The organism is Aquimarina sp. 433 (assembly GCF_054054605.1).
In genome coordinates, this window is record NZ_JBSWZK010000009.1 from 57,672 (window position 1) to 270,976 (window position 213,305).

Below are 213,305 nucleotides of genomic sequence, written 5' to 3' on the forward strand. Positions count from 1 at the left end.
ACGTTTATCTAGTTTAAATTCGGTTTTAGAAACCTCACCTCTTACCACAACTTCATCTAGCATTTGACTATCTTGATAGAGCTTTATAGTACCAAAATCTACTTTATTTTCTGATACTGTATAATTTCTTACTTGAAGGGTTTTAAAACCAATAAAGCTGATCTCGAGATAAAAATCATTTTCTACAGTTTTTAAGTTAAAATAACCATCATCATTCGTTATTGCACCCGTAATGGTGGATTTAGTGCTCTTAGAATTTAAAACAACAGTAGCGTATGGAATAGGTTGTCCAGTTTCTGCTTCTACTAGTAAACCGGTAATTTGGATTTCACTATTTTGAGACCAAATAACACCAGTATATAACATTAAAATAAGAACAAACTTTATTTTTCTTTCTAATAGCATTGTAATTTTTTTATCAAAGAAAGGGAGAAGTGAAAACTTATAAAAATCAATTTGGATAAACAACTGTTATAAGCCTGCAAACGACATGATATTCATTTATCTGTTAGGAATTGTTGTTTGTAGTATATTTTAAGTGGGTTATAGTAGTTGGTCTTATGTTAGAGATACAAAAGGTTATATTTGTTGGATTATCAATGACAATATGAAAAGTATATTTTTGAATAAAGAAGTTTGGTTTCAGCTCATACTGCACGTTGTCGTATTTACTTTTTATTCTTTCGATCGTCGTAATCCAGAAATTCAATTTTATCAGTATGTCTTTTTTCTAAATTTTGTGGTTGCTGGTTTGATCATAAACTATATATTACTTCCGAAGTTTTTATACCCAAGAGCTTATTTAAAATTTGCTTTCTATGTTGCTTTAGTAGTAGCTAGCGTTATTTTTGTAGAAGAGGAGATTTTAGAAAAAATATATTTCCCAGATACGCGAGGAACTAGATTTTTGGGGATCGTTTTCAATCTTATGGGCACACTACCAACCTTATCTATTTTAGCAGGATTTAAATTTGGATGGGATGCACTCATTAAACAGAAAGAGGTAAAAGAGCTAAGAGATTCTGTTAAAGAAAGTGAGTTGCAATTTTTGAAATCTCAGATCAATCCTCATTTTCTGTTCAATAATTTGAATAATTTATATTCTTATGCTATTGAGAAGTCACCAAGAACACCAGAAATTATCTTGGAATTATCAGGTGTATTACGATATATGTTATATGAATGTAAGTCTGAATATGTTTCGCTCTCAAAAGAAATAGAGCAATTAGAGAACTTTATTAATCTTGGACGATTACAAATTGAAGGACGAGGAAATGTTAGCTTTACAAAAGAAATAGCGCAATCAAATTTCAGAATTGCTCCATTGATATTGGTAGTTTTTGTTGAAAATGCATTTAAACATGGTAGTTCCAGTCAAACTGAGGGTATTGAAATAGATATCACCCTAAATATAACAGAAAAAGGAGTACTTCATTTTACCTGTGCGAATACTTTTAAATCCGACAGCAATACAAATAATTTGGATAGCGGTATTGGTTTAGAGAATGTTAAAAAAAGGCTTGTGATTATGTATCCAAAACTTCATACGTTGGTGATAAATTCCAATCAAGAAAAGTATAAAGTTGAATTAACTATTGATCTAAAAAACACCAAGTAACAATGAATTGTATTATCATAGAAGATCAATTACCCGCTCAACGTATCCTTAAAAAATACATTGAAGATATTGGCACCCTGAAACTGGTTGGTGCATTTACGGATGCAATAGAAGCTATGATTCTTATGAAGTCTCAAAAAATTGATCTTATATTTTTAGATATACATTTACCAAAAATCTCTGGAATAGATTTTCTTAAAACCCAAGTCAATCCTCCACAAGTTATATTAACTACAGCTTTTCCTGATTATGCCTTGGAAAGTTATGAGTTCGATGTAGTTGATTATTTATTAAAACCATTTTCATTCCAACGGTTTGTTAAAGCAGTAGCTAAGGTAAAATCTAACTATGATGATACAGTTTTGAATAATCAAAATTCTGAAACTGCGGATGCTCAAGAATTATACGTCAAAATAGGATTCGATTACGTACGGATATTGATTGATGAAATTACGCATATTATATCAGATGCAGATTATACAGAATTACATACAATCAATAAAAAACACGTTTCTTCAGAAACATTAAAGCACTGGGAAGAACTGTTACCAAATACTAAATTTATAAGAGTTCATAAATCTTACATTATCAATACTTCTAAAATTGAAAAAGTATCTGGAAATCAAATCTTTTTATCAAATCATAGCATAATACCGTTAGGTAGAGCTTATAAAGAGAATTTTATAAAAAATATCTTATAAGGACTACCTTTGGATATATATATTCTAAACGTTTAGCTTACAGGGGTTAGTATAGCTATTTCCTCTTCAGTAAATATTCTTGATTTTATAACAAATCGGATTCCCAAGGGAATTTCTAAAGAAAAACTAGATCCTCTTCCTTTTACAATATCTACAGTTAATTGTGTATGTTTCCAATACTCAAATTGATCTTTAGACATATAAAACTCACAATTATGTATCGTTCCAAGATATACATCCGTATCATTCAGCATTAATTCTCCTTTTGGAAAACACATAGGAGAGGAGCCATCACAGCAACCGCCACTTTGGTGAAACATGAGCGGACCATGTTCTTCTCTCAAAGAGTTAATGATCCGCTTCGCTTCTTCTGTTATTAAAACACGCTCTACCATATTAGAAAAATCCTAACGCATTTTTGTCATGAGAAATAAGCATATTCTTTGTTTGTCTATAATGATCAAGCATCATTTTATGTGTTTCTCTGCCGATTCCAGACTTTTTATAACCTCCAAATGGTGCATGTGCTGGATACAAATGATAACAATTTACCCAAACTCGTCCCGCTTGTACTTGTCTAGAAATCTGATATGCTTGATGTGTGTCTCTGGTCCATACACCAGCACCAAGGCCATACAAGGTATCATTAGCAATTTCTAATGCCTCCGCTTCATCTTTAAAAGTTGTTACACATGCAACTGGTCCAAAGATTTCTTCTTGGAATACGCGCATTTTATTATTTCCTTTTAATAAAGTAGGTTGAATGTAGTAACCACCTTCTAAACCTTCATTATAAGCTGCCTCACCACCAGTAAGTATTTCACAACCTTCGTCTTTACCAATATTGATATAGTTTAAGATTTTTTCATATTGATCATTAGACGCTTGTGCACCCATCATGGTGGTAGGATCAAGAGGGTGTCCTAGTTTTATCGCTTCTACGCGTTCTATAACACGCTCTATGAATTTATCATAAATACTTTCCTGAATTAATATTCTCGATGGGCAAGTACATACTTCTCCTTGATTCAGAGCAAACATAACCGCACCTTCTAAACATTTATCAAAAAATGCGTCATCTGCATCCATGATACTTTCAAAAAAGATATTTGGACTTTTACCACCCAATTCTAGTGTTACTGGAATGATATTCTTACTCGCATATTGCATGATCAACTGTCCAGTTGTGGTTTCTCCTGTAAAAGCGATTTTATTAATTCTCGAACTTGAGGCCAAAGGCTTACCAGCTTCTATTCCAAAACCATTAACCACATTTAAAACACCAGGAGGTAGAATACCTTCTATAAGTTCTAGTAAAATCATAATACCTACCGGAGTTTGCTCTGCTGGTTTCAAAACAACACAATTACCTGCAGCTAAAGCAGGCGCAACCTTCCAGGTAGCCATAAGTAGTGGGAAATTCCATGGAATTATTTGACCAACTACTCCAAGAGGTTCTTTCACATTCATAGATATTGTAAAAGCATCTAACTCACTTACGGATCCTTCTTCTGCTCTAATAACGCCAGCGAAATATCTAAAATGATCAACCGCTAGCGGTAAATCTGCAGCCATTGTTTCTCTTAGTGCTTTTCCATTATCCCATGTTTCTGCTCTTGCTAATAACTCTAGATTTTGCTCCATAATATCAGCAATTTTAAGGAGCATATTGCTTCGCTCGGTAGCCGAACTATTATTCCATGAAGGAGCGGCCTCCCATGCAGCATCGATGGCAAGATCGATATCTTCTTTTGTAGATCTAGCTACTTTTGTAAAACTATTGCCATCCACAGGAGAGATGTTTTCAAAATATTCACCTTTAACAGGAGATGTCCATTTACCTCCAATATAATTATCATATTGGTTTTTGAACTGAGGCTTCTTAAAAGCCATTTTTTCGTTAGTACTTACAGTGCCCATAGTAATAAATTAAGATTATTTGTTATGTGTTTTCAAGATACTTTGTTCATTGTCAAAATAGTTGAACAATTCTATGAACTATATGAACAATTCTATGAATAAGTAAATTATCATCAGAAAATCATTATCTTTAATATAGTATCATTAGAATTACTACAAAAATTTTGTTAAATCTATAATTTTAGCAATGCAATTGTCTGATTCCTTTTATAAATCTAGAAAGCTAGTAGATCTGGTAGAAAATCAAACCTCTTATATTTTAGAAGACTCTGCTATGCATATCTTCGAAACACATTCCCGAGCAGAAATGGTACAACTTCAGTTTACTACTCCTGTTTTGGCAAGTATGTTTAGAGGAAAGAAGGTGATGCATTTACGAGATAAACCTTCTTTTGAGTTCTTGCCTGGTGAATCTTTAATACTACCTGCAAATGAATTGATGAGTATTGACTTTCCAGAAGCTCAGGAAGATAATCCAACCCGGTGCTTAGCTATGGAAATAGGAGAGGAACGATTAAAGAGTGTTATTCGTTTAATGAATGAATGCATGACCAGACCAGATGGGAATGAATGGAATATATTAGATTATAATTTTCACTTCACTAATGATCAAAGTATTTATCAGATATTACAACGTTTAGTGTATTTGTATACTGAAAACCATCCTGCAAAAGATTCTTTTGTTTCCAATATGATTCAAGAACTGATTATTAGAATATTGCAGGTAGACACGCGCAAGACCTTTCAAACAAAAACGAAAGAATTGGCAAGCGATTATAGATTGGCTTATGTTATTCAGTATATTAGAGATAACATCTGTAATCCTTTAACTATAAAAGAGCTAAGTAAAGAAGCTTGTATGAGTGAAAGTCACTTCTATAAAGTGTTTAAACAAGAAATGGGTATCTCACCAACAGATTTTATTAACGAAGAACGCATTCAAAAAGCCACACAGTTACTTGCAAATCCTATGTATAATCTAAAAGAAGTGTTTTTAGCATGTGGATTTACCAACCGTTCTTATTTTAATCGGATGTTTAAAAGAATAAAAGGAATCAATCCCAGTAAATATAGAAATAGATTTGCATAAGTTTTTGGTCACTATTTTGTTTTAATGTCTACAAGGCATTATGTTCGACTGGCATGTCTTTATTAGATATAATGTGTTTTAAAAAAATCATAAAATTCTCTTACTGAGCTTTTAATCATTGCTTATTTAGTATTTTTCACATCATCATCTATTTACCCTTTAGAATAACACTAAAATTTATGTTTGTGAAAAACGCTCTTTACACGATTCTTTTACTTTTTTTTATAACTCAAATTTCCACTGCTCAAGACCGAATTACTGGCGAACCTTTTGCTACACGGTCCGAAGTATTAGGCCAAAATGGAATGGTTGCTACCAGTCATCCATTAGCCACTCAAATTGGTTTAGATATCCTTAAAAAAGGAGGTAATGCTATTGATGCAGCTATTGCTGCGAATGCTGCTTTAGGATTAATGGAACCTACTGGATGTGGTATTGGTGGTGATTTATTTGCAATTGTTTGGGACGGAAAAACTAAAAAACTATATGGATTAAATGCTAGTGGAAGATCACCAAAAGGACTCACTTTAGAATATTTTGAGAAACAAAAGATGAGTAAAATTCCATCGCATGGAGCTTTGCCAGTAAGTGTTCCTGGTGCGGTAGATGGATGGTTCGAATTACATAATAAATTTGGATCTAAACCAATGTCAGAAATTTTGGCACCTGCAATTAGTTATGCAGAAAGTGGATTTCCCTTAACAGAATTGATAGCTTGGTATCTGCAGAGAAGTATTCCATTCTTTGAATCCAAAGGTTTTCCAAATATAAAAGATACGTATATCAATCAAAATGGAGGAAGCCTACCTAACGAAGGCGAAATTTATAAAAATCCATATTTAGCAAATACCTATAGAAAAATTGCTGAAGGTGGTAGAGATGCTTTTTATAAAGGAGACATTGCAAAAACTATTGGTAAGTTCATTAAAGAACAAGGTGGATTTTTATCCGCAAAAGATCTAGCAGATCACAAATCGCAATGGGTAGATCCAGTATCTGTAAATTATAGAGGTTATGATGTTTGGGAACTACCACCAAATGGACAAGGTATTGCTGCTCTTCAAATGTTACAGATTTTAAATGGATTTAATTTTTCAAACATAGAATTCGGAAGTACTGAACATCTTCATTTATTTACAGAAGCAAAGAAGCTTGCTTTTGAAGATCGTGCGAAACATTATGCTGATATGGATTTTTATGATGTACCTGTTTCGCAACTTTTATCAGAAGAGTATGCCAACAAAAGAAGAGAGGAGATTGGCAAACGTGCAGGAAAATATAACGCCGGTGAAATTTCGGCAGGAGAAACGATTTACATGACGGTTGCAGATAAAGATGGGACTATGATTTCATTAATCCAAAGTAACTACAGAGGGATGGGATCTGGAATGGCTCCTCCGAAATTAGGTTTCATGTTACAAGATAGAGGTGAGTTATTTAGTTTAAAACGTGGTCAGGCAAATACGTATGAGCCTGGAAAACGACCTTTTCATACCATTATTCCTGCTTTTGTAACAAAAGATGGAAAACCATTTGTGAGTTTTGGTGTAATGGGAGGAGATTTTCAACCTATGGGTCATACACAAATCGTAATGAATCTTATAGATTTTGGAATGAACTTGCAGGAAGCGGGTGATGCTCCTAGGTGGGATCATACCGGCGGAGCAAGCCCAATGGGGCAAACTACAGAAAATACAGGGACTATCCGAACAGAATCAGGAATACCATACACTACTATTAGAGGCCTAATGGATAAAGGACATAGAATAGGAACAGCAAGAGGTGTTTATGGAGGATATCAGGCAATTTTATGGGACGACAAAAATAAAGTGTATCATGGTGCCTCGGAAAGTCGGAAAGATGGTCAAGCAGCAGGATATTAACCATTTTTATTGATAAATATCTATCACAAACATTCCTTGTTTAGACATAAGTCAGATCACACTAATCAAAAAGTATCAACAAGATATGTTTTAATAGTAATATCATCATTTACGTATACAAATCAACTTAATATACTAACTCTAAAAAATGAATTCAATCTTTAAAATGGGCTTTGTGCTCGGAGCAATGTTATTGTTATCTACATTACAGGCTCAGCAATTAAATGACAAAACTTTTAACGGATTACAATTTAGAAATATTGGACCAGCATTTACTTCTGGAAGAATCGCTGATATTGCAATTCATCCAAAAAATGAAAATGTATGGTATATTGCTGTAGGATCTGGTGGTGTCTGGAAAACTACTAATTCTGGTACTACTTGGAAACCAATTTTTGACAAACAAAAATCTTTTTCTATTGGAGCTATTACAATAGATCCTAATAACCCACACACCATTTGGGTAGGTACTGGAGAAAATGTAGGAGGACGCCATGTAGCTTTTGGTGATGGTATTTATGTAAGTCATGATGATGGAGCTACTTGGAAAAATATGGGTTTAAAAAAATCAGAACATCTTTCTAAGATTGTAATTCATCCAGAAAACTCGAATATTATATGGGCTGTTTCTCAAGGACCATTATGGACTGCTGGAGGTGAGCGTGGAGTATATAAGTCTACTGATGGTGGAGTTTCCTGGAAAAGAACATTAGGAGATAGCGAGTGGGTTGGAGCAACAGATTTAGTAATTGATCCAAGAAATCCAGATGTTTTATATGCTGCTACCTGGCAACGTCATCGAACAGTTGCTGGTTATTTAGGAGGTGGTCCTGGTTCTGGACTTCATAAAAGTACAGATGGAGGCGAAACCTGGACAAAGCTAACCAGTGGAATTCCTAGTTCTAATCTTGGTAAAATAGGTTTGGCAATTTCTCCATTTAACCCTGATGTAATTTATGCGGCAATAGAGTTGGATCGAAGAACAGGTGGTTTATTCATGTCTACAAATAGAGGTGCTTCTTGGACAAAGCAGTCTGATGCTATTTCAGGTGGTACAGGACCTCATTATTATCAAGAATTATATGCGTCACCACATCATGAAGGGAAGTTATTTCTTATGAGTAATTATGTTCAGATTTCTGATGATCATGGAAAAACATTTTATACCATGAATGAGAAAAACAAACATGTAGATAGTCATGCAATGGCATTTAAATCATCTGATCCTAACTACATGTTATTTGGTACCGACGGAGGTTTGTACGAAAGTTTTGACCTTACTAAGAGTTGGAAATTTATTAGAAATCTTCCGATAACGCAATATTTTAAATTAGCGGTTGATGATTCAAAACCATTTTATAAAATTTATGGTGGTACTCAAGACAATGGTTCACATGGAGGACCTTCTCAAACCATGAGTTCTGATGGAATTGCTAATTCTGATTGGTGGAAAACACTAGGAGCGGATGGACACCAATCTGCTATAGAACCGGGTAATCCTAATATTACTTATGGAGAATTTCAACAAGGAGCACTTTGGCGAATCGATCAAACCACCAAAGAAACTGTTTTTATTCAACCGCAACCTGCTGAAGGAGATCCTTATGAACGTTTTAATTGGGATGCTCCAATTTTAGTAAGTCCTCATAATCCCAAGCGTTTGTATTTTGCATCTCAGCGTGTATGGCGCTCAGAGAATAGAGGAGATGATTGGACACCTATTTCTAAAGATTTAACTCTAAACCAAGAACGAATTACAATACCTTATTACGGAAAACAACAGAGTTGGGATAACGCGTGGGATGTTTTTGCTATGTCAAATTACAATACAATTACTTCGTTGGCGGAATCACCTAAACAAGAAGGATTAATTTATGCAGGAACTGATGACGGAATTATCCAAACAACTGAAAATGGTGGTCAAACCTGGAGAAAGTTTAATTTAAATACAGTAAAAGGATTAGGTAATATTCCTTTTGTAAATGATGTACGTGCTGATTTATTTGATGCTAATGTAGTGTATGCTGCCGTGGACAATCATAAATATGGAGATTATAAACCATACATACTTAAAAGTACTGATAAGGGTAATACTTGGAATTTAATCAACGGAGATTTACCAAATCGTTTGATAATCTGGAGATTAGTTCAAGATCATGTGGATAAAAACCTGTTATTCGCTGCTACTGAGTATGGTATTTACTTCACCTATAATGGCGGAACAAATTGGATACAATTAAAAGGTGGAGTTCCAACAATATCATTTAGAGATCTTACTATTCAAAGGAGAGAAAATGATCTTGTAGGAGCCTCTTTTGGTAGAGGATTCTTTATACTTGACGATATAACACCGTTGCGTAATTTCAATCCTTCTGTTGTCTCTACTGAAGCTACTTTATTCCCTATAAAAGAAGCATTGTGGTATAAGCCTTCAAGTAGAGTAGGAAGCCAAGGAGATTCTGAATATATAGCTCCTAATCCTGCGTTTGGAGCACGTTTTACATATTATCTAAAAGATAAATTCAAGTCTTTAAAAGATGTTCGGAAAGAAAGAGAGAAGAAGAATACGGATTTTCCTGGTTGGGATACTTTAGAAAAAGAAAAGAATCAGGACGGACCTGCTGTTATGTTACTTATTAAGGATGCTGAAGGAAATTTAATCAATACCGTAAAAGGAACTAATAAAAAAGGATTTAATCGTGTTAACTGGAAGTTAGATTACCCTAATAAGCGTGGAGAAAGACTTCAGGAAAGAGGTAATAATAGAGGTTTTGGTAACAGTATTGGTGTTTTTGCCACGCCGGGAACATATACGGCAACCTTGATAAAACGTGTAGATGGAGTAACCACAGTATTACAAGGTCCTAAAGAATTTGAGGTGATAACAATGCATAAAGGAGCATTGCCACGTAAGTCATTTGAAGAAATGAATCAATTTAGAGAGCAAGTTTTTGCTTTTCAACAAGATCTAACAGCAACCAATCTAGAGATGACAACACAACTTCAGAAAATAAAGGCTATGAAACGAGCAGCTAATAAAACAAATACTTCCAACGATGCTTTGTTACAACAAATCAATAAGGTTAGATTAAGCTTATTAGCTATTCAAAAAGAGTTAAATGGTAATCCTGTAAAGAATGAAATAGGGGAACGCTCCAATCCAACACCAAACGATGCAAATCGTATTGCTTTTTCTGCTTTATCTAGTACTTATGGCCCTACAGGTAATCAAAAAGCTGCTTTTAATCGTGCGAATAAACAATTACAACAGATCAAATTAAAATTAAAATCAGTATTAAATAGTAGTATTCCAGATATAGAAAAAAGTTTAAAACAAGCTGGTGCTCCTTGGATTGAAGGTCAAGGATTAATTGATAATTAGTATGACGAAAAAGTATTGAAAGTATAGGGAAAACCTATTCTTGTAGCTATTAAAGAATATTCTAAATAGAAAGCAACTCTCGTTTAATTGTAGAGTTGCTTTTTGTTTAAAGTAGATTTTAATAAAGGAGATATTTTGAGGTAATTATAGACTTTATAGTATTTGATTTTGTAATACCATTAACAATTTGTTAACAGGAAATGCTATTGTTTTTTTAATTCAACTTTAAAACTTTATTAACTATAAAAATATTGTTAAAATTGAGGTTTAATCTTGGTTACCCAATTTTAAATTATCACCAAATCAATTACTTAAGAACTAACATATACTACAAAATGAACAATTTTAACAACTCCAATCGTTATTTACGAAAGTTCGAAAATAACCTACAAAAATTCTTAAAACCAATACCTTGGCAAAGTATGTTACTTATTGCAACTTTTTTTGTCCCTTTCCAATCTGTACTCACTCATGGTACCGTAACGTATCCTCCAAGTAGAGTTTATACTTGTTTTCAAGAAAACCCCGAAAGTCCTGATTCCCCAGCTTGTCAAGATGCTGTTATTGGATGGGGAACGCAAGCATTATATGACTGGAATGAAGTAGCAAGGATGGATGCAGGCGGTATGCACATGGATATTATTATGGATGGTAATTTAGCCAGTGCAGGACGTCCAGATAAATATGGAGGCTTAGATCAAGTGCGTGATGATTGGGTAGCAACTCCTGTAACTCCAGGACCATTAACCGTTACCTGGACCAATACTGCTCCGCATGAGACATTATATTATAGAGTTTATATTACTAAAAGTGATTGGAATCCTAATATGCCATTAACTTGGGATAGTTTAGAGCTTTTAGTAGAAACTGGACCAAGACCAGCATCAGAAACAGATAACATCGATGTTGTTTTACCTGCACGAACAGGGAAACACGTTTTATATAGTATCTGGCAGCGATCTCTTACACCAGAAGCATTCTATTCTACTAGTGACATTGATTTTGGTGCTACTAATGAACCAACTCCTCCAGTGGCTATTTTTACAAGTGATAATGGTCGTTGTGGTGGATCTGAGGTTAATTTTAGCGCAGCGGATTCTTATGATCCTAATGGTGATGCATTAACCTACACATGGGATTTTGGAGATGGGACAACTGCTCAAGGTGTTGAAGTATCACATACTTACAGTGGATTAACGAGTGCAGATGTTACACTTACCGTAAGTGATGGATCTTTCAGTAGTGGTAGTACTCAGACTATTGATTTAATAGAAGATCCAGATTGTGTAGGTGTTATTTGTCCTTTTGATACTCCAAATGCTGAAGCTTTACCGACTTTGATCGGTTCTTATAGAGATATTTTCGTTTTAGGTGAAAATGGACCAGATTTAAGTAATCATAAGTTTGATATTAACTGGAATCTTACAAATGATGGACTATATCAGTTTTCTATTCAATCCCTTGGTGCAGTTAGTGTTTGGACGGATTTACGAGATAATTTAACACAAACATTTAAACAAGATGCTCCAGAAGCAACGTTAAGTGGTACAGGAATTCAAGGCTTTGATGGAGATTATTATGTAACTACAGATGGTGATAATTTTGTGATGGTTTCGAAATCTGGTGACTTTACTATATATTTTAGCACTACGGATACTGCACCTTCTTGTGCTTCGGTATTATCAGTGGATGAGTTTGATACTGGTGCAGTACTATTAAATAACTATCCTAATCCATTTGCAGGTACTACTAATATCCAATACATATTACAAGAACAATCATCCGTAAGTTTAAAGGTGTATACACTAAGTGGACAGTTAGTAAAATCAATTAATGAAACTACTAAAACTCCAGGAAAATATGAATTCCAAATTAATTTAGAAGGAATGAGCAACGGTGTATATCTTTACAAATTACAAACAGATAAGGGAGTTCAGACAAAACGAATGATTTTACAACAATAATTTTTATTAGAAGAAATCATTGTAAAAAGCTGCATTTTTTTGATGCAGCTTTTTTTATTACTCCGAGGTAATTGAACTATTGCTTTCAACTTGTTGTATCCAAGCCTTTATTTAAGAATATGTTTATCAATAGCTTTGGAATTGTGTTAGTTTTAACTAAGTCTAACGTACTATAATTAGTATATTTAATAAACTAAATAAAACTCATCTATGAAACGTTTTACTATTCTAACATTAACTGTATGCTTATCTTTTGTTTGTCTAATTTCCTGTAAACAAAAAGATACCTCTAAAACAGAAACTTCAGAAGAGTCTGTTACAGAGGAAATTAAAGAATCAAATTATAAAACAATACAAGTAAAAGGAAAAGAGGTAACGTATGCTTCTGACTCTACAAGTTTAAAAGGATATATCGCTTTTGACGAAAACAATAAAGAAAAACGACCTGGGGTATTAGTAATTCATGAATGGTGGGGTCATAACGAGTACGTTAGAGAACGTGCTGATATGTTAGCCAGTCTAGGGTATACTGCTCTTGCTGTAGATATGTATGGTGATGGAAAACTAGCAGAACATCCTGACGATGCTATGAAATTTGCTGGTAGCGTGATGAAGAATTTACCAGAAGCAGAGGCTCGTTTCAATGCAGCTATAGAATTATTAAAAAAACATGAATCTGTAGATGGCGAAAAAATTGCTGCTATTGGATATTGTTTTGGAGGTAGTGTTGCATTAGCGATGGCTAATAGTGGAGCTGACTTAGATGCCGTAGCAGCATTTCATAGTGGTGTAAGTCTTCCCATAATGCCTAACGATAAATTAAAAGCACGAGTACTAGTGTGTAATGGAGCTGATGACCCTTTTATAAAAGAAGAAACAGTAACTGTTTTTAAAACTGCGATGGATTCTATTGGAGCTACGTATGAATATATCTCATATCCTGGTGTAAAACATAGTTTTACGTCTAAAGCAGCCGATGCAAATGCAGAAAAATTTAAATTACCACTAGCATATGATGCAGAAGCAGATGAAAAATCTTGGAATAGTTTACAAGAATTATTGGCTGAAACGTTTGAATAATTAGGAATAAAACATTCTAAAAATATGCTGATGAAAGTACTTTAATAATATATTTTCATCAGCTTGTTTTATTTAAAATGGGATTAGGTCAATTCCTTAAATTTGAAAATAACTAGAGAATTATTTAATTACTTTTTCTAAAACTTCCCATACATTATCCGCAAGGATCTTTTGTCCTTCAGTGGTTGGGTGAATACCATCCGCTTGATTTAACGCTGCAATACCACCAACATCCTTTAGAAGGAAAGGAATAAGCGATAGATTATTCTTCTCTGCTAATTCGGGAAATATGGTTTTAAACTCTGTGGTGTATTCTGGTCCCATATTAGGAGGAAGTTGCATTCCTGCTAATATGATCTTAGTTTCTGGATTTTTCTTTCTTACTGCGTCAATAATTGCTTGGAGATTTGTTTTGGTTTCTGATAAAGGTACACCACGTAATCCATCATTAGCACCTAATTCTAAAAGAAATATATCTACAGGCTGTTTTAGGACCCAATCAATACGGCTTTTACCTCCAGCACTAGTTTCGCCACTTAATCCCGAATTAATTACGGTATAATTTAATCCCAAAGAATCAATTTTGTCTTGTAGCAACGCTGGATAAGCCTCATTGATATCATCCAAACCATACCCAGCAGTCAAACTATCTCCAAAACATAGAATAGTTTTGGAAGATGTTATTGGATTTTCTGTACTTGTATTTTTACTACTTTTGGATGTTTCTGTAGGTTTGGTTTTAGAAGTATCCTTCCCGCAAGAAAGGAAAATACTTATTGCTAAAAAATAACAAAACTTTAAGGAAATCGACTTATAGTCGGCGAATAAATCTAAAATCATTTGCTTATTTTTCGTGTTTATCATTTCTAAAAAAATAGTATGTCAAAGATATTAAAGATCCATGAGCTAGAGAAGACTTATAATAGCGGTTCTAAAAAACTAACCGTATTACATAACATCTCCTTTGATGTAGAACAGGGAGCTACTTTTTCTATCGTTGGTCCTTCTGGAAGTGGTAAAACTACATTATTAGGAATTTGTGCAGGATTAGATCAGCCAGACTCTGGAATAGTAGAATTATGTGGGCAAAATTTAGGGGAATTGGATGAAGATCAACGAGCACAATTGAGAAATAAAGAAGTAGGTTTTATATTCCAAAATTTTCAATTATTACCTACGTTAACAGCATTAGAAAATGTAATTGTACCTTTAGAATTACAGGGAGCTAAAAATGCTTCCAAAATAGGTATAGATCTTCTGAAAAAAGTTGGTTTGGGAGATCGTTTTCATCATTATCCATCCCAACTTTCGGGTGGTGAACAGCAACGAGTAGCTTTAGCGAGAGCTTTTTCCACATCGCCGTCTATACTATTTGCAGATGAACCTACTGGGAATCTAGATGAAGAAACAGGAGAGAAAGTAATAAAATTACTTTTTGAACTTAATAAAGAGGCTGGTACTACCTTAGTGATTATTTCTCATGATCTAGATCTGGCAAATAGAACTCAACAAATTTTGCGATTAAAAGGAGGAAAGATTATTAGCAACGAGAAAACAGCATCCTAATGAATAGAGAAAATATATATTCTAAAGCAGGAGTTTTGTGGTTGTTTAAAATGGCTTGGAGAGACGGAAGAGCAAGTATTTCCAGGTTATTATTGTTTATGGCTTCGATTATCTTAGGAATTGCTGCGGTGGTATCAATACAATTATTTAGTACCAATCTAAAGCAAAATATTCAAGGGCAATCGAAATCTTTGTTAGGTGCTGATTATATCATTGATAGTCGACAACAACCAAATGAAAAGGTAAAAGCCATCATCGATTCATTAGTGCCCGATGCTTATGAGGTTAATTTCCCGTCCATGGCGGCATTTCCTAAAAATGGAGCGGCTAAATTAGTTCGTGTGCGCGGAATGGAAGGTAGTTTTCCATTTTATGGAGATTTAGAAACAACGCCAGAAAATGCCGCTAGTACCTATCAACAAAAAGGAGGTGCTCTCGTAGATGCCACAGTATTATTACAATATGATCTAAAAGCAGGAGATTCCATCAAATTAGGAGTAGTTACATTTCCAATTATTGGAGCTATCAATTCAATGCCAGGTAGTTCTGGAATCGGAACAAGCGTAGCGCCAACAGTTTTGATTCCCTATAGATTCGTAGAGAAAACAGAATTATTACAAGTAGGAAGCAGAAAAGAATATCAATACTTTTTTGTAGATCCGGACAAAGATCTGGACGAATTAGAAAAAGTTTTAGATCCCATTTTAGATGATGAAAATGCAGATTTGGATACGCATACGAGTAGTAGTAGACAGATTGGTCGTAGCTATGATAATTTAGGTAGATTCCTAAATCTAGCCGCTTTTATTGCATTATTGCTGGGTTGCATTGGTATTGCTAGTTCAGTTCATATTTATATCAAAGAAAAATTAACTGATGTAGCTGTACTAAAATGTATTGGAGCGAGCAGAAAACAGAGTTTTTTGATTTACTTGATACAAATTGCAGTAATGGGATTGATAGGAGGGCTCGTAGGGACAATAATAGGGATTGGTTTGCAGTATGCATTACCAGCGTTATTACAAGAGTTTTTGCCATTTGACATTGAAATTACGACAGCGCCTCAACCGATTATCATGGGATTATTGCTAGGAATGTTTATGTCTGTACTATTTGCACTTTTACCGTTATTAGGCACATGGTTCGTATCACCATTAGAAGTGTTACGAGTATCTGAAAAACCAGCGGTAAAATCTCGAAAAACCAGAATATTTGCTTTTGGAGCGATCATTATATTCGTTTTATTGTTTGGTATTTGGATATTCGGAGATCTTAAATTTGCTTCAGCTTTTGTAATGGGTGTTTTTGTAACCTTTGCTATTCTAGCAGGTATTTCTGTATTATTCATAAAAGCTATAAAGCGTTATTTTCCATCTTCTTGGGGATTCACGGCCAGAACAAGCTTATTAAATCTTTTTAGACCTAATAATCAAACAATGGTTTTGATTTTAGCGATAGGGTTAGGAACATTTTTAATTAGTACGCTATATTTCACCAAAGATATTTTATTAGCCAAAACTCAACTAGACAACAGCTCAGACCAAGCAAATCTTATTTTGGTAGATATACAACCAGAACAACATGAAGCGGCTATAAATACCCTAAAAGATAATAACTCTGAAGTTTTAAATAATCTTTCGATCGTTACGATGCGAATGCAAAAGATTAAAGGAATAGCAACTAATGATATTCGGAAAGATACTACATCCACTATCAGAGAATGGGTTTTAAATCATGAGTTTAGAACTACCTTTCGGGATTCATTAATAGCTTCTGAAACTGTGGTAGAAGGAGAATGGATAAAAGAAATTGAATCAGGTGAAGATGTTATGATATCTATTTCCGAAGGTTTGGCTAAAGACGCTCAAATAGGATTAGGTGATAAGGTTGTATTTAATATTCAAGGAGTCCTTATGGAAACGATTGTTGGTAGCATTAGAAAAGTTGATTGGACCCGACTACAACTAAATTTTATGGTCGTTTTTCCGAAAGGAGTCTTAGAACAAGCTCCACAGTTTCATGTATTAACAACCTACGTACCAGATACTAATAAGTCCGCTTCATTACAACAACAGTTGGTTAGTAAATTTCCAAATGTAACAGTGTTTGATCTAAGACAAATTTATACAGTGATTGAGGATATTTTACAAAAAATCTCTTGGGTCATTAATTTTATGGCATTTTTTAGCATTCTTACAGGGTTGATCGTACTAATTGGTTCTGTGCGGACCAGTAAATACCAACGTATTAAGGAAAGTGTATTATTACGTACACTAGGTGCTAAGAGTAAACAAATACTTCGTATCACTGCTTTAGAATATCTGTATTTAGGAATACTCGGTAGTTTAGCTGGGATCCTATTATCACTTATTAGTAGTCAACTATTAGCTACTTTATTGTTCGAAGAACCCTTTGTACCTTCAGGAATTCCATTTATGGTCTTTTTACCAGCAATCGTATTAGTAGTATTAGCTATTGGATTGAGCAATATAAGAAGTGTACTCCAAAGTCCACCATTAGCAGTATTACGAAAAGTTGGATAATTTTTATTTTGAAAACCAAAACCTACTATGAAAACATATCTTTTTTCAATAATTATATTTCTAATCAGTTTTAATACGATTGACCAAGATAAATTGCAAAAGGATATAGATTTTGATGGAGTGGAGGATACTGTTTATATTGATCCCGATAAATCCACGATTGTATGTCTGTTATCGAGTATGCAATTTGAAAAAATAGAAAGTAAACCAATTGACATCTTAAATGAACAATCTTTTATAAAAGATGCAAGAAATGGATTTTACTTCGAAAATCATTGGATGCGTTCAGGTCATTCTAACCAATTTAGATTTGATAAAAAAACTAAAAGAATAAGATTGATCGGAATGAGTAGATATTCCTTTGGAAATGCTGCTAATGATGGAAGTGGTGAGTCTAGTGTTAATCTATTAACAAGTGATTATATAGGCAATTGGCATTATTATGATATGACAGCCAATAATAACGAAGGAGAACTCGTAAAAATTCCTTCGATAAAAACAAAAATGTATTTTGATAAAATATATCTAGAAGACTTTAATGATGAAGTATATTTTGGATTTGGAGATCAATGTTCGGACTTGTATTATGCACATAGAGAAAAGTTAAAAAAACAACGAGAATAAATATGTCTTATAACTATTATTGATTTACTGTGTCTTAAAGGAATATGAATAACTATACACCGCAAATATTAGAATATCAAGTTATAGATGGTGTGAAAACCAAGGTTAGAGAGTCCTGCTCTAACCTGGGAGATGCCTTATATCTAAATGATTCCTTAAGACTGCATGCTAGTGGTAGAGAAATTAATCTTCATAATATTCATAGTGATGATCTTTGGGAGCAACCCATCATTTGTCCTGGTATACCAAACAAAGCTTGGCAATCTAAAAACCGTATTCTTTTAACAACGAATACCGAACATTTTCATGCATGGGGATATTTAGGTCCTGCAATTATCATTGATATGGATGCAGGTAAAATTATAAGACAAATAAAAGGAAGTGAAGGAAAACCATTGTCCAACGGTATGTTTATTATTGGTTTAGAAGGTTATGGAATCTTCAAGTCATGGCTTTATAACCAGGACGGTGAGAAGGTACAAAAATGGAATAGTTATGGTCATTACGTAGTAGATACATCTGATAATATTCGAGTAATTGAACAGGATCGGTCTATTCCAACACAATCTCATGTAGTGAAACTTCATATGGATGGATCCATTGAAAAAGGTGCTAAGCTAACAACCTACAATGCTTCAGAACCTATTCTTATGCCAAATAATGACATCATTTTCGAAAACTCTGGCATTTTAAGAATTGTAGATTCAGATGTAAAAGAAATTACAAGATATCAACTCTTAGATATTGATCATGATAGGGCTTGGTTATTTACCAGTAATATTAAATTAATTGGCAAGAATCATTTATTAGTAAATATTTTCGAAAGAAGTCATGGAAATTCTTCACCAATCACCTATAAAACACATCAATGGTTGCTAAAACTAAAGTGAATGGAAGAATATCAAAATGGTTTAAATTGAAATGAGTAAAGAATTAGAACTATTACGAATTGAGTTAAATAAGTATCATCCAGAATTACTTCAGTTAGAAAAGAATTCACTTATACCAGATCCAGAACCAATGTTTTCAGAACTTAATCTTTTATTTAAAGATGATGAAAGAAGTTGTGTTGTAATTAGATATGGGTATGAGAAAAAATATCGATGTATTTTCGAATGGGATGATTGTACTATCTTCGAAATACTCAGTGACGATATAAAAAAACTTGGAGAAATTCTTTTAAGTTGGGTATATAAAAAATCTGTACCTTCAAAAATGAAAATTCAGTTCCCCGAAATAGCGTTTGGTATAGTTGCAGAATATTATGAAAAGGGAGAAGGAGTAAAAGGTGAATTTATTGAGAGTTGGAATTTGATGGAGAAATATTATGGTGATTTTTCTGATAGTTGGAGCGAAAAAGGGCAAGACGCTTTAAGATTAATTAAAGAAATGAGAAAATTAGGACTCGATCAAGAACTAAGGGCAGGACAATCTTTATGGTTTTTTATTTTGTCAAGATCTAGAAGACATGGCTTACAAAAATATACTCCATATATAGAGATTGCATTTATAGGTAATAATCAAATGGCTGTAAAATCTTATCTTAATGGTAAAGAAAAGAGAAAACAGTGTGAAGTAACCTATAAAGAATATCTTCAAAAAGAAGTAACAGAATTATTAGCTAAAAAAATTCAGTAAATGAGATTTTTGATGTAAACAAGGATTATGAGTCATCAAATAACACTTAATGATATTAGAACAAATACGCTCTTTTGGTATTCTTATATAAGTTGGTTTAATGGATTTGATGAGGAAAATGAAATAAATATTGATGAAGCATTAGAGACTGCAGGTATACTTGATGATGATCTTGATTTACATAAATGGCAGAATACATTTTTTAAATCTTATAGTATTATTGGTGGTAAAATAGATGAAAAAATGACTTTTTTGATTGAATTTAAAAGGGATGAAATTGTTTACTATTTAAATGATATTTATATTGGAAATCTTGGTGGACATTTTCAAGCTTGGTTTTTAACATTAGATGAACTTATGAAAATAGGAGCAAAGGATTCTCTTCTATTTATACTCTTACTTCCTATGACAGGCTTGGAAAAACAAGACACAACTTCTTGTAAAGCACAAATTATTAATAATCTTAAATCAATCCCTAAATTTGAAACGAAAGCGGATTACATAGCTGAATGTATTAGTAATGGAATTACGATTAATGGACACTTTCGTACAACTGAAAAGGGAATTATAAACGATCAAAATCATAGTGTAAGAAATACTGATAAATATCCAAGATATAGAGATAATGTGATTAAATTGAATGAATATCTTAGATAAAACATGTGTAAAAATTTTAAAATATTCCTTTATCCATCGTTATTCATATTAATTAACTGTAAATCATCTTTTATTTCGAATCTGAATAATAAGTTTAATTCTTCACAGATTGAGAGTATAAAAAGATCACCTTTCAGTACGGCTCCCTTAATGTATGATGAATTAAAAATGCAAAAAAAGTTTAGAGAATTCTATTTAGATAAACTTAATGAAATTCAAATAAACACTCCTAATAACCCAATACTGATAAGTGAATGTTTTGATTTTATTTGTAACGGATGTCCGGCAAACAGGATTTCACTTTTCAACAATGAAGTTTGGGTAACATTACATTTTAATAGGAAAACCATGAGGTATGATGTGAAAACAAAAAATAAAGATATAAACGGTCTAGTTTCTGAAGGTGGAATACATATGGATGTTGTAGAGATTTACAAGACTTTAAGTACTGATAAAGTATGGAATATTAACCCCGAAAAATATGGTACCGACGAATGCTTAGATGGAGGACATATTTTTTATACAGTTTATTATCCAAATAAGAGAATTGAAAGTATGTATATGAGATGTTGGTTGCCTAAAAGTATTAGAAGTAAGAGAAAATAAAACACTATTATCAAAATAATACCAATAAATGTATAATAATATATTTTATATGTTTGTGACATCACCAATATTAATGATGAATGCATTGTAAAAACTGTGATGAAAATGTAAATAGTAACTATTGTGGTAATTGTGGCCAAAAGTCCACTGTTGGGGCAATTAATCTTTCGACTTTTATAAATGAAATATCAGAAAATGTTTTTCAAATAAATAAAGGGATCTTTTTTACATTAAAAGAATTATTTCTGAGACCTGGCGATAGTATAAGAGAGTTTATAAGTGGAAAAAGAAAAAAACATTTTAAACCTATTGCATATGCACTTACATTTTCTACAATTTACTTTTTGATATCTCGCTTAACGAATGAAAACACCTGGATGAATGATGTTATTTCAGGATTTACAAATGCCGCTTCAGAAATAGATGAGAATACCAAAGTACCTGTATTACTAATATGGTTATCTCAAAATTTTGCCTATGCGACCTTATTGTCGCTGCCAATTTTTTCTTTTGCTTCTTTTATCTGTTTTTGGGGACTAAGAAGGAATTATCTAGAACATATGGTGTTGAACGCTTACATTACAGGACAGCAAGCTATTTTTTACACGATATTCTTATTACCTAAGGTCTTTATTAATGATATATATTTTTTGGAATTAATACCGTTTGTAGTTACCGTCCTATATACATTTTGGGTGTTTTGGCAGTTTTTTAAAGAAGGCAATAAAGTACTTATTATTATTCGTTCATTTTTTACCTATTCTATCTATTTGTTCCTTAGTTTGGGAGTATTATTTATTATAATGGCAATTCAAAATATAGGAGGATCATGAAACACTTTATAATATTATTTTTATGCGCAAGCAGCTTTCAAGGTGTAGCTCAAGAAATTAATACAAATACCCAAAAAGAAGATACTATCATTTTTCCGGAAAAGTGCTTGGGAATATGGGAAGGAGTAATGAATATTTATCATAAAGGTCATTTAAGGGATAGTGTAAACGTAAGATTTACAGCTTCTAAGACAGCAAAAACAGGAACTTATATATGGAAAACAGAGTATCTCTCACCCAAAAAACCAATGGTTAAAGATTATAAATTGGTGGTTGATGATATCAGTGAAGGCCGTTATTTACTGGATGAGGGAGACGGTATCCAATTAATAGAATATGTTGTAGGCAATAAAATGCGTAGTTTGTTTAAAGTAGAAGATATCTATTTAACATCCACTACAGAAGTAATAGGTGACCAACTAATTTTTGAAGTTACTTCTGGAAAAGAAATAGAAGAAGTACAAAACATCAAAAATTATTCTTTTACCAATGTACAACGTATGGTATTACATAAAACACAATAGATACCTAATTGTCAAATTACTTACATTTTTTCCTTATAGAATGATTAACTTCCATTCAGTTTAATTTAAACATACAATATTCAATAATGCTAAAAACCATCATATTTACTTTTATTCTGGTGATATCTTCCTTACAGCTATATTCACAGAATGATTATATAAAATTAGATAATGCGAAAACTCAAAAACCAACCTATATTTTTAACAAAAAGATTATTGGGAATGAATATTTGTTTTTTACACTGGGAGTGTCTGACGAAGAAATAAAAAAACAAATAAAAGATATATCGATATTAAAAGACAAACGAAATAGGAGATCTTATGATGATTACAATCTTACAGAACATGGCCTTCTAATGGTAGATTTAAGCACTAAAATCTCTAGTAAGACACAAACTGAATTAAACGATTTTTTTGGATTAGCAAAGGGTAATAACATCTACATTGATGGATATTTATTAGAAAATAAGAAGTATAGTGTGGCGATATCTTCAATTTATGAAATAGAAATAATAAGAACTACCAATACAAATAGAAAAGAAGATAAATTTCTTAATATCTGGACATTACCAAAAAACGAACGATACAGAAAAGACAATAACTAACAATTGATTTAATTATAAACATCTACATGAAAGGGGAATTTAAGGGACTACTAAAAGAGATTATTTCGATTACCATTGGTATTTTAATCGCATTGTACATCAATAATTGGAATGAGGATAGAAAAGACAGCAATTATATTGAAAATATTTCAGCATCTATTCATCAGGAATTATACGAAACTAGAGAGGATATTGATAAAAAAATAGTTCAACAACGAATGCTAATAGATACCCTTAACTTCTACCGAAAAAATGATCAAATGTCATTAGACAAAGTTATTAGTAAAGCAAAAGGGATATTCATTCCATCGATAAGAATCAATTCTTGGAAAGCTATTGCCAATTCTAAAATTGAATTAATGGACTATAGCACGGTTTCTACTTTAGCCGATATAGAAGAACAAAAAGAATTATTAAAAATAAAATCTGAAAAATTGCTGGATTATCTTTTTGCCAACTATCGAAAAACTGGAGAAGAACAAAAGGAATTTATGCAAATACTGATGTCTGAAATTATAAGTACCGAAACCTTTTTAAAACAATCGATTGATGAAATTATAAAAGAGGATAAAAGTTTGGAAAAATGATAATAAAAATTCAATATCTTATAAAGTTAAAGACTTTTAATTAATATAGTGTTTATAAAGTTTAAAAATGAATTTGATTTTCAAACATATAATTTTCGGACTTCTAACATTTGGATTGATTGCTTGCCATTCAAATGAGAAGAAGAGTCAATCAGGTGAATCTATAACTTATCCCGATATCAAAATTATTGGAGCTATGAGAAATGTGATGTGGAAGGGAGAATTAAGTGGTAAAATTGACCTTGATACAATTGCTAATAAAACTGGACTTTATGGAATTGGACCTGAAAGTCATTTGATTGGTGAATTACTTATTAACAATGGAATAAGTTATGTTTCTAAGGCTAACTCTGATTCAACAATGAATGTTATAAATACTTACAAAGTTTCCGCCCCATTTTTTGTATACGGGAATGTAGCAGAATGGAAAGAATTTGAATTACCGTCGAATATAAAAACAATTAAACATTTAGAACAATTTATTTTTGATCTGACAGCTAGTTTTAAAAAACCTTTCGTTTTTAAATTAATAGGACGAACTTCTAAAGCTATTATTCATATTCAGAACTTACCGGAAAACACTAAAGTTACTTCACCAAAAGAAGCTCATCAGGGTCAAACTAATTACGAACTAACTAATGAAGAGGTGGAAATTGTGGGTTTCTTTTCAACCGAACATAAAGGAGTTTTTACACATCATGATACATTTTTACACATGCACCTGATAACAAAAGATGAAAGTAAAATGGGGCATTTAGATGAATTAGAAATTGAAAAAATGAAATTGTATCTACCAAAAAAATAAAATTTATCAAAAAATAATAAATAATGCGTTTAAAATATCATTTTAATCTTCCTCCAGAAAGTGATGTTATTTTGCGTAATAGAACGATTACCACATATTATGCTCAGTTATATCAAAGAGAACCTTCTTTGTATAAATGGGCAGGCATGGCTGCATTTGCTTCTTTTCATATTGGTGAAAAATTAAAGATTTGGGATTGGGAGGCGACTCCTATCAAAACTCTTTCTGAAACCTGTAAAAAGAAAAATAAATCTTTGGAAGATGATTTTCAGATCATTAGAATCATTAATAATAAAATATTCTCAGAAATAGGAACTGCATTATTAACATTTAGTCAAATAGAATACCATGTATTTCGTAATCAGCTGATCTTAGAACGAAAAAATGAACTTATTATAGAAGCTTTTGATAAATTACAAGAGGCTAGAATAAAGATGCAAAATGATACTGTTGATCAAGAAACTCATGATTTAGTTTGGGAAGCAAATTTGCAAATATTATGGCATGAACAATACAAGGTAGTGCAACCATTATTTGATAAATTGAGTTTGGTTTTTTCTGGAGCAATGTCAATCATCGCAAGTTTTGATTATCGTATTCATCATAAACAAACGAATTGGAGATTAGCTTCTAGGTTTATTTTATTTATGTTTTCTAAAGGCTTTAAAGTTCTTTTACATAATGGAATACTACCCGATGTTACCAATATTAAACATCGATGGTTCTGGATATCTTCAGATTTATTTGTGAAATGGAAATCTGCTGAAAGCAACAAACAACTTATTACCGAAGAGATGCAAATATTATCTTCTTTAGAGCTTCGAAAACTTGACATTCTAACACACATCCATCAGAAAAATACATGATTTTGAGTACCCCAAATAACTAAAAAGAATTAAGGTTATTGGACTTATAAAACTTCACCAGAACAAAATAAAAAGTTTATCCAATTGGTCAATCATCTAAAAACAAGAGTCACAACTTAGTAACACTAAACTGAAAACGTAACAAATCCATAAGTAACTCGTCGACAGAATAAACGAGAAATTATGGGTTTCAATAGGTTTCAGAAATTAGGAGGAATTTGTGCAATAATACTTGGTATTATTTATATAGTAGCTTTTATAATCTATGGCGCAGTGCTAGAATTTCCAGATGCTGATGCGATTGCAATAGAAAAATTAAAGTTCTTATCTGATAATTACCATATCCTTTTTATTATCAATTTTATTAGTTATGTCTTATTTGGAATGCTATTAGCTGTATTAGTAGTTTCCACACATCAGCGTATAAAGGATCATTTTCCTAATTTTTCACAATTAACCTCAGTTTTTGGGATCATCTGGGTGGGATTGGTGATTGCGAGTGGTATGATTTCTAATATTGGTCTCGATTCAGTTATTACTTTAGGAAATACTGAACCAGAAAAGGCAATTTCAATATGGTCAAGCATAAGTATCGTTTCAGAAGGTCTTGGTGGTGGTAATGAGATAGTAGGAGGGATCTGGGTATTATTATTAAGTTTTTTGGGATCTAAAAAAGAAATATTTTCTAAACCTGTAAACATTCAAGGTTTTATAGTAGGGTTAGCGGGTGTTCTAACGGTAATTCCGGTAGATATATTTAAAGAAATCTTTGGTCTTAGTCAGATTATATGGTTTATAAGTATTGGTGTTTTTATGATACGTAAACCGTTGGAAGATTATAAGATTAGAACGAAAACCATTAAATAACTAAACTACTAAATCTCAATCGTTCTTCTGATTATAATTTTTATGATATGCCCTAATAACAAAAACTATCCAAATCAAAAAAATAGTGGTGACGATTATTGAATATATAATTACAGGATCCATTAGGGATTGTTTTTAAAATAGTTAAGAAAACCTAAGATGGTAGGAGCCCATAAACCTATAAATATAGCTTCCTGTTTTCTACCAGCACTAAAAGAATAATGTGACAAACAAATAACAAATATCACCGTTAGTAGCATTATCACATTCATTACACCTACCTTTTTTATAAAATTTTTGATCATGCTTGGATATCGTATTAAACCTTCTGGAAATAACTAACTAAAAAACACAATTTGTTTAAACTTTAGTTAAACTAGTTAAACAAATATACAATACGAATTATCTTTATAAAAATTTTCTAACCAAAAAATTACCTGTTAATACCACTAAAACAAATAGAATGAATTTCATTACTAAAATAAAAACCAAATCCAAAGTATCTCAAAACAAAGGAAATACAAGTACTTCATCTATTTATGATATCAAGATAAATAGTCTAGAAGGTAAGGAAATTAATCTTGCTGATTTTAAAGGAAAAAAGATATTGTTTGTGAATGTTGCTTCTAAATGTGGATTTACAGGACAATATAAAGATTTACAAAAATTATACGATACATATCAGGATTCATTGATGATTATTGCTTCGCCATGTAATCAATTCGGAAAACAAGAACCTGGAGATGCTTCTCAAATTCAATCCTTTTGTGAGCGAAATTATGGAGTAACCTTTTTAGTTACTGAAAAAATTGATGTTAAAGAAACAAATCAACATAAGCTATATGAATGGCTTACTAACAAGAATTTAAATGGTAAGAAAAACTCTAGTGTAAAATGGAATTTTCAGAAATATCTAGTAAATGAAAAAGGTGAATTTATTGATTTCTATTTTTCCATTACAAAACCTATGAGTTCATCTATCACTAAACATTTATAGAGATTATTAATAACATTTTGAACTTATAAAATGAGAGTTGTCAATTAAGTTTTAATATTTTGTTTAATATTTTTAACTAAAGTTTAAACAAAAAAATAACAATTGATGCAATTACTTAAGTACCTTTGAAATAAAACGTTAATTATGAAAAAACTTATTATCACAACATGTTTATTTGGAGGGCTTTTAATTTTTGCATCATTCACTCATTTTTCAACCGAAAATACGTCTGAATATGCTACTAAAACAACTCCGACAGAGAAGGTAACTAAAGAAAAGAAACCAACTATTGTTGGTGTAGCAGCATCAAATGAGAATTTCACCACCCTAGTTGCAGCAGTAAAAGCCGCAAACTTGGTAGAAACTTTAAAAGGAGATGGACCGTTTACAGTATTTGCTCCTGTTAATGATGCTTTTGCAAAACTGCCTGATGGAACAGTAGATGGTTTGTTAAAACCAGAAAGTAAGAAAACATTAACTGCTATTTTAACGTATCATGTAGTTTCTGGAAAATTTGTAGCTGCTGATGTAATCAAAGCGATTAAAGATGGTAACGGTTCTTTTTCAATAACTACTGTCCAAGGAAATAAATTAGTAGCTTCTTTAGAAGGCGACGCTGTTGTTCTTACGGATGCAAAGGGAGGAACATCAAAAGTTGTTCTTACAGACGTAGAAGCTTCGAATGGAGTTATACACGCTATTGATACAGTAGTAATGCCATAAGGAATAGAACGATATCCTAGTATTTAGTTAGATTCTGATATTAGTTAAAGAAATCCTCGTAGTCTATGAACTATGAGGATTTTTTTAATAAGTTACAAATCAGTCCAAATCAGTCGTGTTTTCAGATTATAACTAATGAATAGAATCAGATTACAATTACTTAAATAAAGTTTTCAGATTGTTTTTATATACTTTGCCAATCGGTATTACAAAATCTCTTATTAAAATTCTATTTCCTTCAATTTCATTAATATGCTTTTTGGCTACAATAAAAGACTTATGGGTTTGCAAGAATGCATTTGTAGGTAGTAAGTTTAGAATATCAGATATCTTTTCCCGTACCTGAATTTCATTCGTTGCTGTAACCACTTTGATATAATTACCAGTAGCTTCAATAAATAAAATATCTTCAGTTTTTACCTGTATAAGCTTTTTATTAGCACGTAGAAATATGCTTTCATCCTCTTTTTTAATGTTTGGAGTAGGAGCAATGCTTTCTTCCTTTTTAACTTCGATCTTATTAATGGCCTTGATAAAACGTTCAAAACTGAAGGGTTTTAAGAGGTAATCTACTATATTAAGTTCATAACCTTCTACAGCGTATTCCTGATAAGCAGTAGTTACAATTATATTTGGAGGATGCTTCAAGGTTTTTAAGAATTCGAATCCTTTGAGTTTAGGCATATTTAAATCTAAGAAGATGACATCTATTTTATGCTTCGTAAGACATTCCATGGCTTCTATAGCATCATAACAATGCTGTACAAAGATAAGATTCGGCAATGAATCACAATATCCTTTTATAATATCATGAGCAATATGTTCATCATCCACTATAATATACTTCATTATATCTCTAATCTAAGTTTTGCAGTGTAAATATCGTGATTAATTGAATTCGTTAATTCATGTTTTTTAGGATACGCTAAGGTTAGTCTTCTGGTAAGATTTTGTAATCCAATACCTTTTTCTCCTTTTATTTCTTCATCAAAATTATTTTCAATTTCAAATACGATACTACTTTGTTTTGATGTAATGGAAATATTCGCAAATGCATTCGTACGTAATACTTCTAATCCATGTTTAAAAGCATTTTCTACCAAAATGATAAATAACAAAGGCATGATTTTAAGTTCTTCATTATCAATATCCACTTCAAAATTTATTGTGATATCCTTATGATAGCGCATCTTATGCAATTCTATATAGTTATATATAAAATCAATTTCTTGCTGTAGACTCACATATTCTTTTTGTCCTTCGTAGATACTATAACGCATCATATCTGATAACTTCAGAATAAGTGTTTTTGCCTTTTCACTGTCTTTATCTACTAATCCGTACAAATTGTTCAACATATTAAAGAAAAAATGAGGATTTACCTGAGATTGCAGGTGCATAAGCTCCGTTTTCTTCTTCTCATTTTTTAGGTTAATTAAAAACTTGATGTTAACAAATAGCCAATGAAAAACAGCAATACAGACTGCTACAAAATATAAGAAAAGGAATTCTATAAATCCTTCTAGCTTTCCAAACGAATCATTAAAAAAGACAATAATCAACCCTATAAAGACCAATAAGATTCTAATTACTCGAATAGAAAACACCTTTTTTATGGATGACCATTTAAAATTCATACTTCAATATTACCTAAATAAAGTACTGCTTGCAAATTAGTTGGCAAACGTATCAAAAATGTATCCGAACTAATGAAATAGTGACACAAACGTCTCTTATCACGACTAAGGTTACATACACAACATTCCATCATGAATACATCCCAATTTCTTTTTCGGGAAATGGATCACTACTAAGTTTGTCTATATCAATCTAAAAAACGAACAGTTATGCAACTGATAATCGATAACATTAGTAAAACCTATGATAATGGTGTACAAGCATTACAAGGTATATCATTAAAAATTCCAAAAGGAATGTTTGGTTTATTAGGACCAAACGGAGCAGGAAAGTCTACCTTAATGAGAACCATTGCTACCTTACAAGATGCGGATAGTGGTCATATCTTTTTTAATGATTTGAACATTTATAAGGATAAGAATGCGATTCGGAAAGTACTAGGATACTTACCACAACAATTTGGAGTATATCCAAAAATGTCGGCAGAAATACTACTTAATCATCTTGCTGTGTTAAAAGGGATCACCAACAAAAAAGAACGTAAAGAAGTTGTACATGTACTTTTGGATAGAACGAACTTGTATGAAGTTAGAAAACAGAATCTTGGTGGATTTTCTGGTGGAATGAAACAACGTTTTGGTATTGCTCAAGCACTTTTGAATAATCCAAAATTATTGATTGTAGATGAACCCACAGCTGGACTAGATCCAAAAGAACGTAATCGGTTTTACAATCTTCTTAGTGAAATAGCGGAAAATACCATCGTTATATTATCTACCCATATTGTGGATGATATTAAGGAGTTATGTCACCAGATGGCCATCATCAATAGAGGAGAAGTGATCTTAAAAGGAAACCCATTAGAACTTATTGAACAAGTACAAGGAAAGGTTTATCAGAAAACTATTGATAGATCAGAATTCGAATTGTACAAAAGCCATTATCAGGTGATAAATGAAACCTTTTTTATGGGTAAACCTGTTGTTCAGATTATGAGTAATTCAAATCCTGGTAACGGTTTTGAGCCTATAGACGCAGGTCTAGAAGAAGTGTATTTCTCACAAATCAATCAAACAAAATAGTATATTATGTGGTACGAAATATTCAAATTCGAATTAAAATATAGAATGCAACGCCCAGAAACCTATGTGTTTTTCGGATTTCTATTATTGTTTTCCATAGTCGGAGTAGATTTTATTTTCCAAGGTGTAGAAACGGGTTTAATGAAAATGAATGCACCAATGATCATAGCAAAAACTATGGGTGCTATAACAGGTATTTTTATGATTATGGTATCCATGATTATGGGGGTTCCTGTACTGCGAGATTATCAGTATCATACCGAAGCTTTATTATTTACAAATCCGATTAAAAAATTGGATTATCTGTTAGGTAGATTTTTAGGCTCTTTATCTGTTTTACTATTCATATTTACAGGTGTATTAATCGGGATGATGATTGGTTCACAGATGCCTTGGCATAAAGAAGAAGAGATGCTAGCATTTCAGATCCTTCCTTACATTCAATCATTTGTAGTTATTGTAATACCCACTTTGTTTTTTGGTGCAGCTACATTTTTTGTTACCGGAATGCTTAGTAAAAAAATGCTGGTAGTGTATACCCAAGGGATTGTTGTGTTTGTATTGTTTTTGCTTACAAAAGCAATTAAAAATGAATATGTACAAGGTTTATTGGATCCTTTTTCTCTTACCACATTAACTCAGTACGCTAAAGAGTATTCGGTTTCAGAACTCAATTCACTAGCCATTACGTTTAATGGAATCTTATTACATAATAAATTGTTATGGATGGTTTTAGGAATTGGGATTTTAAGTTATGGATATTATAAATTTTCCTTTAGCTCTCTCACCAAGAAACCAAAAAGAATATTGAAAAAAACAGTTAAAAAGAGCAAAAATTACACAAATACTAGCCTTTTGATGCCAAATATGAGTATACACTTAGATTTTAGAGCACAGCTCATACAGCTGTACGAACTTTCTAAATTCTATATTCTTTCGTTAGTAAAGGAAGCCTCATTTTGGGCAATTGTATTGTGTGGTATGATCATAATCATGATCAATTCCGTGAATTTAGGTACTGTTTATGAAGTAAATAGTTATCCCGAGACACATTTTATCATTGCAGAATTGCAAGAAATGTCTATGTACTTTTTTATCATCATTTTATTATTCTATTCAGGTGAATTAATTTGGAAAGAAAGAAACAATAAACAATATCTCCTTAATGATGCCACACCAATTTCTGATGTAATTACGTTAGCCAGCAAGTTTATCGCATTACAAAGTATTTATGTTATCTTAATGCTAAGCTTAATAGGTATAGGTATTTTGTTTCAAGCATTTAGCGGGTATTACAAATTCGAATTAGAAGTTTATTTTTCAGGTTTTTTTATAGAAATATATCCGTTTTTTATGCTATACACATTCGTTACTTTTTTCTTTCAGGTAATTAGCAAAAATAAGTATCTGGGGATCTTTTTAACCTTAATCTTTTTTCTCTTAACTATTGGATTAGAAGTATTTGGTATCACTCATAGTTTATTCAAGTTTGGTGGTAAACCATTGGGTACATATTCTGTAATGAACGGGTATGGACATTTCCTAAAACCGTATGTATGGGTGAAAGCGTATTGGATCGTATTTGGTGTTATTATTTTTGTGATCAGTACTTTATTACTAAATAGAGGAGTGGCTATCTCGCTACCTAGTCGTATAAAAACTATCAGCAAGCGAATTACAAAACCAATCAAGTACACGAGTATGGCACTTTTATTGGTCTTTTTTATGTTAGGAGGTTATATTTTCTATAACACCAATATTCTAAATACTTATTGGACAGCTAATGAACAACAAACTTTTAGGATGGAGTATGAAAAAACATTAAAACGATTCGAATATATTCCGCAACCAAAGATTACCGCAGTAGATTTAAATGTGGAATTATATCCAGAAAACAGAAGTTATGAGATCAACGGAACCTATACGTTACAAAACACTACAAAAGAACCTATTCATGAAGTTCATATTCAGAAATTAATTGCATCGCATGTATCTTTAGATACCATTTCTTTTCAAGGTGGTGCCATTGCTAATACAGCATATCAAAAATTTGAATATACGATCTATACCTTGTCGAAACCTTTAGCGCCTTCAGATTCTATAGAAATGAAATTCACACAGTCTTTTGCTCCAAAAGGATTCGAAGAAGATCATTCAGATACTCAAATAGTACATAATGGAACTTTTTTTAACAATAGTATATTACCAACATTAGGCTATCATAAAAAGTACGAGTTGCGAGATCATGACGTACGCGAAGAATTTGGATTAGCTACTAAGACATCCAAAGCGGAAATTAGTGATACAAAAGAATTGGTGAATGCTCGTTCTGGGAGTGATTCTGATGGAATATTATTACAAGTTCGTATGGGAACGAGCAAGGATCAAACGGCTATTGCACCAGGAAATCTAATTAAACAGTGGAAAGAAGATGAAAGAAACTATTTTATCTATCAAACGGAACAACCAATTATCAATTTCTATGCTATCACCTCTGCAAAATATGAAGTAATACAAGATCAATGGACATCTACAGAAACAACGACAAAACCAGTGGATTTAGAAATCTATTATGATAAGAATCACTTTTATAATTTAGATAGAATGATGAGCGCCATGAAAACCTCATTAAGTTATTTTAGTAAACACTTTAGTCCGTATCAATATGCGCAATTACGTATTATGGAGTTTCCTCGGTATGCTGAGTTTGCTCAATCTTTTCCCGGTACGGTTCCTTTTTCTGAAGGAATAGGATTTGTATTAGACATTGATGATAAGACTGATGTAGATATGGCGTTTTATGTGACTGCACATGAAGTAGCGCATCAATGGTTTGGCATGCAAATAGAAGCGGCTAATGTTCAAGGACAGAATTTTGTATTAGAAACATTATCTCAATATGCCGCGCTTATGGTGTTACAGCAGCAGTATCCCAAGGAAAAAGTAACTCAATTTTTAGCATTACAAGAAGAATTGTATCATGAGAAACAACGGAAAGCCATTTCCGAACCATCACTTGCATTGGTGACGAACGAAGATTTTGTGTATTATCATAAAGGAGCTTTGGCCATGTACAAATTGCAACAAGAAGTGGGAGAGGAGTCTGTAAATCTGGCCTTACATCGTTTTATCTCTGATTGGAATACCCATAATGGAAAAATAAAAACCAAAACCAACAGATATGCTACTTCACAAGATGTGTTAGACTACTTTAGAATAGTTACTCCAAAGGATAAGCAACATATGCTTAAAGAATTATTTGAAATGAAGGAAGAAATAAATATTTCTTTATGGTCTAAATAAGTTATAAATTTAAACTGTAAGAAAAAACCTATTTTTATTTTTTAAAAAAAATACAAAAATCACTTTATGTCGATTAAATGACGTTTTTTAGCAAAAAAAATACTACATTCGCTTAATTTTTTTACTCGATATGACAAGAAAACTACTCTTATTAAGCACTTTATTCTATCAATTTATTTCTTTTTCTCAATGTCCAACCTCGGATATAATACTGAATACGCAAGAAGATGTAGATAATTTTCGAATTAATTATCCAAACTGTAGTAACCTTCAAGGAAGTTTAACTATTGAAGGAGATAATATTACTAAGCTTAATGAATTATCAGTGATTACTAAAATCGCTGGTAATTTGATAATTCAAAATACCTCAAATTTATTTACTCTAACTGGCCTTACCTCTATTATTTTAATCGAAGGAGATGTGATAATTAATAATAACACCAACCTGCTTGGCATATACGGAATAAAGAATGTTGATGCATTTCAAATTAAATCTTTAACAATATCTAATAATACTAGATTGTCTGGTTGTGATGCTGCTATTATCTGTAATTATATTTCAGCATATCCTAATCAAGCATTAATTTCTGGAAATGCAATTGATTGTAGTAATGAATCTGAAATTATATTAACTTGTAGCTCCTTATGTCCAAGCGGAGAAATTATACTAACAAGTCAAGAAGACATAGATAATTTTAAAATTAACTATCCTAATTGTACAGTACCGAATGGTATTTTCATTGGCGGTAGAAATGGAAGCGATATTACCGACCTAAATGGTTTAAATAACATAATGGCTTCTTCTAAATATTTCGTAATAGGAAATACTAATTACGGTACAAATTTAGTCGATTTTTCAGGTTTGGAATCTTTAAGAAGAGTTGAACAAAATTTTATTATAACCGATAATTTAAAATTAAGAAGTTTGACTGGTTTAGAGAATCTCGAGTATGTAGGTGAAGATTTATCTATTGGAAGAGGAATACTTGGAGATGATGGTAATCCATTGCTTGAAAATTTAAAGGGATTAAAAAAATTATCATCTGTAGGAGGAACATTCAGGATAATTAAGGCAAATTCAATTACCGATTTAAACGGTTTAGAATCTTTAACAAATATTGATGGAAGCATTGAAATTTGTAAAACAAAAAATCTAAGCTCTTTGAGTGGTTTGGATAATATTCAAAATGAAAATATTAATGGAGATTTTATAGTTTCTTCAAATGACGGATTAGTATCCCTTGGAGATTTTAGTAGTTTAAAATCAATTAAAAAAAGACTTGAAATAAATAGCAATATCAATTTAGAAAGCTTATCTGGATTAGACAATATTACTTCGGTATATTCAAGTTTGCTTATATCAGGAAATAATGAAATAAAAGATTTAATCGGATTAAATAGTCTCATTACAATAGGAGAAGGAGACACAACTTATGCCAATGGTCTTAATATTTGTTGTAATACAAAACTCACCACATTAGAGGGTTTAAATAACCTAAAACTAATTTTAGACGGTGGTTTATCAATTAAATCCAATGATAATTTAGAAACAGTATCTGTTCTTACTAATTTAGAATCTATAGATGGTACTATTTTCATCTTTGATAATGATCAATTATTAGATCTTAATGGTATGCAAAATATTGAATTAGTTAATAAACAGGGAATATTTATAGATAATAATGACAGCTTAACCAGTATTAGTGGGATTAGTAATTTGGATTTCGACAAAATATCAGTTTTAAAAATTATTCGTAATCCAAAACTCTCAATTTGTGAAGAGGTCAACATCTGTAATTATTTAAGTAATTCTGAAAACATCTATGAAATAAAAGAAAATAATATCGGATGTAATAATTATGAGGAGGTTATCCAAGCTTGTGTTGCTAATCTTAATACCATAAAAGGTGTTCTGAAATTTGATAGTGATGAAAATGGTTGTTCAAATCTTGATTATGAAATTTCAAATACTAGAGTTACAACAACTGATGGGGTTAATAATTATAGCACTTTTACAAATTCTTCTGGGGAATATAACTTATTTGTAAATCAAGGAATTTATAATACCAATGTAAATTTTAATTCTTCATATTTTATTAATGATCCAAACTATCAGGAATCAAACTTTACCACTGATGGAAATATTGATATCGTTGATTTTTGTATTAAGGCTAATCAGACTATTAACAATGTTAATATTACAATAATTCCTCTATCAGAAGCTAGACCAGGATTTGATGTGGATTATCAAATCATATACGAAAATATAGGAACAACCGTCGTTAATGGGGCAATTTCTTTTCAATTTGATGAAATGTTTCAATCTAATGTTAGGACTATTCCTTCAGCAGATCTTATATCTTCTAATCAATTAACTTTCAATTTTAATGAGTTAAATCCTTTCGAGAAAAGAATCATTAATGTTACAATGAATACATTTACTCCACCAACAGTTAATGATGGAGATCTATTAATATTAAATGCTAATGTTACTATTAATGAAGTAGATACTTTTCCTGATGATAATACTTTTGAATTGAAGCAAACAGTTGTAAACTCATTTGATCCTAATGATAAAACTGTATTACAAATGACATTGGATATAAATAATGTCGATGAGTATCTTAATTATGTGGTAAGATTTCAAAATACAGGATCTGCAAGTGCAATAAATGTATTAATCAAAGATGTTTTGAGTGATCAACTAGATTGGACAACCTTAGAACCAGTATCTGCAAGCCATGAGTATACTACTTTTATTACTAACGGAAATGAAATTGAATTCAGATTTGATAATATTAACTTACCTTCTGAACAAGATAACGAAGAAGAAAGTAATGGATTTGTATCTTTCAAAATAAAACCAAAAACAGGGATAACAGTTGGTGATGTTATTACTGGCGAAGCATCAATCTTTTTTGATTTTAACGCTCCCATAATAACAAACACAGTTAGTACAGAAATAACATCTATTTTATCTACTTCCGAGTTTGAATTTTCAAATATAAAAGTATATCCGATTCCATCTAAGGATAAAATCTATATTAAAAATATAAACAAATATGAAATTAGTAATATAGAATTTTACAATATGAATGGAAGAGTAGTATTACCACAAATTGAAAATGAAAGTTTTAATATTTCGGATCTTTCCAAAGGAATATATTTCATCAAAATTGTCACTGATCAGGGAGAAGTGGTAAGAAAAGTTGTTAAAGATTAGAAATTGTTTATTATCAAATCTCAATAATTTCTATTTGTTATAAGATAATGTACAATAAATACATAAAGAATTATTTGAAATGAATAAAGAACTAGAAATAAACAAAACATTAATAGTTAGAAGTTTGCAATTCGTTAAAAGAGTTATTATAAATTGATGGAATATTCTAAATAGCTATAACTTATTGTTTTGTAGATAACGTTTTAAATCTTCTCTATAAGTACTCCCCACAGGTATTTCATGAGATCCAATGACAACACTCTTACCTCTATATTGTTTTATTTTGTCTAAGGGCACAATGTATGACTTGTGAATTCGTATAAAATTATAAGGTTCTAGCTTCTGCTCAATAGATTTTAAAGTTTTTAAGGCTAAGCAATAGGTGTCACCTTTAACAAGCTTCGCATAATCCTTTAAGCCTTGAATGTAATCAAGTTCATGTATGAATACTTTAATAAAATCATCACCATCCTTTACAAAAAAAGAAGGTGCTAATCTATCTTGAGTTGATGCATTTTTTAAATTTTCAAAGCGAGAAATAGTCTTCGAAAATCGCTCAAAAGAAATAGGTTTTAATAAATAATCCAAAGCATTTAAATCAAAGCTCTCTACAGCATATTCACTGAAAGAAGTAGTCATTACATAGGTTGTAGAATTTTGAATAAGCTTTATTAATTCCACTCCAGAAATTTCGGGCATCGCAATATCCGTAAAAACAATATCGATATGATCATTATTTTTCAAATATCGAAAAGCACTAACAGCATCTGTAAATGTTTTGACGATTTCAAAGTTTGAAAAACGTTCTAAATAATGTACAATCACATCAATAGCTAATTGTTCATCATCAATTATTACAGCTTTATATATCATGTAATATAATTTTTAATTCTGCCTTAAATACTGTTTCAGTCTTGCTTATGGTTAACCAAGCATTTTTTGGATACAAAAGTTTTAATCTGTTTTTTAAATTCTCCAGACCTTTTCCTTTTCGCTGTGTTTCCTGAAAATGTTGTTTTTTAAACACACTATTTTCTACAGAAAATAATAGTTCATTATTATCTAAAACCAATGCTATATGTACATAGGCATTTTTGGTATTGGTATAAAACCCATGCTTAAATGCATTCTCTACAAGGGTAATTAATAAAAATGGCTCTATAAATAGTGGTTGCGATGTATTATTAGTAAAAGTAAATTGAATATTAGCATCCTTGCCAAAACGTATCTTTTCAATCGCAATATATTGATGTATAAAGCCTATTTCTTTACTTAAACTAACTTTTTCGGGATGCGATTCATCTGTCATATAACGCATCATACTCGATAGTTTTAAGATATACTCAGATGTTTCAGTACTATTTTTTAAGGATAAACTGTATAACGAATTAAATGCATTGAATAAAAAATGTGGATGTAATTGATTTCGTAAGAGTTGTTTTTTAGCGAAATGTAACTCCTTCTCTAGAGTTTTATATTTCGTTAGTGTTTCTAATTGATGAACGAAGTAAAAGAGTAAATAAAATAATAAGGATCTACCTAAGAAACTGGTAAAGTAGTCATAGATCTTTTCAAGTCGATGTATGCTATAAATTCGATACTCCTTTAATGATGCTAATGCTAGGAGAATTACTATAAAAAACACTACATATGCGGTCTTTTTCCATAGGCGCTCTAGTCGTAGTACGTAGTGATATAAAACAAATGCAATTAAAACACATATAAGATTCTCTATCGCATCGCTGGTAAAGAAAAACAATATACTATCAGGCAAAAAGTAATAGGCGGTTTTTACCAAATGATACATAATAAAAGACACCAAGGCCACATAAAAAATGCGTTGAATCGTTTGTATCGTTTTAGTAGAAAGTTGTGCCATAATATATAAAAACTAAATCGAAGTAAATATATAAAAACGAATACCAGTTAAGTAGTGTAGAAGGTAATGGTTGTCGATTATAAAGCCATACTTGTCGATTTCATTTATAAACTCCTGTCCGTGTAGCTAGTTTTGATACTATGATTCACTTAAAATATTGAAAAATGAAACACTACGCTTTGTTACTATTAGTTAGTCTTTATACACTAGTTAGTACTGGACAAAAATTACAGTTGGAAAAAGCTTCTCCTTTTACTGCTGTTCTCTGGGAAGAAGATCATCCTATCGTAAAATTTGAAGGAAACTGGTACAAACTGGAACAATTAGATGATTATAAAACCGATGAGATCCTATCTTTTTGCAAACAACAGTATGGTAGTAAATGGAAAAAACGTTTTTCTGAAGATCTGGTAGAAGTCCTAAAGTCCTGGGGAGTACAACCTATGGTTAAAGTAAAGCTATTTTTAGCTAACAAATCAGATGAAATCAAAGAGTTTGTTGGAACGTACACGTATGAAAACAGACAAAAAGTATTGCAATATAATCGAGATCAGCCTAAACAATTAAAGACCATAAAAACATCTCATGCAATTGACGATATTGATACATTTTACAAGATTATTAAAGAGCGTTCTTCCTATATACACTTATCGGATTATGACTATCATCTTGCTATCGAATCACTCAAAACTAAAATTGCTTCTAGTAAAACCGATATTGATATCAATTTTTTAACCCATGAACTGGCCAAAATACTTGCAACATTAGGAGATCGACATTCTTATGTGATTAATGAGGCTTTTGATATAAAAGATGTTCCCAATCATGCACTGCAATTACCATTTTCTTTGGCAGTTTTACAACAAAAAGTGGTGGCTTTAAAACAAATGGACGAGTCTTCCAATTATACATATCTATATCCTAATTATCCTTATCTAAAAGCTATAAATGATATGCCAATACATACGATAATAGATTCCTTTGCATATCGATCAAAAAAGGCACCAAAACTGGCAAAACTAAGTATAGGGTCGTTACAAATTCAACAACTTGGAAAGTTATATTTCAGAAACAATCTATCATTATCAAAACAAAACCTAATAGTTTTTTCTGATGGTACTAAGGATACCACAGTAGTTGTAAAAGTACAGAAGACCTATCAAAAGTATGTTTCAAAACTTAAACAGAAAAACAAATCAATTCTAAAAGAAATTAAAAAAGAGAACTATAACAGTGTATCAAAAATAATTGATAGCAATATAGCATATATTAAAATTCCACAAATGCTGTCTTTGCAGAACTTAAAGGGCTTTAAAGAATATCTAGATATGACATTTAAAGCAATGCAAAACACAAAAGCCATGATCATCGATCTACGTCATAATCCAGGCGGAACCAGAGATATCATACAATTGGCCGCTAATTATCTGATTCCAAAATCCAAATCACCTTGGGTAGCTAACGTTGCATATTTGAGAACCAATCATAAAGATTCTACACACAAATCAATGACTAATCGATATTTATACACTTACGAAGCAGTAACTAAAACCGATAAAAAAGCGATTACAGAATTTAATGAGCAATTTTCATTACAACATACCTTTGATAAAACAGCTTTTAGTAACCCACATTATATGGTCTTACATGCAGGAGATCATCCATATACCAAACCTGTTTATATCTTGGTGGATGAATATACTTTTAGCGCAGCATCGGTATTTACAAGTGTTTTTAAGGGTTTACCAAACGTAAAAATAGTAGGAGTGACTACCGATGGCTCTAGTGGTAATTCCAAAAAGTTTACACTAAAACATTCCGATATCAAATTTAAAATTTCTACGATGTTATCATTTCAGCGAAATGGAAAAACATTAGATGGTAATGGAACCAAACCCGATATCGTCATAGAAAGAAACGAAAAGCAAGTATTAGAAGGAGAAGATTATCAGTTACAAACACTCATCGAAATGATTAATTTTCAGGTTACAAAAGATGATTAATATAAATACATATCGTGTACTTCATCATAAATACCAATAACAGAATTCAAATAACATTACAACCAACGGTATTACCATTCAAAAATAGAATACGACATTTCAACATATTCTTGTTTCATGGCAACATACGTTCTGAGATATTTGAGCTAAGTTATAAGGCTAGCAATGGTGCTTTTTTTGGTTTGCGTGCTATTCAAATAATTCCGTTATTCGTGTATGTATGGTATCAAAGAAAAGAAAACTAGATGTTAGCACTTGTAAAGTTCTATGTGTTTTAGGAGATAAGCGATTGTTTTCTGTGCTTCAACGAAAGGACATATCTTTATTAAACTAGCATTTATGCCATTATTCAATAAACAGAAACGTATACAATATTTAGGATTTGATGATGTTCGATCTTGCCTAATTGGTATTGCTATCATAAGTTTTATCACCAATTATCTTTTCAACACTACACCAGAACGTAATACATTCGATCTAATATTTATTGGTTATGCTGTTAATTTATTTTTTACCATTTGTTATTGGCTGTTGATACGTAATATCTTAATCTTTTTGAGAAAAAAATATCCTGATTTTAAAGATGATAAAAAACGTATTAGTATTCTCTTCTTATCCGTAGTTTGTACCGTAGTTATTGTAGATTATCTAGGAGGTGAATTAACAGCACGTGTTATTAGGTTATTTGGATATTATTCTAATCATCGTGTAGAATTAAAAGTGCTAATTCCCATTATGATTATTACCATTATGGTCATGGCGATTTATGAGGCTATTTACCTCTATAATCGATTAAAAAAGTCTATACGAGAAGAGGAACAGACCAAACAAGTAATGATTCAGGCACAATTGGATACATTAAGAAACCAAGCTCGTCCTCATTTCTTATTCAATAGTTTAAACACATTGCGAGATATTATCGATCAAGATTCCAAAGAAGATGCTAAGGGTTTTGTAGATAATCTATCGGATGTGTACCGTTTTATTATTGAGTCTGGTAATTCTAACATCATATCGTTAGAAAAAGAACTAAAATTTGCTAAAGCTTATATTCATATACAATCCGAAAGATTTGGAGAAAACTTGCAAGTACACTGGGATATTCCAGAAGATAAGCTTTCGATTATGATTGTACCCATGAGTTTACAGTTATTACTAGAAAATGCAATCAAACACAATGTAGTTTCCAGATCCAAACCATTGATTATAAATGTATCCACAAGAAAAAATAGGTTAGTGGTACGAAATAAAATTCAGGCCAAGTCTACCCAAACTCCATCTACAAAAATTGGATTAAAGAATATTGAAAAGCGATATCAATTAATAGCTGACAAAACACCTATCATTTATAATGATGGGGAGAATTTTATAGTTACATTACCCTTATTACATTCAGCAAATCAAAAGAAAAATTATGAAAATAGTAATCGTTGAAGATGAGCCACGTGCAGCACGTCAATTGGAAAATTTATTACATAAAACTACTTTTGATTTTGAAATACTAACCGTAATTGATTCTGTTGAAGATTCTGTTTCCTGGTTTCAAAAAAATATATCTCCAGATTTGGTGTTTATGGATATTCAACTAGCAGATGGTTTAAGTTTCGAGATTTTTCAGAAAACAGAAGTAACAGCACCTATCATTTTTACTACAGCTTTTGATCAATACGCTATTCAGGCGTTTAAAGTAAATAGTATTGATTATTTGCTCAAACCCATCAAGCAGAATGATTTAGACGCTGCGCTTCATAAATTCTCAAGATCCCAAAGCCCATCAAATCCTATTGAAGCCAATATTCTGAAAGAATTACTGAGCAGTATGCAAACGCCACAAGAAAGATCGGGAATATTGGTGAAGGAGGGAAGTGGTTTTGTACAAATACGCATTTCTGAGCTCTTATATATGTATTCACAAGATAGTATCACTTTTGGTATTACCCATAACAAAAGATATATCATCGATGAAACACTGGACCAATTATTTGATTCTTTAGATCATACAAAGTTTTATAAAATCAATAGAGGTCAGATTATTTCCAAAATAGCCATTCAAAAAATAGAACCTTATTTTAACCATCGTGTAAAACTAACCTTATTAAATCCTAGAGATCAGGAATTCATTGTAAGCAGACAAAAAACAAGTGATTTTAAAGATTGGATGAACAAATAGAAAATTGGTGACGTTTCAACCAACAATAACTACGTTTCAGCATAAACTACTACTATATAGGATAGATTCAAACCATATTTGTGATGTAATTAATAATCAATCACTGAACGAATTCAGTTAAAAAAATAACATCATGAAAAAAGTACTCATTATTATCCAATTACTATGCTGTTTACAATTATCAGCACAGCAAACAAATACAAAGCAATGGCAAGAAGACTTACGATTTCTTCAAAACACCATCCATAAAGACTATTCTTTTCTTTTTGTAAAAACTACCAAAGAAGATTTTGATGCACAGGTTGAAACATTATATAAGCAAATTCCCAACTTACAAGAACATGAAATTAGAGTAGGATTAACACGAATTGTTTCTTCATTTAAATATGGTCATACGCAGGTTCCTTATGATACAGTAACTAAAAGTGGAATTCTACCAATTAATATATATGATTTCAATGATGGAATTTATATTGAAGGGGTTCAAAAACAGTACAAAGAAGTATTAGGAGCAAAAATATTGAATATAGGAGAGACACCTATAGAAAAAGCAATAGAACTGGTATATCCAGTAGTTCCAGTAGAAAATGAGCAATATTTTAAAGCCTATGGAGTACGATTTTTACTATCTGCAGAAGTATTACATGCGCAAGGAGTAATCCCTATACTATCCAATAAAGTGAGATTAACGCTGGAAAAAAATGGAAAAGTATTTACGCATGAGTTTACCACCATCGATAGAAAAGATAAACCAAGAACTTTCAATTTTACACTACCAACAGAGGATTGGCTTACAGCACGTGATACAGAAACAACACCTCTATATTTAAAAAATCTAGATGATAAACTATATGATTTTCAATATTTAGAAGATAAAAAGACTTTGTATGTAAGACAAAGCTCAGTATTTAATGATCCTAAAGAAACCTTAGCACAATTCTACAAGCGCCTGTTTGAGTTTATTGATGCAAATAACGTTGAAAAATTAGTTTATGATGTACGTTTAAATGGTGGTGGAAACAATTACAACAATCTACCATTAATTAAAGGGTTAATGGCTAGACCACAGCTTAATAAAAAAGGAAACTTCTATTTCATCATTGGTCGCGATACATTTTCTGCCTGCCAGAACTTAACCAACGAAATTACCAGATATACAGAAGCAATTTTAGTGGGAGAACCTACTGCAGAAAACATTAATTTTTATGGTGATGCTAGAGCTGTACAATTACCAAATAGCAAGATCAATGCATATATATCCTATTTGTGGTGGCAAGATTATCCTGCTTTAGAAAATAAAGATGCGACAGTACCAAGTGTTCCTGTTACCATGAGTTATGACGATTACGTGCAGAACAAAGATGTAGTGTTAGAAGCTGCGTTGAACTTTAATGCAGAAGGTTTCCAGCCAAAACCTATGGAGTACATCACACAGTTATATATCACTGGGCAAGGAGCAAAATTAGCACAAGAACTTCCTAAAATGATTCAAGATCCACGCTACGCTTTCTGTGATTTTGAAACTGAATTAAATAAAAAAGGAAACATTTTATTAGAAAGTGGTCGCATGCCAGAAGTTCAAGGATCTATACAGGTATTCTCTATGATTATGCAAATGTACCCTAATTCTGCTATGACGTATAAAAACTTAGGTAGAGCATATTTAAAAGTTGGAGATACCAAAAAAGCAACCGAATTATTAAATAAAGCAATCTCATTAGATATCGATGGCGAACATGCTAAAGCAGCTAAAAAAACACTCTTAACTCTTTCTAATTAAGGAAGATTATTTATCAACTAAAAAGAAAAAGAGATTCTATTTGCTTAGAATCTCTTTTTTAATACCATAAAGTAGTTGTTTAATTACAATAATAACAAAATCGTTACACTAAATGCTTATTAAAAAAGCCTATAGTACGTTCCCAAGATAAATTCGCTGCTTTTTTATCGTATCGCGGAGTCGTATTATTATGAAAACCATGATTTGTATTTGCATACATATGTGCTTTATACGGGATATTATTTTCCTTTAATACTTTCTCATAATCAGGCCATCCAGCATTTACTCTTTTATCCAATTCAGCATATTGCAATAATAAGGGAGCTTTTATTTTTTTAGCATCTTCAGCACTTGGTTGTCTACCATAATATGGAACGGCAGCTTTTAATTCTGGTAATCGAACAGCCATCATATTAGAAATCCATCCTCCAAAACAGAATCCAACCACACCAACATTCCCATTACAATCTTCATGATTTTTCAGATATTCATAGGCGGCGATAAAATCTTCTAACATCTCATTACGATCTCTTTTTTTCTGAAGCGCACGTCCATCATCATCATTTCCAGGATATCCTCCAAGTGGAGATAAGGCGTCTGGTGCCAGAGAAATAAATTTTTCTTTTGCAGCACGTCTTCCCACATCTTCTATATAAGGATTTAGTCCTCTATTTTCATGAACAACAATAACACCTGGTAACTTAGTTTCATGATTTTTTGGTTTCGATAAAAGCCCTTTTATAGTACCTCCACCTTTAGAAGAATCATACGTAATAAAGTTAGAATCAATTGTTGGATCCTTAGGGTTTACGAGTAGTGTATCTATATAATTAGGAGATACAAAACTTAATAAAGAGGAAACAGTAACACCACCCACTGCATATGCAGATAATTTTTCTATAAACTGTTTTCTATTAAGACCGTTGTGCGCATAATCATCATATAAGTCAAAAACTTCCTGTTGAATGTCTTCTTTTTTTAATTTTTCCATAAAAAGAGATGGTTTAGTTAGAACAAGAGGAAATTACATCTTTTATGATCAAATTTTATTAAGATTTCCCTAAAATGAAAATAGTGTTATGTTTTGGCCAAAGTGTAGCACATACTTAATATGTTTTCGTACTACACCTATCAAGATGTGATGAATCTATCCATTTTGTGTGCCAAGATCATGATTTAAGTAGGAAACTGGGTGTAAACATTAGACTTTTACGGCATATTAATATTAAAAAGGTCCAAATGAAAAAGTACATCTTAGTAGTAGCCATGTTGCTAACAATTCAGTTTACAAATGCGCAATCTAAAATAGATGAAGATCGGAATACATCAGTTATCAGTTTAGTTATTCTTAATGATAATGGAGATGTTTTAATAAAAAAAGCAACAATTGGTTGGATAACAATAGGTGCTTTTTATGAGAAAAGACACACGATCAATGAGGTGATTGATAGTATCTGTAATAAATATGGAGTGTCTATTACAAAACCAAATCTCAAAGGTGTTTTTACCTATAAATATGACTTTAATAATTCGTTAAGCATACGACAGGTGTATGTGGCTAAATCTACTACGAATGATTTACCAACAAATAAAAATGTAGAATTTCGTTGGGCTCCAAAAGAGGAGGCTATAGAAAAATTTAAAAGTACCATTCCATCTTTAGGTGAAATGATAGCACAAGTTATTGAGTATCCCGAAGTAGTTTGGGGTGGATCTTTTTTAATTAAAAAAGAAAACAAGAAAAAGACTTCTATAATAACAGAGAATTTTTATCCAATAAGCGATGCTTCTACATATATTGAATCTTCATATGATCCTGCAGTAGTAAAAGCACTTCAAAAATATATGGAAGGTAGTTCTTATAATAAAAAAGAAATGCTATTAAGTGCTTTTGCAGACAATGCAGTATTATACCTAACAAATAGGGAAGGGGATTTCAAAAGATATACTCCAATAGAATACGCTGGTTTCTTTAAAAATGCTGAAAAAGGAAAGTTTAATGGGAGAGAAGCTAAAATTTTAAACGTTAAGGTTACTAAAGAAATAGCTACTGCAAAAGTTGAAATAGCAGGACCTAACAGAGAGTGGGTTTATATTGATTTGTTCTTGCTTAAAAAGTTTAAAAACGATTGGAAAATTATTAGTAAAACAGCGGCAAGGGTTGATGATATAAATTAAAGAAATATATTATTTTTGTTGTATACAATGTATAGACCCTGAAAATTTGTTAGAGAAAAGAAGGCAATTACCACAACAAGAATCTATAGATACAGATTATTTCATTTACTGTTTAGAAGCGGTGAATGATATAGAAACGCACGAAATTACCGAAGCTCAAAAAAAATTAGAACAATTGACTTCGCAATACGGAGTGGCTAGTATTTATAAAACCTGTGATACTATTGAAGGTTTAGAGGATAGCTTAAATACATTGGTTATGGATGATCATCATTTTACAAATTATGAAATCATCTATTTGGTCATAAAAGGTGAAGCCAATAGTATTTGTTTGAATGATTACTATTATAGTTTACAGGAGATTGCAGAAATTTTTGAAGGAAAATTACAAGGAAAGATTTTACATTTTTCCAATGCTAAAGTGCTTGATTTAGATGAAGAAGAAGCGCAATATTTCTTGGATATCACTGGTGCAAGAGGGGTTTCTGGCTATGGTCATGAGTTTAATGGAATAACGAGCTCAAATCTTGATATAGCATTCTTTAACTTATTTAAAGAAGATGACAATATGTTAGATGTTGTAGAAGAATTGCATCAAAGACATTACAAAGTCTGTAAACTACTTGATTTTAGGTTGTATTATTAACTAAGATTCCACTCCCTTTCCATTTTACATAATATAAACGCTGAGAAATGCATTAGCATTCTTGAGTTCAAATATTTAAAATAAAATGTTACGAAAAATCGCGTATTTGAAAAAATGTGGAGGATGGTGCGAAATATGTGCTAATTTTTCATTAAAATTTATATATCTACAAATCAATTATTTACCCTATTAATATATTATGTGTGTGGAATGACTTAGAATTAAAGTAAATATTTTATGGCTTCGCTAAAGCTTTCAATTTTTCAAAAACAACTACTTTATACATCGCACTAACAGGCACCTGTTTATCTTCAATTAATAAATAGGTTCTCGTAGCTTTTGTAGCTCTGTTTAAATTAACAATGTATGATTTATGTGTGCGTTGAAAATTTTCAGATAACAAAGTAGTGATATTAATGAGTGTCTCAGAGATAAGATACATTCTTGTATCTGTAAAAATCTTTAAATAATTCCCGAAACTTTGTATGTAGAGAATAGATTTAAAAGGGACTGTTACCGGCAACCCTTCATGTTTTATGGTAAGTGTTTCTTTCTTGTTGTTCGTTTTGGGTTCCGTTATATTTAGAGTAGAAACTTTATTTATTGCTTGTAGAAAGCGTTCCAATTTTATCGGTTTTAATAAGTAATCTACCACACCATAATCATAACTTTCTAAAGCGTACTCAGAATATGCCGTTGTTAAAATAACCTTCGGTGACTTTATCATTGAACGTAAAATCCCCATTCCATTAAGTTCTGGCATTTCTATATCTAAAAAAACAAGGTCGATTTTATTTTGCTGAATAAAATTCACAAATTCAATAGGATTCCCTGTACTTAGAACCAATTCAAAATTGTTTATTTTAGAACAATACTCTTCTAACACTTCACGTGCTAACAATTCATCATCAACAATGGCTATTTTAATCATTCTCATTGTTTGTTATGTCAATGGTTAAATTTACATAATACGCTTTTTCCATATCATTAATCTCTAATAGATGAGCATTAGCATATAATAGATTTAATCGTCTCTTCACATTTTCGAGTCCCATTCCTGTTCTTGTTGATTTGGTAACGGTAGTATGTTTTGAATTTACAACATTTACATTAAGCTTGGTGTTTTTTACAGAAATATTCACATCAATGGTACTCTGTTCATTGGTGGCTTGTGCACCATGTTTAATTGCATTTTCAACAAATGGTATGAGTAACATTGGTGCTATTTTATAATTTGATAATTCCCCTTCAATTGAAAATTCAATTGTACAGCGTTTGCTTAGCCTTTTTTCTTCAAGCAGTAAATAATTTTCTATAAACTCTAACTCTTCTTTTAACGAAACAAAGTCTTTTTTAGCACTTTCTAATTGATATCTCATTAATTCTGAAAGTTGCATTACAACATCGGGTGTTTCACTAGATTGCTGTCTAGAAAGGGCATAAATACTATTCAATGAGTTGAATAAAAAATGAGGGTTTACTTGTTCCTTTAGATAGTTCAATTCCAGTTCCCTTTGCAATTTTTCTTTTTCACTATTTTCTCTCTGAATGCGTATGTTTCTTCTCAAAAAGAACACTGCCATTCCAGTTCCAGTGGTATATAAAAAAAAGAAGAAGAATTTAGAAATAGTTATCCAGTCATAGCTAAAATTGCTTTTGGTAGAAATTGCAACAAAGATGGTGGCAATAAGAAATACTGAAAATAGTATATAACGCTTTTTGTCTAGAAAGTAAGGAATAAGAATAAAATGATTAACCCAAATGATGCCCATTATGTGCACCGTATAATTCAAACTATGAACAAATAGTGCGTAATCAGAACCTAACTTATCTTTAATAATCAAATTACTAAACAACTCAAGAAGCAGCACCAACAAAAATGCGCCTAGGTTAATGAGTATGATATTCTTCAAAAACTTTTGTATCATGCTTTTTAGTTATGATACAAAGTTACTGCGATTAAACGCAAACTTTCATAATTTCATACAAAAGGCCCATATCAATGATGAAATGAATTCATCATTTAATTGCTATGCTTATCCTGTTTACAATATATAGTATGGTTTTTCCAATACTTTTATTGTGAATTTATAAACTACAAAAAAATGAAAAACAAAGCAGGAGTATTACTTATCATCCTATTTCTTGCCATAATACATATAGGGTTTACTCAAGAAAACAGTAAGGGGACTTCCTTAGTATTACCACAAATTCAGGTAGTTCCCATAAAAGACACCCAAACAGATAGAAACTATGAACTTTATATAGAGTTACCAGAAGATTATGCTAAGAACCCAAACAAAAAATATCCTGTCCTTTATTATACCGATGCCATGTGGCATCTCGAAATGCTATCTGGTGCTACAGAATATATGTTAGAAGATGTTATTCTAGTTGGTATTTCATGGCAATTAGATATCAATGAAGACCTGAAAAACGAAAGAGGAAAACATGTGAGTAGGTTTCGAGATTACTCAATAAGTAAGCACAGCAAACCAGCAGTTCAAGAAAAATATCAATTTGGACAAGCGAATATACATTTAGGTTTTATTCGTAATGATGTGATTACCTATGTAAACAAAACCTATAGAACAGACCCAAACAGTCGCACGTATTTTGGATACTCACTTGGTGGTGAATTTGGTGCATATATACTAATGTCACAGCCCGATACCTTTAATAACTACATACTTGGAAGTCCGACTCTTAAAGGTGAAGTTGATAATTTAACTGAACTTAATACTAAATTTGGGCCTTTTGAAACATCAGATAAAAATTCGAGTCTTAAAGCCAATGTTTTTATTACATATGGTTCTTTAGAAGAAGAGAAGGTGGTAAAACCTATTGATACGTTTGTTAAATTATTAAACGATAGAAGAGATAGCGGTTTGTCAATATTAAAAGAAGTTATTACTGGTACCCATGGAACCGCATTTCCTACCACAGCTGTTCGTAGTGTGGCTTGGTTATCATCCTTAATGAATCACGTTTCTAGTAACGACAAAGAAGTATCATTCTGGTCTATTCCACATCTAAATAATCCATATATTAGTCAAACGCCAGCCGACAGAGAAGATGGAATATCAGTTGATACTTTATCAGTAAAAAGCAAGCATAAAAATGCCATTCTGAAGGTGTCTGAGGAAATTTTTGACGGTAAATATGGGAGTTACGATGCATTACTCATTTCACATAAGAACAAACTAGTTTTTGAATCCTATTATAAAAAAGGACGTGTTAACTTGCCTCATGGCCAAGCATCTGCAGTGAAAGGGTATACCAGTTTGGTTCTAGGAAGAGCTATTCAAATGGGGTATTTATCTATGGAAGACCTTAATAAACCATTGACTCATTTCTTAAAACATGTAGACCCAAAAAAATTCACACAAGGAACTGATAAAATAACACTTCATAAAGCCTTAACAATGCAAGGCGGATTGACAATCGACAGAGAAAAGTGGAAAGAAGTAGAAAATGATTCTGTTCGTTTAAAAGGGCAGGGGTTGGTTCAGACTTTACTTGAATACTCCGAACCCATAACTGACGAAACACAAACCTATTTATACGGAAATTATAATCCAATGCTTGTAATGGCTGTAATAGACGCCGTTGTTTCAGGAACAGCGCAGGACTTTATTAAAATAGAACTACTAGACAAACTCGGTATTACCAATTATACATGGTCAAATCATATTAGTGGATTACCAGAAGCAGGTTGGCGAACAAGTATAATGTCTCGAGACATGCTCAAAATGGGTCATTTGGTTCTAAATAAAGGTAAATTAAATGGTGAACAGCTCATATCCGAAACGTATCTTAACAAAGCAACTAGTGGCATCGTAAAACCCGCAATAGACTGGATGCCCAAACGTTATCTATATGGGTATTTTTGGTACTATACACCAGTAAAGGTTGGCAACAAAAGTTATGATATGACGATGGCTTGGGGAGGTGGCGGACAGCGCGTAATGGTTGTAGAAGAACTTGACTTAACCATTGTCATCTCTGGTCACGACAGGGATGATGACAAAATAATGAAACCTATTTTTGAAACTGTCATACCGGCATTTGTTGAATAATTATGTGGATACGTTAGCATGTGCGTAGACGAGTTTACAAAATTGACCTTGTGAATCAATATCTAACCATTTCTATTTTACATAATATAAACACTGAGAATCGCGTATTTGAAAAAATGTGGAGGATGGTACAGAATATGGTCTAATTTTTTAGTTATTTTTAATCTTCTTTAAGTCAGTTGTTTACGATAATAAATTATAGCTACACAGAAAATTACGTATTTGAAGATTTTTGTACGATTGTACAGAATACACGGTTTATAAGCTTCCAGATATATTAGATAAGTTAAGTATTGTATAATAGCTATAGATGTTGATCGCTGAGAAATGCATTAGCATTCTTGAGCACAAAGTTTAAAATAAAATGTTACGAAAAATCGCGTATTTGAAAATTTCTGGAGGATTGTACGAAATGTTGGATTTAAATGAGCTTAACGTTATGTAAAATGCAAGCATCCGTCAATTTGCTTCAATAAATACATTTGTACTATAATGTACTTGCGTTATGTCACTTTGCTTTGGGAAAAGCAAGGTTTTCTAGTTCTAGATTTTCTTTAAAAGTTTTCTAACGAAATGGTTCTTAAAAAAAGGTAATGTAACACTTATTACCCGAAACGATCCCGATAGCTATCGGGAGAGAGTAGGGGAATGTGTGTGGAATGGGATTTAATTACAATTTTCTTAAAGTAATTAATTATCATAAACTATTTAAATAATTCTTTAAAATGCAAAATTTTTCATTTTAAAAAGTTCATCTGCATCAAATACTTCATCTTCATCTTCTAGCAGTTCAATTTTTTCCAATTCTTGTTTTTTTCCTCTTGAAAGTTCTTCTTCAAATATTTCAGCAATTCTTTCTTCAGTAGAAAACCAATAATGATCAAAATCATCAATCAAGTCTACATCAACGCTGTCCATTTCCTCCAAACAGTCTTTAATATCTCCTGCATCATAAGAATCTTGAGCTTTTATTAATGACTCATCCAATATGTTCTCAACTTTAGAAGTCAAATGTAAATTATTTTCAGAGACATATTTTTTTGCTTCAAAGGGATATACTTTGAAGATATTTAAAACACCTTTTAGAGTAGTAATGTCTTCTATTTTGTTAAAAAGGTTTGATACAATTGTAGTTTTACTAGTCTTAAACTTAGTTTTAAATTTATCAATTAACTCAATGTAAGTTGATATATCACGATCAGAAATTTCATCAATAGAAATATTTTTAACTTGTTTAACTAAAAATTCTCTTAGATTGTTTTCTTCAGAAAGATTTAATAATTCTGAGCAAATACTAAGCTTTTCTATTTTAGATCTTTTCCAATCATATGCTGACCCTCCTGAAAAAATTCGAACGTTATCCTTTATTTTTTCAATTTCATAAATCTTATCCGATAATGCTTTTATAACACCCTGATCTAATAGCGTTTTCCGAGAGAAATTAATCAAATACCTCAATTGATTGACATAAAATAAACTTTTTACAAGTTGGAGTAATACATCCTTATTATCCTTTAAAGTATTAATCAAAAAATCCTTAACAGAAGGGTTTTGAAAACTGAAAATGATATATGAATTTCTTTTTGATGAATTTGATATTATGAATGAATCTTCAACTTCTTTAAGATACTTATGAAAATGAGAAATATTTCCATTTAAAACTGTGTCAGGCTGATTGGTAAAAGATTTGAATGCAGTTTTTAATTCTTCTTTGATAACTCTACCGTCAAAACTCAATAAAACATATAACAGAACTTGAGCTCCTTCTGAAATTTCATTATCAAATGCTCTTGACCATATAATAAAAGGGTTTTCCAAATGATTTAAAAACTCTTTTGAGTAGTTAGAAGCCTCAATCATTCTTAATCGAACTGTCATTCTTTCAATTATTCTTGGATTATAATTGCGGTGATTTATAATTGTTTTATACGTTTTATTTTTGATAATATTTTCTATGTATTCTTCACCAATACCTGAGTAATAAAGATGATTATACAAGATATAAGCTCGAATTCTTTCAGTATACTTTCCTAAATCTAAAATATGTTTTGCTATTTCAAAATCTTCATTATTCAATTTTTCATATCTTTCTTTTGCTTGGTTTAGTATATACTCTCTCGTTGTTAAAATTAATATCTTGTCTTTTTTTGCTAGATTTATCCTTCTAACGAAATTCATAAGATCATTAGACCTACCCTTTAAAACATCAAATTGAAGAAAGTTCTCACCTAGAAAATCATCAAAATAGAATACTTGTTTACTATCGGAACCTTCTTCCAAAATTTTTTCTCCTTCTAATACATTCCTAATTTCAATAATTTCAAAACCCTTTTGTGCGTAATCACTTAATAGAATTCGTGCTAAAGTAGTTTTTCCAATACCAGGAATACCTGAAATGACAAGAAAATTATTCTTTTTAAGAATATTAATAGCTTCATTGTAGCTTTCATTTTTAACGTAATATTTACTGTCAGTTTTTATAGTTTCAAACAAAAATTTCGCTCTTTGAATCAAATGGTTATTTATAAATACATTAAAAAGATGCGAACTGTTAATCCATAACTTATAGTGTTTTCTCAATACATCGTCGTGCAAATCTAAAAGCTGGTTTATTCTACTTTTTCCATATATATGGGATTCATTCTCCATCCATTTTGAGAATAATGTCAGAATTTGACTAGTTTTTTTAACAGAAAAATCAGATGATGAGGCTAAATAGTATTTATTTAGTTTTAGTGATTCTAACTTAAGTTGTTCTTTAATTAAGTTTTTTTCACTCAATTGAGAAGTCCGTTTACATTGAATAACTATTTGATTATCTTCTTTGTCCATAGAGTGGCGTAAGTCAATTCCACCATCTGGTCCTTCTGCGAAAGAAGTTAATTCAACACCAAGATCCTTACTTAGTAAGTCTCTAATCAAATGTTCAAAATCAATTGGAGATAGTAATTCTCCTAGAGCAAAATCTGCCATTTTTTCTTATAGGAAAAGCCTTAAACTATTGTTTAAGGCTCTTGTTTATTTGAAATCCAGTAAAGGATATTGTTTTCAAGGTGGGATTCGAACCCACGACCCACGGATTAGTAATCCGTTGCTCTATCCAACTGAGCTACTTGGTCAGTGTTAAATTACTATTTTTTTTATAAATATGGAAATTTCCCTTAATTATTATTTAGAAGTAAGGGTTTTCCGTAACCTTTTAGATGATATAATTTTTATATTTGAGCTATAAACTTTTTAATAGCAAAATCCCCAATAGTACTTATTAAAATATGGTAAAAATTACTAGAGGTTCTGAATGGAAAAAATGGGATTTACATATACATACTCCAGCATCTGGATTTGGCACAGATGATGACTATTCAATTCTAATTGAAAATTTAAAGAAATCAGAAGCTGAAGTTATAGGTATTAATGATTATTCTACAATTGATGGTTATGCAAAGATTGTTGAAAAAGGAGGTATTGAAGGCAAAGAATTTATTCCTGTTGTAGAATTTAGAATGATTAATAAAATTAATCATAAAAATTCTACAGCAACGGAAGGAGGAGTTAGTATTAACTTTCATATTATTTTCGACAATCAACTAAGTGTTAAACAAATCCAGACTGAGATAAATTCGTTAGAATGTTTTTATGATGGAGGAGAACAAACAAAACTAGGGCACGTGGAAGCTAATAAATATAATGAACTTTCATTTGATTTTTTTAAAACTATAGAAGCTCTCAGAAAATCTCCTATAATAAAAGATAGATTTCTTATTTGGGTGCCATATGATGAGTATGGAGGTATTGATAATATTGATCCCAAAAATGATGGGTTTTTTAAACTTGGAATAATCAATAAAGCTGATATTTTAGGATCAGGAAATTCAAAACAAATAGATTTCTTTTTAAGTGACAGATGTCTCAATGATGTTGGAAAACATATTCCTTGCATAAAAGGAAGCGATTCACATCAATTAAATTACCCCTTCGGAAAGTTAAGAGATAAAGACTCAAAACCAGTCAATAGATATTGTTGGATTAAAGCAGATAGTACTTTCCAAGGATTAAAACAAATAGTATATGAACCTTTATTGAGAGTAAAGATAAATGATGAATCTCCTGATTCTAAACAACCACATAAGACTATAAAATCCTTGAAATTTATAAATCATCCCGATTTTATAAATTCTCCAATCTATTTTAGCAAGGATTTAAATACAATAATTGGAGGCAAATCATCAGGGAAATCATTATTACTATACTATTTAGCTAATACTATTGATTATAAGTATGCTTTTAAACAAATAAATCCGAATGCAGAATCTATTGAACTTGAAGATAAATATAAGTTTTCAAGTAATGACAAAACACCTTTAGATGTTGAAATTCAATGGGATGACGATGTAATATATAAGTTCTCTGATAGAGATAATATCAAGAATAGACGATTTGTATATATACCTCAAACTTATATTCTATCATTAACAGAAAAAATTGAAAAAAAATCTCGAAAAACATTAGGTAAGTTTATAAGAGAAATTCTTCTACAAGATATAGATAGCAAAGATTCGTATGATAATTTTATCAAGGAAGTCAAAAGATTAGATAGGTTAAGAAATGATTTAGTTGAAGATTATTTCAAAATCAAAAGTGATATTAAATTAAAATATGAGGAAATAAAAAATCTTGGTGATAAAGAAGGAATTCAAAATTTCATTGAAAATACTCTAGAAAAGTCTTTAAATAAGCTTAAATCAAATTCTAACATAACTGAGCAAGATTCAATTAGATATAACATTTTAAAACGAAGACAAGAAAGAATTAATAATATAAAGCTTGAGAACAATAACGAAATTGATATCTTAAAAGGTTATATAAATGATTTAGATTCTCAAATAAAAAACCTAATAGAAAAGAAAAATCTAATTCGAGGAAATTTTAAACAGAATAGTAAGTTCTTAGCTTTATTAAATAAAATTGAATCGGACATTAATGAACTTGAGGGAAATCTAAAGGTTTATAATTCAGACTTAAAAAAATTAGAAGACTCTTCTGAAGATAAAGCAAGAATAATATCTGATTCAATTGAAGAAAAGATCAAACCAATATCAGAAAAATTGACTGATAAGAATAAAATAAACAATTTGGAAAAAGAAATCAAAAGCCAAAAAGGTATTTTATTCAAAATTCAAAATATAGAAGATAGTACGCTTGTAGTTTTACAACAAAACTTAGAGGATACTAAGAATAAGATATTTTTAGAATATGAAAATGCATTTAATGAGTATCAAAAAATAATTAAAAAATTAAATGAAAGGAGTAAAGAATTCGATGACCTAAACCTGATAGGTTCTATAAAGTTTTATGCGAATAGATTTAAGGATCAATTTTTTAATGAATTTTTTAATCTTAGTCTTAGGGTTAATGCTGGTATAAAAAACTCTTATTTATTTAAAACTGAAAAAAATGTATTTAATGATGTCGATATCATTGAACATAAAAAGGAAATAGAAAGAATTTTTGATTTGATTGTAAATAATAATATTTCTTTTAAAAAATATAAGGATAAAAAGGATAGTATTAAGGCGTTATTGAAAGACGAGTTTTTTGATTATTGGGAATTAAAAGTCGGGAATGATGAAATGGCGGATATGTCTCCTGGTAAAGCTAATTTAGTTATTTTAAAGCTGTTAATAGACCTTAGTGAATCCGATTGTCCGATATTGATCGATCAACCTGAAGACAATTTGGATAATAGATCTATATATAATGATTTAGTACAATTCATTAGAAAAAGGAAAATGGATCGTCAAATAATTATAGTTACACATAATCCAAATGTTGTTGTATCTGCCGATTCAGAAAATGTAATAGTAGCTAATCAAAAAGGTGAAGATAATGAAAGAGATAATAATAATTATCGATTTGAATATATAAATGGAGCTATTGAAAATTCTTTTAAGGTAAATAAATTAGATGCTGATAAGTTTGGGATTTTAGAGAAAATGGGGATTAAAGAGCACGTAACCGAAATATTAGAAGGAGGGGAGGAAGCTTTTATAAAACGTGAAGAAAAATATGGCTTTTGATAAATGAATAAGTTACCAAAAAGAGACAGAAATAAAGTACTGGAAAGAAATTCAGTTTTATTTTTTGATAATTGTATTCCCAATAATTGGACCACATATAAGCCAATTGAAGATTATGGTGTCGATTTAATAGTAAATATATTTGAGGATGAACATCCTTTATATGATTTTGAAGTTCAATTAAAATCGTCGGAAAATTCTATTAATGGTGAATTTGAGAAAGCTAGACTAAAAGTTTCTACTTATAATTATTTAAAGAATAGGCTTCATATAGTAATGCTTGTAAAATATTGTGAAGAAGAAAATGAAGCATATTGGACACTACTTTGTGATATTATTCAACCTAACCAAAGCCAAAAAACTTTTACAGTAAGTATTCCAAAAAAGAATAAGTTATCCAATTTAGACTGGAATTCTGTTAAAGCATATATCAAAGATATAGTGGATTACAAATTAACTATTGATGATGAAATTAGAATTAAGATAAGACAAAAAAATATTATATAAAATAGATCCTGTTTTTTTAACGGCCTCAGAGAACTTTGGTATAAACAATAGGTAAAGGAGCGTTAATATTTTAGAAGTTTTGCACAAAGGTTTAATCAAAACTATACATATTGATTCTAGTACCAAACGATCTTATAAGTTAGGAAGCTTTCTAAAATATAGCGACTGCGCCGTAATTGTTTCCAAAGTTTTATGCAGCCTTGATTTTTTTGTTTCTTTTTTTATCAAGAAAAAAAGATATGCAAACTCTAAGAATGTCTAATCCGAGTTCTGTGGTTAGCATGTGCATAGAAATTATCTCGTTAGAGTAATTTTATGCTTATGCGGGAACCTTCACGAGAATCGCGTAAAAACTTTTATCACGTATATTTTATCAAATACGCAATTTATAATGCATCTAAAAGTTTTGCTTTTTTTGGCGTGGGTTATGCGGTTGGATATTGTGTGTGAAAATAAATGCCATATCAGGCATTTACATTTTTATAAAATAATCGAGCGCATAGGCAGCGGCAATTTTACATAACGGCAAATTATAGCTACAAATGTTAGCAGAATGTTTCAGCAATAGTTTTTTTAGAATTATGATGACCCCAGTAGCTACGATTATTATGAAATAGAATTATCTTGGGATATTTTACATAGTATTACATTATAGCTTACGAATATTAATGAAACTCAGGTCGTAAAACGGCTGTTACATAAATGCTGACGATATAGACCTAAATGCGCTATATCTGCATCTATGTAAAATAGAACCGAAAAAGTTCTATTCGCCGTTTTACTCATAATATTATATTTGTACTATAATTTATATTATGTAAAATAGAATATTTTGAGTATTCCAGCCTATTATGATTCTTCACTTTTATTTCTCCTTATGTGCATCTTATTTTTACACAACAGATGTACATATAATGACTATATACTATTTTATTTACCCATTCTATAAACCATAAACGATTATTAAAATCTCACTTGTTTATGTTAAATATTATTTGAAATACTGTTAATTAATTGATATCCATTGCGGTATATAGTAATTTAACCATAGTTATTGAACCACCCTGTTTTTATAAGCCGAAACTTATTACTAACAATTCAATAACAACATGAGAAAAACAAACTCTAAAACCGAAACTTTAGGTCGGATGGTTTCTAGCCTAAGAAAAATTGCTGCACCCTTACTAATATGTGTAGCACTGATGTATCCTTATCCTCAAACACTCTTTTCACACGGAACGGTTACCAGTCCGCCCAGTCGTGTTTGGATATGTTTTCAAGAAAATCCTGAAAGTCCAGATTCTCCCGCATGTATCGATGCCGTTGCAATGTACGGTACGCAAGCGCTATATGATTGGAATGAAGTCGCTCGTATGGATGCTAATGGTATGCACCAAGCCATCATTCCTGATGGAAATCTTGCCAGTGCCGGTCGACCCGATAAATATGGCGGATTAGATCAAGTACGTGATGATTGGATTGCTACACCTGTAACTCCTGGTCCATTTACCGTTACCTGGACAAACTCGGCACCACACCAAACCTTATATTTTGATGTGTATATTACCAAAGCCGATTGGACTCCAGATCAACCACTTACCTGGGATAGCCTAGAACTTTTAGTACGTACTGGTCCCAGACCAGCTTCTGCTATTGATGATATTGACGTGATACTTCCGGCAAGAACTGGAAAACACGTTATCTATAGTATTTGGCAACGATCACTTAGCGAAGAAGCATTTTATTCTACAAGTGATGTAGATTTTGGTCAATCCACAGAGCCACAACCTCCTGTAGCAGCATTTACCAGTGATAATGGTCGATGTGGCGGGCCTAATGTTACCTTTGATGCTAGTGATTCCTATGATCCTAATGGTGATACACTTACATATTCCTGGGACTTTGGTGATGGTACTACTGCACAAGGTGTAAATGTTTCCCATATCTATGAGAATTTGGATGTTGCCACGGTTACACTTACGGTTAGTGATGGTGTTTTTAGCAGTGGTACCGTACAAACCATTGATTTAGTGGTCGATACCAATTGCGAAGAAGTTATTTGCCCGTTTGATACACCAAGAGCCACTCCTCTACCTTCTATAAATAATTCATATTCAAATATTTATGTGTTTGGAGAAGGTGGTCCTGATTTAGATAATATTGGTAACTGTTCTATCAATTGGGATTTAGGAAATAATGGGTTATACCAATTCTCCCTTAGTACTAATAATGGTGTTCCGAACTGGTATAACGATCTAATTCCGGTATCAACGCAAAACTTTAATGCCCCAGAACCACTAATTACCATTACAGGTTCTAGCTTTGTAGGATTAGATGGTAGTTATTATGTAACCTTAGATGGAGAGAATCTGGTACTTGTATCTACCACTGGAGATTTCACCATTTATTGTAGTAATTCTGATACCGCGCCATCTTGTAGTGATACTACTGATCCTGGTAATACAGCTCCAATTGCAAGTCTTACTGCTACGCCAAGTACAGGAGTTACTCCATTAGATGTTGTACTAGACGCTTCGGGATCTACAGATGCAGATAACGATACGCTTACGTATAATATTGATTATGGTGATGGTACTGTAGGTACAGAAGTAATATCCACACATACCTATACCACAGGAGATTATATCGCTACGGTTACTGTAAGTGATGGGAACGGCGGAACCGATTCGGCTTCTGTAAATATTACCGTTACAGACGATATCATTATAGATCCGCCAAATGGGGACTGTACCTTTGGTACACCGACAGATACTCCTCTGGTAAGTATCAATACATCTTACGAAAATGTATATGTATTAGGAACTGGTGGTCCTAATGTAGATAATATCACCTTATTTACACTTAATTGGGATTTAGGAAATAATGGTTTGTATCAATTTTCTTTTAATCTAGATATCGCACCATGGTATATAGATTTTTCAGATGCTACACAAAACTTTAATGGTACAGCACCACAAATCTCTTTAGTAAATACAGGTATTCCTGGATTGGATGGAGATTACTTGGTAACTAACGATGAACGTAACTTTGTACTGGTAGCGAAGGATTATTCGATATATTTCAGCAATTCGACCACAGCTCCCGATTGTACTACTGCTATAAACAGAGAAAATGATGCAGAAAATGTGTTCTTTGAGTTATTTCCAAATCCGGCAACAGGAAGTGTTTTCATTAAAAATACTACAGACCTAAAAGATAGTATCATTACCATTTCTGATCTTAGTGGAAAACGATTACAATCTGTAACAGTACCTAACAAGACTACTGAAATGAGAATTGATATCTCTGGAATTACTTCAGGATTATATCTGGTCCATATATTAGATCGTTCTGGTAATAAACGTAGTGTAAAACTGGTGATAAATGAATAGTATATTCTAATAACTTTATATAGCATTATAGAAACAACCTTCTAGATTTTAGAAGGTTGTTTTTTTAATACAATTTAATCCACTTTTTCAAAACTATTGACTCCTCCAAGAGACATATATTTTATTTCTCCATTTTCATTTTCTACAAAACCCATCGTTCGCATACCATCGGTACTTTTAAATATTAAATAATCCACTTCTTCATAAGTTCGATTCATAATGGTAAATGTTCCATCATTATTTAAAACTAGTTCTTCTTGATTGGGTTTCCAACCACTTTCGCAGCTATGACAATGTGTTGTCCATATATAATGTCCCACTAATCTATTGAGATCAGTTTTTCGTTTTATAGATTCTGGTATAAAGGCTTGTTCATTCTTTTCTTTTGAAAATGTTGCTAAAATTAGGTCCATCACTGCATAACGCAATCGAGTTCCTTCATGATGATGTATTACAAAAACCCCTAGTTTTTCTTCCGGAATCATTGCCATATATGAAGCGTAGCCCAACATATCTCCTCCATGACTAATAGTTCTAAATCCATGCGCATCTTCTTCATAAAATCCATATGCAAATGCCTCAACGGTATCGTGAACTCTTAATTCAGCAGATTTCATTTTTTGAGATAAATTAGTACTCAAAATTCTTTGATCACCTAGAATACCATCGTTTAAATGCATATTTAGATACTTGCCCATATCTGCAACCGTACTGTTAATTTCTGAAGCTGGATAGGTATGATAAAACTCCCAAGGTTGTGGTAGATTCACTCCATTTCGATATTCATATCCCCACGAAGCATACTGTTCTACCTGATCATTCAAAAACATAGATGTCATATGCATTCCTAAAGGTTCCCAAATGTGTTCTTTCATATATGTATCTAATTTTTGACCACTGACATCTTCTACTAATAGTCCTGCTAGTGCAATTCCAAAAGAAGAATAACTAGAAATAACACCTGGTTCTCGTACGCGAACAAGTCTATTTTTAAGAAAATCTGCTAGCGGAATGGATTGAGTTTCTCGATACACTACTCTACCTCTTAATTCATCAAAACCAGCACTATGATTCAACAAATGTGCTGATGTTACCGATGTATGATAGGTATTGGGAACTTTTACAGATTTTAAATATTGGTTCACATCTGCATAAAGATCTACCTTTTTTTGATCTATTAATTGTAATAAAGCGGTTGCAGTAAAGGTTTTTGTAACAGACCCAATCCGAAATATGGTAGAATCTGGATCTACACGTCGTACATCTTCTCCTAAACTGGCATATCCATATCCTTTCTTCAATAGTGTTTTTCCATCTTTTACTATGATAAAAGCAGCTCCAGGAATATGCTCCTCTTCCATAGTTGTTTGCATCAATGAATCTAAGCTATTTTCAAGTTTTTTATAATCAATTTCCTGAGATTTCGAAGTATAAATAATACCAATACAAAGGAAACAAAGTATATAACATCTAACCATAGGATTCAGTTCTATTTATAAGGTACAAACGTATAGGATTTATGAATGATTTTCCATTCACCTTTTACTTTTAGTAACATCATATAATCGGTATATAACCTCTTCCCTTTTGGGAAATCTATTTCTACTTTGGCCATTGCGGCATTATTAACCACATCAATGGAAATAATCTTTCCGATACGGTTTCGTTTTTCTCCTTCTTTAAAATATCCGATATACTTTTTACCAGAAGTAATACTTAAAGTATCATTAGCTATCGAATACAAATTCAAGTCTTTATGAAATGCTTTTTTAATTCTTTCTGGAGAACCATCAGCGGTTCCTTCTATATAATGTAGTAAAGTTTCTGTGATTTGTTCTTTATCAGATTGTGCAAAAGAAATGGTAACAGTAAATAGTGCTACCACTAAAATAAATAAATGTTTCATTGTTCGTTTTTTATTATTGATTTGTATAGCTAAACTATAGGAAAGCCTTATCAATCAAGTAAAAAACAAGCTCGTTATTCTACAGAATTATAAATCCGAAGAAAATAAATTACAAATTCAGGGACTTTTTGTATTGCGAGGGTGTCATTCCTTCCTGTTTTTTAAAAGCAGTATAAAATGTAGAATTGGATTTAAAACCACACTCATTGCCAATAGCTTCTAGTGTTAATAGAGAATTCGTTTGTATCAATTGGGTAGCAGTTTGTATACGATACTGATTGATATAACTAGAAAAACTAAGTCCCAAATTATCATTCAGATATTGTGATAGTTCATGAGGCTTGATTTGTAATTGTGCTGCTACTTCAGGTAGTTTTAAATTAGGATTTCGATGTAATTCTTGTTCACTAAACAAAACACTCAATTGGTCTGCAATCGAGGATGCCTTTTCAGTATCGATCTTTCTATTCGCATATTTTACAACAGGTGTTAGAAATGTGAGTGTACTTTTTCTTCTTTTGATAATCCAAATAACCAAAGTGATATAAAATGTAAAGGAAAATGACAATGCTCCAACAATGTACGATGTATAAGTAGTGGTATTATATGCTAACCAAATAATAAACCCACCAGTAACGATATTGAGTATCCAAAAGTCTAAGGTGTTGATGGATTTTGTTCTACTCCAAAGCTTACTAAACACATGGCGCGCTTGATATATTGCCGCTATGGTATATATTGTCCATTGTGTAAACAAAATAGTCCCGAAAATTCTGGGAGGAGTCCTCCACCATAAATATCTATACGATCGATATGGATATTGAATACTGATTATCAACATAAAAATAAGCACTGGTACCACGTGAAATAACCAGTTCCATCGATGTACTTTGTTGGGATTGATGGCTATTTTGGTATATAAATACAGTAAAGGACCTATTAAAAAACAAGCAGTAAGACCAATACTCACAAATGTGGATGAAGTACCAGGATAAAAAGTAAGAAATACTGATTTGGTAACTCGTACACTAATTACAAACAGGAGTGCCGCTAAAAAATACGTGGCTCTACTCCTATTCTTAATTAGAAAACCAAAATACAGACTTAAAAAAAGTCCATTAAACGCACCTAATGCACTGAAAAAGAATAATAAGTTTTTACTGAAATCCAAATGCTTGCTAGTTTATTTATCCGTTATAATTGGTTATTTCTATCTGCTTAAAATCCATAACAATGCTAATATTACTAAGCAAATAGGCAAAATAATTTTCGTCATCCAATCGTGATATTGTTTCTGTTCCTTTAAAAATTCCCGTTTTGTTTTATCATATTCACTCTTCATTTTTCTTTTAAGATTGCCATCTATTCTTTTATTAAGTTCGAGCAAAAGCTTATCAGAATTTTTTATTGCAAAAGTGTTAACTCTATAATTTTTATCATTCGAAAAAAACCAGATCTCCTTACCCGTTTTATAAGAATAATTGCTTGCATCATTTTGAGTAGTAATAAACTTCATACCAGCATCTGATATTGATTTCCACTCTATGTTTTTCTTCCTTCTTAGTAATGGATATATTAGAATAAGATACTCCTTTGTTATGGTAATTGTACAAAGGATTAGTATATGATAAGCTATTAAACCACCAAAAAAAATGGCTCCCAAAGGAAATACTATAGCCCAATTAATTCCTGACTCTTGGGTATTGATTAGTATAGTAATCCCCATTCCAACAAAAAAAAGACATCCAATTATCATCATTACTAGATGAAAAGAAGACAATTGACTTTTATAAATAATTATTGAATTCATATGGAACGAGCATCAATTTTGTGAGTTTAAGCATACATATTAGATGCAAAAACATGATAACAAATGTAAGATAAGAAATGAAAAATGAATGTACTTATCAAGAATCCATAAAAAAGATGCTCCGAATAATACGGAGCATCATTTCTATATGCATAATATTTTGTGATATCATCTTATAAAGTGAAAAATTCACTCGAACAGACGATTCAATCTATATTGATTTATCGAACGATCAATTTCTGAGTACTTTGCTCCTCTCCTTTCGATATGACTTTTACCACATAAATTCCTGATCCTAAGCCAATACTACTTGCTGATAAGTTTTGCGTACCTGTTTGTAGTTTGGCTTCATATTGTATCTGACCTAACATCGTATAGATACGTACTAGCATTTCTTCTTCTGTTTTAGAATTCACATTCATGGTTATGGAGAATTGATCATTCACAGGATTTGGTGCTATTTTAAGTGTATGAACATCTTCAGGCTCATTACCCAATACAGGTGATTTTGTAGCCAATCCAGCAATAAGTTCTTGTGCTGATAACGAGCTACCACAAGATCCTTCGTATATTCTAACATTAGAAAAAACTGAGTTATTTCCAGAACCACTATCATTGTCATTAATAAACACCAAACGATCCATAACACCTGTATAGAAATTCCCAACGGGAATCGTATAGGTTACAGTACCTGAAGTATAATTATCAAAATTAGTAACTCCATAATTCTGTGTTCCATGGACTTTGAAATAACGTGAAGAAGTTAAGGTATTGTTGTTTTCAAAACCAACTGCATGAATCTCTCCTTGCGACGTACTACTAAAGCTAAATTCGATTACTGTATTTGCAGTTACAGTATAATCTAAGGGAATAAATTTCCATGTATTGTTCGTTAAAGATAAAGCATCTCCTCCATTAGTAATGGCAAAGTTTCCGTCTGCATCCTGATTAGAGAATCCGGAAATAGCAAAATCATTGAAGTTTAAAGTCGTACAATCAGGATCTGGAGTACCACTACCATCCTGAATACTAATAGCATCAATAGCAATATCACTTTGCCAACCACTAGTACCATTACCAGTAACCACATTATATCGTAGTTGTACACTCGCTTCTCCTGCATAAGCAGAAAGATTTACACTGGCAGCATTCCACGTATTTCCTTGATCACCAGACTGGTTAAAAACAGCTGTCCAACTTCCACTATTATCGGTTCTTGCTTCAACCGTTAAAGTATTGGTAGCACTACCAAACATGTGATACTGAAATGTAAGCGTAGGATTAGAAACACTGCTAAAGTCTAAACATGGAGAGTTTAAAATAGCTCTTTTATTTGGATATCCTGTTCCGTTACCTGATGCTTCTACGTATAGATAAAAGTTTCCATCTGCTCCTGTAGATGGACCTGTACCATTAGAAGGTGTTCCTCCCGAATCTCTTGTCCAGTTAAGATCATCGTTAGTGGCTTGCGACCATTGTCCGATACTGGTTTCAAAACTTTCGTTAAAGGGAAATGAGGATACTATAGCAGTACAGGTATCTGGTGGTGGCGGTGTACTATCAATCGCACCATCGATATCAAATCTCGAAAAGAAATTCCAAACTTCTTGAGAAGTATTGATATTTCCGCCATTCCAGCTATGCCCTTTTCCTTGCACCCGAATAAATTCTGCCGTAACACCATTATCACCATTATCCCAGATAGAACGTGTAGTACCACCTCCTAATTGGATAACATCTGGTGTCGTATCTGCATTATTTACAGAAGCCCAATATTCCATAACATCTTGTATCGGTTCATTAGTACTATTTCCATTAATAGAAATTACATTATCATTGGTTCCTGTAATTTGTAAAACTGCCGTAGGATGTTGCGGTTGACATTGATTATTATCGATCCATCTTCTAGTCATACTACCCGCTACAGAAGCTACTGCAGCTATTCTTGGGCTTAGCTCACAAGCTAATCGATAACTAAAAAATCCTCCATTAGAAAATCCTGTAGCATAAATACGTTTTTCATTGATATTATAATCTTCAATAATTTTATCTATTAATGCATCCGAAAATCCAAGATCATCCTCGTTTCCACCAAAATTATTATTAATAGCCCATCCAGAGAAAAAGCCTCCTAATCCTTGTGGAGTAACAAATAGAAACTGATTGTCTTCTGCTAATTGTCTAAAATCACTCTGATTATACTGCGTATCTATGTTGTTGGTAAACCCATGAAAGTTTAAAATTAGAGGTGCGGGCTTACTAGGATCATAACTGGCAGGTACATACAAACGATATTGTCTTGTACGTCCGTCATTTTGTAAGGTTGCATTGATTACCTGCTGTGCAGTAGTACCAATGGTGGTCAGTAGCATAAATACTACCAACCAATAGTTCTTTTTAATAAAGCTTAGTTGAGTTTTCATTTTTTAGGTTTTAAATAAATGAGTTGTGTTAAATAGTTACCATATATTATGCATGAATAATAAATTGGTTTGATGCTGCAAATATACTTACTCAAATAAGTATTTATCAATTTTTTATATAAAATATTACAATATTCTCAATTTTGTTATGCTAAAAATAACAGTATGATAATTCTTACTTAGATTTCAACCATTTTCCTACAGTAGTCTTGACTGTAGTAGTTCTACATTTTAGTAATCAAATAATATGATAATGAAATTCTGTGTAGACTATTCTTGGTAGAATTTCCCAATGATTTTATATTCGCGCCATGTGGATGTATTTAGGGCTTTTGGCCGCACTTTTTTTAGGATTACATAATTTATGTAAAAAACATGCTGTACAAGGAAATGAAGTATTTCCAGTACTTTTGGGAACTATAGGATCTGGTTTTCTGGCATTACTTCCCTTTTTTATAGGATCTGTATACTATCCCGAATACACTAAAGAAATTGGGTTTTATATTGATCAAATCCCTGCAAGCACCCACGGTTTTATTTTTATAAAGTCCATGATTATGGCTGCATCTTGGGTACTGGCCTATCAGGCATTAAAACATCTACCGATTACCATCGTAACACCGATACGTTCTGCAGGTCCATTTTTTACATTTATAGGAGCCATCTTAATTTATCAGGAAAAACCTAACTTTTTGCAATGGATTGGTTTCTTTCTTATCATCTTTTCGGTAATTCTATATTCAAAAATCGGTAAAAAAGAAGGTATCAACTTCAAAAAAAACAAATGGATTTTTGCCATCATTGGTGCTACCTTTTTAGGAGCTTCTAGCGGATTATATGATAAGTTTTTAATACAACAACTTGCACTAACTCCACAGACCTTGCAATTCTGGTTTTGTTTTTATACTGTGTTGATTTTATTAGTGATCTTATCATTTACTTGGTTTGGTAATGCCGAAAAAAGGAAACAATTTACCTGGAGATGGACTATTGTAGCAGTTGGAGTGTTACTACAGGCAGCAGATTATTTTTATTTCAAAGCTTTACAAGATCCAGAAGCACTTATCATGCTATTATCTGCTATTAAACGAAGTCAAATACTGATCGCCGTTGTCATCGGAGGACTCGTTTTTAAGGAAAAAAATAAACGTAAAAAACTGGTTCCATTATTTGGTATCATGCTAGGGGTGTTTTTAATTTTGTATTCTTAAAACATACAGCTTTTATAATCCAACTCACTTTATGAAGAACAAAGTATTATTACTCTTAATGGTTTCAGTTTTTTGTTACGCTTGTAACACATCTACTGAATCTTATGAGCGTTTTTTTATACCCAAGGGAGCTTCTAATCAAGGGATCATTAATAAATATTATATTCACAACTACCCGAAGGATAATCAAACAGTAAAAACTACTTTAGATTATTCTGTCGTTAAGAAGATAAATGATAGTGTTTATGAGCAAATAAACTATAATCCAGCTTTTACGACTTCATCCATCCGTGAATTTAGTATACTAAATGATAAACTTAAGGAGCTGAGTCATGAACGATATTATTCGAGAGATACCTTAGTAGCAGCGTATGAGAATACTTCTGAAAACTATTTTTTAACTTTTGGAAAAGAAACTGCTACTTATAACGCCAAATTAAAAACCAAAAGCGAGAATTATATTACTGTTCATCAAACCACTAAATTTATAAAAGATACTACCATAGCTTCTAAACCTGCTAAAATTGTAGAACAAAACATAGCCAATACCTTTGTTTTTGGTACTAAACCAAAGGATACAATGCATTTTCATTATCGAAATATTTATGTTCAGGATTTAGGCCTCTACTCTTCTACCCTAACTACAGAAAAAAATCGATTAGAACGTGTATTGGTAGAACAAATATCACCAGACGCATTCGAAGAACTATCAGATCATGATATCAAACGAGTAGGATATATTGATTTTGATGACACTGTAGATAAAAACTTAGATTTTAATTTATGCTCCGACCATAAGTCAATTTTCGATTATTATAATGGTAGGAATGATCGAGCTGGATTTATCGGTGGTAAAGGAAACTTAAAAAGGCTCGTTACTAAACAATTAGACACGACGAAACTTAAAAATGAATCAGGATATTTAACCTACCGATTTGTTATTAATTGTAAAGGAGAAGCAGGAAAGTATGTCACCAATGAAGCAGATTTTGATTACAATGAAAAAGAGTTTGATGTGGAGACCAAAACTCATTTATACAAGATTCTTTCTTCAGTAGAAAAGTGGAAACCTTGTATTATCCGAAATCAGCCTGTAGACTCATATTTCTACATAACTTTTATACTAAAAAATGGAAAGATTGAAGATATTTTACCTTAGTTGTTGTTTTGGGGTATTGTTATTTGGCTCATGCACAAACGACCACACTTTATATAAGAAAGAATTTGATAAAACAACTTCTCAAAAATACGCCAGACAATTCATTGAAGGATTGCATGGTCAATATTATCAAGGTTCTCCAGAGGAACATTTTTTAATTCAGGAAGCGATCGCTTTAGATCCTAATTTTTCGGATCCGCATCGAGAAATGGGTGCTCCTAGAGTAAAAAGAGGTATTAATACGGAAACCATGAAGAAATACGCAAAAGCGGTGGAATTAGATCCTAAGAGCTGGCAAGGATATAGAGGATATTTGTATTTGTATTTTTATCGGGATTATGATAATGCGATAAAGGATTTTGATGAGTTAGATGCACTTACTCCCAATTTTGTAGATTATCCTCAATCAGAGAACATTGACTTTATGCGTGGTGTTGCTTATATGATGAAAAAAGAATACGCTAAGGCACAAGAATATTTTAAGAAGTTTTTTGATCATGAAGCTAAAGACATTAATTATATAGAAAGCAGAGCTTTTATGTATTATGGAATTACCTATTTTCAAACCGGTGATTTCCAGAAGGCATTAGAAAAATTTGACTTGGGTATACAAATGAATAAAAATGCAGATTTATTCTATTGGAAGGCTAAAGCTTTAGTGAAATTAAAACATCCTAAAACAACAATTCGGGAGTTATTAGCAACTTCTAAAGAATTATTAGCACAAGGATCTAACAGCCGAAGACCTTACGTAGAAGAGTTTTATCAAACTTATATTGAAGATATTGAAGAATTAGAAGCTAGCTTGTAATCTACCTTAATTTACGACCAAACTTTTTTCTTTGTCATTTTCTGATACCACACCTCTATATCGGATTGAAGTACGGTGGCTACTATTAATATTGATACTTGTAGTCCAATTGGGAAACATCGTCATCGTAACTCGATAGGATTCTCTATTATTTTTTACCGTAAATTTGATAAGATGTCTTTGTTTTTTCTCGTCTTTAATCACTTCATATTTATCAGGAATGCCTTCGAATTCGATTCCACCTTCATTACGTGTATATTGTCCTGGTAATTGACGCTCACCATAAAATGGTAAATTCATGGATATACTATCACCGTATATCTTTACAAAATTAGGGTTACCAATAAGACTTATTCCATTTACAGTACTTCCAGGAGGTATTAAACCACTATTAGCAATCGTATTTAGACTCGTAGTTGCCAAAGGATACATCCACTCTGATTCTATAGTAAATGATTTTTTAGCTATTAACGCTTCTAATGCTTCACTTTGAGCAGTAGGAGCTACTATACTTTTCGTGCTATTACAACTGAGAAGGACTCCTCCTGTGACTAATAAGAATCCTGCAATTTTTACCAACCTATTCATTTGACTATCTTTTACTTACTTCAAATTTCCTAATGTAAATTACAAAATTTGAACCAAAAATAATGTCATTTAACAGATCTTAACCATCTATTCGGTTTTCAATTTTGCCTAAAATATCTCTAGAACTCGTTAAATGTTGATCCAATAACGGTCTCAGATTTCCATATACCAACATATAATGTATCGCTAATCGCGCATGATATGTATCACTAATAAAATACTCATACATTTTTGGATTTTCCAATCTACCAAACAACAAATCTCCAATCCAAGGGTGATTATACTTTAGAAAATCCATATTATCAGTTACATCTTCCCCTATTCTTTTGTGAGTTTCTTTTAATAAAACATCAAAAGTATTATGATGTGCCAAAATCTGTATAACCAAGCTATCCGTCTCCGTACTACTACTCTCAAATTTTTCTAATAATCGAATACCTTTTTGTTGCAATTCGAAAGGGTTATAACTCAAAACCAATCCCATAGCTCTAGGAGTATCTTTATACATATCGATCGTTACCGTATCACTTAGAAATTGATCGAACATCGCTTTTCTCGTATCCAATAACTGCAAAGCATTATGTACTTTAAGCGTATCGAGTTTTAAATCTTCCTGATAGGTTACAAAAACATTTTTTAAATGATTTTTTGTTTTTCTAACCTCATTAGCATTGTTAATACTTACTGCAATTAAAATACCAATAACTACCAAAATAATCTCACCTATTGCGTACAGCAAGTATTTCCGTATTCCTTTGCCCTTCATAAGATTTTTCCGTTGTGCATTGAACAATTTCATCATTCTAAATATACAATAAATAAAAAATCAAGATACTTATACTTTTCATGGCACAATAAATATTAGTTAAATCAAGGAGAAGTCTATTGATGAGCTTATGAAATGAGTTATTTTTGCCGAATGCAATTTAAAAACCTCCAACAGTTAGAATTTATTGTACTCATGGCATCATTGATGTCTATTGTAGCTTTGGCCATAGATGCTTTGCTTCCTGCTTTGGATATTATTGGAATTGATATTGGCACCACAGAATTAGCAGATAACCAATTGCTTATCACAATGATATTTCTTGGACTAGGTATTGGTCCTTTGATTTTCGGTCCAATTTCGGATGCTATTGGAAGAAAACCTGTGGTTTTTATGGGGTTCCTGCTATTTATCATTGCTAGTTTTATCTGTATAAGTGCTACTAGTTTAACTATGATGGTAATAGGTAGAATATTGCAAGGTGTTGGACTTTCTGCACCTAGAACTATCGCAATAGCAATGATTAGAGATACATATAGCGGAGATTACATGGCTCGTATTATGTCTTTTATTACCGTAGTCTTTATTCTTGTTCCAATTGTAGCACCAGCTATAGGAAAAGGGATTCTTGATCATTATGATTGGAAAGCTATCTTTTACATACAGCTTGTTTTTAGTGTATTAGTTTCTTTTTGGTTTTGGAAAAGACAAAAGGAAACACTGATGGTTTCTAAACGAATAAAATTTACTCCTTATATATTTATAGATGGAACTAGAGAATTGGTGAAATACAAAAACACTATGGGATATACTTTTATATCTGGACTTATTGTAGGGTCTTTTTTAGTATATCTAAGTAGTTCCCAACAGATCTTTGAACAGCAATACAATCTAAAGAATGAATTCCCATATATCTTCGCATTATTAGCGATCTCTATTGGTACCGCCACTTTTTTGAATGGCACCCTAGTACTTAAATACGGAATGGAGCGATTAGTTTCTATTTCTTTATTTGCATTTTTTGGGATATCGCTACTTTATATTCTTTTATATCATGGAAATACAAATCCAAACGTAGTGATCTTACTGATCTTTTTTGGATTACAATTTTTCTCAATAGGGTTTTTGTTTGGAAATCTTAGAGCATTAGCTATGGAACCTGTGGGTCACATTGCCGGAATTGGTGCTGCGATTACAGGGTTTATAAGCACAATAATGGCAGTACCTATAAGTACTTTTATAGGTAGATATGTTGAGGACACAGCATTACCGCTGTTTTTGGGATTTTTGATTTGCGCTGGCATTTCGATAGGTATTCTTATATACCTTAAAACTTCTTCTAAAGACAAAGTAGTCACTTCTTAATCTTGTTGATTTTTATCGTGTAACTGCTTATTTTCAGGAACAGAAAGCTCTCCATTACCTGCTATTGCAAATTGATCTCTTTTTGATCCGTATCCAAAATTTGATGATCTACGATACTTGTTCTGAAAATCCGCAAATTTTCTCTTTGACCAGGATCTTTTTTTCTTTTGATTCTCCATATGCATGATAATTTTGGTATGATTACCTGATTGATACTTAATTTCTTATTTAAAGTTATAGGATTTTGAAGAATAATTAAAAAACCTTAACATCAAATTATAATTATTCCCCAAATTATTAAACAATTTTAATCGTTGCATTGTTAAAGCAGTTGGAATGATTATTGTTTATTTATATCTTGAAAACTAAAATATTACTATGAAAACCTTTTTCTGTTCTATCTTTTTTTTAAGCCTCTCTATTTCATTGATTTATGGTCAATTCACACCACCTCCTGGTGATATTACCAATCGTTCTGATGGATATACTGGACATGAAGATGCCTTAATTAATGATGTTATCAAACTTGAATTTGATAAAAAGAATACAAAAATTACTTTTGATTTTGTTTCAGAAGAGACAAGTGGATCTATTGGAGGATTAGATTTTAAAATTTCATTTAATCCAGAAGATACAGATAACGCCTATTTTAAAGGTACTGCATTGGTAAACACTCTAGAAACTGGTAATTTCTTAAGAGATGGGCATTTGATGTGGGAAAAGTTCTTTTACAAAAAGAAATACCCAAAAATTGCTTTTGAAAGCAAAGAAGTAGTACACTTTGGTAATAATAATTACAAGGTAATAGGTGACCTTACCATTAAAGGTATTACCAAAGAAGTAATCATCAACTTTGATCTGGATATTACTAAAAACCTTTTAGGTAAAACTACAATTTACACCAGTGATTTTGGAGTGAATATCCATGACGAAAGGGAAAAGAATAAACTAAACATAGTATTCGATTTCCCTATTTTAAATTAATATAAAACTAGATAGCATCTGAAAGTGATGCTATTTTTTCTAGATATGTATTGTGTGAGCTTTCGCTAATCTTTCTGAAGATTTTAGAAATTCGTTATTAACGATATTCATTTCTGTTAAACGTGTGATTTTTATTTTTTCTTCACGTTTTGTATTCCTTTTTTGCAATAATGAGTTCATCATGTTACTTAATTTTTACTTTAATTTTCCCTGACGCGAAGTTAAGAACAAATCACCAAAAAAATAAGGGTATAAATACGGTTTTTAACGGGGGTTTTATACCCTTTGTAGATTTTGTTATAAATCCACGGCATATGAAGAAAACAAACCGTGACTGGAAAAGGAAACTTTTATATCAGATTGCAAATTATTGATGTATACTAAAGGAATTCTAAAATCATTTTTTTTGATTGTAATTTTTTCGGAATTCAACCCCTTGGTTTTTGAAATATAATCTAAAAGGTGTTTTTTGTACGTTAGCGATTCGTTGGTAAATACTTTTGCATTTATAACTTTTGGGTGTATAAAGGCAACGGAATGAATATATTCTGATGTTCTCGTTGTTTTGGTTTTATATTGCATCCCCTTAACAATCACTGAAGTTTCAGAACATTCAAAATCCCAAGGATTATAGATAGGAGCCTTTAAAAATTGTCTTTGATACGCTTTATATGTAGCTTCTTTCATACTCCATAATTCCCATACCGCTAAATCGGGATCAAGAGCATCCCAAATCCTATCTTGTTCTGATATTGTAAAAATCTTTTGCAACCAACCTTTTCTTCTCCAATTACTTTGGGTGGTGGCTAAGGCAAGATCAACAATATCATTTCCTATCATTTAGCTGCTAATTTATCCTGAATCACCTCTATAGAGGCTTTAACGGTTAACATTTTATCCATACCATCATTATCAATTTCGATATTAAACTCATCTTCCACGTCCAAAATAACATCTACAAGATTAGCTGAATTAATCTCTAAATCCTCAATAAAATTAGTTTCTTCAGAAAGATTTGCTAACCCATCTTCATTCTGAACATAAGGTTCGATAATGGTTTTTAACTTAGATAATAATTCTTCTTTTGTCATGAATGGTTTTATTATGAATATTTTTTAAAGATAATACAAGCATTTACATCACCAAATCCAAAACTGGCTTTTGCTGCAATATTTATAGGTTTTGATACCGTTTTAGTAGGGATTCGTGTAGGATCTACTAAAACCTCGATTTCTGGATGTAAATCTTCGCAATTTATATTTCCAAAAACAAAGTCTTCATATACCTGAAGTACAGTAGCCACACTTTCAATACTCCCTGAAGCAGCAAGACAATGTCCTACCAAACTTTTTAAAGAATTGATAAACGGAAAGTCCTTCCCTCTTCTATTTAATGCTTCACACCAATTCATAATTTCGGTAGCATCTTTAGTGGTAGCTGTAAGATGACCATTAATCAAATCAATATCATCTGCATGAATATTAGCATTGATGATTGCTTGTTGAATACAATGCCGTACTGCCTTGCTGTTTGGCGCGGTCATACTGCCTCCATTTCGCTGTCCACCACTATTGATATGTCCTCCAAGAATTTCTGCGTAAATGGTAGCACCTCTATTTTGTGCACTTTCCAAACTCTCTACTACTAACGCTCCTGCTCCACTTCCTGGTACAAAGCCACTTGCTGAGGCACTCATAGGTCTAGATGCTTCTGTAGGATTCTCATTGTATTTATGAGGCAGAATTCTCATCGCATCAAATCCTCCCCAAACATAAGGACCACTATCACTGGTGCTTCCTGCTAATATAATTTCTGCTTTTCCAGATATAATTCGTTCATACGCCATTAAAATAGCTTCCGTTCCCGTACTACAAGCAGAAGAATTAGTCGTAGTAATGTTTCCACAACCGATCATACCACCTAAAAAAGCACTAACACCACTAGCCATAGTTTGTATAACTGTCGTACTCCCTAATCGTCGTACTTTACCTTCATCTACTTTATAAATCGCATCTCTAAATTTATCAACACCTAAAATACCGGTTCCAAAAATTACACCTGCATCCCAAATTGGATCATCTTCTTTGTCATTTAGAGATAAACCAGCATTTTTCCAAGCATCTATACCCGCTATTACTCCATATTCCAGTCCTGAAGCATTCAATCCTCTTAATTGTATAGAATTAAAGTAATTATTTAAGTAATCTTTTTCATATAGTGGTTTTCCAGCTATTTGACAGGAAAAATTTAGTTCCCTTAGGTTGTCTATATGTCGTATTCCAGAAACACCGTTTTTTAAAGACCTATTAAATTCTGAAACGTTCGTTCCATTTGGTGAAACCACTCCTAAACCTGTAATTACAACTCTTTTCTTCATAAAGAAACTGGTTTCATCATTCCAGAGATACTTCCTTTTGCCACAAGTTTGCGCTCAGCATTAAACATTTGTATCGTACATTTTAATTTGTTAAACCTAAAATAATCCTTTTTAGAAACCACAAATACCTTTTCACCCGGAAGTACTGGTTTATAAAAGTCAATAGTATTACTGCTCATAGCAACTCCCATTGTGTCTTCAGAAATAGTTTCTTTAAATAGATATATTCCCAAACAAACAACTCCTATCTGAGCCATAATTTCGGTAAGGATTACTCCTGGTGTTACAGGATACTCCTTAAAGTGTCCTTTATAGAAATATTCATCTTTTTTTAATGTGTAGTACCCTTTTATTCCATTTTCATTCACCTCGGATAGTTCATCCACAAATAAAAATGGAGATTGATACGGTAGCTTTTCTATAATTTGTTCTGAAGTCAAAAGATATTATTTTAAAATGCACAGTTATTAGGCAATGGTTCTTCTGATGCTAATTGATTTGCGAAAGATGCTTCTAATGTATCTTGAGTAAAGCCATTTGCTACACTACCCTTATATACAATAGTACCATATCCATTATTATTCATATGAGCTCGAACATATACTATTTGATCCAGTGTTATTGCGACAGGTCCTCCAGATCTAGTAAATGGTTGTTCATTTACGTGACTATGGGCCAAAATCCTTCTATATACTAATGTTCCATCTTCTGAAATAACTTCCCACCAATCTGCATATTGGTTACATCCCAGATCTGGACTTCTAATTTCTACGCTAAATGTATAACTACCCGCTTCTCCTGTTACAGTTACATTAGTTACATCAGCATTTTGAGGTTCTGGAGTTGGATCATCTATATTTGAGCGAACATCATCACCAGAACATGCTGATGCTGTGAAGGTGATGAATAAAATATATAAAAAGACATTTTTCATTTTAAATTTCTTTATGATTTAAACTATATACAATCATTATCTTATTACCTATTACCATTCCAACAATACTCTTTGCGCAGAAAAACCAGGACCAAAACTTAGCATAAGACCTGTTTCTCCAGAGGCAGGCTTTCTATCCATAAATCGTTCTAAAACATACAATACTGTAGCGCTACTCATATTTCCGTAATGTTTTAATACTTCTTTTGTATCATCAATGTTTTTGCCTAAATCCCCGAAAAGAGTTTCTACAGTTTGAACGATCTTTTTCCCGCCAGGATGAAAAATTAAATGATCAACCTCTTCAATTGACTTATTATTCTTTTTGAGAAAAGGATGTATAATATCTGGAAAGTGGGTTGCTATCTTCTCCGGAACTTCCTTATCTAATACCATTTGTAAACCATGATTAGTCAATTTAAAACCCATCATAGAGGTCGCATCATAAAAGTGATACATTTCATCTGCGATAATAGTAGGGCCTTCGGCATCTTCTTCTGAAGAAAGTAACACACATGCAGCACCATCACCAAAAATAGCAGAACTTACAATGTTTACCATACTATAATCAGTATGTTGAAAGGTTGCTGTTGGAGATTCTACAGCGATTACTGCAGCTCTTTTATTAGGATTAGCTTTTAAAAAGTTTCTCGCATAGATAATACCAGAAACTCCAGCTGCACATCCCATTTCTGTAACAGGCAACCTAACAATATCTTGCCTCAGATTTAATGTATTTATTAAATATGCATCTAGAGAAGGTATCATAATACCTGTACAACTCACTGTGATAATGTAATCTAAGGAAGTAGGATCCCAACTTGCCTTATCTAACGCTTTTTTAAGAGCAGACTCCCCTAGTTTCTTTATTTCTCGGATATAGATATCATTCTTTTCTTCGAATGAGGTAGCAGTAAAGACTTCTTCAATACTCATAATTCCATATCGTTTATCAACAGCGGCATTTTCGAAAATCTTAAGCACTTTACGCTTAAATCTATCTTCCTGTCCTGTTAACCATTGAGACACATATGGTAAAATCTCTTTCGTTTCTCTAACATACGCTGGTAATTGCTTAGCGACTGATGTTATTTTTACGTTCAATATTCCCTTTTTTACTGATTAATAATCCATCGATATCTAAAAGCCCATTTCCAATCTAATCGATGCTGTTTTAAACCAAGATCCTTGGCAAAACGAAGTAATTCCCTTCTTTTAAAACCTCTTTTTATTGATACCAAACCATCATTTTTTGCTATATATCCTTTGATAAAGAAAAAACTAAATAGCTTAAATAAATAATAAGACAACCGAGTTCTATGGATATCATTAATAATAACTGCTTCAGAGGCTAACTCCAGTCCTTTACTAATTACTTTCTTAATATCATTGTCTGTAAAATGATGTAATGTCAGTGTGCAAATAATAATATCGCAAGAAAATTCTCCTTTATTCAAGGTTAATATATCTTCTTTGTAATATTTAATATCTGTATTAGAACCACTTAAATTTCTTGCTTGTAATAGACATTTATCATGATTATCCACACCAATTAGTTTGGCATTTATATCATTCTTTTTTAAGATGTTAGCCAACTTCCTTAACATTTCTCCATCACCACAACCAAGATCCATTATAACATACTCCTTTGATGGTATATTCTTCTTTTTAATAATCTCTAATACTGCATCTATAGTGATAGCATTACCACCTAACATTTTATTTACTTTAGCGATATCCTCCAAAGCTACAGAAAGATCTTTTTCATTAACTTCTGGATTATCCATAAGCTCTGGTTCATTACTTCTATATGTAAGATCTATGAGCATACTAATGGTTTTCCATGTGTTTGTTTGATAATTTCTGGTACTATAGCAGGAATGGTTTTTGCTACTTTTTGAGCTATTTGCTGAAATCCGTTATGCAATAATACCTTTTGTAGTACTCTTCCAGCATACAATCTTTTAGAAAATGCTTTATTCCATTCTTTGGCATACATTAGTTCCATCTCTTGTCTGCTATACTGTTTAGAGACATGATTTGCTACAAACAAGTCACATAAAATCTTGGCACTTTGGATCGCCATAGCCATTCCGTTACCGCACAATGGATGAATCAACCCAGCAGCATCTCCAATCATAAAGACACCTTGTTCTAAAGGCTTTTTAGGATCAAAATTAATTTGACTTATTGTTATATGTTTTCTAAAGAGCATTTCAGAATTTTCAAAAAAGTCTTTCAAATAGGGATTCTCATAAAGAATATTTTTTTCAAAACTCACTATGTCTTTATACTTTTTAAAACTTTCATAATTCACTAAATAACAAGCATTCACCGCCTTATTCTCCACTACCGACAAACCACAATAACCACCTTCAAAATTATGTAACGCTACAGTATCTGAATCAAATTTTGAACCATAATGTGCTTTTACCGCTAACCATGGAGATTTTCTTTGACTGAAATCACGATGTAAATTTTTATCCAATGTAGATCGTTTTCCATAAGCTCCTATTACATAATCCGTATAAAATATTCCATTATTAGAAGTATGAACAAGAAATGTATTGTCTTTTTGAAAATCTACATTTATTACCTGATCATTTATAAGTTGAACTCCTAGTTTTTTAGCAGTTATCCATAAATGATGATCCAAACGATATCTACTTACTCCAAAACCTCCTAAAGGCAATTTACTTTTAATCAATTTCCCGTTTTTAGTAGATATCTGTAACTGTGAAATGGTCACTATATCCAAATCTTTCAATTTAATACCTAAAAAATCCAAATACGGAACGACTTCATTAGAAATGTATTCTCCACATACTTTGTGCTTAGGATAGGTTTCTTTCTCAATTAAAGTAACGGGTATTTGCATCTTAGCTAAGTGAATAGCGCTCGTTAATCCAGCCAAACCGCCTCCTATAATTACTATGTGTGAATTATGAATCATTGATTGAAGATACACAAATTTTGAGCATAAAAAAATCCCGAACTATCAGTCGGGATTTATTATTCTAGATTACAATATGTTACTCTTTTATTTGAGCAACAGCTTGTCTACGTAGCTCTTCATTAGGTGAAATTGTTACTTCTACTCTTCTGTTTTTTGATTTACCTTCTACTGTAGTGTTATCATATTTGGGTTGAGATTCACCATAGTATCTTACTGTAAATCGTTGTTCATCAATCCCTTGTTCTACTAAGTATTCTTTTACAGAATGTGCTCGATGTTTTGATAACACAAAATTAGATTCTTCTTTACCCACGTTATCCGTATGTCCTTCAATTAAGATATTAGAATAAGGATATTCTTTTAAGATACTAGCTAATTTATGGATTGTTTCCTTGGATGATGTATTCAAATCATGCTTATTAGTTTCAAAGTAGACACCACTTTCTTCGTCAAACACGATATTAATGTCCTCTTCTACTCGTTGTACCACAACACTAGGCATTTCTTCTTCAATTTTTTTAGCTTGTTGATCCATTTGATTTCCAATAATACCTCCTACGGTAGCTCCGACCATACCTCCTATTACAGCTCCTAGCTCAGTATCATCAACTTGGTTACCGATTACCCCTCCAATCACTGCTCCTCCAGCAGCACCAATTAATCCTCCTATTTCAGAGTTTTTCATAGTTTTACAACTTCCAAAAACTAAAATAAATAAAAATAGAAAGCTGATTTTTTTTGTGTGTTTGATCATCTGTGATTTCATTATATGAGTTTTATATTTGTTGGTAATAATTAATTCTATTGCTTCTGAAAATTGAGCTTTACAGTAAATTTCTGACCATCTACAATCATATCATACGCCCAAACCATATTAGTTCCGTCAAGCTCGTATAATTGCATTCGATACCCTTTATTGTTTATAGTACTTTTCATTTTACTATCTACAGGTTTTAGTAAAATACTATGCGTATATCCTTGTAATTCATTTGGAATGGACCAGATAAAATTGAAAACTCCTTTTTTAAGACAAGTCGTTCCTGATAAGGAATAGCTACCTGTATGATTATTAGCTATAAACTCCCAGTTAGTATCTTCGAGACAGGATAAAGGAATGTTATCAAGAATACTTATTTCATAAGTTCCCTTGCTATCTGTTTCATAATTGATAGTTTTTAAGATCCATACACCATTCATCGAAATCTTAGCAGTTCTTATAAATTTAGTTGTAGAACCACAGCTTGATAGTAGTATTGCAAATAGTATAAAACGAAGTGTTTTCAAAGTAAAGGTTTAAAGAGTTTATGTGAATAAAGTACCCTACAAATATCCTCTTATAATACTCTTTAAACTACATCATATATGGTGAAAATTACATCACGGAATACAGTGTAAGAAAAGGTTTATAAAGAAAAAATCCCTAACAAATACTTGTTAGGGATTCTCTTTATCTAGTGTAAAAAGTACTAGTCTACTTTCTGTTTAGCGTCTTCAATCATTTTGTCATTGGCCATTACTCCAAATTCTACTCTTCTATTCTTCGCTCTTCCTTCGGCCGTTGAGTTATCATATTTAGGTAAGGTTTCTCCATGATAATAGGTTGTTAACCTTGTTTTACTAATTCCCTGAGAAATTAGGTAGTTTGTTACCGCATAGGCACGCTTTTTAGATAATTCTAAATTATAAGCATCATCACCAGAACTATCCGTATGTCCATCTACAATAATATTTGTATCCGGATATTCTTTAAAAATACCTATTAATTTATTTAGGTTCTCCTTAGATTTTGTATTGATATCTGATTTATTAGTATCAAAATAAACTCCACTAGTTTCATCAAATATAATATCAATACCTTCTCCTACTCTAGTAACTTCTGCTCCTGGAATTTCTTCTTCTATTTTCTGAGCTTGTTTATCCATCTGTTTTCCGATTACTCCACCGGCTACACCTCCAACAACACCACCAATAATAGCTCCTAGAACGGAGTTCTCCTTATTACCGACATTATTACCTATTACTCCACCGAGTACTGCTCCAGTAGTTGTCCCGATAACTGCACCTTTTTGGGTGTTATTTGCATTTTGCACAGCATCACAACTACTTAAAATAATAAGCGTGGTTAATGCAATTGCAGTTAATTTTAAATTTGCTTTTATCATTGCTTTATGATTTGAGTTATTGTATTTTATTAAAGTCCATTGTAATAACAAATGGTTTTCCTTCTAGACTTACTGTCTGTGTCCAAGTCATGGTAGTGGCATCCAAATGCTTAAGCGTCATTCGATAGCCTTTGTTATTGTTTGTGCTTTTTTTCTTTTCATCAATTGGCTTGAATAAAAAACTATATTCACCATTTTCTGAAGGTTCTGGAATTGTAAACCTGAAATTTCTCGCCCCTGTAGATGTACATTGATTTTCATTTACAGTATACATCCCAGTATTATTATTTGGGATAAACTTCCAAATTCCACCTGTTAAACATTCTGCAGAAGCATCATTGTATAGCGTAACCTCAAAAACTCCAGAACGATCATATGATATCTTATCAAGTGACCATTCTCCTTTTAATGTTTTTTTGGCAGCAATTATCGTTTTCTGGCTTGCAGAACATGAAGCCAGAAGTACAACCGTGAGAATTAAAATTATTTTCTTCATCAATTTTATATTTACTTAAAGTTTGGTTTATTGGTTACATAAATTCAAATATCATAACACCTCAGATATTTTGATCATTTTAAAACATGAAAATTTGATATTATTCGATAAAAATCCCGAATCCTAGATGAACTAATATTAGTATTGTTATTTGGTTAAATAACGATATAAATAGGTTAATATTTTTTCTTAAGACATTTTTAAAAACAACTTAAAATATTTGTTAAGTGTCTGTAATAAGAATACTGCAAATGTAACTTAGCTTATAAATTGATACGTCCTCAAATGAAAGAATGTTTAGTTCGTATGCTAACTATTATTTCTCATTTCGAGGGACTCTGAATAAAAGAAACACTCCAATAACAAAGAATATAATAAAAAACAGAATTGAATATCGTACACTCCCAGTTACTTGTGCTACAAGTCCATAAGAAAACATTCCTACAACAATTCCAATTTTTTCGGAAACATCATAAAAACTAAAATAAGAAGCAGTATCTACTGCATTTTCTGGTAATAATTTAGAATATGTAGATCTTGATAACGCTTGTATTCCACCCATTATTAATCCTACTATTGCAGCAGCTACATAGAATTGACCAGGCGTAGTGATCGTATACGCGTATACACATATGATGATCCATATAATATTTATAACAATTAATGTTTTTATATTCCCGTATTTACCAGAAGCTTTAGACGTAAGAAAAGCCCCTGCAATTGCTACCAACTGAATTAGAAGGATACTAATAATAAGTCCTGTTGTTGCATCTTGCTCTCCCCAATCCAATTCTTCTATTCCGAAATAGGTTGCTATTAACATTATCGTCTGAACAGCCATGCTATAAACAAAAAATGCAAATAAATAGCGTTTAAGTTTGATGTTATCTTTTAGTGCTCGCCAAATAGATTTTAGTTCTTTAAAACCATTAAATAATATATCTTTTGACAACTTATCCTTTTTGTTTCCTTTTGGGAGATAGTAGTACGTATACTGACTAAACCCTATCCACCATACTCCAACCATTAAAAAGGATAACCTTGTAGGTAATCCTTCATTTTCAAAACCAAACCAATCATATTTTAATATCATGATCAGGTTAATTATTAGGAGAATAACACTTCCTATATACCCTAAGGAATATCCTTTAGCACTAATAGCATCTTGTTGTTCTGGGAACGCTATATCTGGCAAATATGAATTATAAAAGACAATACTTCCCCAAAAACCTATTAATGCTAATAAATAGCATAGTAAACCAAAAAATAAATTCTCTAAGGAAAACCAATATAATCCAATGCAAGAAAGTGCCCCTAAATAACAAAAGAACTTTAAAAAATTCTTTTTATTCCCTACATAGTCAGCAATACCAGAAAGAAAAGGACTTATAAATGATACAATTAGAAATGCTAACGCTGTTACATAACTAATAAGTGAATCATTATTAAAGTTTACACCCAAAAAAGTAACAGTATCACTAATGATATTATCATCATTATCACGTACGATTGTAAGTGCTCCCCAAAAAATTGGAAATACTGCAGATGAAATTGTTAAGTTGTATACGGAATTTGCCCAATCATAAAAAGCCCAGGCATTTAGTAATTTTTTATGTCCTTTTGGTAAACTATTTCCCATGTGCGAAAATTAAAAAAGCTGCTCTGGTTTGTCCAGAACAGCTTCTAAAATAGTTATTATCTTTTTAAGAAAGGATATTTTACAATTATTTAAAACTGGTAACCCCAAATTTTCTAGCTTCCGCCTTTGCAGCAGGCGCCCACGCTGTAAGATTAGCAATTCTTGTATCGTTAGATGGATGTGTACTCATAAACTCTGGTGGTGCTTGTCCACCACTATTAGCTTTCATACGCTTCCATAATTCTGCAGCTTCGTCAGGATTATATCCTGCTATTGCCATTAATGTTAATCCGATCTTATCTGCCTCTGTTTCATGACTTCTACTAAACGGAAGCATTACTCCGAATTGGCTTCCCAAACCAAAGGCTTGACCTACAATTTGTTGGGTTTGTTCATTCTGACCACTTACAGCCACAGCAGTTCCTACAGCAGCTATTTGCTGTAATTGACCTGCACTCATACGTTGTTGTCCGTGATTAGCAATTGCATGTACTACTTCATGCCCCATAATAGCGGCAACTCCTGTTTCGGTTTTTGCAATTGGTAAAATTCCTGTATAAAATGCTATTTTACCTCCTGGCATTGCCCATGCATTCACAGCATCATCTTCAATAAGAGCATACTCCCATTTATAATCCTTTAAATATCCCTGATGTCCATTAGCATTAAGCCATCTCTCCGCAGCAGTAGCAATTTTTTGCCCTACACGTTTGATCATTTCTGAATCTGAAGTACCATTTACCACTTTACTTTCTCCTAATACCTGATTATACTGAGCAAAAGCTGCAGGCAAAATCTGGGAGTTAGGTACCAAAGCTAACGTTTGTTTACCAGTAAATGGATTCGTTGCACACGAAAGGAAAAGAGCTATAGATCCTAATGCAACTATTACTTTTCTTTTTTTCATAATAAGTAAGGATAGATATAATTTTTGTAATATAAAATTACAAAATTCAATACACCCATTAGAATAAAAAGCTATCTAATTATACACAAAAATCTATATAAGACTATAAATTCCGATAAACTACTTATTCCGCAATAATATGAAGTTCTGTAAAGTCTTTAGGAACAACAATAGAGTTCTTATTAAACTTAAGATCACTTAGAGATACTTCTACATTATCTATTTCGATTTTTCCTATAGTAAAAGGTAACGCGATGAATTCTATATTCATATTTTCATATTCTGTAACATACGTTCCATTCTTATGTTGCTGAATAATGATTTCATTCTCTTTACCAGTAAAAGAAAAACTTCGTAAACTATATCTTCCTTTGGTATAATCATACCCATCTTGTGCGTCTTCATATACCTTAGAAACCTCTTTATTTCCTAGCTTAAAATATACTTCTAGTTTTAATTCTTCTATTTTCTTTTCTCCAACATATTGTTGTATTGGATATTTCGGAATAATTGCTCCTTCTTTTACAAACAAAGGAATTGTATCTAAATCAGCATCTACCCATTGTTCCATTCCTCCTTTTACATATTCACGCGTCCAATAGTTATACCAGTTTCCTCGCGGAATATACAGCCTTCTTCCTTTGGCATTTGGTTCTTGTACTGGGCATACTAAAATTTGATTTCCAAAAACAAATTCATCCGTTCTATAATGTGTTTGTGGATCCGTTTGATCATAAAGCACCAAGGATTTCAACATTGGAATTCCTTCTTCAGCGTATTCCCAGAACATTGTATATAAATACGGTAGTAATTGATATCTTAATTCTACATATTTTCTGGTAACATCAATCACTTCTTCTCCAAATGTCCAAGGTTCCTGATTGCCATGGTCACCAGAGGAATGCGTTCTACAAAATGGGTGAAAAACTCCAAGCTGTATCCAGCGAGCATACAATTCTCCAGTAGGATGTTCTGCAAAACCACCGATATCACTACCTGTAAAAGACATACCACTCATGCTCATACGTTGTGCTTGGATATTAGCGATCCAAAGATGTTCCCAAGTAGCTACATTATCACCAGTCCATGACGAAGTGTATCGTTGCGCACCTGAATATGCTGATCTCGTAATAACGAAAGGCCTTTTTGGGTACGCAAAACGTTTGATACCTTCGTAAGTAGCTCTGGCCATCTGAGTACCATAAATGTTATGAGCTTTTCTATGGCTACATGGATTACCATCATAAAAATGACGAACATCATCAGGGAATGTCTTTCCTGGAACCTCCATAACAGCGGGTTCATTCATGTCATTCCATACTCCTTTGATTCCTATTTCGTCAATTAATTCTTTGAACAAACCTGCCCACCACTCTCTTACTTCTGGGTTGGTAAAATCTGGAAAGTAACATTCTCCTGGCCAAACTTTCCCTCTCATGTAAGGGCCATCGGCACGTTTACAGAAATAATCATTTTCCATAGCTTCCTGATATACCCAATATTGATCATCTATTTTAATCCCTGGATCAATTATAACAATAGTTTTGTATCCATCTTCCGCTAATTCGTCTACCATGCGTTTTGGATCCGGAAAATATTCTTTATTCCAGGTAAAACATCTGAACCCATCCATATAATCTATATCCAAATAGATAGCATCACAAGGGATTCTTAGTTCTCTGAATTTGTTAGTTATCTCTTTTACTTTACTTTCGGGGTAATAACTCCATTTACACTGGTGATATCCCAAAGCCCATAAAGGTGGTAATTCTGGTTTACCTGTAAGATCGGTATAACGTGTTATTACATCCTGCATATTAGGACCATAGAAGAAGTAATAGTTCATTTCTCCACCATGTGCCCAAAAACTAGTTACGTTGCGACGTTCGTTACAGAAATCGAAGAAAGTTTTAAATGAATTATCGAAAAATATTCCGTATGCTCTATCTTCATACATTCCTATATAAAAAGGAACACTTTTATATAAAGGATCTTGATCCTTCCCAAATGCATATTGATCTGTAGCCCAATTTTCTATTCGCTTCCCTTTCAAATTTAAATGCATTGGTTTATCTCCTAAACCATAATAACATTCACCTTGAGGAGCGGATTTACTCATTTTCACAATATTACCTCCATACTCATAGCTTTGCTCCCAGTGAAAACCCCAATCGTCTTTACAAATCACATTACCTTCTCTATCGCTAATGGTAACCTGAATATTTGATTTAGCAATTTTGATGATTACCTTTTTGGTAACAATATTATAAGAATCATCTAATTCTTCTACAGCCAACTCACTATAGCCTCTAACACCTTTTTCACTGATAGCATAAGAAAAATCTTTCTCAAAATTATTATCCGTAGCATATCTGAAACGAATAACACTACCGCGTAAAATCGTAACTTGTAGAATTACTCCATTTTCGGTTGTAAAATTTATCTTATCTACATTTTGAGAAAAAGAGACAATCTTTCCTGGAAATAGATTTCCTTTTATTTCTAATTCGGTATTAGTAATCATAGCTTAGTTGGTTTCTTTGCTGTATTAGTATTGTAAAAAAACAATATCTATCGCAATAATTAAATTGTTTTATCGAGTATTTATCAAGAATATTTTACGAAAACGTTTGAAACAATATTCTGTTAACAATTGTTTAATATTGAAACTCAAACATCTATTCTACTTATCAAATTTATATACTACAGCTCCTAAAGGTGGAATTGTAATTTCCGCAGAATAATCTCGGTAATGCCAGTCTTTTGATTCTATTTTTATTTTTGACGCTTTAAAATTTCCTGTTCCTCCATATTTGGTATCGTCGCTATTAAAAATTTGCTTTAAAGTACCTTTCATAGATATACCAATACGATAATCTTTTCTAGGAACTGGAGTAAAATTACAGGCTATAACTAATGTCTCTTTATCATTATGTCCTTTTCTAACATAGGTAATTACAGAATTTTCATGATCATCATAGCTAATCCACTCAAAACCATCCGCATCAAACTGTTTTTCATATAACGCTGGATTTTCTTTATATAATTTATTTAGATCGGTAATAAGGTTTTGAACACCAGAATGATAATCATATTGTAATAAGTGCCAGTCTAAACTACCCTGAAAATTCCATTCGTCATGCTGTCCAAATTCTGCCCCCATGAATAACAAATTTGTTCCAGGATGCGTAAACATATAGCTATATAAAAGCCTTAGGTTGGCAAATTTCTGCCATTCGTCACCAGGCATTCTGCCAATAATGCTCCTTTTTCCATATACAACTTCATCATGTGATAATGGAAGCAAAAAATTTTCTGTAAAAGCATAGGTCATACTAAACGTTAGATCATTCTGATGATGCCTTCTATGAATAGGCTCTTTACCCATATATAATAATGTATCATGCATCCAACCCATCATCCACTTCATACCAAAACCTAATCCTCCTACAAAAGTCGGTTTGGATACCATTGGAAATGAGGTAGATTCTTCTGCTATGGTTTGTACATCTGGAAAACTTCTATAAACCTCTTGATTTAATTCTTTCATGAAATCAATCGCCTCTAGGTTTTCTCTTCCTCCAAATATATTTGGCTCCCATTCTCCATCTTCTCTGGAATAATCAAGAAATAACATAGAAGCCACTGCATCTACACGTAATCCATCTGCATGATATTGATCTAACCAAAATATAGCATTACTTATCAAAAAGCTTTTTACTTCATTTCGTCCGTAATTAAATATCAGACTTTTCCAATCTGGATGATATCCTTTTCTTCTGTCAGGATGTTCATATAAACAAGATCCGTCGAAAAAACCTAAACCGTGACCATCTTCTGGAAAATGTGATGGCACCCAATCTAATAGGATCCCAATGTCATTTTGATGTAGTTTATCTACTAATAGTTTAAATTCTTCAGGATATCCAAATCTAGATGTTGGAGCAAAATAACCTGTAAGCTGATATCCCCAAGACGGATCATAAGGATACTCCATGATAGGCATTAACTCTACATGAGTAAAATTCATTTTTTTCACGTAGGCCACTAATTCATCCGCCAATTCGTAGTATGACAAGGATCTATCTTCTTCTATTTTTCTTTTCCAAGAGCCTAAATGAACCTCATAAACAGAAAAAGGAGCATCGATTGCATTGTTCTTTTTCCGTTTTTTCATCCATTCAACGTCTTTCCAGTCATATGAATCTTCCCAGACTACTGATGCTGTTTTAGGAGGATGCTCATATCTACGTGCATAAGGGTCTGCCTTCTCGGTAATCACACCATTATGATGAGAATGAATTTTATATTTATAAATATTTCCTTTTCCGACTTCTGGAATAAAACCTTCCCAAATTCCAGAGGCATCCCAACGAACATTAAGTTGATGTTCATTTTCATTCCAAAAATTAAAATCTCCAATGACAGATACGGATTTAGCTGAAGGGGCCCATACAGAAAAATAAGTTCCCTTTACACCATTCAACATTATGATATGAGAACCAAATTTTTCATATAACCTGAAGTGCTTTCCAAGTTTAAAAAGATCTATATCAAATTCAGAAAATAAACTATGTACTATAACTTTACTCATAAAAGGTAATCATGATATGAGTGCATATCATATTTAGCTAAATAGAATTTCTATTTAGTAGGTTATTAAATTTTGAAATTATCTGGGATGATAGTCCCTTTTCTAAATACTACGATACCATCTTTGATAACAAATCGATCATCTTCGGTATCTTTTAAATGTGAACCTCCATTTACAATCACGTTATTACCAATTCTACAGTCCTTATCTATTATAGCATTATTGATGTTGCAATTTTCACCCACACCAATAAAAGGTCTATTTTCTTTGGAATCAGTTTCTAATTCTTCCAGATCTTGATATCGGTCACTACCAATCATATAGGTATTTTTAATCACTGTATTTTTACCAATTCTCGATCGAATTCCGATTACAGACTGTTCAATTTCTTTTGCCTGGATGAGGCACCCTTCAGCAATCATTGCTTTATCTAAGCGTGTACCAGATATTTTTGACGGTGGTAGAATTCGAGGTCTGGTAAGTATATTACGCTCATTATCGAATAAATCAAACTTTGGAATGTCATTGGCCAACTCTATATTAGCTTCAAAAAAGGAAGCAATAGTACCTATATCTGTCCAATATCCTTCATATTGATACGCCAATACTTTATGTGTATCTATAGATTGTGGAATAATCTCTTTTCCAAAATCGATTCTCGATGGATCTGATAAAAGTTCTACCAATAATTGCCTGTTAAATATATAAATCCCCATAGAAGCAAGATACTCACGCCCTTCATTTTTCATCTCATCACTTACTTCTGATTCCCAACCAGGTAATTTATCAGTACTTGGCTTTTCTGTAAACGAGCTAATAAAACTCTCATTATCAGTTTTTAATATACCAAAACTAGTAGCATCCTTAGCGTTAACGGGTAAGGTAGCAATAGAAATATCAGCACCCTTTTCGATATGCGCAGAAATCATTTCATTAAAATCCATTTGATATAATTGATCTCCTGATAGAATCAGCGCATACTCAAAATCATGATTTAAAAAATGATGCATAGATTGCCTTACTGCATCTGCTGTACCTTGAAACCACGTTTTATTATCTGGTGTTTGCTCTGCAGCCAATACATCTACAAAAGCTTGGCTAAAAGAACTAAATATATAGGTGTTTTTAATATGACTATTTAATGATGCAGAATTAAACTGAGTTAAAACAAACATCCTTTTGATATCGGAATGTATACAATTGGTTATAGGAATATCAACTAAGCGGTATTTACCGGCTATAGAAACCGCAGGTTTTGATCTACTTTCCGTTAAGGGAGATAATCTGGTTCCCTGTCCTCCTCCAAGGATAATCGCAAGGACTTTTTTGTTAATCATTGTGGTTATTTTAAAGATTTATATAATTCTATGTATTTGCTCGCTGAATTATTCCAAGAATGATCAATTTTTACAATCTCTTTTTGTTTCTCTCTATAGTATTTTTGATTCTCGTAAAATTCAACTCCCCTTTTAATTGAATTATACACATCCTGAACATTTACTTGGTCATGACAGATCCCAAAACCATCATCACCAATATCGATAATCGTATCCTTAAGTCCTCCAATTCTTCTAACAATCGGAATAAGTCCATATCGTAAGGCATACATTTGATTTAAACCACAAGGTTCTACGCGCGAAGGCATTAATAAAAAGTCTGCTCCTGCGTAAATGATATGAGAAAGCTTCTCATCATATCCAATATAGGTGTTATACGAATCAGGAAATTCTTCTTTTACACTTCTCAGTCTATTTTCTACTTGGTGATCACCAGATCCCAATATCAAAATATTCACATCTAAATTACGAAGTGTTTCTAAACATATATCTGGTAAAAGATCAGCACCTTTTTCATACACTAATCTTCCTATAAAAGCAAATAACGGTTTCTCTGCATCCAATCCAAACTCATCACATAACCATTTTTTATTCGCTTTTCTACCAGAAACAATATTCTTATCTCCATAATTTTTTATAATCATTGGGTCCGTTTCTGTATTCCAGATCGTATGATCGATACCATTTAAGATACCAACACATTTATCTTTTTCATGATGCAAAAGACCTTCTAATCCGTTTGCTTTTGATTGTAATTCCTCCATATAACTAGGGGAAACTGTAGTTACTCTCCAAGCACATTTAATTGCTGTAGCTAATGGATTAATACATTGATCCCAATCCAACAACCCTATATTATGCAGATCAAATTGCGGAATATAATCTAATTTATCATAGGAAAACCAACCTTGATACTGTGCATTATGGATGGTGAGAACTGTAGGGATATCTATTAATTCCTGAAAGTCGGGAACTTGAGATACCAAAAAAGGAATCAATCCAGTATGGTGATCATGACAATGAATAACATCAGGTTTTATCTCTTGATTACGAAGCCAAATGAGTATGGCTAATTGAAAAGCAATGAATCTTTCCGTGTCATCATCATAACTGTATACATTTGGACGGAATAATAACTCTTTCTGATATACTAGATATATCTGAAAACCAAATTCTAATGATATTACCTTCTTAATGGTAAAATCATAATGATGTATTCCTAAATTGATTGTTTCGGAAAAGACATCTTCACAAACAAGCTGATGTACCTTATCATTATCGTAATATGGTAGTATTACTTCAGTATTACAACCTAGTTCATTTAGATATTTAGGAAGCGAACCCACCACATCTCCAAGACCACCGACTTTTGCTAAAGGGTAACATTCTAAACTAGTATAAAGTACTTTCATTACTTACTCTTTTCTACTTCTAAAATTATGAAATAGGTCTATTGTTAATAACTTCGATAAGGAGTTTAAATCTATAAAAATCCTGAAAACATTTACCTATAAAAACTTTAAAAAGAATAAGATTTAATAGTAATTTAATAATTATTTAGTGTATTAATTCGCTATTTTATAATAATATGATAATCTTTGAAAATGTGGTGATGGTTAACAACTATTTTTTATTATTTATTAATTGACCGCAAGCCTTTTTTGACAATATACTTAGTCTCTTTAGTCTTGGATTCTGTTTCCCATTGATTGCAGATCTTTGTAACCCATTTTGGTTGTGTTTTACTTGCATCATTTAACCAATTTCCTATTGCGTCTCTTACATATTTTGAAGGATCCGATTTTAGTGGTTCTAAAACACTTAAAGCTTTTTCTGGAGATTCTTTAAGTTCATCGATTTTTTTGGTCCATACTCCAATAGGTCTTATCGTTTCTACCGCATATCTTCTAATATTCTCATCAGAATTTTTAACCCAATTGGATAATATCATAATAGATTGATCTAAATCCTGAATAATATATTCTTTGGTCGCAAAAATGGCTACTTCTCTTACTCCAAAATGACGATCTGCAGCAAATGGTTTGATCGTATGTAATCTTTCTGTTATAGACATATCAGTCGCTCCATAATACTGCGCCGCCCAACATCTGGGTATATCTGAAATATGATTTGAAAGATAATTTATAATACCTGGATCATTGGTAAGCTGCATAAATGTAGCTCCAATAACCTTGGTATTAGAATTTGCTGTTGGTTTCTTTTGATTAGATACAGCTTCATAAAAACTATCATACCAATTAGATTTATCTAACTCATCTAATACTAGTTTTAATAAATGTAATTGATCAACTGCTAACCATTCGATCAAATTTGCTGTTTCTATTAAACCTTTATTTAAATACTCCAGAACTTCTGGGTTAAGATCTTTAGTACTTCTCGCTCCTTTTCTTTGTAAAATATGTTCAGGAATCATTCTACTGGTAATCTGTGAAATTGGTTTTAATTCTGCTAACATGGTTGTGTGGTTTAAAGATATGGTTATTCTTCGAATTGGTTAAAAACATCTAAATGATACATTTGCATAGTTTCTGGTTTGATAATTTCGAATATTGCAACAGCTTTAGGGTTTTTCATAATATCTTCGGATGCTTTTTTTGCAGCATTACCATCTCTCCAATATAACAGATCAATAAATTTTCCATCTTCATTACTTGCGGTAGTTCTATCTATAAAACCATCATATAGTTTTATGATATCATTTAAAGAGGTCAAGGCTTCTTTGGCTTGTTTTGTAGAATACTCTGGATTGACTTCAAAGAGCACTACTTCCATGGTGTACGGTTTGTTTTTCATAAGGTGTTGGTTTTGACTAAATATACTTGCGCAGCATAAAAACAGACTAAGCATAACAGTGTGGATTAAGTGATACATGTTTTAATTTTTATCAAAACTAAATACCACATATGACAACCTTATGTCAGTAGGATTACTAGTGTTCTCTATATTTTTTAAAATAATCTTCTAGAGTGAATAATTTTGGAGGAAATATCTCTGAAGTTTCTATAAGATTTACAATACGATCCGTTCGGAATTCTCGATAATCATTACGTAATCTACAGAAAGCAATCATTACCCAAATAGTATTTGTAAAATATACCCCTAAAGGTTCTACGGTTCTTTTTGTAAATTCTTGAGAAGCCGCAGTGTACTGAATTTCTAAAACCCTTAAATCTGTAATCGCTTGTTGTATTACCGATAAATAGGTGCTTTCTGGTGATTTCCTAAAAGGCGGACTTACAATCCTTTGTTCTAATAATTCTAATTTTTCCTTTTGTGTAGTGTTTAAAATTGCCTTTACTTTTTCTACTACTTCATTATAATCCGCGATTAAAGATGCATCATTATTAGTCTCTATAATCTTAGCAGCTGTGATTAAAGCATTCGCCTCTTTTTCTGTAAACATAATGGGCGGTAATGAATATCCATCTACTAAATAATATCCTGTTCCTGCTTCAGCGCCAATAGGTACTCCTGCATCGGACAAGGCTAGCATGTCTCTATAAATAGTACGTATACTTACATCAAATTTATCAGCTAAATCAGCAGCTTGCACTATTTTTTTGGATTGTAGTTTTACTAAAATCGCAGTTAATCGATGTAATCTTTTCATTATGAAACTTATTCTAGAGTTTCACCTTCTTCATCAGAAGAGTGTTCAATTTCACTAAGATCTGTCGTAGTATCCATAATATAAGCCACTTCTGCATTGGCAGCTTCCTCTATTTGTTCTGGAGTTAACTCATCTTCATTCGTACTCTTATCACGGATCATTCCACCAGTCATAATCAAACTTGTTCCTATTATTACAAATAACAAAATACCAGGTTCAAATCCAGGGATAATAGCTTCTGCTGGAATTGCATAAAATAATAAAACAGTTATTAAACCTCTGGGAGCAATAAACAACTGTGGTGATATATCTTTACCCACAAATATTCTCAATAGTACATATCGTATTGCGTAAATGGATATAATTATCAATATGCTTATCAGCGCTACTTTCAAATTTAACAGCGAAGATAATGTTATTGTAATTCCAAAAATTACGAAAAACAATGTTCTTACCACAAAGGCTGTTTCTGCGGTAATCACATGTAGCTCATGATATATAGCCTTGGCCTTTTCATAGTCTAGGAGGTTTTCCAATTTCCACTGAAAAAACAGTTTCATATTGGCTATAACCAATCCAAAAATTAGAATGATAATAAGCGAGGATAAATGCATCTTCTTTCCTAGTCCATATAATAACAATAGTACTGCAATCAATAAGAACAGTTTTACCTGACTCTTAATTTTTTGAAAAATTAAAATGATACCGTAACTAGCTATCAATGAAATGATGATGGTAAGGATTAGGTTAAATGCAAAACCTGCCACGCCCGCATCCTCGGCAGGATTTAACTTTCCTGTTAAGAAATAGAACATCATGATTCCCAGAATATCCGAAAATGTACTTTCATATACATGAAATTCTTTTTTTGCTTCTGATAATCCCGCAACACTAGGAATTATAATCGCACTAGATAAAATAGACAATGGTGTAGCGTATAACAATGCAGATTGCATTGTCATACCGTCAATTAACGCTTTTAAAACAACAGCCGCAACATAAGCCGAAGCCACTAAACCTATTAAGGCAATAGCTAAGGATTTTAAAATAGGAACCAATTTTTCCCGTTTTAATTTTAATTCCAAAGCAGCTTCTAAAACGATCATTATTAGCCCAATAATTCCTAAAACTTCTAACATTGGAAAGAAATTAAAAGAACCTTCACCAAATGCTTTGATCGCATACTGGATAACAACTCCCAATATAATAAGCATTAAAACTGCCGGTATTTTGGTTTTTTTTGCTATTCCATTAAAAATAAAAGATAAAATAAGTACTAAAGATACTTCTATAATCAGGTTATAAGAAGAAAAAATTTCCATTGGTTGGTTTAGGTTGTTTAAGATTGCTTCGGAAAAGATAGTAAAATAATTTCACCTACTTCACGTACTATTTTTTTAAAGAATGACTTAATAAATTTTTAACGTATTACCTATCCTAAAAAGTGTATTTTACCAAAACTATTCACAAATAATAAAGCAAATGTCTAATCAAGGATTGATAATTGAAGAACGTAGCCGTGATATTGGTGATTTTCTAGTAGGAAGATTAATACCATTTAGAAAAAAAAGAATGGTTGGTCCTTTTATATTTATAGATCATATGGGTCCTACTATTATTAAAAACGGAAAATATATGGATGTTGATCAACATCCACATATCGGATTATCAACGTTAACGTATTTACTAGACGGAGAAATTATGCATAAGGATAGTATTGGTACAAACCAGCGTATTTCTCCTGGCTCGGTAAATTGGATGGTAGCCGGAAAAGGTGTAACTCATACCGAAAGAACTCCGGATGATATGAGAGATGGTACAGAGTTTTTAGCACATGGATATCAAATTTGGGTTGCATTACCTAAACACCTGGAAGAAATAGAACCAGAATTTCATCATATAGATAAAAAAGAACTTCCTTATTGGAATGACCATGATACAGAGTTTAGATTAATTGCAGGAAAAGGGTATGGAAAACAATCTCCGCTACCAGTGCATTCAGAACTTTTTATGGTTGAAATAAAAAGTACAGAACGATATGAGCTGCAAATAAAAGGCGAGTTAAAAGGTGAAATAGGGATTTGTATTGTAGAAGGTGAAATAGGTGCTTGTGATTCCATTATTGGAAAAGGAAATATGCTAGTGTCCAAAATTGAAGATACCTGCTCTATAGTATTAGAACCGAACACCCATGTTTTATTATTTGGTGGTGAGCCGTTTCCTGAAGAAAGGCATATTTACTGGAATTTTGTTTCTTCGAGTAAAGATCGATTAGAAGAAGCAAAAGAAAAATGGAGAAACAAACAATTTCCAAAAGTCAATGGTGATGATAGTTATGTAGTTATGCCAGAATAAATAACTAACCTGCAGCTAATTCGCGTCTTATATCTTTCAAGCTTTTGTTGGTGTTTACCAATTCTAAAATGATTTCTTTACGAAATTCATCTAGATCATCATAGTCATAGTATTTTGCCCATTTGTGATCTTCCAAAAGCGTTTTAATCTGTTTTATTAGTTTTCGGGTCGCATCCACTGGCCTTATAATAGCTATTTGATCATAATCAGGATTGTCTTTGTGCTTGTAACTAACAGTTTTGGTTTCGAAATTAACAGATACATAGTAGGCATCAACATCCTCACTCAGGTTTTCTCTAAAGTCAGTCCAATCAGCGTAACCTAATCTAAGGTCATCAATTTCTACAGGTATTTCGGATACTAATCGCCAGTTACATTTAGCAGCTCTTCCCCAATGATTCGACAATCGATAAACCCCGTTTGTAGTATAATAATAGGTACTACCTGACTCACTTCGATAATGTGGTTTTCTCCTAGATATTTCTCTTAATCGAACTCCTCTAAAAACACAGTATGTATTCTTAAAAAAGTTATTTCTGGTAAATTTCTTTACTTTCGCTACTTGTTCTTCCAATGACTTTAATTTTTCCGAGAGCAAAGAAATTATTTTTTGAGAAGAAAAGAAAAACAAGTTTTTAACAGCATATTGTTAGAAAATTAAATACTCATTTCTAAATATGCTAATTCATGCAGGGTTATTTTTTTTACCAAAAATTAAAAACATACAATAACCGGCTACATTTCCTATAAAAATCCCAATATAATGTGGTACAACGAAAAAAGCTTCATACCACCAACCTATTCTTTTTCCGAATTTTCTAGTACATGCTCTTCCTATATAAGACATTCTCCACCAATGGATTGTTTTTTTTCCATCACGACCATCACGATATACTTCTTTACCTGTTGTGTATACACATCTTAAGTGTCCTCGTAAACTGCATTGATCTACAATTGCAAATTCTCCCATTGAATTCTTTTGTTTTTCAATTTTGTTTCCCATCTTGTAGAAATATTAGTTTAAACTATAAAATTTTATTTCAAAATATCAATTTATCTTCCATAAGTAGCGAAATACTCCAGATCACTTTTATATCGTGAAGATCCTAACTCTTGTCTGTCAAGAAAAGACCATATCTCTTCACTTTTCATTTGATCCACTTTCTCATTGGCAAATAGATCTGGAAAAAGAATCATCAATTTGTTTTGAACATAAGCCGTAAATTTTATCAGATCCTTACAATATATAGATACATTGTCAAAACCATTTTCTTTTTTAAATCGATGTACTAATCTTCCACCTTGGCATATTTCCATAATAGGACAACTAAGACATTTTGAATTTAACTTTGTTGTACTATCTTCAAAATACAATTTCCCAAGTGGTGATTTTTTAATATCCGAAAAATTATGAGTATTAATATTCATACCTGTTTTCGTAAAGCCATGCCCGCATGCTTTTAAAGAATCAATTGCTTCAATTTCTCCGTTAGTCTCGATTACCAATACTGTAGATTCATTATTAGTATGCTCCGTAGTTCCTAAAAGTCGATTTATTAAACCAGCAAACATGGGTATCTGATATCTTTCTGAATCTTCTATCCAAAGATCAAATAGTTGAATCAACCAATCTGCCATAATCGTTTTTGTTTTATCGAAAGGAAATGTATCATGTGTAAAATCAGGAATTAAAAAGTTAACCGAATTTACATTCATATCTTTAAAACTATTATAAATGTATTGAGGATCCTCTTCTACATTGATTACACATACTGTGTCAGCGTATCCTATATGTTCTTTTAGTATTTGGACTGATTTAAAAACACGATCATAACTTCCTTTTCCTTTATGATCTTTTCGATACATATCATGAGCTTTTTTTGTCCCATCTACACTAACACTAGGATAAATATTTAATTCTCTAAACAAAGAACACCACGATTTATCGATCAAAACTCCGTTCGTTTGTATATCATATTTGAAGATTACGTCGGATAGTTGTTGATTTAATTTGTTTGCTTTATTAATAAAATAACTGTAAAACTTTTTATCTATCAATAAAGGTTCTCCTCCATGAAAGATAAATGAAAACTCTTTCTTTTTATATCTAAGGATATATTGTTTTGTTTTAACCAAAATTTCATCAACTAGCTCATAGGACATGAATTTTGGTTGCTGTTTATATGTAGTATCACCAAGATTGTACATAAAACAATAAGAGCAATTAAGATTACATCTGCTTGCTACTTTTAGAATTAGCGCATCGAATTTCATAAGGATATTTTAATTAGAATCAATAGGGGTGCGAAAAATGTACTAAGCGAAGCATAGTGATAAAATGTACAAGTTTACTATACTCCGCCCAGTTATACGTAGATTGAAAAACCTACAGTAAGTTCCTAATACGAAACCATATCGTATTTACTATCGGTGATGTGCTGGTGTTTCTATAGCTGTTGCCACACAACGTCCTAATGTTTCTGACCAAACTTGACCTTCTGCACATCTTCTACCGCCACTGGTTGGGTAATAGATGATATCTGGTATATTATTTTCTGCACCTCCAAGAATGGCTTTCATGTTTTGAAGTTCTTTTGAAGAAAATTTATCCAAGCCCTTGCGTATTAAAAATACTTTTTTCATTGTATTGAATGTTTAGATTTTGCCTACTCTATATGATTTTCGGCGGCCTCATGATTAGTGTGTGCCCATGCGCGCAAATGGACATTACAACATTAAATACACAAAGGATGATTTTGTTACCCGTCTTCGGGAAAAATATTTTATTTGATATAATAATTTGAATTGATCTTGAGGAAGATATAAGTATATAAAAAGAACAATTTAAATGTCAAATAGATTATACTACGCCTAAATATACCCAATATCCATTTTCCTTAATAAACTTAGAATTTTCATGAATACACTGTAATGATCCATTTTCGAAGTAAAATGCTTTGAATTCGACCGTACCTTCTGAATCATTTTGAAGACCTTCTTTTGTATTCAAAACTTCCAACTTTACCCATTGGACAGATTTAGCCCATTTTACTATAGATTTCTTTTCTCTAGTAGAAGGACGTGTTGTACTATGATGACTATGCTGCAAATAATCTCCATTTGCAACGACAAAAGCACTATAACGAGATCGCATTAAAGATTCTGCAGTTAGAGCATTAGTTATATCTAAATGAATTTTATGACAACAAGCCTTGAATGAATCCAACTTTCCGCAATAACAGTTATTCATTCTTTATGAGTTTTCTTTAGATTGGTTTACTCTATTTACAATTTCTTTTAACCTTGCAACCCTCAATTCTTTCTCTTTTCGCAATTTGTTCTTTTTGCGATCCATGAGTTTTTTATGCTTTGCTTTATTGAGAGTATTTTTTGCTTTTCCCTTTTTAGGCATTATTTGAAGGTTTATGTTGCAAAAATAACAAAAGCATTTCTAAAGATTAAATTAAACAAAAGAGCGTTCAATTATCATAAAATAAACTGAATTACAACTATTTACTAGTAATAAATGGGGAATTTTTAATTTTTTACACTTTTTTATTTGATTTATTACGGTTTTTCCGTAGTTTAGTCTTGCCTTAAATCTTTAAAACCATTGCTTATGCATAAAACTACTCTTGAGAAGCGATTTAATTCGCAAAATTTAGCAGAAAAATATCGTCATGTTTGGAACAAAGGTATTCACCTTTTTTCGATCAATGATGCCAATAGAGACTTCTATTACAGTGTTTTTTACATTGACTTTCTATTCGCGGAAATTATATATAACAAATTAAATGGTGAAATAATCACTATTAAAAGTTTTACAGATAAAGCAAAACTAATGTATTACCTAAGAGAAGATTTTAGTTAGCCATATATTATTATTGAGTATATGAATGCAGTAATCTTAGTTTAGTTTCTAGATTAGAACATTTTGCCCCAACAATTGTCGAAGTCTGATTTTTAAGTGATTAAATGATTAGTTAATTAGTTAGTTAGTTCACCAAACGCTCTGTATTTCATATGCTCATTAATAATGAGATAAAAACATTTATCCAAAACTATTGTAACATATAACTCAACTATTATATACATCGTCGTAAATACCCAAGAAACGTTCATGATACTGATACAAAAGTTCATGAGCGTTTTGCTTTTTAATAGAAGTAAATCCTATTTCTTTTTAATCATGAATTATTTGGATTTATAGAACATATTCAGAACTAGTCCAGTAATCACCATAACCGTTCCTAGTACGCTAAGAATTGGATAATTATCTCCAAAAATAAATACTCCAGCAATCATGGTAAATATTACTTCCATATATTTCAGAGAAACAACTTTATTAGTCGCTTGTGATTGAAATGCTTTTGTCATAAAAAGCTGTCCAAAATAACCAAAGACTCCTAAACTTAATAACAATGCCCACTCTGCTCCTTGAGGTGTTTTAGTCCATTGAAATATGGATAATATCCCGCCCAAAACCGTAGATATCCACATAAAATAATTAACAATAACTACTGGATGATCTCTTAAACCGATTTTATTTATTAATACATAAACAAAACCACTAAACAAGGCGGATAAAACAATTAATAATAATCCGAAAGAATTAATCTCTGTATCAAAACCTTTTATAATTAAAACACCACTAAAAGCAATTAAAAAGAAAAGCCATTGAATATGCTTTACTTTTTCCTTTAAAAATAAGACGGCCAATAAAGTTGCAAAAATTGGAGAAAGATATCTTAAAGATACTGCTGATCCTATTTTAAGATATTCTACAGACATAAAAAAAAGTCCCATAGATGTTACTCCTGCTAATCCACGTAGTATCAACCATTTTTTCTGATTCCCTAATATAGGAATCTTGTGATGTAGCAAAAAAGGCATTGTAAAAAACAATGTTCCTATAGATCTAAAAAAAACTAATTGATACGCACTAAAACCTTCTAAATACTTAACGAGCAGATTCATTACAGTAAATGAAATTGTGCTAAGAATCATAAAATAAATTGCCTTCTTCAAATATTCTCCACTTTAAAAATTTGAAACTATTTTTTATCTGGTTTTAGAGTTCAAATATAGAATTAGTTCATAGATAATCCTTTAAAACATAAATGCATTATTCTTAAAAAATGGATCTTAAATAAGAAGAGTTATAATTTTATGGAGCGGTTTTTGTATAATTAATAATAAGAAAAACAATGATTTTATATATTTTGAGTTATTAATAAAACCGGTTAAAAGTTGATATTAGATTATTTTTATTAATTTTAACTACTATTTAAGTCCCTCAAATCCCTATGAAGAACGTACTCCTACTGTTGGTATTACTTGCCAATCAGTGTATTTACAGTCAAGTATACACTATTCAAGACGCAGGTGAAAAATTCCCTATTTCTTATGCGACAATTTCATTTGGTAATGGAAATGGACTCTTTGCGGATGAAGACGGAGTATTTGAGTTTTCAAAAAAACGATACAAGGATATTGATTCTATCTATATTTCTGCTTTAGGGTATAAAGAAAAAGGAATTAGCACAAAAAATTTACCGAAAATAATAGAGTTAACACCAGACGTAGCACAATTACAAGAAGTTGTAGTAAAAGCCGAAAATTTAGGTAGATATAAAACAAAAAGGAAAGGATCCAAAATACACGACGATTATTTTAAATGTTGGTTACCTACAGTAGAATCTGAAATTGCGGTGTTCTTTCGACGAGATCCGTTAAAATCAACTAAAATTGCATCCGTTTACTTACCCGTAATGATGGAATCTTCTAGAGGATCTTCTGGTAGGAAGCAAGCATTCTCTACCTTGTTTAAAATGCAATTTTATAGGAATGATAATGGGTTTCCAGGAAAACGATTAGCAGGTGATGATATTATTTTTAGAATCACTAATGATGATAAAACGAATTTCGAACTTGATATTTTAGAACATAAAGTTTTTATTCCCAAAAATGGTGTTTTTGTTTCTATTCAAGTTTTGGGTTACACCGATAAAAATGGAAAACTACAGCATACTAAAAAATATCATGAAGTCGAAACTCGTAAAGGTATCGTAAAAGTGTCCACTACATTTAGGCCTTTGCTACCGTTTACCAATAAAATTGAAGATAATATCACATTCACAAGGAGAATATTTTTTAAAAATAGAACTTGGCAACGGTTTGATGAGAAATACAGCGAAAATAATATGCTCATTCAAAAAGGATTTATGAACTATGGAATGGGCTTAAAAATGCATGTATATGAAAAATAAACCTTATTTTACTTAGTCTAGAAAAGATCTCTTTTTATTGTATTGTACGGCTACTTCCATGGATTTTTTCTGAATGGTTTTATGCTCTGTAAAATCTACAGCGTCTTCGATATTCAGGAAATTATGTTGAGCACCCAAATTATCCGTAAAACCTGATCTTTTCAAAAAATCACGAACAGGTCCAATTGTTCCAGAAATTAGTAATTGTATTCCTTGATCTTGTAAATAACGATGAACATCTTCTAGTATATGCAGCCCTGTACTGTCTATATCATGAATATTAGTACTATCCAAAATCAAAAATTCTGGCGATTCGTCTCTTTTCTTTATCTGTTGAATCATCGCTTCCTTAAAATAACTCGTATTGGCAAAATACAATTGATCATCGAATCTTATAATCAAGTATTTCGAAGATCTTTTAGCATCCGGAAATCTTTTAATATTTCTATAATAATTAGTATTCGGGATATTTACCAATTCTGCAATATGCGGTCTAGAACTATAGTACTGTAAGAAAATGTATGACAAAATAACACCTATAAAGATCCCCTTCTCTACTCCAAAAACAAGTGTTCCCAGAAAAGTAATAAACATAACTATAAATTCTCTTCTTCTTAATTTGAGAAGGTACTTTGCTTCAGAAATATTGATTAAACCAAATACAGAAACCAATATGATCGAAGCTAAAACCGCTTTGGGAATGTAATAGAAAAAAGATGTTAGAAATAATAAAGAAATTACTACCATAAAGGCGGTAATTATGGACGAAACTGTAGTTTTTCCGCCTGCTTCGTCATTAATAGCAGATCTACTATAACTTCCTGATGATGGAATCGCTTGAAAAAAAGCACCTATCACCTTAGCAATACCTAAGGCTAATAATTCTTGATTAGGACTTACGGTATGATCACGATTTTTCATCTCCAGTGATTTTGCAATCCCTATACTTCCAACATATCCAATAAATGTGACCGTCAAAACAGAAGGAATCAAAGCAATCATAGAATCATAATTCATATCTGGAATACTAAAAGAAGGTAGTCCTTTTGGCACGTCCTCAATAACTGAAAGTCCTAAATTTTGTAAATCAAAAATTATCGTAATAACCGTTGTAACCACCAAGACAAATAAAGCTCCGGGAAAAGATCTTTTCCATTTCTTAAGAACTAACATCACAAAAATAGATCCTAGACACATTCCTAATGTAATAAAGTTCACGGAAGAAATATGTTGCACTGCATACCATAAAGATTGATGCACATAATCAAAATTAGGAATTTTGATACCCAACGACTCACCAAGTTGTGATATGATAATAATAATGGCTGCTGCTGAAATGAATCCAGAAATCACGGGTTGGGAAATCAGATTTACTAAAAATCCCATTCGCAATAAACTCAATATTATTTGTAATAAACCGATTAACAAACCTGAGAAAATTACCAAATTGGTAAACTCATCTGTAAAAGGAGTCGCTATCTGGCTCACTCCGCTCATTACTAATATTGCTGTTACCGCAACAGGACCAATACTTAACTGTCTGGAGGTTCCAAATAATGCATAGATAATCAATGGAATAAGACAGGCATATAATCCAAAAATTGGAGGAGTTCCCATTAACAATGCGTATGCAATCGCCTGCGGAATAAGAATAACTCCTACCGTAACCCCTGCTACTACATCAGCACCAAAAGTGCCCTTTTTATAGCCTTTAACTGCTTCTAAAATTGGAAGTATTTTGTGGATTTTTTTAACGTCTATTTTGGTTTTTGTTTGCTCCTGTAAATCTACAACAGTTTATGATTTTATGCCAATTGATTTTAAAAAAGCAATTATATTTTATGGTTTTATTTATTTTTGAAGTGTAATAAAAACTAATGAACGATACATTACTTTTAATTATTCTAGCATTGATTGGCTTCTTTGCCGGAGTTATTAACACCATTGCGGGAGGAGGATCTTTACTTACATTACCAATGCTTATTTTTATGGGGTTACCACCTGCAGTAGCAAACGGAACCAACCGCATTGGTATTTTTATACAAAGTATTACATCCGTTGCCGGATTTAAAAGCAAAGGAATAAAACCTTCTATTTTAAGTGTTTATTTAGGTATATCTGCATTAATCGGATCTTTAATAGGTGCAAAAATTGCGATTGATATTAAAGGTGAAACGTTTAATAGAATATTGGCGATTATTATGCTAATCGTAGTTCTTTTTATGGTTTTTAAGCCCAAAGTTGATCTTGCCAATATTGCTGAACGCACCCAAGGAAAGTATAAGTTGCTATCCATAGTAGTTTTTTTTATCATCGGCATTTATGGAGGTTTCATTCAAGCAGGAGTTGGGATATTCATTCTTTTAGCATTAACATCTATTAACCGCTTAAACCTTGTAAGTTCAAATGCCGTAAAAGCATTAGTCGTTTTTATCTACACTATTGGCGCACTAGCAATTTTTGCTCTTAATGATCAAATCGATTATTTATATGGTCTTGTCCTAGCATTGGGAAATGCTTCTGGTGGTTGGATTGGAAGTAGATGGTCTGTTAAAAAAGGGGACGGTATTGTAAAGGTATTTTTAGTGGTGATGGTTATTGCCATGGCAATTAAATTATGGATAGATAGTTAATCTTACATTAAAATGTTTTCGATTCTATCCTCATTTTATACCTTGTTGAGATAACTAAACCTTAAAAGTTTATGAAATACTATATAACACATCCCCTATTATTAGTTTTCACTATATTTCTTTTTAGTTGCAATTCTAATACCAAAGAAAAAAATAAAGATAATAACGTTCCTACTGATGTTGCTGAGAATAATACTAAACCAATTTCTGATTTGAAAATTATTCCTATTCAACATGCTACTACGGTTCTGGAATACAAGGAGCACACCATTTATATTGATCCTACTGGTGGTCTTAACGCATTCAAAAATCAAAAAGAACCTACAATTGTATTAATTACGGATATTCATGGAGATCATATGAATATTGAAACCTTAGATAGCTTGGATTTATCTAAATCTAAAATTGTAGTGCCACAAGCAGTAGCGGAGAAGCTTCCTGCAAATTATACCAAACATCTGGTGGTTCTAAATAATGGTGAAACAAAAGAGGTAAATGGTATTTCTATTGAAGCTATACCAATGTATAATTTAAGAGAAGAAGCTCTAAAGTTTCATAATAAAGGAAGAGGAAATGGTTACGTTATTACATTGGGTGGAGAAAGACTATATTTTTCTGGTGATACCGAAGATATTCCTGAGATGAGAGCTCTAAAAAATATTGACAAAGCTTTTGTTTGTATGAACCTTCCTTACACCATGACAGTAGAAAGTGCTGCTGATGCTGTTTTAACTTTTAAACCAAAACAAATATATCCCTATCATTATAGAGGAACTCAGGGTTTAAGCGACGTATCAAAATTCAAAGAAATTGTAAATACTGGTAATAAAGAAATAGAAGTAGTTCAATTAGATTGGTATCCCGATATAAAGTAAATACTCTTAGGAATTAATTATTGCTTTTTAACCCTAACTGCATTTAATCCTTTTAGTCCCATTTCTAATTCAAAAGTAACTTTATCTCCTTCTCTTACTTCTTGCATTAGACCGTTGACATGAACAAAATATTTCTCTTGTGATTCTTGTTCTGTTATAAAACCATAACCTTTAGATTCATTAAAAAAAGCTACTCTACCCTTTTTTATTGGATCCTCTTCTACATGCTCTTTTTTAGGAATCGCTATTTCTATATTTTCAGCCTTTATCTTTTTTTTCTTGGAAAGATCTGGAGGCGTATCAGAAAGATGTCCATTTTCATCGACGTAAGCAATCATATTATCAAAACCACTACCCTTTTTCGAATTTGCTCTACGTTCTTCCTTCTTTTTTTGTTTTTCCTCTCGTTTTTTTAACTTCTTTTTTTCTTTTTCAATCTTACTAAAAGTCTGTTGTGATCTACCCATATCATTTTTTTAAAGTATTTTACAAGTCATCGAAATACTTAACAGAAAATTATACAAGGGTTAATGACATCACCTAATAATTGGTCTCATTAGCGGTAGAAACGACGAAGTATAAAATTTATAATTATACTTATAAGCTTACAAAGATATACTATACACATGAATTAAAGGTTATTCTAAAGAATTAAAACCATATTTTTTAATAAACAATGTTTTTCTTATCGTTCTCTAAAGCGATGTATTTCTGTACTGGACAACATTCTACTTGTAAATGCAGGACATCTTCTTAATGCTGCTCTAGTTTCTGAACTTCTTTGCAAATCTGATGATCTATCTCCATATAGATGCACTGCAGGAGACATGCTACTATAACATATAAAATACATATATGCATTACAAAGAGCTTCTAATCTTCCTGGATTCCTAGATACTCTGGTATTGGATAATGTTTCTCTATCCGCTGCGGAGAAATAGCGATAACTAATTTTACCCGAATGGGTCATCACATGACCAATTTCATGCATTAGAGTTGGTATTATTCGGAGATTTTGATTTCTCCATAATGCGCCATAGGTTATTATTATACCATCACGCTCATCAAAAAAATCAGTAGTATGGTCATCATAAATTGGATTTAAACCACCAGTATATCTTTCAGAATTTCCTCTTCCTGCAGAATTTGAAAATATAATACCTTCTGGTTTTCGTTGTTTTAGCCACCTTAAATGACCAGAAGGAATTAAATCCAAGGTATTTTCTACCATAGAAACATCCGACAATCGAACACGATAAATATTGATATTAACATGATTTCTAGAGGTATACATTATATTAACCAAATCTTCATTAGAAATACTCTGGTAATAGCCTCTAACAGGATCACTTTCCCAATTTTCTAGTAGATTAGGACCAAAATAATTCGGTTCTTGGTTTCTTCTTCTTCCTGAAGCATACCCTCCAACTATAATATCTTGCCGGTAAGGCTGTCCAATAAATTGAATTGACATAATAACAACTATTTAAAAATAATAAATCACATCTGATTATTAATTAGTTATAAAATGTTTATAAAAGTAAACATGATCGCTTTAAACATTCTATAATCATAACTACATTTGATGCTAGTAATTAAAAATATTTTATCTGCTATAGGTATTTGTTTCACCACTATCTCTATGAATAACCACAAGCACTTTAAAATTTATAAACCATACGGATATCTTAGTCAGTTTGTAAATAATGGTCAAAAACAAAATTCAAAACGATTATTAGGTGAATTATACGATTTCCCGTCGGGTAGTATGTCTATTGGTAGGTTAGATGAAAAATCAGAAGGGCTTTTATTAATTACTACCGATGGTAAAATAAGCAACTATATATGCAGTAGTGGTATTGAAAAAGAATATTATGCGCAAGTAGATGGTGCTATTACAGATGAAGCCATTGCAGCATTACAGAATGGAGTAGAAATTGGTTTCGATGGAAAAAAATATATGACTAATCCCTGTAAAGCTTTTAAAATAAAATCAGTTCCTAATTTTCCAGAAAGATCAAAAAAAATACGAGATGATCGACACGGGCCAACTAGCTGGATATCCATTATATTACAAGAAGGTAAATTTCGACAAGTTAGAAAAATGACATCCGCTGTTGGTTTCCCTACATTGCGTCTAGTTAGAGTTCGAATAGGAAGTATTCATTTAAATCAAATGGGTATTGGTGAGATCATAGAAATAGACACATCTACCATCACATCTGATTAATTTATATTATACACGTATAACTTTGAAACCTTTGTATATTTTATTCATTTAATAGTCGTTGAAACTCTTCCAAAAATAGTCCAACATGGTATCCATCCATTAGAGCATGGTTTACATGTACAGAAATTGGCAAACTAATCTTATCATTTTCTTTAGTATATTTCCCAAAAGAAATTTTTGGGACACTATCTCTGTATGTAAAATGTCTTGCATGAGAGATACTACTAAAATTGTACCAAGGAATTGAAGAAATATGTAAGCTATCTAGTCTTTTGGCATCATCATTATGACGTAATCCTATTGAATTCTTTACTGCTTCTATTTCTTTTTGCCCATTGTGAACAAATACTTTAAAATCAGAATGATATTCTATAAAAGAAAAACCAAAAGTATGATCTTCTCTTCCAATCGTAGAAGAAGCATGTACTTGATCATACTCATATACTTCTCCATCTTCGATTCTATATCTAAAAGGTTTTATGTTGTTGGCTGCCTTTACCGCTTTATGTAAGTAATACAAAAAATAAGAATAATTATGATCTTTTACCGTTTGATAACCTTTTGAAAAATCAATATTAGATACAATTCCAAAAAAAGGCTCATCGAAACCATTAAAGAAGTCAAAGTGTTCTTTTCTGTTCCAAGTAGAAAGATCTAATTTTGTTTTTGTCATTACAAATAGTGTAGTAATTCTTTAGAATGCGTTAAACTTTTAAAATTAGGGTGATCAATGGTTCCATTATGAACTTCGTGCGCCCAAGTTGTATGAAAAGGAATATGGAAAGCATGCGCTCCTATATTTAACACTGGTAAAATATCAGACTTAAGAGAATTACCTACCATTAAAAATTCCGACTTGTCAATATCTAAGTGATCTACCAATTTCTGATATTGTTTTTCAGTCTTATCGGATACAATTTCTATATGATGAAAATACTTTTCCAAACCTGATTTTATCAACTTTCGTTCTTGGTCAAGTAAATCCCCTTTAGTAGCCATTACTAAACGATATTTCTTTGATAAATATTCTAAAGTTTCTTCGATACCATCAATTAATTCCACTGGTTCTTGCAACATTTTTTTTCCTCTTTCTATGAGTGTTTCAACCAGTGAAACATCCATGTTCCCATTCGTTATTTTGATAGCTGCTTCTATTAACGAAAGTGTAAACGGTTTAATACCATACCCATACAACCCAAGGTTTTGCATTTCTATCTCAAAGAGTAATTTATTTGCTTCTTCCTTTGGAAGATGTGCTGACACTAATTCGCAAAAATCCTCTTCTGCCTTTCGAAAAAAGGTTTCATTTACCCATAAGGTATCATCGGCATCAAACGCAATTACTTTTATATTACTTAACATTTGGTATTATAATATTGAATTAAAGGTTCCAGAGACTCTATTCTATCTCCAAAATAACCATCATCAATTTTCGAAATGACATCAGGGCAATCACCAAAATATTCTTTCAATTGATTTCTAATTTTCTTGAATTTTAATCTTGATCGGACCTGAGTAACTTCCGCTTCTCCTTCTTTACATATAAAATAAATAGAATAAACGGACACTGCATCAGTTCCAAAAGCACTAGATCCCGATTCCCTCGAAATATAATAGCATTCAACTTTTCCAGATATTGCTTTTGTTAGTCGTAGTGTTCTATCGGTGCCTTTTAACTGCTTTAAAACATACAAACCTTTATCATACTCTTTTCTACTTTCAAAATTTAAGACGGTTTTTAAATGTTTGTATTTATACGTCTTCTTTTCGTTGGACTCAGCATTTCTAAAAATAAGCCTATTTAAATCCCAAACAACTACTTTTCCTCTTATTTCTGTACCATCTTTAAAAACTAAAAGATGAGGATATTCTTCTTGTGCGGAAATTTCTAAGGAGAATAATACAAATAGAACTACACCTAAAATTCGTTTAATCATAAACGTCTATTATCTAACAAGCTTTTTATACTTAATACGTTTTGGCATTAGATCACCTCCTAAACGTTTCTTCTTATTCTCTTCATAATCAGAGAAACTTCCTTCGAAGAAGTATACTTGTGAATCCCCTTCGAAAGCTAAAATATGAGTACATATACGATCTAAAAACCAACGATCGTGAGAAATAACAACTGCACATCCTGCAAAGTTCTCCAAACCTTCCTCAAGAGCTCTTAATGTATTAACATCAAGGTCGTTAGTAGGCTCATCTAAAAGTAATACATTACCTTCTTCTTTTAAGGTCATTGCTAGATGTAGCCTATTTCGTTCTCCTCCAGAAAGTGTAGAAACTTTCTTATTTTGCTCACTACCTCCAAAGTTAAATCGACTAAGATAAGCTCTAGAATTCACTTCTCTTCCTCCCATCATTACTAAATCCTGTTCGTCACTAAAGTTTTGCCAAATAGATTTTTCAGGATCTATATTCGCATGTGATTGATCAACATAAGCAAGTTTAGCGGTTTCTCCTACACTAAAAGTACCTTTATCAGGAGTTTCTTCTCCCATGATCATTCTAAAAATAGTAGTTTTACCAGCTCCATTAGGACCTATAATACCAACAATCCCCGCTTGTGGTAATTTAAAATTAAGATCTTCATACAACAGTTTATCACCATAGGCTTTACTAATTCCTGTTGCCTCAATCACATTGGTTCCTAATCTAGGCCCGTTAGGGATATAAATCTCTAATTTTTCGTCAAGCTGCTTCTGATCTTGACTCATTAATTTATCGTAATTCTTTAAACGTGCTTTTTGTTTGGTTTGCCTTCCTTTTGTTCCCTGACGTACCCACTCTAACTCACGTTCTAATGTTTTCTGTCGTTTTGAAGCAGACTTACTTTCTTGCGCAAGACGTTTTGATTTTTGATCCAACCAAGATGAGTAATTCCCTTTCCATGGAATACCTTCTCCTCTATCCAATTCTAAAATCCAACCTGCCACATTATCTAGGAAATATCTATCGTGAGTAACTGCAATAACAGTACCTTTATATTGTGCCAAATGATGTTCTAACCAATGAACAGATTCTGCATCTAAGTGGTTGGTAGGTTCGTCTAAAAGCAATACATCTGGTTCTTTTAGTAATAATCGGCATAGGGCTACCCTTCTTCGTTCTCCACCTGATAATACTTCGATTTTCTTATCTGGTTCTGGAGTTCTTAGGGCATCCATCGCAATCTCTAGTTTGGTATCAAGTTCCCATCCGTTTCCTGCATCTATTTTATCCTGTAGTATAGCTTGACGATCCATTAGCTTTTGCATTTTGTCAGCATCGCTATACACTTCTTCAAGACCAAACATATCATTGATCTTATTATATTCATCCAACACAGCAACCATTTCTGCAGCACCTTCTTTTACTACCTCTAATACCGTTTTATTTGGATCTAATTGCGGTTCTTGTTCTAGGTAGCCTACAGAATAGTCTGAAGAAAACACAACATCACCTTGATAATTTTTATCAATTCCAGCAATAATTTTTAATAGTGTAGATTTTCCCGAACCGTTCAATCCAAGAATACCAATCTTTGCACCATAGAAAAAACTTAGATAAATATTTTTTAAAACTGGAGTATTTGCGCTTTTATACGTTTTTGTAACTCCAGACATAGAAAAGATAATTTTTTTATCGTCTGACATAAGCCCTAAATTTTAAGAATACTATTGTTATATATTTTGCGTCGAGAAAAGAATGTTAAACTCTACCTTTTAAAGCATTAAAAACCCAAGCATTAGCAAGAAATCCTACTCCAACTGCAGCAAATCCCCATCCAGAAACATGACGATACCTAAATGCGCCTAATGCGATTAATCCTAATCCTACTATAACCATTATAAAGGTAGCCCAAGCTAATACCGTATTTTTATTCATTCCCATAAATCACAAGTTATTTAGTTAAATAGTTTTGATCTCTAAAATCAAAAACAGCATACAAATATCGTCAATTTATCATCAAAAAATAGCTTTTTTACAACTTCTTGACTTCTGTAATCATCTTATTCTTTGGTAAACAAATACTTATGTATTCTTACTAATTAAAATAGGGGCTTATAAAATCATAAACCCCTACTTTTTATATATAATCAAGAGATTTTCTAGCTTGAAGGTCCGTTATCTACAACTGATTCTATTACGGATTCTATAGAATTAGTAATATTTTCAAATAAATCATACCCTGTTAAACTTTCAATAGCATCGACTGAAGTTCTAAATTGGGTCCAATCGCTTGTTATTCCTTGATCATTGGGTACATTTATAGCGATAACTCTGGTTGATGTTGTTACCCGATTGATGTCATTCGTCCCATTTGGTAATATCAATGCTACTTTCCAAAAGGAGTCAGGAACGGTTATGTTACCTCCATCTATAGTTGTAGCAAAACCATTTCCACCAATACCACCACTACCAGCAACTCCAGCAATGATATGAACCTCATTACCATCCAATGTTAATGATCTTAAATAGCTTTCAAAATTTGCCCAACTTTTACGATTATTGTCTGGTGCCTGAGGAGCAATATTACTCATGTAATAAGTATTTTCATTAGAATCTTCTGAGCCATTTCTATCAGCAGACGGACATAAATGCCCTCTATCAAAACCTGAATTTGTGTAATCACTAGATGTTGCTCTAAAAAAACTACTTGGTAAATCATTGTCTCTTTTAAAACAATTGCATCTAGGAGTATCACCTGTCCAAGCACTACTTAAATGCCAACTTACCCAATTAGCTGTTCCGGTGTTATTATTATAGGATAACGAAAAGTCTGGTTTAGACAGGTAATAATTGGTTGAACTTGTGCCCGCATCAGAAGGATTTCCAAAAGTTATATTACTATCTATACCTGGACTAGATCCGCTATTGGTATCGGTAATAATTTCAACATTATCAATATTGATTCTATTAGATCCTCCCGAAAGTTTTTGTATTCCATATCGTACACTTGAAGTTTCATTAACATCAAAAGAAACCGTATTTAATGTTGTCGAATTTGTGGTAATTGTGCTTCCTACGTAATACCAAGAACCACCATTATCATATGAGGCAATTAGTCTCCAAGTAGAATCACCATCATTACCATACTTAGCATGACGAATTCTAATAGTTTCTGCACCATTATCCATATTAAAGGACATGATGGCATAACCCGTATTTCGAATTCTAACAGACTTAGACTGATATTTTCGATCATTAGACAAACCACCTAATAGCGCATCGCTTAAGTACCAATCGCCTGATGAAAGACTAACGCTGGCACCAGCATAACTAGATTTAGAACCAGACTCATAGGTTTCTATAAAACCCTCTTGTGTTTTAAAATGAAAGCTATAATCGTGTGGGCCTTCATTATCGTACAAAAAAGTTCCTGCTTTGAATTCTCCAATTATTGTATTGGAGACATTTAGTATTTCCGCATTATAATTATCATCATCTATGTTACAACTTGTAAAAAAAATAGCACATGATAATATCCATAAAGTAGGATTTGCTTTCAATAATTTCATAATTGATTCAGATTAATAGTTAATACATTGTTATACAGTGGATTAAAATATCCATAAAACTACCTGTATACTGTTAAGTATCTGATAATCAAATGTTAGCAAACTGTTACGGAAATGTTATAGACTCTTAATATTGGAGATAATTAATTAACATTTTAGAAACTTTTTTGAAATGATTCTAAGCAGTTTTTGGTTTTATTATTAATGATTTAAAAACTCATTGATTTTTGTATTTTCGTGCAAACAATACACACAAATGGATTTAAACTTCAATAAAAACGAAGACCACAATAAACTGTTAGTATCTGCCTTGCGCCAAAAGCTTGCAAAGGTTAAATTAGGTGGTGGAGAAAAAAGAATTGAAAAATTACACGCCAAAGGAAAAATGACGGCAAGAGAAAGAATCGAATATCTATTAGATGATGATTCTAAAGCTATAGAAATTGGTGCTTTTGCTGGTGATGAAATGTATCCTGAACATGGAGGTTGCCCAAGTGGCGGTGTAGTTATTAAAATAGGTCATATTAGTGGTAAACAATGTATAGTGGTAGCTAATGATGCTACCGTTAAAGCTGGTGCATGGTTTCCAATAACTGGAAAGAAAAACCTAAGAGCACAAGAAATTGCAATTGAAAACAGATTACCAATTATCTATCTTGTAGATAGTGCTGGTGTTTATCTGCCTATGCAGGATGAAATTTTTCCGGATAAGGAACATTTTGGTAGAATTTTTAGAAACAACGCTGTAATGAGCAGTATGGGAATTACTCAAATATCTGCAGTAATGGGAAGTTGTGTTGCTGGAGGAGCCTATCTACCTATAATGAGTGACGAAGCTCTAATCGTAGATAAAACAGGAAGTATTTTCTTGGCTGGTAGTTATCTAGTAAAAGCAGCAATAGGAGAAAGTATAGACAATGAAACCTTAGGTGGTGCGACTACGCATTGCGAAATTTCTGGTGTAACAGACTATAAATCAAAAGACGATAAGGATGCTTTGGACACCATTAAGAATATAGTTTCTAAAATAGGAGATTTTGAAAAAGCAGGATACAATAGAGTACCATCTGTAAAACCTAAAATGAATCCTGAAGAGATCTACGGAATTCTGCCGAAAGCTAGAAATGAGCAGTATGATATGATGGAAATTATTCATCGTTTGGTTGATGATTCTGATTTTGAAGAATATAAGTCCGGATATGGACAAACTATAATTACGGGGTATGCTCGTATCGATGGATGGGCAGTTGGAATCGTGGCAAATCAGCGTAAAGTTGTAAAAAACAAAAAGGGAGAAATGCAATTCGGAGGTGTTATTTATTCTGATTCTGCAGATAAAGCTACGCGTTTTATTGCCAATTGTAACCAAAAAAAGATTCCGTTAGTTTTTCTACAAGATGTAACTGGTTTTATGGTGGGCAGTAAAAGTGAGCATGGTGGTATTATAAAAGACGGTGCCAAAATGGTAAACGCAGTAAGTAACAGTGTAGTTCCTAAATTTACAGTTGTTGTTGGAAATTCTTATGGTGCAGGAAATTATGCTATGTGTGGAAAAGCTTATGATCCAAGACTTATTTGTGCTTGGCCGAGTGCTGAATTAGCTGTAATGGGAGGTGCGCAAGCAGCCAAAGTTTTATTACAAATAGAGACTGCATCTCTTAAAAAGAAAGGTGAGGAACTTTCTGAAGAGGATGAAAAAGCATTATTTAATAAGATTAAAGCACGCTATGATAAGCAGATTTCGCCATATTATGCAGCAGCTAGAATCTGGACTGATGCTATTATCGATCCTTTAGAAACAAGAAAATGGATTTCTATGGGTATTGAAGCTGCCGATCACGCTCCAATAGAAAAACCTTTTAATCTAGGTGTAATACAGGTGTAATCCTATAATTTTTATAAAAAAAAGGGATTTCAATTGTATTGAAGTCTCTTTTTTTTATCTAATAGTAATTTATGACCAATTGTAATAAATAAAAAATAGTTTCGTTTTGAACATAATAACTCAAAAAAAATATCAATAATGAACAAAGTATTTTTAAATTTAAAAGTAGTTCTTGTTGCGGTTATGGTCGGACTATTTGTGGTAAGTTGTAGCGACGATGATAGCAATAACACCTCTGCTGTAGATATCACTCAGGAAGATGTAATGAAAAGCTTGGAGGTAGAGAAAATATCTAACTTCATAGATGACATGACGTTGGATAATATTTCTATGAATAGATCTAGTAGCGAAATCTCATCAAAAGTTGGGAAACCAGGATGTGCAGATTTTAGTATTACAGATACTGGGTATACACTTACATTTACAGACTGTACAAATGAAGATGGCGAAACGATTAGCGGTGCTATCAATGTTTCTGTGGTAATGGAAAACAATACCGTGACTACAACTATTACATTTGATAACTTAAGTTATGCAGGTAATTCTGTAAATGGAAGTAAAAGCACTACCTATTCTATAGATACGGATGCTGGTAATTTCGTGTATGCGGTTACATCCGACTTATCTATTACTTTAGCCGATGGAACTACAGCTTCTGAACAAGGAACTAAAACATATACTATAAATGGATTCGGATCGGGTGACGCTTCATATACGATTGGAGGAAGCTGGATTGTAACCTTAGGTAGTGATAGTTACTCTTTAGCTACGGACCCTACATTAGCAGGAACTTTTAGTTGTGGATATATTACTAGTGGCACCTTAGTAATGACTAAAAATGCGTTAAGTGCCTCTATTGATTACGGAGATGGTACTTGTGATAATAAAGCAACGGTAACATATCCTGACGGAACAACAGAAGAAATAGATTTATAAAGATTTTATAATTTTATAAAAGAAATCCCTAAGAAGTATATATTTCTTAGGGATTTCTTATTCATAGAAGTCTTAAGCCATATGTATCAGTGTTTTATATTTAACCAAACAAAAGCAAATTTATAAATTTGATGTTGCTTTCCTTTTAACTTATAGTATTTGAAGATAGTTTTATACCCGTATTCAAGCCGGCAGAAACACAAATCGTTTATTAACAATTTATATGAAACTATCATGAAAAATATTTTCAAAAAGCTTCTTTTATTATTATTACTAGTAGGTGCAATTAGTTGTCAACCAGAAGAAGATCAATTATTAGAGGAAAATTTAACTTTAGAAGAACAATTAGAGCTACAATCATCAGAAAAGAATAATGCCGACTTTAGAATTGTATGTTCTATAGAGGGAATTCCTCCAGGCTATGTAGTGGAAGAATATTTAACTTTAGGAAACTGCCCTAATTATAATTTATTTTTAGGTAGATATAATGCTGCTTTTGTATCACGAGATGGAACACCAAAAATTTCTCGAGCGGGAGCTGGATGTGATGACAACTATTGTATTTGGATTGTGGGTAGTAATTTTGAAGATAACGCATACGTCGATATTAGAACTACGACAGGTTCAAACATTATCGGAACTTATAGAGGTAGTGATCGCGTACAGTATGTAAATGCACAAGGTCAAGATGTAATCACTTTGCGTCTTCGATCACAATTGGAGCGAAACGAATTTGCAAGTAGAGGATTGAGGATTTGGGTTGTAAATCCTGAAGCTGCGAAATGGGCGGATGGAAGAACCGTAAGAAGACCTGGTGGAAACGGAAATGGAGATGATGGTGGTCCTGGAGATGACTGCAACCCTATTTGTCCATAAGTAATAATTATTGTCTTATGAATTATAAGACATTTTAATCACTAAGAATTGTAATTATATCTTATCGTTAATGAAGAGCGAGATGATTTCACTATTATCTCGCTCTTTTGCGATAATTATTGCCTTTTTGGTATAGTGATTAGCTCAGTTTGTCTCTTATTTACATATCTAAAACCTTTGGATCCCCAAAAGCCTGCTTCCTCCAACATAATACGAATATCCTTATTCCATTCTGGAATCGTCACAGTAGTATTTAATTCTATCGCATATACTGTATTCTCGAATAAAGGATAATCACCGTTTACGGGAACTCCTCCTTGTGAATCCCACATTCCTAAAGTAGTACCCGAAGAGTGTCCGTACAATCCTAAAGGGTGTGTATAAATAGCAGGTTTAAGACCTTCTGCTTTACCTTCTGCTAAAGATTCTAATAAAATCTCATTTCCTGTTTTACCTGTTTTAAAATTGCCTGTAAAAATATCTTGAACCCGATTACCATCGGCGAAAGCTTTTTTCAAATATTCTGGTGGTCCCATTTCTCCATTCTTAAGAATATATGCATGCTGCTGGCAATCAGTATTCAATCTAAGGTAGGTAATCCCAAAATCACAATGAATAAGATCTCCTTGTTTTATGATTTTATCATTTGGTCGATTTGAAAAAGAAACGATATGATTTTCTAACGGCTCATCCATTCGTTGTATATCTACTGTAGGATGAAACCAGGTTTCTAATCCCATATCGGTAACTTTCTGTCTTAACCACCATACTACATCATCTGTTGTAGTAGTACCTGGCTTTACCACTTCGGTACTAAAAGCTTCAGCAATAATATCATGTGTGATTTGTACTAATTCTTTATAGATTTCCATTTCCTGTTCGGTTCTGGTTTCTATCCAAGCAATTGCTAATTTTTCTGCTGAAGTAACCTTTGATTTATACGTTTCTGGTAGCACTTCCATAAACTCTTCATAATCAGTCTTTACAATACCATCAACAATACCAAAATGCGTAGAATAATTTACTCCAATATTTTCTGGTTTTCTTTTTTCGATAATATCTACCAATGCCTTCCACTGATCAGGCTGTTTTTCTTTGTCCCAAGCGGAATCAATGTATTTTCCAACATTATATCTGGCTACAGCCAATTGTTCTATGGTATTCTTTTCCTTATCTCTGTAAAAAACTAAAATGGTTCTACGTCTGGCATTTAGCCATTTAGCAGGTAACATCGTTTTTAATACTGGATCTTCATTATATTCTCTGGAAATTAAAATCCACATGTCAAAACCAGTTCTATCCATTAATTCGGGCAATAATGTATTAAAGCGATCAGCAAGTACCTGATCTATTACCTCTGCTCTATCTCTTTCGGGAAGAATCTGTGCTTGTATGTCATGTAAAAAAATAAGTAAAAGTAAGATGGGTAGTTTTTTCATTTGTGTGATTTATTAAGCAGGAATAAAAATATTATAAAAAAAAGACACCCACAACGCTTTGCAGATGTCTCTATAAAAAAGTATTTAGTTCTTATTTGTTAATTTATAGTAAATGAAGCAAATATTTGATTTTTATTTATTGTATCTAGGTTTATTAAATACGATTGCAATTTCTGATTTTTTGTTCCGAATTGGGTATAAACCTTTACTTTTAGAAATTTAGGGTATTTTTTATTGGGTGTTTGACTTTCTGGAACAGTTAGGTTTAAAAACCATTTACCACTTTTTAACTCAGATAATAGATATTCATCAGACAGAAATCCTTGATTAATTTCATTATTGATTGTTTTTCCATTGGTTTCTTTCGTATGACTAAGCGTAAAGAAGTGTTTTTCGGGATTAATATATTGTATTTCAAATTCCGTCTGAGGATGAGACCATTCCGTTACTACTCTTAATTTATATTTTGGCAATAGAAAATTAGATTTTTTCACTTTCTTTAAATCCCAAGTTTGATTTCTATTAGCAAGAAGACTTTTAAAATCATTATTAATTTGACTTTTAATACCTTCAAAAGATTTGACTTGATGAATCTTAGTTGTAGACATTTTTTGAAAAAGATCTACCGAGTTTTGATACTTTTTACTATCAAAATAATTGTTCGCCAAGTCCAAATAATTCTGTGAATCCTTCGGTGAAATTTCTAAAATCCTTTGATAAATTTTTTCTCCATATTCTAGCAAGCCATGCTTTTCTAAATGAAACGCTAATACTCTCAATACCGAAGTGTCTTCTGGAAACAATTCTAACAGATTCGATATAACTCTAAAAGCTTTTTTTTGATCATTGTTATCAAAAAAATAAGACGACGATTCTATAAAATAACTTACATTATCTTTATTTACATTTAGACGGCTGACATAATGATTATAAGAATCATCAATTGATTCAAATTTTTCAAGCATTAAATAAAAATTGGAAGGTTGTTTTTTTGTAATATTTAATGGTGAAGTAAAACTTTTATATACTATATCATTACTTTCATTTGATTCTTTATCCTTTTCCTTTAGTTTTAGAGAAGCCATTTTTGTTGTAATTAAGACAACACCATTATTCCCTAGAGAACCATATCTATTAGTCGCAGCTAGTCCTTTTAGTACTGTAATATCCGCTATAATATTAGGATCAATAAAATTCATATCTACTTTGGTTTCCAAATCGACTCCGCTTCTAGATAACTGTACTCCGTCTACTATAAAAACAGGATGATTTGTTAGAAGAAAGGAGCTGAATCCTCGAATTATCATCTGTCCTGCATCATTATTATTTCCCATTCTTACTCCAGCAAATTCACCAGCCATAGACTCTCCTAGTGTCCTATTTGCTTCTGTTATATCATCTGAGGTAATATTGTTTACTGCATAACCAAGAGACCTTCTACTTACTCTACGATCACCAATTAGAACCATTTCCATGCCAGCTTCTGACTTTGATTTAATAATAACTGGATCCAAATCAGTGACATTCCTAGTTAAGGTTACGTCTATATAGTTATCAATTTCAGTAATAACTTCTGCAGTTTTCATATTAGTATAACTATACACTAATACATCTCCTTTTTTAACAAGAATCTTATAATTTCCTAATTGATCTGTAATTGTACTTTTGTTTTTACCCTTAATTGTGATATAAACATCTTGAAGTGGATTACCTTCTGTATTACTTACTCGACCTTCTATAAGATTCTCTTCTGACTTTTTATCCTTATCACTAACAAAAATAAGTTTTGGCATAATTCTATTCTCCTTTATTGCAGCAATAGATTTTTTAATATCATGTTCCAATAAATTCACATAATATCCTTTATTGTAATATGCCGTTTCGTGTAAAAACTTTTTATTAATTCTTTGAACACTACTAATTGTTATAATTCTAGGAGTATAAAGTTTACTTTTTATGCTTCCCAAATTGTTTCTACCATCTGTAAAAAACAATAAAAAATCTTCTGTACCTCCAATGTCCACCAAACTAAAGTCTGAAGCTCCATCATATTTGACTTCTCTTATGGTTTTGTATAATAGACTTTTATCAGATGACGACATAGTAAATTGTTTATCAGATGTCCTCGAGGTATTAAAAGTAACTAACCTAATATTAGACTTTGGATAAGATTTCAAAAAAGTATCAAGAAATTTCAACTCTTTGTCAATGTCTTTATTTGTTAATGACAGGGAAGCATCCCAATATATTACAATACTCTTTTCATTAAAATTGTTAGCTAATAATGTATTGTAAAAAAACAGTGAGCAAAGAAATAAACTCGTAATGATTATTCTATTTTTCATTGAATTTCTATTTTAAAGGAACTTACTAATTATTAATAACATTAATATATAAAATGTTACGTCTATAATAAAAGAACACTCACAATGTATTGCGAGTGTTAGTAGTAAAAATTCGGTTAAATTTTTATTACAATGTTTGATGGCTGTTCATCAATCGTACGAACTCTGCACGATATCCTTGCGGATCACTTGATTTATTCTCCTTAGCTAATGTAATAATATCGTTAATATCATCATTTACAAGATATTTAGATTTACGTATTTTCATTCCAAACCATGCAACAGAAGCGGCAAAATTAAAATCTTTTGAAACCTCTTTGTTATTTGTATTTAAGATATGCACCAGTTCAATACTTTTCTTTTCTTGTGGTCTTTTATATCTAAACTTTACAGTTAATAGTTCATCTCCAAAATCTTTGTTATTCTTGGTATCTGTATACTTTAATTCTGGAATATACTTTAGAAACTTACTTTTTACTCCCACAGGAATCACTTCGTATAATGCTGTTACGGTATGCCCACTCCCTAATTCACCAGCATCTTTAGTATCATCAACAAAATCTTCATCTTGTAGCATTCTATTTTCATAGCCAATTAATCGATATGCTTGCACTTTTGATGGATTGAATTCAACTTGAATTTTTACATCTTTAGCTATCGTATATAACGTACCTCCAAACTCTTTTCCTAAGATTCTCTGTGCTTCTTGCATTGTATCTATATAGGCATGATTTCCATTTCCTTTATCAGCTAAAGTCTCTACTTTGCTGTCTTTATAATTCCCCATTCCAAAACCTAGACAAGTAAGAAACACTCCTGATTTTCGCTTTTCTTCAATTAATGTTTTCATATCCTTATCACTACTCATCCCCACATTAAAATCACCATCTGTTGCCAAAACAACTCTATTATTACCATCCTTTATAAAATTCTCTTGAGCTATTTTATATGCAAGTTCTATACCTGCTCCACCTGCTGTAGAACCTCCTGCTTCTAAATTATTTAATGCTTGGTTAATTTCGCTCTTATTAGCTCCAGATGTTGGTTTTAATACCATTCCGGCAGCACCTGCATACACCACAATAGAAACTTTGTCTTTTTCTCTTAATTGATTTACCAATAATTTAAAAGCTCTTTTCAGCAATGGTAACTTTTTTGGAGAATCCATAGAACCAGAAACATCTAGCAAAAAAACTAAATTAGAGGCAGGAATCTGATCCTGTGGCACTTCTTTTCCTTTTAAACCAATCTTAACCAGTTTTGTATCAGTATTCCAAGGAGTATTTCCATATTCGGTATGAATAGCAAAAGGATGATCACCTGTGGGTTGTTTATAATCATAATCAAAATAGTTAATCATCTCTTCTATTTTAACAGCATCTGCAGGTATTTGTTGACCATTATTAATCATTCTTCTAACATTACTATATGAAGCTTTATCTACATCTATAGAAAAGGTAGATAATGGTGACATCGTAACTTTTTCAAAATTATTCTCCACTATCTCTTTATAAGATTCATTATTTTCAATCTTATAGTTTCCTTTATGTGTAGTAATTATAATACAACCATGCTTAGCTTTTGATCCATAAAGTGATTTTGCTTTTTTATCTTTTAAAATGTTTATGCCAGAAATATTATTAGGATTAATATTTTGAATCTTAGCCACATCTTTTTGAGCTACAGGAACACCATCGACTATATATAATGGTTGCTTTGTCGATAAATTACTACTTGCGCCTCTTATTCTTACAGAATTATTTGCTCCTGAATTACCAGCTAATTGTCTACCAATTTGTTTTCTTCTATTTTTCCGACGGTTTTTTCTTCTTTTAGAGCTACGTTTAGAAACAGACTCTGCAGAAATTGTAGAAACAGAATATCCGAGAATCTTGCGTTGTCTTTTAACAGCTTGGGCAGTTATAACGACTTCCTCTAATACTGCTTCATCTGCCATCATAACAACATCGATAACAGAAACTCCTTTTTCTACTTTTATCTTTTTAGTAGTATATCCTACGAATGAAAATTCTAATACGTCATTTAATTTTGCTTTTATAGCATAATTTCCATCAAAGTCCGTGTTGGTTCCCGTTGCAGTTCCAAAAATTATAACATTTACACCGGGAAGAGGATCTCCAGTGTTTTGATCAGTTACAGTACCTGTTATCGTAACTTCTTGTGCATATGAAATTCCTATTGTTAGGAAAAACATCATAAAATAGTGTAGTGCTTTCATAATTGATTAATTTCTTGATTATGAAATAAAACTACTTTCTTAGCTTATTTCTAACAAACTATATTGAGGGAAGTGTTCTTTTTGAATAGGGAATAGATATCATCGCTTAGGATAATTTATGGGTAATCAATTCCAGAGTTTTAGAACGTTGGACCTTACCATTATCAGTTTCTATGAACTGCGATAGGAAGAATATTTCTTTAGGAGTTTCATATCTGGTTAAAATTTCTAAATGCTTCATAGCATCTTCTAGAGTTTCCTTAACTCCCTTATCATAATCACGTTCAATAACCAATACGAGTTTTTCCCCTAATTGATCATCTGGGATTCCAGAAATAAAAAATCGATGCCCTATTAATAGTTGAAGTTTAGTTTCTATTTCTTCTGGATATAATTTAATTCCACCACTATTAATTACATTATCAAATCTACCTTTCCAAAGAAATTTTTTATAGGTTTTTAATTCTACAACGTCATTTGTAATTATCGTTTCCTCATTAAGCTGTGGCGCTTTTATAACTAAACAATTACGATCATCTTTTGCTAATGTAATATTGGGCAATGCTTTAAAATACTTAGCATCTTTTTTATCCTTCTTTTTTGGATTTACTCTTCTCGCAGCGATATGCGTAATAGTTTCTGTCATTCCATAGGTTTCAAAAATCTTTGTTTTGACACCTTGAAGTAGTTCCTTAAGGTTTTCAGGAACAGTACCTCCACCCACAATCAATTTTTTAATAAGATGCAAGCGATTGATAGAGTTATCTAATTGTAAAGGAACCATTGCGCAAAAATCGTATTGCTTGTATACAGTATCCAAAGGGTTCGTTTTAGGTGGTACCAAATCAATCTTCCATCCTAACACCATTGCTCTAACCAACATCATTTTTCCAGCTATATAGGTTGCTGGTAAACATAATAAAGCAGTGGTTCCTTCTTTAACTTTAAAAAAAGATCCTGTGGCTAAAGCACTATTAACCATATGCTGTTTAAAAATTTTGATCTTCTTAGGCTTACCAGTAGAACCAGAGGTTTGTACAACAATATGATCTTTTTCATTTAGCCAATCCAAAAGAAAATTACCTACCTCCTGCTCGTAAAACTCTCCTTCTTTAATGAAATTATAGGCAATACGTTGCAATCCCGAATTATCGAGATATTGCTTATTAATACTGAAGTTTTCATGTATCTTAGGAATAGAAAAAGGCTCTTCTGTTTGCATACCCAAATTTCAATTTTCTTACATAGCTATGAGTTATCTTTACGTAAATTGTGTATTATCATTTTGTTATTATTGTTCTAATACTATATCAGACTTTATTTTTCCAAACAATTTTTCTTTCCATCCAGACCATTTATATTTTTTAGCCATAATAAAAATAATAAGAGGATATTGAACTAATATTGGTAAAATTATGTCTAATCCTGCAGACGGTTCAGAAGTGTCAATAAAAAGTGCATCTGTCTGTAAGGCACTCCAATCTGTAGTTACTAAAATCGCTGCTAGTATATTATTAGCTGCATGAAATCCCAATGCTAATTCCATACCATCATCCATCAATGTCATAACACCCAATAACAAACCTGTACCAATATAAAAAACCATCATTACATTGCCTAATTTGGCAACCTCTGGATTTAAACCATGTAATAAACCAAAAACAACCGAAGTAAATAATAAAGGAAACCATCTATTTTTGGTGATAACTCCAAGTCCTTGCATAAGATACCCTCTAAATAAATACTCTTCGAAACTCGTTTGTAATGGTAACAATAAAACTGAAACTAAAAACAATATCAGAAAAGGAACAGCTTTAAAATTCCAAGTATAAATCTCAGATTCCGTAAAATAACTAATCAAAAACAATATTGAACTCATACCAACAACCAAGAAAAAGGAAAAACGTATTCTACTCCAATCCGTTTTATTTCTTGAAGTTGTTAATTCTCGTATAGTTTGTCTATTCAGAAATTTAGCAGCAAAAAGTAATGCTAATAGTCCCATAGCAAAACTGAATATCATTAATACTAAAAATAGATTTTTATCTATTCCTAATTCCACAAAATTATTTTGCGCCGCTGCTTCGAATTCTTGTAAACTATCTACTTTCATAAAAGCGGCTACAATAAGTGGTATAACTCCTATAACTTGCCAACCAATAAAGATTATGAATAAACCAATTAAATAATTCCACCATTCATTTTTTGGTTTTAATGCTTGTTCTATATACATATAAATTCAATTTTATTATAAATATGGCACTGACCACTGATTATTTGTGGAGTACATCAATGTGCCTTTTTCTACTAGCAAAGGCGATGCTATATTGTTGGTATATAAACTACCCGTTCCAAGACCTTGCGGCATACTATTGTTCAAAGTATGGGTAAATTGGGCTATAGCGTTTAACCCAATGTTACTTTCTAATGCACTAGTAATCCACCACCCAATATTTAACTCGTCAGCAATATCAATCCACTCCTGTGTACCTTTAAACCCTCCAATCAAACTCGGTTTTAAGATGATAAACTGTGGTTGTATAGTTAGTAGTAATTTCCTTTTTTCTGTTACATCAAATACTCCAATTAATTCCTCATCTAAGGCTATTGGTAAAGGTGTATCATTACAAAGATCTTTCATCATCTCGTACTGCCCCTGCTTTATGGGTTGTTCTATGCTATGAAGATCATGGACACTAAGTCTTTTTAACTTATCTAACGCTTCATCAGGAGAAAAAGCACCATTTGCATCCACTCTAAGTTCAATTACTTCTTTCGAAAACTGAGATCGTATATAGGCTAATAGATCTAGTTCAGCATCAAAATCAATTGCTCCTATTTTCATTTTAATACAATCAAATCCTTGATCTAATTTTTCTACAATCTGATCTTTCATAAACTTCTTCTCTCCCATCCAAATGAGTCCATTAATTGGAATAGCATCATTCCCATTTACAAATTGAGATGGAAACAAATTGAATCCATCGGCACTTTCTAATGATTTAAATGCCATTTCTACACCAAATTGTATGCTTGGAAACTCTTTTAACTCATAATACAAAAAGTTTACTCCTAAATGAATATTATCACATGTCCATTTTAATTTCTCTTCATAATCCGGACGATCATCAATACTAAGAGTTCTTAATATTCCACATTCTCCTATTCCCTTTTTCCCATCTGCAGAAATAACAATAAACCAGGTTTCTTTTGTTTTTAGAATTCCTCTAGAAGTACCACTAGGTCTTTTAAATTCTAGAATATGTTTATGATAGGTAGCTTTCATTACAACTCTATACTCTTTCCAATATCCAATAAAACTAGGTCTTTATTTTTATCCGAAAACTTCTGTTTTGCTTCTTTATGATCAATTTCTATATATCCAAAAGTATCATAATGTACTCCTAATACCTTATCACACTCCACAAAATCACTCGCTATAATGGCTTCATCAATACCCATAGTAAAATTATCACCTATTGGAAGTATTGCGAGATCTAACTTCGTAAAAAGAGGTATCAACTTCATATCCATGGTTAATGCTGTATCACCAGCTATATAAATACTCTTCCCTTCACCTTCAATTACAAATCCTCCAGGTTGTCCTCCATAGGTTCCATCTGGAAAACTACTGGTATGAATAGCATTTACGTACTTTACTTTTCCAAAATCAAAATTCCAACTACCACCATGGTTCATTGGATGAACTTCAATACCCTTCTCTTGATAATACATCGCAATTTCATAATTAGAAATAATTATTGCCGAACTATTTTTTGCTATTGCCTCAGCGTCTAATGTATGATCTTGATGTGCATGAGTTAATAGGATATAATCAACTTTTATATCTCTAATATCAATTTTATCTTTGGATAAGGGATTTCCAGAAATAAAAGGATCTACCAGTACTTTATTTTTTCCAATTTCTAGTAATAATGTATTCTGCCCATAAAAGGTAATCTTCATCGTGTAAGGTTTTAAATTAAGAATGGAAAGTTAAAAAATCTGACCAATACTAAATAATATCGATAATAAAAATGTAGATAAAGCTACTTTCTTTAATTCTGGATCCAGTTCTTTAGTATCTTCAGTTTTTATAACTTTAAAAAAATGAATTATCAAAGGAATAAAAGCAATAAGAAAAAGTAAATCAAAGTAGCTATCATAAGTGTTGACAATAAAAACTATCATAGAACACAAAGCAATAATAAGCAATAAGTAATGATACTTTTTAGCAGCAGAAACACCTAGTTTAACTACTAAGGTATTTTTACCAGCTTTTTTATCACTATCATGATCTCTTAAATTATTTAAATTTAACACTGCTGAACTTAACATTCCAATAGTAATCGCCGGAAAGATAATTAGCCAATTTAATTGTTTTGTAAACAAAAAGTAACATCCTATAACACTCACCAAACCAAAAAATATAAACACAAACACATCTCCTAACCCGCGGTAGCCATAAGCAGTTTTACCCATTGTGTATTTAATTGCTGCAATGATCGCTGCTACTCCCAATAAGAAAAAGAAAACTGAATATAGGAAATACGTTTGTCCAAAAGATTGATAAATAAGACAAATGGCCAAACACAAAGTTACAATAGCTGTAATCACAATTCCTCTAAACATTTCTTTTTTGGTAATAGCACCACTTTGCAAAGCTCTTTGCGGACCAACTCTATCTTCATTATCCGTTCCTTTTACACCATCTCCATAATCATTGGCAAAATTGGATAGAATTTGTAATCCCAAAGTAGTAGCTATCGCTAGCCAAAAAATAGATGTCTCTGAGAAATACAAAAGCTTTCCACCGAAACCTTCAGAATATTCTAAAGAAGATTTCGTGTTAACTTTTAGATTATTGAACATAGAAGAACCTACAATGATACCCGATATGGATAAAGGTAAGGTTCTGAGTCTAGCTGCAGAGATCCACGCTTTTAAATTAGCCATTACAATAAAATTATGGTCAAAGGAACAGTATTTTAATTTCAAAAAAAAATAAAAAATTATTCTATGAATTATTTAAATTAGCGATATGCCGATTTCGATACCTTTAGAGTTTCCTGCGTTTAACATTTATAGTACTCCATTATTGGTTCTAGTGTTACAGGCATTTCTTTTTGCTTCCCTTTTATTGCAAAGATACTTTAAGCATAAGTACATATCTGCACTATTTTTAGCGTTGCTGATTTTTATTACCGGCTATCATAGAACTACTTATACTATAGGTTTTATGGATTGGTATGATACCTATCGAAATACAAAAATCAACTATTGGTTAATCGCTTTATCTCTGGCTATAGGTCCTTTACTCTATTTTTATGTAAAATCAATTACCACATCTGGTTTTAGGTTTGTTAAAAAAGACTTAATTCATTTTATTCCGGTTTCTATTTACGTTTTATATAAAATAGTCATATTTATTTATGACGCTTCTCAACCAGGATTCTCGGAAACTCAAAACGGATATTTAAAAATAGTGTTAGATGAAAAATATGTAAGTCCATTAATTGGAATTGTAGAAAATCTTCAAATGTTATTATACTTGGCTTTTACTATTCAATTATACTATGTATATCGAAAGAAAATACAACACTTTTTTTCTAACACCTATGCGCTGGAGCTTAACTGGATTCGAAACTTTCTTTTCATCTATTCCTTCTTGTTTTTATATAGTGTTTTTCAAGGAGTAATAGACTCCGTTATAACAGATCTTCATTGGACCCAAAGATGGTGGTATCATTTTTTTACAGCGTTAGCAATCATATATATAGGTATAAAAGGATACTTTACGGATACCAATAAATTAAATAATCTTAATTTTTCTGTATCGGTAAAACAATCTTCTGTTGAAGAAAGTAAGACAGAGTTAAGCAACGAAATTATTCATAATAAGAAAAGAATTGAAGAGTTTATGAATGATCAACAGCCTTTTCTTAATCCAGATCTCAATTTAACAGAACTATCCAAAATGTTACGTATTCCTGCAGCAATGGTATCTGAAACCATTAACGCGGGTTTTGAAAAGAACTTCAATGATTTTATAAATTCTTATAGAGTTAAAGCTGTGCAGGACATGATTCACCAAGGAAGACAAGAACAACTGTCGCTACTTGGAATCGCTTATGAGTGTGGGTTTAATAGCAAAGCTACATTCAATCGAGTTTTTAAAAAACTCACGAACGTTTCCCCTTCTCAATACGTAGCATTGCAAAACAAATCCTAGAAGTCTATCATTTTTATGGAATTCGCAATTCTTTGTACTCGTTTTTTTTAAGGCATTTTTATAGATTAGCATCTTAAACTCTTATTTATTACGATAGTTCCATCATTTAAATTATGGAATACAAAAACAAACACATGAAACATTTATCAACTGCTATTCTTCTAATTTGCCTGAGCATATTTGTCTCGTGCAAAGAGGAAACTAAAACACCAAAAGAGATAATCCAAACGAAAGAAACAAAAGAAGTTACACCTGTAACTACTGACAAAATTCCTTTTATATGGGAAGGAGCAAATGTATATTTCTTACTTGCTGATAGATTTAATAATGGAGATACTAGTAACGATGAGGTTCTTGATAGAACAAAAGAAACAGCGGTATTACGAGGTTTTGAAGGAGGTGATATTAAAGGAATCATACAAAAAATTGAAGAAGGATATTTTGCTAATCTCGGTATCAATGCACTTTGGGTAAATCCGTTAGTGGAACAAATACACGACAGTGTTGATGAAGGTACTGGAAATACCTACCCTTTTCATGGATATTGGGCTAAAGACTGGACAAGAATAGATCCCAACTTTGGAACTTATGATGACTTAAAAAAACTTGTTGAAGTTGCGCATAAAAATGGAATTAGAATTCTAATGGATGTTGTAATTAACCATACAGGTCCTGTTACAGAAAAAGATCCCGTTTGGTCCGATGATTGGGTAAGAACTGGACCTCAATGTTCTTACAAAGATTATGAAACAGCTGTAAAATGTACATTGGTAGCTAATCTCCCAGATGTAAAAACTGAAAGCGATGAAGAAGTAAAGTTACCAGAACCTTTACTAAAAAAATGGAAAGAAGAAGGACGTTTGGAAAGTGAAATGGATGAACTTGAAATCTTTTTTGCTAAAACTGGCCTTAAAAAAACTCCTAAAAATTATATTATCAAGTGGTTAACAGATTACGTTAGAGAATTAGGTATTGATGGGTATCGTGTAGATACAGTAAAACATGTAGAAGAAGGCGTTTGGGCTGTACTGGCGGAACAAGCTAAACTTGCATTTGCCGAATGGAAAAAGAATAATCCCGAAAAAGTATTAGATAATAACGAATTCTACGTTTTAGGAGAATTATATGGATATGGAATTGACGGTAAACGTTTTTATGATTTTGGTGACCGCAAAGTTGATTATTATGCCAATGGTTTTGACAACCTTATTAATTTTCAATTTAAATATGATGCTAAGAAATTAGACTACGAGAAATTGTATAGTAAATATAGTGCTGCGCTTCATACTGGATTAATTGGAAAAAGTGTGATGAATTATATCAGCTCTCATGATGACGGAGATCCCTTTGATAAAGAAAGAAAAAAGACTTTTGAATCAGCTACTAAGCTTTTATTAACACCTGGAATTTCGCAAGTTTACTACGGTGACGAAACAGCGAGATCATTAATCATAGAAGGAACTGAAGGTGATGCCACTTTAAGATCAAAGATGAATTGGGAAGATTTGGAAAATGAAGACACTAAATTACTTCTTAAACATTGGCAAAAACTTGGTAATTTTAGAAAGAATCATCCATCTATTGGTGCTGGAAAACATAAAATGATCAACGAATCACCATATGTTTTTTCCAGAACTTATAACAAAGATAATATTGTTGACAAAGTAGTAGTTGGATTAAATCAGAGAAAAGGAACTAAAACCCTTAAAGTAGATACTATTTTTAAGGATGGAACAACCGTTATTGACACCTATTCTGGAACAGAAACCACTGTAAGAGATGGAAATGTAACTATAAACTCTGATTATGAAATTGTATTATTAGAAGCCATGAAATAGGCAGTAATAGTAACGACTCACTTAAATAGGACGGCTCAAATCATGATTTGAGCCGTCCTATTTTGTTTTGGGGCGTAGTACTAAGAAACGATTCAGACATTTGAACCATCAAACAATCTAAAAATCGTTTCAGTCATGAAAACAGTGATCAAAAGAATTATCCAACCTATTACAATGAAGCATTGGTCAGCAGATTTATTATTTGCCTTTCCAAGAATTGTATGTGGTTATTTTTTAGCAGTAAATTTTGGTGGAAGTAAATTTGGAGTTCCTTGGAGTCCTGAAGGTTCTCCCGATCTAAGATTCCTAGAAGTTGTAGAGTGGTTTCCAAAAGACATAGCAGAATACGGAGGCGTATTTGCAATGTTTCCAGTATTCTTCGCATGGATGGGTGCAGCAAGTGAAGCCATTGGTGGCGTTTTTTTATCTCTTGGTTTTAAAACAAGAATAGCATCATTCTTTATCATTTGTACGATGTTAGTAGCAATTATCTTCCAAAAATGGGATCAAGGACTATGGGGTATGTTGCCTGCCATGGGATTCCTGTGGATTGGGATTTATAATCTCATTTTAGGATCAGGAAGATTTGGAATTGACTATGTATTAACTAAGAAGTGGTCATTTAAAACTAATAATAAATTAACACAAAATTTCATTTAAAAAAATAATGTCATGAGAAATATCACACATTTAATTGTTCTATTCATTAGTATTACAGCAGTGGCACAAATAAGAGGTAACAAAGAAATTGTTACTAAAACTTATAACGTTAATAACATTACGAAGGTAAAAATTAACTTTTACGCACAAGTAATTATAGACCAATCGAAAGAAGAAAGCATTACAATAACTACAGACTCTAATTTATTAGAATACATTGATAAAGAAGTAATAAACGGCACTTTACATTTGGATCAAAAAGAATGGATATCTCCATCAGAAAATGCAAAAATAGTAATTGGCGCTCCTAATCTAAGAGTTGTAGAAAGTGGAACTCATGATATAACCAGAATCATAAATCTAAATAATGATTACATACAGATTTTAGCACCTATTGGTAAAATATTTCTAGAAGGAAAAACAAAAGAATTACGAATTGGTGCAGAAATGGCTTCAGTTAATGCATCTAATTTAATAGCAGAAAATGCACGTATTGATATTTGGAGCCGTGGCAGTGCCAAAGTACGAGTAATGGAAGAATTAACAACAAATTTGAATAAAAATGCAAAATTGGAGGTTTTGAATACTCCTAAAAAAATAAAAGGAGATATAAAAGGAATAGCTTCAAAAACTAAAAAAATCAAAAATCCTAATGCTAAGTTTATCAAATTTAAAATAAAAAATAACTCAATTACCAGAAATCAATTCTATGTTGTTGGGCCAAAACCTGATGGATCAAGATTTAGTTATGGTTTTCCTATGATGCCACAAGCAACTAGAAAGGAAAACTGGACTGTCGGAACTAAAGTATATAAAGTGAGTACTTTAGGAAAACGTAGGCTATTAATTACTATAAAACCTGAAAATGAAAATACTACAGTAGCATTATTTTAATAGATATGTCCTAAAAAGAACTTACCTCCTGTATTCAAGGAGGTAAGTGTTGGGGAAAACAAAAAAAGTAAGGGAAAAATTGTAATTGGAATACTTTTCAAAGATAAAGAGGATTAAGGAATTATGGTTACGGTTTAACCTCAAACTTTAGCTGGAATACAAGCATTACGTAAAATTATTCCAAATAAACGATTATTTATCAGCATATTAAGGGGAAAATTCCTCTAATTATTAATTTTACTTTTTTTTAATTTATTTTTTTTGGCCTAAAAAATAAATTTATTGTTTTAAAAGATTTTAAAGAAGTATATAAAGAGTTAAATTTGCCGAAATCATTTTTTTAAAACCCTACTAATTATATAATCCTTGGAAAATAAAAAGGCACTCAAATTAATTGACAAGATTCTGGTCGATATTGAAACATCTGGAATAAATACGGACACATTAATAGAAGATCTTAAGGATTTAAGGTCTTATGCACTAGAACAGCAAGTACCTTTAGTGGTTAAAGTATTAAGACTTACTTACGAACATATAGAAGAAAATGATAGTTTCTTAATACCAATCCCAGATGATGATCCAATAGAAGATACTGAGGTTGCACCAGAAAACAATAGTGAAGTAGATCCTGTAGAGAGTTTAATGTATTTAATTTCTTTATTAAAAGATATTAAGAACAAAATGAATATCATGGATTTATCTGATTATAGAGATGCCCTGAACGCATTCTAAAGATCACTTTACTTAATAATATTAAAAAAAAAGACTTTGATTATCAAGGTCTTTTTTCATTGATACAAAACAATAAATCCTTCAAAACAAAGTTTATTTAATTCTTGTAATAATAATAACAAATTGACGACAAAATTTATGATTTTATAAACGTCTAAGAATCATTAAAATATTATTTTTGTTGCCTTGTGGAAAAATTGTTATGAAAATGAATCCCCGATCTGTTAAAAAAACACGATTACAATTATTACATCAGTATTATAGCTATACTGGTTTTTATAAGTTTTTAGGAACTAGCCTTAAAAAAGCCTTACCTCCTATTCTATTGTTCATTGCTGGACTATTAATTATTAATTATTTCGTAATTAATATTAATGACTTATTGATCTATGTAACAGAAAACTACGCGGATTATATTGTTTTTAGTGTATTTTTCGCTTCAGAATCCCTTTTAGGACTTATTCCACCAGAAATTTTTATTGCTTGGAGTGATAAAGCTGCAAGTCCTATTTTATATCTATCTATATTGGCTTTACTATCCTATCTTGGAGGTGTTATATCTTATTTTATAGGAAAGGCAATCACCAAAATACCAGCAGTACACGAATACTTAGAAGTAAAAATGGCAAAACACATAAAAAATACTCGAAAATGGGGAGGTTTTTTAATTGTAGTGGGTGCATTGTTACCAATTCCATTTTCCATTACCAGTATAGCCGCTGGTATGATTAGATATTCTTTCGTAAGTTATCTTTTATTTGGATTACTTCGATTTGTACGATTTTATTTGTATGCGCTAGCTATTTTTAATTTAGTGTAGATATATAGCTCTCGTTTTTATTTCTAAAAATGCAAGATCTAACAAGATTCTTTTACAAGCTCCTCGTAGAAAATAATGTTTCTAAACAACTGGCCGAGTATCTTAATGTAATTATAGGAATCTTAGTTTTACTACTAGTTGTTTTTATACTTGATCGAATTATTCATAAAGTAGTATTAAGTTTATTTAGAAAGTATGCTTCTAAATCCAAAAATACCTTTGATGATTATTTGGTAAAAAACAAAACTTTTGATTACCTATCTCATATCATACCGCTATCGATATGTGTTTGGGTAATACCAAAGTTATTTATAGCATTTCCAGTTGCCGAATATTATTTAGAAGTAATATTTGATATTTTGGTAATCGGATTAACCATCTGGATTGTAAGAAGTATCTTAAGAACATTCCGTGATTTTTTAAAATCTTTAAACTCCTTTAAAGATAAGCCGATAGATAGCTATGTACAGATTTTTATGATCATCGTCTGGGCTATTGGCAGTATCTTTATGTTTTCTTCTCTTACTGGAAAATCTATTTGGACTTTTCTTACTGCACTAGGAGCAATGTCTGCGGTAATTCTTTTAATTTTTAAAGATAGTATTCTTGGTTTTGTAGCCAGTATACAAGTTGCAGTAAATGATACAGTGAGAATTGGAGATTGGATTACTATGGATAAATACGGTGCCGATGGTGATGTAATCGAAATTAATTTATCTTCTGTGAAAGTGCAGAACTTTGACAAAACTATTACCACTATACCCACCTATCATCTTACTTCGGAATCGTTTAGAAATTGGCGAGGAATGATGGATTCTGGAGGAAGAAGAATAAAAAGAGCCATTTTAATTAAAGCTTCTAGTATTCGATTCTTATCCGAATCTGATATTATCGAACTTCAAAAAATTTCATTAATCGAAGAGTATATAAGAGCATCACAAGAAAATATAACCAATTACAATACAGAAAAACAGATCAACAAAGATATTTTAATCAATGGTCGTAATTTATCCAATATGGGATTGTTTAGAAAATATGTAGAGTTATATCTACAAAATCATCCTTATGTAAATAATGAAATGACCATTATGAGTCGTCAACTAGCACCTACACCTTATGGAACTCCATTAGAGATTTATGCGTTTAGTAATGATAAAGAATGGAAAAACTATGAAAAAATAGTAGCCGACATCTTTGATCATTTGCTTTCTGCGATTACTTATTTCCATTTAGAGGTTTTTGAGCTAGATTTCCCAAATAAAAATTGACTTTTTCTCTGAGCAATCTGTTATGAACCTTACCTTTGCGGATATTATAAACTAAGTATTTGCATATGACTACTATTTTCAGACTTATAAGTTATTTAGAAGGAATTTCTTATCTACTTATTTTGTTTGTTACCATGCCGTTAAAATATTTATTTGCTTCTCCTGAGCCCAATAAAGTGATTGGTATGGCACACGGATTTTTATTTTTATTGTATATCGTTTTTGCTTTCCTGATTAAACCGGAAAAAAAATGGAATAATAAAACGCTAATTATTGTTCTCTTATGTTCCATTATACCATTTGGAACCTTTTGGATGGATAAAAAATATCTTTCTAAAAATTAACCGTTCCATTAAAATCTCCTTCAAATCTACTGTGTAGATTGATAACCGAATGAAATCCGTTCTGTCTTGGTTGTAGTGAAACACTACCATCTCTTAGTTCGATTGGCTGATTATTCAGGATAACTTCTGCAATTCGGTTGTTCTCTGAACATTCGCAAGAATTATAACTATGGTAATTATAGTCCTGTGGATTGGCAGTAATTAATAAAATCTCCAGTATATCTCCAGAGTCCAAAGCATAAATAAGGCGCTCTTCTCCCCCATTATATGATTCTAACTGTGCATCAGTTACTTGATATATCTGTCTACCATAGGGTCCATTTTGATTTTGGATTTCTCCAAAAGAAATATTTTCATATACTGGTTTTGGGGCTCTCGAAATAATTACTGGACTAGGCTTTCTCCCAACAACAATTACTTCTGGAATAGGAAGATCTATATTGATATCTACAGAAACTCCTCCTCCAATTCTAACTTGACCAAAAGATTGATTTGCTATTAATACGGAAAAGATAATTACTAAAAAATGATTGGTTTTCATAGTACTTCAATTTGATGATTTTGTGAAGTACTATCCTAATCAAATAGCATACCAGAATCTATTTATTCCGGATATTCTATTCTTAAATGATAAATATTTGTAAGCTTTCTTTTAAACACTTTTTTTACCTGCTGAATTTCTTTAAATGTAATATTTGCATTTAAAAACTGTCCATCATCCATTTGCTTATTCACAATTTTTTCTACAAATGAATCAATAAGGCTACTAGTAGGGTTTTTTAAGCTTTTAGATGCCGCTTCCACACTATCACTCATCATAAGAATAGCCGTTTCCTTGGAAAAAGGCTTAGGACCAGGATATTGAAAATCTTCTATATTTACATTTTCATTTATTTCTTTGGCTTTCATATAGAAATAATAAACCGTACTGGTACCATGATGTGTTCTTATAAAATCAATTACCCGATCTGGCAAATTATACTTTTTAGCAATTTCGATTCCTCTAATCACATGATTAATGATAATCTTTGCGCTTTCTTTAGGAGATAATATATCATGAGCATTTCCAGAAGCGGTTTGATTCTCTGTAAAATATGTAGGATTTGCCATTTTACCAATATCATGATATAAGGCTCCTACTCTTACCAACATGGCATTAGCACCAATTTCATTTGCAGCAGCTTCAGCTATATTTGCAACATTAAGAGAGTGGTGAAATGTTCCTGGAGCTTTGTCTGATAACTCTTTTAGCAAGGAAGAGTTCGTATCACTTAATTCTAATAAAGAAACATCGGAAATAAGCCCAAACATCTTTTCATAAGCGTAGATCAACGGATGTACAATCAGAGTAGCAAAACCACTTATAATAAATAATCCTATCGTGGTCCAATCAATATCAGTTATATTACCTTCCTGAATGATATGAAATGCAATATATGCAAGAATATAGATCATTGTAATCTGACCTACGGTTATAAATAGATTTGCTCTCTTATAAGATTCTGAAATCGTTAAGATCGTAACAATACCAGCAATAATTTGTAAAAATGTATACTCATAACTATTAGGCACCACAAACCCTAAGATAAGTACAGTAACCACGTGTGTAAACAATCCTAATCTGGAATCAAAAAAGGCCTTTAGAATCAAAGGTAAAATACACAAAGGAACAATATATATGTAATCGGATTTATATTTTACAACCAATGTGGTGATCAATACCATTAATAAGATATTAAAAGCGATAAAGGTTACCTGTGTATTATTATCAAAAATATCCCTTCGATACTTTCTAATAAATAATAATAGCATTAATAACGCTAAAGATACTAGTATACCGTATCCAAATACTATCCAATAAAAATTCTTATCACTCCAAACTTGGGATTCATATTCTGCTTTTAACGACGTTAATATCTGTAGTCGATTGCCTTCTACAACTTCCCCTTTAGCAATAATTCTACTACCTTTAGACACACTTCCACGAGTACTTAATACCTGAGCAAGTTCATTTTCTAGGGTACTTTCAGTTAATTTTTGATTGAGTGATACATTCGGCTTTACCAGATCATAAAAAAGCGCAACAAAACCGCTCTTAAATTTTACATATTCACTTTTTTCAATTCTAGAATTGATAAGTGCTGTAACAGAGCTAGGCGTTAAAATCTGTCCGAATGTAATTGCATCTGCTTTATTTCCTTTACTAAGAAATATTTGACGTTTATTTTCATAACTATAGGACTCTTGCAACACACCATATCGATAAATGTCATTAAGTAATATTCTACCGAAGAGTTTTGCTTGTTTTCCAGAACTACTTTGGTCTAGTGTTTCTAAATTACTTTTGAAAGCAGCATCATACGTGTCTTTAGCAGCATTTGAAATGATTGTATCATATTCGAAATAAGGGATGTTGTTATCTTTAATTCTCTTTTTCTCAGCAGCTATTTCTTCTTCAGTTTTAGCTATTGCAAAATCAAAAGGAGCGTATAAATTTTCGTACTGCCATGGTTTCCCCTTTGTAAACTCATATTTAAAAACACCTCCTTTTGGAAATAAATAAACAATGAGTACTAGCGTACTTGTGAACAAGAACCCTTTGTATAAAAGGGACTGATTTTTATAAAAATTGTTAAAAAAATTCTTCACTTCGATATTCGTATGGGTATCCAAAAGTACTAAAAAATAAGTCAGTACAAATTGGAATAGAAAATAGAAGGATAATGGGATAGAGAACTTGCAAAATCAGTAAAAAACTAAGCTATGTTTATCCTTCAAAAATCCTTAAATTCGCAAAATAACAAACATACATATATTAAACACAATATAATGAGTAAAGACGTTGTAATAGTATCCGCAGCACGTACACCAATCGGTAGTTTTTTAGGAAGTTTATCAACCGTTCCTGCAACACAATTAGGATCTATAGCCATCAAAGGAGCTATGGAAAAAATAAATCTAGATCCTTCTTTAGTAGAGGAAGTATTTATGGGTAATGTGGTACAGGCGGGAAATGGACAAGCACCAGCTAGACAAGCTGCATTGGGAGCAGGAATCGGTAATCATGTTCCTTGTACTACAGTAAATAAAGTATGTGCAAGTGGAATGAAGGCAGTCATGCACGCTGCACAAGCTATAGCGTTAGGTGATGCTGATATTGTGATCGCAGGAGGAATGGAAAATATGAGCTTAATTCCACACTATGTAAGATTACGTGCAGGTCACAAATTTGGTCCGCAAACATTAGAAGATGGAATGCAGAGAGATGGTTTGGTAGATGTATACGATCAAAATGCCATGGGAGTTTGTGCTGATTTGTGTGCAACAGAACATAATTTTAGTAGAGAAGATCAAGATGCTTTTGCAATTCAGTCGTATGAAAGATCAGCGAAAGCTTGGTCAGAAGGTAAATTTGCGAATGAAGTAGTTCCAGTACCAGTACCACAACGTCGTGGAGAACCTGTAATGGTTACTGAGGATGAAGAATATAAAAACGTAAAAATGGAAAAAATTCCTGCGTTACGACCAGCATTCACAAAAGACGGAACAGTAACTGCTGCAAATGCTTCTACTATCAACGATGGTGCTGGAGCAGTAGTTGTGATGAGCGCAGAAAAAGCTGAAGAACTGAATCTAAAACCATTAGTAAAGATTAAAAGCTATGCTGATGCTGCACATGAACCTAAATGGTTTACTACTGCACCTGCTAAAGCGTTACCAAAAGCAATTGATAAAGCTGGTATTAGCTTAGAAGATGTAGATTTCTTTGAATTTAACGAAGCATTTTCTGTTGTAGGTCTTGCCAATATGAAGATACTAGGGTTAAACGATACAAACACAAATGTAAATGGAGGTGCTGTATCTCTAGGGCATCCTCTAGGATGTTCTGGTGTTCGTATTTTGATTACATTAATGAGTGTATTAGAACAAAATAATGCAAAAATAGGAGCTGCTGCTATATGTAACGGTGGTGGTGGTGCTTCTGCAATGGTAATTGAGCGTGTATAATAGTGTTTTTGATGCTATCATATCTAATAAAATAATTAGCTTTTAAGGATACATATGTTATACGGTATTTGCAATCTTAGTATTGTGCCTCTTCGTTCTGAACCTAATGATCCTAGTGAAATGGTTTCACAGGTACTATACGGAGAACATTTTAAAGTTTTAGAAAAACGCAAAAAATGGAGTCGAATACGATTGGCCTTTGATACTTATGAAGGTTGGATTGACAATAAACAGTATCTAGAAATTACCGAAGAAACGTATAAGGACTTTGATAATAAACCAATTGATATAGCATCTGACTTAATCGACTTCGTAAGTTGCGAGAACGATCAGTTAATGCCTATTTCATTAGGTTCTTCTCTAAGTGCATTAGACTATTTTCAACATAGTTATGAAGGTAATCGAATACAAAAACAGCAACCTAAAGAAAAGTTGATAGAGACTGCTTATCTTTTCTTAAATGCTCCCTATTTATGGGGAGGAAGAACAAATTTTGGAATTGATTGTAGCGGTTTTACCCAAATGGTCTACAAGCTTAATGGATATAAATTGTTAAGAGATGCGTCTTTGCAGGCTACGCAAGGGGATCCTCTTAGTTTTATTGAAGAAAGTGAACCAGGCGATTTAGCGTTTTTTGACAATGATGAAGGTGCAATTACCCATGTAGGCATTATAATGAAAGATAACTATATTATCCATGCGCACGGGAAGGTGCGCGTGGATCGTATAGATCATACGGGTATCTTTAATGGAGAACGCCGTTTATACACACATAAATTACGAGTGATAAAACGAATAATATAGTCTACTAAAAGATGATGGAATCTAAGGAATTAAATTTTGTAAGAGTACTTCCCGAAGATAACCGTACAATGCTTAATATTGGAAAAGCTACCTTCTATCAATCTTTTGGACCACCTTTAAATACAGAAGAAAATATTCAGAAATATCTGGATCAATATTTTACTCTTCCAAAAATTACTCAGGAAATCTTACATCCAGAGTCTTACTTCTTTTTTGTAAAACACCAAAAAGAAGTTGTTGGATATATAAAGCTCAATTTTGGATCGGCCCAAACGGAGACTATTACCGGTAACTCATTAGAAATTGAGAGGATTTATTTGGTTCAAGCGCATCAGGGAAAAGGAATAGGCCTTCACATACTAAATTGGATTATAACGTTTGCTGAGAAACATATAGTAGATTTTGTATGGTTAGGAGTTTGGAATAGAAATATAAGAGCCATAAAATTTTATGAAAAAAATGGTTTTATAAAGTTTGGCGAGCATCCGTTTCTATTAGGAAACGAATCACAAATTGACCACCTCATGAAACGATTACTATAATTATTTAAAAACTTTAATATTTCTATAACAATTCGATGTCAAGATATTATTTATTTTTGAAACGTTCATTTCAATAATATGCCAAAAATAGAAACTTTCGATAGAACCAATGTATTGCATAACGCAACCGAAGTATTCCACAAAAAAGGATACAATGGTACTTCTATGCAAGATTTGGTAGATGCTACAGGTCTAAATAGATCAAGTATTTACAACTCTTTTGGAAACAAACTTGGTATGTTTATGGAAGTATTGTCTTTTTACCGTAATAACGGTAACAAGAAAATGGGCAAAGAAATTGTTCAAAATCAAAATGCTTTAGACGCATTACAGTCTATATTTTGTTGGTATATAAGCGATATTATTGAAGATAAGGACCATAAAGGATGCCTAATTGTTAACTGTAAGTCCGAAATGGCGAATCAAGAACCATTAATTCGTTCCTTTATGGAACAAAATCAGGAACAAATGATGGCATTTCTTGAAGATGTAGTGCATAATGGTCAAATGGAAAAGATCATTAATGAAGACCAAACAGCCACACAATACGCATTGTATTTGTACTCTTCGATCCAGGGATTAAGAATGACAGGAATTTTAAACACAAACAAAGAAGAACTTGAAAACCTGATACATACAATATTATCAGTACTTAAATAATTTTTTTTAACCTAATTTGAAACGATCGTTTCAAATAAAACAATAAAATGAAAGCATTATTAAGAATAGACAGTAGTCCAAGGGAACAAACGTCCATTAGCCGACAACTAGCAGATGTTTTACAAGAGAAACTTGAAAAATCCGAACAATTCAGCACCCTAAAAAGAGATGTATATTATGATGAACTAGTAACACTGGGCAATGAAGACAGCGTTACGGCATACTTTACACCAGAAGATCAGCAAACATCTACTCAAAGAGAAGCCGTAGCTTCCTCGAATATTTTAGCTTCAGAATTCTCAAAAGCAGATACTTATATCTTTTCTGTTCCCATGTACAACTTTGGGGTCACAGCGGGATTAAAAGCTTACATAGACCTTATTTCCCGTGCTGGTATTAGCTTTAAGTATACCGAAAATGGTCCTGTAGGACTTTTAGAAAACAAAAAAGCATATGTAATCATTACAACTGGCGGAACAAAACTTGGAACTGGTGTGGATCATGTAACAGGATATATGAAGACCTTCCTGAATTTTCTTGGAATTACTGATATAGAGTTTATTAATTCTGATCAGATTATGGCAGATGCAGAACAGGTAATCGCAAAAGCAACAGAAATTATAAATAACATTTAATCATTAATAAAATAGAACTAAAAAAATGAAAAAATTAGAAAACAAAGTAGCCGTAATTACAGGAGCAAACAGTGGTATTGGATTAGCAACCGCAAAATTATACTTACAAGAAGGAGCTAAAGTAGTTGTATCTGGAAGACGACAAGAGGCTTTAGACGAAGTTGCTAAAGAATTAGAAGGAGATTTCATCACTGTGAAAGCTGATGTTTCTAAACCAGAAGATAATAAACATCTTATTCAGGAAGCGACAAACAAATATGGTAAAATAGATGTTTTATTTCTAAATGCTGGAATCGCACCTCCTACTCCAACAACTGATATTACAGTGGATCATTATACCGAAATATTCGATATTAATGTCAAAGGACCTATTATCGCTGCTAAAGAAGCGCTACCACATATTAATGATGGAGGTACGATTTTATTTACCAATTCCATTGTACATCAAAAAGGTTTTGAGGGATATGGAATATACTCCGCTTCTAAAGGTGCCTTGCGTGCATATCAAAGAGTACTTACCTCTGAGGTGAAATCCAGAGGAATTAGAGTAAACGCGATTGCTCCTGGACCTATTGAAACTCCGATTTATGGAAAAATGGGACTATCAGAAGATGTAATTGAAGAAATGGGAAAAAGTTTTGCAGAACAAGTACCACTAGGAAGATTCGGAACTTCTGAAGAAATTGCTAAATCAGCATTATTCCTAGCTTCAGAAGATGCTTCTTATATTAATGGTGTAGAATTAGAAGTCGATGGTGGACTAAGCCAGATTTAATATAAACAATGTTTTAGTGTATGGAAAAGGTTGGTTTTAATAATCGACCTTTTTCTTATAAATTAAGCCAGTAAGTAACTTTAAGCACAATAGATCTTGTTCGTATATCAAAGGCAAAACGATCCGCTGGACTAGCATCATTTCCTGTAAAATAATTATCCGTATAAACAAGAATAAGATCAGAAACTGGAGCAAATCTCCACTGAATTCGAGCATTGATATTGGTATTATCACTTTGCGAGTTGTACTGCACAAAAACTGAAGTGAATAAACTTTTAGACAGTGTATAATCTATTCTTGGACTAATAAGGTAGGTCTCACGAGTACCCTCCAAATGTGGTAAATCAAATACATTCACTGCATAATTTAAAGAGAAAAAGCCTTTGGGCTGAAAACGAACATTAAAACCACCACGAGTACCATAACGCCACCCGTTAAAATATTCACCAATGTAAGGACTAAGATTCCAACTAAATACCTTTCTCCTATCACTCCTATAATTTCCAGTAAAACTAACCCAAGAAAAATCTTGATCAGCTGCTAATTCAGTAGAATCTGTACCCGTAGGATCAAATGGATCGAATAAATAAACATAACTATGATTTAGATTAAATCCAAAGTTAGAACGTTGGGATAATTCTCCTCCCCAACCTACTGAAAAGAAATGGTCCGTTTTTCCAAATTCAGGTCTCCAAAAAACATCTCCAGATACACTATAATTATGATTATTCAAAAAATCGTTTTGCGGATAATATCGTAACTCTGCGCTAGGACTGATCCGGAAATAATTCGTTCTAGGTACGAATCCAACTTCTGCATTATAATCTTCATGCACATACTCATGTCTCCACAAGGCTCCAAATTTTCTTGTATTATAATTTAGAGTAGATCCTTGGGCGATTGCGAGATCTGTATCTGGTGAAAAAGTGCCGTGAACAAAACTCTTCCCAAACCAAGTATTACTTCTAGTAGAATAATTGTAGTCCAATCCTATCATTCGATTATATCTATTGATATCCAAAGTATCAAGGTTTTGATCAAAGTCTATTGCTTGTTTATTAACCGCAATAACGCCTATATTAGAACGTACACCGATCTTTCTCTGTGCTACTGCAACTCCAAAATTGGTCGCTGGAATTCCCTGACTGCTGCGGGCCTCGGTTTGCATATTTAGTAGACCTACACGTGTCTTTGGATCCAGTTTCCCGCTAATTCTAAGTCCTCCGTAAATTCTATTCTGAGCTAACTCGTCTGTAACAACATCTTGAGCAACTCCAATACGTCTGGAAAAAAATGGATTGATATTTGAAAAACCGAACTGTCCAAACAAATCTGCATTTTCCAAGAAGAATTGCCTTCTTTCGGGAAAAAAAATCTCAAAACGATCTAGATTTGTAATTTGTGTATCCACTTCTACCTGTGAAAAATCAGGATTCACGGTTAAATCAAGATTTAATCCAGGCGTCAACCCAATCTTTGCATCTCCTCCTATTTCAAAAATCTGATCCGTAGGTGTTCCGTCTTCGTAGTCTTTATTAATTCCTGAAGAAACAAATGGTATTAATGATATCGCACTACTTTTTGTCGTTAAATCATCCTCCCAAATCATCTCTGCTGGATATGCTAAAGTGAAAACAATCTGATTTCTTGGTGTACCTGGATATACACTTATTTCGTTAGATTGCGTATCAAATCTATACGACGTAAAACCCCATTTTTTTGAAGGTGTTGGATACCTAAACGTACTAAATGGAATCTCTAGTTCTGCAGTATAATACCCATCATACTTTTGGGCATTACCTCTCCATTTATTATCCCATGAAGTAGAAAAATCCTGAATGACATTACCACCATTACTTATGGTTCCTTCTCTCAAAACCCCTTCTGGATTGATACCAAAATAAAAAGCATTTGTTTGATCATCGAAAGTATCAAAAATCAAGGTAATATTATCATTACCTCCAGCACGATAGTCTCGTCTAAGAGATTCTACTCTCCAATCGTTTCCTGCTGCGTAGCATTTAATACCTATGTAAAGATTCTTTTGATCCGTACACATATATATTTCTGTTTGTGCTGCGGCAGGTAAAGAATCATTAGGAAAATATTGCATGAAGTCTTTGGCAGGTGTCAGCTTTTTCCAGATAGCTTCATCAAGTTTACCATCAATAGTCATACCTTCTTCCGTAGTACCCACTAAAAATGATTTCTTTTCTGAACTATTTACCTCTTGAGAAAAAGTCTGCTGTCCTAGCAAGAAGAAAAGGCATACACTAATCCATAACTTCATAAAAAAAACTTTCGTATTAAATTTTATGTTTTAAAAATAATATGGCATTAAACCCTTTGGTGGTGCCAATAAGATCTCAAAAATATAATACGAAAGTTTAGTTTGTGTTAAAATTATTACAAACAAAAGTCTTCATACTTTGGTTTGTATCAAATTCTAATATTATAACTCCAATATCTGTCTGATCATCTGGTTTGTAAATCCCCATTCATTATCGTACCAGATCATAATTTTCACTAAATCTCCATCTACTACTCTAGTCATAGAAGCATCTACCGTAGATGCATAAGGATTCATTTGTATATCGGAAGAAACTATAGGTTCATAGGTAACATCCAATACCTTCAAATATCTATCAGTTTTGGCTTCTTCTTCTAGTATTTTATTGATCTCTTCTGCAGTTGTATTTCTTTCTGCAATAAATGTAACATCGCTTACAGAACCTACAGGAACAGGTGTTCTTACTGCTATTCCATCAAACTTACCTTCAAATTGTGGTAAAGCTTTTGTAGTGGCTATAGCAGCTCCAGTAGTAGTCGGCGTTAAATTTACTGCTCCTGCTCTTCCCATTCTCGGATTTTTCTTCGATGGTGCATCTACCAAAGTTTGAGATGCTGTATAGGCATGAATAGTGTTCAGGATAGCTTTCTTTACTCCTATTGTTCTACCTAAAATTTCTACAACAGGACTAATATTATTTGTGGTACAACTAGCACAAGAAAATATAGCCGTTTTACCATCTTCTGTATTCACTCCATGCACTACAGTGGGTGTATCTTTACTTTTCGTTGGTCCCGAAATAACAACATTGGTTGCTCCTGCTTTAATATGCTTTTCTGCATCTTCTCTATTGGTAAAAAAACCTGTACTTTCGATAACAACATCAATGTTATGTTCTTTCCAAGGAAGTAATTCTGGATCTCTTTGTGTCAAATATTTAACTTTTTGACCAGCTATTATCAAAGAATCACCTTCGATTGTTACCTCCTTATCATAAATTCCATATACACTATCGTATTTTAATAAATACTGTGCATTTTCAATAGTCATTAAGTCATTCACAGCGACTATTTCTAATTCAGGCTGGTCCATTATTACTTTTAGTGCAGCTCTACCGATGCGCCCAAACCCATTTATTGCTATTCTTTTCATTTTTTTAAGATTTTGTTGATTTATGTTGTGGTTAAAATTCGATCTTAATAGTCGCAAATACTGGTAAAAAATTACACGAATTACTTTAACAGAGAAACGCCATTTAGATCCGTTGTCAATACATCACTCATATAGTCGAAATAAGGTCGTAAAAGTCTATAATGATATGTAAGATTATCTAAAAAACCTTCTGAAAAGACTTCTTTATCCGTAAAGCTCTTGGTAACAAAAAAGGACTTATTCTTTATCAAATCAATCGCAGGATGTTCTTTACTAAAACCTTTTGGTGCAGTTTTTACCTGATAATCTGTATTAAACCCTCCAAACGCTTTTTGAAACTCTGCATTAGATAAAATCTCACGAATTTCTTGATCATCCATTTCAAATTCCTTTCTTATACGTAGTAAATCTTTAGGTTCTGGACCAAAAAAACCACCTGCCATCTGGGAATTTCCAGGTTCTAATCTAAGATAATAACCACCACGTCTATGCGCTCCAGCACGACTAAAACTTACACTTCGATGTACATTATAAGGTGTCTTATCTTTACTAAATCGAATATCTCTATTAATTCTAAAAACTTTTGTTTTTTCTATTTCATCCTCTTCATTTAATCTATCTACAACTGCAGCATAAAAAGCTTTTAGTTCCTTCTCATTAGATTGATATCGCTTTTTATGTTCTTGCATCCAATCACGGTGATTATTCTTTTTTAGATCTTTTAGAAACTCAAAAGCGGTTTTTGGTATCGTATTCATATATAAAGTTTGGCATTTAAAATTACTAAAATCTATAAGCCATCACTAAGTTTAACGTAATTTTATGTATAAATCGGAATTTTTGAAGCGAGATGTTATAATTCCGTAAAAAATGTAAGTATTTACAAAGAATTAGGACTTCTCTATTTCTTTATTCTATATATTTACTAGACTTTTCAAAACAGGCACAATGACTAAAGAAAAAGATCAGGTTATAGCTAAGATTAAGGAGCAGAAAAAGAATCCTAATCTAAAACTAAAATTAAAAGAAAGAACAGAGTATTTTACTAATCTTCTTTTCTACACTTTATTCGATTCTGATACAGAAGTAGAAAAGAATATAGATATTCTCGAAAAAACTTTCGAGGAGCTAGTTGATCTTGCCTGTTGGGAAACTGAAAAACCTTGTAGTAAAATTTGGCAATCCTATTTAGAGAAACTACCAGAAATATTAGAAAAACTAAACAAAGATGCAGATTCTTTTATGAAAAGTGATCCTGCAGCTAATTCTATAGAGGAAGTGTATCTTGCTTATCCTGGATTTTACGCCATTGCTATTTATCGATTAAGTCATGAATTATTAAAATTTGGCCTACCATTAATACCAAGATTGATGACCGAATATTCTCATAGACTTACAGGAACAGATATTAATCCTGGTGCGGAGATTGGAGAATCATTCTTTATTGATCATGCAACGGGTATTGTAATAGGTGAAACAGCTATCATAAAAGATAATGTAAAAATTTATCAAGGAGTTACTTTGGGAGGCTTATATGTAGATAGAAAACTACGAAATGTAAAAAGACATCCTACAGTAGAAAATAATGTTACGATTTATGCCAATGCTACTATCCTTGGTGGTAGTACTGTGATTGGTGCTAATAGTACCATTGGTGGTAATGCCTGGATTACATCCTCGGTACCAGAAAACTCAATTATCTCAAATACTTCAGAAATAAAGATCAAAAAAGTTATTTAATGTCCCATAGCATTTTAGACCTCATAGGAAACACGCCTTTGGTAAAAGCTACTTCCTTAATAAAAAATCCAAATATTACATTATATCTAAAATTAGAAGGTCACAACCCTGGCGGAAGCGTCAAAGATCGTGCGGCTTATAATATGATTAAGTCTGCTCTAGACCGCGGAGATATTGATCAATCTTCTAAACTTATCGAAGCTACTAGTGGAAACACTGGTATTGCCTTAGCGATGATTGCTGGTATTTTTAAGTTGGATATTGAGTTGGTAATGCCCGAAAACTCTACGAAAGAACGTGTGCAAACCATGAGGGCTTATGGAGCAAAAGTAACGCTTACCTCTCAGGATGTTGGGATTGAAGGTGCACGTGATTATGCTGAAGCCAAAGTAAAAAACGAAGGGTATATCATGCTGAATCAATTTGCCAATGATGATAACTGGAAAGCTCATTACAAGACTACTGGTCCAGAGATATGGAAAGATACAGATGGGCAAATTACACACTTTGTATCCTCTATGGGTACTACAGGAACAATTATGGGAACTTCTACTTATCTCAAAGAGCAATCTAAAGATGTTCAGATTGTAGGAGTGCAACCCACTGATGAATCTAGAATTCCAGGAATTAGAAAATGGCCAAAAGAATACCTTCCTAAAATATTTAATCCTTCGAAAGTAGATCAAGTAATCGAAGTAAGCCAGGAAGAAGCAACGGAAATGGCGAAAAGATTGGCTAAAGAAGAAGGTGTATTTTCTGGGATGAGTAGTGGTGGATCTGTAACAGCAGCTTTAAAACTAGCAGAAACCTTAGAAAGCGGTGTTTTAGTAGCCATTATTTGTGATCGTGGAGATCGATATTTAAGTTCTGATTTATTTTCATAATTTACATTACTCTTAATTCTTATAATAACCATTTAACCAATTAATCAACCAGCAGTAGTTAGGATGGGATTAAGTATATCGATCTAATTAGATTGGCACTTAAGATGATTCTTTCTCTAATAAACAAACCAGTAAATGAAACGTATATTTTTATACCTTTTTGTTATATCTTGTAGTATCTCATGCACAGAAAAAAATATAACCTATTCCAGTTTTGAGGAATACCCCACTCCTTCAGAAACAAATCTTTGGATTGATTACACCAAAGAGACTACTACTTTTAAGATTTGGTCTCCTATTGCGGAAAAAGCTCAATTACACTTATTCCAAAATGGTGACGGAGGTTCTGCATTAGAAAGCATTTCTTTAGATCTTGATGTAAAAACCGGTATCTGGAGTACCAAAATCTACAAAGATCTAAATGGTACCTATTACACCTATCAAATCATGCATAAAGGGAATTGGTTAGAAGAAACTCCAGGTATTTATGCTACAGCCACTGGTGTGAACGGTAAAAGAGGAATGGTATTAGACTTTGATGCTACAAATCCCGAAGGATGGAGTGAAGATAAAGGTCCAACCATAAAAAGCCCAAATGAGGCTATAATCTATGAGCTACATATCAGAGATATGACAATTCATCCGCAATCTGGGTCTAGCAAACCAGGAAAATATTTAGGATTGGTGGAAAAAGGAACCAAAGGACCAGAAAATGTAAGTACTGCAATTGATCATTTAAAGGAATTAGGTATTACTCATGTCCACCTATTACCCACGTATGACCACTACTCTATCGATGAAACAAAATTAGATACTCCACAATTTAATTGGGGATACGATCCGCAAAACTATAATGTTCCCGAAGGATCTTTTTCTTCCGATCCCTTTAAAGCTGAAGTAAGAATCAAGGAATTTAAACAAATGGTCAAAGCTTTTCATGATCATGGAATTGGTGTCATCTTGGATGTCGTTTATAACCATACTGGAAGAACAGAAAACTCGAATTTTAATTTAGAGCTTCCTGGATATTATTACCGCCAGTGGGAAGATGGTAAATTTTCTGATGCGTCTGCCTGCGGAAACGAAACAGCATCGGATCGCATAATGATGCAAAAGTATATCACCGAATCGGTAGCGTTTTGGGCAAAAGAATATCACTTAGATGGTTTTCGTTTTGATCTAATGGGAATACATGATATCGAAACTATGAATAAAGTTGCTAAAAATGTAAAATCAGTAAACCCGAACATATTTATTTATGGCGAAGGTTGGACAGCAGGTGATTCTCCTCTACCGATCGAAAAAAGAGCACTGAAAAAAAATACTTTAGAAATGCCTGAAGTTTCTGCATTTAGTGATGACCTTAGAGATGGTTTAAAAGGATCTGTTTTTGAAGAAAAAAGTACTGGTTTTGTAAGTGGGGCTAAAAACACCGAAGAATCTGTAAAAATGGGGATTGTAGGAGCTATTCAACATCCACAAATTGCTTACGACAAAGTAAATTACTCGAAAGCTCCGTGGACTAATGAGCCTTGGCAATCGGTTTCTTATGTTTCTTGTCATGATAATCATACCGTTTTTGATAAACTAAAAATTTCCAGAGAAGATGCTACGGATGAAGAATTGGTTGCAATGCAAAAACTTACCAATGCTATCGTTATGACCTCTCAGGGAATTGCCTTTATGCATGCTGGGTCCGAAATGTTGCGTACTAAAAACGGAGAGCATAATTCTTATAATTTACCCGATAGTATTAATCAGATCGATTGGAATTGGAAAAGCAACAATGCTGATGTTGTTGACTATTACAAAAATCTAATCCGATTACGAAAAGAGCACCCAGCTTTTAGAATGAATACTGCGGATGAAGTAAGAGAAAAACTAACCTTTGTAAAAGACTCTAAAGGATTGATTAGTTATAAAATCAGCAATCATGCCAATGGTGATAAATGGAAAAATATTTATGTGATCTACAATGCCAAACCAGAGCGTTTAACTTACATGTTAGAAGGTTTCTGGCGTGTAGCAGTTCTAGGTGATGATTTTGATTTTGAAGGTAAAGAAATGATGAAAAATTCCATCTCTATCCCACCAATATCCATGGCGGTTTTGTTTGAGGAATAAGTATACTCAACATTGCAGCACGTTAAATTATAAATCCAAGAGTACAATATGCCAAAATATTTTTTAATTAAAAGAATAACTGCGGGGTTGATTGACTATACAATATGGTTTGGTTTATTCTGGTCCTCTTTATCTCTATTCGGAGAAAAAACTGTTGTAAGAACCTATGAATTTGATTATGGTTGGATATTTTTTATCGGACTTTGGATAATTGTCATGATTATTCCTGAGACATTATTCCAAAGTACTATTGGGAATCTATTACTAAAGTTGAAAGTAGTCAATGAAAATGGCGGAAAAATAAAATTTTCGCAATCCCTTTTGCGACATTGCGCTGACATGATTGACATGTGGCCTCTAGGTTTGGTTGGTATTTTGACAATAAAGTACAGTAAAAAACATCAACGTTTAGGAGATATGATTGGTAAAACAATCGTTATAGAAAGAAACTGAAAACGTGCTTCAATAAAATATATTAGAATTATAGCAACAAGTTGATGAATAGATTGGTTTGCGTAGTTTCAATAATGTGCAATAGCTGCAAAATTGAAAGCTAGCTACCAATTCACAGAAAAGTCAAAAAATAAGGTAACATTTTGCCTTTCTACGACACATATATTAAACGTTATTTGTAGTAATTGAGAATACTAAAAAAAATATTTAAATCGAAAAAACAAGCTGACTTAGAACTAATCAGCAATCCTAAAGTTTTATTTAACAATAAAATAAGTGTATTTGAAATTACCCTATCTAGACATAAAATTGGGGATAGTGTTAATGAATTAAGGCTAGATGAAGTCATTTTAACTGGACTTGAAACATACCCTAAGAAGACAGAAGGCAGGATATGGAAAGATGATAAAACTTTTGTTTTAATTAATGGAAAAGAAATTGAATTTACCCTTAAAGAAAGAATTGAAGCAGTTATAAATGAAGGTGGTTGGATCGGGTATAAAGATGGATCTCGATTCAGAATTAAAAATGAAAAAATCACCTCTTTTTCTTTACATCTCGAAAGACTTTCTCCTTACTCGGAATTAAGTAAAAAAAGCATAATTCAGAAGCTAGGAAAAAGAGTGAAAATAAAAGAAACGTATGAAGAATTTGACGGTACTCTTTTTCATACTGATATTATGAATTTTGAAAGATTAATTTCTATTACTTGGGATGACTGGGATAAAAAAATATTAGTGATATCTTTAGGTGATTTGGTAAAAGAAAAATTAGATAACACATTAAGTCGCGTCATGCAAAAGGAATAATATTTACAAAATTAATAACATATGTAAAATTTTATCAAAGAGTAAGGTAACATTTTGCCTTGCTATGACACTTATAATAAATGTTGTGCATTATTAAAAAAATGGCATTTCCTAAAAAAAAGTCTCGAAGAATTATAGTTAATAACCACCAATATAGGTGGATGGTTAAAGGTGATTTTTATGGTGTTATGCTTTTAATTATTTCTGAAGAATATAATGGACAAAAACTATTCGCAAATTTCAGACATAGTATAAATGGAGAAAAATCTTGTATGTACGATAATCCATTTATTATTGAACCTGAATTAGTTAAAAGAACTATTCTTTTTGGACTATCAAAAGGCTATTCACCCAACCAAAAAGGCAATGACTTAAATTTAGGCGATTTGAGTCAACAATTAGTTTTAAATTTAAAGAACTAGAGCGAAGTATAATAATTTATTCTAAAGAATTCTGAATTATAAAACTAAAAACTATGAAAAAAATATTTCTATTAGTATTAACAATTACAATATTTTATTCTTGTAAAAATTCAAAAAAAGAGGAGTCTGAAACGAAAATTCAGAAAAAATCATTTGCACAATCTGAAAAATTCATAAAACAATATATTGAAGATTCTCAAAAATATTGGGACAAAAATGATAATGAAAATGCATTAAAATATGATGACTCGATTAAGCAAACTATTTTGAACAGTTTTATTAAAGATTATAAATTTAAATCCATTAATAAAGATATTTACAATACGGCTAAAAGAAAAAAACCTCTTTTCTTACAGGTGACAGCATCTTGGTGTGCCGCATGTAAATTCGAAGTTACAGCATTAAATAAAATAGTTGAAAAGTATAGTAATCAAGTAGATTTTGTACTTCTATTTTGGGATACTCAATCGGATTTAGAAAAACTTGCGCCTGATTATAATAAAGATATAGTTTTAGTTCCCTCTCAAGAAAAACATCCTGATCCACATACAATCGATATTTCTGGTTTTAGACATATTATGGGATATCCAACAAATTACTTGATAGCTACAGATAATGAAATAATTAATTTTTCTTCGGGAGCAAAAATTCCATCAACTTTTACTGATAAAGAAGGAAAAGAAATTATAATTACAAAAGAACAAGCCAATAAAGAAAATTATGAGAGACTTGAATCCGAAATTCAGGAATTGATAGAAAAAAATAGTAGTAACAAAGTGTAAAATTTATCAAAACACAGTATCAAAGAGACTTTATATCAGATGTAAGAGAAACCTAGCTAACTCAATAAAATTATTTCTAACTACAAATCCCATTTAATTACAAGCATTTAAGTTTCAAATGAGTGTTGTAACCAGTTAAACTAAAATTTCTTTACATTTATAACATAACAACCAAACCATATAGATATGAAATTAGGCGCTTTTTCAATTAGTTTAAGTGTAAAAGATATTAATGTTTCCAAAGAATTCTATGAAAACTTAGGATTCGAAGTTTTTGCCGGAAGTCTGGAAAAAAACTATCTCATTATGAAAAACGAAACCACCTTAATTGGTCTGTTTCAAGGAATGTTTGAAAATAATATCATCACTTTCAATCCAGGCTGGGATCATAATGCAAGTACTCTAGAAAACTTTGATGATGTTAGAGAAATTCAAAAACACTTAAAAAATAAAGGTATCCCACTGCAAAAAGAAGCTGATGAAGATTCTAAAGGCCCTGCAAGTGTAGTACTAACAGATCCTGATGGCAATGCCATTTTATTAGATCAGCATGTTTAGAATTGAGAAATAGTTTATAAACTTTAGTTTCGAAAGTTTAGGTTTACTACCTTTTTCCGTTCTTTGTAACTATGCCAGAAAAAGAACAAATTTACGCCACGCTCAAAGAGTATTTTGGGTATGACAGTTTCAGACCATTACAGGAAGATATTGTAAACTCCATATTTTCTGGTAATGACAACATGGTTGTTATGCCTACTGGTGGAGGAAAATCTATTTGTTATCAATTACCTGCTCTCTTACTTCCAGGAGTTACCTTGGTTATTTCGCCTTTGATTGCCTTAATGAAAGATCAAGTGGATGGATTAAAAGCAAACGGTATACAAGCTGCCTATGTAAATAGTAGTCAGAATGAAGATGAACAACAAGAAATTTATACTAAACTTCAAGAAAAGCAAATTCAATTACTATACATAGCTCCAGAGAGCTTAAGTTTTATAGACAATCTTCTTTCTCAGATAGAAATCAGTTTAATCGCAATTGATGAAGCACATTGTATTTCGGCATGGGGACACGATTTTAGACCTGCTTATACCCAACTGGGATATCTGAAAAAACGTTTTAATGATGTTCCAATTATAGCACTTACCGCTACCGCAGACAAGGCAACAAGGAAAGATATCTGCGAACAATTAAACATTCCTAATGCCAAATTGTTTTTAGCATCTTTTGATCGAAAAAACCTTAGTTTAGAAGTTCGTCCTGGAAATAAAAGAATAGAACAAATATTTGACTTTCTGGAAGATAAAACTGAAGAAGCAGGTATTATCTATTGCTTGAGTAGAAAAACTACCGAAATGCTTGCGGAAAAACTCCAAAATCAAGGTTTTAAAGCTGAAGCATATCACGCAGGTATTGCACATGAAAAAAGAGCTTTAGTACAAGAGAATTTTATAAATGATACAACACATATAGTCTGTGCTACCATTGCTTTTGGAATGGGAATCGATAAATCTAATGTTCGTTGGGTGATTCATTACAATTTACCTAAAAACATAGAAGGGTATTATCAGGAAATTGGTCGTGCCGGTCGAGATGGATTACCATCTTCTACCCTACTTTTTCATAGTTTTGCAGATGTTATTCAATTACAAAAATTTGCCACAACATCTGGTAATCATGAAGTACAGATGGCAAAACTAGATAGAATGAAGCAATATGCTGATTCTTTAAGTTGTAGAAGAAAAATACTGTTAAGTTATTTTGGCGAATTGATTGAAGAAGATTGCGGTAATTGCGATGTTTGTAAAAATCCTCCGAGTTTCATAGATGGAACCATAATTGCTCAAAAAGCACTATCTACAGTAGTTAGAATAAAAGAAGAAGAACCTATGGGAACTATTATTGATGTTCTTAGAGGTGCTCAGAATGCTGTGGTAATTGATAAAGGATATCAACATCTAAAGACCTACGGAATTGCCAATGATATATCATGGCAAGATTGGCAACAATATATCATTCAGTTAATCAATCAAGGATATCTCGAAATCGCCTTTCACCAAAATAACAAACTTAAACTCACCCAACTTTCAAAAAAGGTATTGTTTGAAGGTGAAAAAGTAAGTTTGGCGAATTTAGCAGAATTTGAAAAAATTAAAGAAACTGCTGCACAACAAACGAAACAGCGAACAGCAAATACATTATTCGACAAATTAAGAGAACTACGACTGCGACTGGCAAAGGAAGCTGGTATTCCTGCTTATCAAATCTTTAACGATGCATCGCTTAAAGAAATGGAAAAAATAAGACCGATGAGTGATGAAGAATTTATGCAAATCAGCGGTGTGGGTAGATTGAAAATGCAAAATTATGGATATCAATTTATTAAAGCTATCATTGATTATTCATCCGAAAAAACAAAAAAGAAAAAAAAGCCGGCTAAAAATAAAGGAAACTCATTTAAAGAAACTCTAACTTTATATCAACAAGGTCTATCTATTGAAGAAATTTCTGAAGTAAGAAAACTAGCGCAGTCCACCATTTTTTCTCATATCATGAAATTATTTAATGACGGAGAAGATATAGATCTCCATGCATTCGTAGCTAAAGAAGATGTGAAAGCTGTAAGAGTTGCGAAAGAAGCGTTGGATAATCCGGATACATTAAAACCCTACTTCGAGCATTTTGAACAAGCTATGGATTACAATACGATTAAATTAGCACTTGCCATTTTAGAAAAAGAATCAGCCTAGTAGTTAATGATCTGTTATCGAAATTAGCTGATAAAAAGGACCTTGATCACAACCATCCATTCCATGAATAATACCAGATTCTATAAGTAAAAGATTATGTTCTTTAGAAAACCAAACATTTACAATACTTTGGTATAACTGGCAGTTCTCATTTATATCTGTACCTCCATTACAACAAAAACCATGAGATGATATTCTACGAAGATGAATTTTATCACTTGTATACTTTTGATCCTCGAGAGTAAAAGTAATCTTATGTTTATTATTGATATCATTAAGATGATTAAACTTCGTGATTTCTTTCAACGTTCGGTAGTTATCTTCATTCAAAAGCTTTTGCACCTTCTTATAAGCTGTTTCTAAATCGTGAACTAAAAGTTCTGTTGCTTCTTCTCCTGGATATAACATAATTTCATCTAAAACCCTTCCATCTTTAGCGCTAATCTTTTGTAGCTTTGTTTCGGTAGATACGCAACAGGAATATTGACTATATTCTATTAAATAATGTGATCCATCGTCAGAAATAGCAGGAAAGTTGTCCACTACTAAATTATCACCGTAAAAATCAACAAAGGGCTTAAAATATTTTTGAGCGATTGAAACATACCCAATAAAAAAGAATGCTATAAGTATGAATTTGTTCTTCATTTTATACTGATTTTCAAAAATCAAATTTCATGTATAACTAGAAAACATAAAACACCGTAAACCGTGAAAAACTATATACTCTTTCTAAAAATATCATCTGCTATGATCTTAGAATCATTAACAACAGTTCCTAATATTCCGCCAAGTTTATAATTATCAAAACCAACAAAATACAAACCTTGATGAATCCCTGTTCCTATTACATTCTTAGGAACTCCGTATGAATCTAATAAACCATCCGTGTTTTCAATAAACTGCTCAACCTTAGCACGATATCCAGTTGCTAAGATCACAACATCAACACTTATTTTAGTTCCGTCTCTAAGCTTTACACCTTTTTCATAAAAGGAATTGATATCTCCTACCACTTTTATTTTTCCAGATTTAATTTGTCTTACGGTACCGAGATCAATTACTGGCGTTTTACCTGTTTGCTTAAGATGATCAATTGGATCTTTTTTAGAAATAGAGATTCCGTGTTTAGAAAGATCTCCAATGACAATTTTTCGAACTTGCTTTCCAATCCATCTTCCTAATCCAAAGGGTAGTTTCTCCAATTTTTTAGCAGTAATCTGTACTGGACGTCCATTGATATCTCTAGGAACAATTAATAACGGACTTCGTACGGATATACTAACATCTATATCATGCTTACTAAGATCTAATGCTAACTCAGCTCCTGTATTCCCCATACCTACAACCAATACCTTTTTCCCCTTAAACGGCAAAGCGTTCTTATAATTCCTGCTATGCATGATAGCTCCCAGAAAATCACTTTGATTTTCCCAAATCGGTATAAATGGAGTTCTATTTATTCCTGTGGCAATAATAACATTATGAGCCTTGTATGAACCATTATTCGTATCAACGCCCCAATAGTCTTCTTCTTTTTTTACTGAATTTGCAGTGGTATTAAAACAAGGTCGAATATCAAAATGTTCTGCATACTTCTCATAATATGCTGCTAATTTAGCTTTAGGTACATATCTAGGATAGTCTACCGGAAACTCCAAGTATGGTAAATGAGAAAGCTCTTTTACCGTATGTAGTAACAATCGATCATAATGGTTATGCCAACTCCAAGCTATTTTATCAGTTTGCTCGATGATCTCAAAAGGAATATTTTGTTTTCTAAAACGTCCTGCTACTGCCAGACCTGAAGGTCCCGCTCCAATAATCAGATTCTTGGTTCTCCGAACATCCATATACTATTTAGAAATTGAGCTTCCGTAGCGGTTTAGGATATTTTTTTTATTGTTTGTAGTAACGAAAGGATCATCGATTGCCTTTTTGGCCAAAGCTTCATGAGAATTCTGGTCATAAAAAAGTTTGTACATATCCTGAATAGAAACTCCTTCTGTATGTAGTTCTTGTGGAATCAAAACATCATCTTTTTTAACCAAACCGGCAGTCAATACTCTTACATATACGCCTGGCATTAATGCTTGTATAAATTGTTTCAAAATAGTTTGAGTTCCAAAACGAACTCCCAATTTATAACAAGGTTGTCTTGGTTGCGTTACCTGAACCACAGCTTCACCAAGATTATATATGCTTCCGATGTTTATAATGCGCTCATCTAATCCCAAAACTGTAAGGTTTTCGCCAAACATACCATAATTCCAATCGAGATCTGGATACTTCTCTTTCCAATAAGGGTAATGCTCTGCAGCATATAAGTAGCAAGCTTTGTCTACACCTCCATGAACTCTTCTATCAATCACATGATCACCCTTCACATCTTCTTTATCTAAAAAAATAGGTTCATCCACAGGATACTTATAAATACCTGTTTTTACTTCTTTTCCTCTCCAAGATATGGTTTGAGGTTCTCCGATATTTGTTGATATTACTTTCATCTAATCACATATTTTTTGTAAAACTATGCATCACCACCTAATAATGTATTCAAATATTTTATTCCTGTAACTCCACAGAATTTAATATCAAACCAGAACCAGGAACAATGTGTTCTAATGTTATTTTCTCATGATTGGGATCCAATGTGTTTTTTATAAATTCTAAATCAATTTTACCCTTTCCTAAATCTAATAGAGCCCCCATCATCAATCGTATTTGATTTCTTTTAAAACCAACACCTTTAACCCTTAACATATAACTTGTATTTGGAAAAAAATTAGCCGTATACAAATCATTCTTTGTAATCTCACAAACTAAAATTTCTCCATGAACGATTGTATTCTCATTAGGACGATGGCAATAAGATCTATAATTGTGCTTACCCTCGAACAAGGTTGCTGCCTGCATCATACTCTCGATATCCAGATCTTCTATTACATTATACATAAAAGGTGCAGAAAATGGATGAAATTTCTTTCCGAATGAGAATAAGTACACATATTCTTTGATCTTGGGATGTTGTATGATATTAAAATTCTCATCTGTCTCTTGTATACTCAAAGCTCTAATATCTTGGGGTAAATTTTGATTGAACAGTACAAAGAAATCTTTTAACTCTAGTTGCTTATGATCCACAAACAACTCTATATACGCTTCATTGGCAGATACCTTGGCATCTGTTCTTCCTGCTGCTAAAACTTTAAAATCTTTATGATCTAAAACATACGTAATAGTACGTTCCACCATCCTTTGCAAAGTATTCACGTTAGGCTGTTTTTGCCAACCATGATATCTAAAACCTAAATATTGAAGTTGAATAAGGTAGTAGAAACGTTTTCGAAACATGTAACTAATTTTTATAACAATTCGAATATAGATAAATTCTGCATTTTGTCGATTATTTCCTCTTTTTTAATCTTCATATATGCTAAAATCAACTGTATAAATTATTATATTTGAGTAAATCTAATTAATAATTTTAAATCAACTTAGTTATGGTTAAAGCAAAATATCAAGATGTTTTAGATCTTGGACAGGAATTAAATATTCAAAACGGGGATGTAACTGAAGAGAATGGAGTTCTTAAAGTAAAAGGAACTGCTAACACGCAATATGAAAAAAACCAACTTTGGGATAAGATTAAAGAAATCGGTGGAGAAGCTCCATCAGATATTGAAGCAGATATAGATGTAGCCGATAATTCTGTTTACCATAGACATACAGTAAAAAGTGGAGAATCTTTAAGTAAAATTGCAAAGCATTATTACAAAGATCCTATGAAATACAAGGAAATTTTTGAGGCAAATACGCATATTTTAAAAAATCCTGACGTAATCCACCCAGATCAAGAATTGATCATACCTAATCTATAAGACATATTAGATATCATATATAATTAGATCTTCTTAACTATTTAAGAAGATCTTTTTTTTGTCATAAAAGTAGGATAAACACTCTAAACATTCGTTAATTATCAAGATTTGGCGATTTAAAAAAATAAAATCACTAATTTTACGGCTTTACCGTAATTACGCTTCACCAAATCCGGTTTTGATATGAGATCAATTTTACTTTTAGTTGCATTAGCGATTGGGATATCTGGCTATGGACAAGTTTTATCTAAAACAAATATCATCTTCGAATCTAATAAAACTGTAGTATTAAATAATGGTAAGGAATATAAAATTCTTAAAGAAACACCGTTGTATGCCATTTCGGATACTTCGATTCCTCTTAAACATACGGTAAAAGAAAAAACCTTAATCCTAAATAGAGTTCTTTTGATACAAGAAAAAGACGAACCAAAAGAACTGATAGAATACATCAAAGGTAAGATGTTTTTCTACGAACTAAGAGATACAAAAAGTACCGAATGATTTAAGTCAATAAATCAGTAGTTATTGGTTATTTTTTTCAATAGTATTTTGAGCAAGGTCTAAAATCTGCTGAAATTGTTCATCTAATGTTAGATTAGAATTATCAATTTGTATAGCGCCTTCCGCTTTGCGAAGTGGAGAATCTTTCCTTGTGCTGTCTATATGATCTCTATTCACTACATTTTTAAGAACATCTTCATAGGTTACTTGATCACCTCTTTCTACAAGTTCTTTATACCTTCTCTCTGCTCTATCCTTTGCCGTTGCTGTCATAAACAACTTCAACTCGGCATCCGGGAAAACTACCGTTCCAATATCTCTTCCATCCATGACAATCCCCTTATCTTTGCCCATAAGTTGCTGTTGTTCTACCAACTTCTTTCGAACTTTCGATACCGCGGCTACAGGACTTACTAATCTAGATACTCCAAGCGTTCTAATTTCTTTTTCTACGTTTTTATCATTAAGAACAACTTCTGCCAGTCCAGTTTCAGGATTTACTTCAAATTTTATTTGTATTAAAGGAAGGCTATTTTCTAATGCTTCTTGATAAAAATGATCACTGCCAATATATCCTTGTTTCATGGCATACAAGGTAACGGCACGATACATTGCACCTGTATCGACGTATATATATCCTAATTTTTTAGCAAGTTGCCGTGCTACGGTACTTTTTCCAGTAGAAGAATACCCATCTATTGCAATGATAATTTTTTTATTCACTATTGTAAATTTACGTTGACACCAAAAGTACTTGAAGATGCTGCCGAATTGTAACGCGCATAGGAATAAGCGAACCTAAACTTTCCTAATTTCAGAGAAAAACCACCACTTAATCCTGCAAAAGATCGTTGGTCAACTATTCTTAATTCTTCTGATCTTCTAAAATTATATCCTAATCGAACATTAAATCCACTTTCGGGAAAAAACTCTAATCCTACTACTACATGACGCAGAGCATTATTAAAAAAACTTGGATCATCAGCTTCAACATTACCCTCTAAGTCGGTGATATCTCTAGCAGGATTTCTAAAAGCTACATCCCAAACCTGTAAATTCTCTAATGTTAAATTCCATCGTATAGGGACATTTTTTAATGTTTGTGCAATTCCCATATCTACGGATAAAGGAAGATTTTCTCTCGTTTCATCATAGGTTGTAAACTGTGTTCCCAAGTTTCTTACTGAAAGACCAAAATCAAATTTTGTATCAGGATTATGATATATCAAACCTACATCAAGAGCCCCTCCGATAGAAGTATATTCTTCTAATTTAGAGGAAATAAATTTTCCATTAGCCCCAACATGAAAATTAGAATTAGGAATCGTATAAGCATAACCCACTGAGATCGCAACTTCACCAGCTCCAAAATCTCCTGTCTCATTTCCAAACTCATCAAACCCGTCAAACCTTCCATAATTTATATATGTAACTCCAGCGTGAAACATCTGTCTATTCCGACCAAATGCTTTAGCATAAGCTACTGACCCATAATTTACATCTGCTATATAATTAACATAATTTATAGACAGTTGGTTATCCATCTCACTATTGATAGCAGCAGGATTTAACATAGCATCTGTAGGATCCATACTATAACCGGTAACGTACTTACCGCCAAGGGCAGCTTGCTTAGGTGAAGAAACCAAATTAAGGAATTGATACGTATACCTACCTCCTATTTGTGAATAGGTAAATGTGGTTAAAAATAGGAATACTAGAAATATGTAGTTACGCGTCATCAGCAGCAAAAATAAAAGAAACTAACTGGAAAACGGTAGTTAGCCATAAAAATTTTATAACCGTTTAAATAAAACCTAAAACACCTTAAAAACCAATATCGCATATGTTTTATTAGCTGAAAAACATCATTGCAAATCCCTAAGAATTACACTAAAAGCACTAAAATGTTACAAAAAACTGAATATCAGCTATTTAAAGAACAACTGACAATATAATAAACATCTTGGAGTTATTATCAATTAGCAACTCAAATCTAAAAACTAACTTAACACACAAAACATGGGCTTATTAGACTTTCTAACCAATAAAATTGCTGTTGATTTAGGAACAACCAATACTTTAATTTCTCATAAAGGTAAAATAGCAATTGATGTCCCCTCTATTATTGCGGTTAATAGATTAAGTGGAAAAATAATAGCAGTCGGAAAAGAAGCCAGCTCTATGCGTGGTAAAATCCATCAAAATATTAAAACCCTATATCCGCTAAGGAACGGCGTTATTGCCAACTTTGATTTATCAGAAAAAATGCTAAAAATATTGATCAAAAAAATTTCTGATATCAGCAATGCCATATTTATAAAATCATATAAGATGATTATTGCCATTCCCTGCGGAATTACGAAAGTAGAAATGAGAGCAGTTAAAGAATCTGCAAGACGTCTTAACGCCAAAAATGTATATCTAATTTCTGAACCCATGGCAGCAGCTATTGGCGCAGGAATAGATGTATTACAACCTAAAGGACATATGGTTATTGATATTGGTGGCGGTACTACAGATATTGCAGTTATTACACTAGGAGGGATTATTTCTGGGCAGTCTGTAAAAATTGCTGGAAACGTTTTTAATAATGATATCATTCAATATGTGAGAGAAAAACATAATTTACATATTGGAGAAAGTACAGCAGAAGAAATTAAAATTAAAGTAGGATCTGCCATCAACGTTTTGGAATCGCCACCGAAAAAAACCACGATTAGAGGAAGAGATGTACTTACCGGCAAGCCTAAACAAACTTTCTTAACGTATAAAGAAATTTTTAAAAGTTTGGATAAATCAATTACTCAAATCGAGAATGCTGTCTTAGAAACCTTATCAGATATTCCACCGGAAATTTCGTCAGATATCTATAATACAGGAATCTTTCTTACAGGAGGAGGATCTTTATTACGAGGTCTAGATAAGCGATTTTCTACTACTACAGAATTACCTGTTTATACAGGTGACAACCCTCTAGAAGTAGTTGTAAAAGGAAGCGATATGGTATTAAAAAACATAGATCGATATAGTAATGTGTTAATTAGAGATATCTAGTAGACAAAACATAGGTGTACAAAATATACATATTTATAAAATTAAATATGTATATTTGTCTTATGAAAAGAGACCAAGTATTAGAAATTAAAAAAGCCTTAGCTAATGCTACCCGTTTAGACATTTTAAAATGGCTTAAAGATCCGGCTAGTAACTTCCCACCTCATTCCGAATTAGGTCACTTTGATTTTGGGGTTTGCGGTCAATTTATTCAAGAAAAATCAGGTTTATCACAACCTACAATCTCTAATTATCTTGCTACTATGCATAAAGCTGGTTTACTTATACCTACTAGACACGGTAAATGGACTTATTTCCAAAGAAATGAGAAAACAATACAAGAGTATATAAACGAAATGAAGAATAATTTATAAAAAATTTACAACAACATATTGATAAAATTAAATATATAATTATGAAAATCTTAATAATTGGATCTACTGGAACTATTGGAAAAGAAGTGTATCATCATTTAAAAGATTCCCATGAAGTTTTTGGAGCACATCGAAATAGTAATACCTATCCAGTAGACATAACAAACAAAGAATCTATTATATCGCTATTTGAAAAGTTACCAAAATTAGATGCTGTAATAAATGCTGCAGGTACCGCTTCTTGGAAACACTTACAAGAATTAACAGAAGAAGATCATTATATAGGAATACAGAGTAAATTAATGGGGCAAGTAAATCTTATACATATAGCTAAAGATTATTTAAATGATCAAGGATCTATAACACTAACTACCGGTATTTTAGCCGAACATTACGAACCAAAAGCTTCTGCCCTTTCTCTAGTTAATGGCGCAATACATAGTTTTGTGCATAGTGCATCACAGGAATTAGAACGAGGTATTAGACTAAATACGGTAGCTCCTGGAGCCATAGCTGGTGATTTCCCTAAAGATCAAAAATTTGCTGGTTATTTTCCTGTAGAAATATCAGATGTTGTGAAAGTATATGAGGAAGCAATTACCGGTAATAAAACAGGACAAGTATTCAAAAAATATGAATAGAACATTAGCTATTAACTAAAATAATAACAAATCTATTTTAAAATTAAACTCATGAAAATTCCTATTTATCAAATAGATGCTTTTACTCAAAAGTTATTTGGAGGTAATCCTGCGGCAATCTGTCATTTACCACATTGGTTAGACGATGAAACTCTACTAAATATTGCCATAGAAAACAATTTAGCCGAAACTGGATATTTTGTAAAGAAAGATGATATTTATGAAATTAGATGGTTCATGCCTTATGCCGAAATTGATCTATGTGGTCACGCTACTCTAGCTGCTGCCTTTGTTATTTTTAATTATTTGGACAATTCTATCGACGAAATTACTTTTTCTTCAAAAAGCGGCATTTTAAAAGCTAAAAAAGAAGAAAATGGTAGTATCACATTAGATTTCCCATCACGACCACCTAAACAGATTGATATCCCTCAAGAAGTTTTTAAGGCATTTAACTCTACTCCTATCCAAGCATTTGCTGGAAGAGATTTATTACTAACTGTAGCTTCCGAGGAAGAAATAATAACCGAAGAACCTAGATTAGAATTACTAAAAGGGCTTCCTTATTTATGTACTATTATTACTTCTGAAGGAAACACATCTGATTTTGTATCTAGAGTTTTTGATGCTAATCCGGACATCCCTTTAGAAGATCCTGTAACGGGATCTGCTCATTCGGCATTAGTTCCTTTTTGGGCAGAAAAATTAGGAAAAACTAAACTACATGCTAGCCAACTGTCAAAGAGAGGTGGAGAATTGTTTTGCAAACTAGAACATGATAGAGTGTTTTTAAGCGGATATGCCGTTCCTTACTTAATCGGTAACATAGAAATATAAACTTTTAAACAATGAAATAAACCACAGTAAATAGGTGAATCTAACTATTTATACGAAAACTTCATTGAACAATCAAAAATAAACATAAACAAATGAAAACTATAGGTTTAATTGGTGGTATGAGTTGGGAATCCTCTGCTATCTATTACGAATTATTAAATAAACTAGTAAAAGATAAACTTGGTGGATATCATTCTGCGAAATCAGTAATGGTATCCGTTGATTTTGCAGAAATAGAAAAACTTCAGAAAAAAGATGACTGGAAAGCACTTACTAAACATATGATTGCATCATCCAAGCAATTAGAAAGAGCTGGAGCGGATTTTATAATTCTCTGTACAAACACAATGCATTTATGTAGCGAAGAAATTATAAACAACACAACAATTCCGTTTTTACATATAGCAGATGCCACAGCTGGTAAAATTAAATCTAAAGGATTACGAAAAGTGGCATTGCTAGGTACCAAATTCACGATGGAAAAAGATTTTTATAAAACGATACTTCATAAATATGGTATCGAGGTAATCATTCCTGAGTTAGTGGATAGAGAACAAATTCATCGAATCATATACGACGAATTGGTACTTGGAAAAATTGAAGATGATTCAAGAGAAACCTTTAAACATATTATCGCTAAACTTAAAAATGATGGTGCCGAAGGTGTAGTTCTTGGTTGTACAGAAATACCACTATTGATTCAGCAAAATGACGTAGATCTTCCTATTTTCAATACCACAGAAATTCACGCAGAAAAAGCAGTTCAGATGGCATTAGAAGTATAAACTTTAAGGAGTATCAAACTTACCTATAAAAATAATTGATTAATCTTAGATCGAAGTTTTCTTTCGTAATCTTCTTGTAACCAATCCCTATAATTTTTTGTGCTTTTACTAATACAATAAGAATATCTACGAACTCTATATTCTATATCTTGATTTAGTAGCTTGCTAAGGATTCGTGCGTCGAATACGTCTTCGCTATTTTCTACGCACATCTTAGCATGCTGTTCGATGGATTTTTCCAAAACACTTTTGCTGCGTAATCCGTATTTTTTGGTATTTGCATATTCAGCCTCTATATCAAATTCGATATCTGTAGATTTACTAAACTCTTTACGAATCTCTTCTGGCATTACATACTTAAAATTACGCTCGATTTCTTCATCACTGACCAAACTATCATAATAAAAGTCTGGTGATCTAAATATGGATTGCCAATCAATATCACCATTCCAAAGTCCAAATCTAGCTGTATTATTTCCCATATCTATGATGGAAAATTCTGGTTTGTTAGGCAATATTCTAGAACCTCTACCAATCATCTGGAAGTATAAGGTCAATGATTTAGTAGCACGATTAAGAATAACAGTTTCTACCGTAGGTTCATCGAATCCAGTTGTTAGAATACTAACCGAAGAAAGTATCGCATCATCAGTATTCTTAAACCATTTTAGAATGTCTGCCCTTTCTTGTTTGCTATTGGTATTATCTAAATGTCTAATTGGATATCCAGCTCGATTAAACACATCATATACCTGAACAGAAGTGTTAATTCCATTATTAAAAATTAGTGTTTTCTTACCTTTCGCTCTTTCTTCATAAGCCTTAAGTAACTTATCTTGCATTAAAGCATTAGTATATAAATCTTCAGACGATTTTACAGTATAATCTCCGTTCATACCAATTTTTAAAGAACCAAGCCCAACATCATACGTAAACGTTACTGGTTTTGCTAAAAATCCTTTGTTAATTAAGGATGAAATGGTATCCCCTACTATTAGCTCCCTATAGTTATCCTTCATAGGTAGTTTCATATTAGAGCTTAAGGGAGTTGCGGTAACACCAAGAATAAAACAATTATTAAAAAAACGAAATAACTTCCTGAAAGAATTATAATGTGCCTCATCGATGATTACCATTCCAACATTTTCAATTTCCAATTGGTCATCATTCAATCTATTATTTAGTGTTTCTACCATCGCCACAAAACACATATATTCATGCTGATCTTCTAGCTTTTTTACATTACTGTTAATGATCTTGTTTTTTACATTAAATTCAGTTAGCATTCTAGATGTCTGATCACAGAGCTCTATTCGATGAGTTAGAACAACAACTTTTTTCTTAGTAGTTTCGATATACCTTCTTACAATCTCCGAAAAGATTACCGTTTTACCACCACCTGTTGGTAATTGATATAATAAATTATAACTATTAGGAAATTCGTTTAGACGCCCAAAAATTTTATCAATATCTCTCGCTTGATAATCATAAAGTACTTTCTGTTCCTTTTTTTCTATTTCAGAGGGCGGTACCCGCATGCCGTTTTAGTTAAGAGTAAACTACAAAATTAAATACTTTATAAGCGTCTAAAAAAGAATTTATAAAATATATTTTGCTTATATTTTTAAGCTTTATACAAATGTTAATTAATCACAATATTTAGCTCTACTAATTCTGATGAATTAATTTTAAAGTGTATTTCAAAATCGCATAGTGAATAAAATTGATAAAGATCAAATACCTGTTCAGGCATTATTAATCCCAAAAACAATTTTGTATACAGGTAAAATTCTAAATTGGATTTCTCCTTTTTTAGCGTCTAGGTTTGGGGCTCGATTATTTTTAACTCCCTTCAGATATAAACGGCCGGAGCGAGAAAAAAACATGGCTTTAGAAAGCAAGAAAGAAATCATTACTATCAAAAAAATAAATAGAGAGGTTGTGGTATATAATTATGGTAATGCTGATACCAAAGTTTTATTAGTGCACGGATGGTCAGGCAGTGGTACACAATTATCTATGATTGCAGATCGATTGTTGGACAAAGGATTTAGCACGGTTAGTTTTGATGCTCCAGCGCATGGTGAAGCTCCTGGAAAAAGAAGTAATATGCTTCACTTTATAGAAGCAATTCACCAATTAGAAAAAACTCATGGCCCTTTTACAGCTGCCATAGGCCATTCTCTTGGAGGAATGTCATTATTAAGAGCTACTAAATTTGGATTAAACATCCAAAGACTTGCTATTATTGGAACCGCTAATAGTATCACTAAAATAACGCAAAACTTCGCGAAAAACTTACAGCTAAAACAAAAAACAGCGAAATTGATGAAACGATTTTTTGATAAACATTATGGAGAAGATCTGGACAATTATTCTGGTGGTGTGTCCGCGGAAGGAGTTAAAATACCCACATTAGTCGTTCACGATAAACAAGATGTTGATGTGCATTACAATGATGGAATAGAGATTCATAAGAAATTAGAAAATGGAACATTATTACTAACAGAAAAACTTGGCCATAGAAAAATACTTGGCAATCAAGAAGTCATCAATAAAATTGTAGACTTTGTTGTAGTTTGAGATAAATAGTATTGTTATGAAACCTCATAATCAACGACTATTGATAAGAAGTAAAAGAAAAAATTGAATACCATGAAAAAATTAATATTGTTATGTGTGAGCATACTTGTAATAAGTTGTACAGGAAACGCACAAAAAGACACGAAAAAAGAAAAGAAAGAATATGCTATTACTAAAACGGAACAAGAATGGAAAGAAATTCTTACGAGTGAACAATATTACATACTAAGACAAGCCGGTACTGAAAGACCATTTTCCAGCCCTCTTAACAAAGTATATGCAGATGGAACTTTTTATTGTGCAGCTTGTAATACTGCTTTATATGAAAGTAAGCATAAATTTGATAGTGGAACTGGATGGCCAAGTTTTGATAGAGCTGTAAAAGGGAATGTAACCGTAGATGTAGATTATAAACTAGGCTATGCTAGAACCGAGTTATTATGCAATACCTGTGGAGGTCATTTAGGTCATGTATTTAATGATGGGCCTAGAGAAACCACTGGACAAAGACATTGTATTAACGGGGACGCATTGGTGTTTCAACCAAAAAAGAAACGATAAAATAAGTAATTTGGATTCAGTTCGTACTTAATCTAAATGATCATAATTGTGAATCTTTTGATTACTAAAAAAACAACAAATAGATGAAAAAATATCCGTTCTATAAAACTGAAGAACAATGGAAAAAGGATCTAACCGAAGAGGAATATAGAGTATTAAGACAAAAGGGAACGGAAAGACCTTTTACCGGAAAATACAACATCCATTCTGAAAATGGCACTTACAAATGTATGGCCTGTAATACGCCATTGTTTGAAAGTTCCTCGAAATTTGATTCGGGATGTGGTTGGCCTAGTTTTGATGAATCTATCGAAGGAAGTATTGAATACGTTAGAGATACTTCTCATGGAATGATCAGAACTGAAATATTATGTGCTAATTGTGGAAGTCACTTAGGACATATATTTAATGATGGACCGACAGAAACAGGACAACGTTATTGCGTAAATTCTGTAAGTATTGATTTCGATCAATCTACACAATAAAAACTAACAACTAATTTTTGGAACGCTTATTGATACATACTTGTCATATCAAAACAACAAATAATTACACATTATGAAAAAGATTTTTGGACTTTTATTTTTCGCAACATTATTATTTACTTCTTGTGAAGGTGATCCAGGACCTCCAGGACCACAAGGTATTCCGGGTCAAGATGGAGAAATTGGAACTACATATGAGTTCACAACTAGTTTTACTCAGGCAAATGATTTTGGGCATCGTTTCTTTTTTAACGAAAACATATTTGATTCTGACGTAGTATTAGTATATAGATTAGAGGCTGTGGATAATGGCTTAGACGTTTGGGAACCGCTTCCAACCGCTACTATATTTATAGATGATGGTAATGGTGGTGATATCACTGTTCTTTATCGATTTAACTTCACAGTTGGAGATGTAGACGTATTATTAGAAAGTAATGCACCTGATTTAGTACCGACAGATTTGACTACTAATCAAACGTTTAGAGTGGTTGTTGTGCCTGCAGCTTTTGCAGAAAATACAGATATCAACCTAGCAGACTTTAATGAAGTTCAAGCAGCTTTAAATTTAGAATTTTAATCCTATAAATATTTTAGCAATCACGCTAGATATTCTAAAAAAGTAAGGAAAATACCAAAAAATTAACACTATCGTTACGATAGTGTTTTTTTATGATATTTATTGGGTAATTATTATGAAAATGGAATTCCCATTTCCTTTTTAGGTTAATCGAATTATCCGTAAATTCGTGTCTTCAAAAAATTCACATTTATGAGCGCATATGATATTATCGTATTAGGAAGTGGACCTGGTGGTTATGTTACTGCTATTAGAGCTTCTCAATTGGGGTTTAAAACTGCTATTGTAGAAAAAGAAAGCCTAGGAGGTGTTTGTTTAAATTGGGGATGTATTCCTACCAAAGCATTATTAAAAAGTGCACAGGTATTTGATTACCTAAAACATGCTTCAGATTATGGCTTAACAGTTGAGAAATTTGATAAAGATTTTGATGCGGTTGTAAAGCGTAGTCGTGGTGTAGCTGAAGGAATGAGCAAAGGTGTTCAGTTCCTTATGAAAAAGAATAAAATAGATGTAATCGAAGGGTTTGGAAAGCTGAAAGCGAGTAATAAAATTACCGTAACTGACAAAGATGGAAAAGCATCTGACTATGAAGCAAAACATATAGTAATTGCTACTGGAGCAAGATCCAGAGAATTACCAAATTTACCACAAGATGGTAAAAAAGTTATAGGATACCGTGATGCTATGACTTTAAAATCTCAGCCTAAGAAAATGATTGTAGTAGGTTCTGGTGCCATAGGTGTTGAATTTGCTCATTTTTACAATGCTATGGGAACAGAAGTAACGATAGTGGAATACCTTCCTACTTTAGTTCCTTTAGAAGATGAAGAGGTTTCTAAACAATTCGAAAGAAGCTTTAAAAAAGCTGGTATAAAAGTAATGACAAATTCAGCAGTAGAAAGTGTTGATACTTCTGGTGATGGAGTAAAAGCTACTGTAAAGACAAAGAAAGGTGAAGAAATTCTTGAAGCTGACGTCGTTTTATCTGCAGTAGGAATTAAAACCAACATAGAAAATATTGGATTAGAAGAACTAGGAATCGCTACAGACAGAGATAAAATCGTAGTAAATGATTGGTATCAAACTAATATTCCTGGTGTATATGCTATTGGTGATGTTGTAGCAGGTCCAGCTTTAGCGCATGTGGCTTCTGCAGAAGGTATTACTTGTGTAGAAAAAATCGCTGGTATGCACGTTGAAGCTATTGATTATGGAAATATTCCTGGTTGTACATATGCTTCACCAGAAATCGCAAGCGTTGGTATGACCGAAAAACAAGCTAAAGAAGCTGGCTATGAATTAAAGATTGGTAAATTCCCATTCTCAGCTTCTGGAAAAGCAAGTGCTGCAGGAACGAAAGATGGTTTTGTAAAAGTAATCTTTGATGCCAAATATGGAGAATGGTTAGGATGTCATATGATTGGTGCTGGTGTTACTGATATGATCGCAGAAGCGGTATTAGGTAGAAAATTAGAAACTACTGGTCATGAAGTACTAAAAGCAATACATCCTCATCCAACAATGAGTGAAGCTGTTATGGAAGCTGTTGCTGATGCTTATGATGAAGTGATTCATTTATAAGACGACTTAATAATACAAAAACAAGCACCTTATCTTTTTCGATAAGGTGTTTTTTATTATTTATACAGGGACTAAATCACAATACCAAAAAGAGGTATCCCAACTTTTACCATCACGATCCGTATAACAATTGTCATCATCATCCGAAGGCTTATAATTTCGTAAGACCTTCTCTCCTATTTCAAAATTGATAGGCTTTTCAAAAATCGGTCCATCAAAAACAAACGTATGAAATTCACCATTTTCGCCACATGGATCTACGTTTTCTGGTAAATCCCTTAAAAAGTCTCGATTCAGTTCTCTTCCACAGAAGGATTCATCCAGATAATTAGCATTTACACAGACCGTAATCGCCCTAAAACCAAGATCTATAAATTCTTCTAACAACACTTTAGTATCCCTCTTCCAAATAGGAAAAACACCTTGTATACCAACAGTTTGTAATTGGTTTTCTCTATATGCTTTTAGATCTTCCAAGAAAATATCTCCAAAACAGCAATGAGTATAACCAGAATTCTTTAGCTTATTGACTTCTGTATGCATAATCTCATCATACAAACTCATAGATACTTCAGCCGGAAATTCAATTTTGTGTAGTGGGATGTTAAGACTTTTAGCTTGTTGTTCCAATAAAGACACTCTTAATCCATGCATAGATACTCGACCGTAGTCCTTATTAACTGTAGTTACCAAAGTAGAAATATCATATTCTTCTTGTTGTAGTATATAATACAATGCCAAAGAAGAATCTTTTCCGCTGCTCCAATTAAAATATGTCTTATGCACTTATAAAAAACTTTGAATAGCTAATACATAGCTTTGTAAGCCGAAACCAAGAATAACACCTTTGGCGTTAGGAGATATATATGATTGATGCCTAAACTCCTCTCTTCCGAAAGTATTAGATATATGAACTTCTACAACTGGCACAGCAACTGCTTTTATAGCATCTCCAATGCCTATAGAAGTATGTGTATATGCACCTGCATTTAAGATTACTCCATCAAAAGTATCATCTGCTTCCTGAATCTTCGTAATCAATTCCCCTTCAATATTAGACTGGTAGTATACTAATTCTATATCCTTAAATTTTTCTTGCAGAGTTCCAAAAAACTCTTCAAAAGATTGATTTCCATATATACCAGGCTCTCGTTTTCCTAACAGATTTAAATTAGGCCCGTTCAAAATTAAAATTCTCATTCGTACGCTTCTCGTATTACTCTTCTATTATTTTTTGTTTTAAATAAATACCCTACAGATAACTGCGCTATAGAATTTCTATTAGTAACATCTATAATTCCTGGATCATTGATATTCGTTAAACCAAGATTATATCGCAATTGAAAAAACAGACCACTTTCCAATTTGTAGCCAGCACCAAAAGCCCAACTAATATCCAGATCTCTAAAAGAATCAAAAAACGGATCATTATCGGCTACATCATCATTTCCTATAGTCGTTAATAAAGAAAACTGTGGCCCCGTTTCTAAACTAATGTTATCAGTGATATAAAATTTAGAAATTATGGGTAAAGAAATATAATTTAAACTTATCGTTTGCTCTACTCCTGCTACATCTGTTTTATATCCTTGTGCAGAATATAACAGTTCTCCCTGAATATAAAACTTACTTGATATAGGATATTCTACTACGGCACCAAGATGTATTCGTACTCTCCCACTTACATCATCCGCATCTCCAAGGATACTACTATAGTTTACACCTCCTTTAAAACCTGCACGAGCATATAATGGATCTTCATCCGAAATCTTTTGAGCACTCACCATTGAAATACTCAAAATTGCAACTACAAAAACAATAATCCTTTTCTTCATATTATTAAAATAGGTTAATACTCAAAAGTAACTTTATTTTTTGTAAACCTATTCAAGTAATTTAAAAACTATAAGAGTAAATGGTTTCAATAATCCAATATTTACAACATTCCTATTCTAAAGTGTGACCAAAGAAAATTAGAGAATGTTAAATATTTATCATGATTATCTGATTATAAACATCTTAAAAATAACAGCAAAAAAATGTCTGAAATTTTCAAAAAAACAGAGTAACAAAACAACCTATAGTGTCACTAATGGGATATAAACAAATAAACAAACAATATGAAAAAAATGATTTTAACTGCTATTGCAGTGTTCACATTAAGCTTTATCAATGCACAGGATAACGAGCAAACTTCTAAGGGGAAATTCCTTGTGGAAGGGAATACCAATTTTGGAGGAATTGAATTTATAGGAATATCTAATGGTAATGCTGCAAATACAGGGTTTTCATTCTATAGTTTTGAAGATGAAGGACCTTCAGGGTTTAATATTGGAGCTGAAGCTGGTTATTTTATTATTGATAATTTAGCGCTAAAACTTGGTCTAGGCTTTGGATCTTTTAAACCAAATAACGACTCTGATAGTAGTACCTCATTTAGCTACAAAATTGGTGCAAAGTATTATATTATAAGTAAAATACCTGTTCAGGTAGATTTTACAGGTGCAAGTATAGAAGATGCTGAAGACAATCCATCATTTATAGGATTACAAGGTGGTTACGCTTTATTTTTAGGAGATCATATAAGTGTTGAGCCTGGTTTGAGATATAATTTATCAACCGATGATGAAATATATTCAAGCTTCTTGCAGTTAAATGTTGGTTTTGCTCTGCACTTTTAATAAAAATCAAATACCAGCAAGTAATAATCCATTTCTGAAATAGGAATGGTTTTTCTTTTTTTGGTCCATCCACATCCATAAAATCTATACATTATTTAAAATCCCCAATTTCAGGGAAACAATTGTTTAAAATCTACCTGAAAACAGTGACTATTTTCTTTTTACACTCTTCTAATTTTGACTTCGAATTTTAAACAAACAATTATCATGAAAAAACTATTATTAACAGTTGTTGCTGTACTTTCGTTTACTTTTATTTACGCTCAAGATGGTGAGCAAACCGCTAAAGGAAAATGGCTTATCGAAGCAAATACAAATTTTGGAGCTGCTCATACAGCCAACACTGGAATTCAATTCACTTCTTTCTCGGATGATGCTGGTTCCATTTTTAACATTGGTCTAGAAGGAGGATATTTTATTATGGATAATCTGGCATTAAAGGCTGGACTTGGGTATGGATCTATAAAAGCTAATTCTGATGCCGATGCTGTAGACAGATTTAGTTATAAAATTGGTGCTAAATATTATATCATTGGATCTATACCAGTACAGGTAGATTATAGTGGTGTAAGTACAGATGCAGATGAAGATCCTTCGTTTTTAGGAGTGCAAGGAGGATATGCTTTCTTTATAGGAGATAACGTTAGCATAGAACCTGGATTACGATATAATGTAAGTTTAAATGATGATTTCTTTACAGATGCTTTTCAATTAAACATAGGATTCGCGATACATTTATAAAAAACATTACCCCTTAAACCTATTAAACCATCTTGATTAGATCAGGATGGTTTTTCTTTTTATATTAGACCAATGAAATGGAGTCACGCGATAAAAGATTACGAACATTACCTGCGTATAGAAAGAGGACTTTCAGACAACTCTATTATTAACTATAGTTTAGATATTCAGAGACTAATCAAATATTTAGAGTCGCAGGATATTAAGACCGGTCCGCTCTCCATAGAAAAAGAAATACTACAACAATTTATTTACGAAACTGCTAAACTAGTAAATGCTCGTTCTCAGGCACGTCTGATTTCTGGATTAAAAAGTTTCTTTAATTATTTATTATTCGAAGATTATCGTGAAACCAATCCGATGGATCTTATCGAGGCTCCCAAAATAGGAAGAAAGTTACCTGATACACTATCGTTAGAAGAAATTGACCTTATTATTTCCAAAGTAGATTTAAGTAAAGCTGAAGGTGAACGTAACAGAGCTATTATAGAAACTCTTTATGGCTGTGGACTACGTGTTAGTGAGCTGATCAATCTAAAACTATCGGATCTTTTTTTTGAAGAAGGTTTTATTAATGTTACGGGAAAAGGTGACAAACAAAGATTTGTTCCTATTGGAGATATTACCAAGAAATACATCAACATTTATAAAGATGAGATTAGGAATCACCTTAACATTCAATCTGGTCATGAAGACACTTTATTTCTAAATCGTAGAGGAAGACAATTAACAAGGGCTATGATTTTTACGATTGTAAAACGTCTTGTGGAAAAAGCGGGAATTCAGAAGAATATTAGTCCTCATACTTTTAGACATTCATTTGCTACACATCTATTAGAAAATGGAGCCGATTTAAGAGCCATACAATTAATGCTTGGACATGAGAGCATTACAACAACAGAAATTTATATGCATGTCGATCGAAGCCACTTAAGCGAAGTAATGAACACTTATCACCCAAGAAGATAATATGGTACTTAATTACTTAAGATACTCGCTGATTTTAACAACTCTCTTAGGTGGCTGTTCCATATATTCTCAAAGACTTAGTGCAGATGGTGGTATTATCCTCAAAGCGGAAATTACTATCGGCAATCAAAACCAATGGTTAAAATTAGGGGCTTCTGGTTTTGGTACGCTTAATTATGGTGATATCTCTGTAGAAAGTGGATTATCATTTCTCTCCTATCAATTCTTTAAACGACATACTGTCAAAACCTCTGGATTTGCCTATTCCTATGAATTCTTTGCATTAGCAGGAATTGGTAAAAATAGTAACCTTCTTGGATCTACAGTTTCGAATGTAAATACCACTATAATTTATAATCCAAAAGGAGAAGGTGGCTTTCAGGGATTAGGTTTTGGATTTAGTAAAGATTATTTACCAGAAAAACTAAAGTCTTATGGACTCAGACGAGGTGCATTTTTAATGAGATTTAGCAACGCCAGTCACAATATTCATCTCTCCTTTCAAAACGATTTTAGTATTGGATTGTTCAAAGGTTCAGGAACAGACTACGGCGTAACAGGATCTTTAGATATTGGTTTTACAAATATTAGAGATGTCGAAACTGTACAAAAATTTGGTTTTGGTATTGATTTATTTACCGCAAGGCCTAATTATAGTATTGCCCCAAGAAACCCTATTAATTCAGATGATGGAAGAAAAAACGTTTGGTTTACCTTACCTCCTTTCAAAGAATTATTCTATGGCAACTTATATGGCTATGCTACGCATCAAGAGAGTGATTATAATGTACACGCTAAAATGGGAATTAATAGTCAAAAAGCAGGAGCTTACATTCAGAACATATTGCATGATGGGTTAGGACTAAACCCAAGATTTCCTTGGCAAGTAGCTACTAAAGACAAGATTTTCATCGAAGCTTCTGGAAATATATTTCTTAAAACCACTACGAATGAGAAATAATATCAGATATATATTCTTAAGTATATTAATATGTTTATGCACTGGCTGTTCTACGTATACCACATTTTATAGTAAAACTCACAAAGAAGTAGTTGGAGAAAACATTTCTAAAATTCATCGATTAGACTTAAGCAATCAAAATCTAACACAACTACCGGCAAATATTGAGCATATCAAAGATTTACGAATGATCAATCTAAGTAATAATCCAGATTTAGATCTAAGCAATACATTTGAACGTTTATCAATCCATACTAATCTAGAGGTACTAATCTTAGATAGTTTGGATATTAATATAATTCCAGAGTCTATTTCTCAATTCAAAAATTTAAAACAAATTTCTTTGGCGCATAACACAGGTTTATTACTTGAGGTAACTCTTTCTAGACTTTCGGAATTACCAATTGAATTTCTAAATCTGGCAAATAACAATCTTACGGTACTTCCAGAAAATATCATAAATATTACAACACTAAAAGACTTAAATTTATCGTATAACAATATGAAAGACCCTAAAACCTATAACTTATTAGGGCAATTACCCAAATTGTATTCTTTATGGATTGATCACAACGAATTAGAAACTTTACCTGCTACTATTGGTAATCTCAAACAAATTCGATTTCTATATATAGATCACAATAATTTAGCCTATATGCCCGATTCGATGATCGATATGAAAAAATTATGGGTGATACATGCAGGATATAATAAGTTTAAGAAACTTCCAACCGTCTTTGCAAAAATGAAAGTATTGTTAATGGTTCATATTAATAATAATGAGATTACAACAATTCCTAAAATCTATGAAACAGAAAAATATCCATTAGCTGGATTACTTTTAGACAACAATGCATTTTCCAAGGAAGAAGTTGAGCGTGCAAAACAGATTTTTAATGGTTTTTTCCTTCTCTCTTTTGAACAAAAAGTATATAAATAAAAAAACTCCCATAATAGGGAGTTTTTCTATTTATAATAAGAAACTATATTATTAATTAGGTCTTGTTACTGTTCCAAATGGTCCAGTTCCGTTAGGTCCTAATGTATTTAATGCTGGCGCTAAATCCTGACCTGCAGTACCTGTTAAAGGCTTAAAGAAAAACGGTTCAGCCTGATCATAATCTGGATTTGGCTCAACAGAAATTACCACTTGCTTACCTCTTACATCTCCATCCTGTGGAAATGTTAGTGGTGATGGAGCATTATTAATAAAGTCTTCACCTGGGAAGTCTGGAGCTGTTTGATTCCCGCTATATGGAGAAGCATCATCTACACCAGATAAACTAGAAAAAGTACCTGTAGAAACAGGAACATTATTAATAACTACCCATCCTTCATATTTCCAACCTTGTTGGAGTGTCGGTAAATTTAAACCAGCAACTGGAGAACCTCCATTAGGATTCATAAACCAGATTCCGTTTTGATCGTTATCCGGGTCAGTATCCGTTGGACTAGCCATTACAAACTCACCAGAAACAGATGTGAAATCACCTATAACATTAGTTACTCTTACTTCTGCAGTAGTCCCATTGAAATTACCACTCAATATTTTGGTATCAGATGGTCCTGGATCAGTATCATTTGGTGGTTCAACAGATAGCACGAAAGAAGTAGCATCTTCTAGTTGACTTGCAATAGCAACAAAATTTTGAGTATTTGCAGTACTAGTAAATTTTCCAGTTGATATTGGATTTCCGTCTACTATGATCCATCCTTCATAGGTAGCACCATTAGTTAAGGTTTCCAATCCTACCACTTCCATAGTCAATGTTGCCACTGGTGGTCCATCATCACTTGAGCAGGAAACTCCTAATACTCCTAAGGCAATTGCAGCAATTGCCATCATCTTTTTTTTCATCATTTTTTGCTTTTTTAATTTAATTTTTGACAGTATGGATATCATTATTCAAAGTAACTACAAAAAGTCAATAAAATTGTACGTTTTTAACGTTATTTTTTGACGTTAAACTAGGATTATGATGATGTTTGCGATCCCTGAGGTGGAATTTGTTGTGGCTTTTTAAACAATTCTAAATAGGATTTTCCTATATGAGCTACAATATCACTCGCTAACAAACCTTGATATCCAGTACTTTGCACAACCAAGTCTCCCGACATTCCGTGTAAATACACTCCAAATACCGCTGCATGTAGAGGATCATAGCCTTGTGCCGACAATCCTGTGATAATTCCTGTAAGTACATCACCACTACCCGCAGTTGCCATGCCCGGATTTCCCGAAGTATTCACATAAATTTGGTCTTGATAAATAATCAAACTATTCGCTCCTTTTACTACAACAATAGCATCGTATTTCTTAGAGAATTCTTTTACTTTATGAATTTTATCAAAATCATCTTTCCAATCTCCTATTAATCTCTTTAATTCTCCTGGATGAGGAGTTAGTATTGTTTTAGGTGGTAAGTATTCCAAAAGCTCTTGTTTTTTGGATAATATATTGATCGCATCGGCATCGATAACTAAATTACTTTTATTTTCCTTCAGTAATGCTTCAAAGCCGTTGATAGTTTTCTCTCCGGTTCCTAGACCAATACCAATACCTATAGCTGTTGGTTCAAAATCAATATCTATATTGGATATATAATCATCTTCTTCGTCAGTAATTACCATAGCTTCGGGAACTGACGTTTGTAAAATCTCGTATCCACACTCTGGAATATATGCAGTAGCCAATCCTGCTCCTATTCGTAGGGAAGATTCGGTAGCTAAAACTACACTTCCCATTTTCCCATAACTACCTCCTATAATAAGACAATGACCATAGTCTCCTTTGTGCGCAAATTTATGTCTTGGTCGATATAGAGAAAGTACTTCATTTTTTCCAATCAAATCAGCAAAACCAGGTGTCTGAGCAATAAACTCTCTACTTAATCCAATATCAATTACCTCTAAATCCTGAGAATACTGGCCAGTTTCTGGTAGGAAAAAAACAAGTTTTGGCAGTTGAAAAGTAACTGTTGTAGATGCATAAATAACACCTTCCTTATCTTCTGGAGCTTTATCAGCATATAATCCAGAAGGCACATCTATGGATAGTGTAAAACTTCTTGCAGCATTAATATGCTTGATTAGATTGATAACCCAAGGAACTATGGGTCTATTTAATCCAATACCAAAAATAGCATCTATGACCATATCTTGTGGACTAATAGTAGGAAAATCTTCCTCAGACTTAATTTGGGTTGGCCATTCAGAAGCTATTTCTTTTAATCTATCATAATTGACCAAAAAGTTTTTAGATCTTTTATCACTAAAATTTACGATATAGGTTTTAACATGATACCCATGTTCTACTAATAATCTAGAAATCACTAATCCATCTCCTCCATTGTTTCCTATTCCACAAAAGACATGAATAGGAATTGGTGCTCCTTGTAGTCTTTGGTGTAATACGTTAAAAATTTGAGTGGATGCTCTCTCCATCAAATCTAAAGAGGTAATGTTTTGGGTCTGGATGGTTATTTCATCTGCTTTTCGCATTTGATCAGCGGAAAATATCTTCACAAGCTTTAATTTTAATTAATTAACTAGAAATATTAGGTACTAACGTAAACAACCTTTTACTATTCTTTTTTAAGAATGCCTTAACGAATCAGGTGATAAATTAGAGTATTAATAAAAGTTTATGATTAGCACCTATTTTATTTTGTTCAAAAGTAAAAAATTATACTTTTGAACTTAAATATAAAGCAAACTAATGTTTAGTACGGTTTCAATCTCGGTTTTACTTTTCGCGTTAGGAACAACAGCGGTGATCGCTTATACTTCATTTTCTCGTACTGCTACGATTATTACCCTTAGGGGTTAATTCATTTATATAACTTTAGAAATCAAGTAGGTAGTTTATTTTACGTAAAGAAACTATCGAAAAAGCTTTATCAATTCATCTTTTATAAATACCATATTATGAACGTTCTAAAATTTGGAGGTTCTTCTGTTGCAAATGCAGCGACTATAGAAAAAGTAATTACAATCATTGAAAAACAATCTGAAAATCAACCTTTATACGTTGTGGTTTCAGCATTGGGAGGTATTACAGATCTTTTAATTCAAGCTGGTAAAGAGGCTTCTTCCAACAATGAAAAATATAAAAATACATTAGCTATCGTAGAAACAAGACATCTGGATGTTATTAAAGAATTAATTCCTGTTGTTTCTCAAAGTGCTATTATCAGTAAAGTAAAATCCGAACTAAATAAACTAGAATCCTTATGTGAAGGTGTATTCTTGTTAAGTGAATTATCCCCAAAAACCGAATCCGTGATCACTAGCTTTGGTGAAATGTTATCATCTTTTATCATTTCAGAAGCTGCTAAGGTAAGAGAATTGGATATTGTTCTAAAAGATTCAAGAGACTATATAATTACGACTGAAGCCTCTAAGGTAACTATCGATTACGAAGAGACAAACTTCAGAATAAAGAGATATGTGCAGGATAACAAACACCAAATTAGTTTATTTCCTGGCTTTGTAGCTAGAACTTCTGATGGAGAACCTACTACTTTGGGAAGAGGTGGTTCAGATTTTACAGCTGCAATTTTGGCTGCAGCCGTACAGGCCGAAAAATTACAGATTTGGACCGATGTTAGTGGAATGTACACCGCAAATCCGAAACTGGTAAAACAAGCGAAACCTGTTGCCCATATTTCATATCAGGAAGCTATGGAGTTATCTCATTTTGGTGCTAAAGTTATTTATCCACCAACTATTCACCCAGTTTTGGATAAGAACATCCCAATTGTAATAAAAAACACTTTTCAACCTGAGGATAAAGGTACCCTAATAACTAGAGAAGTTACAAATAGAGCAAAACCTGTTACGGGAATAAGTCATATTGATGATATTTCTATTATTTCTTTAGAAGGAAGTGGAATGGTCGGAATTCCAGGATTTTCTAAACGTCTATTCGAAGCTCTGTTTTTAGAAAACATCAACGTTATACTTATTACCCAAGCTTCTTCTGAGCATTCTATCTGTCTAGCCGTAGAGTCTGTAGATGCTGAAAGAGCCAAAACGGTACTTGACGCTACTTTCGAATTTGAAATTACCAAGCACAAAGTAGACCCTGTTAAAATTGAAAACGATACAGCAATTGTTGCGCTTGTTGGAGATAATATGTATCATCATCAAGGTTTGAGTGGGAAAATGTTTAGTACTCTCGGAAAAAATAACGTGAATATTCGTGCCATAGCGCAAGGTGCATCAGAAAAAAATATATCTGTTGTTATCGGAAAAAAAGATATCAAAAAAGCACTAAATATCTTACATGAACGATTCTTTGAAGTAAAAACAAAACAATTAAACCTTTTTATAACAGGAGTTGGAAACGTAGGTAGTAAACTATTATCACAATTAGAACAACAAAAAAGCTACTTAAAAGACAAATTAAGATTAAAAATTAGGGTTGTTGGAATTTCAAACTCCAGGACAATGGTTTTTGATGAACAAGGAATAAAGTTAAACTCTTGGCAAGAAAAATTAGCAGAAGGAGAAAAAGCCAACTCAGAAAAATTCTTCGAAACTGCGAAGGAAATGAACATTCGTAATTCCATTTTTGTAGATAACACCGCCAACCCAGATATTGCAAAGGTTTATAAACATTATCTAGCCGAAAGTATGGCTGTGGTAACCTGTAATAAAATTGCTTGTGCCGATGAATATGTGAATTACGCTGAATTGAAAGAATTATCACGAAAATTTAGTGCTTCTTTCCTATATGAAACTAATGTTGGTGCTGGTTTACCGATTATCGATACACTAAACAATCTCATTGCTTCTGGTGATCATGTACATAAAATCCAAGCAGTTTTATCAGGTAGTCTTAATTTTGTGTTTAACAATTACAAAGAAGGAACTAACTTTTATGACATTGTAAAACAAGCGCAACAAGAAGGATATACAGAACCAGATCCTAAAATTGACCTAAGCGGTGTAGATGTGGCCAGAAAAATCTTGATTTTAGCACGTGAAAGTGGACAAATAATGGAGCTTGAGGACATTGAAAAAGAAGCATTTTTACCAAAAGAGAGTCTGGAAACATCCTCTGTAGAAGATTTCTTCGAAACATTAAAAACTAACGAAGAACATTTCGCAAAAATTCTTGATGACGCTAATCAAAAGGATTGTAGGCTAAAATATGTTGCCCAATATGAAGATGGGAAAGCAAAAGTAGGGCTGCAACACATTCCAGCAGATCATCCATTTTATAATTTAGAAGGAAGCGATAATATTGTTCTTTTCTACACAGATCGTTATCCAGTGCAACCCCTCATTGTTAAAGGTGCAGGTGCAGGTGCAGAAGTTACTGCTTCTGGTATATTTGCCGATATAATTAGAATTGGTAAAAAGTAAACTATGCAATCACAAACAAAACGTATAAAAGTATTTGCACCAGCGACAGTAGCTAATTTGTCCTGTGGTTTTGATGTTCTGGGTTGTTGCTTAGATACAGTTGGTGATGAAATGATTGTATCATTATCCTCCGAACCAGGTGTTAGAATCACTAAAATAGAAGGTGCTGATTTACCTTTAGAAACCAATAAAAATGTAGCTGGTGTTGCTGTGAAAGCATTACTTGAAACGTATGAAAAGAATATTGGTGTTGATATAGAAATATACAAAAACATCAAAGCAGGAAGTGGTATCGGAAGTAGTGCTGCTAGTAGTGCTGGTGCTGTTTGGGCTGTTAATTATCTTCTCGATAATCCATTTTCTCCTTATAAATTAGTGGAGTTTGCGATGGAAGGAGAAAAATTAGCAAGTGGTAATGCTCATGCTGATAACGTTGCTCCTGCTCTTTTAGGAGGATTTACATTAGTAAGAAGTTACGATCCCTTAGATGTTATAAAACTTCATACACCCAAAGATTTAGTAATGACCGTAATACATCCACAAATAGAGGTAAAAACTTCGGATGCCAGATCTGTCATCAAGCAAAAAGTAACACTAAAGCAAGCTATTCATCAATGGGGTAACGTAGGAGGACTAGTTTCTGGACTATTTACAGAAGATTACGATTTAATTGGACGTAGTTTGGAAGACGTAATTATAGAGCCTATGCGCTCTATCCTGATTCCAGAATTTAACAACGTAAAAAATGCTGCAATTCAGAATGGCGCACTAGGATGCGGTATTTCTGGATCTGGACCATCAATATTTGCTTTAAGCAAAGGAATGGATACCGCAAAAAAAGTAGCTGATGCCATCAGAGAGGTATATGCAACGACAGGATTGGATTTTGATATTCATATATCCAAAATAAATAGTGCCGGAATTAAAATATTAGAGTAAAATGCAAGAAGTAAAAAAAATAGCAACTGGATCTCCATGGGAAGATATTGTAGGATATTCCAGAGCGATTAAAATAGGAAAAATCATTGAAGTTTCAGGAACTACTGCTCCAGGTGCAAATGAATATGAACAAACAGTCGCTATTATCGAGGCCGTAAAAAAAGTGTTGTCACAGTTAGACGCTGATTTGTCTAATGTAATACGAACTAGAATCTATTGCACTGATATTACCAAATGGGAAGATATCGGAAAAGCACATGGAGAATATTTTGGAGATATAAAACCGGTTACTGCCATGGTGGAAGTATCAAAATTAATCGACCCTAATATTTTGGTAGAGATAGAGTTTTCTGCTTTACTTAATTAAATAAATAGCATATTCATGCAGTATTATAGTTTACATCATAACGCCCCAAAAGTTTCTTTTTCTGAGGCTGTTATAAAAGGATTAGCTCCGGATAAAGGATTATATTTTCCAGAAACCATTACTCCTCTACCCGATTCCTTTTTTGAAAATATTGAGACCCTAGATGAAGTGGAAATAGGGTATCAAACTATCAAACAATTTGTTGGGGATGAAATTCCTGAAACTGAACTAAGAGAGATTCTAAAAGATGTTCTAAGTTTTGAATTTCCAGTGGTTGATATTTCTGAAAACATCGGTACATTGGAGCTTTTTCATGGTCCTACAATGGCTTTTAAAGATGTTGGAGCACGGTTTATGGCCAGATGCTTGGGATATTTTAATAAGAATAATGAAAATAAAGTTACTGTTTTAGTAGCTACATCTGGTGATACTGGTGGTGCTGTAGCACAAGGGTTTTTAGGTGTAAAAGGTGTTGACGTTGTTATTCTCTATCCATCAGGAAAAGTTAGTGACATACAGGAAAGACAATTAACTACTCTAGGTCAAAATATAACCGCACTAGAAGTTGATGGTGTTTTTGATGATTGTCAGGATATGGTTAAAAAGGCATTTCTGGATACCAGTATTACGGATCATATGCAATTGACTTCAGCTAACTCTATTAATATAGCAAGGTGGTTACCACAATTATTCTATTTCGTTTTTGCTTACAAACAATTAAAATCCAAAGGTAAAGATATTGTGTTTTCTGTACCTAGTGGTAATTTTGGAAACATCTGTGCTGGTATTGTAGCAAGTAAATTAGGCCTTCCTGTGAAACATTTTGTTGCATCTACAAATGTAAATGATACTGTTGTGCGCTATATGGATACAGAGAAATACGAGCCTACTGCCTCTAAAGCTACAATCTCCAATGCCATGGACGTGGGAAATCCAAGTAATTTCATTAGGATACAACAATTATTCAATAATAATTTCAACTCGCTTAAAAATGATTTTTCTGCTTATAGCTTTGATGATTCCTTAACCAAGGAAGCCATGAAAGAAATCTATAAAAAGTCTAATTATATAGCAGATCCTCATGGAGCTGTTGGTTATTTAGGGCTTAAATCCTATGGCCTTAATGAGAATGAATATGGTATTTTTCTAGAAACCGCGCATCCTGTTAAGTTTTTAGACATTGTAGAAAACACATTAGATCTCAATGTTGAGATACCAAAACAAATCCAAAAAGTACTGAATAAAGAAAAAGTAAGTATTAAAACGAATGATTATAGTAAACTAAAAGAGTTCCTTCTTAGCTAAGGAACTCTTCTGTATATTATGAAATTATTCGGTTCTTTAAATTTCGTGCACTAAAAATATTAGTAGATTTTTTTAGCAAACGATTTCATCACTTTGTACACAATGTACGATGTTGATGCTAAATATTTAAAGTTTACTGTAGTGTACTTATCCTCTGCCTGACGAACATAAGGAGAATTATCACCATTCATTAACTCTGCAGTAATTGTAATCGTTTCATACCCTAACTTAGAAAAAATCTTTGATTCCGGTGTAGATACTCTTCTTTTAAAAACAGGTACTCCCGATTCCAATCTGTATGCAGATTCTAAACTGATATTAGAGGACAATAATTCTATTGCTCTATCTTCGTCATTATCCCATCCTACATAATCGGCTCGGTGCATAGAGGTTACATTATACTTGTCTTCTTTTAGTTTCTTCACAAACATTCTGCAACCAATCATATTTGTTTCTTGCTGGTCGAAGAATACGACGATAAAATTAACCTTTCTTTCTTCCAATTTAGCAATCTCTCTGGCTACATATAAGGCAAGAGCAACTCCAGTAGCATTATGAACAGCTCCAGGACTTCCTTTTGCGGTATCATAATGCGCGGTTAGTACGACATACTCGTCACTACCATTGGTAGCTGGAATTTCTGTATATATATTAGTGCCATTATATGAATTACCTTTCTTATCCTGTACATTATAAGCATTCTTTAAAGGTTTTAATCCAATACCTTTAAGGTAATCAGACAAATAATCAGCTGTAATTCGTCTCTCAGATGGGGTAGCTCGACTAGAAAGTTTCTTTTTTCCTTTTATCGGTTCATGTCCTGTTAATTTCCCTACAATATCTTTCTGAACATTAATAATTGCAGCTTCTTCCTGATCTGTTAGGGCTTGTGCCATAGAAATTTGTGCACAAAAAATAAATAATAGTAATATTTTAAACGTATATAACTTCATTTTTTGTTTTTTGTATTCTTAATTTTTTCCTTCCTTTTAACAAATTTATAAAAATCAATAAATATTTTTACAATTAGTATTTTTATTCCCTAAAATAATTGTTTTTAATATGACTTTTTCAAAAATCATACCATTTTTTATACTATTATTGTTTGTAATCATCGGATGTACAGACAGTAATACCCCTTCTAACCCACTTATGGCGCCTGATAACTGGAGAAAGGAAACAATAGAATTTCCGTTATCGTTTGCACCTTCACTTACTTATAAAGGTACTGAATATGTGCGATTTGCACCAGGCTGGGGGAAAAAAGATGCAGAGGATTACTTTACATATGCATTTTTGTGGTATTTAGATGAAGTTCCAACGCTATCCAGTAAGATTTTGGAATCTGAATTAGAAACATATTTTAATGGTTTAATGGGAGTGGTTTCTGGATCCGAAGACGCAACTACTTCTTCAATTCCAACATCTAAAGCTTTTTTCGAAAAACTCGATGAAACATCGTATGCGGGTAAAGTAATAACATATGATGCTTTTACAACAAAAAAAGAAGTTACTCTAAATGTTGTAGCAAAATATTCAGCTTGTCCTGAACTGGAGAAACATCTGGTATTATTTAAATTTTCTCCTAAAAAAGTAGATCATCCTGTTTGGTCTAAATTAGAAAACATCCAAATAGACTTAGATTGTAAATAATACGGAGATCTTTTATAAAATTATACGTCTTTTTAAATCATCTAAGCATAAATTTTACTATTTTTCTTTTCTAAAATTTTTATAACTCATGAACGTTTGTTTTCTAATGTATCCTTGGGAGGAAATTAACCCTGAAAAGGATACCAGTCTTACGTTAATTCACGAATTCGCAAAGCGAAAACATGGGGTAGCTATGGCTACGCCTTCTAATTTAACCATCAGAGATAGTGTAACATATTCTTTTTGTAAAGTATTAAATAGACAAGAAAAGATATCATCCTCAATGAAGTCTTTTTACACCAAAGCTACCTTTAGAGATGAAATGCTGCCTTTGGCGGGCTTTGATGTTATTATTTTGAGAAGTAACCCTCCTCTAGATATGATTATGCTTAATTTTTTGGATTCCATTAAGGATGATGTCTTTATCATGAACGATATTGATGGTATCAGAAGATCTAATAACAAGCTCTATACAGCGGCTTTTGATGATATAGATACTCATTTTATTCCAAAAACTCATGTTACAAAAAATAAGGATTACTTAATTAAGATGATCAAGGAATCCCCAAACGATAAAATGATTCTTAAACCTCTTAATGGTTTTGGTGGTTCGGGTGTGATCTTAATAGAAAAAAGAGCCATGAGTAGTATTCGGTCCTTGCTAGATTTTTATATTGATAACAAGGATGGTACGACAAATTATGTAATTCTACAGGACTATATTGAAGGAGCAGATCAAGGCGATGTTAGAATATTAATTCTCAATGGAAAACCTATTGGTGCTATGAGAAGAGTGCCTGCAGAAGACGATCATCGATCTAATGTTACCGCTGGTGGGTCTGTTGTAAAACATTCACTAACCAAACAGGAAAAAGAATTATGTAGACTCATAGGGCCGAAACTGGTAAAAGACGGTTTGTACTTTGTTGGTATCGATGTAATTAACGGAATGCTGGTAGAAGTTAATGTAATGAGTCCAGGCGGTATTACTTATATCAATAAAAAATATAAGGTTAGATTACAGGAAAAAGTCGTTGATTTTATTGAAGATAAGGTCGTACAACGAGTAAATCGATTTGATAGAAAAGCCAAACTAAGAAAAACTGTTGATGATGCTTAGATTGTCTGTCTCAGAGATCATTTCTAGAATAAAAGCGGAAGAACCTTTTCATGCAGTAACAGAAGATTATTCTTTTACGATAAAAATAGATTCTTACGCCTATTATATCTGTGCTGCAGTTCATGATGGACATCAATTTAGAAAAGAACTTTGGGAGAATTGTATTCATACAGAATATGAACGTTGGTATGAAGAAGATCCTGCTACAAAGCAAATGATAGCAACTCATCCGATTGTTATAGCTGGATGTGATTCTAGATTTGAGTATGATTTAAATAGAGATCCCGAAAATGCTATTTATGAAGACGCTTGGGGTAAACAACTATGGAAAGAGCCATTATCCATAAAAGAAAAAGATATTTCTTTACGAAAACATCAAAATTTCTATTCAGTAGTACACGAACTTGTTCATAAAATTGAGTCAAAATATGGTGCTGCTATAGTGTATGATATGCACTCTTACAATTGGAAACGTTGGGATCGCGAAGTTCCTATTGTAAATTTAGGAACTAAAAATATTGATAACGAGCGTTTTGGTTCATTTGCCTCTTCTTGGTGTAATAGTCTATCAAATATTAAATTACCTTACCATACCCAAACTACTGCAGCGATAAATGATACTTTCCAGGGAAATGGTTACTTCCTGAAATATATCACTCATCATTTCAATAACACCTTAGTATTAGCGACAGAATTTTCTAAAATTTATTGTGATGAAATAGCATATGTACTATATCCAGAAGTAGTACAATCTATTGAAAAAGAACTCCAAGTAAGGATTCCGGAGCACGCCGCCTCATTTTATAAAAGCTTTATTGACCTAAAGTAGTGTATCTCACAACTTAATCTATTATTTTTGCATTCTAGTTAAAAACAAGATATGATAGGAGATGTTGTCGACACCTATACAGATTTATTCAAAATTGATCAAAATCTGGATCGATTAGTAAAGAATATTGAACTTCTTAACTACCTTAATCCTTTAAATATAGAGCAAGAAAAGAAAAGTTTTTTTGCTTGTAAATACCGCTTTAATCCTAGCTTTAACTATCGGAAAATAAAATTTGATCCATATCGATTGCAAAGATTATTTTTTAGTCAACGACTAGAGAGAATTGAAGACGATGAAATTCGTAAACTTTTTCAGGATATTATTTATGAATATTCTGGATTGATTCAGTGTATAGAGACGATAGGTAGCGGAAAAAACTTCTATTATAATTCGTTAAAGGTATTTGGTACTCCTAAAGAACGTGATGTAGAAAACGCAAGATTTATTCTTCATTTTGAAGATGAAGATCCAGATGAATCCATGCAAAAAAAGCATTCTGCCACTGATGCAGAGAAATACTTCAGAAAGTTCTCAGAAAGATATGATTTTGACTTTACTATTAAAAAGTCTACAAACATCTCTGCCTCTGCTATGGTATTAAATGCATCGGAAACCCTATTATTAAAGAAAAACTACCAGTTTAGTGATAATGAACTTCAGGTACTAGCCAATCACGAAATTGGTGTTCATATGGTAACTACGTTTAACGGTAAAAGTCAACCGTTAAAAATATTTTCTAACGGTTTTGTAAATAATACAGAAACACAAGAAGGATTGGCTGTTTTTAGCGAATATATGTCTGGATGTCTTACACTAAAGCGTATGAAAGAATTAGCCTATCGTGTAATCGCAGCAGATAGTTTAATCAAAGGATATGACTTTAAAGATACATTTGATTTACTTTATAGTCAATACAAATTAGATCGTGAAGCGGCATGGCAAATCACATTACGAGCTCATAGGGGTGGTGGATTTACCAAAGACTACTTATACCTCACGGGACTTAAAAAGATATACGATTATTATCATAATAATGAAGACATCAGTCTTCTATTAACGGGTAAAGTAACCTTAGAAAACAAACAACATATCAGCAAGTTACAAGATTTAGGATTAGCAAACAGAGGTACGCATATTACCGATTCCTTTGCCAAAAATCTAAATACTAATAAAAAGCTGGATTTTATACTGAGCAACTTAAAATAAATTATACAGTAGATTTGAGGAATGGTTTTTTGTAAGTACTAAGAATAACTACTATCTTACAGATACCTAAAATCTCATTCTATGAAAATTGCCTTTCAATTTGCTATAGCCTGTATTCTTTTTGGATGTATTTCTTCTAATAAAGAGCCACAAATAATTTCTAATAAAGTCGCTGATACTTCTAAATTAGATCAAACAAAAGAATCGATTGAAAGCCCTATTGCTGACACTTTAGTAGTCTTAAAAGATACTATTAACGAAAAGATTACAGATACAATTCTAAAAGAGACTCCTGCAAAAGCTAAAGCTATAAAAACCGAAGTAAAGAAAATTAGCAAAAAGAAAGAGAACAAAGTTGTAAAAGTTAGACCAGATCATAGCATTTGGGATCAACTTACAAAGAAGCATGTATCCTCCTCTGGCAAAGTAAATTATAGAGGATTTAAATCTAATATTTCTAAAATTGAAGAATATCTAACACATCTTCAAAAAACCTATCCCAAAAAAGACTGGACTAAAAATGAAAAACTGGCATATTGGTTTAATCTCTATAACGCTTCAACCATTCAGTTGGTAGCAAGTTCTTATCCTGTAAAAAGTATCAAAAACATCAACTCAGGGAAACCATGGGATAAAAAATTTATTAAATCTGGTAGTAAGGTATATTCTTTAAACCAAATAGAAAATACCATCGTACGTCCTAATTTTAATGAACCTAGATTGCATGTAGCTTTTAACTGTGCCGCAGTTTCTTGTCCCAAATTATTAAAAGGAGCCTTTTTCCCATCTAAGCTAAATTATCAATTAGAAACACTTTCTAGAAGCTGGATTAATGATACTTCTAAAAACAAAATTGGATCAGATAAGATAGTAATTAGTAAAATATTCGAATGGTATGCTGTAGATTTTAAGAAAGGTGTCATACCATTTATCAATCGTTATGCTATTACAAAGGCTAATGAATCTGCGAATATTGAATATTTAGAATACAATTGGAAATTAAATGATTAGTTGATACTAAAAAATAGAATTTCAGTTTATTTAATCTCAAACCACTCTTTAATTACTGGCGGTGGAATAATACCATAAAAATCTTTCCACATACCTATCCTAATAGATTTTACGGCCTATGAACGCATGAAAGAAAACCGCCATTTTTATATCTTATATATCAATTTACTTATATTGAAAGTGCATTAAAGATGATGAGAAAATATGATTTTTAATTATTTACCAAATAAATATGTACATGTAGAATTTAAAAGTATATCTTTGCATTGTTCTAGAAAGAACACCTTTTTAATTTTAAGGTATTTATTTGGTAATTAGTTAAAGAGTTTTCTCTTCTTTCCTTTTTTATTTTTCTTTACTTTATTTTTTTTAAGTTTTATTTAATTTTTAATTGAGTTGATACATAGCTCGTTAAAAATCATTTTATCTCTTTCCTTGAACAAAATATATATTTAATAATTTTAAATTTAATAAGATGCAAGAAGGCATAGTAAAATTTTTTAATGACTCAAAAGGGTTTGGGTTTATCAAGTCAAATGAATCGGGAGAAGACGTTTTTGTACACTCTACAGGTTTAATCGATACTATTAGAGAAAATGATAAAGTTCAATTTACTACTGAACAAGGAAAAAAAGGACTAAACGCAGTTAATGTGGAAGTTATTTAATTTCCAGTTACATAATTTATTCTAAAAAGAGATTGTTATGGATAATAATCTCTTTTTTTTATCCTTTATCTCAGCCAAAGTAAAAGAACAAAGCGTCTAATACTAAGATGTCATAAATTCCTTATTAATTCACAAAAATCTTCTTTTTAAAATTAATCCCTGTAGCGGCAGATGCAGTGATCACCCCAGAAAACAAGGCTCCTCCTACTCCAGCGGTCACGATATCTTGTCCTGTAAGATACAATCCTTTAATTGGTGTTCTGGGCTGTAAGAACTTTTGTCTAAAACGCACGGGAGTATGGTCAATACCATAAATTTCACCTTTCTCATAGTTAACAAAATGCGCTGTACTTAGTGGCGTAGAAAGTTCGTAGTGATCTACTTTTCCTTCTAAATGCGGTAATTGCTTAAAAAGTGCTTTCATTAATCGTTGCGAAATATTTTCTTTCCAGGCTTCATAATCCTCTCCTCTTTTCATCCATTTGGTACCTTTCCATTTAGACACAGCTTCATAAGGTAGTAAGGTGATGATGTCTATCGTACTTCGATTTGGATATCGGTTTGACCAATCCGGATCTTTTGCGGACGGAAAAGACACATACACTATTGGAAAATCTTCATTTTGATCTTCTAGATAACGAGCTACACAAGTATCATGATCTACATCTTCTGGGTAAATCCAAAAATTGGTTTTTGGTAATTGTAAATCCTCTGGACTGCTCTTAAATCCCATATACAAACAAGCATGTGATACCGATGGAGTTACTTTTTGTAAGCTTTCCATCAAATTATGTGTACGAGTAACTGAATCTGGAAGTAATTTTCCAAAGGTATTGAATACTCCTGTTCCACTGATGATTATATTGGCATAAAACTCTTTACCATCGATCATTTTCACCCCTTTAGCCTCGTTATTTTCTACAATTACTTGATCTACTTCAGCATTTATCAAAATTGTACCGGAAGATGCTTCAATAACAGGATCAATGGTTTCTACAATTTTTGAAGATCCACCTATAGGAAAATTTCCGCCTCCAAAATAATGTCTGGCCACAGAAGCGTGCATTGCAAAACTACTTTGTTTAGGAGGTAACCCATAATCACCATATTGCGCTGTCAATACTTTTATCAGCTCTTGATTATTCGTTAATTTACTAAGCACTTCATAAGTAGTCTGATCAGAAAACTTGAGATAAGGTCTTTTTAAAAAACTTCCTATTAAGAATCTTAAGAATCCTGGCAAGGCTTTTTCTTTATAAAAAGCTCCCATTACCTTATTTGCTTTAAACACCAGATCTATATAACAGTCTATAGCATTTTCTTCTTCTGGAAAATAGGATACTATTTTGTTTCTGAAATTTTCCACTCCTTTTACGAAATCATATGATGATTCTCCTATGATAATTCGATCATAGACCTCTCCCATGTCTGCCCATTGGAGCTGATGATTAGAAACATAATCAAACAACTTCCTAATTGGACTTTTTTCCTGTTGAACTCCTCCTATATAATGAATACCTACATCCCATTCATACCCTTTTCGTTTAAATATATGTGTAAAACCGCCTGCGGTATAATGCTTCTCTAGAATTAGAACTTTCTTCCCTTCTTTTGCTAAAATCGCTCCAACGGTAAGACTTCCCATTCCCGACCCTATAATAATAGCATCATATTTTTCTTCTAATACTGGACGTTGTTTATAGGATTGTATCATAAATTGAGTAAAGTTGAAAGTTCTTTATCAAATCTAAGAAGATTCTAGAGATCTTTACTTTCAAATTCAAAATTCATTATTTCAAAGCCTTTTTGGGTACTCTAAAGGTATAGTATTTACAAAACAACCGCATTTATAGGTTGTGCCAATGCATATGTTACAGCTACTTTAATTAGATATTATAAAAAGTTGAAATTTCCCCTTAATATAAATCAAAATATTCACGTTTTCTTAAAAGTTAACTACACTAATTTCCGATGCTCTTTAGTTACTTTTATTCAACTTTTAACCTTAAAATCATAACAATGAAATCAACTTTCAAATCCCTTTTTGGGGCATTATTCGTATCCTTATGTATCGTTTCATGTAGCGACGATACTGATTTTAACCAATCAAACGAATCTATTGACAGAACTGCTGCTTTTGACCTTGTTGGTACTGAAGAGCAAAGAACAGCTACTACCGAAGAATTAAATCAAATACCACAAATTCTTGAAAAAGCTAACTGCACATTAAGTGGTGACGAAGGATGCTCTGATAACGCTTCTTCTGAGTTCGAAAGATATGTACGTGAGTGTACTACGTATACTAGAAACTGGCCTCCATCTAATGTGGTTAATACTTACTACAGAAGTATGGTATACTACGTAGATGGAGATAGCGATATTAACTTAGATCACTACCAAGATGATTTACAGGCTCATGTTACTCAGATCGTTGGATCTGGAGGAGCGGCATTTGTAGATGCGGATATCATCTACTGGGAATGCAATGAAAGACAAAACAATTCTTGTGTAATTAAGTACTCTGTTTTTAGATAATCATACTTATAAAAACACAAAAGAGGCTGTCTGCAAGGTGTTAAAACTTGTATTTGTCAGTCCGAGCCTGTCGAAGACATATTGAAAATCCGATAGTAAAATAACTTCGACAAGCTCATTTTGACATTTTAGAATAAACCTTTGGACAGCCTCTTCTTATTTGATTGATGATATTTTTTAAATTTATAAACTACTAAATTCTACGAATTCATATTCTGGAGAGTACTCGATCATATGTCTCAGTACCGATGCATGACCGTTTCCTACAATGACCAATATTCGATCTTCATTCGTATGATCTATTTGTTGGATTTTTCTAAACATTCTTAGGTTTCTATTATACCACCAAATCGATAAAAAATCTGCTCCTCTATTATTGTCTAATTTAAAATCTCCTATAAAGTAAGCTCCATAATTATTTCTATGGCCTTCTATAGTATTCATATACTTAAAATAGTCTATGATTTTTACTTTAGCCGGTAAAATAGTAGTGGCATTAAAAGACTTTTGCACCATTTTATTGTATGGATCGTCTGACTGAAAATCATATCCTTCTGTTAATTCTTTCATCATTTTAGGATATTTCTTTTCCAAATCTGTACTAAATGTAGTCGCATCGATAGAGTAAATTTTATCTAAATTAAGATCATTGGCAATACGCATTCCCAATTGATAACTTTCATTTCGTTTATCTCTATGTTTTCCTTGTCTATATTCCTTGTACATTTTATCCATTCCCCAATCTTCTTTGGCCTCTATAGCTATTTTGGTGGGTTTAAACTTTTTGATATACTCCACTAATTCTAAAACTTCTGATTTCTTGGGTTCTTTTAAAACATCTATTTTATCTTCTTCGTTGGTTTTCGTATAATCCATTCCTGGATACGCAAAATGAAATGTGCCCACAACCAAAATCTTAGCTTTTTGTTTTGGATAATAACTATCATAGGGTTTCAGATATTCTGAACTCTCTTTAGAAATTTGTTGTGCATTTAAAGTGCTAGCAAATAATGTAAAACTGATAACTGTAAGTATGAATAAGCGATATTTCATGATATGTTGTTTTTAAAATTCACAACAATATTATCTCGTATTCCAAGGATAGATTTGCATTTTACACCAAATAGAGATATCGTTCTATAAACGAACTTAATGATAAAACGTATGATTTGATTGTGTAAAAAAGCCTGTTTGTCTTGTGAAAATAATTGTTTGTCATTTCTTATAAAACTAAAAGTATTTTCACCTTACTTTTGAGATATGAATATGAGAAAAGAGCTTTTATACAATGGTATCATTATCGCCATTATCCTAATCGTTGATGTTTTAGGTGATTACATAATTTCTAACAAAAATGTTTTTGCTACTCAACCACCTTTCTTATTATTTAAGACTGCATTTACCATTTCATTATTATCTGTTTATGCAGTTAATTATCGGTATAGTGCGCCAAGATTTCTTTTTAAGAAAAAATATTGGCAATATACCATTGCATTTCTTGGAATGATCTTACTATTTGCAATAATTAGGTTTGTATTAGAGGAAGTGATTCTATACCAAATTACGGGAATGCATAATTATTATTTTGACGTACCTGTTTCTGAATTAATTGCGAATTATTTATTGGACTCATTCTATTATACTTTAAGAGTATGTTTAGTAAGTACTGCTATTTGTTTATTCTTTAGATTAAACGAACATAAAGAACAAATACACCATCTAGAAATAGCGCATGAAAAAGCGAAACTAGCAGCTTTAAAATCTCAGATAAGTCCTCATTTTCTGTTTAATACATTAAACAATTTTTATGAAGAATTATTCGATGAGAAGCCAGAAACCGCTAATGATATTTTAAAGCTTTCAGAATTATTGAGATACGTTACCTATGAGACTAATAATGATATTACTTTCTTAAGCAAAGAAATTACCTTTATCGAAGATTATCTCTATTTCTTTAAACGTAGATATGAAGATAATTTTCATGTATTACTGCAAATTGAGGGTATGGTACATCTACAAAAAATACCTACTCTAATTTTAATACATTTTGTCGAAAATGTATGCAAACACGGAATCATCAATGATAGCAAAAGACCTGCCTCTATTATGTTAGACATTAAAGAAGACTCATTGGCATTGACTACAAAAAACTATATCAATACATCGGAGCAGCATACAGAAACTGGTATTGGCACTGAAAATATTAGACAACGATTAGAGGTTTTATATAAGGATAATTTTATTTTAGAGCACACAAACAAGGATAATCAATTTGAAGCATATTTACAGCTCAAATTTTAACCTAATCAATTTTATAAATGGAGAAATTATTTACTTGTGTAATCATAGATGACGAACCTGCTGCAATTCGATTATTAGAAAAGTATTGTGCTAAAATCTCCTTTCTAGAAGTAAAAAAGACCTTTACAAACCCTTTAGAAGGATTAAACTATCTAGAAAAACAGCCTATTGATCTATTGTTTCTGGATATACAAATGCCTGAAATTACAGGAATTCAATTATCCAAGATCATTACAAGCTCCACCAAAATTATCTTCACAACAGCCTATCCACAATTTGCTTTAGATAGTTATGAAGTAGCCGCTTTAGATTATTTATTAAAACCGATCTCTTTTGAACGTTTTTATAAGGCTGTTTCCAAAATAAAAGACCAGAGCAGTCCCGAAGCAATATCTAAACAACAAAACACAGACGAATTTTTCTTTTTCAAAACAGATGGAAAAAACAAATATGCTAAAGTATTTATAAAAGACATTATGTATGTAGAAAGTCTGAAAAACTACATCGCAATTCATTTAAAAGATGAACAAATCATCACCTATAACACCTTAAAACATTGTAAAGAAGGGTTACCAGAATCTAATTTTATACAAATACACAAATCCTACATTATTTCTATTCAGCACATTGATAAGATTACTAATGACTCGGTATGGATCCAAAATAAAGAATTACCTATTGGAAATACGTATCGCAAATCATTTTTTGAGACGATCGGTAATCATCAGTTGTAGTTAAAAATAGAAAATCATATAATGATGAATTGAAAATCGAGTCGTTATAAGTCTTCGACAAGCTCAGACTGACAATCAGAATGCTTAACTAAATAACACTAGCCCGCAACCTCATGCCGTTCTAGTCGTAATTTCTGACCATCAAACTTAAAAATCCAAAAAGAACTATATTCACTTTCGGAATAGTAATTACTTCCATACTTAAAAGGTTCTTTCATAATTTCAGAATGTGCCAGATCTCCCATACTGGCGATTACTTCATTTCCATTAATTCGTAAGGAAGTTTCTCTAATCAAAAACCCATTATCAGTAGCTACTTTATATATCGCCTCATCACGATACCAATTGATGTCTTTTAGATCTATTTTAGAAAAAATGGAAGTAAGTTCATTAAGCGCGCCTTTGGGGTTTACTTCATCCTTAAGTCCATTATCTAAAAACAAATTAATAGTAATTGTATCATTCGCTTTCAGTACTCTTTTTAGTTCCTTTAGCTCTGAGATTAACCGTTTCCGCTTATTCTTAATATTAGATTCAGCACTTTTTATAAGTGCTATGTTGGCATTCTCAATATCGTTCAATGTGATTTCAGGTGGATTGTTATAGTCTGGTTGGTACCAGGAATAATCCTGAAAATGTTCTAGTAAACGTTCATCTTTAAAAATGTACTGATGCCTGGCAAAAATCTCATTCCGTAATAGCTGAAGATCATATAATGAATTCTTTGCTATATCCTTTTTCGAATAGGTTTTGGTATCACATTCGGAACAATCTTCTAATTGTGAGTACGCAATAAACGAGAAACAAAGAAAAACTAAAAGTATTGAATTTTTCATACGAATAGAGATTGGTTAGCGTGTATTAAAAATAATATAATTTGGTATACAAGCTAAAATTTATTGCCATCAAAATATAATCTCTAAAAAGAATGAATGTTATATCATAGCAAAAGCTCCTCTAATTTGGGGAAAGAGGAGCTTTTAGGTAGGTTGGTTATCATAGTAAATTGATAAGCAAAAAAAAGAGTGAAGTTGAGTTTGGGTGTTGTGTTTACGTATTTTTTCGAAAAAGGTTATCTCCTAGGGTCTGATTGCCTATTGGAAAAAACATTCAGACCCCTTGACGGAAATAGATTGGTTGGTTAACTGAGATAAATGGGTAATCAATTTAATTATTAAGAAATAGAAACCGATTGTTCATGTTCTTTAAGTTGTTTCTTCGTAAGATCTCTTGTAAGCCATCCGCTTCTTCCTGCAGTGGCAATAGCATAAGGAGTAATCCAGAATAATGTAAAAGCATAAAACAAACTATATGGATATGCCCAAAGAGACTCAGACAAACTATGTTTTTTAGCATAAAAGAATGCCTGAATACTAGAAAATAATAGAATACTCATCATTGTAGAACTAAAAAACAATATCGGATATGTAGCGATAAAATAGATCATTAATAAGGTAGCTGGATACGCCATGATTAGTTTTAACCATTGGTTCATTAGTAATATCCTTGTTCCAGATTTAGCACCATCTCTAAAGTTTCCAAAAGCAAACTTACTCATAGCAATATTCTCTCTAATATTACTTCGCTCCCATCGGATAAACATTTTATATAAATTCTTGTAGCGCTCTGGAGTGTTAGTGTATACGTAAGCATTTTTCTGAAACAATACCTTATATCCTTGCTTTAGTATCATATTGGTCATCGCACGATCCTCTCCTATTTTAGATACTTGTCCTAAAAAAGTTTGTGTAATCCAAGCCTCACGACAGTTCATTACAGCTTCTCTTCGATAAGCAGATAAAGCACCAGGAGTACATAATACAGATCCTAAAGCACTTTGTGCAGAACGGATAAATTCAAAACTAAAAGCAAAACTTACATTAAGCATTCTTGGAATTAATGCTTTATCTCTGTTTAGTACACGTACATTTCCGGCTACAGCACCACATTCATCATTTACAACAAATGGAGAGGCCATAATACGTAGTGTATCTTTTTTTACAATAGAATCGCTGTCTACTGTTATAAAAACATCTCCCATACCAAGTTTAAAACCTCTGTACAATGCATGTCTTTTCCCTTTGTTTTTAGCTTGTTGGTAGATAGAAACACGATTTCCCAATTCTTCCTTTGCAAGTTGCATCCACTGCCAAGTATCATCCTGACTTCCGTCATCAATAGAAATAATTTGTAATTTCTCCGCTGGATAGTCACTTTCTGCTAAACTATGTAGAGTTTTATATACTAATTCTCCTTCATTATAGGCAGGAACAATAACCGTACATAACGGTAATTCTGTATCAGAAACTGCTGCTACAGTCTTATAACGAAGGTATAAAAACAAGATATATACCAGAAAGCTTACTTTTATTAGTAATAACGTTAGCCCTGAAATCATTAAAGTAATTCCCCAAGCGGTATTCATTCGTTGTAAATGAATTTCTTCAAAATAAGGTTGTAAGAAATACAATAAAGACGCCGAACTAAACAACACTAAAAATGTCGCTAGTAGAATAAAAGAAGAAGACGCGTTCTGCATTTTATGTTTTAGACGATCTAAAACATTCTCTATTTTTGGTGATTCTGATATTCCTATTGATCTTGAAATTTCCATATTCGTTTTTATTTCCACACTGGAAAACCAAAATTGATACCAATTCTAAAGATTATTGAAAAACAAGGGCTTAGAGAATATGCCAAAAATTAAAAGTGTGTATTTTTTACACAACTGTGTATTTACAGGACCAAAATTCCACAGTTTTCATAGTTAAAAACAAAAGTTGCTTTTTCAGATGTAAAGCTATTTCTACAATTTCTAAAGTGATTAGAATGTTTTGTTATTTTTGCTATATCAAAATAGTATGTTCCTTCCATACTACTTTCTGTTACACAAATGAAACGTCAACTCAAAAAATATCTTCGCCTATTATGGCAATCTATACTCTTCTGGTCTATTGCTATGGGATTGTTCTCTATCTTTAGGTATTACGGTATTGATGAAGAAGAAGGTTTTACGGTGATTCAAGAATATAGTGGTATTCAAGGGACATTAAGAGCCTTAATGGGATTTACGAGTATTGGCGTACTGCTTGGTATTGTGTATACTACCATAGATATTTTCTTTGATAAATATAGTTCTAACAGAATATCATTGGTATATAATATCATCATCCAAACACTATTATATTTCATCACTACCGTTATCATCTTTACAATCATTATGGATATTTTTTCGGATATCTATAACATCAATTTAAATACAGATACCGGTTGGTGGAGAAAAAACAAGTCTTTTTGGGCCACCATATTATACATGGTGATGGTGTCTTTTGTCTTTTCTTTTATCAAAATTGCAACCGAAAAGTTTGGAAGAGGCGTGTTTATTAAAATGCTTTTTGGTAAATACAAAAATCCCCAGGAAGAGAAACGTATTTTTATGTTCTTGGATCTTAAAGATTCTACTACTATTGCAGAACAACTAGGACATTTTAAGTATAGTCAATTTATACAAGATTGTTTCTATGATTTAAATACAGTAGTTCCTAAACACGAAGCGGAGATTTACCAATATGTAGGTGATGAAGCAGTACTAAGCTGGCCTTATAAAAAAGGACTTGCCAATAACAATTGTGTAAATCTATTCTTTTCATTTCAACAAAGAAAACAACAAAAAGCTGATTATTATAAGGAGAAATACGGTGTTATTCCTGAGTTTAAAGCAGGATTGCATGGAGGAAAATTAATGGTCACCGAAGTCGGAGTTATCAAAAAAGAAATCGCCTATCACGGAGATGTCATTAATACATCTGCTAGAATTCAGGCAGAATGTAATAATCATAAAGTAAAACTTCTTATCTCCGAGGATTTACTAAAAGACCTAAACTTTACGACACCTCTTACTGCTACTTTTTTAGGAAGTGTCTTGTTAAAGGGCAAACAACAAGAGGTAAACATCCACACAGTACAAAAAGTTTTTTAGATTTTTTATCACTAAAAATCAAACACTTACACTCTAAAAAGAACGTTTTTATATTTTTTGCAGGAAAAAAAGTAGGGTGTATTTATATCCATATGTTTTAGGTACAGAAACAAAGTCATTGGGGGAATGCCAAAATAATTGATGACTTATTAAATATACCAGTTATGAATCGTACACTAAAACAACATTTGCAATATGTATCGCAATCTGTACTTTATTGGTCTATTGCAATGGTATTATATGCTATATTCCGATTTTATGGAATTGAGGAAGAAGAAGGACTTACGATCATCAAAAAACACGAAGGGGCTTTAGGAGTATTGTATTACTCGATTAAATTCATCAACATTGGGTTACTTATCGGAATCTTATATACAGCGGTTGACTTTATATTCGATACCATTTCTAACAAAGTTTCACTTACGAATGATCTAATTTTTAGAACATTTTTTCATTTCTTAGTAACACTGATTGTTTTTACCAATATCAAAGATATCTATGCTGGTATTGCTACGATGGAGATCGAAAAAATAAATGATTGGTGGTTATTAGATAAATCCTTTTGGACCTTATTATTGTATATCACTATAGCATCTCTTGTATTCTCTTTTCTAAAAATAGCCAATGAAAAATTTGGAAAAGGAGTATTTATCAAAATGTTGCTAGGAAAATACAGAAACCCGCAAGAAGAAAAGCGCATCTTCATGTTCCTAGATCTTAAGGATTCTACCACGATCGCAGAAAAACTAGGTCATTTTAAATATAGTCAACTCATACAAGACTGCTTTTATGATCTGAATAAAGTAGTCCCTAGACATAATGCAGAAATTTATCAGTATGTCGGAGATGAAGTAGTACTTAGCTGGCCTTATAAAAAAGGGTTAGCGGATAACAACTGTGTTAATTTATTCTTTGCATTCCAGCAACGTAAACAAAATAAATCAGCGTATTATCTAAAGAAATATGGAGTGGTTCCAGAATTTAAAGCTGGACTACACGGTGGAAAATTGATGGTAACCGAAGTAGGTCTTATCAAAAAGGAAATCGCTTATCATGGAGATGTAATCAATACATCTGCTAGAATTCAGGGGCAATGTAATACCTATAAAGTTCCATTATTAATTTCGGAAAAGGTAATTCAGGATCTTAAAATCAGTGCTAACCTTACTTGTCAGTTTTTAGGTAGTGTGTTGCTAAAGGGCAAGCAACAAGAGGTGAATATCCATACTATTGCACGGGTTTAGCTTGCTTAGATTCTGGGGAGGATCTAAGTAAAACCGAAGCTTACTAATCATTGTAGGCTTCGGTTATTTTTTTTGGATAGTGTGACACTACACTTCGACTTCGCTTAGGGTTCGTGAGTTTCACTCTTCGATAACAGTTGTGGGCTGTACTTCGATAGCACTTCGACACGGGTCCGCCTATGGAAGAAGCTCAGTATCCGTCTCGAAGTTGTAGGGCTCAATAATTGTTTAAAAGTCCAGTTCTAAAATTGTCATAGAAAATATAATAAGGCTACCCAGTTAAATCGCATTAGCATGTTTTTTAAGCGGTTAAAAACATCCATCCCCAACCCTTCCTTCAAAGGAAGGGAGCTTGATATAGCTCTATTAGCCCCTCTTGGAAGAGGGGTTGGGGAGATGTTTACAAATAAGTTGTGACCTAGATAGGAACCCTAAAATATAATTCAGGGTTCGAGAGCCTCACCCTTCGATAACAGTTGTGGGCTGTACTTCTAGAGCTTCAGGGTCCGAAATACTCCGAGGGCTGAGGTTCTCGAAGCCCGACAAGCCAAGCATCCTTTTATAAGTAAGAAAGCCTCACTCTTTCGATTTATGTAAAGAGTGAGGCTCTTAAAAATTAATTTGTGTTGCCTGATATTTTAGAAGTGTTATTGCACACTTACCATACTATCCAATGCTTCGTCAATGACCGTTTCTCCAGTAAGAATTTCAAAAACCTCTCTTTTTGCAATTTGATCTTCTAAACTCTTCACTAAAACCTTAGCCACATCTCCCCTTGGTATAGAACCAGATCTATCTTCTAGTTGTTCAGCAATTCTAATTTTTCCAGTAGGAATATCATTATTTAAAGTTCCCGGTCTAACAATGGTAAACTCTAAACCACTATTGGCAAGATACTCATCAGCATCTCTCTTCGCTTGTAAGTAATCTTGTAATTTTTCTGCTTCTTGAGGTGCATCGGCTCCAACGGAACTAAGCATTATTAATTTACGAACCCTATATTTTTTTGAAGCATCTATTATTTTCATTGCCCCTTTACGATCCACCGCTTCCAAAGCTTTTCCTTTAGAACCTGCTGCAAAAATTACCTTATCAACTCCATCCGCAACATGGGTTACATCTTCAGTGAGATCCGCTAGAATTGTTTCTATTCCTTGTTTCTGAAAAGCCGCTTGTTGCTCTTCTTTTCTCACCATCGCGATCGGATGATAATTTTCATGATTATTTAATTCTTTAATGACTGTATTTCCTGTGGTGCCAGTTGCACCGATAACTAATATTTTTTCCATCCTATAATATAACTTTCAAACTCCTTCAAAGCAATTAAATCCATTGGTTTAACTAGGGTTTAACGGTTAAGTATAAAAAGTTCTTAAAGGGAAAAATTATCCATAACTATTGTTTAGGTTTAGTAGAAAGCCTATCCATTTTTTAGAAATAAATATTAAGCAATTCTTTATAAGAAGTTAATATCGTTTTTTTAGAAGATAAAATTTAGTTTCTTTCTAATAGGTACGAAAAGAAATATGAAAACATGAGTGATGTTTACAGAAAATGTCCCAACTGCGGAACTTTAAACTTAAACAAGGATTATTGCAAAGCATGTGGAACTTTAATTAATACACAAGTAAGGAGACAGCAAGAACGAGCGGAACGATTGGAACAAGAACAACGAGCGGACCAAAATAAAAAGCCGCATAAGATTACATTGTTTTTTGAAAATGCTAAAGAACACTCTAACCCTTTTATAAAGTATACTTTTAGAGTATTATACTCCATTTGGGTGGTCGTCCTTGCCATTGGAAGTTTTATTGCATTCATCATTGGATATGTAGCGGCCTAAAAGATAAGTATGCATAACAGACTAGCTCTCATAACTCATAAGTACTACTTCCGAATCTTTTCGGTAATCACTTTTTCCATCTATGTCTTACAACAATTAGAAATAAGATTACCACTGTTTTTTCAAAACTATCTAAATGATCTATTATGCATGCCTCTAGTATTATCTGTATGTCAGATTGCTGTACGAAAACTAAAAAGTGATACCCGTATTTTATTACCAATACCTTTATTAATACTCGTAACCATAGGATACTCAATCTATTTTGAGTGGTACTTGCCTCAATATGATGATCGTTACACTGCTGATTGGTTAGATGTGCTAATGTATTTTATAGGAATGTTTTTCTTTTATGCGGTAGAAAAACACAAAAGGATTTAATGAATATGCTTTATCAAAGCTTGCAAGAATAATAAAGAAACTAGAATTCAGAGTTCGAGAGCCTCACCCTTCGATAACAGTTGTGGGCTTTACTTCTAGAGTTTCAGGGTTCGTTCTATCTCCGAGGGCTGAGGTTCTCGAAGCCCGACTTGCTCAGTGTGACAGCTCAGTATATGTCATGAAACCCACTTCTAAAACAGATAAAAACTATAATTTATCTCTATATGCCATTGATAATCCAGGTAATGTATCTAACTCTCCTTTTATTAAAGCTTCTTTCTTCTTCCTACTCCAGCCTTGTATTTGTTTTTCCCTGTAGAATGCAGTATCGATTCTATCATATGCTTCATAATATATTAACTTTACAGGAAGGTGTTTTTTTGTATGATTCGCCCCTTCTCCTTTTTGGTGCTCTTCCAATCGTTTCTCTAAACATTTAGTGCTACCAGTATAATAACTTCCATCACTACATTCTAAAATATACATATAACCTTTCACCTTATTTACTAATTAGATTCTATTAATATATGTACTGAAACAGTAATGTGTTACCCTACTTCTTCTAGTTGTACGTAATTAGTCAACCCTTCGAGAACATTTCAACAAATTTATCCTTCGACAACACCTCGACAAGTGTTCGCCTATGGAGGAAGTTCAGGGTTCGAGAGCCTCACCCTTCGATAACAGTCGAGAGCTGTACTTCTAAAGATTCAGGGTTCGTTATATCTCCGAGGGCTGAGGCACTCGAAGCCCGGCAGCACCTCGACATATGTCTACCTATACAAGAATCTCAGGGTTCGAGAGCCTCACCCTTCGATAGCAATTGAGTGCTTTACTTCTAGAGTTTCAAGGTTCGTTCTATCTCCGAGGGCTTAGGTTCTCGAAGCCCGACAGGCTCAGTATCCGTCTCGAAACCCGACAACTAAATAAAATAGGAAGTAATAATAGATGCAACGAGTAAAACTAGTGCGATAAATACTCTCCGTAAACGTACCTCATCAGGTTGAATAGTAATTTTCTGTGGATTGTTTTTTAGTACTTGTACAGGTACACTGCTTCCTATTTTTACATTTTCTGTGGATGTGGTGGTAATTACCTCAGAGTAGCTTTTTCCATCGATATGATAGGATAATCCTACTTTAACAGCCTTTTTATCTCCTTGTAGTATCTTATCTGCTTGACTTAGGATCACTACCGCATCTACTCTTATAGACTGATATTTAAAAACAAAAAACGTATACCCAACATACAAGGTGTAGAATAATAGTAATAATGATATGATGGGTAGATAGATACTCATAAATTCTTAGTCCAATTCTTTAATTTCCAATGGATGATGCTTACAATATTTTACTGCTCTAATGGGTTCTGTACCCACTATGATACCATTAGCTATAAAATTAGTACCATTATCCAATTCCACAATCGTATAGGTTAATTGTTCTTTTACATTTTTAACGATAGAAGTAATTCTTTTGGATTGATTTTCTCCCAAGAGTATTGTACCCACTTCTAGCAACTCCACAGTATCATAGTTATAATCCCTTATGGTTTTAGTAGGGTTGTAAGACACCCAAGATCCTCTAGAAGTTAATAACGGATGATCGGTAGTACATGTAATACGAGACTCATCATCAAAAGTTATGGTTATAAGCTGATCGTGTACTGGATTTGCTAATTCTTTTATAATAGATGATTCGTATGTACTCGCGCTAGTATTATAAGAGAGTATCTCATCTCCTATTCTTAATTCTTCTATATTTTTTTTAGTGGTATCAGCCATGGTAATCTTGGTGCCAGCAGCGAAGCAATGCACATCAATTCCATCAAAATATATTTCCGAAATTACTGTGTCTTCATATTTTTCTCCTGGATAGACTTCCAAAATTTCAAACTTCAAGGTCCAATCTGGTAATTTAGACAACTCATCATAGTTATGTCTATCTCCATTGCCTATAGGTGCGACTGTAAAATGATGCGCTGCTCTTTTGTCTTCCATCATTAATATGGCGTAAGGCTCATCATCTAAATACAATTTTAATTTCTTTACTCTACTATTGGCTTTCCAAGCCTTTTCACTTTTTACATACCCATTTACAATACTAATGGTGGTGATTCTTGGATTTTCTTGCGGAAAACTATAAGTAATATATTCACCGATACCATATCCAGAAACTCCTTCTACCCAAGCGCTTTTGTAATCAAAATCATGAGCATTTTTTGGAGAATAGGTAGTATTACCTTGTGAACTTAAATATGAAGAAGCCGCAACTTGTGCTACACTAGCACCACAATACCAACTACAACCGTCTGTTCCAACTTGCCAATAATCGTTATGTACTTCACTAACTTTATCTAAAGCTTCTTTATCCTGAACACTAAGATCATCATAATCAACACCATTTTGCATCTTCTCGCTAATAGCTTCATATGCTTTCCAATTATCATTGAATTCTTTTTCTCCTTCCTTACTAAACTCTAGAGGTTCTATAGAAGCAGTCAATACCTTCAATTGCTGCGCAGGAAGTACTGCAGCATATAGCAATACTATATAGACTGACCATTTAAGTTTCATCGTGATTGTTTTGGTAGGGCTGTTGTTTGTATAACCAATTTCCTACAAATATACTGTTTATTCCCATAGTATTAAACAAATGTTAAAGAACAAGATTATAAAATATTATTAAAAAACAAGTGTCATCTTTTAACATTTGACAGTTTATACTCCAATAAAATTAACATCATGCAAAGAGCTGTTATCATCTCGTAACTCCCTCCTAGTACTCTAAGCATCACAAAAATAAATCCTACAAATCGAATGATTACCCAAATAAGCTTTAAATAATCCAATCGTTTTTTTATGGGTTTCTGAACAAAATGCATCAAATAAGAAAAGATGATTCCTAAACATCCTATGACTGTAAATAGGTTTTGAAATGACCAATGCATTATTTTAAATATCATGCCTACCAGTATCAATGCCACCAATCCTAATGCAATTCTAGAATATCGGGTCTTTATAAAAGTACCATTACGTAATAACAGAAATAATCCGGGAATTTCGATCAACCATAATCCTACCGTAAAAAGAAAGCCTCCATTTTCTATGAATGTGTAACTAGATAACACCAAACCTATCAAAGTCATTAGAAAGCCTACAATAGAAAGAACAATAAGTGTTTGATTACTAAACATACATTTTTGTTTATGTGCAATACTATTTTCGATTTTTAATCATCCGCATGTATTTTATCTTACAATACTTTTATTAAAAAATAGATGCACTACTATTTAGTATCCAAACCATGGAGTTTGTTACCGTTGTAATGGCTATTATTTTAAAAATTCAACACCCTTTATTTGTTAAAAAATTAAGATCATCAAACCATCATAGGGTACTTCGTAAGTACCCTCCCCCTACTTAAAAGGTACCTAAGGGGTATTTTAGAACTAAATGACACGAAGGTTTGAGGGAAGCACCACGATGTTCTGAGGTTGGTGCTTCTTTGTTATTTAGCAGGTGCATCCTAGTTCTTAGGTACCCAACCCCAGGATGAGAAGTACCCCCAACATTGTTATAATAATCCACTACCCACTTATATAAGTACCCCTCGTTAACATCTCATTTAAGACACCCCACTTACATAAGTACCCCCTACCCACTTGTATAAGTGGGTTTTCGGTGTTTTCGGATAATTTTTCTTAAAGAATGGTTAATACGATAATATTAAGAAGATACTACATGAATCATCATATTTTGAAATAGCATTACTTCCTTTACCGGGCTTCGAGTGCACTTAGACATGTGTCCGCCTATGGAGGAAGCTCAGCGTAACACCTCAGCCCCGTATATCGTAAATTCCGTCCTAAGAAAATACTACGTTAAAAATGAAGTAAGCGTAGCGTAACATAAAATTCGCAAAATACTAAAACATATAATGTATTGATAATAAAATTGATCAGCAGATTGCTTGAACACATACGTATAGCTTCATTTTATGTAGCGGAGTGAACAAAATTTTTAGGAGTATTTTCTTCAGACTAGCGTTTTTTGGTTCTTTTTTGGGCAATGCAAAAAAGAATGCATCTACAAAACTAATTTAAAGAGAACTTGTTTTTTGGGCTTCGAGAGCCTCAGCCCTCATTACGATTTGAACTTTTAGGCGTCACACTGATTTCTATGACAAAACCAAATTGTTTTTATAAGCAGTTTGGTTTTTTATTATAGCAAAGATTCTATGAATAATTTTATTTCTCACTGCGTTAAGTACACTCATTTTATTTTTACCTTCTTTT

General features: G+C 32.3%; 199 protein-coding genes (1 of these 199 only partly in view). 107 read left to right on the forward strand and 92 right to left on the reverse strand.

Annotated elements, in window-relative coordinates:
* Window positions 1–405 carry the 5' portion of a TonB-dependent receptor domain-containing protein gene (locus tag ACWNT5_RS17650; protein WP_456518105.1) on the reverse strand. The gene continues 1,971 nt to the left of window position 1, outside the view, so 405 of the gene's 2,376 nt are visible here — the first part of the coding sequence; its start codon is at window positions 403–405; its stop codon lies beyond the left edge, outside the window.
* A 202-nt stretch (window positions 406–607) separates the two neighbouring features.
* Between ACWNT5_RS17650 and ACWNT5_RS17655 the strand changes: the two genes are divergently transcribed.
* Both ACWNT5_RS17655 and ACWNT5_RS17660 read left to right on the forward strand, forming a co-directional pair.
* Window positions 608–1,618, forward strand: a complete 1,011-nt coding sequence (locus ACWNT5_RS17655; RefSeq protein WP_456518106.1) for a sensor histidine kinase — start codon at window positions 608–610, stop codon at window positions 1,616–1,618.
* Window positions 1,619–1,620: 2 nt separating this feature from the next.
* Window positions 1,621–2,319, forward strand: coding sequence for a LytR/AlgR family response regulator transcription factor (locus ACWNT5_RS17660; RefSeq protein WP_456518107.1), 699 nt, complete (start codon window positions 1,621–1,623; stop codon window positions 2,317–2,319).
* A gap of 32 nt (window positions 2,320–2,351) precedes the next feature.
* On the opposite strand, the gene ACWNT5_RS17665 is transcribed toward ACWNT5_RS17660, so the two are convergent.
* Window positions 2,352–2,714: a DUF779 domain-containing protein gene (locus ACWNT5_RS17665; protein ID WP_456518108.1), complete on the reverse strand. Its 363-nt coding sequence runs from the start codon at window positions 2,712–2,714 to the stop codon at window positions 2,352–2,354.
* Window position 2,715: 1 nt separating this feature from the next.
* A complete protein-coding gene (locus ACWNT5_RS17670; RefSeq protein ID WP_456518109.1) occupies window positions 2,716–4,239 on the reverse strand; it encodes an aldehyde dehydrogenase family protein in 1,524 nt (507 codons plus the stop codon).
* Window positions 4,240–4,426: 187 nt separating this feature from the next.
* Here ACWNT5_RS17670 and ACWNT5_RS17675 point away from each other — a divergent pair, with 187 nt between their 5' ends.
* The 5 genes from ACWNT5_RS17675 to ACWNT5_RS17695 all read left to right on the forward strand — a co-directional run bounded on the left by ACWNT5_RS17675 (window position 4,427) and on the right by ACWNT5_RS17695 (window position 13,638).
* Window positions 4,427–5,329, forward strand: coding sequence for an AraC family transcriptional regulator (locus ACWNT5_RS17675; RefSeq protein ID WP_299601456.1), 903 nt, complete (start codon window positions 4,427–4,429; stop codon window positions 5,327–5,329).
* A 179-nt stretch (window positions 5,330–5,508) separates the two neighbouring features.
* Complete coding sequence (gene ggt, locus ACWNT5_RS17680; protein ID WP_456518110.1) at window positions 5,509–7,212, forward strand: gamma-glutamyltransferase; 1,704 nt, start codon at window positions 5,509–5,511, stop codon at window positions 7,210–7,212.
* A gap of 148 nt (window positions 7,213–7,360) precedes the next feature.
* On the forward strand, window positions 7,361–10,594 hold the full coding sequence (locus ACWNT5_RS17685; protein ID WP_456518111.1) for a VPS10 domain-containing protein: 3,234 nt from the start codon (window positions 7,361–7,363) through the stop codon (window positions 10,592–10,594).
* A gap of 335 nt (window positions 10,595–10,929) precedes the next feature.
* Window positions 10,930–12,558, forward strand: a complete 1,629-nt coding sequence (locus ACWNT5_RS17690; protein ID WP_299601449.1) for a lytic polysaccharide monooxygenase — start codon at window positions 10,930–10,932, stop codon at window positions 12,556–12,558.
* 210 nt (window positions 12,559–12,768) lie between these two features.
* On the forward strand, window positions 12,769–13,638 hold the full coding sequence (locus ACWNT5_RS17695) for a dienelactone hydrolase family protein (protein WP_456518112.1): 870 nt from the start codon (window positions 12,769–12,771) through the stop codon (window positions 13,636–13,638).
* A gap of 120 nt (window positions 13,639–13,758) precedes the next feature.
* Here ACWNT5_RS17695 and ACWNT5_RS17700 read toward each other — a convergent pair whose 3' ends face one another.
* Window positions 13,759–14,478, reverse strand: a complete 720-nt coding sequence (locus ACWNT5_RS17700; RefSeq protein ID WP_456518113.1) for an arylesterase — start codon at window positions 14,476–14,478, stop codon at window positions 13,759–13,761.
* Between the two features lie 39 nt (window positions 14,479–14,517).
* Here ACWNT5_RS17700 and ACWNT5_RS17705 point away from each other — a divergent pair, with 39 nt between their 5' ends.
* The 16 genes from ACWNT5_RS17705 (at window position 14,518) to ACWNT5_RS17780 (ending at window position 28,079) form a co-directional block, all read left to right on the forward strand.
* Window positions 14,518–15,204, forward strand: coding sequence for an ABC transporter ATP-binding protein (locus tag ACWNT5_RS17705; RefSeq protein WP_456518114.1), 687 nt, complete (start codon window positions 14,518–14,520; stop codon window positions 15,202–15,204).
* Complete coding sequence (locus tag ACWNT5_RS17710) at window positions 15,204–17,747, forward strand: ABC transporter permease (RefSeq protein ID WP_456518115.1); 2,544 nt, start codon at window positions 15,204–15,206, stop codon at window positions 17,745–17,747. The genes ACWNT5_RS17705 and ACWNT5_RS17710 overlap by 1 nt, the downstream gene beginning before the upstream one ends.
* A 27-nt stretch (window positions 17,748–17,774) precedes the next feature.
* On the forward strand, window positions 17,775–18,371 hold the full coding sequence (locus ACWNT5_RS17715) for a hypothetical protein (protein ID WP_456518116.1): 597 nt from the start codon (window positions 17,775–17,777) through the stop codon (window positions 18,369–18,371).
* Window positions 18,372–18,415: 44 nt separating this feature from the next.
* Window positions 18,416–19,261: a hypothetical protein gene (locus tag ACWNT5_RS17720; protein WP_456518117.1), complete on the forward strand. Its 846-nt coding sequence runs from the start codon at window positions 18,416–18,418 to the stop codon at window positions 19,259–19,261.
* Between the two features lie 31 nt (window positions 19,262–19,292).
* Window positions 19,293–20,009, forward strand: coding sequence for a hypothetical protein (locus ACWNT5_RS17725; protein ID WP_456518118.1), 717 nt, complete (start codon window positions 19,293–19,295; stop codon window positions 20,007–20,009).
* 27 nt (window positions 20,010–20,036) lie between these two features.
* Window positions 20,037–20,666 (forward strand): Imm19 family immunity protein, encoded by a 630-nt coding sequence (locus tag ACWNT5_RS17730; RefSeq protein WP_456518119.1) that lies wholly within the window; start codon window positions 20,037–20,039, stop codon window positions 20,664–20,666.
* Between the two features lie 168 nt (window positions 20,667–20,834).
* A complete protein-coding gene (locus ACWNT5_RS17735) occupies window positions 20,835–21,272 on the forward strand; it encodes a hypothetical protein (RefSeq protein ID WP_456518120.1) in 438 nt (145 codons plus the stop codon).
* Between the two features lie 80 nt (window positions 21,273–21,352).
* Window positions 21,353–22,105, forward strand: coding sequence for a DUF3667 domain-containing protein (locus tag ACWNT5_RS17740; protein ID WP_299896644.1), 753 nt, complete (start codon window positions 21,353–21,355; stop codon window positions 22,103–22,105).
* Window positions 22,102–22,629, forward strand: coding sequence for a hypothetical protein (locus tag ACWNT5_RS17745; protein ID WP_456518121.1), 528 nt, complete (start codon window positions 22,102–22,104; stop codon window positions 22,627–22,629). The genes ACWNT5_RS17740 and ACWNT5_RS17745 overlap by 4 nt, the downstream gene beginning before the upstream one ends.
* 86 nt (window positions 22,630–22,715) lie before the next feature.
* Window positions 22,716–23,234, forward strand: coding sequence for a hypothetical protein (locus ACWNT5_RS17750; RefSeq protein WP_456518122.1), 519 nt, complete (start codon window positions 22,716–22,718; stop codon window positions 23,232–23,234).
* Window positions 23,235–23,260: 26 nt separating this feature from the next.
* Window positions 23,261–23,821, forward strand: a complete 561-nt coding sequence (locus ACWNT5_RS17755; protein WP_456518123.1) for a hypothetical protein — start codon at window positions 23,261–23,263, stop codon at window positions 23,819–23,821.
* Window positions 23,822–23,888: 67 nt separating this feature from the next.
* On the forward strand, window positions 23,889–24,626 hold the full coding sequence (locus ACWNT5_RS17760) for an acetolactate decarboxylase (protein ID WP_456518124.1): 738 nt from the start codon (window positions 23,889–23,891) through the stop codon (window positions 24,624–24,626).
* Between the two features lie 23 nt (window positions 24,627–24,649).
* Entirely contained in the window at window positions 24,650–25,492 is an 843-nt protein-coding gene (locus tag ACWNT5_RS17765; RefSeq protein WP_456518125.1) for a DUF2515 family protein, read from the forward strand.
* 183 nt (window positions 25,493–25,675) lie between these two features.
* A complete protein-coding gene (locus ACWNT5_RS17770) occupies window positions 25,676–26,359 on the forward strand; it encodes a hypothetical protein (RefSeq protein ID WP_456518126.1) in 684 nt (227 codons plus the stop codon).
* A 463-nt stretch (window positions 26,360–26,822) separates the two neighbouring features.
* Window positions 26,823–27,356: a glutathione peroxidase gene (locus tag ACWNT5_RS17775; RefSeq protein ID WP_456518127.1), complete on the forward strand. Its 534-nt coding sequence runs from the start codon at window positions 26,823–26,825 to the stop codon at window positions 27,354–27,356.
* A 144-nt stretch (window positions 27,357–27,500) separates the two neighbouring features.
* Window positions 27,501–28,079 carry a fasciclin domain-containing protein gene (locus ACWNT5_RS17780; protein WP_456518128.1) on the forward strand — a complete coding sequence of 193 codons (579 nt, stop codon included), beginning with the start codon at window positions 27,501–27,503 and terminating at the stop codon, window positions 28,077–28,079.
* A gap of 156 nt (window positions 28,080–28,235) precedes the next feature.
* On the opposite strand, the gene ACWNT5_RS17785 is transcribed toward ACWNT5_RS17780, so the two are convergent.
* Complete coding sequence (locus ACWNT5_RS17785) at window positions 28,236–28,928, reverse strand: LytR/AlgR family response regulator transcription factor (RefSeq protein WP_456518129.1); 693 nt, start codon at window positions 28,926–28,928, stop codon at window positions 28,236–28,238.
* A complete protein-coding gene (locus ACWNT5_RS17790) occupies window positions 28,928–29,716 on the reverse strand; it encodes a sensor histidine kinase (protein WP_299601410.1) in 789 nt (262 codons plus the stop codon). The genes ACWNT5_RS17785 and ACWNT5_RS17790 overlap by 1 nt, the downstream gene beginning before the upstream one ends.
* 210 nt (window positions 29,717–29,926) lie before the next feature.
* Between ACWNT5_RS17790 and ACWNT5_RS17795 the strand changes: the two genes are divergently transcribed.
* From ACWNT5_RS17795 to ACWNT5_RS17805, 3 genes are all read left to right on the forward strand, one after another.
* Window positions 29,927–30,799, forward strand: coding sequence for an ABC transporter ATP-binding protein (locus tag ACWNT5_RS17795; protein ID WP_456518130.1), 873 nt, complete (start codon window positions 29,927–29,929; stop codon window positions 30,797–30,799).
* Between the two features lie 6 nt (window positions 30,800–30,805).
* On the forward strand, window positions 30,806–34,102 hold the full coding sequence (locus ACWNT5_RS17800) for a M1 family aminopeptidase (protein ID WP_456518131.1): 3,297 nt from the start codon (window positions 30,806–30,808) through the stop codon (window positions 34,100–34,102).
* A 130-nt stretch (window positions 34,103–34,232) separates the two neighbouring features.
* The gene (locus ACWNT5_RS17805; RefSeq protein ID WP_456518132.1) at window positions 34,233–37,325 is read left to right on the forward strand and encodes a T9SS type A sorting domain-containing protein; all 3,093 of its coding nucleotides are present in this window, start codon (window positions 34,233–34,235) and stop codon (window positions 37,323–37,325) included.
* A gap of 174 nt (window positions 37,326–37,499) precedes the next feature.
* Here the strand turns inward: ACWNT5_RS17805 and ACWNT5_RS17810 are convergent, their stop codons facing one another.
* Both ACWNT5_RS17810 and ACWNT5_RS17815 read right to left on the reverse strand, forming a co-directional pair.
* On the reverse strand, window positions 37,500–38,198 hold the full coding sequence (locus ACWNT5_RS17810) for a LytR/AlgR family response regulator transcription factor (RefSeq protein ID WP_456518133.1): 699 nt from the start codon (window positions 38,196–38,198) through the stop codon (window positions 37,500–37,502).
* Window positions 38,188–39,204: a sensor histidine kinase gene (locus tag ACWNT5_RS17815; protein ID WP_456518134.1), complete on the reverse strand. Its 1,017-nt coding sequence runs from the start codon at window positions 39,202–39,204 to the stop codon at window positions 38,188–38,190. Before ACWNT5_RS17815 ends, ACWNT5_RS17810 begins: the two co-directional genes overlap by 11 nt.
* A gap of 164 nt (window positions 39,205–39,368) precedes the next feature.
* Here ACWNT5_RS17815 and ACWNT5_RS17820 point away from each other — a divergent pair, with 164 nt between their 5' ends.
* The 4 genes from ACWNT5_RS17820 (at window position 39,369) to ACWNT5_RS17835 (ending at window position 45,157) form a co-directional block, all read left to right on the forward strand.
* Window positions 39,369–41,207 carry a S41 family peptidase gene (locus ACWNT5_RS17820; protein ID WP_456518135.1) on the forward strand — a complete coding sequence of 613 codons (1,839 nt, stop codon included), beginning with the start codon at window positions 39,369–39,371 and terminating at the stop codon, window positions 41,205–41,207.
* Window positions 41,208–41,546: 339 nt separating this feature from the next.
* Window positions 41,547–42,641, forward strand: a complete 1,095-nt coding sequence (locus ACWNT5_RS17825) for a sensor histidine kinase (protein WP_456518136.1) — start codon at window positions 41,547–41,549, stop codon at window positions 42,639–42,641.
* Entirely contained in the window at window positions 42,622–43,377 is a 756-nt protein-coding gene (locus ACWNT5_RS17830; RefSeq protein WP_456518137.1) for a LytR/AlgR family response regulator transcription factor, read from the forward strand. Before ACWNT5_RS17825 ends, ACWNT5_RS17830 begins: the two co-directional genes overlap by 20 nt.
* Before the next feature lie 133 nt (window positions 43,378–43,510).
* Window positions 43,511–45,157 (forward strand): tetratricopeptide repeat protein, encoded by a 1,647-nt coding sequence (locus ACWNT5_RS17835; protein ID WP_456518138.1) that lies wholly within the window; start codon window positions 43,511–43,513, stop codon window positions 45,155–45,157.
* 103 nt (window positions 45,158–45,260) lie between these two features.
* Here the strand turns inward: ACWNT5_RS17835 and ACWNT5_RS17840 are convergent, their stop codons facing one another.
* Window positions 45,261–46,148 (reverse strand): dienelactone hydrolase family protein, encoded by an 888-nt coding sequence (locus tag ACWNT5_RS17840; RefSeq protein ID WP_456518139.1) that lies wholly within the window; start codon window positions 46,146–46,148, stop codon window positions 45,261–45,263.
* Between the two features lie 248 nt (window positions 46,149–46,396).
* On the opposite strand from ACWNT5_RS17840, the gene ACWNT5_RS17845 reads away from it, so the two are divergent.
* A complete protein-coding gene (locus ACWNT5_RS17845) occupies window positions 46,397–47,335 on the forward strand; it encodes a nuclear transport factor 2 family protein (protein WP_456518140.1) in 939 nt (312 codons plus the stop codon).
* Window positions 47,336–47,381: 46 nt separating this feature from the next.
* Window positions 47,382–47,981 (forward strand): DUF6642 family protein, encoded by a 600-nt coding sequence (locus ACWNT5_RS17850; RefSeq protein WP_299896694.1) that lies wholly within the window; start codon window positions 47,382–47,384, stop codon window positions 47,979–47,981.
* Between the two features lie 235 nt (window positions 47,982–48,216).
* Here ACWNT5_RS17850 and ACWNT5_RS17855 read toward each other — a convergent pair whose 3' ends face one another.
* On the reverse strand, window positions 48,217–48,912 hold the full coding sequence (locus ACWNT5_RS17855; RefSeq protein ID WP_456518141.1) for a LytR/AlgR family response regulator transcription factor: 696 nt from the start codon (window positions 48,910–48,912) through the stop codon (window positions 48,217–48,219).
* Window positions 48,905–49,909 carry a sensor histidine kinase gene (locus ACWNT5_RS17860; protein ID WP_456518142.1) on the reverse strand — a complete coding sequence of 335 codons (1,005 nt, stop codon included), beginning with the start codon at window positions 49,907–49,909 and terminating at the stop codon, window positions 48,905–48,907. Before ACWNT5_RS17860 ends, ACWNT5_RS17855 begins: the two co-directional genes overlap by 8 nt.
* A gap of 177 nt (window positions 49,910–50,086) precedes the next feature.
* Here ACWNT5_RS17860 and ACWNT5_RS17865 point away from each other — a divergent pair, with 177 nt between their 5' ends.
* A complete protein-coding gene (locus ACWNT5_RS17865; protein WP_456518143.1) occupies window positions 50,087–52,060 on the forward strand; it encodes a serine hydrolase in 1,974 nt (657 codons plus the stop codon).
* Between the two features lie 720 nt (window positions 52,061–52,780).
* Here ACWNT5_RS17865 and ACWNT5_RS17870 read toward each other — a convergent pair.
* Window positions 52,781–55,033, reverse strand: a complete 2,253-nt coding sequence (locus ACWNT5_RS17870) for an nSTAND3 domain-containing NTPase (RefSeq protein ID WP_456518144.1) — start codon at window positions 55,031–55,033, stop codon at window positions 52,781–52,783.
* 299 nt (window positions 55,034–55,332) lie between these two features.
* Between ACWNT5_RS17870 and ACWNT5_RS17875 the strand changes: the two genes are divergently transcribed.
* The 3 genes from ACWNT5_RS17875 (at window position 55,333) to ACWNT5_RS17885 (ending at window position 62,036) form a co-directional block, all read left to right on the forward strand.
* Window positions 55,333–58,137 carry a TrlF family AAA-like ATPase gene (locus ACWNT5_RS17875; RefSeq protein ID WP_456518145.1) on the forward strand — a complete coding sequence of 935 codons (2,805 nt, stop codon included), beginning with the start codon at window positions 55,333–55,335 and terminating at the stop codon, window positions 58,135–58,137.
* 3 nt (window positions 58,138–58,140) lie between these two features.
* Window positions 58,141–58,644, forward strand: coding sequence for a DUF4365 domain-containing protein (locus ACWNT5_RS17880; protein ID WP_456518146.1), 504 nt, complete (start codon window positions 58,141–58,143; stop codon window positions 58,642–58,644).
* Between the two features lie 1,109 nt (window positions 58,645–59,753).
* A complete protein-coding gene (locus ACWNT5_RS17885) occupies window positions 59,754–62,036 on the forward strand; it encodes a lytic polysaccharide monooxygenase (protein WP_456518147.1) in 2,283 nt (760 codons plus the stop codon).
* A gap of 74 nt (window positions 62,037–62,110) precedes the next feature.
* On the opposite strand, the gene ACWNT5_RS17890 is transcribed toward ACWNT5_RS17885, so the two are convergent.
* The 5 genes from ACWNT5_RS17890 to ACWNT5_RS17910 form a co-directional block, all read right to left on the reverse strand.
* Window positions 62,111–63,514: a serine hydrolase domain-containing protein gene (locus ACWNT5_RS17890; RefSeq protein ID WP_456518148.1), complete on the reverse strand. Its 1,404-nt coding sequence runs from the start codon at window positions 63,512–63,514 to the stop codon at window positions 62,111–62,113.
* 11 nt (window positions 63,515–63,525) lie between these two features.
* Entirely contained in the window at window positions 63,526–63,942 is a 417-nt protein-coding gene (locus tag ACWNT5_RS17895; RefSeq protein WP_299896784.1) for a nuclear transport factor 2 family protein, read from the reverse strand.
* Between the two features lie 109 nt (window positions 63,943–64,051).
* Window positions 64,052–65,113: a helix-turn-helix domain-containing protein gene (locus ACWNT5_RS17900; RefSeq protein WP_456518149.1), complete on the reverse strand. Its 1,062-nt coding sequence runs from the start codon at window positions 65,111–65,113 to the stop codon at window positions 64,052–64,054.
* A 39-nt stretch (window positions 65,114–65,152) separates the two neighbouring features.
* A complete protein-coding gene (locus ACWNT5_RS17905) occupies window positions 65,153–65,752 on the reverse strand; it encodes a hypothetical protein (RefSeq protein ID WP_456518150.1) in 600 nt (199 codons plus the stop codon).
* 221 nt (window positions 65,753–65,973) lie between these two features.
* Window positions 65,974–68,175 (reverse strand): T9SS type A sorting domain-containing protein, encoded by a 2,202-nt coding sequence (locus tag ACWNT5_RS17910; protein ID WP_456518151.1) that lies wholly within the window; start codon window positions 68,173–68,175, stop codon window positions 65,974–65,976.
* Window positions 68,176–68,486: 311 nt separating this feature from the next.
* On the opposite strand from ACWNT5_RS17910, the gene ACWNT5_RS17915 reads away from it, so the two are divergent.
* From ACWNT5_RS17915 to ACWNT5_RS17925, 3 genes are read left to right on the forward strand one after another with little or no spacing between them, the layout of a single operon-like run.
* Window positions 68,487–69,386: a DMT family transporter gene (locus ACWNT5_RS17915; protein WP_299601372.1), complete on the forward strand. Its 900-nt coding sequence runs from the start codon at window positions 68,487–68,489 to the stop codon at window positions 69,384–69,386.
* 31 nt (window positions 69,387–69,417) lie between these two features.
* Window positions 69,418–70,545 carry a hypothetical protein gene (locus ACWNT5_RS17920; RefSeq protein ID WP_456518152.1) on the forward strand — a complete coding sequence of 376 codons (1,128 nt, stop codon included), beginning with the start codon at window positions 69,418–69,420 and terminating at the stop codon, window positions 70,543–70,545.
* Window positions 70,526–71,356: a tetratricopeptide repeat protein gene (locus tag ACWNT5_RS17925; protein WP_456518153.1), complete on the forward strand. Its 831-nt coding sequence runs from the start codon at window positions 70,526–70,528 to the stop codon at window positions 71,354–71,356. The genes ACWNT5_RS17920 and ACWNT5_RS17925 overlap by 20 nt, the downstream gene beginning before the upstream one ends.
* Before the next feature lie 6 nt (window positions 71,357–71,362).
* Here ACWNT5_RS17925 and ACWNT5_RS17930 read toward each other — a convergent pair whose 3' ends face one another.
* Entirely contained in the window at window positions 71,363–71,944 is a 582-nt protein-coding gene (locus ACWNT5_RS17930; protein WP_299601365.1) for a DUF4251 domain-containing protein, read from the reverse strand.
* Window positions 71,945–72,023: 79 nt separating this feature from the next.
* Window positions 72,024–72,710 (reverse strand): DUF6090 family protein, encoded by a 687-nt coding sequence (locus tag ACWNT5_RS17935; protein ID WP_299601363.1) that lies wholly within the window; start codon window positions 72,708–72,710, stop codon window positions 72,024–72,026.
* A 153-nt stretch (window positions 72,711–72,863) separates the two neighbouring features.
* Here ACWNT5_RS17935 and ACWNT5_RS17940 point away from each other — a divergent pair, with 153 nt between their 5' ends.
* The gene (locus ACWNT5_RS17940) at window positions 72,864–74,075 is read left to right on the forward strand and encodes a multidrug effflux MFS transporter (protein ID WP_456518154.1); all 1,212 of its coding nucleotides are present in this window, start codon (window positions 72,864–72,866) and stop codon (window positions 74,073–74,075) included.
* Here the strand turns inward: ACWNT5_RS17940 and ACWNT5_RS17945 are convergent.
* The gene (locus ACWNT5_RS17945) at window positions 74,072–74,254 is read right to left on the reverse strand and encodes a hypothetical protein (protein WP_299896807.1); all 183 of its coding nucleotides are present in this window, start codon (window positions 74,252–74,254) and stop codon (window positions 74,072–74,074) included. The two genes, ACWNT5_RS17940 and ACWNT5_RS17945, sit on opposite strands and share 4 nt — an antisense overlap.
* A gap of 199 nt (window positions 74,255–74,453) precedes the next feature.
* On the opposite strand from ACWNT5_RS17945, the gene ACWNT5_RS17950 reads away from it, so the two are divergent.
* A complete protein-coding gene (locus ACWNT5_RS17950) occupies window positions 74,454–75,059 on the forward strand; it encodes a YceI family protein (protein ID WP_456518155.1) in 606 nt (201 codons plus the stop codon).
* 297 nt (window positions 75,060–75,356) lie between these two features.
* Here the strand turns inward: ACWNT5_RS17950 and ACWNT5_RS17955 are convergent, their stop codons facing one another.
* The 22 genes from ACWNT5_RS17955 to ACWNT5_RS18060 all read right to left on the reverse strand — a co-directional run bounded on the left by ACWNT5_RS17955 (window position 75,357) and on the right by ACWNT5_RS18060 (window position 97,414).
* The gene (locus ACWNT5_RS17955; protein ID WP_456518156.1) at window positions 75,357–75,899 is read right to left on the reverse strand and encodes a 4'-phosphopantetheinyl transferase family protein; all 543 of its coding nucleotides are present in this window, start codon (window positions 75,897–75,899) and stop codon (window positions 75,357–75,359) included.
* The gene (locus ACWNT5_RS17960) at window positions 75,896–76,150 is read right to left on the reverse strand and encodes an acyl carrier protein (protein ID WP_299601352.1); all 255 of its coding nucleotides are present in this window, start codon (window positions 76,148–76,150) and stop codon (window positions 75,896–75,898) included. Before ACWNT5_RS17960 ends, ACWNT5_RS17955 begins: the two co-directional genes overlap by 4 nt.
* Window positions 76,151–76,161: 11 nt before the next feature.
* Window positions 76,162–77,436, reverse strand: coding sequence for a beta-ketoacyl-[acyl-carrier-protein] synthase family protein (locus ACWNT5_RS17965; protein WP_456518157.1), 1,275 nt, complete (start codon window positions 77,434–77,436; stop codon window positions 76,162–76,164).
* Window positions 77,433–77,876, reverse strand: coding sequence for a 3-hydroxyacyl-ACP dehydratase FabZ family protein (locus ACWNT5_RS17970; RefSeq protein ID WP_456518158.1), 444 nt, complete (start codon window positions 77,874–77,876; stop codon window positions 77,433–77,435). Before ACWNT5_RS17970 ends, ACWNT5_RS17965 begins: the two co-directional genes overlap by 4 nt.
* 11 nt (window positions 77,877–77,887) lie before the next feature.
* Window positions 77,888–78,370 (reverse strand): hypothetical protein, encoded by a 483-nt coding sequence (locus ACWNT5_RS17975; protein WP_456518159.1) that lies wholly within the window; start codon window positions 78,368–78,370, stop codon window positions 77,888–77,890.
* 51 nt (window positions 78,371–78,421) lie between these two features.
* Complete coding sequence (locus ACWNT5_RS17980) at window positions 78,422–79,474, reverse strand: type III polyketide synthase (RefSeq protein ID WP_456518160.1); 1,053 nt, start codon at window positions 79,472–79,474, stop codon at window positions 78,422–78,424.
* A gap of 11 nt (window positions 79,475–79,485) precedes the next feature.
* On the reverse strand, window positions 79,486–80,199 hold the full coding sequence (locus tag ACWNT5_RS17985) for a methyltransferase domain-containing protein (RefSeq protein WP_456518161.1): 714 nt from the start codon (window positions 80,197–80,199) through the stop codon (window positions 79,486–79,488).
* The gene (locus ACWNT5_RS17990) at window positions 80,190–81,323 is read right to left on the reverse strand and encodes an NAD(P)/FAD-dependent oxidoreductase (protein ID WP_456518162.1); all 1,134 of its coding nucleotides are present in this window, start codon (window positions 81,321–81,323) and stop codon (window positions 80,190–80,192) included. The genes ACWNT5_RS17985 and ACWNT5_RS17990 overlap by 10 nt, the downstream gene beginning before the upstream one ends.
* 79 nt (window positions 81,324–81,402) lie before the next feature.
* Window positions 81,403–82,011 carry an OmpA family protein gene (locus ACWNT5_RS17995; RefSeq protein ID WP_299601336.1) on the reverse strand — a complete coding sequence of 203 codons (609 nt, stop codon included), beginning with the start codon at window positions 82,009–82,011 and terminating at the stop codon, window positions 81,403–81,405.
* A gap of 116 nt (window positions 82,012–82,127) precedes the next feature.
* A complete protein-coding gene (locus ACWNT5_RS18000; protein WP_456518163.1) occupies window positions 82,128–82,610 on the reverse strand; it encodes a hypothetical protein in 483 nt (160 codons plus the stop codon).
* Between the two features lie 182 nt (window positions 82,611–82,792).
* Window positions 82,793–83,488, reverse strand: a complete 696-nt coding sequence (locus tag ACWNT5_RS18005) for an OmpA family protein (protein WP_299601332.1) — start codon at window positions 83,486–83,488, stop codon at window positions 82,793–82,795.
* Between the two features lie 16 nt (window positions 83,489–83,504).
* On the reverse strand, window positions 83,505–83,984 hold the full coding sequence (locus tag ACWNT5_RS18010; protein WP_299601330.1) for a lipocalin family protein: 480 nt from the start codon (window positions 83,982–83,984) through the stop codon (window positions 83,505–83,507).
* 316 nt (window positions 83,985–84,300) lie between these two features.
* The gene (locus tag ACWNT5_RS18015) at window positions 84,301–85,623 is read right to left on the reverse strand and encodes an MFS transporter (protein ID WP_456518164.1); all 1,323 of its coding nucleotides are present in this window, start codon (window positions 85,621–85,623) and stop codon (window positions 84,301–84,303) included.
* Between the two features lie 85 nt (window positions 85,624–85,708).
* Complete coding sequence (locus ACWNT5_RS18020; RefSeq protein ID WP_299601325.1) at window positions 85,709–86,530, reverse strand: M48 family metallopeptidase; 822 nt, start codon at window positions 86,528–86,530, stop codon at window positions 85,709–85,711.
* A gap of 124 nt (window positions 86,531–86,654) precedes the next feature.
* Complete coding sequence (locus ACWNT5_RS18025) at window positions 86,655–89,054, reverse strand: glycoside hydrolase family 31 protein (RefSeq protein ID WP_299601323.1); 2,400 nt, start codon at window positions 89,052–89,054, stop codon at window positions 86,655–86,657.
* A 159-nt stretch (window positions 89,055–89,213) separates the two neighbouring features.
* Window positions 89,214–91,124 (reverse strand): 1,4-alpha-glucan branching protein GlgB, encoded by a 1,911-nt coding sequence (glgB, locus tag ACWNT5_RS18030; protein ID WP_456518165.1) that lies wholly within the window; start codon window positions 91,122–91,124, stop codon window positions 89,214–89,216.
* Window positions 91,125–91,189: 65 nt separating this feature from the next.
* On the reverse strand, window positions 91,190–92,461 hold the full coding sequence (locus tag ACWNT5_RS18035) for a glucose-1-phosphate adenylyltransferase (protein ID WP_299601319.1): 1,272 nt from the start codon (window positions 92,459–92,461) through the stop codon (window positions 91,190–91,192).
* A 5-nt stretch (window positions 92,462–92,466) separates the two neighbouring features.
* The gene (locus tag ACWNT5_RS18040; protein WP_456518166.1) at window positions 92,467–93,873 is read right to left on the reverse strand and encodes a glycogen synthase; all 1,407 of its coding nucleotides are present in this window, start codon (window positions 93,871–93,873) and stop codon (window positions 92,467–92,469) included.
* A gap of 221 nt (window positions 93,874–94,094) precedes the next feature.
* Window positions 94,095–94,937: a DNA alkylation repair protein gene (locus ACWNT5_RS18045; protein ID WP_456518167.1), complete on the reverse strand. Its 843-nt coding sequence runs from the start codon at window positions 94,935–94,937 to the stop codon at window positions 94,095–94,097.
* A gap of 23 nt (window positions 94,938–94,960) precedes the next feature.
* Entirely contained in the window at window positions 94,961–95,275 is a 315-nt protein-coding gene (locus tag ACWNT5_RS18050) for a hypothetical protein (RefSeq protein WP_456518168.1), read from the reverse strand.
* 136 nt (window positions 95,276–95,411) lie between these two features.
* Window positions 95,412–96,092 (reverse strand): helix-turn-helix transcriptional regulator, encoded by a 681-nt coding sequence (locus ACWNT5_RS18055; protein WP_343912461.1) that lies wholly within the window; start codon window positions 96,090–96,092, stop codon window positions 95,412–95,414.
* A gap of 8 nt (window positions 96,093–96,100) precedes the next feature.
* Window positions 96,101–97,414 carry a cation:proton antiporter domain-containing protein gene (locus ACWNT5_RS18060; RefSeq protein ID WP_456518169.1) on the reverse strand — a complete coding sequence of 438 codons (1,314 nt, stop codon included), beginning with the start codon at window positions 97,412–97,414 and terminating at the stop codon, window positions 96,101–96,103.
* A 160-nt stretch (window positions 97,415–97,574) separates the two neighbouring features.
* On the opposite strand from ACWNT5_RS18060, the gene ACWNT5_RS18065 reads away from it, so the two are divergent.
* Window positions 97,575–98,447, forward strand: coding sequence for a pirin family protein (locus ACWNT5_RS18065; protein WP_456518170.1), 873 nt, complete (start codon window positions 97,575–97,577; stop codon window positions 98,445–98,447).
* A gap of 4 nt (window positions 98,448–98,451) precedes the next feature.
* Here ACWNT5_RS18065 and ACWNT5_RS18070 read toward each other — a convergent pair whose 3' ends face one another.
* From ACWNT5_RS18070 to ACWNT5_RS18090, 5 genes are all read right to left on the reverse strand, one after another.
* The gene (locus ACWNT5_RS18070; protein ID WP_456518171.1) at window positions 98,452–99,021 is read right to left on the reverse strand and encodes a hypothetical protein; all 570 of its coding nucleotides are present in this window, start codon (window positions 99,019–99,021) and stop codon (window positions 98,452–98,454) included.
* Window positions 99,022–99,132: 111 nt separating this feature from the next.
* Entirely contained in the window at window positions 99,133–99,450 is a 318-nt protein-coding gene (locus tag ACWNT5_RS18075; protein WP_456518172.1) for a hypothetical protein, read from the reverse strand.
* Between the two features lie 50 nt (window positions 99,451–99,500).
* The gene (locus tag ACWNT5_RS18080) at window positions 99,501–100,721 is read right to left on the reverse strand and encodes a radical SAM protein (protein WP_456518173.1); all 1,221 of its coding nucleotides are present in this window, start codon (window positions 100,719–100,721) and stop codon (window positions 99,501–99,503) included.
* 150 nt (window positions 100,722–100,871) lie between these two features.
* Window positions 100,872–101,027 carry a hypothetical protein gene (locus ACWNT5_RS18085; RefSeq protein ID WP_456518174.1) on the reverse strand — a complete coding sequence of 52 codons (156 nt, stop codon included), beginning with the start codon at window positions 101,025–101,027 and terminating at the stop codon, window positions 100,872–100,874.
* A 280-nt stretch (window positions 101,028–101,307) separates the two neighbouring features.
* Window positions 101,308–101,697, reverse strand: a complete 390-nt coding sequence (locus tag ACWNT5_RS18090; RefSeq protein WP_456518175.1) for a YchJ family protein — start codon at window positions 101,695–101,697, stop codon at window positions 101,308–101,310.
* 369 nt (window positions 101,698–102,066) lie between these two features.
* Between ACWNT5_RS18090 and ACWNT5_RS18095 the strand changes: the two genes are divergently transcribed.
* Window positions 102,067–102,318, forward strand: coding sequence for a hypothetical protein (locus ACWNT5_RS18095; RefSeq protein ID WP_299601296.1), 252 nt, complete (start codon window positions 102,067–102,069; stop codon window positions 102,316–102,318).
* Window positions 102,319–102,641: 323 nt separating this feature from the next.
* Here the strand turns inward: ACWNT5_RS18095 and ACWNT5_RS18100 are convergent, their stop codons facing one another.
* On the reverse strand, window positions 102,642–103,475 hold the full coding sequence (locus ACWNT5_RS18100; RefSeq protein WP_299601295.1) for a DMT family transporter: 834 nt from the start codon (window positions 103,473–103,475) through the stop codon (window positions 102,642–102,644).
* A 278-nt stretch (window positions 103,476–103,753) separates the two neighbouring features.
* On the opposite strand from ACWNT5_RS18100, the gene ACWNT5_RS18105 reads away from it, so the two are divergent.
* Window positions 103,754–104,716, forward strand: a complete 963-nt coding sequence (locus ACWNT5_RS18105; protein WP_299601293.1) for a hypothetical protein — start codon at window positions 103,754–103,756, stop codon at window positions 104,714–104,716.
* Window positions 104,717–104,728: 12 nt separating this feature from the next.
* On the opposite strand, the gene ACWNT5_RS18110 is transcribed toward ACWNT5_RS18105, so the two are convergent.
* A complete protein-coding gene (locus tag ACWNT5_RS18110; protein WP_456518230.1) occupies window positions 104,729–106,477 on the reverse strand; it encodes a SulP family inorganic anion transporter in 1,749 nt (582 codons plus the stop codon).
* A gap of 116 nt (window positions 106,478–106,593) precedes the next feature.
* Here ACWNT5_RS18110 and ACWNT5_RS18115 point away from each other — a divergent pair, with 116 nt between their 5' ends.
* Together ACWNT5_RS18115 and ACWNT5_RS18120 are read left to right on the forward strand one after the other, a co-directional pair.
* Window positions 106,594–107,349 carry a sulfite exporter TauE/SafE family protein gene (locus ACWNT5_RS18115; RefSeq protein WP_299601291.1) on the forward strand — a complete coding sequence of 252 codons (756 nt, stop codon included), beginning with the start codon at window positions 106,594–106,596 and terminating at the stop codon, window positions 107,347–107,349.
* Between the two features lie 71 nt (window positions 107,350–107,420).
* Window positions 107,421–108,224 carry an MBL fold metallo-hydrolase gene (locus ACWNT5_RS18120; protein ID WP_456518176.1) on the forward strand — a complete coding sequence of 268 codons (804 nt, stop codon included), beginning with the start codon at window positions 107,421–107,423 and terminating at the stop codon, window positions 108,222–108,224.
* A 17-nt stretch (window positions 108,225–108,241) separates the two neighbouring features.
* On the opposite strand, the gene ACWNT5_RS18125 is transcribed toward ACWNT5_RS18120, so the two are convergent.
* Both ACWNT5_RS18125 and ACWNT5_RS18130 read right to left on the reverse strand, forming a co-directional pair.
* The gene (locus ACWNT5_RS18125; RefSeq protein WP_299601285.1) at window positions 108,242–108,691 is read right to left on the reverse strand and encodes a cold-shock protein; all 450 of its coding nucleotides are present in this window, start codon (window positions 108,689–108,691) and stop codon (window positions 108,242–108,244) included.
* A 218-nt stretch (window positions 108,692–108,909) separates the two neighbouring features.
* Complete coding sequence (locus tag ACWNT5_RS18130; protein WP_456518177.1) at window positions 108,910–109,698, reverse strand: hypothetical protein; 789 nt, start codon at window positions 109,696–109,698, stop codon at window positions 108,910–108,912.
* 168 nt (window positions 109,699–109,866) lie between these two features.
* On the opposite strand from ACWNT5_RS18130, the gene ACWNT5_RS18135 reads away from it, so the two are divergent.
* A complete protein-coding gene (locus ACWNT5_RS18135; protein ID WP_299602589.1) occupies window positions 109,867–110,454 on the forward strand; it encodes a pseudouridine synthase in 588 nt (195 codons plus the stop codon).
* 40 nt (window positions 110,455–110,494) lie between these two features.
* On the opposite strand, the gene ACWNT5_RS18140 is transcribed toward ACWNT5_RS18135, so the two are convergent.
* The 6 genes from ACWNT5_RS18140 to ACWNT5_RS18165 form a co-directional block, all read right to left on the reverse strand.
* Window positions 110,495–111,127: a chloramphenicol acetyltransferase gene (locus ACWNT5_RS18140; protein ID WP_299601280.1), complete on the reverse strand. Its 633-nt coding sequence runs from the start codon at window positions 111,125–111,127 to the stop codon at window positions 110,495–110,497.
* Window positions 111,127–111,816, reverse strand: coding sequence for an HAD family hydrolase (locus ACWNT5_RS18145; RefSeq protein WP_299896892.1), 690 nt, complete (start codon window positions 111,814–111,816; stop codon window positions 111,127–111,129). Before ACWNT5_RS18145 ends, ACWNT5_RS18140 begins: the two co-directional genes overlap by 1 nt.
* Entirely contained in the window at window positions 111,810–112,391 is a 582-nt protein-coding gene (locus ACWNT5_RS18150; RefSeq protein ID WP_299601274.1) for a hypothetical protein, read from the reverse strand. The genes ACWNT5_RS18145 and ACWNT5_RS18150 overlap by 7 nt, the downstream gene beginning before the upstream one ends.
* Window positions 112,392–112,400: 9 nt before the next feature.
* A complete protein-coding gene (gene ettA, locus ACWNT5_RS18155; protein ID WP_456518178.1) occupies window positions 112,401–114,092 on the reverse strand; it encodes an energy-dependent translational throttle protein EttA in 1,692 nt (563 codons plus the stop codon).
* A gap of 55 nt (window positions 114,093–114,147) precedes the next feature.
* The gene (locus tag ACWNT5_RS18160) at window positions 114,148–114,330 is read right to left on the reverse strand and encodes a CAL67264 family membrane protein (RefSeq protein WP_299601269.1); all 183 of its coding nucleotides are present in this window, start codon (window positions 114,328–114,330) and stop codon (window positions 114,148–114,150) included.
* 218 nt (window positions 114,331–114,548) lie between these two features.
* Window positions 114,549–115,958, reverse strand: a complete 1,410-nt coding sequence (locus ACWNT5_RS18165) for a DNA/RNA non-specific endonuclease (protein ID WP_456518179.1) — start codon at window positions 115,956–115,958, stop codon at window positions 114,549–114,551.
* Between the two features lie 256 nt (window positions 115,959–116,214).
* On the opposite strand from ACWNT5_RS18165, the gene ACWNT5_RS18170 reads away from it, so the two are divergent.
* The 3 genes from ACWNT5_RS18170 to ACWNT5_RS18180 all read left to right on the forward strand — a co-directional run bounded on the left by ACWNT5_RS18170 (window position 116,215) and on the right by ACWNT5_RS18180 (window position 119,655).
* On the forward strand, window positions 116,215–117,843 hold the full coding sequence (locus tag ACWNT5_RS18170; RefSeq protein ID WP_456518180.1) for an acyl-CoA carboxylase subunit beta: 1,629 nt from the start codon (window positions 116,215–116,217) through the stop codon (window positions 117,841–117,843).
* A gap of 138 nt (window positions 117,844–117,981) precedes the next feature.
* The gene (locus ACWNT5_RS18175) at window positions 117,982–118,779 is read left to right on the forward strand and encodes a hypothetical protein (protein WP_456518181.1); all 798 of its coding nucleotides are present in this window, start codon (window positions 117,982–117,984) and stop codon (window positions 118,777–118,779) included.
* Between the two features lie 234 nt (window positions 118,780–119,013).
* On the forward strand, window positions 119,014–119,655 hold the full coding sequence (locus tag ACWNT5_RS18180) for a hypothetical protein (RefSeq protein ID WP_299601263.1): 642 nt from the start codon (window positions 119,014–119,016) through the stop codon (window positions 119,653–119,655).
* Window positions 119,656–119,771: 116 nt separating this feature from the next.
* Here ACWNT5_RS18180 and ACWNT5_RS18185 read toward each other — a convergent pair whose 3' ends face one another.
* The 8 genes from ACWNT5_RS18185 to menA all read right to left on the reverse strand — a co-directional run bounded on the left by ACWNT5_RS18185 (window position 119,772) and on the right by menA (window position 130,634).
* The gene (locus ACWNT5_RS18185) at window positions 119,772–121,094 is read right to left on the reverse strand and encodes a M24 family metallopeptidase (RefSeq protein ID WP_299601260.1); all 1,323 of its coding nucleotides are present in this window, start codon (window positions 121,092–121,094) and stop codon (window positions 119,772–119,774) included.
* A 98-nt stretch (window positions 121,095–121,192) separates the two neighbouring features.
* The gene (locus ACWNT5_RS18190) at window positions 121,193–123,439 is read right to left on the reverse strand and encodes a TonB-dependent receptor plug domain-containing protein (RefSeq protein WP_299601257.1); all 2,247 of its coding nucleotides are present in this window, start codon (window positions 123,437–123,439) and stop codon (window positions 121,193–121,195) included.
* A 127-nt stretch (window positions 123,440–123,566) separates the two neighbouring features.
* Window positions 123,567–125,678, reverse strand: coding sequence for a YfbK domain-containing protein (locus ACWNT5_RS18195; RefSeq protein ID WP_456518182.1), 2,112 nt, complete (start codon window positions 125,676–125,678; stop codon window positions 123,567–123,569).
* Between the two features lie 106 nt (window positions 125,679–125,784).
* Window positions 125,785–126,900 carry an AMP-binding protein gene (locus ACWNT5_RS18200; RefSeq protein ID WP_299601254.1) on the reverse strand — a complete coding sequence of 372 codons (1,116 nt, stop codon included), beginning with the start codon at window positions 126,898–126,900 and terminating at the stop codon, window positions 125,785–125,787.
* A 69-nt stretch (window positions 126,901–126,969) separates the two neighbouring features.
* A complete protein-coding gene (locus tag ACWNT5_RS18205) occupies window positions 126,970–127,911 on the reverse strand; it encodes a CPBP family intramembrane glutamic endopeptidase (protein WP_299601253.1) in 942 nt (313 codons plus the stop codon).
* A gap of 15 nt (window positions 127,912–127,926) precedes the next feature.
* On the reverse strand, window positions 127,927–128,964 hold the full coding sequence (locus tag ACWNT5_RS18210; protein ID WP_299601251.1) for an o-succinylbenzoate synthase: 1,038 nt from the start codon (window positions 128,962–128,964) through the stop codon (window positions 127,927–127,929).
* A complete protein-coding gene (locus ACWNT5_RS18215; protein WP_299601249.1) occupies window positions 128,964–129,644 on the reverse strand; it encodes a metal-dependent hydrolase in 681 nt (226 codons plus the stop codon). The genes ACWNT5_RS18210 and ACWNT5_RS18215 overlap by 1 nt, the downstream gene beginning before the upstream one ends.
* A 30-nt stretch (window positions 129,645–129,674) precedes the next feature.
* Window positions 129,675–130,634, reverse strand: coding sequence for a 1,4-dihydroxy-2-naphthoate octaprenyltransferase (menA, locus tag ACWNT5_RS18220; RefSeq protein WP_456518183.1), 960 nt, complete (start codon window positions 130,632–130,634; stop codon window positions 129,675–129,677).
* Window positions 130,635–130,719: 85 nt separating this feature from the next.
* Between menA and ACWNT5_RS18225 the strand changes: the two genes are divergently transcribed.
* The 8 genes from ACWNT5_RS18225 (at window position 130,720) to ACWNT5_RS18260 (ending at window position 138,466) form a co-directional block, all read left to right on the forward strand.
* Complete coding sequence (locus tag ACWNT5_RS18225; RefSeq protein WP_456518184.1) at window positions 130,720–131,910, forward strand: helix-turn-helix domain-containing protein; 1,191 nt, start codon at window positions 130,720–130,722, stop codon at window positions 131,908–131,910.
* A 134-nt stretch (window positions 131,911–132,044) separates the two neighbouring features.
* Window positions 132,045–133,748, forward strand: a complete 1,704-nt coding sequence (locus tag ACWNT5_RS18230) for an alpha-amylase family glycosyl hydrolase (RefSeq protein ID WP_299601245.1) — start codon at window positions 132,045–132,047, stop codon at window positions 133,746–133,748.
* Between the two features lie 135 nt (window positions 133,749–133,883).
* Window positions 133,884–134,408 carry a DoxX family protein gene (locus tag ACWNT5_RS18235; protein ID WP_299601243.1) on the forward strand — a complete coding sequence of 175 codons (525 nt, stop codon included), beginning with the start codon at window positions 133,884–133,886 and terminating at the stop codon, window positions 134,406–134,408.
* 12 nt (window positions 134,409–134,420) lie between these two features.
* Complete coding sequence (locus ACWNT5_RS18240) at window positions 134,421–135,302, forward strand: GIN domain-containing protein (protein ID WP_299601241.1); 882 nt, start codon at window positions 134,421–134,423, stop codon at window positions 135,300–135,302.
* Window positions 135,303–135,668: 366 nt separating this feature from the next.
* Complete coding sequence (locus tag ACWNT5_RS18245) at window positions 135,669–136,034, forward strand: hypothetical protein (protein ID WP_299601240.1); 366 nt, start codon at window positions 135,669–135,671, stop codon at window positions 136,032–136,034.
* A 202-nt stretch (window positions 136,035–136,236) separates the two neighbouring features.
* Window positions 136,237–136,854, forward strand: a complete 618-nt coding sequence (locus ACWNT5_RS18250; RefSeq protein ID WP_299601238.1) for a YqaA family protein — start codon at window positions 136,237–136,239, stop codon at window positions 136,852–136,854.
* Window positions 136,855–136,883: 29 nt separating this feature from the next.
* A complete protein-coding gene (locus tag ACWNT5_RS18255) occupies window positions 136,884–138,122 on the forward strand; it encodes a mechanosensitive ion channel family protein (protein ID WP_299601236.1) in 1,239 nt (412 codons plus the stop codon).
* Window positions 138,123–138,187: 65 nt separating this feature from the next.
* The gene (locus ACWNT5_RS18260; RefSeq protein ID WP_299601234.1) at window positions 138,188–138,466 is read left to right on the forward strand and encodes a DUF3817 domain-containing protein; all 279 of its coding nucleotides are present in this window, start codon (window positions 138,188–138,190) and stop codon (window positions 138,464–138,466) included.
* On the opposite strand, the gene ACWNT5_RS18265 is transcribed toward ACWNT5_RS18260, so the two are convergent.
* Window positions 138,456–139,007, reverse strand: a complete 552-nt coding sequence (locus ACWNT5_RS18265; RefSeq protein ID WP_299601233.1) for a hypothetical protein — start codon at window positions 139,005–139,007, stop codon at window positions 138,456–138,458. The genes ACWNT5_RS18260 and ACWNT5_RS18265 overlap by 11 nt on opposite strands.
* Window positions 139,008–139,069: 62 nt before the next feature.
* Entirely contained in the window at window positions 139,070–141,115 is a 2,046-nt protein-coding gene (locus ACWNT5_RS18270) for an HD family phosphohydrolase (RefSeq protein WP_299601232.1), read from the reverse strand.
* A 180-nt stretch (window positions 141,116–141,295) separates the two neighbouring features.
* On the opposite strand from ACWNT5_RS18270, the gene ACWNT5_RS18275 reads away from it, so the two are divergent.
* From ACWNT5_RS18275 to ACWNT5_RS18300, 6 genes are all read left to right on the forward strand, one after another.
* Window positions 141,296–142,474, forward strand: a complete 1,179-nt coding sequence (locus ACWNT5_RS18275; protein WP_299601230.1) for an acetyl-CoA C-acyltransferase — start codon at window positions 141,296–141,298, stop codon at window positions 142,472–142,474.
* Between the two features lie 54 nt (window positions 142,475–142,528).
* Window positions 142,529–143,278, forward strand: coding sequence for a C40 family peptidase (locus tag ACWNT5_RS18280; protein WP_299601229.1), 750 nt, complete (start codon window positions 142,529–142,531; stop codon window positions 143,276–143,278).
* An 11-nt stretch (window positions 143,279–143,289) separates the two neighbouring features.
* Window positions 143,290–143,820, forward strand: a complete 531-nt coding sequence (locus ACWNT5_RS18285; protein WP_456518185.1) for a GNAT family N-acetyltransferase — start codon at window positions 143,290–143,292, stop codon at window positions 143,818–143,820.
* 78 nt (window positions 143,821–143,898) lie between these two features.
* On the forward strand, window positions 143,899–144,480 hold the full coding sequence (locus ACWNT5_RS18290) for a TetR/AcrR family transcriptional regulator (RefSeq protein WP_456518186.1): 582 nt from the start codon (window positions 143,899–143,901) through the stop codon (window positions 144,478–144,480).
* A 47-nt stretch (window positions 144,481–144,527) separates the two neighbouring features.
* On the forward strand, window positions 144,528–145,115 hold the full coding sequence (locus tag ACWNT5_RS18295; RefSeq protein WP_456518187.1) for an FMN-dependent NADH-azoreductase: 588 nt from the start codon (window positions 144,528–144,530) through the stop codon (window positions 145,113–145,115).
* Between the two features lie 25 nt (window positions 145,116–145,140).
* Window positions 145,141–145,890 carry an SDR family NAD(P)-dependent oxidoreductase gene (locus tag ACWNT5_RS18300; RefSeq protein WP_299601224.1) on the forward strand — a complete coding sequence of 250 codons (750 nt, stop codon included), beginning with the start codon at window positions 145,141–145,143 and terminating at the stop codon, window positions 145,888–145,890.
* A gap of 55 nt (window positions 145,891–145,945) precedes the next feature.
* Here the strand turns inward: ACWNT5_RS18300 and ACWNT5_RS18305 are convergent, their stop codons facing one another.
* The 3 genes from ACWNT5_RS18305 to ACWNT5_RS18315 form a co-directional block, all read right to left on the reverse strand.
* Complete coding sequence (locus tag ACWNT5_RS18305) at window positions 145,946–148,180, reverse strand: DUF5916 domain-containing protein (protein WP_456518188.1); 2,235 nt, start codon at window positions 148,178–148,180, stop codon at window positions 145,946–145,948.
* Between the two features lie 162 nt (window positions 148,181–148,342).
* Window positions 148,343–149,332, reverse strand: a complete 990-nt coding sequence (locus tag ACWNT5_RS18310; protein ID WP_299601220.1) for a type I glyceraldehyde-3-phosphate dehydrogenase — start codon at window positions 149,330–149,332, stop codon at window positions 148,343–148,345.
* A gap of 80 nt (window positions 149,333–149,412) precedes the next feature.
* Window positions 149,413–150,090: a DUF2461 domain-containing protein gene (locus tag ACWNT5_RS18315; RefSeq protein WP_456518189.1), complete on the reverse strand. Its 678-nt coding sequence runs from the start codon at window positions 150,088–150,090 to the stop codon at window positions 149,413–149,415.
* A 190-nt stretch (window positions 150,091–150,280) separates the two neighbouring features.
* On the opposite strand from ACWNT5_RS18315, the gene epsC reads away from it, so the two are divergent.
* From epsC to recQ, 9 genes are all read left to right on the forward strand, one after another.
* A complete protein-coding gene (gene epsC / locus ACWNT5_RS18320; RefSeq protein ID WP_456518190.1) occupies window positions 150,281–151,072 on the forward strand; it encodes a serine O-acetyltransferase EpsC in 792 nt (263 codons plus the stop codon).
* The gene (gene cysM, locus ACWNT5_RS18325) at window positions 151,072–151,956 is read left to right on the forward strand and encodes a cysteine synthase CysM (RefSeq protein WP_456518191.1); all 885 of its coding nucleotides are present in this window, start codon (window positions 151,072–151,074) and stop codon (window positions 151,954–151,956) included. Before epsC ends, cysM begins: the two co-directional genes overlap by 1 nt.
* 135 nt (window positions 151,957–152,091) lie before the next feature.
* Window positions 152,092–154,080 carry a type I pullulanase gene (gene pulA, locus ACWNT5_RS18330; RefSeq protein ID WP_456518192.1) on the forward strand — a complete coding sequence of 663 codons (1,989 nt, stop codon included), beginning with the start codon at window positions 152,092–152,094 and terminating at the stop codon, window positions 154,078–154,080.
* Window positions 154,081–154,128: 48 nt separating this feature from the next.
* Window positions 154,129–154,533 (forward strand): RDD family protein, encoded by a 405-nt coding sequence (locus ACWNT5_RS18335; RefSeq protein WP_299601213.1) that lies wholly within the window; start codon window positions 154,129–154,131, stop codon window positions 154,531–154,533.
* A 185-nt stretch (window positions 154,534–154,718) separates the two neighbouring features.
* On the forward strand, window positions 154,719–155,342 hold the full coding sequence (locus tag ACWNT5_RS18340) for a hypothetical protein (RefSeq protein ID WP_299601211.1): 624 nt from the start codon (window positions 154,719–154,721) through the stop codon (window positions 155,340–155,342).
* Between the two features lie 101 nt (window positions 155,343–155,443).
* Window positions 155,444–155,764, forward strand: a complete 321-nt coding sequence (locus ACWNT5_RS18345; protein ID WP_299601209.1) for a hypothetical protein — start codon at window positions 155,444–155,446, stop codon at window positions 155,762–155,764.
* 53 nt (window positions 155,765–155,817) lie between these two features.
* Window positions 155,818–156,546 (forward strand): TlpA family protein disulfide reductase, encoded by a 729-nt coding sequence (locus ACWNT5_RS18350; protein ID WP_456518193.1) that lies wholly within the window; start codon window positions 155,818–155,820, stop codon window positions 156,544–156,546.
* Between the two features lie 186 nt (window positions 156,547–156,732).
* Entirely contained in the window at window positions 156,733–157,104 is a 372-nt protein-coding gene (locus tag ACWNT5_RS18355; protein ID WP_456518194.1) for a VOC family protein, read from the forward strand.
* Between the two features lie 71 nt (window positions 157,105–157,175).
* A complete protein-coding gene (recQ, locus tag ACWNT5_RS18360) occupies window positions 157,176–159,296 on the forward strand; it encodes a DNA helicase RecQ (protein WP_456518195.1) in 2,121 nt (706 codons plus the stop codon).
* Window positions 159,297–159,299: 3 nt separating this feature from the next.
* Here recQ and ACWNT5_RS18365 read toward each other — a convergent pair whose 3' ends face one another.
* The 4 genes from ACWNT5_RS18365 to ACWNT5_RS18380 form a co-directional block, all read right to left on the reverse strand.
* The gene (locus ACWNT5_RS18365; RefSeq protein ID WP_456518196.1) at window positions 159,300–159,944 is read right to left on the reverse strand and encodes a hypothetical protein; all 645 of its coding nucleotides are present in this window, start codon (window positions 159,942–159,944) and stop codon (window positions 159,300–159,302) included.
* A 71-nt stretch (window positions 159,945–160,015) separates the two neighbouring features.
* Complete coding sequence (locus ACWNT5_RS18370; RefSeq protein ID WP_456518197.1) at window positions 160,016–161,149, reverse strand: flavin-containing monooxygenase; 1,134 nt, start codon at window positions 161,147–161,149, stop codon at window positions 160,016–160,018.
* Window positions 161,150–161,152: 3 nt separating this feature from the next.
* The gene (locus tag ACWNT5_RS18375) at window positions 161,153–161,803 is read right to left on the reverse strand and encodes an MOSC domain-containing protein (RefSeq protein WP_299601194.1); all 651 of its coding nucleotides are present in this window, start codon (window positions 161,801–161,803) and stop codon (window positions 161,153–161,155) included.
* 58 nt (window positions 161,804–161,861) lie between these two features.
* On the reverse strand, window positions 161,862–162,650 hold the full coding sequence (locus tag ACWNT5_RS18380; RefSeq protein WP_299601191.1) for a tRNA pseudouridine synthase A: 789 nt from the start codon (window positions 162,648–162,650) through the stop codon (window positions 161,862–161,864).
* Window positions 162,651–162,799: 149 nt separating this feature from the next.
* Between ACWNT5_RS18380 and ACWNT5_RS18385 the strand changes: the two genes are divergently transcribed.
* On the forward strand, window positions 162,800–163,177 hold the full coding sequence (locus tag ACWNT5_RS18385) for a LysM peptidoglycan-binding domain-containing protein (protein WP_299601188.1): 378 nt from the start codon (window positions 162,800–162,802) through the stop codon (window positions 163,175–163,177).
* A 183-nt stretch (window positions 163,178–163,360) separates the two neighbouring features.
* Window positions 163,361–163,681, forward strand: coding sequence for a hypothetical protein (locus tag ACWNT5_RS18390; RefSeq protein ID WP_299601185.1), 321 nt, complete (start codon window positions 163,361–163,363; stop codon window positions 163,679–163,681).
* Between the two features lie 21 nt (window positions 163,682–163,702).
* Here ACWNT5_RS18390 and cmk read toward each other — a convergent pair whose 3' ends face one another.
* Together cmk and porQ are read right to left on the reverse strand one after the other, a co-directional pair.
* On the reverse strand, window positions 163,703–164,404 hold the full coding sequence (gene cmk, locus ACWNT5_RS18395; protein ID WP_299601183.1) for a (d)CMP kinase: 702 nt from the start codon (window positions 164,402–164,404) through the stop codon (window positions 163,703–163,705).
* Window positions 164,404–165,423, reverse strand: a complete 1,020-nt coding sequence (gene porQ, locus ACWNT5_RS18400; protein WP_456518198.1) for a type IX secretion system protein PorQ — start codon at window positions 165,421–165,423, stop codon at window positions 164,404–164,406. The genes cmk and porQ overlap by 1 nt, the downstream gene beginning before the upstream one ends.
* Window positions 165,424–165,703: 280 nt before the next feature.
* Between porQ and mreB the strand changes: the two genes are divergently transcribed.
* The 5 genes from mreB to ACWNT5_RS18425 all read left to right on the forward strand — a co-directional run bounded on the left by mreB (window position 165,704) and on the right by ACWNT5_RS18425 (window position 169,375).
* Window positions 165,704–166,738, forward strand: coding sequence for a rod shape-determining protein (gene mreB / locus ACWNT5_RS18405; RefSeq protein WP_299897024.1), 1,035 nt, complete (start codon window positions 165,704–165,706; stop codon window positions 166,736–166,738).
* A gap of 62 nt (window positions 166,739–166,800) precedes the next feature.
* Entirely contained in the window at window positions 166,801–167,112 is a 312-nt protein-coding gene (locus ACWNT5_RS18410; RefSeq protein WP_299601176.1) for an ArsR/SmtB family transcription factor, read from the forward strand.
* Window positions 167,113–167,153: 41 nt separating this feature from the next.
* The gene (locus ACWNT5_RS18415) at window positions 167,154–167,753 is read left to right on the forward strand and encodes a short chain dehydrogenase (protein WP_456518199.1); all 600 of its coding nucleotides are present in this window, start codon (window positions 167,154–167,156) and stop codon (window positions 167,751–167,753) included.
* A 51-nt stretch (window positions 167,754–167,804) separates the two neighbouring features.
* Window positions 167,805–168,590, forward strand: coding sequence for a PhzF family phenazine biosynthesis protein (locus ACWNT5_RS18420; RefSeq protein WP_456518200.1), 786 nt, complete (start codon window positions 167,805–167,807; stop codon window positions 168,588–168,590).
* Between the two features lie 92 nt (window positions 168,591–168,682).
* Window positions 168,683–169,375 (forward strand): aspartate/glutamate racemase family protein, encoded by a 693-nt coding sequence (locus tag ACWNT5_RS18425; protein WP_456518201.1) that lies wholly within the window; start codon window positions 168,683–168,685, stop codon window positions 169,373–169,375.
* Between the two features lie 23 nt (window positions 169,376–169,398).
* Here the strand turns inward: ACWNT5_RS18425 and ACWNT5_RS18430 are convergent, their stop codons facing one another.
* Complete coding sequence (locus tag ACWNT5_RS18430; protein WP_456518202.1) at window positions 169,399–170,913, reverse strand: DEAD/DEAH box helicase; 1,515 nt, start codon at window positions 170,911–170,913, stop codon at window positions 169,399–169,401.
* 175 nt (window positions 170,914–171,088) lie between these two features.
* On the opposite strand from ACWNT5_RS18430, the gene ACWNT5_RS18435 reads away from it, so the two are divergent.
* From ACWNT5_RS18435 to lpdA, 5 genes are all read left to right on the forward strand, one after another.
* Window positions 171,089–171,958, forward strand: a complete 870-nt coding sequence (locus ACWNT5_RS18435; RefSeq protein ID WP_299601168.1) for an alpha/beta hydrolase — start codon at window positions 171,089–171,091, stop codon at window positions 171,956–171,958.
* Between the two features lie 72 nt (window positions 171,959–172,030).
* A complete protein-coding gene (gene msrB / locus ACWNT5_RS18440) occupies window positions 172,031–172,519 on the forward strand; it encodes a peptide-methionine (R)-S-oxide reductase MsrB (RefSeq protein ID WP_456518203.1) in 489 nt (162 codons plus the stop codon).
* 83 nt (window positions 172,520–172,602) lie between these two features.
* Entirely contained in the window at window positions 172,603–173,004 is a 402-nt protein-coding gene (msrB, locus tag ACWNT5_RS18445; protein ID WP_456518204.1) for a peptide-methionine (R)-S-oxide reductase MsrB, read from the forward strand.
* Window positions 173,005–173,077: 73 nt separating this feature from the next.
* Window positions 173,078–173,584 carry a hypothetical protein gene (locus ACWNT5_RS18450; RefSeq protein ID WP_456518205.1) on the forward strand — a complete coding sequence of 169 codons (507 nt, stop codon included), beginning with the start codon at window positions 173,078–173,080 and terminating at the stop codon, window positions 173,582–173,584.
* A gap of 192 nt (window positions 173,585–173,776) precedes the next feature.
* Complete coding sequence (lpdA, locus tag ACWNT5_RS18455; protein WP_456518206.1) at window positions 173,777–175,168, forward strand: dihydrolipoyl dehydrogenase; 1,392 nt, start codon at window positions 173,777–173,779, stop codon at window positions 175,166–175,168.
* A gap of 60 nt (window positions 175,169–175,228) precedes the next feature.
* Here the strand turns inward: lpdA and ACWNT5_RS18460 are convergent, their stop codons facing one another.
* Genes ACWNT5_RS18460 through ACWNT5_RS18470 form a run of 3 tightly spaced genes read right to left on the reverse strand, consistent with a single transcriptional unit; the run spans window position 175,229 to window position 177,003 of the window.
* Window positions 175,229–175,954, reverse strand: a complete 726-nt coding sequence (locus tag ACWNT5_RS18460; RefSeq protein WP_299601162.1) for a Dph6-related ATP pyrophosphatase — start codon at window positions 175,952–175,954, stop codon at window positions 175,229–175,231.
* Complete coding sequence (aroQ, locus tag ACWNT5_RS18465) at window positions 175,955–176,368, reverse strand: type II 3-dehydroquinate dehydratase (protein ID WP_299601161.1); 414 nt, start codon at window positions 176,366–176,368, stop codon at window positions 175,955–175,957.
* Window positions 176,365–177,003: a porin family protein gene (locus ACWNT5_RS18470; RefSeq protein WP_299601160.1), complete on the reverse strand. Its 639-nt coding sequence runs from the start codon at window positions 177,001–177,003 to the stop codon at window positions 176,365–176,367. The genes aroQ and ACWNT5_RS18470 overlap by 4 nt, the downstream gene beginning before the upstream one ends.
* 285 nt (window positions 177,004–177,288) lie before the next feature.
* Between ACWNT5_RS18470 and ACWNT5_RS18475 the strand changes: the two genes are divergently transcribed.
* The 5 genes from ACWNT5_RS18475 to ACWNT5_RS18495 all read left to right on the forward strand — a co-directional run bounded on the left by ACWNT5_RS18475 (window position 177,289) and on the right by ACWNT5_RS18495 (window position 181,460).
* A complete protein-coding gene (locus tag ACWNT5_RS18475) occupies window positions 177,289–177,849 on the forward strand; it encodes a porin family protein (protein ID WP_299601158.1) in 561 nt (186 codons plus the stop codon).
* 207 nt (window positions 177,850–178,056) lie between these two features.
* Window positions 178,057–178,590: a hypothetical protein gene (locus tag ACWNT5_RS18480; protein WP_456518207.1), complete on the forward strand. Its 534-nt coding sequence runs from the start codon at window positions 178,057–178,059 to the stop codon at window positions 178,588–178,590.
* 72 nt (window positions 178,591–178,662) lie between these two features.
* Window positions 178,663–179,559, forward strand: a complete 897-nt coding sequence (gene xerD, locus ACWNT5_RS18485) for a site-specific tyrosine recombinase XerD (RefSeq protein ID WP_299897047.1) — start codon at window positions 178,663–178,665, stop codon at window positions 179,557–179,559.
* Between the two features lies 1 nt (window position 179,560).
* Window positions 179,561–180,520 carry a hypothetical protein gene (locus ACWNT5_RS18490; RefSeq protein WP_456518208.1) on the forward strand — a complete coding sequence of 320 codons (960 nt, stop codon included), beginning with the start codon at window positions 179,561–179,563 and terminating at the stop codon, window positions 180,518–180,520.
* The gene (locus ACWNT5_RS18495; RefSeq protein ID WP_456518209.1) at window positions 180,510–181,460 is read left to right on the forward strand and encodes a leucine-rich repeat domain-containing protein; all 951 of its coding nucleotides are present in this window, start codon (window positions 180,510–180,512) and stop codon (window positions 181,458–181,460) included. Before ACWNT5_RS18490 ends, ACWNT5_RS18495 begins: the two co-directional genes overlap by 11 nt.
* A gap of 51 nt (window positions 181,461–181,511) precedes the next feature.
* Here ACWNT5_RS18495 and ACWNT5_RS18500 read toward each other — a convergent pair whose 3' ends face one another.
* Window positions 181,512–182,381 carry an anti-sigma factor gene (locus ACWNT5_RS18500; RefSeq protein ID WP_299601144.1) on the reverse strand — a complete coding sequence of 290 codons (870 nt, stop codon included), beginning with the start codon at window positions 182,379–182,381 and terminating at the stop codon, window positions 181,512–181,514.
* Window positions 182,382–182,494: 113 nt separating this feature from the next.
* A complete protein-coding gene (locus ACWNT5_RS18505; RefSeq protein ID WP_456518210.1) occupies window positions 182,495–184,045 on the reverse strand; it encodes an NAD(P)H-hydrate dehydratase in 1,551 nt (516 codons plus the stop codon).
* 402 nt (window positions 184,046–184,447) lie between these two features.
* Here ACWNT5_RS18505 and thrA point away from each other — a divergent pair, with 402 nt between their 5' ends.
* Genes thrA through thrC form a run of 4 tightly spaced genes read left to right on the forward strand, consistent with a single transcriptional unit; the run spans window position 184,448 to window position 189,503 of the window.
* Complete coding sequence (thrA, locus tag ACWNT5_RS18510; protein ID WP_456518211.1) at window positions 184,448–186,892, forward strand: bifunctional aspartate kinase/homoserine dehydrogenase I; 2,445 nt, start codon at window positions 184,448–184,450, stop codon at window positions 186,890–186,892.
* 3 nt (window positions 186,893–186,895) lie between these two features.
* Window positions 186,896–187,831: a homoserine kinase gene (locus ACWNT5_RS18515; protein ID WP_456518212.1), complete on the forward strand. Its 936-nt coding sequence runs from the start codon at window positions 186,896–186,898 to the stop codon at window positions 187,829–187,831.
* Between the two features lies 1 nt (window position 187,832).
* Window positions 187,833–188,198, forward strand: a complete 366-nt coding sequence (locus ACWNT5_RS18520; protein ID WP_456518213.1) for a RidA family protein — start codon at window positions 187,833–187,835, stop codon at window positions 188,196–188,198.
* Between the two features lie 15 nt (window positions 188,199–188,213).
* Window positions 188,214–189,503, forward strand: a complete 1,290-nt coding sequence (gene thrC, locus ACWNT5_RS18525) for a threonine synthase (RefSeq protein WP_456518214.1) — start codon at window positions 188,214–188,216, stop codon at window positions 189,501–189,503.
* Window positions 189,504–189,562: 59 nt separating this feature from the next.
* On the opposite strand, the gene ACWNT5_RS18530 is transcribed toward thrC, so the two are convergent.
* Window positions 189,563–190,456, reverse strand: a complete 894-nt coding sequence (locus ACWNT5_RS18530; RefSeq protein WP_299601133.1) for a M28 family metallopeptidase — start codon at window positions 190,454–190,456, stop codon at window positions 189,563–189,565.
* 109 nt (window positions 190,457–190,565) lie between these two features.
* Here ACWNT5_RS18530 and ACWNT5_RS18535 point away from each other — a divergent pair, with 109 nt between their 5' ends.
* The 6 genes from ACWNT5_RS18535 (at window position 190,566) to ACWNT5_RS18560 (ending at window position 195,992) form a co-directional block, all read left to right on the forward strand.
* Window positions 190,566–191,156 (forward strand): hypothetical protein, encoded by a 591-nt coding sequence (locus ACWNT5_RS18535; RefSeq protein WP_299601131.1) that lies wholly within the window; start codon window positions 190,566–190,568, stop codon window positions 191,154–191,156.
* 88 nt (window positions 191,157–191,244) lie between these two features.
* Window positions 191,245–192,276 carry a glutathione synthase gene (gene gshB, locus ACWNT5_RS18540; RefSeq protein ID WP_299601128.1) on the forward strand — a complete coding sequence of 344 codons (1,032 nt, stop codon included), beginning with the start codon at window positions 191,245–191,247 and terminating at the stop codon, window positions 192,274–192,276.
* Entirely contained in the window at window positions 192,269–193,105 is an 837-nt protein-coding gene (locus ACWNT5_RS18545; RefSeq protein ID WP_299601125.1) for an N-formylglutamate amidohydrolase, read from the forward strand. Before gshB ends, ACWNT5_RS18545 begins: the two co-directional genes overlap by 8 nt.
* A 51-nt stretch (window positions 193,106–193,156) precedes the next feature.
* Window positions 193,157–194,314 (forward strand): flavohemoglobin expression-modulating QEGLA motif protein, encoded by a 1,158-nt coding sequence (locus ACWNT5_RS18550; RefSeq protein ID WP_299601122.1) that lies wholly within the window; start codon window positions 193,157–193,159, stop codon window positions 194,312–194,314.
* An 81-nt stretch (window positions 194,315–194,395) separates the two neighbouring features.
* Window positions 194,396–195,325: a DUF547 domain-containing protein gene (locus tag ACWNT5_RS18555; RefSeq protein ID WP_456518215.1), complete on the forward strand. Its 930-nt coding sequence runs from the start codon at window positions 194,396–194,398 to the stop codon at window positions 195,323–195,325.
* A gap of 475 nt (window positions 195,326–195,800) precedes the next feature.
* A complete protein-coding gene (locus tag ACWNT5_RS18560; RefSeq protein ID WP_299601118.1) occupies window positions 195,801–195,992 on the forward strand; it encodes a cold-shock protein in 192 nt (63 codons plus the stop codon).
* 124 nt (window positions 195,993–196,116) lie between these two features.
* Here ACWNT5_RS18560 and ACWNT5_RS18565 read toward each other — a convergent pair whose 3' ends face one another.
* Entirely contained in the window at window positions 196,117–197,706 is a 1,590-nt protein-coding gene (locus ACWNT5_RS18565) for a phytoene desaturase family protein (RefSeq protein ID WP_456518216.1), read from the reverse strand.
* 305 nt (window positions 197,707–198,011) lie between these two features.
* Here ACWNT5_RS18565 and ACWNT5_RS18570 point away from each other — a divergent pair, with 305 nt between their 5' ends.
* Window positions 198,012–198,527 carry a hypothetical protein gene (locus tag ACWNT5_RS18570; RefSeq protein WP_299897078.1) on the forward strand — a complete coding sequence of 172 codons (516 nt, stop codon included), beginning with the start codon at window positions 198,012–198,014 and terminating at the stop codon, window positions 198,525–198,527.
* 183 nt (window positions 198,528–198,710) lie between these two features.
* Here the strand turns inward: ACWNT5_RS18570 and ACWNT5_RS18575 are convergent, their stop codons facing one another.
* Window positions 198,711–199,580, reverse strand: a complete 870-nt coding sequence (locus ACWNT5_RS18575) for a DUF5694 domain-containing protein (protein WP_456518217.1) — start codon at window positions 199,578–199,580, stop codon at window positions 198,711–198,713.
* 207 nt (window positions 199,581–199,787) lie between these two features.
* Here ACWNT5_RS18575 and ACWNT5_RS18580 point away from each other — a divergent pair, with 207 nt between their 5' ends.
* On the forward strand, window positions 199,788–200,828 hold the full coding sequence (locus ACWNT5_RS18580; protein ID WP_456518218.1) for a sensor histidine kinase: 1,041 nt from the start codon (window positions 199,788–199,790) through the stop codon (window positions 200,826–200,828).
* A 17-nt stretch (window positions 200,829–200,845) separates the two neighbouring features.
* Window positions 200,846–201,562 (forward strand): LytR/AlgR family response regulator transcription factor, encoded by a 717-nt coding sequence (locus ACWNT5_RS18585; RefSeq protein WP_456518219.1) that lies wholly within the window; start codon window positions 200,846–200,848, stop codon window positions 201,560–201,562.
* Between the two features lie 98 nt (window positions 201,563–201,660).
* On the opposite strand, the gene ACWNT5_RS18590 is transcribed toward ACWNT5_RS18585, so the two are convergent.
* Window positions 201,661–202,398: a YARHG domain-containing protein gene (locus tag ACWNT5_RS18590; RefSeq protein WP_456518220.1), complete on the reverse strand. Its 738-nt coding sequence runs from the start codon at window positions 202,396–202,398 to the stop codon at window positions 201,661–201,663.
* A gap of 338 nt (window positions 202,399–202,736) precedes the next feature.
* Window positions 202,737–204,101, reverse strand: coding sequence for a glycosyltransferase family 2 protein (locus tag ACWNT5_RS18595; RefSeq protein WP_456518231.1), 1,365 nt, complete (start codon window positions 204,099–204,101; stop codon window positions 202,737–202,739).
* Between the two features lie 354 nt (window positions 204,102–204,455).
* Between ACWNT5_RS18595 and ACWNT5_RS18600 the strand changes: the two genes are divergently transcribed.
* Both ACWNT5_RS18600 and ACWNT5_RS18605 read left to right on the forward strand, forming a co-directional pair.
* Window positions 204,456–205,541 (forward strand): adenylate/guanylate cyclase domain-containing protein, encoded by a 1,086-nt coding sequence (locus ACWNT5_RS18600; protein ID WP_456518221.1) that lies wholly within the window; start codon window positions 204,456–204,458, stop codon window positions 205,539–205,541.
* Window positions 205,542–205,705: 164 nt separating this feature from the next.
* Window positions 205,706–206,785: an adenylate/guanylate cyclase domain-containing protein gene (locus ACWNT5_RS18605; protein WP_456518222.1), complete on the forward strand. Its 1,080-nt coding sequence runs from the start codon at window positions 205,706–205,708 to the stop codon at window positions 206,783–206,785.
* A gap of 647 nt (window positions 206,786–207,432) precedes the next feature.
* On the opposite strand, the gene ACWNT5_RS18610 is transcribed toward ACWNT5_RS18605, so the two are convergent.
* Entirely contained in the window at window positions 207,433–208,074 is a 642-nt protein-coding gene (locus ACWNT5_RS18610; RefSeq protein WP_456518223.1) for an SDR family oxidoreductase, read from the reverse strand.
* A gap of 245 nt (window positions 208,075–208,319) precedes the next feature.
* Here ACWNT5_RS18610 and ACWNT5_RS18615 point away from each other — a divergent pair, with 245 nt between their 5' ends.
* Both ACWNT5_RS18615 and ACWNT5_RS18620 read left to right on the forward strand, forming a co-directional pair.
* Window positions 208,320–208,628 (forward strand): hypothetical protein, encoded by a 309-nt coding sequence (locus tag ACWNT5_RS18615; RefSeq protein ID WP_456518224.1) that lies wholly within the window; start codon window positions 208,320–208,322, stop codon window positions 208,626–208,628.
* Between the two features lie 9 nt (window positions 208,629–208,637).
* Window positions 208,638–209,009, forward strand: coding sequence for a hypothetical protein (locus ACWNT5_RS18620; RefSeq protein ID WP_456518225.1), 372 nt, complete (start codon window positions 208,638–208,640; stop codon window positions 209,007–209,009).
* A gap of 207 nt (window positions 209,010–209,216) precedes the next feature.
* On the opposite strand, the gene ACWNT5_RS18625 is transcribed toward ACWNT5_RS18620, so the two are convergent.
* From ACWNT5_RS18625 to ACWNT5_RS18640, 4 genes are all read right to left on the reverse strand, one after another.
* Entirely contained in the window at window positions 209,217–209,495 is a 279-nt protein-coding gene (locus tag ACWNT5_RS18625; protein WP_456518226.1) for a GIY-YIG nuclease family protein, read from the reverse strand.
* A 436-nt stretch (window positions 209,496–209,931) separates the two neighbouring features.
* Window positions 209,932–210,309: a hypothetical protein gene (locus ACWNT5_RS18630; RefSeq protein ID WP_456518227.1), complete on the reverse strand. Its 378-nt coding sequence runs from the start codon at window positions 210,307–210,309 to the stop codon at window positions 209,932–209,934.
* A 6-nt stretch (window positions 210,310–210,315) separates the two neighbouring features.
* On the reverse strand, window positions 210,316–211,584 hold the full coding sequence (locus ACWNT5_RS18635; protein WP_456518228.1) for an NADase-type glycan-binding domain-containing protein: 1,269 nt from the start codon (window positions 211,582–211,584) through the stop codon (window positions 210,316–210,318).
* 122 nt (window positions 211,585–211,706) lie between these two features.
* Window positions 211,707–212,204, reverse strand: coding sequence for a hypothetical protein (locus ACWNT5_RS18640; protein WP_456518229.1), 498 nt, complete (start codon window positions 212,202–212,204; stop codon window positions 211,707–211,709).
* Between the last annotated feature and the right edge of the window lie 1,101 nt (window positions 212,205–213,305).

Excerpts from the sequence above, each read along its gene's own strand:
- ACWNT5_RS17895 (WP_299896784.1), bottom strand. The coding sequence starts at position 63,942 with ATGAAACATTTATTTATTTTAGTGGTAGCACTATTTACTGTTACCATT.
- ACWNT5_RS18230 (WP_299601245.1), top strand. The coding sequence starts at position 132,045 with ATGAAACATTTATCAACTGCTATTCTTCTAATTTGCCTGAGCATATTT.
- ACWNT5_RS18210 (WP_299601251.1), bottom strand. The coding sequence starts at position 128,964 with ATGAAAGCTACCTATCATAAACATATTCTAGAATTTAAAAGACCTAGT.
- ACWNT5_RS18045 (WP_456518167.1), bottom strand. The coding sequence starts at position 94,937 with ATGTTAGCAGAATTAAAACCAATTTCACAGATTACCAGTAGAATGATT.
- ACWNT5_RS17845 (WP_456518140.1), top strand. The coding sequence starts at position 46,397 with ATGAAAAAGTACATCTTAGTAGTAGCCATGTTGCTAACAATTCAGTTT.
- ACWNT5_RS17660 (WP_456518107.1), top strand. The coding sequence starts at position 1,621 with ATGAATTGTATTATCATAGAAGATCAATTACCCGCTCAACGTATCCTT.
- ACWNT5_RS18185 (WP_299601260.1), bottom strand. The coding sequence starts at position 121,094 with ATGAAAAAACTACCCATCTTACTTTTACTTATTTTTTTACATGACATA.
- ACWNT5_RS18165 (WP_456518179.1), bottom strand. The coding sequence starts at position 115,958 with ATGAAATTATTGAAAGCAAATCCTACTTTATGGATATTATCATGTGCT.
- ACWNT5_RS18065 (WP_456518170.1), top strand. The coding sequence starts at position 97,575 with ATGTCTAATCAAGGATTGATAATTGAAGAACGTAGCCGTGATATTGGT.
- ACWNT5_RS17950 (WP_456518155.1), top strand. The coding sequence starts at position 74,454 with ATGAAAACCTTTTTCTGTTCTATCTTTTTTTTAAGCCTCTCTATTTCA.
- ACWNT5_RS18415 (WP_456518199.1), top strand. The coding sequence starts at position 167,154 with ATGAAAATCTTAATAATTGGATCTACTGGAACTATTGGAAAAGAAGTG.
- ACWNT5_RS18620 (WP_456518225.1), top strand. The coding sequence starts at position 208,638 with ATGCATAACAGACTAGCTCTCATAACTCATAAGTACTACTTCCGAATC.
- ACWNT5_RS17770 (WP_456518126.1), top strand. The coding sequence starts at position 25,676 with ATGGGTTTCAATAGGTTTCAGAAATTAGGAGGAATTTGTGCAATAATA.
- ACWNT5_RS18545 (WP_299601125.1), top strand. The coding sequence starts at position 192,269 with ATGCTTAGATTGTCTGTCTCAGAGATCATTTCTAGAATAAAAGCGGAA.
- ACWNT5_RS17745 (WP_456518121.1), top strand. The coding sequence starts at position 22,102 with ATGAAACACTTTATAATATTATTTTTATGCGCAAGCAGCTTTCAAGGT.
- ACWNT5_RS17685 (WP_456518111.1), top strand. The coding sequence starts at position 7,361 with ATGAATTCAATCTTTAAAATGGGCTTTGTGCTCGGAGCAATGTTATTG.
- ACWNT5_RS18280 (WP_299601229.1), top strand. The coding sequence starts at position 142,529 with ATGTTATACGGTATTTGCAATCTTAGTATTGTGCCTCTTCGTTCTGAA.
- ACWNT5_RS17930 (WP_299601365.1), bottom strand. The coding sequence starts at position 71,944 with ATGAATAGGTTGGTAAAAATTGCAGGATTCTTATTAGTCACAGGAGGA.
- ACWNT5_RS18315 (WP_456518189.1), bottom strand. The coding sequence starts at position 150,090 with ATGAATACGATACCAAAAACCGCTTTTGAGTTTCTAAAAGATCTAAAA.
- ACWNT5_RS17905 (WP_456518150.1), bottom strand. The coding sequence starts at position 65,752 with ATGAATTCAATAATTATTTATAAAAGTCAATTGTCTTCTTTTCATCTA.
- ACWNT5_RS17795 (WP_456518130.1), top strand. The coding sequence starts at position 29,927 with ATGCAACTGATAATCGATAACATTAGTAAAACCTATGATAATGGTGTA.
- ACWNT5_RS18630 (WP_456518227.1), bottom strand. The coding sequence starts at position 210,309 with ATGAGTATCTATCTACCCATCATATCATTATTACTATTATTCTACACC.
- ACWNT5_RS18560 (WP_299601118.1), top strand. The coding sequence starts at position 195,801 with ATGCAAGAAGGCATAGTAAAATTTTTTAATGACTCAAAAGGGTTTGGG.
- ACWNT5_RS17825 (WP_456518136.1), top strand. The coding sequence starts at position 41,547 with ATGCCATTATTCAATAAACAGAAACGTATACAATATTTAGGATTTGAT.
- ACWNT5_RS18145 (WP_299896892.1), bottom strand. The coding sequence starts at position 111,816 with ATGTTAAGTAATATAAAAGTAATTGCGTTTGATGCCGATGATACCTTA.
- ACWNT5_RS18605 (WP_456518222.1), top strand. The coding sequence starts at position 205,706 with ATGAATCGTACACTAAAACAACATTTGCAATATGTATCGCAATCTGTA.
- xerD (WP_299897047.1), top strand. The coding sequence starts at position 178,663 with ATGAAATGGAGTCACGCGATAAAAGATTACGAACATTACCTGCGTATA.
- ACWNT5_RS18150 (WP_299601274.1), bottom strand. The coding sequence starts at position 112,391 with ATGATTAAACGAATTTTAGGTGTAGTTCTATTTGTATTATTCTCCTTA.
- ACWNT5_RS17695 (WP_456518112.1), top strand. The coding sequence starts at position 12,769 with ATGAAACGTTTTACTATTCTAACATTAACTGTATGCTTATCTTTTGTT.
- ACWNT5_RS18600 (WP_456518221.1), top strand. The coding sequence starts at position 204,456 with ATGAAACGTCAACTCAAAAAATATCTTCGCCTATTATGGCAATCTATA.
- ACWNT5_RS17955 (WP_456518156.1), bottom strand. The coding sequence starts at position 75,899 with ATGATAGGAAATGATATTGTTGATCTTGCCTTAGCCACCACCCAAAGT.
- ACWNT5_RS17975 (WP_456518159.1), bottom strand. The coding sequence starts at position 78,370 with ATGAAAAATGTCTTTTTATATATTTTATTCATCACCTTCACAGCATCA.
- ACWNT5_RS17800 (WP_456518131.1), top strand. The coding sequence starts at position 30,806 with ATGTGGTACGAAATATTCAAATTCGAATTAAAATATAGAATGCAACGC.
- ACWNT5_RS18580 (WP_456518218.1), top strand. The coding sequence starts at position 199,788 with ATGAATATGAGAAAAGAGCTTTTATACAATGGTATCATTATCGCCATT.
- ACWNT5_RS18550 (WP_299601122.1), top strand. The coding sequence starts at position 193,157 with ATGATAGGAGATGTTGTCGACACCTATACAGATTTATTCAAAATTGAT.
- ACWNT5_RS17775 (WP_456518127.1), top strand. The coding sequence starts at position 26,823 with ATGAATTTCATTACTAAAATAAAAACCAAATCCAAAGTATCTCAAAAC.
- ACWNT5_RS18310 (WP_299601220.1), bottom strand. The coding sequence starts at position 149,332 with ATGAAAAGAATAGCAATAAATGGGTTTGGGCGCATCGGTAGAGCTGCA.
- ACWNT5_RS18040 (WP_456518166.1), bottom strand. The coding sequence starts at position 93,873 with ATGAAAGTACTTTATACTAGTTTAGAATGTTACCCTTTAGCAAAAGTC.
- ACWNT5_RS17915 (WP_299601372.1), top strand. The coding sequence starts at position 68,487 with ATGTGGATGTATTTAGGGCTTTTGGCCGCACTTTTTTTAGGATTACAT.
- pulA (WP_456518192.1), top strand. The coding sequence starts at position 152,092 with ATGAAACGTATATTTTTATACCTTTTTGTTATATCTTGTAGTATCTCA.
- ACWNT5_RS17705 (WP_456518114.1), top strand. The coding sequence starts at position 14,518 with ATGTCAAAGATATTAAAGATCCATGAGCTAGAGAAGACTTATAATAGC.
- ACWNT5_RS18105 (WP_299601293.1), top strand. The coding sequence starts at position 103,754 with ATGAAGAACGTACTCCTACTGTTGGTATTACTTGCCAATCAGTGTATT.
- ACWNT5_RS18295 (WP_456518187.1), top strand. The coding sequence starts at position 144,528 with ATGAAAGCATTATTAAGAATAGACAGTAGTCCAAGGGAACAAACGTCC.
- ACWNT5_RS17805 (WP_456518132.1), top strand. The coding sequence starts at position 34,233 with ATGACAAGAAAACTACTCTTATTAAGCACTTTATTCTATCAATTTATT.
- ACWNT5_RS18610 (WP_456518223.1), bottom strand. The coding sequence starts at position 208,074 with ATGGAAAAAATATTAGTTATCGGTGCAACTGGCACCACAGGAAATACA.
- thrC (WP_456518214.1), top strand. The coding sequence starts at position 188,214 with ATGCAGTATTATAGTTTACATCATAACGCCCCAAAAGTTTCTTTTTCT.
- ACWNT5_RS17820 (WP_456518135.1), top strand. The coding sequence starts at position 39,369 with ATGAAACACTACGCTTTGTTACTATTAGTTAGTCTTTATACACTAGTT.
- ACWNT5_RS18025 (WP_299601323.1), bottom strand. The coding sequence starts at position 89,054 with ATGATTACTAATACCGAATTAGAAATAAAAGGAAATCTATTTCCAGGA.
- ACWNT5_RS17945 (WP_299896807.1), bottom strand. The coding sequence starts at position 74,254 with ATGGAGAATCAAAAGAAAAAAAGATCCTGGTCAAAGAGAAAATTTGCG.
- ACWNT5_RS17990 (WP_456518162.1), bottom strand. The coding sequence starts at position 81,323 with ATGATTCATAATTCACACATAGTAATTATAGGAGGCGGTTTGGCTGGA.
- ACWNT5_RS18135 (WP_299602589.1), top strand. The coding sequence starts at position 109,867 with ATGAATAACCACAAGCACTTTAAAATTTATAAACCATACGGATATCTT.
- ACWNT5_RS18385 (WP_299601188.1), top strand. The coding sequence starts at position 162,800 with ATGGTTAAAGCAAAATATCAAGATGTTTTAGATCTTGGACAGGAATTA.
- ACWNT5_RS17840 (WP_456518139.1), bottom strand. The coding sequence starts at position 46,148 with ATGGAAAAATTAAAAAAAGAAGACATTCAACAGGAAGTTTTTGACTTA.
- ACWNT5_RS17760 (WP_456518124.1), top strand. The coding sequence starts at position 23,889 with ATGAATTTGATTTTCAAACATATAATTTTCGGACTTCTAACATTTGGA.
- ACWNT5_RS17815 (WP_456518134.1), bottom strand. The coding sequence starts at position 39,204 with ATGGCACAACTTTCTACTAAAACGATACAAACGATTCAACGCATTTTT.
- ACWNT5_RS17985 (WP_456518161.1), bottom strand. The coding sequence starts at position 80,199 with ATGCTCATAGATCTTACATATAGAAGTAATGAACCAGAGCTTATGGAT.
- ACWNT5_RS17965 (WP_456518157.1), bottom strand. The coding sequence starts at position 77,436 with ATGAAGAAAAGAGTTGTAATTACAGGTTTAGGAGTGGTTTCACCAAAT.
- ACWNT5_RS18180 (WP_299601263.1), top strand. The coding sequence starts at position 119,014 with ATGAAAAATATTTTCAAAAAGCTTCTTTTATTATTATTACTAGTAGGT.
- ACWNT5_RS17750 (WP_456518122.1), top strand. The coding sequence starts at position 22,716 with ATGCTAAAAACCATCATATTTACTTTTATTCTGGTGATATCTTCCTTA.
- ACWNT5_RS18200 (WP_299601254.1), bottom strand. The coding sequence starts at position 126,900 with ATGCAAACAGAAGAGCCTTTTTCTATTCCTAAGATACATGAAAACTTC.
- ACWNT5_RS18055 (WP_343912461.1), bottom strand. The coding sequence starts at position 96,092 with ATGAAAAGATTACATCGATTAACTGCGATTTTAGTAAAACTACAATCC.
- ACWNT5_RS18565 (WP_456518216.1), bottom strand. The coding sequence starts at position 197,706 with ATGATACAATCCTATAAACAACGTCCAGTATTAGAAGAAAAATATGAT.
- ACWNT5_RS17715 (WP_456518116.1), top strand. The coding sequence starts at position 17,775 with ATGAAAACATATCTTTTTTCAATAATTATATTTCTAATCAGTTTTAAT.
- ACWNT5_RS18085 (WP_456518174.1), bottom strand. The coding sequence starts at position 101,027 with ATGAAAGCCATTCTTGGAGGTGCAGAAAATAATATACCAGATATCATC.
- ACWNT5_RS18035 (WP_299601319.1), bottom strand. The coding sequence starts at position 92,461 with ATGATTAACAAAAAAGTCCTTGCGATTATCCTTGGAGGAGGACAGGGA.
- ACWNT5_RS17720 (WP_456518117.1), top strand. The coding sequence starts at position 18,416 with ATGAATAACTATACACCGCAAATATTAGAATATCAAGTTATAGATGGT.
- ACWNT5_RS18615 (WP_456518224.1), top strand. The coding sequence starts at position 208,320 with ATGAGTGATGTTTACAGAAAATGTCCCAACTGCGGAACTTTAAACTTA.
- ACWNT5_RS17880 (WP_456518146.1), top strand. The coding sequence starts at position 58,141 with ATGAATAAGTTACCAAAAAGAGACAGAAATAAAGTACTGGAAAGAAAT.
- ACWNT5_RS17710 (WP_456518115.1), top strand. The coding sequence starts at position 15,204 with ATGAATAGAGAAAATATATATTCTAAAGCAGGAGTTTTGTGGTTGTTT.
- ACWNT5_RS17870 (WP_456518144.1), bottom strand. The coding sequence starts at position 55,033 with ATGGCAGATTTTGCTCTAGGAGAATTACTATCTCCAATTGATTTTGAA.
- ACWNT5_RS18130 (WP_456518177.1), bottom strand. The coding sequence starts at position 109,698 with ATGTCAATTCAATTTATTGGACAGCCTTACCGGCAAGATATTATAGTT.
- ACWNT5_RS18345 (WP_299601209.1), top strand. The coding sequence starts at position 155,444 with ATGGCATTTCCTAAAAAAAAGTCTCGAAGAATTATAGTTAATAACCAC.
- ACWNT5_RS18080 (WP_456518173.1), bottom strand. The coding sequence starts at position 100,721 with ATGAAATTCGATGCGCTAATTCTAAAAGTAGCAAGCAGATGTAATCTT.
- aroQ (WP_299601161.1), bottom strand. The coding sequence starts at position 176,368 with ATGAGAATTTTAATTTTGAACGGGCCTAATTTAAATCTGTTAGGAAAA.
- ACWNT5_RS18420 (WP_456518200.1), top strand. The coding sequence starts at position 167,805 with ATGAAAATTCCTATTTATCAAATAGATGCTTTTACTCAAAAGTTATTT.
- ACWNT5_RS18205 (WP_299601253.1), bottom strand. The coding sequence starts at position 127,911 with ATGTATATAGAACAAGCATTAAAACCAAAAAATGAATGGTGGAATTAT.
- ACWNT5_RS17655 (WP_456518106.1), top strand. The coding sequence starts at position 608 with ATGAAAAGTATATTTTTGAATAAAGAAGTTTGGTTTCAGCTCATACTG.
- ACWNT5_RS17730 (WP_456518119.1), top strand. The coding sequence starts at position 20,037 with ATGAGTCATCAAATAACACTTAATGATATTAGAACAAATACGCTCTTT.
- ACWNT5_RS18190 (WP_299601257.1), bottom strand. The coding sequence starts at position 123,439 with ATGAAAAATAGAATAATCATTACGAGTTTATTTCTTTGCTCACTGTTT.
- ACWNT5_RS18585 (WP_456518219.1), top strand. The coding sequence starts at position 200,846 with ATGGAGAAATTATTTACTTGTGTAATCATAGATGACGAACCTGCTGCA.
- ACWNT5_RS18020 (WP_299601325.1), bottom strand. The coding sequence starts at position 86,530 with ATGAAAAAAAGAAAAGTAATAGTTGCATTAGGATCTATAGCTCTTTTC.
- msrB (WP_456518203.1), top strand. The coding sequence starts at position 172,031 with ATGAAAAAATTAATATTGTTATGTGTGAGCATACTTGTAATAAGTTGT.
- ACWNT5_RS17920 (WP_456518152.1), top strand. The coding sequence starts at position 69,418 with ATGAAGAACAAAGTATTATTACTCTTAATGGTTTCAGTTTTTTGTTAC.
- ACWNT5_RS17890 (WP_456518148.1), bottom strand. The coding sequence starts at position 63,514 with ATGGTTAGATGTTATATACTTTGTTTCCTTTGTATTGGTATTATTTAT.
- ACWNT5_RS18430 (WP_456518202.1), bottom strand. The coding sequence starts at position 170,913 with ATGCGGGTACCGCCCTCTGAAATAGAAAAAAAGGAACAGAAAGTACTT.
- ACWNT5_RS18215 (WP_299601249.1), bottom strand. The coding sequence starts at position 129,644 with ATGAAGATTACCTTTTATGGGCAGAATACATTATTACTAGAAATTGGA.
- ACWNT5_RS17780 (WP_456518128.1), top strand. The coding sequence starts at position 27,501 with ATGAAAAAACTTATTATCACAACATGTTTATTTGGAGGGCTTTTAATT.
- ACWNT5_RS18260 (WP_299601234.1), top strand. The coding sequence starts at position 138,188 with ATGACTACTATTTTCAGACTTATAAGTTATTTAGAAGGAATTTCTTAT.
- glgB (WP_456518165.1), bottom strand. The coding sequence starts at position 91,124 with ATGAGTAAAGTTATAGTACATAGTTTATTTTCTGAATTTGATATAGAT.
- ACWNT5_RS18375 (WP_299601194.1), bottom strand. The coding sequence starts at position 161,803 with ATGAAAGTAATATCAACAAATATCGGAGAACCTCAAACCATATCTTGG.
- ACWNT5_RS18520 (WP_456518213.1), top strand. The coding sequence starts at position 187,833 with ATGCAAGAAGTAAAAAAAATAGCAACTGGATCTCCATGGGAAGATATT.
- ACWNT5_RS18170 (WP_456518180.1), top strand. The coding sequence starts at position 116,215 with ATGGATTTAAACTTCAATAAAAACGAAGACCACAATAAACTGTTAGTA.
- ACWNT5_RS17830 (WP_456518137.1), top strand. The coding sequence starts at position 42,622 with ATGAAAATAGTAATCGTTGAAGATGAGCCACGTGCAGCACGTCAATTG.
- ACWNT5_RS18250 (WP_299601238.1), top strand. The coding sequence starts at position 136,237 with ATGAAAATGAATCCCCGATCTGTTAAAAAAACACGATTACAATTATTA.
- ACWNT5_RS18575 (WP_456518217.1), bottom strand. The coding sequence starts at position 199,580 with ATGAAATATCGCTTATTCATACTTACAGTTATCAGTTTTACATTATTT.
- ACWNT5_RS17790 (WP_299601410.1), bottom strand. The coding sequence starts at position 29,716 with ATGAATTTTAAATGGTCATCCATAAAAAAGGTGTTTTCTATTCGAGTA.
- ACWNT5_RS18115 (WP_299601291.1), top strand. The coding sequence starts at position 106,594 with ATGAACGATACATTACTTTTAATTATTCTAGCATTGATTGGCTTCTTT.
- ACWNT5_RS17835 (WP_456518138.1), top strand. The coding sequence starts at position 43,511 with ATGAAAAAAGTACTCATTATTATCCAATTACTATGCTGTTTACAATTA.
- ACWNT5_RS18370 (WP_456518197.1), bottom strand. The coding sequence starts at position 161,149 with ATGGATGTTCGGAGAACCAAGAATCTGATTATTGGAGCGGGACCTTCA.
- ACWNT5_RS18570 (WP_299897078.1), top strand. The coding sequence starts at position 198,012 with ATGAAATCAACTTTCAAATCCCTTTTTGGGGCATTATTCGTATCCTTA.
- ACWNT5_RS18555 (WP_456518215.1), top strand. The coding sequence starts at position 194,396 with ATGAAAATTGCCTTTCAATTTGCTATAGCCTGTATTCTTTTTGGATGT.
- ACWNT5_RS18410 (WP_299601176.1), top strand. The coding sequence starts at position 166,801 with ATGAAAAGAGACCAAGTATTAGAAATTAAAAAAGCCTTAGCTAATGCT.
- ACWNT5_RS17935 (WP_299601363.1), bottom strand. The coding sequence starts at position 72,710 with ATGAAGGGCAAAGGAATACGGAAATACTTGCTGTACGCAATAGGTGAG.
- ACWNT5_RS18475 (WP_299601158.1), top strand. The coding sequence starts at position 177,289 with ATGAAAAAAATGATTTTAACTGCTATTGCAGTGTTCACATTAAGCTTT.
- ACWNT5_RS18075 (WP_456518172.1), bottom strand. The coding sequence starts at position 99,450 with ATGGGAAACAAAATTGAAAAACAAAAGAATTCAATGGGAGAATTTGCA.
- ACWNT5_RS17865 (WP_456518143.1), top strand. The coding sequence starts at position 50,087 with ATGAAAAACAAAGCAGGAGTATTACTTATCATCCTATTTCTTGCCATA.
- ACWNT5_RS18490 (WP_456518208.1), top strand. The coding sequence starts at position 179,561 with ATGGTACTTAATTACTTAAGATACTCGCTGATTTTAACAACTCTCTTA.
- ACWNT5_RS18635 (WP_456518228.1), bottom strand. The coding sequence starts at position 211,584 with ATGAAACTTAAATGGTCAGTCTATATAGTATTGCTATATGCTGCAGTA.
- ACWNT5_RS17690 (WP_299601449.1), top strand. The coding sequence starts at position 10,930 with ATGAACAATTTTAACAACTCCAATCGTTATTTACGAAAGTTCGAAAAT.
- ACWNT5_RS18480 (WP_456518207.1), top strand. The coding sequence starts at position 178,057 with ATGAAAAAACTATTATTAACAGTTGTTGCTGTACTTTCGTTTACTTTT.
- ACWNT5_RS18125 (WP_299601285.1), bottom strand. The coding sequence starts at position 108,691 with ATGGGTAGATCACAACAGACTTTTAGTAAGATTGAAAAAGAAAAAAAG.
- epsC (WP_456518190.1), top strand. The coding sequence starts at position 150,281 with ATGACTAAAGAAAAAGATCAGGTTATAGCTAAGATTAAGGAGCAGAAA.
- ACWNT5_RS18290 (WP_456518186.1), top strand. The coding sequence starts at position 143,899 with ATGCCAAAAATAGAAACTTTCGATAGAACCAATGTATTGCATAACGCA.
- ACWNT5_RS18335 (WP_299601213.1), top strand. The coding sequence starts at position 154,129 with ATGCCAAAATATTTTTTAATTAAAAGAATAACTGCGGGGTTGATTGAC.
- ACWNT5_RS18010 (WP_299601330.1), bottom strand. The coding sequence starts at position 83,984 with ATGAAGAAAATAATTTTAATTCTCACGGTTGTACTTCTGGCTTCATGT.
- ACWNT5_RS18495 (WP_456518209.1), top strand. The coding sequence starts at position 180,510 with ATGAGAAATAATATCAGATATATATTCTTAAGTATATTAATATGTTTA.
- ACWNT5_RS17670 (WP_456518109.1), bottom strand. The coding sequence starts at position 4,239 with ATGGGCACTGTAAGTACTAACGAAAAAATGGCTTTTAAGAAGCCTCAG.
- ACWNT5_RS18365 (WP_456518196.1), bottom strand. The coding sequence starts at position 159,944 with ATGAAGAACAAATTCATACTTATAGCATTCTTTTTTATTGGGTATGTT.
- ACWNT5_RS17785 (WP_456518129.1), bottom strand. The coding sequence starts at position 28,928 with ATGAAGTATATTATAGTGGATGATGAACATATTGCTCATGATATTATA.
- ACWNT5_RS17765 (WP_456518125.1), top strand. The coding sequence starts at position 24,650 with ATGCGTTTAAAATATCATTTTAATCTTCCTCCAGAAAGTGATGTTATT.
- ACWNT5_RS18595 (WP_456518231.1), bottom strand. The coding sequence starts at position 204,101 with ATGCAGAACGCGTCTTCTTCTTTTATTCTACTAGCGACATTTTTAGTG.
- ettA (WP_456518178.1), bottom strand. The coding sequence starts at position 114,092 with ATGTCAGACGATAAAAAAATTATCTTTTCTATGTCTGGAGTTACAAAA.
- ACWNT5_RS18350 (WP_456518193.1), top strand. The coding sequence starts at position 155,818 with ATGAAAAAAATATTTCTATTAGTATTAACAATTACAATATTTTATTCT.
- thrA (WP_456518211.1), top strand. The coding sequence starts at position 184,448 with ATGAACGTTCTAAAATTTGGAGGTTCTTCTGTTGCAAATGCAGCGACT.
- ACWNT5_RS18535 (WP_299601131.1), top strand. The coding sequence starts at position 190,566 with ATGACTTTTTCAAAAATCATACCATTTTTTATACTATTATTGTTTGTA.
- ACWNT5_RS18285 (WP_456518185.1), top strand. The coding sequence starts at position 143,290 with ATGATGGAATCTAAGGAATTAAATTTTGTAAGAGTACTTCCCGAAGAT.
- ACWNT5_RS17995 (WP_299601336.1), bottom strand. The coding sequence starts at position 82,011 with ATGAAAAACTCTGAAATAGGAGGATTAATTGGTGCTGCTGGAGGAGCA.
- ACWNT5_RS18120 (WP_456518176.1), top strand. The coding sequence starts at position 107,421 with ATGAAATACTATATAACACATCCCCTATTATTAGTTTTCACTATATTT.
- ACWNT5_RS18380 (WP_299601191.1), bottom strand. The coding sequence starts at position 162,650 with ATGTTTCGAAAACGTTTCTACTACCTTATTCAACTTCAATATTTAGGT.
- ACWNT5_RS18355 (WP_456518194.1), top strand. The coding sequence starts at position 156,733 with ATGAAATTAGGCGCTTTTTCAATTAGTTTAAGTGTAAAAGATATTAAT.
- ACWNT5_RS18500 (WP_299601144.1), bottom strand. The coding sequence starts at position 182,381 with ATGATGAAAAAAAAGATGATGGCAATTGCTGCAATTGCCTTAGGAGTA.
- ACWNT5_RS17855 (WP_456518141.1), bottom strand. The coding sequence starts at position 48,912 with ATGATTAAAATAGCCATTGTTGATGATGAATTGTTAGCACGTGAAGTG.
- ACWNT5_RS18300 (WP_299601224.1), top strand. The coding sequence starts at position 145,141 with ATGAAAAAATTAGAAAACAAAGTAGCCGTAATTACAGGAGCAAACAGT.
- ACWNT5_RS18470 (WP_299601160.1), bottom strand. The coding sequence starts at position 177,003 with ATGAAGAAAAGGATTATTGTTTTTGTAGTTGCAATTTTGAGTATTTCA.
- ACWNT5_RS18590 (WP_456518220.1), bottom strand. The coding sequence starts at position 202,398 with ATGAAAAATTCAATACTTTTAGTTTTTCTTTGTTTCTCGTTTATTGCG.
- menA (WP_456518183.1), bottom strand. The coding sequence starts at position 130,634 with ATGGCTAATTTAAAAGCGTGGATCTCTGCAGCTAGACTCAGAACCTTA.
- porQ (WP_456518198.1), bottom strand. The coding sequence starts at position 165,423 with ATGACGCGTAACTACATATTTCTAGTATTCCTATTTTTAACCACATTT.
- ACWNT5_RS18390 (WP_299601185.1), top strand. The coding sequence starts at position 163,361 with ATGAGATCAATTTTACTTTTAGTTGCATTAGCGATTGGGATATCTGGC.
- ACWNT5_RS18175 (WP_456518181.1), top strand. The coding sequence starts at position 117,982 with ATGAACAAAGTATTTTTAAATTTAAAAGTAGTTCTTGTTGCGGTTATG.
- ACWNT5_RS17860 (WP_456518142.1), bottom strand. The coding sequence starts at position 49,909 with ATGATACAAAAGTTTTTGAAGAATATCATACTCATTAACCTAGGCGCA.
- ACWNT5_RS18450 (WP_456518205.1), top strand. The coding sequence starts at position 173,078 with ATGAAAAAGATTTTTGGACTTTTATTTTTCGCAACATTATTATTTACT.
- ACWNT5_RS18265 (WP_299601233.1), bottom strand. The coding sequence starts at position 139,007 with ATGAAAACCAATCATTTTTTAGTAATTATCTTTTCCGTATTAATAGCA.
- ACWNT5_RS18015 (WP_456518164.1), bottom strand. The coding sequence starts at position 85,623 with ATGGGAAATAGTTTACCAAAAGGACATAAAAAATTACTAAATGCCTGG.
- ACWNT5_RS17665 (WP_456518108.1), bottom strand. The coding sequence starts at position 2,714 with ATGGTAGAGCGTGTTTTAATAACAGAAGAAGCGAAGCGGATCATTAAC.
- ACWNT5_RS18235 (WP_299601243.1), top strand. The coding sequence starts at position 133,884 with ATGAAAACAGTGATCAAAAGAATTATCCAACCTATTACAATGAAGCAT.
- ACWNT5_RS18140 (WP_299601280.1), bottom strand. The coding sequence starts at position 111,127 with ATGACAAAAACAAAATTAGATCTTTCTACTTGGAACAGAAAAGAACAC.
- ACWNT5_RS18305 (WP_456518188.1), bottom strand. The coding sequence starts at position 148,180 with ATGAAGTTATGGATTAGTGTATGCCTTTTCTTCTTGCTAGGACAGCAG.
- ACWNT5_RS18240 (WP_299601241.1), top strand. The coding sequence starts at position 134,421 with ATGAGAAATATCACACATTTAATTGTTCTATTCATTAGTATTACAGCA.
- ACWNT5_RS18060 (WP_456518169.1), bottom strand. The coding sequence starts at position 97,414 with ATGGAAATTTTTTCTTCTTATAACCTGATTATAGAAGTATCTTTAGTA.
- ACWNT5_RS18225 (WP_456518184.1), top strand. The coding sequence starts at position 130,720 with ATGCCGATTTCGATACCTTTAGAGTTTCCTGCGTTTAACATTTATAGT.
- ACWNT5_RS18095 (WP_299601296.1), top strand. The coding sequence starts at position 102,067 with ATGCATAAAACTACTCTTGAGAAGCGATTTAATTCGCAAAATTTAGCA.
- ACWNT5_RS18515 (WP_456518212.1), top strand. The coding sequence starts at position 186,896 with ATGCAATCACAAACAAAACGTATAAAAGTATTTGCACCAGCGACAGTA.
- ACWNT5_RS18160 (WP_299601269.1), bottom strand. The coding sequence starts at position 114,330 with ATGGGAATGAATAAAAATACGGTATTAGCTTGGGCTACCTTTATAATG.
- ACWNT5_RS17960 (WP_299601352.1), bottom strand. The coding sequence starts at position 76,150 with ATGACAAAAGAAGAATTATTATCTAAGTTAAAAACCATTATCGAACCT.
- ACWNT5_RS18425 (WP_456518201.1), top strand. The coding sequence starts at position 168,683 with ATGAAAACTATAGGTTTAATTGGTGGTATGAGTTGGGAATCCTCTGCT.
- lpdA (WP_456518206.1), top strand. The coding sequence starts at position 173,777 with ATGAGCGCATATGATATTATCGTATTAGGAAGTGGACCTGGTGGTTAT.
- ACWNT5_RS17810 (WP_456518133.1), bottom strand. The coding sequence starts at position 38,198 with ATGATATATAAAGCTGTAATAATTGATGATGAACAATTAGCTATTGAT.
- ACWNT5_RS17725 (WP_456518118.1), top strand. The coding sequence starts at position 19,293 with ATGAGTAAAGAATTAGAACTATTACGAATTGAGTTAAATAAGTATCAT.
- ACWNT5_RS17940 (WP_456518154.1), top strand. The coding sequence starts at position 72,864 with ATGCAATTTAAAAACCTCCAACAGTTAGAATTTATTGTACTCATGGCA.
- ACWNT5_RS17910 (WP_456518151.1), bottom strand. The coding sequence starts at position 68,175 with ATGAAAACTCAACTAAGCTTTATTAAAAAGAACTATTGGTTGGTAGTA.
- ACWNT5_RS17755 (WP_456518123.1), top strand. The coding sequence starts at position 23,261 with ATGAAAGGGGAATTTAAGGGACTACTAAAAGAGATTATTTCGATTACC.
- ACWNT5_RS18090 (WP_456518175.1), bottom strand. The coding sequence starts at position 101,697 with ATGAATAACTGTTATTGCGGAAAGTTGGATTCATTCAAGGCTTGTTGT.
- ACWNT5_RS17875 (WP_456518145.1), top strand. The coding sequence starts at position 55,333 with ATGGTAAAAATTACTAGAGGTTCTGAATGGAAAAAATGGGATTTACAT.
- mreB (WP_299897024.1), top strand. The coding sequence starts at position 165,704 with ATGGGCTTATTAGACTTTCTAACCAATAAAATTGCTGTTGATTTAGGA.
- msrB (WP_456518204.1), top strand. The coding sequence starts at position 172,603 with ATGAAAAAATATCCGTTCTATAAAACTGAAGAACAATGGAAAAAGGAT.
- ACWNT5_RS18255 (WP_299601236.1), top strand. The coding sequence starts at position 136,884 with ATGCAAGATCTAACAAGATTCTTTTACAAGCTCCTCGTAGAAAATAAT.
- ACWNT5_RS18530 (WP_299601133.1), bottom strand. The coding sequence starts at position 190,456 with ATGAAGTTATATACGTTTAAAATATTACTATTATTTATTTTTTGTGCA.
- ACWNT5_RS18050 (WP_456518168.1), bottom strand. The coding sequence starts at position 95,275 with ATGAAAAACAAACCGTACACCATGGAAGTAGTGCTCTTTGAAGTCAAT.
- ACWNT5_RS18275 (WP_299601230.1), top strand. The coding sequence starts at position 141,296 with ATGAGTAAAGACGTTGTAATAGTATCCGCAGCACGTACACCAATCGGT.
- ggt (WP_456518110.1), top strand. The coding sequence starts at position 5,509 with ATGTTTGTGAAAAACGCTCTTTACACGATTCTTTTACTTTTTTTTATA.
- ACWNT5_RS17885 (WP_456518147.1), top strand. The coding sequence starts at position 59,754 with ATGAGAAAAACAAACTCTAAAACCGAAACTTTAGGTCGGATGGTTTCT.
- ACWNT5_RS18195 (WP_456518182.1), bottom strand. The coding sequence starts at position 125,678 with ATGAAAGCACTACACTATTTTATGATGTTTTTCCTAACAATAGGAATT.
- ACWNT5_RS17735 (WP_456518120.1), top strand. The coding sequence starts at position 20,835 with ATGCAAAAAAAGTTTAGAGAATTCTATTTAGATAAACTTAATGAAATT.
- recQ (WP_456518195.1), top strand. The coding sequence starts at position 157,176 with ATGCCAGAAAAAGAACAAATTTACGCCACGCTCAAAGAGTATTTTGGG.
- cysM (WP_456518191.1), top strand. The coding sequence starts at position 151,072 with ATGTCCCATAGCATTTTAGACCTCATAGGAAACACGCCTTTGGTAAAA.
- ACWNT5_RS17675 (WP_299601456.1), top strand. The coding sequence starts at position 4,427 with ATGCAATTGTCTGATTCCTTTTATAAATCTAGAAAGCTAGTAGATCTG.
- ACWNT5_RS18005 (WP_299601332.1), bottom strand. The coding sequence starts at position 83,488 with ATGATAAAAGCAAATTTAAAATTAACTGCAATTGCATTAACCACGCTT.
- ACWNT5_RS17740 (WP_299896644.1), top strand. The coding sequence starts at position 21,353 with ATGCATTGTAAAAACTGTGATGAAAATGTAAATAGTAACTATTGTGGT.
- ACWNT5_RS18625 (WP_456518226.1), bottom strand. The coding sequence starts at position 209,495 with ATGTATATTTTAGAATGTAGTGATGGAAGTTATTATACTGGTAGCACT.
- ACWNT5_RS18640 (WP_456518229.1), bottom strand. The coding sequence starts at position 212,204 with ATGTTTAGTAATCAAACACTTATTGTTCTTTCTATTGTAGGCTTTCTA.
- gshB (WP_299601128.1), top strand. The coding sequence starts at position 191,245 with ATGAACGTTTGTTTTCTAATGTATCCTTGGGAGGAAATTAACCCTGAA.
- ACWNT5_RS17700 (WP_456518113.1), bottom strand. The coding sequence starts at position 14,478 with ATGATTTTAGATTTATTCGCCGACTATAAGTCGATTTCCTTAAAGTTT.